This is a genomic window from Geodermatophilus nigrescens (genome assembly GCF_900129495.1).
GTDB classification, from domain to species: domain Bacteria; phylum Actinomycetota; class Actinomycetes; order Mycobacteriales; family Geodermatophilaceae; genus Geodermatophilus; species Geodermatophilus nigrescens.
In genome coordinates this window covers 510,881-736,968 of sequence record NZ_FQVX01000002.1, presented here as the reverse complement: position 1 = coordinate 736,968, position 226,088 = coordinate 510,881, and the positions used below count along the sequence as shown (strand labels likewise).

General features: G+C 76.6%; 221 protein-coding genes, 1 pseudogene and 1 riboswitch (2 of these 223 running past the window's edge). Of the genes and pseudogenes, 115 read left to right on the top strand and 107 right to left on the bottom strand.

Annotation, left to right across the window (positions count from 1 at the left end; translation table 11 throughout):
• The 7 genes from ku to BUE37_RS11065 form a co-directional block, all read left to right on the top strand.
• Positions 1-351, top strand: partial view of a non-homologous end joining protein Ku gene (ku, locus tag BUE37_RS11095; protein ID WP_073420754.1) — the final stretch only. 678 nt of this gene lie to the left of the window's left edge; only the last 351 of its 1,029 coding nucleotides appear in the window; the start codon falls outside the window, past its left edge; it ends in the stop codon at positions 349-351.
• A 29-nt stretch (positions 352-380) separates the two neighbouring features.
• Entirely contained in the window at positions 381-1,340 is a 960-nt protein-coding gene (ligD, locus tag BUE37_RS11090) for a non-homologous end-joining DNA ligase (protein WP_245794515.1), read from the top strand.
• Positions 1,341-1,378: 38 nt separating this feature from the next.
• A complete protein-coding gene (gene ligD, locus BUE37_RS11085) occupies positions 1,379-2,296 on the top strand; it encodes a non-homologous end-joining DNA ligase (protein ID WP_245794513.1) in 918 nt (305 codons plus the stop codon).
• Between the two features lie 66 nt (positions 2,297-2,362).
• Positions 2,363-3,247, top strand: a complete 885-nt coding sequence (purU, locus tag BUE37_RS11080) for a formyltetrahydrofolate deformylase (protein WP_073420215.1) — start codon at positions 2,363-2,365, stop codon at positions 3,245-3,247.
• 159 nt (positions 3,248-3,406) lie between these two features.
• Positions 3,407-3,883 (top strand): Fur family transcriptional regulator, encoded by a 477-nt coding sequence (locus tag BUE37_RS11075; protein ID WP_073420214.1) that lies wholly within the window; start codon positions 3,407-3,409, stop codon positions 3,881-3,883.
• Positions 3,880-5,550: a catalase gene (locus BUE37_RS11070; RefSeq protein WP_073420213.1), complete on the top strand. Its 1,671-nt coding sequence runs from the start codon at positions 3,880-3,882 to the stop codon at positions 5,548-5,550. Before BUE37_RS11075 ends, BUE37_RS11070 begins: the two co-directional genes overlap by 4 nt.
• 153 nt (positions 5,551-5,703) lie before the next feature.
• Positions 5,704-7,014 carry an MFS transporter gene (locus tag BUE37_RS11065; RefSeq protein ID WP_073420212.1) on the top strand — a complete coding sequence of 437 codons (1,311 nt, stop codon included), beginning with the start codon at positions 5,704-5,706 and terminating at the stop codon, positions 7,012-7,014.
• 25 nt (positions 7,015-7,039) lie between these two features.
• Here the strand turns inward: BUE37_RS11065 and BUE37_RS11060 are convergent, their stop codons facing one another.
• Both BUE37_RS11060 and BUE37_RS11055 read right to left on the bottom strand, forming a co-directional pair.
• On the bottom strand, positions 7,040-7,990 hold the full coding sequence (locus tag BUE37_RS11060) for a proteasome assembly chaperone family protein (RefSeq protein ID WP_073420752.1): 951 nt from the start codon (positions 7,988-7,990) through the stop codon (positions 7,040-7,042).
• Positions 7,991-8,015: 25 nt separating this feature from the next.
• A complete protein-coding gene (locus BUE37_RS11055) occupies positions 8,016-9,296 on the bottom strand; it encodes an AI-2E family transporter (protein ID WP_073420211.1) in 1,281 nt (426 codons plus the stop codon).
• A 242-nt stretch (positions 9,297-9,538) separates the two neighbouring features.
• Between BUE37_RS11055 and BUE37_RS11050 the strand changes: the two genes are divergently transcribed.
• The 12 genes from BUE37_RS11050 to BUE37_RS10995 all read left to right on the top strand — a co-directional run bounded on the left by BUE37_RS11050 (position 9,539) and on the right by BUE37_RS10995 (position 17,122).
• Positions 9,539-9,808 carry a hypothetical protein gene (locus BUE37_RS11050; RefSeq protein WP_073420210.1) on the top strand — a complete coding sequence of 90 codons (270 nt, stop codon included), beginning with the start codon at positions 9,539-9,541 and terminating at the stop codon, positions 9,806-9,808.
• 51 nt (positions 9,809-9,859) lie between these two features.
• Positions 9,860-10,324, top strand: coding sequence for a PPOX class F420-dependent oxidoreductase (locus BUE37_RS11045; RefSeq protein ID WP_073420209.1), 465 nt, complete (start codon positions 9,860-9,862; stop codon positions 10,322-10,324).
• Positions 10,325-10,386: 62 nt separating this feature from the next.
• Positions 10,387-10,911, top strand: coding sequence for a hypothetical protein (locus tag BUE37_RS23815; protein ID WP_073420208.1), 525 nt, complete (start codon positions 10,387-10,389; stop codon positions 10,909-10,911).
• Positions 10,912-10,999: 88 nt separating this feature from the next.
• Positions 11,000-11,533 (top strand): hypothetical protein, encoded by a 534-nt coding sequence (locus BUE37_RS11035; protein ID WP_073420207.1) that lies wholly within the window; start codon positions 11,000-11,002, stop codon positions 11,531-11,533.
• A gap of 20 nt (positions 11,534-11,553) precedes the next feature.
• A complete protein-coding gene (locus BUE37_RS11030) occupies positions 11,554-12,321 on the top strand; it encodes a dienelactone hydrolase family protein (RefSeq protein ID WP_073420206.1) in 768 nt (255 codons plus the stop codon).
• Positions 12,318-12,728 carry an ankyrin repeat domain-containing protein gene (locus tag BUE37_RS11025; RefSeq protein WP_073420205.1) on the top strand — a complete coding sequence of 137 codons (411 nt, stop codon included), beginning with the start codon at positions 12,318-12,320 and terminating at the stop codon, positions 12,726-12,728. Before BUE37_RS11030 ends, BUE37_RS11025 begins: the two co-directional genes overlap by 4 nt.
• A gap of 90 nt (positions 12,729-12,818) precedes the next feature.
• On the top strand, positions 12,819-14,273 hold the full coding sequence (locus BUE37_RS11020; RefSeq protein ID WP_083628559.1) for an AI-2E family transporter: 1,455 nt from the start codon (positions 12,819-12,821) through the stop codon (positions 14,271-14,273).
• A 10-nt stretch (positions 14,274-14,283) separates the two neighbouring features.
• Positions 14,284-14,547 (top strand): hypothetical protein, encoded by a 264-nt coding sequence (locus BUE37_RS11015; protein ID WP_073420204.1) that lies wholly within the window; start codon positions 14,284-14,286, stop codon positions 14,545-14,547.
• Positions 14,544-15,008, top strand: coding sequence for an AAA family ATPase (locus BUE37_RS11010; RefSeq protein WP_281248086.1), 465 nt, complete (start codon positions 14,544-14,546; stop codon positions 15,006-15,008). The genes BUE37_RS11015 and BUE37_RS11010 overlap by 4 nt, the downstream gene beginning before the upstream one ends.
• Positions 15,009-15,086: 78 nt before the next feature.
• Positions 15,087-15,506, top strand: coding sequence for a DUF350 domain-containing protein (locus BUE37_RS11005; RefSeq protein WP_073420202.1), 420 nt, complete (start codon positions 15,087-15,089; stop codon positions 15,504-15,506).
• 144 nt (positions 15,507-15,650) lie between these two features.
• Positions 15,651-16,412: a 3-oxoacyl-ACP reductase FabG gene (fabG, locus tag BUE37_RS11000; RefSeq protein WP_073420201.1), complete on the top strand. Its 762-nt coding sequence runs from the start codon at positions 15,651-15,653 to the stop codon at positions 16,410-16,412.
• 89 nt (positions 16,413-16,501) lie between these two features.
• On the top strand, positions 16,502-17,122 hold the full coding sequence (locus tag BUE37_RS10995; protein WP_073420200.1) for a GDSL-type esterase/lipase family protein: 621 nt from the start codon (positions 16,502-16,504) through the stop codon (positions 17,120-17,122).
• An 18-nt stretch (positions 17,123-17,140) separates the two neighbouring features.
• On the opposite strand, the gene BUE37_RS10990 is transcribed toward BUE37_RS10995, so the two are convergent.
• The 3 genes from BUE37_RS10990 to BUE37_RS10980 all read right to left on the bottom strand — a co-directional run bounded on the left by BUE37_RS10990 (position 17,141) and on the right by BUE37_RS10980 (position 21,148).
• Positions 17,141-17,806 carry an NADPH-dependent F420 reductase gene (locus tag BUE37_RS10990; protein WP_073420199.1) on the bottom strand — a complete coding sequence of 222 codons (666 nt, stop codon included), beginning with the start codon at positions 17,804-17,806 and terminating at the stop codon, positions 17,141-17,143.
• A 43-nt stretch (positions 17,807-17,849) separates the two neighbouring features.
• Complete coding sequence (locus tag BUE37_RS24815) at positions 17,850-20,678, bottom strand: FAD-binding and (Fe-S)-binding domain-containing protein (RefSeq protein WP_073420198.1); 2,829 nt, start codon at positions 20,676-20,678, stop codon at positions 17,850-17,852.
• A gap of 65 nt (positions 20,679-20,743) precedes the next feature.
• Positions 20,744-21,148 (bottom strand): cupin domain-containing protein, encoded by a 405-nt coding sequence (locus tag BUE37_RS10980; protein ID WP_073420751.1) that lies wholly within the window; start codon positions 21,146-21,148, stop codon positions 20,744-20,746.
• A 186-nt stretch (positions 21,149-21,334) separates the two neighbouring features.
• Between BUE37_RS10980 and BUE37_RS10975 the strand changes: the two genes are divergently transcribed.
• Entirely contained in the window at positions 21,335-22,741 is a 1,407-nt protein-coding gene (locus tag BUE37_RS10975) for an MFS transporter (protein WP_175562848.1), read from the top strand.
• Here BUE37_RS10975 and BUE37_RS10970 read toward each other — a convergent pair.
• Complete coding sequence (locus BUE37_RS10970) at positions 22,689-24,029, bottom strand: lipopolysaccharide biosynthesis protein (RefSeq protein WP_139252927.1); 1,341 nt, start codon at positions 24,027-24,029, stop codon at positions 22,689-22,691. The two genes, BUE37_RS10975 and BUE37_RS10970, sit on opposite strands and share 53 nt — an antisense overlap.
• A 68-nt stretch (positions 24,030-24,097) precedes the next feature.
• Between BUE37_RS10970 and BUE37_RS10965 the strand changes: the two genes are divergently transcribed.
• Together BUE37_RS10965 and BUE37_RS24975 are read left to right on the top strand one after the other, a co-directional pair.
• Positions 24,098-25,831: an MmpA family trehalose lipid delivery protein gene (locus BUE37_RS10965; protein ID WP_083628557.1), complete on the top strand. Its 1,734-nt coding sequence runs from the start codon at positions 24,098-24,100 to the stop codon at positions 25,829-25,831.
• Positions 25,762-25,989 carry a DUF2613 family protein gene (locus tag BUE37_RS24975; RefSeq protein WP_425432417.1) on the top strand — a complete coding sequence of 76 codons (228 nt, stop codon included), beginning with the start codon at positions 25,762-25,764 and terminating at the stop codon, positions 25,987-25,989. Before BUE37_RS10965 ends, BUE37_RS24975 begins: the two co-directional genes overlap by 70 nt.
• A gap of 99 nt (positions 25,990-26,088) precedes the next feature.
• Here the strand turns inward: BUE37_RS24975 and BUE37_RS10960 are convergent.
• Positions 26,089-27,078: pseudogene (locus BUE37_RS10960) on the bottom strand (glycosyltransferase family 4 protein); the annotation flags it as partial.
• 113 nt (positions 27,079-27,191) lie between these two features.
• On the opposite strand from BUE37_RS10960, the gene BUE37_RS10955 reads away from it, so the two are divergent.
• The 3 genes from BUE37_RS10955 (at position 27,192) to BUE37_RS10945 (ending at position 33,419) form a co-directional block, all read left to right on the top strand.
• The gene (locus BUE37_RS10955) at positions 27,192-27,923 is read left to right on the top strand and encodes a class I SAM-dependent methyltransferase (protein ID WP_073420195.1); all 732 of its coding nucleotides are present in this window, start codon (positions 27,192-27,194) and stop codon (positions 27,921-27,923) included.
• Positions 27,924-28,102: 179 nt separating this feature from the next.
• Positions 28,103-29,080: a cell envelope lipid trafficking protein PgfA gene (pgfA, locus tag BUE37_RS10950; protein WP_073420194.1), complete on the top strand. Its 978-nt coding sequence runs from the start codon at positions 28,103-28,105 to the stop codon at positions 29,078-29,080.
• 37 nt (positions 29,081-29,117) lie between these two features.
• Complete coding sequence (locus tag BUE37_RS10945) at positions 29,118-33,419, top strand: alpha-(1->3)-arabinofuranosyltransferase domain-containing protein (RefSeq protein ID WP_073420193.1); 4,302 nt, start codon at positions 29,118-29,120, stop codon at positions 33,417-33,419.
• On the opposite strand, the gene BUE37_RS10940 is transcribed toward BUE37_RS10945, so the two are convergent.
• The gene (locus BUE37_RS10940; protein ID WP_083628555.1) at positions 33,308-34,564 is read right to left on the bottom strand and encodes an acyltransferase family protein; all 1,257 of its coding nucleotides are present in this window, start codon (positions 34,562-34,564) and stop codon (positions 33,308-33,310) included. The genes BUE37_RS10945 and BUE37_RS10940 overlap by 112 nt on opposite strands.
• A 107-nt stretch (positions 34,565-34,671) precedes the next feature.
• Here BUE37_RS10940 and BUE37_RS10935 point away from each other — a divergent pair, with 107 nt between their 5' ends.
• Positions 34,672-35,427, top strand: a complete 756-nt coding sequence (locus BUE37_RS10935) for a class I SAM-dependent methyltransferase (protein WP_073420192.1) — start codon at positions 34,672-34,674, stop codon at positions 35,425-35,427.
• A gap of 22 nt (positions 35,428-35,449) precedes the next feature.
• Here the strand turns inward: BUE37_RS10935 and BUE37_RS10930 are convergent, their stop codons facing one another.
• From BUE37_RS10930 to BUE37_RS10920, 3 genes are all read right to left on the bottom strand, one after another.
• Positions 35,450-36,073 carry a TetR/AcrR family transcriptional regulator gene (locus BUE37_RS10930; RefSeq protein WP_139252926.1) on the bottom strand — a complete coding sequence of 208 codons (624 nt, stop codon included), beginning with the start codon at positions 36,071-36,073 and terminating at the stop codon, positions 35,450-35,452.
• Between the two features lie 10 nt (positions 36,074-36,083).
• Entirely contained in the window at positions 36,084-36,887 is an 804-nt protein-coding gene (locus BUE37_RS10925; protein WP_073420190.1) for a class I SAM-dependent methyltransferase, read from the bottom strand.
• A 79-nt stretch (positions 36,888-36,966) separates the two neighbouring features.
• Complete coding sequence (locus tag BUE37_RS10920) at positions 36,967-37,734, bottom strand: SDR family NAD(P)-dependent oxidoreductase (RefSeq protein ID WP_073420189.1); 768 nt, start codon at positions 37,732-37,734, stop codon at positions 36,967-36,969.
• Between the two features lie 107 nt (positions 37,735-37,841).
• Between BUE37_RS10920 and BUE37_RS10915 the strand changes: the two genes are divergently transcribed.
• The 4 genes from BUE37_RS10915 (at position 37,842) to BUE37_RS10900 (ending at position 43,897) form a co-directional block, all read left to right on the top strand.
• A complete protein-coding gene (locus tag BUE37_RS10915) occupies positions 37,842-39,173 on the top strand; it encodes an MFS transporter (protein WP_073420188.1) in 1,332 nt (443 codons plus the stop codon).
• A gap of 41 nt (positions 39,174-39,214) precedes the next feature.
• Positions 39,215-40,759: a gluconokinase gene (locus tag BUE37_RS10910; RefSeq protein ID WP_073420187.1), complete on the top strand. Its 1,545-nt coding sequence runs from the start codon at positions 39,215-39,217 to the stop codon at positions 40,757-40,759.
• Between the two features lie 17 nt (positions 40,760-40,776).
• The gene (locus BUE37_RS10905) at positions 40,777-42,249 is read left to right on the top strand and encodes a GntP family permease (RefSeq protein ID WP_073420186.1); all 1,473 of its coding nucleotides are present in this window, start codon (positions 40,777-40,779) and stop codon (positions 42,247-42,249) included.
• A gap of 73 nt (positions 42,250-42,322) precedes the next feature.
• The gene (locus BUE37_RS10900) at positions 42,323-43,897 is read left to right on the top strand and encodes an FMN-binding glutamate synthase family protein (RefSeq protein ID WP_073420185.1); all 1,575 of its coding nucleotides are present in this window, start codon (positions 42,323-42,325) and stop codon (positions 43,895-43,897) included.
• Between the two features lie 63 nt (positions 43,898-43,960).
• On the opposite strand, the gene BUE37_RS10895 is transcribed toward BUE37_RS10900, so the two are convergent.
• Complete coding sequence (locus BUE37_RS10895; RefSeq protein ID WP_073420184.1) at positions 43,961-44,584, bottom strand: FMN reductase; 624 nt, start codon at positions 44,582-44,584, stop codon at positions 43,961-43,963.
• Positions 44,581-45,726: an LLM class flavin-dependent oxidoreductase gene (locus tag BUE37_RS10890; RefSeq protein ID WP_073420183.1), complete on the bottom strand. Its 1,146-nt coding sequence runs from the start codon at positions 45,724-45,726 to the stop codon at positions 44,581-44,583. The genes BUE37_RS10895 and BUE37_RS10890 overlap by 4 nt, the downstream gene beginning before the upstream one ends.
• Positions 45,727-45,981: 255 nt before the next feature.
• Here BUE37_RS10890 and BUE37_RS10885 point away from each other — a divergent pair, with 255 nt between their 5' ends.
• The 6 genes from BUE37_RS10885 (at position 45,982) to BUE37_RS10860 (ending at position 51,057) form a co-directional block, all read left to right on the top strand.
• Positions 45,982-46,872 carry a DivIVA domain-containing protein gene (locus tag BUE37_RS10885; RefSeq protein ID WP_073420182.1) on the top strand — a complete coding sequence of 297 codons (891 nt, stop codon included), beginning with the start codon at positions 45,982-45,984 and terminating at the stop codon, positions 46,870-46,872.
• Positions 46,873-47,023: 151 nt separating this feature from the next.
• Positions 47,024-47,187, top strand: a riboswitch (cyclic di-AMP (ydaO/yuaA leader).
• A gap of 211 nt (positions 47,188-47,398) precedes the next feature.
• Positions 47,399-48,331 carry an aggregation-promoting factor C-terminal-like domain-containing protein gene (locus BUE37_RS10880; RefSeq protein ID WP_139252925.1) on the top strand — a complete coding sequence of 311 codons (933 nt, stop codon included), beginning with the start codon at positions 47,399-47,401 and terminating at the stop codon, positions 48,329-48,331.
• 7 nt (positions 48,332-48,338) lie between these two features.
• Entirely contained in the window at positions 48,339-48,992 is a 654-nt protein-coding gene (locus BUE37_RS10875; protein WP_083628553.1) for a class I SAM-dependent methyltransferase, read from the top strand.
• Between the two features lie 24 nt (positions 48,993-49,016).
• Positions 49,017-49,859 (top strand): SDR family NAD(P)-dependent oxidoreductase, encoded by an 843-nt coding sequence (locus BUE37_RS10870; protein WP_073420181.1) that lies wholly within the window; start codon positions 49,017-49,019, stop codon positions 49,857-49,859.
• Between the two features lie 8 nt (positions 49,860-49,867).
• Positions 49,868-50,593: a DUF72 domain-containing protein gene (locus tag BUE37_RS10865; protein ID WP_073420180.1), complete on the top strand. Its 726-nt coding sequence runs from the start codon at positions 49,868-49,870 to the stop codon at positions 50,591-50,593.
• Positions 50,594-50,667: 74 nt separating this feature from the next.
• On the top strand, positions 50,668-51,057 hold the full coding sequence (locus BUE37_RS10860; RefSeq protein WP_073420179.1) for a hypothetical protein: 390 nt from the start codon (positions 50,668-50,670) through the stop codon (positions 51,055-51,057).
• On the opposite strand, the gene BUE37_RS10855 is transcribed toward BUE37_RS10860, so the two are convergent.
• Positions 51,039-52,328, bottom strand: coding sequence for a M18 family aminopeptidase (locus BUE37_RS10855; protein WP_139252924.1), 1,290 nt, complete (start codon positions 52,326-52,328; stop codon positions 51,039-51,041). The two genes, BUE37_RS10860 and BUE37_RS10855, sit on opposite strands and share 19 nt — an antisense overlap.
• 80 nt (positions 52,329-52,408) lie before the next feature.
• Between BUE37_RS10855 and argG the strand changes: the two genes are divergently transcribed.
• Entirely contained in the window at positions 52,409-53,863 is a 1,455-nt protein-coding gene (argG, locus tag BUE37_RS10850; protein ID WP_073420177.1) for an argininosuccinate synthase, read from the top strand.
• A gap of 51 nt (positions 53,864-53,914) precedes the next feature.
• On the opposite strand, the gene BUE37_RS10845 is transcribed toward argG, so the two are convergent.
• Genes BUE37_RS10845 through BUE37_RS10830 form a run of 4 tightly spaced genes read right to left on the bottom strand, consistent with a single transcriptional unit; the run spans position 53,915 to position 58,576 of the window.
• Positions 53,915-55,243 (bottom strand): ABC transporter permease, encoded by a 1,329-nt coding sequence (locus tag BUE37_RS10845; RefSeq protein ID WP_217651208.1) that lies wholly within the window; start codon positions 55,241-55,243, stop codon positions 53,915-53,917.
• The gene (locus BUE37_RS10840; protein WP_245794510.1) at positions 55,240-56,031 is read right to left on the bottom strand and encodes an ABC transporter ATP-binding protein; all 792 of its coding nucleotides are present in this window, start codon (positions 56,029-56,031) and stop codon (positions 55,240-55,242) included. Before BUE37_RS10840 ends, BUE37_RS10845 begins: the two co-directional genes overlap by 4 nt.
• Positions 56,028-57,572 carry a hypothetical protein gene (locus BUE37_RS10835; RefSeq protein WP_217651207.1) on the bottom strand — a complete coding sequence of 515 codons (1,545 nt, stop codon included), beginning with the start codon at positions 57,570-57,572 and terminating at the stop codon, positions 56,028-56,030. Before BUE37_RS10835 ends, BUE37_RS10840 begins: the two co-directional genes overlap by 4 nt.
• A 2-nt stretch (positions 57,573-57,574) precedes the next feature.
• Positions 57,575-58,576, bottom strand: a complete 1,002-nt coding sequence (locus BUE37_RS10830; protein WP_073420176.1) for a hypothetical protein — start codon at positions 58,574-58,576, stop codon at positions 57,575-57,577.
• Positions 58,577-58,989: 413 nt separating this feature from the next.
• On the opposite strand from BUE37_RS10830, the gene BUE37_RS10825 reads away from it, so the two are divergent.
• Both BUE37_RS10825 and BUE37_RS10820 read left to right on the top strand, forming a co-directional pair.
• Positions 58,990-59,334 (top strand): putative quinol monooxygenase, encoded by a 345-nt coding sequence (locus tag BUE37_RS10825; protein WP_073420742.1) that lies wholly within the window; start codon positions 58,990-58,992, stop codon positions 59,332-59,334.
• Entirely contained in the window at positions 59,331-59,678 is a 348-nt protein-coding gene (locus BUE37_RS10820) for an ArsR/SmtB family transcription factor (protein ID WP_217651206.1), read from the top strand. The genes BUE37_RS10825 and BUE37_RS10820 overlap by 4 nt, the downstream gene beginning before the upstream one ends.
• 2 nt (positions 59,679-59,680) lie before the next feature.
• Here the strand turns inward: BUE37_RS10820 and BUE37_RS24465 are convergent, their stop codons facing one another.
• Together BUE37_RS24465 and BUE37_RS24460 are read right to left on the bottom strand one after the other, a co-directional pair.
• On the bottom strand, positions 59,681-59,962 hold the full coding sequence (locus BUE37_RS24465; protein WP_073420175.1) for a winged helix-turn-helix transcriptional regulator: 282 nt from the start codon (positions 59,960-59,962) through the stop codon (positions 59,681-59,683).
• On the bottom strand, positions 59,959-60,363 hold the full coding sequence (locus BUE37_RS24460; protein ID WP_073420174.1) for a VOC family protein: 405 nt from the start codon (positions 60,361-60,363) through the stop codon (positions 59,959-59,961). Before BUE37_RS24460 ends, BUE37_RS24465 begins: the two co-directional genes overlap by 4 nt.
• 231 nt (positions 60,364-60,594) lie before the next feature.
• Between BUE37_RS24460 and BUE37_RS23810 the strand changes: the two genes are divergently transcribed.
• A complete protein-coding gene (locus tag BUE37_RS23810) occupies positions 60,595-60,759 on the top strand; it encodes a hypothetical protein (protein ID WP_175562847.1) in 165 nt (54 codons plus the stop codon).
• 585 nt (positions 60,760-61,344) lie between these two features.
• On the top strand, positions 61,345-62,235 hold the full coding sequence (locus BUE37_RS10805; RefSeq protein WP_139252923.1) for a hypothetical protein: 891 nt from the start codon (positions 61,345-61,347) through the stop codon (positions 62,233-62,235).
• A 191-nt stretch (positions 62,236-62,426) separates the two neighbouring features.
• Here BUE37_RS10805 and BUE37_RS10800 read toward each other — a convergent pair whose 3' ends face one another.
• Complete coding sequence (locus BUE37_RS10800; RefSeq protein WP_073420740.1) at positions 62,427-62,819, bottom strand: VOC family protein; 393 nt, start codon at positions 62,817-62,819, stop codon at positions 62,427-62,429.
• Positions 62,820-62,884: 65 nt separating this feature from the next.
• Here BUE37_RS10800 and BUE37_RS10795 point away from each other — a divergent pair, with 65 nt between their 5' ends.
• Complete coding sequence (locus BUE37_RS10795; RefSeq protein ID WP_245794508.1) at positions 62,885-63,769, top strand: pentapeptide repeat-containing protein; 885 nt, start codon at positions 62,885-62,887, stop codon at positions 63,767-63,769.
• Here the strand turns inward: BUE37_RS10795 and BUE37_RS10790 are convergent.
• From BUE37_RS10790 to BUE37_RS10755, 8 genes are all read right to left on the bottom strand, one after another.
• A complete protein-coding gene (locus tag BUE37_RS10790; RefSeq protein WP_073420172.1) occupies positions 63,714-64,148 on the bottom strand; it encodes a hypothetical protein in 435 nt (144 codons plus the stop codon). The genes BUE37_RS10795 and BUE37_RS10790 overlap by 56 nt on opposite strands.
• 38 nt (positions 64,149-64,186) lie before the next feature.
• Positions 64,187-64,582: a hypothetical protein gene (locus BUE37_RS10785; protein ID WP_073420171.1), complete on the bottom strand. Its 396-nt coding sequence runs from the start codon at positions 64,580-64,582 to the stop codon at positions 64,187-64,189.
• 10 nt (positions 64,583-64,592) lie between these two features.
• The gene (pntB, locus tag BUE37_RS10780; protein ID WP_073420170.1) at positions 64,593-65,999 is read right to left on the bottom strand and encodes a Re/Si-specific NAD(P)(+) transhydrogenase subunit beta; all 1,407 of its coding nucleotides are present in this window, start codon (positions 65,997-65,999) and stop codon (positions 64,593-64,595) included.
• Between the two features lie 4 nt (positions 66,000-66,003).
• Positions 66,004-67,551, bottom strand: a complete 1,548-nt coding sequence (locus BUE37_RS10775; protein WP_281248079.1) for a Re/Si-specific NAD(P)(+) transhydrogenase subunit alpha — start codon at positions 67,549-67,551, stop codon at positions 66,004-66,006.
• Positions 67,552-67,724: 173 nt separating this feature from the next.
• Complete coding sequence (locus BUE37_RS10770; RefSeq protein WP_073420169.1) at positions 67,725-68,957, bottom strand: serine hydrolase domain-containing protein; 1,233 nt, start codon at positions 68,955-68,957, stop codon at positions 67,725-67,727.
• Positions 68,958-69,047: 90 nt separating this feature from the next.
• Positions 69,048-70,199, bottom strand: a complete 1,152-nt coding sequence (locus BUE37_RS10765; RefSeq protein ID WP_073420168.1) for an acyl-CoA dehydrogenase family protein — start codon at positions 70,197-70,199, stop codon at positions 69,048-69,050.
• A gap of 7 nt (positions 70,200-70,206) precedes the next feature.
• A complete protein-coding gene (locus BUE37_RS10760) occupies positions 70,207-71,382 on the bottom strand; it encodes an acyl-CoA dehydrogenase family protein (protein WP_073420167.1) in 1,176 nt (391 codons plus the stop codon).
• A gap of 173 nt (positions 71,383-71,555) precedes the next feature.
• Positions 71,556-73,229, bottom strand: a complete 1,674-nt coding sequence (locus BUE37_RS10755) for a carboxylesterase/lipase family protein (protein WP_175562846.1) — start codon at positions 73,227-73,229, stop codon at positions 71,556-71,558.
• Between the two features lie 132 nt (positions 73,230-73,361).
• Here BUE37_RS10755 and BUE37_RS10750 point away from each other — a divergent pair, with 132 nt between their 5' ends.
• A complete protein-coding gene (locus BUE37_RS10750; protein ID WP_073420166.1) occupies positions 73,362-74,537 on the top strand; it encodes an MFS transporter in 1,176 nt (391 codons plus the stop codon).
• 7 nt (positions 74,538-74,544) lie between these two features.
• Here BUE37_RS10750 and BUE37_RS10745 read toward each other — a convergent pair whose 3' ends face one another.
• Positions 74,545-75,615: a DUF3616 domain-containing protein gene (locus BUE37_RS10745; RefSeq protein WP_073420165.1), complete on the bottom strand. Its 1,071-nt coding sequence runs from the start codon at positions 75,613-75,615 to the stop codon at positions 74,545-74,547.
• 63 nt (positions 75,616-75,678) lie between these two features.
• Between BUE37_RS10745 and BUE37_RS10740 the strand changes: the two genes are divergently transcribed.
• From BUE37_RS10740 to BUE37_RS10725, 4 genes are all read left to right on the top strand, one after another.
• Positions 75,679-76,119: a TFIIB-type zinc ribbon-containing protein gene (locus tag BUE37_RS10740; protein ID WP_073420164.1), complete on the top strand. Its 441-nt coding sequence runs from the start codon at positions 75,679-75,681 to the stop codon at positions 76,117-76,119.
• A 70-nt stretch (positions 76,120-76,189) separates the two neighbouring features.
• Complete coding sequence (locus tag BUE37_RS10735; RefSeq protein WP_073420736.1) at positions 76,190-77,131, top strand: ribonuclease Z; 942 nt, start codon at positions 76,190-76,192, stop codon at positions 77,129-77,131.
• A 33-nt stretch (positions 77,132-77,164) separates the two neighbouring features.
• On the top strand, positions 77,165-78,649 hold the full coding sequence (locus BUE37_RS10730; protein ID WP_073420163.1) for a mannitol dehydrogenase family protein: 1,485 nt from the start codon (positions 77,165-77,167) through the stop codon (positions 78,647-78,649).
• Positions 78,650-78,658: 9 nt separating this feature from the next.
• Entirely contained in the window at positions 78,659-79,489 is an 831-nt protein-coding gene (locus tag BUE37_RS10725; protein ID WP_073420162.1) for a hypothetical protein, read from the top strand.
• Here the strand turns inward: BUE37_RS10725 and BUE37_RS10720 are convergent.
• Together BUE37_RS10720 and BUE37_RS10715 are read right to left on the bottom strand one after the other, a co-directional pair.
• Positions 79,486-80,652, bottom strand: coding sequence for a 4-hydroxybenzoate 3-monooxygenase (locus tag BUE37_RS10720; RefSeq protein ID WP_073420161.1), 1,167 nt, complete (start codon positions 80,650-80,652; stop codon positions 79,486-79,488). The two genes, BUE37_RS10725 and BUE37_RS10720, sit on opposite strands and share 4 nt — an antisense overlap.
• Positions 80,653-80,702: 50 nt before the next feature.
• Positions 80,703-81,479 (bottom strand): IclR family transcriptional regulator, encoded by a 777-nt coding sequence (locus BUE37_RS10715; RefSeq protein ID WP_073420160.1) that lies wholly within the window; start codon positions 81,477-81,479, stop codon positions 80,703-80,705.
• Positions 81,480-81,546: 67 nt separating this feature from the next.
• Here BUE37_RS10715 and pcaH point away from each other — a divergent pair, with 67 nt between their 5' ends.
• Genes pcaH through pcaC form a run of 5 tightly spaced genes read left to right on the top strand, consistent with a single transcriptional unit; the run spans position 81,547 to position 85,504 of the window.
• Positions 81,547-82,293, top strand: a complete 747-nt coding sequence (pcaH, locus tag BUE37_RS10710; RefSeq protein ID WP_175562845.1) for a protocatechuate 3,4-dioxygenase subunit beta — start codon at positions 81,547-81,549, stop codon at positions 82,291-82,293.
• Positions 82,290-82,949 carry a protocatechuate 3,4-dioxygenase subunit alpha gene (pcaG, locus tag BUE37_RS10705; RefSeq protein WP_245794504.1) on the top strand — a complete coding sequence of 220 codons (660 nt, stop codon included), beginning with the start codon at positions 82,290-82,292 and terminating at the stop codon, positions 82,947-82,949. The genes pcaH and pcaG overlap by 4 nt, the downstream gene beginning before the upstream one ends.
• Before the next feature lie 34 nt (positions 82,950-82,983).
• The gene (locus BUE37_RS10700) at positions 82,984-84,315 is read left to right on the top strand and encodes a lyase family protein (protein WP_073420159.1); all 1,332 of its coding nucleotides are present in this window, start codon (positions 82,984-82,986) and stop codon (positions 84,313-84,315) included.
• Positions 84,312-85,091: a 3-oxoadipate enol-lactonase gene (gene pcaD, locus BUE37_RS10695; protein WP_073420158.1), complete on the top strand. Its 780-nt coding sequence runs from the start codon at positions 84,312-84,314 to the stop codon at positions 85,089-85,091. Before BUE37_RS10700 ends, pcaD begins: the two co-directional genes overlap by 4 nt.
• Positions 85,088-85,504: a 4-carboxymuconolactone decarboxylase gene (gene pcaC / locus BUE37_RS10690; protein ID WP_073420157.1), complete on the top strand. Its 417-nt coding sequence runs from the start codon at positions 85,088-85,090 to the stop codon at positions 85,502-85,504. The genes pcaD and pcaC overlap by 4 nt, the downstream gene beginning before the upstream one ends.
• Positions 85,505-85,511: 7 nt before the next feature.
• On the opposite strand, the gene BUE37_RS10685 is transcribed toward pcaC, so the two are convergent.
• Together BUE37_RS10685 and BUE37_RS10680 are read right to left on the bottom strand one after the other, a co-directional pair.
• Positions 85,512-85,703, bottom strand: a complete 192-nt coding sequence (locus BUE37_RS10685) for a hypothetical protein (RefSeq protein ID WP_073420156.1) — start codon at positions 85,701-85,703, stop codon at positions 85,512-85,514.
• A gap of 200 nt (positions 85,704-85,903) precedes the next feature.
• Entirely contained in the window at positions 85,904-87,415 is a 1,512-nt protein-coding gene (locus BUE37_RS10680; protein ID WP_073420155.1) for an HNH endonuclease signature motif containing protein, read from the bottom strand.
• Between the two features lie 150 nt (positions 87,416-87,565).
• Between BUE37_RS10680 and BUE37_RS10675 the strand changes: the two genes are divergently transcribed.
• Positions 87,566-89,026 carry a benzaldehyde dehydrogenase gene (locus BUE37_RS10675; protein ID WP_073420154.1) on the top strand — a complete coding sequence of 487 codons (1,461 nt, stop codon included), beginning with the start codon at positions 87,566-87,568 and terminating at the stop codon, positions 89,024-89,026.
• A gap of 84 nt (positions 89,027-89,110) precedes the next feature.
• Entirely contained in the window at positions 89,111-89,932 is an 822-nt protein-coding gene (locus BUE37_RS10670) for an IclR family transcriptional regulator domain-containing protein (RefSeq protein ID WP_083628551.1), read from the top strand.
• Between the two features lie 78 nt (positions 89,933-90,010).
• Here the strand turns inward: BUE37_RS10670 and BUE37_RS10665 are convergent, their stop codons facing one another.
• The 5 genes from BUE37_RS10665 to BUE37_RS10645 are packed head-to-tail and all read right to left on the bottom strand — an operon-like array spanning position 90,011 to position 94,659.
• On the bottom strand, positions 90,011-91,036 hold the full coding sequence (locus tag BUE37_RS10665; protein WP_073420153.1) for a branched-chain amino acid ABC transporter permease: 1,026 nt from the start codon (positions 91,034-91,036) through the stop codon (positions 90,011-90,013).
• Positions 91,033-91,902 carry a branched-chain amino acid ABC transporter permease gene (locus BUE37_RS10660; RefSeq protein WP_073420152.1) on the bottom strand — a complete coding sequence of 290 codons (870 nt, stop codon included), beginning with the start codon at positions 91,900-91,902 and terminating at the stop codon, positions 91,033-91,035. Before BUE37_RS10660 ends, BUE37_RS10665 begins: the two co-directional genes overlap by 4 nt.
• Positions 91,899-92,609, bottom strand: coding sequence for an ABC transporter ATP-binding protein (locus BUE37_RS10655; RefSeq protein ID WP_217651205.1), 711 nt, complete (start codon positions 92,607-92,609; stop codon positions 91,899-91,901). Before BUE37_RS10655 ends, BUE37_RS10660 begins: the two co-directional genes overlap by 4 nt.
• The gene (locus tag BUE37_RS10650; RefSeq protein WP_073420151.1) at positions 92,606-93,364 is read right to left on the bottom strand and encodes an ABC transporter ATP-binding protein; all 759 of its coding nucleotides are present in this window, start codon (positions 93,362-93,364) and stop codon (positions 92,606-92,608) included. Before BUE37_RS10650 ends, BUE37_RS10655 begins: the two co-directional genes overlap by 4 nt.
• A complete protein-coding gene (locus BUE37_RS10645; protein WP_073420150.1) occupies positions 93,361-94,659 on the bottom strand; it encodes an ABC transporter substrate-binding protein in 1,299 nt (432 codons plus the stop codon). The genes BUE37_RS10650 and BUE37_RS10645 overlap by 4 nt, the downstream gene beginning before the upstream one ends.
• A gap of 253 nt (positions 94,660-94,912) precedes the next feature.
• Between BUE37_RS10645 and BUE37_RS10640 the strand changes: the two genes are divergently transcribed.
• Genes BUE37_RS10640 through BUE37_RS10630 form a run of 3 tightly spaced genes read left to right on the top strand, consistent with a single transcriptional unit; the run spans position 94,913 to position 98,696 of the window.
• Entirely contained in the window at positions 94,913-96,667 is a 1,755-nt protein-coding gene (locus tag BUE37_RS10640) for an FAD-dependent oxidoreductase (RefSeq protein ID WP_073420149.1), read from the top strand.
• Positions 96,664-97,623, top strand: coding sequence for an intradiol ring-cleavage dioxygenase (locus BUE37_RS10635; RefSeq protein ID WP_245794502.1), 960 nt, complete (start codon positions 96,664-96,666; stop codon positions 97,621-97,623). The genes BUE37_RS10640 and BUE37_RS10635 overlap by 4 nt, the downstream gene beginning before the upstream one ends.
• A complete protein-coding gene (locus BUE37_RS10630; protein ID WP_139252922.1) occupies positions 97,620-98,696 on the top strand; it encodes a maleylacetate reductase in 1,077 nt (358 codons plus the stop codon). Before BUE37_RS10635 ends, BUE37_RS10630 begins: the two co-directional genes overlap by 4 nt.
• Here BUE37_RS10630 and BUE37_RS10625 read toward each other — a convergent pair.
• Genes BUE37_RS10625 through BUE37_RS10610 form a run of 4 tightly spaced genes read right to left on the bottom strand, consistent with a single transcriptional unit; the run spans position 98,693 to position 102,160 of the window.
• Positions 98,693-99,523, bottom strand: coding sequence for a 5-oxoprolinase subunit C family protein (locus BUE37_RS10625; protein WP_073420148.1), 831 nt, complete (start codon positions 99,521-99,523; stop codon positions 98,693-98,695). The two genes, BUE37_RS10630 and BUE37_RS10625, sit on opposite strands and share 4 nt — an antisense overlap.
• Positions 99,517-100,125, bottom strand: coding sequence for a 5-oxoprolinase subunit B family protein (locus tag BUE37_RS10620; protein ID WP_073420730.1), 609 nt, complete (start codon positions 100,123-100,125; stop codon positions 99,517-99,519). Before BUE37_RS10620 ends, BUE37_RS10625 begins: the two co-directional genes overlap by 7 nt.
• Positions 100,125-100,892, bottom strand: a complete 768-nt coding sequence (locus BUE37_RS10615) for a LamB/YcsF family protein (RefSeq protein WP_245794500.1) — start codon at positions 100,890-100,892, stop codon at positions 100,125-100,127. Before BUE37_RS10615 ends, BUE37_RS10620 begins: the two co-directional genes overlap by 1 nt.
• Before the next feature lie 11 nt (positions 100,893-100,903).
• Positions 100,904-102,160, bottom strand: coding sequence for an NRAMP family divalent metal transporter (locus BUE37_RS10610; protein ID WP_083628550.1), 1,257 nt, complete (start codon positions 102,158-102,160; stop codon positions 100,904-100,906).
• Positions 102,161-102,376: 216 nt separating this feature from the next.
• Between BUE37_RS10610 and BUE37_RS10605 the strand changes: the two genes are divergently transcribed.
• Together BUE37_RS10605 and BUE37_RS10600 are read left to right on the top strand one after the other, a co-directional pair.
• Positions 102,377-103,432 carry a chemotaxis protein CheB gene (locus BUE37_RS10605; RefSeq protein ID WP_073420147.1) on the top strand — a complete coding sequence of 352 codons (1,056 nt, stop codon included), beginning with the start codon at positions 102,377-102,379 and terminating at the stop codon, positions 103,430-103,432.
• A gap of 3 nt (positions 103,433-103,435) precedes the next feature.
• Positions 103,436-105,436, top strand: a complete 2,001-nt coding sequence (locus BUE37_RS10600; RefSeq protein ID WP_083628549.1) for a CheR family methyltransferase — start codon at positions 103,436-103,438, stop codon at positions 105,434-105,436.
• Between the two features lie 10 nt (positions 105,437-105,446).
• Here BUE37_RS10600 and BUE37_RS23095 read toward each other — a convergent pair whose 3' ends face one another.
• The 7 genes from BUE37_RS23095 to BUE37_RS10560 all read right to left on the bottom strand — a co-directional run bounded on the left by BUE37_RS23095 (position 105,447) and on the right by BUE37_RS10560 (position 112,001).
• Positions 105,447-106,727 carry an ANTAR domain-containing protein gene (locus tag BUE37_RS23095; RefSeq protein WP_083628548.1) on the bottom strand — a complete coding sequence of 427 codons (1,281 nt, stop codon included), beginning with the start codon at positions 106,725-106,727 and terminating at the stop codon, positions 105,447-105,449.
• A complete protein-coding gene (locus tag BUE37_RS10585; RefSeq protein WP_073420146.1) occupies positions 106,724-107,116 on the bottom strand; it encodes a hypothetical protein in 393 nt (130 codons plus the stop codon). The genes BUE37_RS23095 and BUE37_RS10585 overlap by 4 nt, the downstream gene beginning before the upstream one ends.
• A 62-nt stretch (positions 107,117-107,178) precedes the next feature.
• On the bottom strand, positions 107,179-108,672 hold the full coding sequence (locus BUE37_RS10580) for an APC family permease (protein WP_073420145.1): 1,494 nt from the start codon (positions 108,670-108,672) through the stop codon (positions 107,179-107,181).
• Between the two features lie 45 nt (positions 108,673-108,717).
• Entirely contained in the window at positions 108,718-109,569 is an 852-nt protein-coding gene (gene pdxY, locus BUE37_RS10575; protein WP_217651204.1) for a pyridoxal kinase PdxY, read from the bottom strand.
• 33 nt (positions 109,570-109,602) lie between these two features.
• Positions 109,603-110,010 (bottom strand): four-helix bundle copper-binding protein, encoded by a 408-nt coding sequence (locus tag BUE37_RS10570; RefSeq protein ID WP_073420144.1) that lies wholly within the window; start codon positions 110,008-110,010, stop codon positions 109,603-109,605.
• Positions 110,007-111,026 carry a Brp/Blh family beta-carotene 15,15'-dioxygenase gene (locus BUE37_RS10565; RefSeq protein ID WP_073420143.1) on the bottom strand — a complete coding sequence of 340 codons (1,020 nt, stop codon included), beginning with the start codon at positions 111,024-111,026 and terminating at the stop codon, positions 110,007-110,009. The genes BUE37_RS10570 and BUE37_RS10565 overlap by 4 nt, the downstream gene beginning before the upstream one ends.
• Positions 111,027-111,029: 3 nt before the next feature.
• Positions 111,030-112,001 (bottom strand): bacteriorhodopsin, encoded by a 972-nt coding sequence (locus tag BUE37_RS10560; protein WP_073420142.1) that lies wholly within the window; start codon positions 111,999-112,001, stop codon positions 111,030-111,032.
• Between the two features lie 267 nt (positions 112,002-112,268).
• Here BUE37_RS10560 and BUE37_RS10555 point away from each other — a divergent pair, with 267 nt between their 5' ends.
• Positions 112,269-113,372: an L-dopachrome tautomerase-related protein gene (locus BUE37_RS10555; protein WP_073420141.1), complete on the top strand. Its 1,104-nt coding sequence runs from the start codon at positions 112,269-112,271 to the stop codon at positions 113,370-113,372.
• Between the two features lie 23 nt (positions 113,373-113,395).
• Here BUE37_RS10555 and BUE37_RS10550 read toward each other — a convergent pair whose 3' ends face one another.
• Positions 113,396-113,812 carry a phage holin family protein gene (locus tag BUE37_RS10550; protein WP_073420140.1) on the bottom strand — a complete coding sequence of 139 codons (417 nt, stop codon included), beginning with the start codon at positions 113,810-113,812 and terminating at the stop codon, positions 113,396-113,398.
• Positions 113,813-113,922: 110 nt separating this feature from the next.
• Between BUE37_RS10550 and BUE37_RS24455 the strand changes: the two genes are divergently transcribed.
• Genes BUE37_RS24455 through BUE37_RS10535 form a run of 3 tightly spaced genes read left to right on the top strand, consistent with a single transcriptional unit; the run spans position 113,923 to position 117,490 of the window.
• Complete coding sequence (locus BUE37_RS24455; protein WP_245794498.1) at positions 113,923-116,370, top strand: molybdopterin oxidoreductase family protein; 2,448 nt, start codon at positions 113,923-113,925, stop codon at positions 116,368-116,370.
• Positions 116,367-116,852, top strand: coding sequence for a hypothetical protein (locus tag BUE37_RS10540; protein ID WP_073420139.1), 486 nt, complete (start codon positions 116,367-116,369; stop codon positions 116,850-116,852). Before BUE37_RS24455 ends, BUE37_RS10540 begins: the two co-directional genes overlap by 4 nt.
• A complete protein-coding gene (locus tag BUE37_RS10535; protein WP_073420138.1) occupies positions 116,849-117,490 on the top strand; it encodes an acetate uptake transporter family protein in 642 nt (213 codons plus the stop codon). The genes BUE37_RS10540 and BUE37_RS10535 overlap by 4 nt, the downstream gene beginning before the upstream one ends.
• Here the strand turns inward: BUE37_RS10535 and BUE37_RS10530 are convergent, their stop codons facing one another.
• The 6 genes from BUE37_RS10530 to BUE37_RS10510 form a co-directional block, all read right to left on the bottom strand.
• A complete protein-coding gene (locus BUE37_RS10530) occupies positions 117,491-118,495 on the bottom strand; it encodes a phosphotransferase (RefSeq protein ID WP_073420137.1) in 1,005 nt (334 codons plus the stop codon).
• 42 nt (positions 118,496-118,537) lie between these two features.
• Positions 118,538-119,749 carry a zinc-dependent alcohol dehydrogenase gene (locus BUE37_RS10525; protein WP_073420136.1) on the bottom strand — a complete coding sequence of 404 codons (1,212 nt, stop codon included), beginning with the start codon at positions 119,747-119,749 and terminating at the stop codon, positions 118,538-118,540.
• Between the two features lie 84 nt (positions 119,750-119,833).
• Entirely contained in the window at positions 119,834-120,976 is a 1,143-nt protein-coding gene (locus BUE37_RS10520) for a glutathione-independent formaldehyde dehydrogenase (protein ID WP_073420135.1), read from the bottom strand.
• Between the two features lie 46 nt (positions 120,977-121,022).
• Positions 121,023-121,193 carry a hypothetical protein gene (locus tag BUE37_RS23805; protein ID WP_175562844.1) on the bottom strand — a complete coding sequence of 57 codons (171 nt, stop codon included), beginning with the start codon at positions 121,191-121,193 and terminating at the stop codon, positions 121,023-121,025.
• An 82-nt stretch (positions 121,194-121,275) separates the two neighbouring features.
• Positions 121,276-122,493, bottom strand: a complete 1,218-nt coding sequence (locus tag BUE37_RS10515) for an RNA polymerase sigma factor (protein ID WP_245794496.1) — start codon at positions 122,491-122,493, stop codon at positions 121,276-121,278.
• Positions 122,490-122,897 (bottom strand): YciI family protein, encoded by a 408-nt coding sequence (locus BUE37_RS10510; RefSeq protein ID WP_073420721.1) that lies wholly within the window; start codon positions 122,895-122,897, stop codon positions 122,490-122,492. The genes BUE37_RS10515 and BUE37_RS10510 overlap by 4 nt, the downstream gene beginning before the upstream one ends.
• A gap of 144 nt (positions 122,898-123,041) precedes the next feature.
• Between BUE37_RS10510 and BUE37_RS10505 the strand changes: the two genes are divergently transcribed.
• Both BUE37_RS10505 and BUE37_RS10500 read left to right on the top strand, forming a co-directional pair.
• The gene (locus BUE37_RS10505; protein ID WP_245794494.1) at positions 123,042-124,124 is read left to right on the top strand and encodes a zinc-dependent alcohol dehydrogenase; all 1,083 of its coding nucleotides are present in this window, start codon (positions 123,042-123,044) and stop codon (positions 124,122-124,124) included.
• A 95-nt stretch (positions 124,125-124,219) separates the two neighbouring features.
• Positions 124,220-124,666, top strand: a complete 447-nt coding sequence (locus BUE37_RS10500; RefSeq protein ID WP_073420134.1) for a hypothetical protein — start codon at positions 124,220-124,222, stop codon at positions 124,664-124,666.
• Here BUE37_RS10500 and BUE37_RS10495 read toward each other — a convergent pair.
• The 3 genes from BUE37_RS10495 to BUE37_RS10485 are packed head-to-tail and all read right to left on the bottom strand — an operon-like array spanning position 124,663 to position 128,568.
• Complete coding sequence (locus tag BUE37_RS10495; RefSeq protein WP_073420133.1) at positions 124,663-125,451, bottom strand: hypothetical protein; 789 nt, start codon at positions 125,449-125,451, stop codon at positions 124,663-124,665. The two genes, BUE37_RS10500 and BUE37_RS10495, sit on opposite strands and share 4 nt — an antisense overlap.
• A 59-nt stretch (positions 125,452-125,510) precedes the next feature.
• Positions 125,511-127,295: a glycosyltransferase gene (locus BUE37_RS10490; protein ID WP_073420132.1), complete on the bottom strand. Its 1,785-nt coding sequence runs from the start codon at positions 127,293-127,295 to the stop codon at positions 125,511-125,513.
• Between the two features lie 16 nt (positions 127,296-127,311).
• Positions 127,312-128,568: a glycosyltransferase gene (locus tag BUE37_RS10485; RefSeq protein ID WP_073420131.1), complete on the bottom strand. Its 1,257-nt coding sequence runs from the start codon at positions 128,566-128,568 to the stop codon at positions 127,312-127,314.
• Between the two features lie 77 nt (positions 128,569-128,645).
• Here BUE37_RS10485 and BUE37_RS10480 point away from each other — a divergent pair, with 77 nt between their 5' ends.
• The 3 genes from BUE37_RS10480 to BUE37_RS23800 are packed head-to-tail and all read left to right on the top strand — an operon-like array spanning position 128,646 to position 130,944.
• Positions 128,646-129,707, top strand: coding sequence for a glycosyltransferase family 9 protein (locus BUE37_RS10480; protein WP_073420130.1), 1,062 nt, complete (start codon positions 128,646-128,648; stop codon positions 129,705-129,707).
• A 10-nt stretch (positions 129,708-129,717) separates the two neighbouring features.
• Positions 129,718-130,758, top strand: a complete 1,041-nt coding sequence (locus BUE37_RS10475; protein ID WP_073420129.1) for a glycosyltransferase — start codon at positions 129,718-129,720, stop codon at positions 130,756-130,758.
• A gap of 9 nt (positions 130,759-130,767) precedes the next feature.
• Positions 130,768-130,944, top strand: coding sequence for a hypothetical protein (locus tag BUE37_RS23800; RefSeq protein ID WP_175562843.1), 177 nt, complete (start codon positions 130,768-130,770; stop codon positions 130,942-130,944).
• A gap of 54 nt (positions 130,945-130,998) precedes the next feature.
• Here the strand turns inward: BUE37_RS23800 and BUE37_RS10470 are convergent, their stop codons facing one another.
• The 4 genes from BUE37_RS10470 to BUE37_RS10460 all read right to left on the bottom strand — a co-directional run bounded on the left by BUE37_RS10470 (position 130,999) and on the right by BUE37_RS10460 (position 133,113).
• Positions 130,999-131,412: a rhodanese-like domain-containing protein gene (locus BUE37_RS10470; protein ID WP_073420128.1), complete on the bottom strand. Its 414-nt coding sequence runs from the start codon at positions 131,410-131,412 to the stop codon at positions 130,999-131,001.
• A complete protein-coding gene (locus tag BUE37_RS10465; RefSeq protein ID WP_073420127.1) occupies positions 131,409-131,960 on the bottom strand; it encodes a cysteine dioxygenase in 552 nt (183 codons plus the stop codon). Before BUE37_RS10465 ends, BUE37_RS10470 begins: the two co-directional genes overlap by 4 nt.
• Before the next feature lie 73 nt (positions 131,961-132,033).
• The gene (locus tag BUE37_RS24970; protein WP_425283680.1) at positions 132,034-132,114 is read right to left on the bottom strand and encodes a putative leader peptide; all 81 of its coding nucleotides are present in this window, start codon (positions 132,112-132,114) and stop codon (positions 132,034-132,036) included.
• An 87-nt stretch (positions 132,115-132,201) separates the two neighbouring features.
• A complete protein-coding gene (locus tag BUE37_RS10460; protein WP_073420126.1) occupies positions 132,202-133,113 on the bottom strand; it encodes a glycoside hydrolase family protein in 912 nt (303 codons plus the stop codon).
• A gap of 77 nt (positions 133,114-133,190) precedes the next feature.
• Between BUE37_RS10460 and BUE37_RS10455 the strand changes: the two genes are divergently transcribed.
• Positions 133,191-134,162: a sulfotransferase gene (locus BUE37_RS10455; RefSeq protein WP_073420125.1), complete on the top strand. Its 972-nt coding sequence runs from the start codon at positions 133,191-133,193 to the stop codon at positions 134,160-134,162.
• A gap of 3 nt (positions 134,163-134,165) precedes the next feature.
• On the opposite strand, the gene BUE37_RS10450 is transcribed toward BUE37_RS10455, so the two are convergent.
• A complete protein-coding gene (locus tag BUE37_RS10450; protein ID WP_073420124.1) occupies positions 134,166-134,732 on the bottom strand; it encodes a dihydrofolate reductase family protein in 567 nt (188 codons plus the stop codon).
• A 101-nt stretch (positions 134,733-134,833) separates the two neighbouring features.
• Between BUE37_RS10450 and BUE37_RS10445 the strand changes: the two genes are divergently transcribed.
• The 5 genes from BUE37_RS10445 (at position 134,834) to BUE37_RS10425 (ending at position 139,321) form a co-directional block, all read left to right on the top strand.
• The gene (locus BUE37_RS10445; RefSeq protein WP_073420123.1) at positions 134,834-135,331 is read left to right on the top strand and encodes a Chromate resistance protein ChrB; all 498 of its coding nucleotides are present in this window, start codon (positions 134,834-134,836) and stop codon (positions 135,329-135,331) included.
• Positions 135,328-135,759, top strand: a complete 432-nt coding sequence (locus tag BUE37_RS10440) for a chromate resistance protein ChrB domain-containing protein (protein ID WP_073420122.1) — start codon at positions 135,328-135,330, stop codon at positions 135,757-135,759. The genes BUE37_RS10445 and BUE37_RS10440 overlap by 4 nt, the downstream gene beginning before the upstream one ends.
• 17 nt (positions 135,760-135,776) lie before the next feature.
• Positions 135,777-137,192 carry a chromate efflux transporter gene (gene chrA, locus BUE37_RS10435; protein ID WP_245794492.1) on the top strand — a complete coding sequence of 472 codons (1,416 nt, stop codon included), beginning with the start codon at positions 135,777-135,779 and terminating at the stop codon, positions 137,190-137,192.
• 82 nt (positions 137,193-137,274) lie between these two features.
• Entirely contained in the window at positions 137,275-138,696 is a 1,422-nt protein-coding gene (locus tag BUE37_RS10430; protein WP_073420121.1) for an NADP-dependent succinic semialdehyde dehydrogenase, read from the top strand.
• A 31-nt stretch (positions 138,697-138,727) separates the two neighbouring features.
• Positions 138,728-139,321, top strand: coding sequence for a hypothetical protein (locus BUE37_RS10425; protein WP_073420120.1), 594 nt, complete (start codon positions 138,728-138,730; stop codon positions 139,319-139,321).
• A 37-nt stretch (positions 139,322-139,358) separates the two neighbouring features.
• Here the strand turns inward: BUE37_RS10425 and BUE37_RS10420 are convergent, their stop codons facing one another.
• From BUE37_RS10420 to BUE37_RS23795, 3 genes are read right to left on the bottom strand one after another with little or no spacing between them, the layout of a single operon-like run.
• Positions 139,359-140,276, bottom strand: a complete 918-nt coding sequence (locus BUE37_RS10420; RefSeq protein ID WP_073420119.1) for a hypothetical protein — start codon at positions 140,274-140,276, stop codon at positions 139,359-139,361.
• The gene (locus BUE37_RS10415; RefSeq protein WP_083628544.1) at positions 140,273-141,061 is read right to left on the bottom strand and encodes an MEDS domain-containing protein; all 789 of its coding nucleotides are present in this window, start codon (positions 141,059-141,061) and stop codon (positions 140,273-140,275) included. The genes BUE37_RS10420 and BUE37_RS10415 overlap by 4 nt, the downstream gene beginning before the upstream one ends.
• A complete protein-coding gene (locus BUE37_RS23795) occupies positions 141,058-141,765 on the bottom strand; it encodes a GAF and ANTAR domain-containing protein (protein ID WP_073420117.1) in 708 nt (235 codons plus the stop codon). The genes BUE37_RS10415 and BUE37_RS23795 overlap by 4 nt, the downstream gene beginning before the upstream one ends.
• A 190-nt stretch (positions 141,766-141,955) precedes the next feature.
• Between BUE37_RS23795 and BUE37_RS10405 the strand changes: the two genes are divergently transcribed.
• The 3 genes from BUE37_RS10405 to mscL are packed head-to-tail and all read left to right on the top strand — an operon-like array spanning position 141,956 to position 144,606.
• On the top strand, positions 141,956-143,584 hold the full coding sequence (locus BUE37_RS10405) for a sensor domain-containing protein (RefSeq protein ID WP_175562842.1): 1,629 nt from the start codon (positions 141,956-141,958) through the stop codon (positions 143,582-143,584).
• Positions 143,585-143,605: 21 nt separating this feature from the next.
• Entirely contained in the window at positions 143,606-144,148 is a 543-nt protein-coding gene (locus BUE37_RS10400; RefSeq protein ID WP_073420115.1) for a GNAT family N-acetyltransferase, read from the top strand.
• Between the two features lie 47 nt (positions 144,149-144,195).
• Positions 144,196-144,606 (top strand): large conductance mechanosensitive channel protein MscL, encoded by a 411-nt coding sequence (gene mscL, locus BUE37_RS10395; RefSeq protein WP_073420114.1) that lies wholly within the window; start codon positions 144,196-144,198, stop codon positions 144,604-144,606.
• Positions 144,607-144,610: 4 nt separating this feature from the next.
• Here mscL and BUE37_RS10390 read toward each other — a convergent pair whose 3' ends face one another.
• Entirely contained in the window at positions 144,611-145,951 is a 1,341-nt protein-coding gene (locus tag BUE37_RS10390; RefSeq protein ID WP_073420113.1) for a carboxylesterase family protein, read from the bottom strand.
• Between the two features lie 56 nt (positions 145,952-146,007).
• Here BUE37_RS10390 and BUE37_RS10385 point away from each other — a divergent pair, with 56 nt between their 5' ends.
• Both BUE37_RS10385 and BUE37_RS10380 read left to right on the top strand, forming a co-directional pair.
• Positions 146,008-146,829 carry an alpha/beta hydrolase gene (locus BUE37_RS10385; protein ID WP_073420112.1) on the top strand — a complete coding sequence of 274 codons (822 nt, stop codon included), beginning with the start codon at positions 146,008-146,010 and terminating at the stop codon, positions 146,827-146,829.
• A complete protein-coding gene (locus tag BUE37_RS10380; protein WP_217651241.1) occupies positions 146,808-147,671 on the top strand; it encodes an SDR family NAD(P)-dependent oxidoreductase in 864 nt (287 codons plus the stop codon). Before BUE37_RS10385 ends, BUE37_RS10380 begins: the two co-directional genes overlap by 22 nt.
• 3 nt (positions 147,672-147,674) lie before the next feature.
• Here BUE37_RS10380 and BUE37_RS10375 read toward each other — a convergent pair whose 3' ends face one another.
• Both BUE37_RS10375 and BUE37_RS10370 read right to left on the bottom strand, forming a co-directional pair.
• On the bottom strand, positions 147,675-149,336 hold the full coding sequence (locus BUE37_RS10375; RefSeq protein WP_073420111.1) for a Na+/H+ antiporter: 1,662 nt from the start codon (positions 149,334-149,336) through the stop codon (positions 147,675-147,677).
• A gap of 99 nt (positions 149,337-149,435) precedes the next feature.
• Positions 149,436-150,425, bottom strand: coding sequence for an LLM class flavin-dependent oxidoreductase (locus BUE37_RS10370; RefSeq protein ID WP_073420110.1), 990 nt, complete (start codon positions 150,423-150,425; stop codon positions 149,436-149,438).
• Positions 150,426-150,546: 121 nt separating this feature from the next.
• Between BUE37_RS10370 and BUE37_RS10365 the strand changes: the two genes are divergently transcribed.
• Positions 150,547-151,230: a hemerythrin domain-containing protein gene (locus BUE37_RS10365; protein ID WP_073420109.1), complete on the top strand. Its 684-nt coding sequence runs from the start codon at positions 150,547-150,549 to the stop codon at positions 151,228-151,230.
• A gap of 63 nt (positions 151,231-151,293) precedes the next feature.
• Here the strand turns inward: BUE37_RS10365 and BUE37_RS10360 are convergent, their stop codons facing one another.
• Positions 151,294-154,662 carry an ATP-binding protein gene (locus tag BUE37_RS10360; protein WP_083628541.1) on the bottom strand — a complete coding sequence of 1,123 codons (3,369 nt, stop codon included), beginning with the start codon at positions 154,660-154,662 and terminating at the stop codon, positions 151,294-151,296.
• A gap of 140 nt (positions 154,663-154,802) precedes the next feature.
• Here BUE37_RS10360 and BUE37_RS10355 point away from each other — a divergent pair, with 140 nt between their 5' ends.
• Complete coding sequence (locus BUE37_RS10355; RefSeq protein ID WP_083628540.1) at positions 154,803-155,504, top strand: hemerythrin domain-containing protein; 702 nt, start codon at positions 154,803-154,805, stop codon at positions 155,502-155,504.
• 1 nt (position 155,505) lies between these two features.
• Here BUE37_RS10355 and BUE37_RS10350 read toward each other — a convergent pair whose 3' ends face one another.
• The 3 genes from BUE37_RS10350 to BUE37_RS23790 form a co-directional block, all read right to left on the bottom strand.
• A complete protein-coding gene (locus BUE37_RS10350; RefSeq protein ID WP_073420108.1) occupies positions 155,506-158,817 on the bottom strand; it encodes an ATP-binding protein in 3,312 nt (1,103 codons plus the stop codon).
• 85 nt (positions 158,818-158,902) lie between these two features.
• On the bottom strand, positions 158,903-160,162 hold the full coding sequence (gene mftD / locus BUE37_RS10345) for a pre-mycofactocin synthase MftD (protein WP_073420107.1): 1,260 nt from the start codon (positions 160,160-160,162) through the stop codon (positions 158,903-158,905).
• 172 nt (positions 160,163-160,334) lie between these two features.
• Positions 160,335-160,478, bottom strand: a complete 144-nt coding sequence (locus BUE37_RS23790) for a hypothetical protein (RefSeq protein WP_175562841.1) — start codon at positions 160,476-160,478, stop codon at positions 160,335-160,337.
• 160 nt (positions 160,479-160,638) lie between these two features.
• Here BUE37_RS23790 and BUE37_RS10340 point away from each other — a divergent pair, with 160 nt between their 5' ends.
• Genes BUE37_RS10340 through BUE37_RS10330 form a run of 3 tightly spaced genes read left to right on the top strand, consistent with a single transcriptional unit; the run spans position 160,639 to position 163,357 of the window.
• Complete coding sequence (locus tag BUE37_RS10340) at positions 160,639-161,448, top strand: dienelactone hydrolase family protein (protein WP_245794490.1); 810 nt, start codon at positions 160,639-160,641, stop codon at positions 161,446-161,448.
• Positions 161,445-162,545, top strand: a complete 1,101-nt coding sequence (locus BUE37_RS10335; RefSeq protein ID WP_073420106.1) for a CaiB/BaiF CoA transferase family protein — start codon at positions 161,445-161,447, stop codon at positions 162,543-162,545. Before BUE37_RS10340 ends, BUE37_RS10335 begins: the two co-directional genes overlap by 4 nt.
• A gap of 47 nt (positions 162,546-162,592) precedes the next feature.
• Positions 162,593-163,357 (top strand): crotonase/enoyl-CoA hydratase family protein, encoded by a 765-nt coding sequence (locus tag BUE37_RS10330; protein ID WP_073420714.1) that lies wholly within the window; start codon positions 162,593-162,595, stop codon positions 163,355-163,357.
• Here the strand turns inward: BUE37_RS10330 and BUE37_RS10325 are convergent.
• Positions 163,354-164,454, bottom strand: a complete 1,101-nt coding sequence (locus tag BUE37_RS10325) for a LacI family DNA-binding transcriptional regulator (RefSeq protein ID WP_073420105.1) — start codon at positions 164,452-164,454, stop codon at positions 163,354-163,356. The two genes, BUE37_RS10330 and BUE37_RS10325, sit on opposite strands and share 4 nt — an antisense overlap.
• Positions 164,455-164,505: 51 nt before the next feature.
• On the opposite strand from BUE37_RS10325, the gene BUE37_RS10320 reads away from it, so the two are divergent.
• The 4 genes from BUE37_RS10320 to BUE37_RS10305 all read left to right on the top strand — a co-directional run bounded on the left by BUE37_RS10320 (position 164,506) and on the right by BUE37_RS10305 (position 168,766).
• The gene (locus tag BUE37_RS10320; RefSeq protein ID WP_175562840.1) at positions 164,506-165,855 is read left to right on the top strand and encodes an MFS transporter; all 1,350 of its coding nucleotides are present in this window, start codon (positions 164,506-164,508) and stop codon (positions 165,853-165,855) included.
• A gap of 35 nt (positions 165,856-165,890) precedes the next feature.
• Positions 165,891-167,033 (top strand): thiolase family protein, encoded by a 1,143-nt coding sequence (locus BUE37_RS10315; RefSeq protein ID WP_073420103.1) that lies wholly within the window; start codon positions 165,891-165,893, stop codon positions 167,031-167,033.
• Between the two features lie 267 nt (positions 167,034-167,300).
• Positions 167,301-168,110: an acyl-CoA thioesterase gene (locus BUE37_RS10310; protein ID WP_073420102.1), complete on the top strand. Its 810-nt coding sequence runs from the start codon at positions 167,301-167,303 to the stop codon at positions 168,108-168,110.
• Positions 168,111-168,166: 56 nt separating this feature from the next.
• On the top strand, positions 168,167-168,766 hold the full coding sequence (locus BUE37_RS10305; protein WP_073420101.1) for a YceI family protein: 600 nt from the start codon (positions 168,167-168,169) through the stop codon (positions 168,764-168,766).
• Positions 168,767-168,829: 63 nt separating this feature from the next.
• Here BUE37_RS10305 and BUE37_RS10300 read toward each other — a convergent pair whose 3' ends face one another.
• Genes BUE37_RS10300 through BUE37_RS10290 form a run of 3 tightly spaced genes read right to left on the bottom strand, consistent with a single transcriptional unit; the run spans position 168,830 to position 170,983 of the window.
• Entirely contained in the window at positions 168,830-169,378 is a 549-nt protein-coding gene (locus BUE37_RS10300) for a dihydrofolate reductase family protein (protein ID WP_073420100.1), read from the bottom strand.
• Positions 169,375-170,316: a helix-turn-helix domain-containing protein gene (locus BUE37_RS10295; RefSeq protein WP_073420099.1), complete on the bottom strand. Its 942-nt coding sequence runs from the start codon at positions 170,314-170,316 to the stop codon at positions 169,375-169,377. The genes BUE37_RS10300 and BUE37_RS10295 overlap by 4 nt, the downstream gene beginning before the upstream one ends.
• A 55-nt stretch (positions 170,317-170,371) precedes the next feature.
• The gene (locus tag BUE37_RS10290) at positions 170,372-170,983 is read right to left on the bottom strand and encodes a TetR/AcrR family transcriptional regulator (RefSeq protein ID WP_073420098.1); all 612 of its coding nucleotides are present in this window, start codon (positions 170,981-170,983) and stop codon (positions 170,372-170,374) included.
• Positions 170,984-171,042: 59 nt separating this feature from the next.
• Between BUE37_RS10290 and BUE37_RS10285 the strand changes: the two genes are divergently transcribed.
• The gene (locus tag BUE37_RS10285) at positions 171,043-171,450 is read left to right on the top strand and encodes a RidA family protein (RefSeq protein WP_073420097.1); all 408 of its coding nucleotides are present in this window, start codon (positions 171,043-171,045) and stop codon (positions 171,448-171,450) included.
• Positions 171,451-171,456: 6 nt separating this feature from the next.
• On the opposite strand, the gene BUE37_RS10280 is transcribed toward BUE37_RS10285, so the two are convergent.
• Positions 171,457-173,712 (bottom strand): xanthine dehydrogenase family protein molybdopterin-binding subunit, encoded by a 2,256-nt coding sequence (locus BUE37_RS10280; RefSeq protein ID WP_073420096.1) that lies wholly within the window; start codon positions 173,710-173,712, stop codon positions 171,457-171,459.
• A 64-nt stretch (positions 173,713-173,776) separates the two neighbouring features.
• Between BUE37_RS10280 and BUE37_RS10275 the strand changes: the two genes are divergently transcribed.
• Genes BUE37_RS10275 through BUE37_RS10260 form a run of 4 tightly spaced genes read left to right on the top strand, consistent with a single transcriptional unit; the run spans position 173,777 to position 177,613 of the window.
• Positions 173,777-174,640, top strand: coding sequence for an FAD binding domain-containing protein (locus BUE37_RS10275; protein WP_073420095.1), 864 nt, complete (start codon positions 173,777-173,779; stop codon positions 174,638-174,640).
• Complete coding sequence (locus tag BUE37_RS10270; RefSeq protein WP_073420094.1) at positions 174,640-175,128, top strand: (2Fe-2S)-binding protein; 489 nt, start codon at positions 174,640-174,642, stop codon at positions 175,126-175,128. The genes BUE37_RS10275 and BUE37_RS10270 overlap by 1 nt, the downstream gene beginning before the upstream one ends.
• 49 nt (positions 175,129-175,177) lie before the next feature.
• Positions 175,178-176,710 (top strand): MFS transporter, encoded by a 1,533-nt coding sequence (locus BUE37_RS10265; protein ID WP_073420093.1) that lies wholly within the window; start codon positions 175,178-175,180, stop codon positions 176,708-176,710.
• Positions 176,711-176,749: 39 nt separating this feature from the next.
• Entirely contained in the window at positions 176,750-177,613 is an 864-nt protein-coding gene (locus BUE37_RS10260; protein WP_073420092.1) for an NAD(P)-dependent oxidoreductase, read from the top strand.
• Here the strand turns inward: BUE37_RS10260 and BUE37_RS10255 are convergent.
• Positions 177,610-178,185, bottom strand: coding sequence for a vitamin K epoxide reductase family protein (locus BUE37_RS10255; RefSeq protein ID WP_217651202.1), 576 nt, complete (start codon positions 178,183-178,185; stop codon positions 177,610-177,612). The genes BUE37_RS10260 and BUE37_RS10255 overlap by 4 nt on opposite strands.
• 139 nt (positions 178,186-178,324) lie before the next feature.
• Between BUE37_RS10255 and BUE37_RS10250 the strand changes: the two genes are divergently transcribed.
• The gene (locus tag BUE37_RS10250) at positions 178,325-179,773 is read left to right on the top strand and encodes a radical SAM domain-containing protein (protein WP_073420091.1); all 1,449 of its coding nucleotides are present in this window, start codon (positions 178,325-178,327) and stop codon (positions 179,771-179,773) included.
• Here BUE37_RS10250 and BUE37_RS10245 read toward each other — a convergent pair.
• The 4 genes from BUE37_RS10245 to BUE37_RS10230 all read right to left on the bottom strand — a co-directional run bounded on the left by BUE37_RS10245 (position 179,758) and on the right by BUE37_RS10230 (position 183,820).
• A complete protein-coding gene (locus tag BUE37_RS10245) occupies positions 179,758-180,795 on the bottom strand; it encodes an ABC transporter ATP-binding protein (protein ID WP_073420090.1) in 1,038 nt (345 codons plus the stop codon). The genes BUE37_RS10250 and BUE37_RS10245 overlap by 16 nt on opposite strands.
• Positions 180,792-181,586, bottom strand: a complete 795-nt coding sequence (locus tag BUE37_RS10240) for an ABC transporter permease (protein WP_083628536.1) — start codon at positions 181,584-181,586, stop codon at positions 180,792-180,794. The genes BUE37_RS10245 and BUE37_RS10240 overlap by 4 nt, the downstream gene beginning before the upstream one ends.
• A gap of 124 nt (positions 181,587-181,710) precedes the next feature.
• On the bottom strand, positions 181,711-182,568 hold the full coding sequence (locus tag BUE37_RS10235; RefSeq protein WP_073420089.1) for an ABC transporter permease subunit: 858 nt from the start codon (positions 182,566-182,568) through the stop codon (positions 181,711-181,713).
• Position 182,569: 1 nt separating this feature from the next.
• Positions 182,570-183,820: an ABC transporter substrate-binding protein gene (locus BUE37_RS10230; protein ID WP_217651201.1), complete on the bottom strand. Its 1,251-nt coding sequence runs from the start codon at positions 183,818-183,820 to the stop codon at positions 182,570-182,572.
• Between the two features lie 156 nt (positions 183,821-183,976).
• Between BUE37_RS10230 and BUE37_RS10225 the strand changes: the two genes are divergently transcribed.
• Positions 183,977-184,588, top strand: a complete 612-nt coding sequence (locus BUE37_RS10225; RefSeq protein ID WP_073420088.1) for a CDP-alcohol phosphatidyltransferase family protein — start codon at positions 183,977-183,979, stop codon at positions 184,586-184,588.
• Here BUE37_RS10225 and BUE37_RS10220 read toward each other — a convergent pair.
• Entirely contained in the window at positions 184,570-186,033 is a 1,464-nt protein-coding gene (locus BUE37_RS10220; RefSeq protein WP_073420087.1) for a dihydrolipoyl dehydrogenase family protein, read from the bottom strand. The genes BUE37_RS10225 and BUE37_RS10220 overlap by 19 nt on opposite strands.
• A 72-nt stretch (positions 186,034-186,105) precedes the next feature.
• Here BUE37_RS10220 and BUE37_RS10215 point away from each other — a divergent pair, with 72 nt between their 5' ends.
• Complete coding sequence (locus BUE37_RS10215; protein WP_073420086.1) at positions 186,106-187,665, top strand: phytoene desaturase family protein; 1,560 nt, start codon at positions 186,106-186,108, stop codon at positions 187,663-187,665.
• A 39-nt stretch (positions 187,666-187,704) separates the two neighbouring features.
• Here BUE37_RS10215 and BUE37_RS10210 read toward each other — a convergent pair whose 3' ends face one another.
• Complete coding sequence (locus BUE37_RS10210) at positions 187,705-188,412, bottom strand: GAF and ANTAR domain-containing protein (protein ID WP_073420085.1); 708 nt, start codon at positions 188,410-188,412, stop codon at positions 187,705-187,707.
• Between the two features lie 198 nt (positions 188,413-188,610).
• On the opposite strand from BUE37_RS10210, the gene BUE37_RS10205 reads away from it, so the two are divergent.
• Positions 188,611-189,024, top strand: a complete 414-nt coding sequence (locus BUE37_RS10205; RefSeq protein WP_073420084.1) for a TIGR03618 family F420-dependent PPOX class oxidoreductase — start codon at positions 188,611-188,613, stop codon at positions 189,022-189,024.
• 15 nt (positions 189,025-189,039) lie between these two features.
• Here BUE37_RS10205 and BUE37_RS10200 read toward each other — a convergent pair whose 3' ends face one another.
• Positions 189,040-189,885 (bottom strand): helix-turn-helix domain-containing protein, encoded by an 846-nt coding sequence (locus BUE37_RS10200; RefSeq protein ID WP_073420083.1) that lies wholly within the window; start codon positions 189,883-189,885, stop codon positions 189,040-189,042.
• A 36-nt stretch (positions 189,886-189,921) separates the two neighbouring features.
• Between BUE37_RS10200 and BUE37_RS10195 the strand changes: the two genes are divergently transcribed.
• The 6 genes from BUE37_RS10195 (at position 189,922) to BUE37_RS10170 (ending at position 193,980) form a co-directional block, all read left to right on the top strand.
• A complete protein-coding gene (locus BUE37_RS10195; RefSeq protein ID WP_073420082.1) occupies positions 189,922-190,479 on the top strand; it encodes a TIGR03086 family metal-binding protein in 558 nt (185 codons plus the stop codon).
• A gap of 29 nt (positions 190,480-190,508) precedes the next feature.
• Positions 190,509-191,426, top strand: a complete 918-nt coding sequence (locus BUE37_RS10190; RefSeq protein WP_073420081.1) for an alpha/beta fold hydrolase — start codon at positions 190,509-190,511, stop codon at positions 191,424-191,426.
• Entirely contained in the window at positions 191,423-192,049 is a 627-nt protein-coding gene (locus tag BUE37_RS10185; protein ID WP_073420080.1) for a class I SAM-dependent methyltransferase, read from the top strand. The genes BUE37_RS10190 and BUE37_RS10185 overlap by 4 nt, the downstream gene beginning before the upstream one ends.
• The gene (locus BUE37_RS10180; protein WP_073420079.1) at positions 192,046-192,603 is read left to right on the top strand and encodes a hypothetical protein; all 558 of its coding nucleotides are present in this window, start codon (positions 192,046-192,048) and stop codon (positions 192,601-192,603) included. Before BUE37_RS10185 ends, BUE37_RS10180 begins: the two co-directional genes overlap by 4 nt.
• The gene (locus BUE37_RS10175) at positions 192,600-192,989 is read left to right on the top strand and encodes a DUF4267 domain-containing protein (RefSeq protein ID WP_073420078.1); all 390 of its coding nucleotides are present in this window, start codon (positions 192,600-192,602) and stop codon (positions 192,987-192,989) included. The genes BUE37_RS10180 and BUE37_RS10175 overlap by 4 nt, the downstream gene beginning before the upstream one ends.
• 181 nt (positions 192,990-193,170) lie before the next feature.
• Positions 193,171-193,980 carry a DUF948 domain-containing protein gene (locus BUE37_RS10170; RefSeq protein WP_175562839.1) on the top strand — a complete coding sequence of 270 codons (810 nt, stop codon included), beginning with the start codon at positions 193,171-193,173 and terminating at the stop codon, positions 193,978-193,980.
• Positions 193,981-194,165: 185 nt separating this feature from the next.
• Here the strand turns inward: BUE37_RS10170 and BUE37_RS10165 are convergent, their stop codons facing one another.
• Complete coding sequence (locus BUE37_RS10165; RefSeq protein ID WP_073420076.1) at positions 194,166-194,762, bottom strand: NUDIX hydrolase; 597 nt, start codon at positions 194,760-194,762, stop codon at positions 194,166-194,168.
• Between the two features lie 14 nt (positions 194,763-194,776).
• Entirely contained in the window at positions 194,777-195,556 is a 780-nt protein-coding gene (locus BUE37_RS10160; protein WP_073420075.1) for a sporulation protein, read from the bottom strand.
• Positions 195,557-195,709: 153 nt separating this feature from the next.
• On the opposite strand from BUE37_RS10160, the gene icmF reads away from it, so the two are divergent.
• Together icmF and BUE37_RS10150 are read left to right on the top strand one after the other, a co-directional pair.
• Positions 195,710-198,946, top strand: a complete 3,237-nt coding sequence (gene icmF / locus BUE37_RS10155) for a fused isobutyryl-CoA mutase/GTPase IcmF (RefSeq protein ID WP_073420710.1) — start codon at positions 195,710-195,712, stop codon at positions 198,944-198,946.
• Positions 198,939-199,730 carry a helical backbone metal receptor gene (locus BUE37_RS10150; RefSeq protein ID WP_073420074.1) on the top strand — a complete coding sequence of 264 codons (792 nt, stop codon included), beginning with the start codon at positions 198,939-198,941 and terminating at the stop codon, positions 199,728-199,730. Before icmF ends, BUE37_RS10150 begins: the two co-directional genes overlap by 8 nt.
• Positions 199,731-199,746: 16 nt before the next feature.
• Here BUE37_RS10150 and BUE37_RS10145 read toward each other — a convergent pair whose 3' ends face one another.
• The 6 genes from BUE37_RS10145 to BUE37_RS10120 form a co-directional block, all read right to left on the bottom strand.
• Positions 199,747-200,190, bottom strand: coding sequence for a hypothetical protein (locus BUE37_RS10145; protein ID WP_139252919.1), 444 nt, complete (start codon positions 200,188-200,190; stop codon positions 199,747-199,749).
• A 127-nt stretch (positions 200,191-200,317) separates the two neighbouring features.
• The gene (locus BUE37_RS10140) at positions 200,318-200,734 is read right to left on the bottom strand and encodes a hypothetical protein (protein ID WP_073420072.1); all 417 of its coding nucleotides are present in this window, start codon (positions 200,732-200,734) and stop codon (positions 200,318-200,320) included.
• Between the two features lie 16 nt (positions 200,735-200,750).
• Positions 200,751-201,329, bottom strand: a complete 579-nt coding sequence (locus BUE37_RS10135) for a GNAT family N-acetyltransferase (RefSeq protein ID WP_073420071.1) — start codon at positions 201,327-201,329, stop codon at positions 200,751-200,753.
• A 9-nt stretch (positions 201,330-201,338) separates the two neighbouring features.
• On the bottom strand, positions 201,339-201,566 hold the full coding sequence (locus tag BUE37_RS10130) for a hypothetical protein (RefSeq protein ID WP_073420070.1): 228 nt from the start codon (positions 201,564-201,566) through the stop codon (positions 201,339-201,341).
• 239 nt (positions 201,567-201,805) lie between these two features.
• On the bottom strand, positions 201,806-202,375 hold the full coding sequence (locus BUE37_RS10125; protein ID WP_073420069.1) for a hypothetical protein: 570 nt from the start codon (positions 202,373-202,375) through the stop codon (positions 201,806-201,808).
• A 101-nt stretch (positions 202,376-202,476) separates the two neighbouring features.
• A complete protein-coding gene (locus BUE37_RS10120; protein ID WP_073420068.1) occupies positions 202,477-202,824 on the bottom strand; it encodes a VOC family protein in 348 nt (115 codons plus the stop codon).
• A 58-nt stretch (positions 202,825-202,882) separates the two neighbouring features.
• Here BUE37_RS10120 and BUE37_RS10115 point away from each other — a divergent pair, with 58 nt between their 5' ends.
• From BUE37_RS10115 to BUE37_RS10105, 3 genes are all read left to right on the top strand, one after another.
• Positions 202,883-203,332: a flavodoxin family protein gene (locus BUE37_RS10115; RefSeq protein ID WP_073420709.1), complete on the top strand. Its 450-nt coding sequence runs from the start codon at positions 202,883-202,885 to the stop codon at positions 203,330-203,332.
• Between the two features lie 16 nt (positions 203,333-203,348).
• Positions 203,349-204,722 carry an FAD-dependent oxidoreductase gene (locus BUE37_RS10110; RefSeq protein ID WP_073420067.1) on the top strand — a complete coding sequence of 458 codons (1,374 nt, stop codon included), beginning with the start codon at positions 203,349-203,351 and terminating at the stop codon, positions 204,720-204,722.
• Positions 204,723-204,823: 101 nt separating this feature from the next.
• Positions 204,824-205,285: a DUF3237 domain-containing protein gene (locus BUE37_RS10105; protein WP_073420066.1), complete on the top strand. Its 462-nt coding sequence runs from the start codon at positions 204,824-204,826 to the stop codon at positions 205,283-205,285.
• Positions 205,286-205,291: 6 nt separating this feature from the next.
• Here BUE37_RS10105 and BUE37_RS10100 read toward each other — a convergent pair whose 3' ends face one another.
• Positions 205,292-206,473: a MalY/PatB family protein gene (locus tag BUE37_RS10100; protein WP_245794488.1), complete on the bottom strand. Its 1,182-nt coding sequence runs from the start codon at positions 206,471-206,473 to the stop codon at positions 205,292-205,294.
• A gap of 19 nt (positions 206,474-206,492) precedes the next feature.
• Positions 206,493-207,110, bottom strand: a complete 618-nt coding sequence (locus BUE37_RS24450; RefSeq protein WP_073420065.1) for a hypothetical protein — start codon at positions 207,108-207,110, stop codon at positions 206,493-206,495.
• 133 nt (positions 207,111-207,243) lie between these two features.
• Here BUE37_RS24450 and BUE37_RS24445 point away from each other — a divergent pair, with 133 nt between their 5' ends.
• A complete protein-coding gene (locus BUE37_RS24445) occupies positions 207,244-208,164 on the top strand; it encodes a diacylglycerol/lipid kinase family protein (RefSeq protein WP_245794486.1) in 921 nt (306 codons plus the stop codon).
• Here BUE37_RS24445 and BUE37_RS10085 read toward each other — a convergent pair.
• Both BUE37_RS10085 and BUE37_RS10080 read right to left on the bottom strand, forming a co-directional pair.
• A complete protein-coding gene (locus BUE37_RS10085) occupies positions 208,150-209,166 on the bottom strand; it encodes an LLM class flavin-dependent oxidoreductase (RefSeq protein WP_073420064.1) in 1,017 nt (338 codons plus the stop codon). The two genes, BUE37_RS24445 and BUE37_RS10085, sit on opposite strands and share 15 nt — an antisense overlap.
• 31 nt (positions 209,167-209,197) lie before the next feature.
• On the bottom strand, positions 209,198-210,637 hold the full coding sequence (locus BUE37_RS10080) for a M1 family metallopeptidase (protein ID WP_073420063.1): 1,440 nt from the start codon (positions 210,635-210,637) through the stop codon (positions 209,198-209,200).
• Positions 210,638-210,779: 142 nt separating this feature from the next.
• Here BUE37_RS10080 and BUE37_RS10075 point away from each other — a divergent pair, with 142 nt between their 5' ends.
• Both BUE37_RS10075 and BUE37_RS10070 read left to right on the top strand, forming a co-directional pair.
• Entirely contained in the window at positions 210,780-211,445 is a 666-nt protein-coding gene (locus BUE37_RS10075) for a QsdR family transcriptional regulator (protein WP_073420062.1), read from the top strand.
• Positions 211,442-212,548, top strand: coding sequence for an alpha/beta hydrolase fold domain-containing protein (locus BUE37_RS10070; RefSeq protein ID WP_083628534.1), 1,107 nt, complete (start codon positions 211,442-211,444; stop codon positions 212,546-212,548). The genes BUE37_RS10075 and BUE37_RS10070 overlap by 4 nt, the downstream gene beginning before the upstream one ends.
• A gap of 19 nt (positions 212,549-212,567) precedes the next feature.
• Here BUE37_RS10070 and BUE37_RS10065 read toward each other — a convergent pair whose 3' ends face one another.
• On the bottom strand, positions 212,568-214,283 hold the full coding sequence (locus BUE37_RS10065; protein ID WP_073420061.1) for a GAF domain-containing SpoIIE family protein phosphatase: 1,716 nt from the start codon (positions 214,281-214,283) through the stop codon (positions 212,568-212,570).
• A gap of 164 nt (positions 214,284-214,447) precedes the next feature.
• On the opposite strand from BUE37_RS10065, the gene BUE37_RS10060 reads away from it, so the two are divergent.
• Positions 214,448-215,602 (top strand): glycerophosphodiester phosphodiesterase, encoded by a 1,155-nt coding sequence (locus BUE37_RS10060; protein WP_245794484.1) that lies wholly within the window; start codon positions 214,448-214,450, stop codon positions 215,600-215,602.
• A 24-nt stretch (positions 215,603-215,626) separates the two neighbouring features.
• On the opposite strand, the gene BUE37_RS10055 is transcribed toward BUE37_RS10060, so the two are convergent.
• Complete coding sequence (locus BUE37_RS10055; RefSeq protein ID WP_073420060.1) at positions 215,627-216,217, bottom strand: peroxidase-related enzyme; 591 nt, start codon at positions 216,215-216,217, stop codon at positions 215,627-215,629.
• An 89-nt stretch (positions 216,218-216,306) separates the two neighbouring features.
• On the opposite strand from BUE37_RS10055, the gene BUE37_RS10050 reads away from it, so the two are divergent.
• Positions 216,307-217,458 (top strand): DUF4185 domain-containing protein, encoded by a 1,152-nt coding sequence (locus tag BUE37_RS10050; protein WP_175562837.1) that lies wholly within the window; start codon positions 216,307-216,309, stop codon positions 217,456-217,458.
• Positions 217,459-217,598: 140 nt separating this feature from the next.
• On the opposite strand, the gene BUE37_RS10045 is transcribed toward BUE37_RS10050, so the two are convergent.
• From BUE37_RS10045 to BUE37_RS10025, 5 genes are all read right to left on the bottom strand, one after another.
• A complete protein-coding gene (locus BUE37_RS10045; protein WP_083628532.1) occupies positions 217,599-219,194 on the bottom strand; it encodes a GGDEF domain-containing protein in 1,596 nt (531 codons plus the stop codon).
• Positions 219,195-219,271: 77 nt separating this feature from the next.
• A complete protein-coding gene (locus tag BUE37_RS10040) occupies positions 219,272-220,816 on the bottom strand; it encodes an ATP-dependent DNA ligase (protein WP_073420058.1) in 1,545 nt (514 codons plus the stop codon).
• Between the two features lie 59 nt (positions 220,817-220,875).
• Positions 220,876-221,841: a patatin-like phospholipase family protein gene (locus BUE37_RS10035; protein WP_175562836.1), complete on the bottom strand. Its 966-nt coding sequence runs from the start codon at positions 221,839-221,841 to the stop codon at positions 220,876-220,878.
• Between the two features lie 100 nt (positions 221,842-221,941).
• Entirely contained in the window at positions 221,942-222,817 is an 876-nt protein-coding gene (locus BUE37_RS10030) for an acyl-CoA thioesterase (protein ID WP_073420056.1), read from the bottom strand.
• A 9-nt stretch (positions 222,818-222,826) separates the two neighbouring features.
• On the bottom strand, positions 222,827-224,020 hold the full coding sequence (locus tag BUE37_RS10025) for a GAF domain-containing protein (protein WP_073420055.1): 1,194 nt from the start codon (positions 224,018-224,020) through the stop codon (positions 222,827-222,829).
• 106 nt (positions 224,021-224,126) lie between these two features.
• Between BUE37_RS10025 and BUE37_RS10020 the strand changes: the two genes are divergently transcribed.
• Positions 224,127-225,962 carry a flavin-containing monooxygenase gene (locus BUE37_RS10020; protein WP_073420054.1) on the top strand — a complete coding sequence of 612 codons (1,836 nt, stop codon included), beginning with the start codon at positions 224,127-224,129 and terminating at the stop codon, positions 225,960-225,962.
• A 116-nt stretch (positions 225,963-226,078) separates the two neighbouring features.
• Positions 226,079-226,088, top strand: partial view of a DUF6394 family protein gene (locus BUE37_RS10015; RefSeq protein ID WP_073420053.1) — the beginning only. It continues 377 nt past the right edge of the window; only the first 10 of its 387 coding nucleotides appear in the window; it begins with the start codon at positions 226,079-226,081; its stop codon lies beyond the right edge, outside the window.

The window sequence follows — 226,088 nt, the reverse complement described above, 5'->3', positions numbered from 1 at the left end:
GAGGTCCAGCCGGTCCCCGAGACCGCCGACCCCGGCGCGGCCGTGGTCGACCTCATGAGCGCGCTGCGGCGCAGCGTCGAGCGGGCCCGCGGGGGAGCGGCCGACGACGACGCTGCTGACGACGACGCTGCTGACGAGCCCGCGCCGGCGCCCCGCCGCCGCGCCCGCGCCGCGGCCGCCGACGACGAGCCCGCGCCGGCCAGGCGCGCGCCCGCGAAGAAGGCCGCCGCGAAGAAGACGCCGGCGAAGAAGGCCGCCGCCGAGGAGCCGCCGGCCCGCACGACCCGCGCCCGCAAGGTCACCGCCGCCAAGAAGGAGCCGGCCAAGCGCACCTCGCGGCGCAGCGCCTGACGGTGCGCCACGCCCTCCCCGAGCCCCCCGTGCCGGGGCCGATGCTCGCCGTCGCCGGCGAGCTGCCGCCCCGCGCGCAGGACGCGGAGTGGGGCTACGAGTTCAAGTGGGACGGCGTCCGCGCGGTCACCGCGGTCCGCGGCGGCCGGGCGGAGCTGTGGGCGCGCAGCGGCACCCCGATCACCGTCCGTTATCCCGAACTCGGCCGCGTGCCGGACGCGCTGGCCGGGGCCGACGTCGTCGTCGACGGCGAGGTGGTGGCCCTCGACCGGCTCGGCCGGCCCGACTTCGGGCTGCTGCAGGGGCGGATGCACCGCACCGGCGGCGCCGAGGTGGCCCGCCTGGCCGCCGCCGCGCCGGTCACCTACCTCGTCTTCGACGTCCTCGCCGTCGGCGGGCGCAGCCTGCTGCACCTGCCGTGGACCGAGCGCCGCGAGCGCCTCGACGACCTCGGCGCCCAGGGGCACCGCTGGGTGACCACCCCGTGGTTCACCGGTGGTGGCGCCGGGGTGCACGCCGCCAGCCGGGACAACGGCCTCGAGGGCGTGGTGGCCAAGCGGCTGGACTCCGCCTACCGCCCCGGCGTGCGCGCGCCGGAGTGGCGCAAGGTCAAGCACGTCCGCATGCAGAGCGTCGTCGTCGGCGGGTGGCGGCCGGGCAAGGGCCGGCGGGCCGGGGGAGTGGGCTCGCTGCTGGTCGGCGTCCACGACGACGACGGACGCCTGGTCTACGCCGGCCACGTCGGCACCGGCTTCACCGACGCGATGCTGCGCGACCTCGGCGCCGCGCTCGCCCCCCGCCGCACCTCGCCGTTCGCCGACGCCCTGCCCCGCGACGTCGCCCGCGACGCGCAGTGGGCCGAGCCGGACCTGGTCGGCGAGGTGGCCTTCGCGGCGTGGACCGCCGACGGCCGGATGCGCCACCCTGCGTGGCGGGGGCTGCGCGACGACCTCGACGTCGAGGACGTCGTCGTGGAGTGGTCCCCGTGAGGGGGACGGCGTGAGGTGGGCGGCGTGAGGTGGGCACGGTGAAGCAGCGGGTGCGGGTCGAGGGCCGGCAGCTGTCGGTCTCCAACCTCGACAAGGTGATCTTCCCCGAGGTCTCGTTCACCAAGGCCGCGGTGATCGACTACTACGTGCGGATCGCCCCGGTGCTGCTGCCGCACCTGTCCGGGCGGCCGGTGACCTTCACCCGCTGGCCCGACGGCGTCGAGGGGCAGGCGTTCTTCGAGAAGAACACCGCGCGCCACGCGCCGGACTGGGTGCGCAGGGTGACCGTGCCCAGCCCCGGGAGCTCGCGGGACCGCGAGGTGCTGGAGATGGTCGTCCTCGAGACCGTCGCCGACCTCGCCTGGGCGGCCAACCTCGCGGCGCTGGAACTGCACGTCCCGCAGTGGCAGGTCGGCAGCAAGCTCCAGCCGGCGCTGCCCGACCTGCTCGTGCTGGACCTCGACCCCGGCCCGCAGGCCGGCATCGCCGAGTGCTGCGACCTCGCGGAGCGGCTGCGCGTCAAGCTCGTGGCCGACGGCCTCGACCCGGTGGTCAAGACGTCGGGCTCCAAGGGCATGCAGGTCTACGCGCCGATCCGGGTCACCGACCGCGAGCACCCCTCCCGCTACGCCAAGGCGCTGGCGCAGGAGCTCACCGCCGAGACGCCCGACCGCGTGGTCTGGCGGATGGAGAAGGCGCTGCGGCCGGGCAAGGTGCTCGTCGACTGGAGCCAGAACAACCCGGCCAAGACGACGGTGGCGCCCTACTCGCTGCGGGCCCGGCCCGACGCCCCGGTGTCGACGCCGATCGGCTGGGACGAGGTGGACGCCGTCCGCGGCGGCGCCGACCCCGGCGAGCTGCGGTTCCGCACCGAGGAGGTGCTCGCCCGGGTGGAGGAGTACGGCGACCTGTTCGACGTGGCGGACCGCACCCGCTCCCGGCTGCCCACGGTGTAGCCACGGTCTAGCCACGGTCTAGCCACGGTGCAGCCGCGGCGGCCGGCTCTGCGAGCATGTCGTCCCGTGTCCGCCGCCCCGCTCGCGCACGACCCCGCCACCACCGACGTCGGGCGGCTGGTCGTCCGCTGCCCCGACCGCCCGGGCATCGTGGCGGTGCTCTCCCGCCTGCTGGCCGACGTCGGCGCCAACATCATCGAGTCGCAGCAGCACTCCTCGGACCCGACCGGCGGCACGTTCACGCTGCGGCTGGAGTTCGTGCTGCCCGGGCTGGCGCAGCGGCGCGGCCAGCTCGAGGGCGCGCTCGACCTGCTCGCCGCGCAGTGGCAGCTGACCTGGCGGCTCTCGGAGGCCGCGCGCCGCCCGCGGGTGGCGGTGTTCGTGTCGAAGACCGACCACGTGCTGCAGGAGCTGCTCTACCGGGTCAGCGCCGGCGACCTGCGCGCCGACATCGTCGCCGTCGTCTCCAACCACCCCGACCTCGAGCCGGTCGCCGCCGCGGCGGGCGTGCCGTTCCACCACGTGCCGGTCCCGCCGGACGGGAAGGAGCAGGCCGAGGCGCGAGCCCTGGAGCTGGTCGGCGACGTCGACCTCGTGGTGCTCGCCCGCTACATGCAGATCGTCTCGGCCGACTTCTGCAGCCGCTTCCCCGAGCGGCTGATCAACATCCACCACAGCTTCCTGCCGGCGTTCGTCGGCGCGAACCCCTACCGCGCGGCGCACGACCGCGGCGTGAAGCTCATCGGGGCGACGGCGCACTACGTGACCCCCGACCTCGACGCCGGCCCGATCATCGAGCAGGAGGTGGCCCGGGTCGACCACCGCGCCACCGTGGAGGACATGCGCCGGGTGGGCCGCTACGTCGAGCGGCAGGTGCTGGCCCAGGCGGTCACCTGGCACGTCGAGGACCGCGTGGTCGTCGAGGGCGACCGCACGATCGTCTTCGCCTGAGCCCCCGTCCCGTTCCCCGGGCCCCTCCTCCCGCGTCGCGGAGGAGGGGCCCGGCGTGTGTCCGGGGCCCGGCCGCGGGTACCGCACCCCTGCACGACGTCCCCCGTTCTCCCGCCCTTGATTTGACTGGATCAAGAAACGGGGGTTGGGTGGGAGCCGATGGAGACGACCTGGGCGCACCGGCTGCGCGACGCGGGGCTGCGGGTGACGCGGCCCCGGCTCGCGGTCCTCGACGCCCTGGCCGGCCATCCCCACGCCGACGCGGACACGCTGGTCACGGTGGCCCGCGCGGCACACCCTCCGCTCTCGCCGCAGGCGGTGTACGGGGTGCTCAGGGCGCTGGTCGCCGTCGGCCTGGCCCGCAGGGTCGAGCCCGCCGGCGCCCCGGCGCTCTACGAGGTCCGCGTGGGGGACAACCACCACCACCTGGTCTGCCGTTCGTGCGGCGCGGTGACCGACGTCGACTGTCCGGTCGGCGCGGCCCCGTGCCTCTCCCCGTCGGACGCGTCCGGCTTCGTCGTCGACGAGGCCGAGGTCGTGTTCTGGGGGCTCTGCCCCGACTGCCGGGACGCCGGCCGCCCCGCGGCCGCCGTCCCGGTCGCACAGCACCACAACCGAGGAGGAACAGGAGCATGACCGACGTCGCATCGCAGGGCGCGGCCCCGAGCGAGGCCGACCGCCCCGTCCTGACGAACCGTCAGGGCCACCCGGTCTACGACAACCAGAACCAGCGGACGGTGGGCGCGCGCGGCCCGGCGACCCTGGAGAACTACCAGTTCCTCGAGAAGATCAGCCACTTCGACCGCGAGCGGATCCCCGAGCGCGTCGTCCACGCGCGCGGCTTCGTCGCCTACGGCGAGTTCGAGGCCACGGGGAAGTGGGGCGACGAGCCCATCGAGCGCTACACCCGCGCCAAGTTCCTGAACGCCCCCGGCAAGAAGACCGAGCTGGCGATCCGCTTCTCCACCGTCATCGGCGGCCGCGACTCCTCCGAGGCCGCCCGCGACCCGCGGGGCTTCGCCGTCAAGCTCTACACCGAGGACGGCAACTGGGACCTCGTCGGCAACAACCTCGCGGTCTTCTTCATCCGCGACGCCATCAAGTTCCCCGACGTCATCCACTCCCTGAAGCCGGACCCGATCACCTTCCGGCAGGAGCCGGCCCGGATCTTCGACTTCATGTCGCAGACCCCCGAGGCCATGCACATGCTCGTCAACCTGTTCTCGCCGCGCGGCATCCCGTCGGACTACCGGCACATGCAGGGCTTCGGCGTGAACACCTACAAGTGGGTCGACGCCGAGGGCGGGACCCACCTGGTGAAGTACCACTGGATCCCGAAGCAGGGCGTCAAGAGCCTCACCGCCGCCGACGCCGCGGCCATCCAGGCGAACGACCTCGGGCACGCCACGAAGGACCTCTACGAGGCCATCGAGAACGGCGACTTCCCGCAGTGGGACCTCTACGTCCAGCTGATGAGCGACGACGACCACCCCGAGCTCGACTTCGACCCGCTCGACGACACCAAGGTGTGGCCGGAGAACGACTTCGAGCCCAAGCTCGTCGGGACGATGACGCTCAACCGGAACGTCAGCGACCACCACAACGAGAACGAGCAGAGCGCCTTCGGCACCGGCGTCCTCGTCGACGGCCTCGACTTCTCCGACGACAAGATGCTGGTCGGCCGGACGTTCTCCTACTCCGACACCCAGCGCTACCGGGTGGGCCCGAACTACCTGCAGCTGCCGGTCAACTCGGCCAAGGGCGCGACGGTCCACACCAACCAGCGCGGCGGCCAGATGTCCTTCGGCGTGGACCTGGGCCCGGGGCAGAACCCGCACGTGAACTACGAGCCGTCGATCACCGGCGGCCTGCGGGAGGCCCAGTACCCGACGCACGACGAGCAGGGCCCGGAGATCACCGGCCGGCTCACCCGCAAGCGCATCCCCCGGACCGACGACTACACGCAGGCCGGGCAGCGCTACCAGCTCATGGACCAGTGGGAGAAGGACGACCTGGTCAAGAACCTGGTCGACAACATCTCCGAGGCGGTCCGCCCCGTCCAGGAGCGGATGGTCTGGCACTTCTTCATGTGCGACGACGAGCTCGGCCAGCGCGTCGGAGAGGGGCTCGGCATCTCCGCGGACGACGTCCGCGGGCTCGAGCCGCTGCAGACCCAGACGCTGTCGGAGGCGGAGCTGCAGCGCGCGGCCAACCTCGGCAAGAACGGCCCGCGCGACGTCACCGGCCTCCGGATGACGCACTGCGTGCCCAACGAGCGCGTCGAGGTGCGCTTCGGCGCCTGACGCGCGCATGCGTCACGCGGCGGGCCGCGACCGGATCCCGGTCGCGGCCCGTCGCCGTTCCGGGACCTTCCGCTGGCCGGGAGCCGAGTGGGGCCCCGCGCGCGCTCCACCTAGCGTCGGTCGACCGCACCGCGCCCTCGCCGTGGAGGACCGATGAGCACGACCCCCGTGCGCCCGACCGCACCCGGGACGGCGTCCCGCGCCGCCGGCTGGGTCGCGCCGCTCTGCTGGATCGCCGTCCTGCTCGACGGCTTCGACCTCGTCGTCGTCGGCACCGTCGTGCCCACGCTCCGGGAGCCGGAGGAGTACGCCCTCACCGGCAGCGGCGCGACCGTGGTGATCACCGTCGGCCTGGTCGGCATGATGATCGGCGCGCTGACCATCGGCACGCTCACCGACCTGGTGGGCCGCCGCAAGGCGCTGATCGGCGCGGTCGTGTCCTTCTCGCTGTTCACGCTGCTGTGCGCCCTCGCGCCGAACGAGACGGTCTTCGGCGTGCTGCGCTTCCTCGCCGGCATCGGCCTGGGCGGCTGCCTGCCGACCGCCATCGCGATGGTCAACGAGTTCAGCCGGTCGGGGCGCAGCGGCCGCGCCACCACGACGATCATGACCGGCTACCACGTCGGTGCCGTCGCCACCGCGGCCCTCGCGATCGCGGTCATCCCCTCGCTGGGCTGGCGGTGGATGTTCGTCATCGGCGCCGCGCCCGCGCTCGTGCTGGTCCCGCTGATGCTGGCGAAGCTGCCGGAGTCGCCCGCGTACCTGCTCGCCGCGGGCCGGCGCGCGGAGGCCGAGGAGGTGGCCCGCGCCAACGGGCTGACGCTGGAGGCCCCGACCGGTCCGGCGACCCCGGCGGAGGCCGGGTCGGGTGCGGCCGCGACGGTCCGGTCGCTGTTCACCGGCGGGTACGCCCGCAACACCCTGGCCATCGGCGTGACCTCGTTCATGGGCCTGCTGCTGGTCTACGGCCTCAACAACTGGCTGCCGACCATCATGCGGGACGCCGGCTACGACCTCGGCGACTCGCTGGCGTTCCTGCTCGTGCTCAACGTCGGCGCGATCGTCGGCCTGCTCGTCGCCGGGACGGTCGCCGACCGCATCGGTGCCCGCCTCGCCGGGATGATCTGGTTCGCCTCGGGCGCGCTGTTCCTGGCGCTGCTGTCGGTGCGGCTGCCCACCGCGGGGCTGTACCTGATGTGCTTCCTGACCGGCTGCTTCGTCTTCTCCGCGCAGGTGCTCGTCTACGCCTTCACCAGCGCCAACCACCCCTCGGCGGTGCGCGCGACGGCGCTGGGCTGGTCGGCGGGGGCCGGGCGGATCGGCGCCATCGTCGGCCCGGTGATCACCGGCACGCTGGTGACGGCCGGCATCGCCTTCCCGTGGGGCTTCTACGTCTTCGCCGTCGTCGGGGCGCTGGGCGCGGTGGCGCTGAGCGTCACGCGGGCGCTGCGCACCGCCCGCTGAGGGCGTCCCCCAGCGGGCGGTCCGGTCAGTCGCCCTGGCGGCGGTCCTGCTCGGCGAGGAAGCGCTCGAACTCCGCGCCGATCTCGTCGCCGCTGGGCACCTCGCCGACGCTGCCGAGCAGGTCGCTGCCCTCCCGGGCGGCGGTGAACTGGTCGTACTGCTGCTCGAGGGCGGCGACGACGGCGGTGTTGTCCGAGGAGCGGGCGATCTGCTCGTCGACCTCGGTGCGGTGCTGCTGGGCGGCCTCGCGCAGCGTCTCCGTGGGCAGCAGCAGGCCGGTCAGCCGGCCGACGTGCTCGAGCAGCGTGAGCGTCGCCGCGGGGAAGGTGGCCTGGGCCAGGTAGTGCGGCACGTGCGCGGCCACGCCGAGCGCGTCGACACCGGCCTCGCCGAGCCGCAGCTCCAGCAGGGCCGAGGCGCTGCCCGGGATCCGCAGGTCACCCCAGTAGACGGGGTAGGACTCGATGAGCGAGCGGCGGGTGGCGTGCGCGGTCACCGTGACCGGCCGGGTGTGCGGCACGGGCATGGGGATGGCCTGCAGCGCCACCACCGACGTCACCCCGAGCTCCTCCACGAGAGAGGTGACGGCGCCGGTGAACGCCTCCCAGCGGTAGTCCGGCTCGGGGCCGTGCAGCAGCAGGAACGGCTCGCCGGAGTCGTCCTCCAGCGCGCTGAGCAGGATCTCCGGGGCGTCGAAGGACTCGTAGCGATCGCCGGAGAACGACATCCGCGGGCGCCGGGCGCGGTAGTCGACCAGCAGGTCGGCGTCGAGCCGGGCGATCGTGCGGTGCGGCAGCGTCTCGAGCAGGTGCCCGGCCGCCAGCGCCGCCGACGACGCCGCGTCGAAGTCGCCGGAGAGGGCGTGCAGGAGCACCAGGCCGCGCCGGTGCTCCGGCGCGCCCACCTCCGCCTCGGCGGCGAGGAACGGCTCGGCATCGGGGAGCAGCTCGACGAGCTCCTCCGGTAGCTGCGCCACGGTGGGCACCTCCTGCTGGTCGTCGTCAGCAGGGAGCAGCGCCGGCGGGCGGCGCCGCATTCCCGGCCTCACCCGCGGCGGGACCCTCCGCCGCGGGCGCCCGGGTGAGCACGGCCCCGTCGTCGCCGCCCGCGACCCGGGCGTGCGTGCCGTCGCCGGCCACCTCCGGGTGGCGGCCGTCGAAGACGTCGCGCACGTACCGGTAGGTGACGGCGATGAGCGCGGCGACCGGCACGCCGAGGAAGGCGCCGATGATCCCGGCCAGGCTGCTGCCGGCGGTGACGGCGAGGATGACCACCGCGGCGTGCAGGTTGAACCCGCGGCCCTGGATGATCGGCTGCAGCACGTTGCCCTCGAGCTGCTGCACGAGCAGCACGATCCCGAAGACGATGAGCGCCACGGTGAAGCCCTCGTCGACCAGCGCGATCAGCACCGCGAACGCGCCCGCGACGAAGGCGCCGATGATCGGGATGAACGCGCCGAAGAAGGTGAGCACGGCCAGCGGGATGACCAGCGGCACGTCGAGGATCCACAGCCCCAGGCCGATGAAGAACGCGTCGACGAAGCCGACCAGCGCCTGCTGCTTGATGAACTCCGACAGCGTCGACCACGTCTTCTGCGACAGCGCGGCCACGTGCGGGGCGGCCTTCGGCCCGGCCTGCGCGGCCAGCCACGGCACCCAGCGCGGGCCGTCCTTGATGAAGAAGAAGGCGAGCACCAGGGCCAGCACCAGGTTGATCAGCCCGTTGCCGACGGCGGAGGCCCCGGTCGCGGCGTAGCCGGCGATGTTGGAGGCGTTCGCCTGCACCGAGTCGATCGCCTGGTCGACGTACTGGCCGAGCTGCTCCTCGTCGACGTTGAACGGCGGGCCCTGCAGCCACTGCTGCACCTGCTGCAGGCCGCTGGCGAACTGGTCGGCGAGGTCGGTGACCTGGGCGGCGACCTGCGGGGCGATGACCGCGATGATCCCGCCGATCAGCGCGAGGAACAGCAGCAGGACGAGGGCCGCGGCCAGTGCGGGGGGCCAGCCGTGCCGGCGCAGGAACCGGGTGGGCGGCCACAGCACGGTGGCGAACAGCAGCCCGAGGATGATCGGCAGCAGGATCACCCACAGCCGGCCGAGCACCCACCCGACGACGACGAGCGCCGCGGCGATGAGCAGCAGCTGCGCCGACGCGATCGCCAGCGTGCGGGTGGCCTCCCGCGCCCGCTCGCCGCGCTGCCAGGTGGGCGTGGGCGCCACGGTGGCCCGGTGGTCGCCGGTGCGCGGGTCGCCCTGCCCGCCCTCGCCGGTCAGCTCGGGCACGGGGTGCTCGGACGACCGCCGGCCGCCGTCCCCGCCGGGCGGGCGGACCGCGGGGCCGCCCGCGGCGGACGCGCCGGCCGGTGCGGAGTCCCGGCGTCCGGGAAGGCGGAACCTCATGGACTCCATCGCACCACGGATCACCGGTGCCCACCGGTCGGGCCGGGGTCGGCATCCCGGGGCGCCGACCGGGTACGGAGGGCCTGCCGGGGACCCCGCCCCGGTCCGTCCCGAGAGGTCCCGCCATGCCCGAGGTCCCGCAGCCGGTCACCGACAACAGCGTCAAGGTGCGGCAGCTGTCGCACTACCAGTTCAGCTGGATCGCCGGCGAACCCGGCAAGCCCGGCACCTACACCCTGCAGCTGGTCCTCGACCAGGGCGCGTGGGAGGAGGTCCTCACCCTCGACCCCGACGACGCCGACAACCTGCAGGACCTGCTCACCAACACCGAGACCGTCCACTACGACATCGAGCGCCGGGTGCTGATGTTCGGCGTGACGAAGACCGGCTCCTGACGGCCCGGGCACGGCCCCGGCGCCCGCGCACGGGGCGCTAGCGTCGGGGTCGTGCCCAGGACCGCCACCGCCGACCGTGTCGACCGACCCGCCCTGCTGGAGTTCCTCCGCCCGCGGCACCACGCCGTGCTGCTCACCCGCCGCCGCGAGGGCGGCGTCCAGATGTCCCCGGTGACCTGCGGCGTCGACGCCGAGGGCCGGGTCGTCGTCTCCACCTACCCGCAGCGCGCGAAGGCCCGTAACGCCCGCCGCGACCCCGCCGTCTCCCTCTGCGTGCTCTCCGACGACTTCGACGGCCCCTGGGTGCAGCTCGACGGCACCGCCGAGGTGCTCGACCTGCCCGACGCGCTCGAGCCGCTCGTCGAGTACTTCCGCTCCATCAGCGGCGAGCACCCCGACTGGGACGAGTACCGGGCGGCGATGACGCGGCAGGGCAAGTCGCTGCTGCGCGTCACGATCGACTCCTGGGGACCGGTGGCCACCGGCGGCTTCCCGCCGGAGCTCGACGCCGGCTGAGACGGCGCGCCGGGCAAGCCCAGGAGCTTGCCTCCGCGCCGCGGGAGGGCGACCCTCCCTGCGTGCCCCTGGCCCTGGCCTGCGCCCCGCTGACCGGCGGCGTCCCCGCCCCGCCGCCGGAGCTGGGACCGGCCGCCCGGCCGCTGGGGGAGGGGTGGGCCGCGCCGACCGCGGGGCCCGCGGCGGCGGTCGAGGCCGTCGCCGCGCTCGTCCGCCGCGGCGGCTGGCGGATCGGGGTGGGTGCGGCACCGGGTGACGACGACGGCCCGGTGGCGCTCGCCGCCCGCCGCGCGCTCGAGGCGGCCTCCCGGCGGCCGGCGCGGCTGGCGGTGCGCGGGACCGACGCCGGCGCCGCCGCCGACGCCCAGGCGGTGCTCGCCGCGCTCGCCGTGCTGCTGGCCCGCCGCAGCGACGCGGCCTGGGCCGCCGTGGACCTCGTCGCCGCGGGCGGCACCCGGGCCGCGGCGGCGTCGGCGCTCGGGATCTCCCGCCAGGCGGTCGCCCAGCGGCTGGCGGCCGGCGGCTGGGACCTGGAGCAGGAGCTGCGCCCCGCCGCCGCCCGGCTGCTGGCCCGTGCCGCCGGCTGACCGCTCGCGCGGGGGACACCGCCGCGCGTCGCGGTGCGGTGATCGGCGAGGATGGACCGTCCGGAACACCCCCGACCGGAGGTCCGCCGTGCCCGAGCAGCCCCAGCGCAACGCCGAGCTCCTCGGCATCTACGTCAACGACCACCTGGCCGCGGCCACCGGCGGCATCGAGCTGGTGGGCCGCATGATCGGCGTGCACCGCGGCAGCCGCTGGCAGCAGCCCCTGGAGCAGCTGCGCGACGAGCTGTACGAGGAGCGCGCCGCCCTGCGCCGGGTCACCGAGGTCCTCGGCATCCCGGTGCGGCAGTACAAGCAGGTCGGCGTGTGGCTCGCCGAGAAGGTGACCCGCGCCAAGCTCAACGGCCGGCTGCTGTCGCGCTCGCCGCTGTCGGACCTCGTCGAGTTCGAGTTCCTGGCGTCGGCGGTGCGCGGCAAGCGCAGCGGCTTCGAGACCCTGCGGATCGTCTCCGAGGTCGACGGCCGCCTCGACGGCGCCGAGCTCGACCGGCTCATCGACCAGGCGCACCGCCAGTACGAGTGGCTCACCGACGCCCGCCGCGAGATCGCCGCCGCCACGTTCGGCGGCCGGCCGGAGGCGGCCGTCCCCAGCGACGTCGACTGAGGGCTGGTAGCAACGACGCCATGTGCCACGACCCCGCCAGCCGCCCGCCCGCGCCGCCCCGGACGGGGGAGGTCGGCGGCTCCGGGCTGACCACGCTGACCGCGGCCGACGGCACCCGGCTGTCGGCCGCCTGGGCGCTGCCGGCCGACGTCGGCGCCGCCGGGGCGGGTGTCGTCGTGCTGCCCGACATCCGGGGCCTGCACCCCTACTACGTCGCTCTGACCGAGCGGTTCGCCGAGGCCGGGCTGCCCGCCGTCGCGATCGACTGGTTCGGGCGCACCGCCGGCGTCGCCGCGACCGGCACCCGCGACGCCGACTTCGACTGGCAGACGCACATCCCGCAGACCACGCCCGCGGGCATCGACGCCGACCTCTCCGCCGCCGTCGCCGAGTTGCGCGCCCGCACCCGCCCCGACCTCCCGGTGCTCACCGTCGGGTTCTGCTTCGGCGGCAGCCACTCCTGGCGGCAGGCCGGCGGGGACCTCGACGTCGCCGCCTGCGCCGGGTTCTACGGCCGGCCGGCCATGGTCGGGGACGCCGCCGTCCGCGCCACCCGGCCCACGCTGATGCTCATCGCGGGGGCCGACGCCGTGACGCCGGTGGAGGAGCAGCTGGCGCTCGCGGAGACGATGCGCTCGGGCGGGGCCGACGTCGAGACCGCCGTCTACGACGGCGCGCCGCACTCCTTCTTCGACCGCGCGGCCCCCGAGTGGGGCGAGGCCTGCCAGGACGCCTGGCGGCGGATCCTCGCGCTGGCCGACCGGGTGGCCGCCGGGGCGGCACGGTGAGCGGGCCGGGCGGGGAGCCGATCGAGGAGGGCGTCCTCGAGCTGGCCCGCCGGGTCTTCGACCTCGCCCGCGCCGGGCACACCGAGGAGCTCGCCGCCTACGTCGACGCCGGCGTGCCGGTCGACCTGACCAACGAGAAGGGCGACACCCTCCTCGTCCTGGCCGCCTACCACGACCACCCCGACACGGTGGCCGCCCTGCTGGCCCGCGGCGCCGACCACGGCCGGGCCAACGACCGCGGGCAGACGGCGCTGGCCGCGGCCGTGTTCCGCCGCTCGGAGGCCGGCGTGCGGGCGCTGCTGGACGCCGGCGCCGACCCCGACGCCGGGGGGCCGAGCGCCCGCGAGACCGCCGCGTTCTTCGAGCTGCCGGAGATGGCCGCGCTGCTGGACCGCGACACCCGCTGACGCCGGCCGCGCCACCCGGCGCGCCGTGACACCCTGGTCGCGCCCGCGGCACGGTCGCCCCGGGCGGCACCGGACGGGGGAGGGGGACCCATGGCCGCTCAGCAGCACCTGCCCGGACCGGGCGCGGACCGGGCCCGCGGCGGGAGCACCCGCCTCACCCCCACCGACGAGGAGGCCGTCGTCGCCGCTGCCCTCGACGCCGTGGCGGTCGATCCCGACGCCGCCGTGACGGCACCCGAGCCGGCCGCGGCCGGACCGGCCGAGGCCGAGCCCGTCGGGCCGGGCGGGCTGCTGTCCGGCGCGCTGCCCCGCTGGCTGGTGCTGCTCGTGGGCGCCGCGGCCGCGACGATCGCCGTCGCCGGGGTGCGCGAGATCGCCTGGCTCGTCGCGCCGGTGATGCTCGCGCTGGTCGTCGTCGTCGCGCTCATGCCCGTGCAGCGCTGGCTGCTGCGGCACGGTGTGCCCCGGGCGGCCGCGGCCACCGTCCTGCTGCTGCTCGTGTGGGGCGTGCTGCTGGGGCTGGGCTCGCTCCTGGTGGTGGCGATCGCCCAGTTCGCCGTCCTGCTGCCCGACTACGCGCCGCAGTTCGCGGTGCTGCTCGACAACGCCGTGGAGCGGCTCGACGAGGCCGGGCTGTCCTCGACCCAGATCCAGGAGCTCGTCGACCGCTTCGACTACGGCCAGCTCGTCGGGCTCGCCACCGACCTGCTGACCCGGGTCACCGACACCGCGACCACGCTGGTGCTGCTGCTGTCGGCGATGGTCTTCCTCGCCATCGAGTCCGGCGGGTTCGGCCGGCGGCTGGCGCTGGTGGCCGAGGACCGGCCGCACCTGCCGATCGCGCTGGGCCTGTTCGCCCGCGGCACCCGCTCCTACCTGCTGGTGAGCACCGTGTTCGGCGCCATCGTCGCGGTCGGTGACACGATCGCGCTGGCCATCCTCGACGTGCCGCTGCCGGTGCTGTGGGGCCTGCTGTCGTTCATCACCAACTACGTGCCGAACATCGGCTTCGTCCTCGGCGTCATCCCGCCCGCGCTGCTCGCGCTCCTCGACGGCGGCTGGACCGAGTTCTGGGTCGTCATCGTCGTCTACTCGCTGCTCAACTTCGTCGTCCAGACGCTCATCCAGCCCCGCTTCGTGGGTGACTCCGTCGGCCTGTCGATGACGGTCACCTTCCTCGCGCTGCTGTTCTGGGGCTGGGTGCTCGGCGCGCTCGGCGCCCTGCTCGCCATCCCGCTCACGCTGCTGGTCAAGGCGCTCCTGGTCGACGTCGACCCGCGCGGGCACTGGCTCGACGCGCTGCTGCGCGAGGAACCCAGGGCGCCGCGGACCAGCCGTGCGCGGCAGCGCGCCCACGCCCGCCGGGCCGCGCTCGCGTCGGTGCGCGCGATGCACCCGCACTGGCCCGCCCGCCGCGGCTCCGCCGCCGCCGACACGCCGCCCGACCTGCAGGAACACCCCGCCGACACCCGGGCCGCGGGGAATGTCGGACCCCAGGAGGACGTTGATCCACAGTCGGGCGCGGTGCCCGGCAGCACCCCCTGAGGAGGCCCCCGTGAAGGGCGATCGTGTCGAGGTCGTGATCGACGCCGGCGGCAGCACCCGCACCTACGAGATCGAGGCCACCCGCGCCGGCCGGCGGGTGGAGGTCAGCAACGGCCGCGGCGTCGTGGAGGTCACCGAGACCACCCGCGGCGGCACCGCGGTGCGCACCGCGCGGTTCATGTCCGGCCGCGTGCTGGCCCTGGTCGAGCACCCCGCGTCCCGGGCCGGGCTCGACGACGACGAGCCGGTGACGCCGTTGCGGCGCACCGCCTGAGCGCCGCTGCCCGTCCGGGCGCCGGCCAGGAACTCGTCGTCCTGGTCGGGCTGCAGGGCGCGGGCAAGTCCACCTGGGTGCGCGAGCACCTGGGCCGCACGCACGCGGTGGTGAGCAAGGACCACTGGCCGCGGGCGCGGCGGCGCGAGGCCCGCCAGCAGCGGGTCGTCGCCGAGCTGCTCGCGGCCGGGCGCAGTGTCGTCGTCGACAACACCCACCCCTCGCCGGCCGAGCGGGCACCGCTGGTGGCCGCGGCCCGCGCGGCCGGGGTGCCGGTCCGCGCTGTGTGGCTGGACACCCCGCGCGCCACCTGCCTGGCGCGCAACGACGCCCGCGAGGGACGCGCGCGGGTCCCGCCCGTCGGGGTGTACGCCACCCTGGCCCGGCTGGTCCCGCCGTCGACCGACGAGGGCTTCGACCGGGTCGACGTCGTCCGGCCCGGCGACACGGCGCACGGCTGAGGGACGCCGTGTGCGGGCCGGGGGAGCGGTGCGATAGACACTGCAGGCCGTCCGCCCCCGCCCCTGGAGGTCCCGCCCGTGCTGGCCAGCATCGGATACGCCGTCGCCTACACCGCCGTCGGCCTGGTGCTGCTGGCCCTGGGGTACCTGGTCCTCGACCTGCTCACCCCGGGCCACCTGGGCCGGCACATCTACCAGGACCGGTCGGTCAGCGCCGGCATCGTGCTGGCGGCCGGCTTCCTCGCGCAGGGCGCGATCATCTTCACCACCATCTGGACCAATGCCACCTCCGGCTTCGGCCAGGCGCTGCTCTACACCGTCGTCTTCGGGGTGCTCGGCGTGCTGCTGCAGGCCCTCGCCTTCCTGGCCCTCGACCTGCTGACGCCCGGGAAGATGGGCGCGCTGGTCACCGAGGTGGCCTTCCACCCCGCGGCGCTGGTCAGCGCCGCCGCGCAGCTGTCGGTCGCCGCGATCATCGTCGCCTCCATCTGGCCCTGAGCCCCGCCCGCCGGACCCGCGGCAGGCCCACGGCGGGCCCGCCGTAACGTGTCCGGCGCAGCGCGGGCCGCCTCCGGATCCCGGGAGGCGGCCCCCACCAGGAAGGCCGGCGACGACGCCGCCCCACCAGCGAGAGGAACTGCCATGAGCGAGGCCACCCCCCGCGTCGCCATCGTCACCGGGGCCGCGCGCGGCATCGGTGCCGCGACCGCCAAGCGCCTGGCCGCCGACGGCTTCGCCGTCGCGGTGCTCGACCTCGACGAGTCGACCACCAAGGACACCGTGGCCGAGATCGAGGCCGCCGGCGGCAGGGCGCTCGGCGTCGGTGCCGACGTCAGCGACGCCGAGCAGGTGCAGGCCGCCGTCGACCGGATCGCCGCCGAGCTCGGCGCGCCCGTCGTGCTGGTGAACAACGCGGGCGTCACCCGCGACAACATGCTGTTCAAGATGACCGAGGTCGACTGGGACGTCGTCATGAACGTGCACCTGCGGGGCTCGTTCCTCATGACCCGCGCCTGCCAGAAGTACATGGTCGACGCGAAGTGGGGCCGCGTGGTCAACCTGTCGAGCGTCTCGGCGCTGGGCAACCGCGGCCAGGCGAACTACTCGACGGCGAAGGCCGGCCTGCAGGGCTTCACCAAGACCCTCGCCATCGAGCTGGGCAAGTTCGGCGTCACCGCCAACGCGATCGCCCCCGGCTTCATCCAGACCGAGATGACCAAGGCGACCGCCGAGCGCATGGGCATCCCCTTCGACGACTTCGTCAAGGGCGCCGCCTCGCAGATCCCGGTGGCCCGCGTCGGCCAGCCCGAGGACATCGCCCACCTGGTGTCGTTCTTCGTGAGCGAGGGCGCGGGCTTCGTCTCCGGCCAGGTCGTCTACGCCGCGGGCGGCCCGAAGGCCTGAGCGCCCGGGCGCCACTGGCGCAGGAGGCACGGACGTACGTCACGCCGGCCGGCGGGCACAGCGCCCCGCCGGCCGGCGTTGCACCATCCGTGACCGCTCCGCTCCGCCTCGTCGTCCTCGGTGACTCGATCGCGTACGGGACCGGCGCCGCCCGGGTCGAGGACGGCCTCGGCCCGCGTCTCGCGCAGGTCCTGCGCAGCGAGGGCATCGACACCGAGCTCACCGTGCTCGCCGTCCCCGGCGCCGTCTCCCGCGACCTCGCCGCGCAGGTCCGCCGCGCCGCCCCGTTGCGCGCCGACCTCGCCGTCGTCGTGGTCGGCGCCAACGACCTCGCCCGGTTCCTCCCCGTCGACCAGGCCACCGCCGCCCTCGGGGCCGCCGTCGCCGACCTGCGCGCCGCCGGCACCGACGTGGTCGTCGTCCCCGCGCCGGACATGTCCAGCGTGCCGTTCGTCCCGCCGGCGTTCCGCCCGACCGTGCAGGCCGCCTGCCGGCTGATGCAGCAGCGGCAGGCCGCCGTCGCCGAGGCGCACGGCGCCGTCGTCGCCCCGGTGGCCGCGGAGGTGGCGGCCTCGTTCACCGCGGAGCCCGGGCTGTTCTCGGCCGACCGGTTCCACCCGTCGTCGGCCGGCTACGCACGCATCGCCGCGGCCCTCGCGCCGACGGTGCTGGCCGCCGCCCGGGACCGGCGGGAGCGCCGGGCGGCCTGAGCCGCCCGGCGCCCGCGCTCACATGTCGCGGTAGCGCTTCGCGGCCGCGAGCGCCTCGGTGAGCCGGCCGCGGTCCAGGTCGGGGCCGTAGCCGGGGGTGTCGCGCTGGATGCGCCAGCCCTCGGCCAGCGGCCCGAGGTCGACGACGTCGAAGCCCAGCTCGTCGATGAACGACGACACCGTCTCCTTCGCCGACGCGTCGTCGCCGGCGATCGCCAGCGCGCGGCGGTTGGCCGTGCCCGGCGGGGTGCGGCGGGCGGTGATGTCGGCGGCGTAGATGTGGTTGAACGCCTTGACCACGCGCGAGGTCGGCAGGTGCGCCTGCAGCAGCTCGGCGGTGGTGGTCGACTCGTCGTCGAGCTCGGCGATCTGCCCGTCGCGCTCCGGGTAGTAGTTGTTGGTGTCGATGACGACCTTGCCGGCCAGGGGCTGGACCGGGACGTCGCCGACCGCCTTGAGCGGCACCGTGACGACGACGAGGTCGCCCGCGGCGCCGGCCTCCTCCGCGGTGGCCGCGCGCACCGAGCCGCGCCGCGACGGGCGGGCCTCGATCCGGTCGACCAGGTCGGCCAGGGTCTCGGGGCCGCGGGAGTTGGACAGGACCACGTCGTAGCCCGCGTCGGTCGCTGCCTGGGCGAGCGCCGTGCCGATGTGGCCGGCGCCGATGATGCCGAGAGTCGTCATGCCTGCGGCCAACGCGACCGCCCGCCCGTCATTCCCGCCTCGGTCACCGCCGGTCCAGCGCGTCGGCGAGCAGCTCGGCGAGGTGGCTGCCCGGGCGGTCGGCCAGCGCGTCGAGCTGGGTGCGGCAGGAGAACCCGTCGGCCAGCACGACGGCGTCCGGTCCCGCCTCCCGCACCGCGGGCAGCAGCTGCTGCTCGGCGATCGCCACCGACACGTCGTGGTGACCCTTCTCCACGCCCCAGTTCCCGGCCAGCCCGCAGCAGCCGCCGAGCCGGGTGACCGTGGCGCCCGCCGAGCGGAGCAGGCGCTCGTCGGCCGCCCACCCCATGACCGCGTGGTGGTGGCAGTGCGGCTGCGCGACCACCTCGACGCCGGCCAGCGACGGCGGCGTCCAGCCCTCGGTGGCCCCGAGCAGCTCGGCGAGCGTCCGGGTGCCCGCGGCGACGCGCGCCGCCATGTCGCCCCCGCCCGGCCCGTCGAGCAGCTCGACGGCGTCCGAGCGCAGCGCCGCGGTGCACGAGGGCTCGACGCCCACGATCGGGACGCCGGCGTCGGCCAGCGGCACGAGCCGCCGCACCGTGTCGCCGAGGATGCGCCGGGCGGTGTCCAGCTGGCCGGTGGTGATCCAGGTCAGGCCGCAGCAGGTGTCGTCGCCGGGCACCTGCACCGCGTAGCCGGCGTCCTCGAGCACCCGCGCGGCCGCGTGCGCCACGTGCGGGGCGAAGTGGTCGGTGAAGGAGTCCACCCACAGTGCCACCGGCGCGCCGTCCTGCCGGCCCGGCGTCCACGTCTGGCGGAACGTGCGCGGCGCGAAGGAGGGCAGGTCGCGGCGCTGGTCGACGCCGGCGCCCCACCGCGCGAGCCGCCCGCCGACCCGGGACCGCAGCACGGCGTTGACCAGCCGCGGCGCCCGGGCGGCCAGGTCGGACCACATCGGCAGCTTGCCGAGCGTGTAGTGCGACAGCGGCCGCAGCCGGCGGCGGTAGCTCTGGTGCAGCACCTCGGCCTTGTAGCTGGCCATGTCCACGCCGGTCGGGCAGTCGCGCGAGCAGCCCTTGCACGACAGGCACAGGTCCAGCGCCGCGTGCACCTCCGGCGAGCGCCAGTCCCGCACCGGCCCGCCCGGGGCGAGCATCTCCTGCAGCACGCGGGCGCGGCCGCGGGTGGAGTCCTTCTCCTCGCGGGTGGCCGGGAACGACGGGCACATCACCGCGACTCCGGACGGGTCGGCCCGGCACTTGCCGACGCCGGTGCAGCGGTGCACCGCGTTGGACAGGTCGCCGTCGTCGTGGCGGTAGAGCAGCGCGAGGCCCTCCCGCCTGCGCGGCGCGGCCGCGACCCGGATGTCGGCGTCGAGCGGCGCGGGGCGCACCAGCACGCCGGGGTTGAGCACGTCGCTCGGGTCGAACAGGCCCTTGACCCGCGCGAAGAGGTCCAGCGCGGCGGGGGAGTACATGGTGGACAGCAGCTCGCTGCGGGCCCGGCCGTCGCCGTGCTCGCCCGACACCGACCCGCCGTAGCGGGCGACCAGCCGGGCGGCCTCCTCCACGAAGGCGCGGTAGGCGGCCCGGCCCCGGTCGGGCTCGCGCCCGAACGGGAAGTCGATGCGCACGTGCACGCAGCCGTCGCCGAAGTGCCCGTAGGGGACGCCCTGCAGCCCGTGCTGCTCGAGCAGCGCGTCGAACTCCCGCAGGTAGGACCCCAGCGAGGTCACCGGGACGGCGGCGTCCTCCCAGCCGGCGTGCGCGGGCCGGCCGTCGGAGGTGCGCGCGGCGAGGCCCGCGCCGTCCTCGCGGATGCGCCAGATCGCCGCGGCGTGCGCGACGTCGGTGACCACCATGCTGTCGAGCGCGCCGGCGTCGGCGACCACCCGCGCGCCGGTGGCCGCCACCTCGTCGACGGTGTCGCCGGTGACCTCGACGATCAGCCACCCGGCGCCCTTGGGCAGGTCCGGGACGACGGCGGCCGGCACGTCGCGCAGCCGCTGCACGATGCGCTCGTCGAGGCCCTCGACGGCGGTCGGCCCGTGCCGCAGCAGGCCGGGGGTGGCGTCGGCGGCGTCGGCCATCGACGGGTAGCCCAGCACCACGAGGCCGCGGTACGGGGCGTCGGCGACCAGGCGCACCGTGGCGCCGAGGACGACGGCGAGGGTGCCCTCGCTGCCGACCAGCGCGCGGGCGACGTCGAAGCCGTGCTCGGGCAGCAGGTGCTCCAGCGAGTAGCCCGACACCTGGCGGCCGAAGGTGCCGAGCTCGGTGCGGATGGTGGAGAGGTCGCCGGCGACGAGGTCGCGCAGGCCGTCCAGGCCGGTCACCGGTGAGCCGGAGGTCAGCCGCAGCCGCTGCCCGGTGCCGGTGACGACGTCGAGGCCCACGACGTTGTCCGACGTCCGGCCGTAGCCCAGCGCCCGCGAGCCGCAGGCGTTGTTGCCGATCATCCCGCCGATCGTGCAGCGGTTGGAGGTGCTCGGGTCGGGCCCGAAGCGCAGCCCGTGCGGGCGGGCGGCGGCCTGCAGCCGCGACTGCACGACGCCCGGGTCGACGACGGCGGTGCGCGCCTCGGCGTCGATCGCGTGCACGCGGGACAGGTACCGGCTGGTGTCGACGACGACGCCGGTGCCCACGGCGTTCCCGGCGATCGAGGTGCCGGCCCCGCGCATGGTCAGCGGGACGCCGAGCTCGCGGCACACCGACAGCGCCGCCACGACCTCGTCGGCGTCGCGCGGCCGGACGACGGCCTGCGGCAGCACGCGGTAGAGCGAGCCGTCGGAGGAGTACAGCGCCCGGGCCAGGCCCGAGTCGTCGACGTCGCCGATGCCGGCCCGGCGGAGTGCTGCGGAGACCTCGGTGGGGGGCGCGTCGACGGTCGTCACGCGCCCAGTGTCCCCGGTGCCGCCCACGGCGTGGACGGCACCGGGGAGGAGTGCGTCTCTCCGGCTCAGTCCTCGGTGGGCGGCTCGTCCTTGCCGGACTCCTCCGCCTCGTCGGCCTCCTCCTTGGTGTGGTGCACCGCGCCGTCGGCGTGCTCCGGGGGGCCGTAGACCGTGTAGAGGACCAGCGGGTTCGGCCCGGTGTTGAGGAAGTTGTGCTTCGTCCCGGCCGGGACGACGACCAGGTCGCCCTGCGCCACCTTCTTGGTGGACCCGCCGACCTTCGCCTCACCGACGCCGCTGACGAAGGTGAGGATCTGGTCGATGTCCTCGTGGACCTCCTCGCCGATCTCCCCGCCCGGCGGGATGGTCATGACGACGAGCTGGGTGTTCTTCCCCGTCCACAGCACCCGGCGGAAGTCGGGGCTCTCCTCGGCGACGGTCGCGATCGTGAAGTGGATGACGGACGCCATCGACACGCACCTCCTGGTCCTCGCGGCACCCGTGCGGTGCCTCCCGGGACCTCCTGCCCCCGACCCGCGCAGAGCATGCGTGCCGACGTCCCCCGGACGGCTGTGACCGGCGCCGCTGCCCTGCTACGGTGACGCCACGTCGGTTCGGATGTCCAACTGACGCCCGTCGATCCCCTGGGGGCGCGCGTGTCCCGCTCGATCCAGCAGGCTCCTCCCGCAGCGCCGCCGGCCCCCGCGCCGGCGGTCCAGCGGCGCACGCTCGCCGTCGTCGCCACCAGCACGCTCCTCGTGCTGGCCGCCTTCGTCACCCCGCTGGCCACCACGGTGTCCACCGCGCGCGACCTCGGCACCGGTCCCGGCGGGCAGGCGTGGCTGCTCTCGGCGATGAGCGTGGGGCTCGCCGCGGCGCTGCTGGTGGCCGGGTCGGTCGCCGACGACGTCGGGCGGCGGCTGGTCTTCACCGCCGGCCTGGTGCTGCTCGCCGCCGGCGCCGGCCTGACCGCCGCGGCCGGGAGCACCGGTGTCTTCGTGGCCGGGCGGCTGGTCGAGGGCGTCGGCGGCGCCGCGGTGCTCGCCTGCTCGCTCGGCCTGATCGCGCAGGTGTTCCCGCTCGGGCCGGCCAGGGCGCGCGCGGCCGCGGTGTGGGGCGCGGCGCTGGGTGCGGGCACCGGCGTCGGCGGGCTGGCCGCGGTGGTCCTCGACGGCGACGACGGCTGGCGCGCCACGCACGTCGCCACCGCCGCCGTCACGCTGCTGCTCGCCGTCGCCGCGCGCCTGCTGTTGCCGGAGTCCCCGCGCCCGCGCCGGCCGCGGGTCGACGTCGCCGGACCCGTGCTGCTCGTCGCCGCCGTCACCTGCCTGCTCGTCGGCCTGGTCGCGCCGCGCAGCGGTGCCGGCGCGCTCCCGACGGCGGTGCTGCTGGGCGGCGGCGCGCTGCTGGCCGCCGGGTTCGTGCTGGCCGAGAGCCGGGTGCGCACGCCGATGGTCGACCTCGGCCTGTTCCGCGTCCGCGGGTTCACCGCCGCGCTGGTCGGTGCCCTGGTCACCGGCGCCGGGACGGTCGGGCTGATGTCCTTCCTCGCCACCGTGCTGCAGCGCGGCCTGGGCGAGAGCCTCCTGGCGACGACGGTGCTCGTGCTGGTGTGGTCGGCGGTGGCCACGGCGACGTCGGTGGGCCTGCGCTGGCTCCCCGCCGTCGACGGGCGGCTGCTGCTGGCCGCCGGGCTGGCCCTCTCGGCCGCGGGCCTGGCCGCCCTCGCCGTGCTCGACGTGGACTCCACCGCGGTGCGTCTGCTGCCCGGGCTGCTGGTGCTCGGCGTGGGCTACGGCGTGGCGAACGCGGCGCTCGGGCGGGAGGCGGTGGCGCACGTGCCGGCGGAGCGGGCCGGCATGGGCAGCGGCGCGAACAACACGGCGCGCTACCTCGGCGCGGCGGTGGGCGCGACGCTGGTCGTCCTGCTGGTCACCGCGGGCGACCCCGCGGGCACCGCGGCCGGGCTGCTCGCCGGGTGGGACGCCGCGGCGCTCGCGGGCGCGGCGCTCAGCGCCGTCGGCGCGCTGGCGGTGCTGGCGCTGCGACCGGCGCGCCGCTGACGGCGGCCCCGGCGACCTGCGCGTCCACGGCCACGTCCGGGGCGTGCGCCCGCCGCAGCCGGAGCAGGCCGACGCCCACCAGCGCGGTGGCCGTCCCGGCCGCGACGGCCGCGACGGCGAGCACCGACAGGACGCCGGCCGCGGCGAGCGCCCCGACGACGGCGGTCTCCACCGCAACGGTGGCCCACACCGCCGCGGCGGCGGTTCGGTCTGCCGCCGCGATGCCGTTGTAGAGCAGCAGCTGGGCCAGCGCGAGCAGCGTGCCGGCGGCGGTGAACACCCAGGTCCAGCCGCCGAGGTGGGCGCCGTAGGCGGCGCCGCCGACCAGCGGCAGCGCGGCCGCGCCGAGCACCGCGGTGGCCAGCGTGAGCAGCCCGCCGACCGCCGCGACGACGCCGAGCGCCGCGGGCAGCGCCTGCCGCCGCGACGCCGGGTCGGCGAGCCGGGGGAGGAGCACGACGCCGACGCCCTGCGGCAGCCAGTAGGCCACCTTGGCGAACACCGCCCCGACGGCGTACTCGCCGGCCTGCGCCGCCGGCAGGTGGTGGCGCGCCAGCAGCAGGTCGAGGTTGACCAGCAGGACCAGCCCGAGCAGCGCGCCCGCCGCCCGGGCCGCCGAGCGCGCCGGGCCGCGCAGGCCCCGCGACACCCCCGGCCGCCCGCAGCCGAGCCACGACACCAGCGCGCCGGCCGCGCACCCGGCCGCCATGCCCGCCAGCGCCGCCGCCGGCGTGCCGCCCGCGAGCAGGCCGGTCACGGCTCCGGCCCACTTGAGCCCGCCGAAGGAGACGAACACCGCGGCCAGGCGGCCGTGCCGGCCGGTGCCCTGCAGGATGCCGTCGTACCCGCCGACCAGCGTCTGCGGCACCAGCGCGACGGCCAGCCAGACCGCGCCAGCAGCCCCGGGCAGGCGCAGCACCGACACCACGAGCGGCACGGCGGCCAGCGCGACCAGACCGACGGCGACGCTCGCGGCCAGCGCGGTGGCGTGCAGCCGCGGGACGGCCCGCGCCACCGCCGACGCCGGGTGCCGGCCCAGGTGCAGCGCGGCCGCCGTCTGCAGCCCGGTGGCCGGCACCGACCCGACCAGCAGTACGCCGAGGAGCGCGGCCAGCTCGCCGTAGGACTGCGGGGTGAGCGCCCGGGCGGCGAGCACGGTGACGACGTAGGCCAGGCCGCTGACCAGCAGCAGCGAGCCGGACACGAGCGCCGCCGGGACCGCGCCCGCCCCCGCGGGCCGGGCCGGCGCGGCTCCCTCCTGCGGGTGTCGCGGGCGGGGGAGGCTCACGCCGCCCACCTACCCTGCGGGAGACCTGCGGCCGGGCGCGGGCCGGCGGACGGGGACGGAGGGCGGGCGTGGACGACTGCGTGCTGCCCGACCGGTCGCCGTGGCCGGCCCGCTGGCTGGCGCTCGCCGTCGCGCTGCTCGTGAGCGCCCCGGCGCTGGCGCCCGGACACGTGCTGCTCGGCGACCTCGTCTCGGTGCCGCGGCTCGACCTCGACCTCGACGCGCTCGGCCTGTCCGGCGCCCTGCCGCGGGCCGTGCCCGCCGACGGCGCGACCGCGCTGCTCACCGCGCTGCTGCCCGGGGCGCTGGTGCAGAAGGCGCTCCTCGTGGCCACCGTGTACGCCGCCGTGCTCGGCGCCGCCCGGCTGGTGCCACCGGGACCCGGCGGGCGCCGCGGGCTGGCCGGCGCGGCAGCGGGTCTCGTCTACGGCTGGAGCCCCTACCTGGCCGAGCGGCTGCTGCTCGGCCAGTGGACCCTGCTGCTCGCCTGGGCGGCCCTGCCCTGGGTGGTGCGGGCGGGGGTGCGGCTGCGCGCCGGCGAGCCGGGCGCCCTGCCGCGGCTGGTGCTCGCCCTGGTGCCGGCCGTCCTGAGCCCCACCGGCAGCCTGCTCGCCGCCGGCGCGGTGGTCGCGGGCACCGGCCGGAGGGGCGCCGGGCGCGCCCTCGCGGCGGTCGCGCTCCTGTCGGCCCCGTGGGTGGTCGCCGCCGTGCTCAGCCCGGCGGCCGGCACGTCGGACCCGGCCGGCGTCGCGGCGTTCGCGGCCCGCGGCGAGAACTGGGCCGGGCCGGTGCTCGCCGTGCTCGGCACCGGCGGCCTCTGGAACGCCGCGGCGGTGCCGCCGTCCCGCGCCTCGGCGCTCGTCCCCGTGGTCACGGCGCTGCTGCTGGCCCTCGCCGTCGCCGGCTGGGCCGCCCGCGCGGTGCGGGCCGGCACCGGGACGCGGCTGCTCGTGCTCGGTGCGGCCGGGCTGCTCCTGGCCCTCGCCGGCGCGCTCCCCGGCGCCTCGGTGCTGCTCGAGGCGGCCGTCGCGACCGTGCCGGGTGCGGGCCTGTTGCGCGACGGGCAGAAGTGGGCGGCCTGGGTCGCCCTGCCGCTGGCCGTGGGCGCCGGGCTCGGCGCCCGCCGGGCGTACGCGGCGCTGCGGGACCTGCTGCCCGCGGCCGGCGCCCGGGCGGTCGCCGCCCTCGCGCTGCTCCTGCCGCTGGTCGCCGTCCCCGACCTGGCCTGGGGCGTCGGCGGGCGGCTGCAGCCGGTGGCGTGGCCCGCCGACTGGCAGGCCGTGCGCGAGGCGCTCGCCGACGACGACGCGCCGGGTGACGTGCTGGTCCTGCCCGCCGGCGTCTACCGCGCCTTCGACTGGAACGACCGCCGCCCCCAGCTCGACCCGGCCGCGCGCTGGCTGCCCCGGCCGGTGGTCGCCGACGACACCCTGCGGGTCGACGGCGAGGCGGTGCGTGGCGAGGACACCCGCGCCCGTGCCGTCCTGGCGGCCGCCGGCGACCCGGCGGAGCTGGCCCGCCTCGGCGTCGGCTGGGTGCTGGTGGAACGCGGCACGCCCGGCCCGGAGGTGCCCTCCGCGGTGGCCGGGCTGCCCGTGGCGTTCGCCGGCGACGACCTGGTGCTGCACCGCGTGCCGGGTGCGGTCGAGGGCCCCCGGCCGGCGGCCGGCCGGGCGGCCGCGGTGATCGCCGCTCACGGCCTCGCGCTGGGGATCGCCGGGGCCTCTGCGTTGTGGATCACCGTGCGGGCGTCTACGGTGGCGCTCCGTCGTCGCCCTCCGGAGAAACGAGTGACCGCGTGAAGACCCTCCTGGCCGTGCTCCTGTCCCTCGGCGCCGGTGCGGCCGTCGGTGCCGCCGCCGTCGCGGGCGTCACCGCCGTCGTGAACCCCGACACCTCCGCGGTGGAGCAGAGCGACCAGCAGCCGATCGACGTCCTCGACTACGGCACCCGCGGCTGACCCGGTGCCGGCGTCCGCCCGCGCGGACGCCAGCACCGCACCCCAGCCCCGCACGCTCGAGTCCCAGTCCAGCCCGGCCGCGTGCCGGGCCGCGGCCGCCCCCATCGCGGTGCGGCCGTCCTCGTCCTCCAGCAGGCGCCCGACCGCCTCGGCGAGCCCGTCGAGGTCCTCGACCAGCAGGCCCGTGCGGCCGTCGAGCACCGACTCGTTGAGCCCGCCCGCCGAGCGGTAGCCCACCGTGGGCGTCCGGTGCGTGCCGGCCTCGGTGACCACCAGGCCCCAGCCCTCCTTGACCGACGGGCACAGGTGCACCCACGCCCGGGCGAGCTCGGCGTGCTTGGCGGGCTCGTCGAGGAAGCCGTGGAACTCCACCCGGCCGGCGACGCCCAGGCGCTCTGCCTCGGCGCGCAGCCGCTCGTCCCACCAGCCCTCGCCGACCACCGACAGCGTGAGGTCCGGGTACCGCCCGGAGAGCCGGGCGAGCACCTCGAGGGCGTGCTCGACCCGCTTGTGCGGGACGAGCCGGCCGAGCACGACCAGCCGCGGCGTCGCCGAGCGGCGCACCGCCACGCGCGGCGCCGGCTCCACGCCGTTGGGCACCACCGCGACCCGCCCGGGCGCGACGCCCAGGCCGGCGAGCTCCGTGCGCGTCGCCTCCGAGACGGTCACGTAGCGGGAGCGCCGGTAGACCCAGGGCGCGAGCCGGGACTCCAGCCACCAGCCCACCGCGCCGCCGAGCCGGCCGAAGACGATCGGCCACTGCTCGCGGTGCACGTGGTGGACGAGCACCACGACCGGCGCCCGGGTGACCAGCGGGCTGCAGAACGGCAGGCCGTTCTGCACGTCGACCACCAGCCGCGGACGGCGGCGCGCGACGTGCAGCAGCGCCCGCGGGTAGACGCCGAGGCGCCCGCCGCGGCGGACCACCCGCACGCCGCGGACGACCTCCTCGCGCGGCGCCCGGCCGTGCGCGGCGCAGAACAGCTCGACGTCGAGCCCGGCGGCCGCCAGCCCCTCGGCGACGCGGTGCACGTACCGTTCCGACCCGCCGCCCTCCGGGTGGCTGTCGTCACGCCAGTTGACGAACACGACGTCGGCCGGCGGTCGTCGGCGGCGGGAGACGCAGATCACCCGCGGCACGATACAGACGGGTACCGGCCATTCCACCCGCCCGAATGGTCGACAGAGGAGGCGCGCAGAGAATGGACCGCTCGGCCACCCTGCGCCGGTCCGTCCGGCTGTTCCGGGCGTTCCTGCGCGAGCAGACCGACCCCGACACCTTCTACGGGGTGCTGGCCGAGGACTCCGTGCGGCAGCTGGCGCGCTGGGCCGACCTCGACGGCGCGACCGTGCTCGACGTCGGTGGCGGGCCCGGCTACTTCGCCCGCGAGTTCCGCGCGGCGGGGGCCACCTACGTGGGCCTCGAGCCCGACGCCGGCGAGATGGCCGCCCGCGGGGAGCCCGAGCCCGGCACGCTGCGGGCGAGCGGGGAGGCGCTGCCGGTGCGCAGCGGCGCGGTCGACGTCTGCTACTCGTCCAACGTGCTCGAGCACGTCGCCCGCCCGTGGGTGATGGCCGACGAGATGGTGCGGGTGACCCGGCCCGGCGGCACGGTGCTGGTCTCGTTCACGCCGTGGCTGTCGCCCTGGGGCGGGCACGAGACGGCGCCGTGGCACTACCTCGGCGGCGGCTACGCGCGCCGCCGCTTCCGCCGGCGCACCGGCCGCGAGCCGAAGAACCGGTTCGGGGAGTCGCTGTTCGCCGTGTCCGCCGGGGGGCTCGTCCGGTGGGCGCGGCGCTGCCCCGACGCCGACCTGCTCGCGGTGTTCGCCCGCTACCACCCGTGGTGGGCCGGCTGGGTCGCCCGCGTCCCGGGACTCCGCGAGATCGCGTCGTGGAACGTCGTCGTGGTGCTCCGCCGACGGGAGCGGTGACCACCGGTAACGGGCGGTATCGGCCCGCGTGACGATGGTGGTACGCGCCGGTATCCCCTGGACGGGGGAGCGGTACCGGCGGGAACCGGCCGGGTTTGGCGCGTGACCTACCCGACAGTAGTGTGACCCGCGCCGCGACGCCGGACCGGTCGTCGCACCCCTCGAGGAGGTCCCTCCGCATGCGTCGTCGTGGTCTCGGTCTCGGCCTGGTGGCCGTGGGTGCCGTCCTCCTGGGCGCCGCCCTGGCGATCCGGCTGTTCCTCGCGCCCGACCTGGTCCGCCTGCCGCTGGACCAGTCCGCGTCGGCCACGGCGTCGGGCAGCGACGTCACCTACCTCGACTTCTCCACCCTCGAGGAGGTCGACGGCGTCGACGCCACCGTGCGCCTGACGGTCCAGGGCGACGCGGGCTCCGAGGACGCCTCCGACGACGTCGCCGTGTGGTCCTCGGGCACCACGGTGACCGCCGAGGACGGGACGCTGATCACCGCGAGCAGCTACACCGCCTGCCTCGACCGGCGCGAGGCCGCCTCGGTCGACTGCGGCAGCGAGGCCATCGACGAGGAGCCGGCCGACGTCGACGGGCTGACCGTCACCTTCCCGTTCGGCACCGAGCAGCGCGACTACGACGTCTGGAACGTCACCACCGCCCAGACCTTCCCCGCCCGCTTCGAGGGCGAGGAGGAGATCGAGGGCCTCGAGGTCTACCGCTTCGTGCAGGAGATCCCCGAGACGGTGATCCGCCAGACCGAGGTCCCCGGCGAGCTGGCCGGCGTGCCCGACGAGGAGTCGGTCGAGGCCGACGTCGTCTACAGCAACACCCGCACGCTGTGGGTCGAGCCGACCAGCGGCGTGCTGGTCACCTCCTCGGAGGCCCCGGTCACGGTGCTGCGCGCCCCCGACGGCACCACCGGCGCCACGATCCTGCAGGCCGAGTTCGCCGCCAGCGACGAGACCGTCTCGGCCGGCGTCGAGCGCGCCGAGGACAACAGGGACAAGGTCACGCTGATCAGCCGCACGCTGCCGCTGGCGGTCGCCGCGCTCGGCCTGCTCCTGGTGGTCGCCGGCGTCGTGGTCGCCCTGCGGTCGCGCGGCGGCGCGCACCGGGCGGACACCGCCGGGGCGCCGGCGCAGGAGCCGGTGTCGTTCGCCAAGTGACCGCTCCCCGGGAGGGGCGCGGCCCCTCCCCGGGGCCGTGGCCGCGCCCCCGCTGACGACCGAGCCCGCCGGACCCCGTCCGGCGGGCTCGGTCGCGTCCCCGGCCCGCCCGGAGCCCGCCCGTGCAGACCGGGCCGCGCCGGACCCCGCGCCCCCGGGCCGGCTGCTCGACCGCGCGCGCCTGGCCGTCGTCTGCCTCGGCCTCGTCGCGCTGGCGCTGTCCCAGTCGCCGGGCCGGGTCGTGTCCGACACCAAGCTCGACGTCTGGGTCGACCCGCTCGGCTTCCTCGGCCGGGCGCTGTCGATGTGGGACCCGGAGGGCTTCGCCGGCCAGGTGCAGAACCAGGCCTACGGCTACCTGTGGCCGATGGGCCCGTTCAGCGTCCTGCTCCGCGGCGCCGGCCTGCCGCCCTGGGTGGTCCAGCGGCTGTGGTGGGCGCTGCTGCTGTGCGCCGCCTTCCTCGGCGTCGTGGTGCTGGCGCGGCGGCTGCGGATCGGCTCGCCCGCCGCGGTCGTCCTCGGCGGCCTCGCGTACGCGCTCGCCCCGCGGATGGTCACCTCGCTCGGCGCGACGTCGATCGAGGTGCTGCCCATGGCGGTCGCGCCGTGGGTGCTGGTGCCGCTGGTCGGCGCCGCGGCCCTGCGCTCCCCGCGCCGGGCGGCCGCGCTGTCGGGGCTGGCGGTGTTCTGCGCGGGCGGGGTCAACGCCGTCGCCGCGGCCGCCGTCCTCCCGCTGCCGGTGCTGTGGCTGCTCACCCGCCGCCCGGGGCGGGCGCGGCGGCGCCTGGCCGCCTGGTGGGCGCTCGCGGTGGTGCTGGCCACCGCGTGGTGGGCCGGGCCGCTGCTGCTGCTCGGCCGCTACAGCGTCCCGTTCCTCGACCTGATCGAGACGGCGGCGACGACCACCGCGCCCACCGACCTGCTGTCGGTGCTGCGCGGCACCGACCACTGGGTGCCGGCGCTGGCCACCTCCGCGGGCCCGCTGTGGCCGGCCGGCTGGTCGCTGCTGCACGACGCCGTCCCCGTGACCGCGACCGTGGTGCTCGCCGCCGCCGGCCTCGCCGCGCTCTGCCGGCCCCGGCTGCGCGAGCGGACCTGGCTGGTGCTGGGCGTCCTCGCCGGCGCGGCGCTGGTCACGATGGGCCACCTGGCCGCCGTCGACGGCGTGCTGGCCGGCTGGCTGCGCGAGGCCCTCGACGGCCCGCTGGCGCCGCTGCGCAACGTCCACAAGTTCGACCCGGTGCTGCGGCTGCCGCTGGTGCTGGCGCTGGTCGACCTCGTCGCCGCCGCTGCCGCCGCGGCGGCCCGCCCCGGTGCGGTCCGGCGCCCGGGCCGGCCGCTGCCCGCCCTCCTCGCCCGCGCCGCCGCGCCGCTGCGCCGGGCCGCCCCGGCCGCGGCCCGCGTCGGGTACCGGGCGACCGTGGCCGTGGTCGTGCTCGGCGTCGCCGGGGTGGCCCTCCCGGCGGTGCAGGGCCGGCTGGCGCCGCCGGCCGGGTTCGAGGCGGTGCCCGGCTACTGGCAGCAGGCCGCCGACTTCCTCGCCCGCGACACCCCGTCCGGGCGGGCGCTGCTGGTCCCCGGCTCCTCCTTCGCCACCTACGGCTGGGGGACGCCGAACGACGAGCCGCTGCAGGTGCTCGCCGAGTCGCCGTGGGAGGTGCGCAACGCGGTGCCGCTCGCGCCGAACGCGCACGTCCGGGTGCTCGACGCGATCGAGGCCCGGCTGGCCGCGGGGCAGGGCTCGGAGGCGCTCACCCGCTACCTGGCGCGGGCCGGCATCTCCCACGTCGTCGTCCGCAACGACCTCGACGTCGGGGCCTCCGGGTCGCCGCGGCCGGTGCTCGTGCACCAGGCCCTGCGGGACTCGCCCGGCATCCGGCGGGTCGCCGCCTTCGGCCCCGACTTCCCCGGCGCCGCGCTGCTGGGGCGCGTCTTCGACGCCGGGCTCGCCCAGCCGCTGCCCGCGGTCGAGGTGTTCGGCGTCGCCGACCCGGCACCCCGGGCCTGGACGGCGCCGCTCGCCGACGCCGTCACCGTGTCCGGCGGGCCGGACGGCATCCTGGCGCTGGAGGACCAGGGGCTGGTCACCGGGCGGCCCACCGTGCTCGCCGGTGCCGGCGTCGAGGGCACCGGGGCCGTGGCGGTCTCCGACGCGCTGGTGCGGCGCGAGCGCAGCATGGGCCGCCTGACCGACGCCGCCTCGCAGGGGCTGGCGCCGGAGGACCCGCTCCGCCTCGACGCGCCCGCCCGCGACCACCTGCTCGACGACCAGGCGGCCGCGGAGAGCGTCGTCCGCTACACCGGCGCCGTCCCGGGGGCCGCGGCGTCGGCGTCGGACGCCGACAGCTACGGCGGCGCGGACCCCGCCCGCTCGCCCTCGGCTGCCGTCGACGGCGACCCCACGACCGCCTGGTACCCGCCCGACGACGTCGGGACGCCGGCGCCGGTCGAGTGGACCCTGCGCACCGACGAGCCGGTCGGCGCCCTCGCCATGAGCGTGACCCTGCCGCCGGACGTGGCCGCCGACCCGCCGTCGGTGCTGCTGGTCGGTACGGACACCGGCTCGCTGCGGGTCCGCCCGGCCGCGTCGGCGGCGCCGCAGCAGGTGCCCCTCCCGCCGGGCGCCACGCGGTCGATCCGCCTCTCGGTGCCGGCGGGCGAGACGCTCGGGCTGGCCGAGGTGGCGGTCCCCGGCCTGACCGTCACGCGCTCGGTGGTGCTGCCCGACCCCGGCGTCCCGGCCGACGCCTGGGTGCTCGCCGCGGCCGGCGCCCCCGTCGCCGGGTGCGCCACCTCCACCGACGCCGACCTGCGCTGCGGTGCCCCGCTCGTCGACGCCGCCGAGGAGCCCGCCGGCCTCGACCGGGTGCTGACCGTGGCGGACACGGGGGGCGGCGACGCCTCCTACGACCTGGCGCTCACCGCGGTGCCCCGCGCCGGCCCCGCGCTCGACGAGCTGCTGGCCTCCTCGTCGGGGACGTTCAGCCGGGTGGCCGCGAGCAGCACCGCCGTCCCCGACCCGCGGGCGGGCGCCGCCGCCGTCGCCGACGGGGACCCGGAGACCGCCTGGCACGCCGCCGCCGACGACGGCTCGCCCACCCTGGTGGTCAGCTGGCTGACGCCGCAGACCGTCGACCGGCTGCGCGTGGAGACCGCCGGGTCGGTGACCGGTGCCCGGCCCGGCGCGGTCACCCTCTCCGGCGGCGGGATCACCCGCACCCTGCGCCTCGACGACGACGGCGCGGTCTCCTTCACGCCGGTGACCACCGACCGCCTGACGATCACCTTCGAGCTGGCCGGGCGCACCGAGTCCTTCGACCCCTACACGCGCACGACCTCCGACCTCGGCGTCGTCGTGGGCGAGCTCGAGGTCACCGCACTCGCGGTGCCCGACCCCGGCCGGGTGGTCGAGGTGCCCTGCGGCGAGGGGCCCGTGGTCGCGCTCGACGGGCAGCGGTTCGAGACGTCGGTGCGCACCACCCTCGGCGCGCTGCGCGACCTCACCCCGCTGCCCCTCGAGCTCTGCGACCCGGCGGGGGAGACCCTGCGGCTCGCGGCGGGGGAGCACCGGTTCACCGCCGCCGGCACCCCCGAGCTGGCCGTCCGGTCCGCCACGCTGCTGCGCACCGGCGGCGCGCTGGCCGCCACGCCCGGCGTCGACGTCGACCGCGCCGCCGCCGACGTCGTCCGCTGGGGGACCGAGCACCGCGAGGTCCGGGTCGCCGCCCGCGACGAGCCGGCCCTGCTCGTGGTGCCGGAGAACGCCAACCCCGGGTGGACCGCCACGCTGGACGGCGCCGCGCTGCAGGGGGTGGCCGTCGACGGCTGGCAGCAGGGCTGGGTGCTGCCCGCCGGGGCCGCGGGCACCGTCCGGCTGGACTACGGGCCCGGCGGCACCTACCGCGCGGCGCTGGCCGGCGGGGCCGCGGCGGTGGCGCTGCTCGTCGCGCTGGCGGTCTGGAAGCCGGCGTCCGCGCCCGGCCCGCCCGCGCGCCCGTCCGCCCGGCCCGCCCGCGGCCGGCGGTTCCTGACCGCGGTCGTGGTGCTCGCCGCCCTGGCCGGCACGGCGCTGGCCGGCGGGGCGGTGGGCCTGGCGGTGCTCGCCGTCGCCGCCGTGCTGGGGGTGGCCGCCGGGCGCCGCCGGTTCGCGGTGCTGGGCGTGCTCGCCGCGTCGCTGGTGGCGGCCGCGGGCGTCCTGCTGGCGGTCGACGGCGCCGCCGACGCGCGTCAGGCGCTCGGCGTGGCCGCGCTGTCGGTCGCCGTCGCCTCGGTCCTGCCGCTGCCCTCGGCGCCGCCGCTGCGCCGCCGGCGCGGGAGCGCCACGCCGTCGGCCACGTGACGGAACCGCCGCAGCGGCCGCTCCACCAGGACGTACAGCAGCCACGCGACGCCCACCCCCGCGAGCCAGGTGGCCGGCGCGACCAGCACGAGCGGGCCGGTGAACACCGGCGTGCCCGTGAGGTCGTAGCCGCCGGTCAGCAGCACCACGTGCACGAGGAACAGGCCGTAGGAGACCTCGCCGAGCAGCCGCGCGGTGCGGCCGGACAGCGCCGCCCGCACCCGGCCGCCCTGCTCGCCGAGGACCAGCGGCGCCACCAGCAGGACGGCGACGCCGCCGTAGAGCAGGGAGCGGGTGACGGCCTGGCCGGCCGACGGCGCGGCCAGGCCGAGCGGCCCGGCCACCGGCGTGCAGGCGATCCAGAACAGCACCGCCGCGCCGGCCCAGCAGGTGCCGAGGCCGCCGGCGAGCTCTCGGGCGATCCGCACCGGCCGCCAGCCCGGGTCGGCGACGGTCAGCGCCGCCAGCGCGACGCCGCCGGCGAACCAGCCCGAGAAGGCCGGCAGCCACAGGTCGGTCGGGACGAAGGTGCGCTGCGCGGTCCAGACGGCGACCAGCCAGGCCAGGCCGAGGAGCGCGACGCCGCCGAGCGCCGCCAGCACCGGCCAGGGGCGGCGGGGGTCGCGCCGGCCGAGGCGCACCAGCCCGCCGGCGGCCAGCGGCAGGACCAGGTAGAACGCGACCTCGGTGCACAGGCTCCACGTGTGCGTGAGGCCCGCCGCGAAGCCGCCGTCGTCGTAGACCTGCACGAGCAGCAGGTGGCGGACCCAGGTCGCGGGCCCGGCGCCGTCGTTGCCGGGCAGGAGCAGCAGCGCCGCGGCGACGGTGAGCCAGTACGCGGGCAGGATCCGCAGCGCCCGCCGCCACAGGTAGGGGACCGCGCGCGGCGCCGGCCGCCCCTCGGCCGCCGCCAGCAGGAACGGGCGGGACAGCAGGAAGCCGGCCAGCACGAAGAACACCGGGACCCCGACGTCGAGGTGGGCGAGGACGCGGCCGAGGGCGGAGGACGTGTGGTCGCCGGTGGCGAACGCGGCGTGGGTGAGCACCACCGCCGTCGCGGCGAGGGCGCGCAGGCCGTCGAGCGCCGGGAACGCCCGCTCGGTGCGAGCGGCCGGGCCCCCCTCCAGGGCGGCGGAAGCCGTCACCGGTCCTCCCGTCGTCGCGGTGTCCCTCCTGCGGGGAGCCCGTCCCGGCCAGCGTAGGAGGGCGGGGCTACCGGTCGGTAGGGTCCGCCCCCGGACGAGGAGGTGCCGTGCGGGGACGCGGACGGCTGGGCGAGCAGGTGCGCGCGGACTGGACCCGGCTGGGCGCCGAGGACCCGCTCTGGGCGGTCTGGGTCGACCCCGACAAGCGGGGCGGCCGCTGGGACGTCGAGGAGTTCCTCGCCCTCGGGCGCGACGACGTCGACCGCACCCGCGCCTGGCTGGAGCGCCTGGGCCTGCCCACGGAGTGGGACCGCGTCCTCGACTTCGGCTGCGGCGCCGGCCGGCTCAGCCAGGCCCTCGCCCCGCACGCCCGCGAGGTCGTCGGCCTCGACGTCTCCGGGCCGATGCTCGCCCGCGCCCGGGAGCTCGACCGCAGCGGCGGCCGGTGCCGCTTCCTGCTCGCCGAGGACGCCGACCTGCACCCGGTGCCCGACGCGTCGGTGGACCTGGTGCTCACCGAGCGCGTCCTCCAGCACCTCCCGCCCGGCGGCGCCGAGCGGGCGCTGGCCGGGTTCCTCCGCGTGCTGCGGCCCGGGGGCGTCGCGGTGCTGCACTGCCCGACGACGCCGCTGTGGACGGCCCGCGGGGTCGTCTGGCGGGTGGCCCCGACCCGGCTGGTGCGCTGGGCGCAGACCCGGCTGCTCGGCTATCCGGCGCCGATGCTCATGACCGGCGTGCCGGAGGAGCGGGTGCGGGCGGTCGCCGCGGCCGCGGGCGGCCGCGTGGTGGACGTGCAGGCCGTCGTCGAGCCGGCGACGCACTGGGCGGCGGCGCGCTACGTCGTCGTCAAGGACGCGGCCTGACCCAGGCCCCCGGCACCCGGGGTCAGGCGCGGCGGGCGACCAGCTGGACGAGGACCTCGGTCGCGACGTCGGTGTCCTCGGCCAGCGAGGTGACCTCGCCCCGCTCGACGCGGGCGAGCATCAGCTCGTTGAGCCCGCCCACGGCGGCGAGCACCAGCGCCCGGCCGACCGGGCGCACCTCCTCGGGGTGCCGCTCGGCGAGCTCGGTGGCCACCGCGCAGATGAGCTCGACGTAGCGGTCGATGACCTGGCGGCGCAGGGCCAGCGCCGGCCGGCCGGCGGCCTGCACCTCGACCAGCGCCGCCCAGGCGACCTCCGGGTTGGCCGCCAGCACCTCGAGGTAGGCGCGGACCGCGGTGCGCAGCCGGTCGGGCCAGGGGAGCCCCGCGGCCCGCTCCTGCGCCGCGTGCACCGTGGCCAGCATCTTGTCGGTGGCCCGCGTGTAGAGCTCGAGGAGGCAGTGCTCCTTGTCGCGGAAGTGCGCGTACACGATCGTCTTGGACACCCGGCCCTCGCGGGCGATGTCGGAGATCGTGGTGGCCCGGTAGCCCTTGGCCGCCATGCAGGTGGCCAGCGCCAGCAGGATCCGGACGCGCCGCTGGGCGTCGTCCTCGGTGAGGTCCTCCGGGGTCACGAGGGCTTCCACGCCCGTGATGCTAGGCGTCGCGGGGCCCCGCACCGGCCTCCGACGCGGCCGCCGTCCCGTTCCCGGCTCCCGCGGACGGCCCGGCGAACGACTCCGCGACGACGACGGCACGCGCGGTGTACAGCAGCCAGTCGTACGGCGTGCCCCACACCTCCTCGACCGGCACCTGCTCCCACCGGGCGCCCGGCCCCGTGGCCCGCAGCGCGGTGAGCCGGGAGAAGGGCAGCGCGCCGGTGCGCAGCGCCTCGTCGAGGTCGGGGTTGTAGCCGACCGGCACGGTCACCCACAGGTGCCCGCCCGGGGCGAGCAGCTCGTGCAGCCGCCGCACCGCCCGCCCCGCCTTGCCGGGGTCGCGCGGCTCCTCGTCGAAGCCGACGTGCTCCAGCGTGCTGATGGCCAGCACCAGGTCGTAGCGCCCGTCCCCGTCGAGGTCGACGACGTCGGCGTTGCGGACCCCCGGCGCCCGCTCGTACTTGTCGACGACGTCGTGGGTGACCGGTCGGTAGTGCGACAGCACGTTGCCGACCTCGAGGACGCGCGGTGCCGGCCCGTGCGCGGCCGGCGCGGCGTCGAGCACCGCCTCGGCGAGCGGCACCTCGACGGCGCGCTCGTTGAGCCACGTCCAGTGGTAGGGGTGGCGCAGCAGCCGGTGCTCGGTGCCCTCGTGCCGGACGGTCGCCGTCCACGGCCGGCCGGCACGGGCGCGGCCCAGCGCCCAGCGCGTCCCCCAGGACAGGCAGGCGGCGGCGACCGGGACGGCGCCCCGCTGCCGGGTGTGCTGCAGCACGCGGGCGGCGATGGCGGAGGCGGGCACGGCGCAGGAGTCTAGGTGCGCCGGGGGCCCGCCCCGGCCGGCGCCGCGGACCCCGGGGTCGGCGCGGGTCAGCGCAGGATCAGCGCGGTGGCATGCGCAGGGCGCCGTCGAGCCGGATGGTCTCCCCGTTGAGCATCGGGTTGTCGACGATCGCGAGGGCCAGCCGGGCGAACTCGTCGGCGACGCCGAGCCGGCGCGGGTGCGGGGTGGCCTGGCCGAGGGAGTCGCGCACCTCCTGCGGGAGCCGGGCGAGGATCGGGGTGTCGAAGGTGCCCGGGGCGATGGTGACGACCCGGACGAGCCGCTGGGCGAGGTCGCGGGCGGCGACGAGGGTGAGCCCGACGATGCCGGCCTTCGCCGAGGCGTAGGGGAGCTGGCCGACCTGTCCCTCGTAGGCCGCCACCGACGCGGTGAGGACGCAGACGCCGCGCTCCTCGCCGTCGACCGGCTCGTGGGCGGCCATCCGCGCCGCGGCCTGGCTCAGCACGTTGAAGGTGCCGATGAGGTTGACCCGCACGACCGACTCGTAGAGCTCCAGCGAGCCCGGCCGGCCGTCGCGGTCGACCACCCGCATCGCGCCGCCGCGGCCGGCGCAGTGCACGAGCGTGCGCAGCGGGGCGAGCCCGTCGGCCACCGCGACGGCGGCGGCGACCGCGTCGGGGTCGGTGACGTCGGCGGCGACGAACCGCGTCTCCCCGCCCAGGGAGGCCGCGACGTCGGCGCCGGCCGACGTCGGCAGGTCGACGAGCACGGTGGGCACCCCGAGTCCGGCGAGCCGGCGGGCGGTGGCGAGGCCCAGGCCCGACGCCCCGCCGGTGACGACCGCGGATCCTGCAGTGACGTCCATGGACCTGCCCTCCCTCGGGTGCGCGCCGGGCGGAGCCTCCCACCGCGGGTGAGGGGACTCACCGCCGGTGCGGGAACACATCGCCCGCCGCCGCTGTCGTCCCCTGGGTGACCGCCCCGACGAACGAGCGCACGCCCGTGCGCGCCTACGCCGTCTGGCTCACCGCGCTGGCCGCCTACGTGGTCGCCGTCTTCCACCGCGCCTCGCTCGGCGTGGCCGGGGTGGAGGCGCAGCAGCGCTTCGACGCCGGCGCCTCGGCGGTCTCGCTGTTCCTCGTGTTGCAGCTCGCCGTCTACGCCGGCCTGCAGGTGCCGGTGGGCGTGGCGCTGGACCGTTTCGGCTCGCGGCGGCTGATCGTCGCGGGCGGGGTCACGATGGCCGCCGGGCAGCTGGTGCTCGCGCTGGCCACCGACGTGCCCACCGCGATCGCCGCGCGCGTGCTGGTCGGCGCCGGCGACGCGATGACGTTCATCAGCGTGCTGCGCGTCGTCGGCTTCTGGTTCCCCGGCCGCACCGTCCCGCTGGTCACCCAGCTCACCGGCATCCTCGGCCAGGTCGGGCAGATCGTGGCCGCCTACCCGCTGGTCGCGCTGCTGCACTCGGCCGGCTGGCGCAGCACCTTCCTCGGCGCGGCCGCGGCCGGCGTGCTCGTCGTCGTCCTGGTGCTCGCGACGCTGCGCGACACCCCGCCCGGGACCGAGCTCGCCCCCGCCGCCGGGCTCGCCGACGTCCGGCGCAGCCTGGCGCTCACCTGGCGGGAGCCCGGCACCCGGATCGGTCTCTACACCCACCTGGTCACCCAGTTCTCTGGCACCGTCTTCGCGCTGCTGTGGGGCTATCCGTTCCTCGTCGTCGGGCAGGGGCTGTCCCCGGCGACGGCGGCGTCGCTGCTGACCCTGCTGGTGCTCGTCGGCATGGGCGTCGGGCCGCTGCTGGGCCGGCTGTGCGGGCGCTGGCCGCTGCGCCGGTCGGTGCTGGTCTTCTCGATCCTCGTGCTGACCGCGGGCACCTGGACCGTCGTGCTGCTGTGGCCCGGCCGCGCGCCGCTGTGGCTGCTCGTCGTGCTCGTCGTCGTGCTGGGCACCAACGGCCCCGGCTCGATGATCGGGTTCGACTTCGCCCGCACCTGGAACCCGGCCGAGCGGCAGGGCAGCGCCAGCGGGGTGGTCAACGTGGGCGGGTTCGTGGCCTCGCTGCTCACCATCCTCGCCGTCGGCGCGGTGCTCGACGCGCTCACGCCCGGCGCCTCCACCGCCTACGACCTCGACGCCTTCCGCGCCGCCTTCGCGGTGCAGTACCTGTTCTGGGCGGTCGGCCTGGTCGGCGTCGTCAAGCACCGCCGGGCGCTGCGCGCCCGCCTCGCCCGCGACGGCGTCGTGCTCGCGCCGCTGTACGTCGCGGTGTCGGCCCGGCTGCGCGGGGGCAGCGCCTACCGCTGAGCGGTCGCGCCCCACGGGGCGCGGACGGCAAGATCGCGGCCATGGACGTCGTGGTCGGGCTGGACAGCGGGACGACGGCGACCAAGGCGGTGACCGCGGGCGCCGACGGGCGCGTGCGCGACCTGGTGAGCGTCGGCTACCGCCTGTCGGTACCGGCGCCCGGCCGCGCGGAGCTCGACGCGCAGCGCCTGGCCGACGCCGCCGTCGAGGCGCTGGCCGCCGTGAGCGCCGCCGCGCGCGAGCGCGGCGACCGGGTGGTCGGCGTCTGCCTGTCCGCGGCGATGCACGGCCTGGTCCCCATGGACGACGACGGCCGTCCGCTCGGCCCGGTGGTCACCTGGGCCGACGACCGCGCCGCCGGCTTCGCCGAGGCCCTGCGCGCCGACGGCCGGGCCGGCGGGCTGCACACCCGCACCGGCACGCCGGTGCACCCGATGTCGCCGCTGCTCAAGCTCGCCGCCCTGCGCGCCGAGGACCCCGACCGGCTGGCGTCGGTGCCGCGCTGGGGCGGGGTCAAGGAGCTCGTGGTCTCCGCGCTGCGCGGCGGCCCGCAGGTGCTCGACCGCGCCTGCGCGTCGGCGACCGGTCTGTACGGCATCCGCGCCGGCACGTGGGACACCGAGGCGCTCGACGTCGCCGGCGTGCGCGCCGCCCAGCTCGGCGAGGTGCTGCCGACGACGGCGGTGCTGCCCGGCCTGCGCCCCGAGGTGGCCGCGGCCACCGGCCTGCCGCGCGACACCCCGCTGGTGATCGGCGCCTCCGACGGCGTGCTGGCCAACCTCGGCATCGGCGCGGTGCGGCCGGAGGTGGCCGCGGTGTCGCTGGGCACGAGCGGCGCGATGCGGGTCGTCGTCCCCGCGCCCACGGTCGACCCCGCGCACCGGCTGTTCTGCTACGCGCTCACCGAGGACCACTGGGTGGTCGGCGGCGCGGTCAACAACGGCGGGTCGGTGGTGCGCTGGGCGGCGCAGGCGCTGGCCGACGGCGACGCCCTGGTCGGCGAGGAGGCCGACGAGCTCGACGCCCGGCTGCTGGAGGAGGCGGCGGGCGTCCCGGCCGGCAGCGCCGGGCTGCTGTGCCTGCCCTACCTGCTCGGCGAGCGGGCGCCGTGGTGGCGCTCGGGCCTGCGCGGCGCCTACGTGGGCCTGCGCCGCGAGCACCGCCGCGGCCACCTGGTGCGTGCCGCCGTCGAGGGGGTGTGCCAGCAGCTGGCCCTGGTGCGCGACGCGTTCTCGGCCACCGGGCTGCCGGTCACCGAGGTGCGGGCGACCGGCGGCGCGGTGGCCTCCCCGCTGTGGGTGTCGACGCTCGCCGCCGCGCTGGACCTGCCGGTGCGGGTGGCCGACTCGCCGGAGGGCACGGGGCTCGGTGCCTGCCTGCTCGGCCTGCACGCGCTCGGCGCGCTGCCCGACCTCGACGCCGCCACCGCGCTGGTCGGCGTCTCCGACCCGGTCGAGCCCGACCCGGCCGCCGCCGACCTGTACCGGCGCACCCGGCCGCTGGTCGAGCAGTCGGCGCGGGCGCTGGCCGACGTCCTCACCACCCTCGACGCCCTCGACGACACCCCGTCCCAGACCCCCGCCTGAGCCCTGGAGGAACCGCCATGCCCGAGGTCGAGCCCGCGCTGGGTGCCGGACCGCTGCTCCTCATCGCCGCCGCCGCGGTGGGGGTCCTGCTGTTCCTCATCATGAAGCTCAAGCTGCACGCCTTCCTGGCGCTCGTCCTCGTCAGCCTCCTGACGGCGCTGGCCACGCGGATCCCGGTCGCGGACGTCGTGACCACCCTGACCACGGGCTTCGGCAGCACGCTCGCCAACGTCGCGCTGCTGGTCGGCCTCGGCGCCATGCTCGGCCGGCTGCTGGAGCACAGCGGCGGGGCGCAGGTGCTCGCCGACAGCCTCATCCGCCGCTTCGGCGAGAAGCGCGCGCCGCTGGCCCTGGGCGTCGCCGCGCTGCTGTTCGGCTTCCCGATCTTCTTCGACGCGGGCCTCGTGGTCTTCCTGCCGATCGTGTTCACCGTGGCCGCCCGGCTCGGCGGCTCGCTGCTCACCTACGGCCTGCCGGTCGCCGGCGCCTTCGCGGTCATGCACGCCTTCGTGCCGCCGCACCCCGGGCCGGTCGCGGCCGCCGAGCTGATCGGGGCCGACATCGGGCTGACGCTGGTCTTCGGCCTGCTCATCGGCCTGCCCACCTGGTACCTCGGCGGCTACCTGTTCGGGCTGTGGGCCGGGCGCCGGTACGACGTCGCCGTCCCCGACATCCTGGCCGACGGCTCCCCGCGCACGGCCGACGACGAGCCGGACCCCTCGGTGGAGGGCACCTCGCCGGCCATCGCGTCGGGCGGCTCCTCCGCCGGCGCCCGGACCGGCACCGCGACCCGCCCGGCGCCGCCCCGCTTCGGCACGGTGGTGGGCATCCTGCTGCTGCCGCTGGTGCTGATCTTCCTCAACACGGGGCTGTCCACGCTGGCCAGCGCCGGCGTGGTGGACGAGTCCTCCGTCGTCGTCCAGGCCGGCCAGCTGGTGGGCGCCACCCCGGTCGCCCTCCTCATCACCGTGCTCGTGGCGAGCGTGGTGCTCGGCCTGCGGCGCGGGCAGAGCGGCGCGCAGGTCGAGTCGATCGTCAACAGCGCCCTCGGCCCGGTCTGCGCGATCATCCTGATCACCGGTGCCGGCGGCATGTTCGGCGGCGTCCTGCGCGCGAGCGGCATCGGCACCGCGCTGGCCGACGTCCTCGGCGACATCGGCCTGCCGGTCATCGTCGCGGCGTTCGTCGTCTCGGTCCTGCTGCGGATCGCGCAGGGCTCGGCGACGGTCGCCCTGACCACCACCGCCGGCCTCATGGCGCCGGTGATCGAGGCGTCGGACGGGCTGACCTCGATCGACCTCGCCCTGATCGTCATCGCCATCGCCGCCGGGGCCACCGTTCTCTCGCACGTCAACGACTCGGGCTTCTGGCTGGTCAGCCGGTTCTTCCAGATGGACGAGAAGACGACGCTCAAGACCTGGACGGTCATGGAGACGCTGCTCGGGACGATCGGCTTCGCGCTGGCGCTCGTGCTCAGCCTCTTCCTGTAGCGGTCCGGGGCGCGGACGGCGCCGTTCCGCGCCACGATGACGGCCGGACCGCAACGGAGCGGGGAGGGTCGTCATGAGGGGTGCGGCGCGGGCGGCGGTGGCCGGCCTCGGGGCGGTGGCGGCGGTGGCCGCCCGGGACCTGGTGCAGCGGGAGCACACGCTGCTGCGCAACTTCCCGGTGCTCGGCCACGCCCGCTACCTGCTGGAGTCGATCGGCCCGGAGCTGCGGCAGTACCTGGTGGCCGGCAACAACGAGGAGCGGCCGTTCACCCGCGACCAGCGCCGGTGGGTGTACGCCTCGGCGAAGGGCGAGAACAACTACTTCGGGTTCGGCACCGACAACGACCTCGAGTACACCGCCGGCTACCCGGTGATCAACCACCGCACCTTCGGCCGCGCCGTCCCGCCGTCGCACCCGGCCTCGGCGGCCGACGTCGCCCTGCCCTCGGCGAAGGTGCTGGGCGGGCCGCGCGGTCGGGCGCGGGCGTTCCGGCCGGCGTCGGTGGTGAACGTGTCGGCGATGAGCTTCGGCTCGCTGTCGGGGGCCGCCGTGGAGGCGCTCAACCGGGGCGCGGCGCTGGCCGGGTGCCTGCACAACACCGGCGAGGGGGGCCTGTCGGTGCACCACCGGCACGGCGGCGAGCTGGTCTTCCAGATCGGCACCGCCTACTTCGGCTGCCGCGACGACCGGGGCCGCTTCGACCTGCGCCGGCTGCAGGACCTGGTGGCGTCGGCGCCGGTGCGGGCGCTGGAGGTCAAGCTCAGCCAGGGCGCGAAGCCGGGCCTGGGCGGGGTGCTGCCGGCGGCGAAGGTGTCCGCGGAGATCGCCGCGGCCCGCGGGGTGCGCGAGGGCGTCGACTGCGTGAGCCCGTCGCGGCACGCGGAGTTCACCGACGCCGACAGCCTGCTCGACTGGGTGGAGCTGCTGGCCGACGCGACGGGCCTGCCGGTGGGCATCAAGTCCGCCGTCGGCGACATGGCGTTCTGGGACGAGCTGACGTCGCTCATGGCCGCGGGCGACCGCGGGGTGGACTTCGTGACGATCGACGGCGGCGAGGGCGGCACGGGTGCTGCGCCGCTGATCTTCACCGACTCGGTGTCGCTGCCCTTCCAGCTCGGCTTCGCCCGCGTGTACTCGGCGTTCGCCCGCCGGGGGATCGCCGAGCGGGTGACGTTCGTCGGCGCCGGGAAGCTCGGCCTGCCCGACAACGCGGTGGTGGCGTTCGCGCTGGGCTGCGACACGGTCAACATCGCGCGGGAGGCGATGCTGGCGATCGGCTGCATCCAGGCGCAGAAGTGCCACACCGACACCTGCCCCACCGGCGTCGCCACCCAGAACGCGTGGCTGGCGCACGGGCTGGACCCGCAGCGGAAGTCGGTGCGGCTGGCCAACTACGTGGCCACCCTGCGCCGCGACCTGCTCAAGGTCGCCGAGGCGTGCGGCGTCGAGCACCCGGGGCTGATCGACACCGGGTCGGTGGAGGTGCTCACCGGGCGGACGGCGTCGACCCCGCTCGGCGAGGTCTACGGCTACGAGCCGGGGTGGGGGCTGCCCTCGGCCGCCGGCCGCGCGGAGATCGTCGCGCTCATGACGGACGAGGCGCCCCAGGGCGGCTCGGCGCCCCCGTCGGAGCACGCGCAGGGCTGACCCCGGCCCCCTGCAGGGGCCCGCCACGAGCCTGCGAGTGGTGGGGGGCAGGGGGCCCTTCCGCTATGCCTCGCCCCGGAGGAGCTGCTCGAAGGAGGGGACGTCGGCGAAGGGGTCCGCCGGGCGGGCCGACGCGGGGCGGCCGGTGACCAGGTCGGCCAGCTCGCCGGCGGCGCGGGTGACCCGGCCGCTGAGCTCGGCGCTGGTGCCGTCGCCGCCGGCCCAGTCCTCGCTCGCCGCGAACACCGCCGTCGGCACGGTCACCGCCCGCAGGTAGGCGAACAGCGGCCGCATGGCGTGCTCAAGCACCAGCGAGTGCCGCGCGGTGCCCGCGGTGGCCGCCATGAGCACCGGCTTGCCGGTGAGCGCGTCCTTGTCGAGCACGTCGGCGAAGGACTTGAACAGGCCGCTGTAGGAGGCGGTGAACACCGGGGTGACGGCGACGACGCCGTCGGCCCCGGTGACGGTCTCGATGGCCGCCCGCAGCGCCGCGTTGGGGAAGCCGGTGACGAAGGCGTCGGCGAGGTCGCGGGCGTGCTCGCGCAGCTCGACGACCTCGACCGTGGCGTCCTCGCCCCGCTCGCGCAGGGCGGCGACGGTCGCGGCGGTCAGCCGGTCGGCGAGCAGCCGGGTCGACGACGGCGTCGACAGTCCGGCGCTCACCACGGCCAGCGTGCGGGTGGTCACGCGGGCACCTCCTCGGCGGTGCGCCCCGTGACGTCGTCGCCGGCGGCGTGCACGGTCGGGTCGACCGCGCCGCCGCGCGCGGCGACGCGCGAGGCGTGGGTGGGGGCGTCGGGCACGTGCGCGGGCTTGAGGGCGGCGAACTCGCGGCGCAGCACCGGCACGACCTCCTCGCCGAGCAGGTCGAGCTGCTCGAGCACGGTCTTGAGCGGCAGGCCCGCGTGGTCGATGAGGAACAGTTGGCGCTGGTAGTCGCCGACGTAGTCGCGGAAGCCGAGGGTCCGCTCGATCACCTGCTGCGGGGAGCCGACGGTCAGCGGCGTCTCGCGGGAGAAGTCCTCCAGCGACGGGCCGTGGCCGTAGACCGGAGCCTCGTCGAAGTAGGGCCGGAACTCGGCGACGGCGTCCTGCGAGTTCTTCCGCATGAACACCTGGCCACCCAGGCCGACGATCGCCTGGTCGGCGCGGCCGTGGCCGTGGTGCTCGAACCGCGAGCGGTAGAACTCGACCATCCGCTGCGTGTGCTCCTTCGGCCAGAAGATGTGGTTGGAGAAGAAGCCGTCGCCGTAGTAGGCGGCCTGCTCGGCGATCTGCGGGCTGCGGATCGAGCCGTGCCAGACGAACGGCGCGACGCCGTCGAGCGGCCGCGGCGTGGACGTGAAGCCCTGCAGCGGGGTGCGGAACCGGCCGGACCAGTCGACGACGTCCTCGTCCCACAGCCGGCGCAGCAGCGCGTAGTTCTCGACGGCGAGCGGGATGCCGTTGCGGATGTCCTGGCCGAACCACGGGTAGACCGGGCCGGTGTTGCCGCGGCCCATCATCAGGTCGACGCGGCCGCCGGCGAGGTGCTGCAGCATCGCGTAGTCCTCGGCGATCTTCACCGGGTCGTTGGTGGTGATCAGCGTCGTCGACGTCGACAGCTGCAGCCGGCTGGTCTGCGCGGCGATGTAGGCCAGCGTGGTGGTGGGGGAGGACGAGAAGAACGGCGGGTTGTGGTGCTCGCCCAGGGCGAAGACGTCGAGCCCGACCTCCTCGGCCTTCTTCGCGATGGTGACGACGTCCTGGATCCGCTGCGCCTCGCTGGGCGTGCGGCCGGTCGTGGGGTCGGTCGTGATGTCGCTGACCGTGAAGATCCCGAACTGCATCTCGTCCTCCATCTAGTTGAGAGCGCAACTACGGTACCGCGTGCAACGCCTGAAGTCCTCGGGCATTCCCAGGCCCGCGTGACCGCGCCGTGACCTTCCCGTTGCTCTCGGTGACCGGTCCGGCACGGCCGGATGTGCCCACTCCGGAGGGGCCCGCGGCGCCCTCCCGCGCGGCAGCGGCGGTGGGAGCCTGTGATCACCGTCTCCGGCGCGCCGGGGCGGGCCGGGTCGGACGCGCACCGAGGGGGAACCGGGATGGCGCAGCAGGACGAGGGCACCGCCCAGCAGCGGGCGGAGGGCGGGGCCGGGCCCCGGCCGGGGAGCGGCCTCGACGGCCTCCTCGGCACGGCCCCGGTGTTCACCGGCGCCGTCCGCGGCTACGACCGCGGCCAGGTCGACGCCTACGTGGACTGGGCCGAGACCGAGGTGCTCGTCCTGCGCCGCGAGAACGACCACCTGCTCACCCGCTACGCCGCCGTCTCGGCCGACCTGCAGGCGGCGCGCGTCCGGCTCACCTCGCTCGTCCGCGAGCGGGACGCCGCACCCGGCCCGGAGGAGGCGCAGGCCCTCCGCGAGCGCGCGGAGCAGGAGGCCGCGGCGCTGCTCTCCGCAGCCGAGGAGGAGGCCCGGCAGGTCCTCGACGACGCCCGGACCGAGGCGGCGGCGCGCCTGTCCGGCGTCGCGGAGATGCGCGAGGCCGTGACGGCGCTGCGCGACCAGACCCGGTCGGAGGCCGCGGCGGTCCTGGAGGCGGCCCGCCGGGAGGCCGAGGGCCTGCGCCGCGCGGCCGCCGAGGAGCGCGACCGGCTCGACCGGGAGGCCGCCGAGGGGCGGGCGCGTGCCGACGCCGAGGCGGCCGAGCGGCGCCGCGCGCTGGAGTCCGAACTCGGCCCGCTGCTCGAGCGCTGCGAGCAGGCGCGCGGGTGGCTGCGCCGGCTGACCGGCCAGCTCGACGAGGCGCTCGCCGTGGTCGCGGGGGCGCTCCCCGGCGACGTCGCCGTCCTCGCCGACCGCCGCGAGGCGGGCACGGGAGGCGGCGCGGGAGGCGGCCCCGGGGACGGCGCGGCCGCCCCCGCGGACGGTGATGCGTCGCAGCTCACGGTGCTGCAGGGCGGCAGCCGGCCCGAGGTCGCGGCGGCCTCCTGACCGGCGCGGACGCCCGCCCGGCGGGGCCCCGGGGCACCCCGCCGGTCCCGGCCGTCCCACGGACATCTCCGGTCCCGTGTTGTCACGGACCGGTAACGACGCCTACCGTGACCGCGTCCGGTCGGTCGTCTCGTCCCCACCCGGGGAGCCTGACCGGACGCCGCCGAGTCGCGTCCGCACCCGCGGTCGCGAGCCGGGGACCCACCGCAGTCCTGGGGTGAATCGCACCCCGGCGAGCGACCGCTCGCCTGGTGCGTAGGGCTTCTTCCCGCCCGAACCCGTCAGCTAACCCGGTAGGCGGCCACGGAAGGAACGGAGAGTCTCCGCATGCCCGCCTCCGGGCCTCCCCGGCCCGCAGGTGCAGCCGTGCGCGCGCTGCGCGCCCCCGCGTCCGCCTGACGCCGGCTCCCACCTGCCCGCTCCCGGCCCCCCGCCGGGACCCGTGGACCGCGACATCCGCCAGACCGCGTGGCACCGCCCGATCCCCGGGCGACCCCGCACTCTCCCTCGGAGCACCCACCCCCTCATGCGTTCCCGTACCCGCACCTCCGCCGACGCGCCCGCGACCGTCGAGGCCAGCGCCGTCGAGAGCACCGCCGTCGACAGCGCCGCCGTCGAGAGCACCGACACCGCCGTCCTCGAGGCCGTCCGGCCCGCGAGGGTCCGCCGCGGCTCCCCGCTGCTCGGCCCCCGCCGCCCCGCCCTGCTGCTCGGCGCCGCGGCCGCCGGCGCGCTCGTCGTCGGCGTGCTGTCCACCAGCAGCCCCGCCGCCTCCGCCGGCACCGACACCGTGAGCGCCTCGGTGAGCGTGGCCGAGCAGCTCGGCATCCCGCAGCAGCCGGCCGCGTCCGCGCCGGCCGTCGAGGAGACCGACCTCGCGCCGCTGGAGGACCTCGCCGCCTCCCGCAGCCAGCGCTCGGCCGACGAGACCACCGCCGCGCAGGCCCAGGCCGCCGCCGACCAGGCCGAGCTCGACCGCCGCGCCGCCGAGGAGGCCGCGCGGATCGCCGCCGAGCAGGAGGCCGCCCGCCGCGCCGCCGAGGAGGCCGCCGCCCGCGCCGCCGCCGAGCAGGCCGCAGCGGCCGCCGCCGCGGAGCAGGCCGCCGCCGCCCAGCAGCAGTCGACCTCCGCCGCCGCCCCGGCGCCGGCCGCCTCCGCCGCCCCGGCCGCCCGCGGCTCCTTCAAGGAGTACGCGATGAGCAAGGTCGGCAGCGGCGAGCAGTTCTCCTGCCTCGAGAGCCTGTGGGGCAAGGAGAGCGGCTGGAACCCCAACGCGCAGAACCCGAGCAGCACCGCCTACGGGATCCCGCAGTTCCTCGACTCCACCTGGGCCAGCACCGGCATCGCCAAGACCTCCGACGGCTACCGGCAGATCGACGCGGGCCTCATCTACATCGAGGAGCGCTACGGCTCCCCGTGCGCCGCGTGGGCGCACTCCCAGTCCACCGGCTGGTACTGATCGCCGCGTGACGGAGGCCGGTCCCCGGGTCGTGCCCGCGGGCTTCGTCCGCGCGCACACCCAGGTCCGGCGTCCGTCGCTGGTCCCGGAGGTGCGGCTGCACGTCGCCGACGACGTCGTCGCCCTCTGGGAGGCCATGGAGGTCGCCGCGGGCGGCGCCGGTGAGGCGCCGCCGTTCTGGGCGGCCGCCTGGCCGGGCGGGCAGGCGCTGGCCCGCGCGGTCCTCGACGGCGCGGTGCCGGTGGGCGGCCGCCGCGTGCTCGACCTCGGGTCGGGCAGCGGCCTGGTCGCGATCGCCGCGGTGCTCGCCGGCGCCCGGCACGTGCTCGCCAGCGACGTCGACCCGTTCTCCCGGACGGCGGTCGGCGTCAACGCCGGCCTCAACGGGGTGACCGGCATCAGCGTCACCGGCGACGTGCTCGACCGCGAGCCGCCTGCCGTCGACGTCGTCCTGGCCGGCGACGTCTGCTACGACCGCGAGATGACCGAGCGGGTGCTGCCCTTCCTCGACCGGGCCCGCGCCCGCGGCTGCGAGGTGCTGGTCGGCGACCCCGGCCGCCCCTACCTCCCGCACGAGCGGCTGGAGCCGGTGCTCGCCCTCGACGTCCCCGAGACCGAAGGGCCGGGGCTGCGCCGCACCACCGTCTGGCGGCTGCCCTGACCCCCGGCGGCTAGCGTCCGCGGCGTGCGCCCCTACGACTTCACCGGCACCGCCGTCGTCACCGGAGCCGCCAGCGGCATCGGCGCGGCGCTGGCGCCGCAACTGGCCGCCCGCGGCACCGACCTCGTCCTCCTCGACCGCGACGGCGACCGGCTCGAGCGGGTCGCCGCGTCGGTGCGGGCGGCCTCCCCGGAGCGGGCCGTGGACACCGTCGTCGCCGACCTGGCCGACGCCGGCCAGGTGCGCGCGGCCGCCGAGGCCCTCGTCCGTGACCACCCGGCGACGACGCTGCTCGTGAACAACGCCGGCGTCGCGCTGGCCGGCCGCTTCGACCAGGTGACCCTCGAGGAGTTCGACTGGGTCCTCGACGTCAACCTGCGCGCCGCCGTCCGGCTCACCCACGCCCTGCTGCCCACCCTGCGGGCGCACCCCGGCGCGCACGTCGTGTGCGTGTCCAGCCTGTTCGGGCTGATGGCGCCGGCCGGGCAGGTGGCCTACGCGACGAGCAAGTTCGCCGTCCGCGGCTTCGCCGAGGCGCTGCGGCACGAGCTCGCCGACGACGGCGTGGGCGTCACCAGCGTGCACCCCGGCGGCATCGCCACCCGGATCGCCGAGACCGCGCGGCTGGGCAGCGGCGTCGACCCCGTGGAGGCCGCGCGGGGCACCGCCGAGTTCTCCCGGCTGCTGCGCTACCCGGCCGACCGGGCCGCGCGGCGCATCGTCGAGGCCGTGGAGCGCCGCCGCCCGCGACTGCTCATCGGCGCCAGCGCCGTCGTGCCCGACGTCCTCGTGCGGCTCGCGCCCGGCTCCTACGGGCGGGTGCTGGCCGGCGCCGCCCGGCTGGCGGGCCTCCGCCGCGGGGCCTGAGCCCGCCGGTGTCCGTCCACGTCGGCACGTCGGGGTGGAGCTACGACCACTGGGACGGCGTCCTGTACCCCCCGGGGACGCCGCAGCGGGACCGGCTGGCGCACTACGTGCGCCGGTTCGGCACCGTGGAGCTCAACGCCAGCTTCTACCGCTGGCCGCGCACCGCCGCCTTCGCCGCGTGGCGGCGCCGGCTGCCCGAGGGCTTCCAGATGTCGGTCAAGGCCCCGCGCGGGCTCACCCACGCGAAGCGGCTGTACGGCCCGGAGGCGTGGGTCGAGCGGATGGCCGCGGCCTGGCACGAGCTCGGCCCCCGGCGGGCGGTGCTGCTGGTCCAGCTGCATCCGGCGGCGGCGCGGGACGACGCCCGGCTCGCGTACTTCCTGTCGCTGGTGCCACCGTGGATGCGGGTCGCCGTGGAGTTCCGGCACCCGAGCTGGCACGACGAGGCCGTGTTCGCGCTGCTCGAGCGGCACGGCGCCGCCTACTGCGTCATGAGCGGCGCCGGCCTGCCGTGCGTGCTGCGTGCGACCGCGCCGTTCGTCTACGTCCGGCTGCACGGCCCCGACCCGGCGCACCTGTACGCCGGCTCCTACCCGGACGCCGACCTGCGCTGGTGGGCGGACCGGATCGGCGAGTGGGCCGGGCAGGGCCGCGACGTGTACGCCTACTTCAACAACGACGGCCACGGCCACGCGGTGCGCGACGCGGAGTCGCTGCGGGCCCTGGTCGGCTGAGCGCGGCCCCGCCGCTGCCGCGAGACTGGGCCGGGACCCGCCGGCGGCGGCGGGCCGAGCCGGGGGAGGACGACGTGACCGAGCCGGAGGAGACGCCGCGCGACGGCGGCCGGGTGGCGCGCACGGTCGAGGACTTCGTCGCGCAGCTGCGCGGCTTCACCGACCGGGCCACCCGGCTCGCCGCGGGCGCGGTGCCGTCGGGGCTCGCGCTGCCGCGGCTGCCCTCGCCGCCGGGGGCGATGTCGGCGGCGCAGGTCCGCTCGATCGCGGCGTCGGTCAAGGCGCAGCGGCAGCTGATCGAGGGCCTGGTCGGGCAGTTGCAGGCCTTCGACGAGCAGCTCGCCGTCTTCGAGCGGATCCTCGACCCGCTCGTGGAGTGGAGCTCCACCTGGGCGCGGCTGGAGGAGTCCTTCGCCGACGTCGTCCGCCGGTCACCGACCGATCCTCAGACCCCGTCCTCGTAGCAGGCGGTGAGCGCCCCCACCACGAGAGGGACGTCGAGCGCCGAGGCCAGCTCGCGGCAGGAGTGCATGGCCAGCATCGGCGCGCCGACGTCGACGGTGGCCAGCCCCAGCCGGGTCGCCGTCAGCGGGCCGATCGTCGAGCCGCAGGGCAGGTCGGCGCGGGAGACGAACGTCTGGACCGGCACGCCGGCCTCGGCGCACCGCTCGGCGAACCACGCGCCGCCGGCCGCGTCGGTGGCGTAGGCCTGGTTGGCGTTGACCTTCACCACCGGCCCGCCGCCGAGCTGCGGGGCGTGGGCGGGCTCGTGCCGGTCGTACCGGGTCGGGTGGACGGCGTGCGCCATGTCGGCCGAGACCAGCCGCGAGCGGGCCAGCGCCCGGGGCAGCGCCTGCGGGTCACCGCCGTCGGTGACCGCCACGACCCGCCGGACGACGTCCTCGAGGAAGCTGCCGCGCGCGCCGGACATCGAGCCGCTGCCCACCTCCTCGTGGTCGTTGGCCACGAACACCTGGGTGCGGGCGCCGGGTGCGGCGGCGAGCAGCGCGGTGACGCCGGCGTGGCAGCTGGCCAGGTTGTCCAGCCGGGGCGCGGCGATCCAGGTGCCGTCGGCGCCGGTGGTGCCCGCCGGCTGGGTGTCGGCCAGCACGAGGTCGGAGGCGAGCACGTCGGCGGGCGCGACGCCGGCGGCCTCCGCGAGCGCCTCGGTCAGGCCGGGTTCGGTGCCGAGGTCGCGCGACCACACCGGAACCAGGTGCCGCTGCGGGTCGAGGGTCAGTCCCTCCCGCACCGAGCGGTCGAGGTGGATGGCCAGCGAGGGCAGCCGCAGCGGGGCGCCGTCGAGCCGGACCAGCTCGGTGCGCCCGCCCCGCAGCACGACCCGGCCGGCGACGGTGAGCTCCCGGTCGAGCCAGGTGTGCCACAGCCCGCCGCCGTACGGCTCGACGCCCACGAGCCGGTAGCCGGCCTGCCGCACGTCGGAGCGCGGGCGCACCCGGAAGGTGGGGGAGTCGGTGTGCGCGCCGACCAGCCGCATCCCGGCCTCCGCGAGCGGCGCGGCGCCCAGCCGGAAGGCGACGACGCTGCCGCCGCGCACCACGGCGTACAGGCCACCGGGGACGAGGGTCCAGGCGTCGTCCTCGGCCAGCACGGTGGCGCCGGCCGCGGTCAGCCGGCGGGTGAGCTCGGCGACGGCGTGGAAGGGGGACGGCGAGGCGTCGACGAGGGCGCGCAGGTCGTCGCCGAGGGAGAGGCCGGGGGAGAGGTCGGGCACCTCCGCGATCCTGCCCCACGGACCGGACGGGCTCGACCCCGGTCGTGAATGGTCATGCGTGAGCGTGCATAATCTCTCTCGTGTCCAAGGTGCTCACGTCCCTGCCCGTCGGCGAACGCGTCGGGATCGCCTTCTCCGGTGGTCTCGACACCTCCGTGGCGGTCGCCTGGATGCGCGACAAGGGCGCCGTCCCCTGCACGTACACCGCCGACATCGGCCAGTACGACGAGCCCGACATCGCCTCGGTGCCCGGCCGCGCCTCCGCCTACGGCGCGGAGATCGCCCGGCTGGTCGACTGCCGGGAGGCGCTGGTCGAGGAGGGGCTGGCGGCCCTGACCTGCGGTGCCTTCCACATCCGCTCCGGCGGGCGCAGCTACTTCAACACGACGCCGCTGGGTCGGGCGGTCACCGGCACGCTGCTGGTGCGCGCGATGCTCGAGGACGGCGTCGGCATCTGGGGCGACGGCTCGACGTTCAAGGGCAACGACATCGAGCGCTTCTACCGCTACGGCCTGCTGGCCAACCCGTCGCTGCGCATCTACAAGCCGTGGCTGGACGCCGCGTTCGTCGAGGAGCTCGGCGGCCGGCAGGAGATGTCGGAGTGGCTGACCGCGCACGGCCTGCCCTACCGGGACAGCGCGGAGAAGGCCTACTCGACCGACGCCAACATCTGGGGCGCCACCCACGAGGCCAAGCGCCTGGAGCACCTCGACGCCGGCATCGAGATCGTGCAGCCGATCATGGGCGTCCGGTTCTGGGACCTGGCCGTCGAGATCGAGCCCGAGGACGTGACCATCGGCTTCGCCAACGGGCGGCCGGTGTCGGTCAACGGCAAGGAGTACGCCTCCGCCGTCGACCTGGTGCTCGAGGTCAACGCGATCGGCGGCCGGCACGGGCTGGGTATGTCCGACCAGATCGAGAACCGGGTCATCGAGGCCAAGAGCCGCGGCATCTACGAGGCGCCGGGCATGGCGCTGCTGCACGCCGCCTACGAGCGGCTGGTCAACGCGATCCACAACGAGGACACCCTCGCGACCTACCACACGGAGGGCCGGCGGCTGGGCCGGCTGATGTACGAGGGCCGGTGGCTGGACCCCCAGGCGCTCATGCTGCGGGAGTCGCTGCAGCGCTGGGTCGGCATGGCCGTCACCGGTGAGGTCACGCTGCGGCTGCGGCGGGGCGAGGACTGGTCGATCGTCGACACCACCGGCCCCGCGTTCAGCTACCACCCCGACAAGCTGTCGATGGAGCGCACCGAGGACCCGGCGTTCGGCCCGACCGACCGGATCGGCCAGCTGACCATGCGCAACCTCGACATCGCCGACTCCCGCGCCAAGCTCGAGCAGTACGCCCGGCTCGGCATGGTCGGCGGCGGCGGGAGCGAGACGGCGGTCATCGGCGCGGCGCAGGCCGCGGCCACCGGCCTGATCGACGGCATGACCGAGGGCGGCGCCGAGGCGATCGCCGGCCGCGCCGTCGCCGGGGTCGACGACGAGGCCCTCGACCGCGCCGCCATGGAGTCCGGCACCGACTGACGCCCGGGTCCGCCTCCCGCGCGCGGGAGGCGGACCTCGGCGGAGTGGCCGTCAGGTGCCCCCGCGGAGGGCGTCGACGGGCTCGATGCGGGCCGCGCGACGGGCCGGCAGACCGCCGGCGACCAGGCCGACGACCGCGCCGAGCAGCGCGCCGCCCAGAGCGACCCACGGGTCGACGACGGGGGTCCAGCCCCGCACCACGGAGACGCCGACGACGGCGAACACGCCCAGGGCCGCGCCGATCAGGCCGCCGAGCAGGCCGACGACGACCGACTCGGCGACGAACTGCCCGGCGATCTGACGCCCGGTCGCCCCGATCGCCCGGCGCAGGCCGATCTCGCCGACCCGCTCCATCACCGACAGCGTCGTCACGTTCGCGATGCCCACCCCGCCGGCGAGCAGCACGATCACCGACAGGACGAGGAACACCTCGTTCACGTCGGCCTGCACGTCCCGCCCGAGCTCGGACCGGCCGTCCGGGGCGTCCACCTCCAGGCTCTCCGGGTCGTCCGGTGCCAGTGCGAGCGCGGCCTGGCCGCGCAACTGGGGGCCGGCGCCTACGGCGATGCGGGCCTGCGCGTCGCCGGGGGCGGCCAGTCCGAAGTCGGCACGGGCCGTCCCGGTGGGGAGGATGACCGCGCCGAGCAGCTCCGCGCGGGCGTCGAGCGAGGCGACCACGCCCACCACGGCGTAGGCGATGCCGTCGATGAACACCGAGGGCTGCGTGTCGACCCGGACGACGCCCAGCCGCTCGGCGACCCGGGCGCCCAGGACGGCCACCCGGTCGGCCCGGCGGTCGTGCCCGGCGTCGAAGAAGCGGCCGGTGGCCAGCTGCCCACCGAGGGTGTCGAGCAGCTCGTCGGAGGCCGCGTACACCGGGGGAGGGGCGCTCGGCGGCTGCGACGGGTCGTTGACCGGCACCGTCGTGACGACCGCCTCGGGCAGCGGCACCTCGGCCAGCAGTGTCGCCGACTCGATCCCGGCGAGCCGCTCCAGCCGGGGGACGGCGTCCCAGGGCAGCGCCGTCGTCGCGACGGTCGTCCCGCCCCCGGTGCTCGCCGTCCGCGGGGTGACGACGAGCTGGGTGACCGAGGCGGCGTCGAACTGGCGGGCGATCTGCGCGGCGGCGGTCTGGGCGAGGCCGATGGTGGCGACGAGCGCGGTGATGCCGAGCACGGTGCCCAGGACCGTCATCACCAGGCGCCCGGGCCGGGAGCCGATGTCGGCGGTGGCCTCGCCGAGCAGGTCGGTGAAGCGGAAGCGGTCGGCCGGCGCGACCGGGCTCCCGGGAGTGGGGACGGGCCGCCGTCGCAGGCGGGCCGGCAGGTGGGGCCGGGGCAGGCGCCGCACGCGGGACGGCGGGGTGGCCCGGCCCGTCACCCCGCCTCGCTCACGCGGCCGTCGGCGAGCCGGATCCGCCGGGAGGCCCGCCGCGCCACGTCCGCGTCGTGGGTGATGACCACCAGGGTCAGCCCGTCGGCGTGCAGCTCGTCGAACAGGGCCATGATCTCCCCGGACGTGGCCTGGTCGAGGTTGCCGGTCGGCTCGTCGGCCAGGAGAACGCGGGGACGCGAGGCGACCGCGCGGGCCACGGCGACCCGCTGCCGCTCCCCTCCGGAGAGGGTCCCGGGCAGGAAGCCGACGCGGTGGCCGAGGCCCACCCGCTCGAGGGCCTCCCGGGCCCGCGGCTCCCGCTCGGCGCGCGGGGTGCCGTTGTAGAGCATCGGCAGGAGCACGTTCTCCAGCACGCTGCGCCGGGACATCAGGTGGAACGCCTGGAAGACGAAACCCAGGTGCCGGGCGCGCAGCGCGGCCCGCTCGTCCTCGTCGAGCGTCCCGGTGAGCACCCCGCCGAGCCGGTACTCGCCGACCGTCGGGCGGTCGAGGAGCCCGAGGACGTTGAGCATCGTGGACTTCCCCGACCCGCTGGGGCCGGTGACGGAGACGTAGTCGCCGTCGGCGACGGACAGGCTGACTCCCTTGAGCGCCTGCACCTCGGGAGGGCCGGGGAACGACCGGGTGACGTCCCGCAGCTCGATGGCCGGCGGCGCGGCGGGTTCGGTGGCCGGCAGCGTGGCCGGCAGCGCGGCGGGCTCGGTGGCAGGGACGGTGGCCGGCAGCGGCTCCGTCGCCGGGTCGGCGGCCGGCGCCGCGGGCCCGGTCGTCACCGGCCGACCACCACGAGGTCGTCCTCCTCGAGGTCGCCCTCGACGGGGCGGACCTCGACGGCACCGTCGGCGGCCAGTCCGGTCTCCACCACGACCGTGCGGGTCTCGGCGCGGGCGCCGTCGCGCGGGTCGCCCTCGACCACCTCGACCCGTGCCTCCCCGCCGGGCCCGGCGCTCAGCGCGGCCAGCGGCACGGAGAGCACGTCGCCGTCCGTCGCCCCCACCGGGATCCCGACCCGCACGTTGGCGCCCTGCAGTTCGGCGACCTGCTCCGGCGTGAGCGGGGCGGGCTCCAGCTGCACGGTCCACCGGGCCTCCTCGCCCTCCCCCGGGGTGACCTCGGTGACCGTGGCGGGGTGCTCGGTGCCGTCGGGCAGGTCGAAGGCGGCCGTCATGCCCGGGCCGAGCAGCCGGGCGTCCGCCACGGCCACGGTGCCCGACAGGCTGAGGGTGGCTCCCGACACGGTCATCGCCGCGCCCTGGAGCACCGCACCGCGTCGCGCCTCCACCGCGTCCACCCGGCGCGGGAGCTGGGTGAGGTAGAGGACCTCGCCGGCGGGCAGGGCCGGCAGGGCGGCCTCCCGCGCCCGTCCGAGCTCCTCGCGCGCCAGGGCGAGCTGGTCCTCGGCGGCGGACAGCGAGGCCCGCTGCGCCGTCGTGTCGGGCGGCGCGTCGAGCGCCTGGCGCCGCAGCTGCGCGAGGGCCAGGGTGTCCCGCAGGTCGCCGATCGTGACCGCGTCGTCGGGCGTCGCGGCGAGGGCGGCGTCGAGGGCGCGCCGCGCGCTGGCCACCGCGTTGTCCGCCTCCCGGACGTCGACCGCCGACGGTCCGCTCCGGGCGCTGGCGAGCTCGGCCTGCGCGGCCGCGACGGCCTGCTCCGCGCCCCGGACGGCGTCCTGCGCCGCCAGCACGCCGTCCTCGGAGCCCTCCTCGGGAGCCGGTGGCGGGTAGCCGGCCTGCGCGTAGAGCGCGGTGACCGCGGCGGCCGCGGTCTGGTCGAACACGTCGTTGCCGGGGTCGCCGGCGTCCAGGCCGACGGCGCGCACGGCCTCCTTGAACTGGACGACGTCGGGTCCGGAGACCCCGACGCGCAGCGTCCGGTACGCCGGCAGCTCTCCCGGCAGGACGACGACCGGGCGGCCGGCGATCTCCAGCGCCACCTCCACCGCGTCCAGCTCGGAGCCGACCTCCGGCACCTGGCCGGTGACGACGGCGGGGCCGGGGACGGCGGAGGTGTCGATGGTGACCTCGACGGAGTCGGCGTACCCGACCTCGCCCCGGATGGTGACGTCGTTGCTCAGCGCCCCGAAGGCCACGGGCACGGTCACCAGACCGGGCGCCGGCGCCTCGTCCGACGTGGCGTCCGGCGCGACCAGGAACCGGCCGGTGAGCAGTCCCGCGACCAGCGCGACGACCGCCACCGCGGCGGTGACCCACAGCGGGCGGTTGCGGTGCAGCAGCGAGAGCCAGGCCGACCACCGGGAGGACCTCGCCGCGGTCGTGGCCGGCGGGTCGAGGTCCTCCACGTCCGGTCCGGTCACCGTCAGTCCCGCTCGGCCGCGGCGACCAGCGCGTCCAGCTCCGCCCGGTGGTCGTCGATGAACTGCTCCTCGACCTCGTGGGTGATCTCGGTCGAGCGGTCGCGGTAGTCGGTCTCCTCGCGGCAGCCCAGGTCGGCCAGGGCGAGCTCCACCTCGCGCTCGGCCAGCGCGTCGAGGGCGGCCTGGTCGGGCTCACCGGTCGAGGTGCCGTCCTCGGAGACGGCGACGTCCTCGTAGACCGCGTTCAGGTCGTCGTAGACGGAGTTCTGCGCGTCGACCTGGGTGGCGTGACCCCCGTGGCCGGCGGCGTCCATGCACGCGGCCCACTCGGCGTCCAGCTCGGCCATGCCCGGCCACGTCGGCATGCCGGTGTACAGCTCGTCGATGGCCGCGAACAGGGACGCGAACTCCTCGGACTGGGAGAGGTCCTCGCCGGCGACCTCGTGCTGGGCGGCGCCCTGGCAGCCGGCGGTGGTCCAGTCGTACTCGTAGGAGCCGTCCTCGGCGAGGTCCTCCTCGTCGGGCATCGGGCCCGACAGCGCCTCGTAGAAGGCCGTCTGCTCCGACTCCGACAGGCTCGCCACGTAGTCGGCGTTGGGGTCGACGAACTCCTCCTCGGGCGCCGGCTGCTCGGTGTAGGGGGACGTGACCGCGCCGTAGCCGTACTGGCTCACCCAGTCCCGGTCGTCCGGCTCCCACTCGACGTCCTCGTAGGAGACGAAGCCGGCCGACTGCGTGTTCGGCGTGTACTCGAAGCCCTGCTCCTGCATGCAGCCGGCGATGAGCTCCTCCGTGCGCTCCTGCTCCTCGGCGAACCGGCGCTCCTGCTCCTCCGGGGAGAGGTCGCCGCCGTAGAGGGCGTCCAGGTACTCCGACAGCGGGGAGGTCTGCTCGGCGGCGTCGGCTGCCGCACCGGAGTCGCCGTCCGAGCCGGAGCAGCTGGACAGGAGCAGCGCGAGGGCGGCCACGGCCGACACCCGGGCGAGAGCAGGACGGACGTTCACGAGGCCTCCCGACGGACGATCTGTGCGCACCGTAGGGGTCCGGAACCGCTGCGTACATCATCCTCGGGGCGGATCCGGACGGGTGTCGTCCGGGAGGATCGCGGCGGTCCCGGCACGTCCGAGAGGCCCCGCCCGCGGACGCCCGCGGACCCGCCCGGCGCGAGACCCGGTCGCGCTCAGCCGGGGAGGCGCACGTCCGCGCGCAGCGGGTGGTCGGCCGGCACCTCGACGGGGCCACACCGCGTGCGGCCGTGTTCTGGGAGTGCTCCACGGCACAGCCCGGGTGTACGGTTCAACGACCGTTGAACCCGATGTCAGGGGAGCATCCGATGACGACGCAGACCGGACCCGTCGGTACGGGCGATCAGTCGGCTGACCGTGCGACCACCGGGGAGCGCCACAGCGGTGTCCTCATGACCGGTCGCGACGGGGAGGACGGGGCGAAGGCCTTCTACATCCTCATCGAGGCGCGCCCCGGCAAGGCGGACGAGGTGCGCGAGATGCTGGCCGACATCCTCAGGTGCGTCCAGGACGAGCCGGCCACCGGCCCCTGGTACGCGGTGCAGCACTCGGAGACCACCTTCGCGATCTTCGAGGTCTTCCCGGACCTCGCGGGGCGTCGGGCGCACGTGGCCGGAGGGGGCGGCGACGTCTTCCGCGACGTCGAGCGCATGAACGACATCCTCGCCAGGCCGGCGCACGTGCAGAAGGTCGACGTCCTGCTGAGCAAGCAGGTCTTCACGGCGCTGCCGCGGTGACCCGGGACCAGCTGCACCCGGACCTGGACCAGATCAGCATGGCCCAGGTCCTGCACGGGTTCGCCGACCCCGCGCGCCTCCACATGGTCAAGACGATGTACGAGCTCGGCGAGTGTCAGTGCTCGCTCGTCTACGCCGATCTCGGGCTGAGCAAGTCCAACGCCTCGCACCACTTCCGGGTCCTGCGGGAGAGCGGCATCCTGCGGCGCAGTCAGCGGGGCAGCCAGCAGTACGCCGCCTTGCGCGCCGAGGAGCTGGAACAGCGCTTCCCGGGGCTGCTCGCCTCCGTGCTCAGCAACATCGACGTCGCGGAGCCCGACCGGAGCGCTCCCCGCACGCAGTAGCGCTAGGTCCGCTCGACGCCCCAGCGTGCGAGCGCGACGATCGCCTCGCGCAACGCGAGCCCGCGATCGGTCAGCGCGTAGGCGCGGGTGTTGTGCCGGAGCGGCAGGCGGGTCAGCACGCCGGCCGCTTCGAGCTCGCGCAGGCGGGTCGCGAGCATGTTCGTGGGCACCCCGAGGTCGCGCTGCAGATCGCCGTAGCGCTGCGGCCCGTCGAGCAGTCTCTCCACGATCAGGAGTGCCCACCGGGCTCCGACGACGTCGAGGGTCGCGGCGAGGTCGCTCACGCGGTCGGATCGTCGGCCGACTTCATCCAGAACGGCGAGTAGTGGTAGCCGTCGAGGTCGTCGAACTGGCGCTGGTACATGAAGGGGTAGTCGTCGGTGTCCCCGATCCGGCCGCCTGCGGCGCGGGCGCGCTCGGTGAGCTCGTCGACCGCCTCGCGGCTGCCCAGATCGAACGAGACGGTGACCTTCGAGGGCGTGTCGGGTCCGCCGACCAGGTCCTCGGTGCCGCCGACGCTCGCGTACATCTGGCGGCTGCCGAGCATGACGTACTGCTCGGGCGCGATCGCGAAGCACGACACGTTGTGGTCGGACATCTCCGCGTTGAGGGTCCAGCCGAGGGCGGTGTAGAAGGCGGTCGCGCGCTCGACGTCCTCGACCGGGCAGGTGATGAAGAGGCTCATGCGGTCGACACTTGCAAAATGCAAGTGCAACGTCAAGTGCCGCCGCCGCGCTCGACCGGAGATCGGTTCGCCGGACCCGTGCGACCCGGGAAAACCTCCCGATGGCAGAGCGGTCGGTGTCCCTGCGCGGCCCACTCGAGGACACCACGAGTTGCGGAACGGGCATGCCCCATCAAGGCGGCGGCCATGACCAGAGGAGGCGCGAACCATCCGGTCCCGTCCGCTCGGGGCGTGCTGCTGTTCGTGCTCGGAGTGGCCGCTTTCGCCTTCGGCGTGGTCAAGAGCGTGGGGCGCGTGCCGCCGTTGTGGGCGGCGCTTCTCGCGGGCGTCGGTGCGGTGACGCTGACGGTCGCCCTCTGGATCTACTTCGTACGGGAGGCTGGCCGCCGCCCATAGCGGCCCAATATGGGACAGCATCCTGTCCGTGGGGCTTGAATGCACACGGCTCAAGCCTGATGGCCCATGGATGCGAGCGTCCGCGCCTGGGCCGCCGCAAGCGGCGGCCCAGGCGATTAGTGGACCTGTGGCAGGGAGGTTGTCGCTGGCTGACGAGCCCGTAGGCCCGCCCCGCCAGTCCCGCAAGTGCCGCCTTGGAGGTTTGAGTCCACACGGAATCGGTGACCGAAGCCCCGAGCCAGGTGGCCGGCCAGACGTCTGGCGCCCCTGGCGCTTCGTCGATGGCTGACTGGCGGCCATCGAGCGCAGGACGCCACCAGCAGAGGTGCGGCGGCGCATTTAGCCGACGACCGGCAGACCGGCAAGCGCCGACTCCAGGGTGAGCGGCCGGATGTAGATCCAGAGATGATCGAAGCGCCGGTCGGGCCCCCTCCGAGGGGCGAACCGAGCCTGCATGCATCCGCTTAGGAGCTGCGCGTCGAAGAGCACGCGTCGCAGCAGGTGGCTTTTAATGGAGGCCTCGGCGCAAGGGACGCTGGGGCCATGGCTTGTTAAGCACGCCGGCCGAAGGAGCGGAAGTAACCTATGAATGTACCGGAGTCGTTCTTGGCTCAGCCGTATGATGACCGACAATTGATCGTTGTCGCAGACGAGATTCGGCCGCCGGAGCAGGCGCCTGAACAGTCGGAGATATCCGGGGCGAATACATCGATCTGGCAAACGGCAGGGGCAGCAGTCATCCCCGTCGTCTTGTCGCCGGGCGCCGCCTTGGCCGCCTTGGCCGTCAAGCGCCTCATTCGCTGGAACGAGGAGAGAGTGCGCCGCGCAACGAAGGAAGGAGTCAATATTCGATCCGTGTCAAGAGCCGAAATCCAGGGGCTCCTCTTCCCGCCAGGCCACCCGCGGCGCAAGGTGGTTTACGTAGGGCACCCATCCTTTAAGCGGCAGTATATCCCCTTCGCCGCCTTCCATCGCGCCCTATTCGAACAGAAAGCAATCGAGGCGATGGAGCTTCTAGCTGGTTTAGGGGCAACGTCTATCAAGATTCGGCAAGTCGCGGGCACGGCAACCTCGGCGTCGATTGCCGCCTCTTTGGGTGTCCCTATCCAAGGCGTAACAGTCGACGTCGGCTCAGAGATCGGGTATCAGGCGTCCCAGAATAGCGAAATCCTGCTGTCAGCCACGCTGGTGCCTACGCAGGCGCCTCGGATACCAGATGGACTCGTCTGGTACCCGCACGAGCGCACCTGGCAGGGCGTAGCCAGGATGCGCCTCAGCAACGGCCTGGAGGCATACTCCTTGGAGATTGACTATAAGGACGACTACGGCATCAATTCCAAGGTGTCCGCGAAGATCGCAGACATCGGCTTCGACATCGGCGGCTCGTACAGCAGTATCGAGTCGACAAAGTGGGTCATGCAGGGCGAGTTCGCCCCCCTCCACACTCTCCCGCCTTTACACTCCAATGACAATTAGCGGCGAATCTGACATGGTTTAGCCGTCGGCGCGCGCCGATACGGTTTGGGGCTTCTTCCATCCCTGCCGCGCAGTAGTCGCAGCCCTTCGGAATCGATGCAGTTCCGGCAGCACCCAAGGTGAGCCGGGTCCCGTAAAGGGCCCGGCGCCGCTCTTGAAACCGTGGAGTCCGCACCTCACGGGGTCCGGCGTCACCCGGGCGGGCGGACGTCGACCCGCAGCGGGTGGTCGGCCGGCACCTCGACGAGCACCAATGCGACGCCGTCGGGGTCGGCGACCGTCGCCTCCAGCAGCCCCCACGGCATGCGCTCCGGCGGGGAGACGACGGGGACGCCGGCCCGTGAGAGCCGGTCGGCCTCCGCGGTGAGGTCGCGCACCTGGACCCACAGCGCCAGGCCGCGCGGCGGCTCGGCGGCCTCCCCCGACACCTCGAGCAGGCCGTTGCCGAGGAAGAACACCACCCCGCGGTGCTCCGGCGGGCCGAACTCGCGGTACACGGCCAGCCCGAGGACGTCCCGGTAGAAGGCCTGCGAGCGGGCGGCGTCGGTGGGGCGGAGGAGCACGCGGCTGCTCAGCACGTCCATGCCGTCCATCCTCTGCCCGCCCGTCCCCTGCTCGCCCGTCCTCTGCCCGCGCATACCCTCGGCCGGTGATCCCTCCCGCCCCGCCGGCGGCGCCTCCCGCCGACCGGCGGCGGGACCTGCGCGCCGACTGCGCCGCCTGCGCCGGCCTGTGCTGCGTGCTGCCCGCCTTCGCCGCCTCGGCGGACTTCGCACTCGACAAGCCGGCCGGACAGCCGTGCGTCCACCTGACCGGCCTGGACGTCGGGGCGGCCCGCTGCGGCATCCACGCCGACCTCCGGCAGCGCGGCTTCCCCGGTTGCACGGTGTTCGACTGCTTCGGCGCCGGCCAGCGGCTCGTGCAGGCCGCCGCGGTGGAGCGCCCGGCCGAGGACCCCGGCGTGGCCGCTGCCTTCCCCGTCCTGCGCCAGCTGCACGAGCTGCTCTGGTACCTCACCGAGGCGGCCGTGCTGCCGCTCGAGGCGCCACTGCGGGACGACGTCGCCGCTCTGGCGGAGCGCACCGAGCTCCTCGCGGCCAGCACGCCGGCGGAGCTCGCCGCCGTCGACCCCGCCGCCGTCCGCGCCGAGGCGGGGGAGCTGCTCGGCCGGGTGAGCGCCGCCGCCCGCCCCGGGGGGCGGGACCGCCGCGGCGCCGACCTCGTCGGGGCGGCGCTGCGCGGCGCGGACCTGCGGCGGGCCGGCCTGCGCGGCGCCTACCTGATCGCCGCCGACCTGCGCGGCGCGGACCTGCGGGGCGCCGACCTCCTCGGGGCGGACCTGCGGGGCGCCGACCTGCGCGGTGCCGACCTCACCGGCGCCCTGTTCCTCACCCGCCCGCAGGTGACCGCCGCCCGCGGCGACGCCGCCACCCGGCTGCCGGCCGGGCTGGAGCGCCCGCCGCACTGGGCAGCAGCGGTCAGCCTGCCGCGTCCTCGTCGTCGGGGCGGCCGCGGCGGCGCAGCAGGCCGGTGACCCCGATGACCCGGTTCTGCGCCTGACGGATCGTCGCGATCATCGGCATGAGGTCCTCGTCGATCGTGCGGATGATGTCCGGCACCGCGTCGACGGCGGGGTCGTCGAGCACCCGGCCGACCCGCTCCAGCCCCGGCTTGAGCGCGCGCACCGGCTCCTCGAGCTCGCCGACCAGCGTCTCCAGCCGCTCCGCGGTGCGCTGCGCCGAGGAGATCGCCGACGTCGCCGTGGAGGTCGCGGCGATCAGCTCGCGGACCGCGCCGTTGAGCTCGGTCAGGGTGCGCGGCAGCTGGGCCAGCGCCTCGGTCTGCGTCTGCAGGAGCGTCAGCAGCTCCGTGAAGCCGGGGATCTTCGGCATGCCGAGACGGAAGGGGTCCACACCGGCAACCGTCGTCCCCCCGCCGTGCGCACCGCAACTCAGCCGGGCAGCACCTCGCGCCACCGCTTGCCGGCGGCCCGGCCGCTGCGGACGTCGGCGAGGCCCCGCATGGCGTAGAGGTCGTGCCAGGTGCCGGTGAGCAGCCCGAACACCCCGACGCCGGTCTCCAGCATGGAGGGGTTCGGTGGAGGCATGCCGTTGGGCCGGACGAAGGTGACCTTCCACCGCTGACCGGCCGCCGTCAGCTTCACGCCACCGCCGAACCACCACCACGGCCAGGACACGTCGGTCACCTGCGCCAGCGGGACGTCGAACACCGGGGTGTCGCTGACGAAGGTCAGCCCGCCCTGCGCCGTCGCCAGGTAGCCGGGGACGTTGCGCAGCCCCCCGATGAGCCACGCCGGTGAGACCAGTGCCTGCGTCGTGGGGTGCACGCCGCTCCTCTCAGAGAGCCCTCAGGATGTCCTCGACCCGCTCGCGCGCGTCGCCGAACAGCATCCGGGTGTTCTCGCGGAAGAACAGGGGGTTCTGCACGCCGGCGTAGCCGGTGCTCATCGACCGCTTGAACACCACCACGTGCTCGGCCTCCCAGACGTGCAGCACCGGCATGCCGGCGATCGGGCTGCCCGGGTCCTCGGCCGCGGCCGGGTTGACCGTGTCGTTGGCGCCGATGACCAGCACCACCGACGTCTTGGCGAGGTCGTCGTTGATCTCGTCCATCTCCAGGACGACGTCGTAGGGCACCTTCGCCTCGGCGAGCAGCACGTTCATGTGCCCGGGCAGCCGCCCCGCGACGGGGTGGATGCCGAAGCGGACCTCGACGCCCTTGTCGGTGAGGGTGCGGGTGAGGTCGGCGACGGCGTTCTGCGCGTGCGCGACAGCCATGCCGTAGCCGGGGGTGATGACGACGGAGTCGGCGTCGCGCAGCAGCTGCGCGACCTCCTCGGCGGTGACCTCGGTGTGCTCGCCCTCGACGGCGGCCGCGGTGGTGCTGCCCTCGTTGCCGAAGCCGCCGGCGATGACCGACAGGAACGAGCGGTTCATCGCCTGGCACATGATGTAGCTGAGGTAGGCACCCGAGGAGCCGACCAGCGCGCCGGTGATGATCAGCAGGTCGTTGTCGAGCAGGAAGCCCGACGCCGCGGCCGCCCAGCCCGAGTAGCTGTTGAGCATCGAGACGACGACCGGCATGTCGCCGCCGCCGATCGAGGCGACCAGGTGCCAGCCCAGGGCCAGCGCCAGCACGGTGAGCGCCGACAGCACGCCGAGGCCGGGGGAGACGACGAAGACGACGGTCAGCCCGACGAACACCGCGAGCGCGCCCACGTTGAGCGCGTTCTTGCCCGGCAGGACCAGCGGGTTGCTCCTGATCCGCCCCGACAGCTTGAGGAACGCGACGATCGAGCCGGTGAAGGTGACCGCGCCGATGAAGACGCCGATCGCCACCTCGGCGGAGTGGATGCCGACCGGCAGCCCCAGCTCCTCGGCCTCCCCGGCGGGCGCGCCCTCCACCGACAGGTAGCCGTTCCAGCCGACCAGCACCGCGGCCAGGCCGACGAAGCTGTGCAGCAGCGCGATGAGCTCGGGCATGCCGGTCATCTCGACGATGCGCGCCCGCCAGATGCCGATGGCCGCACCCAGGGCCATGGCGACGACGATCAGCCCGACGGCGAGGGCGTCACCGTTGCGCCAGGCCAGCCCGATGGTGGCGACCAGCGCGATGGCCATGCCGGCGATGCCGTAGGCGTTCCCCGCCTTCGCCGTCTCGTGCCTCGACAGGCCGGCCAGGCTCAGCACGAACAGCAGGCCCGCGACGATGTAGGCGGCCGAGGCCGCGGTGGTGGCGGACATGTCGTCAGGCCCTCCGGAACATGCCGAGCATGCGGCGGGTCACCGCGAAGCCACCGAACACGTTGATGCTCGCCAGCAGCACGGCGAGGAAGGCGAGCACGGTGACCACCGTGCTGACGTGCCCGAGCTGGAGGATCGCGCCGACCACGATGATCCCGGAGATCGCGTTCGTGACGCTCATCAGCGGGGTGTGCAGCGCGTGGTGCACGTGCCCGATCACGTAGAACCCGACGACCACCGACAGCGCGAACACCGTCAGGTTGCCGATGAGCTGGTCGGGGGAGAAGGCGGCCAGCAGGAACAGCAGCGCGGCGCCGAGCCCGACCAGCGCGGCCCGCCGCCCGGGTGGCGCGGGGGCCTTGGCGGCCGGTGGTGGCAGCGGGGCGGGGGCCGAGGCTGCCGCGGCGGGTGCCGCGGAGACCTGCACCGGCGGCGGGGGCCACAGCTTCTCGCCCGCCCGGGCCACGGTCATGCCGCGGACGACGACGTCGTCGAGGTCGAGGACCAGCCGCCCGTCCTTGCCGGGGGTGAGCAGCTTGACCAGGTTCACCAGGTTCGTGGCGAACAGCTGGGAGGCCTGCGCGGGCAGCCGGGCGGGCAGGTCGGTGTAGCCGATGATCGTCACGCCGTTCGGCGTCACCACCACCTCGTCGGGCACCGAGCCCGCCACGTTGCCGCCCTGCGCGGCGGCCATGTCCACGACCACCGACCCGGGCTTCATGCTCGCCACCATGTCCTCGGTGAGCAGCCGGGGCGCGGGGCGGCCGGGGATCAGCGCGGTGGTGACGACGACGTCGACGTCGCGGGCCTGCTCGGCGTACATGACGGCGGCGCGCGCGTTGAAGCTCTCCGAGGTGACCGACGCGTAGCCGGTGCCCGATCCCGATGCCCGACCGGCGGCCTGCTCCTCCTCGTCGGCCGGCACGCCCACGTACTCCCCGCCGAGCGAGCGCACCTGCTCGGCCACCTCGGGGCGGACGTCGGTGGCCCGCACGATCGCGCCCAGGCTGCTCGCGGCGCCGATCGCGGCGAGCCCCGCGACGCCGGCGCCGGCGACGAACACCTTGGCCGGCGGCACCTTGCCCGCGGCGGTGACCTGGCCGGTGAAGAACCGGCCGAACGCGTGCGCGGCCTCCACGACGGCGCGGTAGCCGGCGATGTTGGCCATCGACGACAGCACGTCCAGCGACTGGGCGCGGGAGATGCGCGGGACGGCGTCCATGGCCAGCGCGGTGACCCGGCGGGCGACCAGCGCGTCGAGCAGGTCGGGGGAGAGCGCCGGGGCGAGCAGCGAGACGAGCACCGCGTCGGACCGCAGCCGCGCGACCTCGTCGGGAGTGGGGGCGTTGACGTGCAGGACGACGTCGGCGCCCCACGCCTCGGCCGCCGACCCGATGCGGGCGCCGGCCGCGACGTAGGCCTCGTCGGGGAAGTCGGCGCGCCCTCCGGCGCCGGACTGGACCAGGACCTCGTGGCCGAGGGCGAGCAGTTGCCCGACGCTCACGGGCGTCGCGGCCACCCGCGTCTCGTTCCGTCGGGTCTCTGCCGGCACACCGATGAGCACGCGCACTCCAACGTCAGTTCGGGCCGGCCCCGTTGCCGGCGTGACTGGGTGGTGCAGCGGGGAGGCGGGCGGCCCGACCCCGGTGAGGCATGGTGGCAGGCCGATCCGGCATCCGGCCCCAGCCGGCCCCGTTTCGTGACGCGGATCGCACCGGGTCCGGGTCAGCCCACGCGGTCGGCGACGTCGCGCAGCACGGCCGTCCAGTCCTCGAGGACGGCCTCCCGGCCCGTGCGGACGACGACGACGTCGGTGGCCGGGTCGACGTAGACGAACTGGCCCTTGTTGCCGCGCGCGGAGAACCGGCCCTCGCGCTCGGTGTCCACCCACCACCAGTACTGGTAGTGCTCGGCCGGGTCGCCGCTGGTGTCCCGCGCGGTCGCCTCGGCCACCCAGTCCGCGGGCACCACCTGCCGGTCGCCGGCGCGGCCCTCGCGGGCGAACAGCAGGCCGAAGCGGGCGTAGTCCAGCGCGCGGGCGTTGAACCCGCTCTCCATCTTCGGGAAGCCCGAGGCGGCGCTGTCGGCGCTCCAGCTCGCGTCGGCCTCGGCGCCCATCGGCCCCCACAGCGCCTCGGCGGCGAACCGCTCCACCGGCTCGCCGACGGCCCGCTCGAGCACCATCCCGACCAGGAGCGGGTTGTAGTTGTTGTAGAGCCAGGTGCGCCCGGGCGGCTCCTCGACCTCGGCGGCCAGCGCGAGCGCGCGCAGGTCGGGGGCGTAGTAGGTGAGCGCGTCGTCGCTCCAGGGCAGGCCCTGCTCCTCGTAGGACAGGCCCGAGGACATGGTCACCAGGTGCCGCAGGGTGACCTCGGCGAAGCGCGGGTCGCGGTCGAGGAGCTCGGGCACGTAGGCGGTGACCGGGTCGTCCAGGCTGCCGATGTGCCCCCGCTCGACCGCCAGGCCCACCAGCGTCGAGAGCACCGACTTGGCCACCGAGAACGACGTCTGCAGCGACTCGCGGGACTGCCCCTCGCCGTAGGTCTCCAGCAGCACCTCGTCGCCGCGCAGCACCACGAACGCCGTCGTCTCCGTGCGCTGCAGCAGCGCGTCGAGGTCCTCCTCGCCGGAGCCGGGCACCGTCACGCGGTCCAGGACGCCGCCCGGGAGGGAGCCCTCGCGCAGCGGCAGGACGTCGTCGCCGGCCGGCACCGGCAGGGCGGGGAAGCGCAGCCGGTCGTCGACGTCGGCGTCCATCCACACCAGCGCCCGCGCGATCCCGGACGAGTCGAGCGAGGCGCGCGCCCACAGCTGCGAGCCACCGCCGAGCGCGAGCGTCCCGACGAGGACGGCGATCAGGCCCGCGGCGACCCGGCCGCGGCGGCGGCGGACCAGCCGCGCGGCGCCCCAGCCCAGGGCGACCGCGACGACGGCGACGAGGAGCAGCCAGGCGAGCACGGCTGCGCACCCTAGGTGCCCGGGGCCGGGAACGGCAGCGGCCGGCGCCCCCGTGAGGGGACGCCGGCCGCCGCCGGTCGTGCGGTGGGACTAGCCCGTGTAGGGCGCGCCCAGCGGGTCGACCGTCGGGTAGCTGTCGACGGAGGCGGCGAGGCGGTCGGCCGCCCAGTCGCCGTCGCCGAGCACGTGGTCGATCGCGGTGAGCCGGCTGGTGTAGTGGCCGACGCTGTACTCCGCGGTGACGCCGATGCCGCCGTGCAGCTGGATGGCCTCCTTGCCCACGTGCCGGCCCGCGCGGCTGGTCTGCAGCCGCGCCCGGTCGCCGGCCGCGACGACGTCGCCGCCCGCGTCGGCCACCATGCTCGCCCACAGCGCGGTGCTGCGGGCCAGCTCCACGGACACGTACATGTCCGCGGCGCGGAAGGTGAGCGCCTGGAACCGGTTGAGGGTGACGCCGAACTGCTTGCGGGTCTTCAGGTACTCCGCGGTGATGCGCAGCGCGGACTCCATCGCGCCGACCGACTCGTTGGCGTGGGCGATGCGGGCCAGGGCCTGCACCCGCTCGACGTCGGCGCTGCGGTCCGCGGTGCCCTCGCCGAGCAGCTCGGCCGGGGTGCCGTCGAGGGTCACGTTGGCCGCGCGGCCGCCGTCGTGGGTGCGGTAGCCGGTGCGGGTCAGGCCCGCGGCGTCGCCCTGGACGAGGAACAGCGCGGTGCCGCCGTCGACCGCCGCCGACACGACCAGCACGTCGGCGCGGGCGCCGTTGGCGACCGGCTCCTTGACGCCGGTCAGCCGCCAGCCGTCGCCGTCCTGCGTGGCGGTGACCGCCGACGCCGAGGGGCTCCAGCGGGTGGCCGGCTCGGCGTGCGCGAAGGCGAGCACGCTGCCGCCCTCCGACAGCGGCCCGAGGACCGCCGTCCGCTGCGCGGCGGTGCCGACGGCGGCCACCAGGCCGCCGGCGAGGACCACGGCCTCGACGAAGGGCTCGGGCGCCAGCACCCGGCCCATCTCCTCGGCCACGATGCCGACCTCGATCGGGCCGGCGCCCATGCCGCCGTCCTCCTCGGCGAAGGGCAGGCCCAGCACGCCCATCTCGGCCAGCTGCGCCCACGTCTTCTCGTCGAAGCCGGGGTCGCTCCCGACGACCGAGCGGCGCCGCTCGGTGTCGGGGTAGGCGCGCTGCAGCAGGCCGCGCACGGCCTCCCGCAGGTCGTTCTGCTCGCTGTCGTAGGTGAAGTCCACGTCTACCTCACAGCCCCAGGATCGTGCCGGCGATGATGGTCCGCTGGACCTCGTTGCTGCCTCCGTAGATGGAGACCTTGCGGTAGTTCAGGTACTCGGGCGTCGCCACCCGGGCCCAGTCGGGGACCGCGGAGCCGCCGTCGGCGAAGGAGGCCAGCGAGAGCGGGCCGGCGATGTCGACGATCAGCTCGGTGGCCGCCTGCTGCAGCTCCGAGCCGCGCAGCTTGAGCACCGACGACGCCGGGTGCGGCTTGCCGTCGGCGGAGTTCGCGACGACGCGGAGCGCGGTGAGCTCCAGCGCCAGCAGCTCGTTCTCCAGCTCGGCGATCCGCGCGAGGGTGCGGGGGTCCTCCGACAGCGGGCGGCCGCCGGCGGTGATCTCGCGGGCGAACTCCTTGGCCTGCGCGATCAGCTTCTTGGTGGCGCCGACGCGGGCGATGCCGACGCGCTCGTTGCCGAGCAGGAACTTGGCGTAGTCCCAGCCGCGGTTCTCCTCGCCGACGAGGTTCTCGGCGGGGACGCGGACGTCCTCGAAGAAGACCTCGTTGACCTCGTGGCCGCCGTCGATGAGCTGGATGGGCCGCAGCGTGACGCCGGGGGTGTCCATCGGGAAGACCAGCATCGAGATGCCGCGCTGCTTCTTCTCCGCCGTCGGGTCGGTGCGCACCAGGCAGAAGATCCAGTCGGCGTGCTGGCCGAGGGTGGTCCAGGTCTTCTGGCCGTTGACCACCCAGTCGTCGCCGTCGCGGACTGCGGTGGTGCGCAGCGACGCGAGGTCGGAGCCGGCGTCGGGCTCGGAGAAGCCCTGGCACCACCAGATGTCGAGGTTCGCGGTCTTGGCCAGGAACCGCTCCTTCTGCTCCTGGTTGCCGAAGGCGGCGATGACCGGCCCGATCATGCTGGTGTTGAAGGCCAGCGGCTCGGGGACGCTGGCCAGCTGCATCTCCTCGCGCCAGATGTGGCGCTGCAGCGGCGTCCAGTCGCGGCCGCCCCACTCGACCGGCCAGTGCGGCACGGCCAGGCCGGCGGCGTTGAGGGCCCGCTGGGCCTCGATGTACTGCTCGCGGCTCACGTGCCGCCGCGCCGCGACCTGGTCGCGGATCTCCTTCGGCACCTGCGTGGTGAAGAAGGTGCGCATCTCATCCCGGAAGGCCTCCATCTCCGGGGAAAGCTGCAACCGCATGGGACCTCTCTCCTGACGGCGACGGCGCCGTCTCGACGTGTCCCCCGACGATCCCACACCTGTTACTCGGGAGTAGATCCGGAGTGACCGGGCGCGTCGGGCCGGGGGAGGGTGGGCGTGCCCGGGCCCCGGACGGCGGCTGCCGCCCGGGGCCCGGGGTGGTGCTCAGCGCGTCAGAACGTGTCCCAGAACGCGCAGTTCGCGTCCGCGGCGACGTCGACCGGCCCGATGCCCCCGGCGGAGGCGAGGTCGAGGCCCTGGACGTCGGACGGGTCGGAGTACCGGTGCCAGGCCGGCACGCCGCGGCCGTTGGGGTTGCCGGTGGCCGCGAAGTTCGTCCAGTACCGCACCATCGCCGTCGACAGCTCCTCCTGCTCGGCGGTCAGGCCGTCCCCGAACAGCCCGGGGAACAGGAAGGGCAGCTCGCCGGCGTGCTGGGCGCCCTCGTCGTAGAGCCCCGCCGGGAAGGAGAACGGCGGGCGCGAGAAGTCCAGCAGCGGGTCGGCCGTCTGGTCGCGGAACTGGTAGGCGTAGACCCGGTCGCGCCGGGGCCGCTGGTCGAGCGCCTCGTAGGCGTCGACGTGCTCGCAGGTGGACAGCGCGCTGCCGGTGTCGCTGGCGATCGCGGCGAGCACCCGCAGCGGCGAGCCGTACTCCGCCAGCGGGTAGCGCGCCGCGACCTCGCCCGCCCGGGCGCCGTACCGCTGGGCCAGCACGGTGTCGTAGTTGCGGGGGTCGAGCAGCACGGGCAGCTGCGCCGGCGGGACGCCGAGCGGGGTGAACAGCGTGTTCTCGTCCTGCAGGTTGCCGTGGATCACCGGCACGCGGTTCCAGGTGCCCGAGGTGATCGCGTCGGCCGGCTGCACCGGCAGCGACGACCCGCCGACGACGAACGAGCCGCCACCGGCCGGCCACGCGCGGAGCAGGTCGGGCACCGGCGCCCGCTGCAGGCACGCGACGACCGCGGCGCCTTCCCCGGTGCACCCGACGGCGGTGGCCACGCCCTCGCCGACGGTCTCCGCCTCGTCCAGGGAGGCGTAGCGGGTGGTGCAGCTGTAGCTCTGCGCGATGGCCTTGTCGAACAGCCCGGCGGCCGTGGGGGAGGCCAGCTGCGCGCAGACCGACGACGCCCCGGCCGACTCGCCGAAGATCGTCACGTTGCGGGGGTCGCCGCCGAAGGCCGCGACGTTGCGCTCCACCCACCGCAGCGCGGCCTGCTGGTCGAGCAGGCCGGCGCTGCCGGAGCCCGCGTCGCCGATCGCCGCGGACAGGTCGTCCTGGGCGAGGAAGCCGAACGGGCCGAGCCGGTAGTTGACGGTCACGACGACGGCGTCGCCCTCGAGCGCGAGTTTGCTGGCGTCGTAGCGGTCGCCGCTGCCGGTGCGCCAGGAGCCGCCGTGGATCCACACCATGACCGGCAGCCGGTCGCGGCGGGCGTCCAGCCCGGCGGGCGTCGTGACGTTCAGGTAGAGGCAGTCCTCCTCGGTGGAGGACGTCGGGTTGGTCAGGCTGGACACCTGCGGGCAGGCGCTGCCCGGCTGCGTGGCGTCGAGCGTCTCCTCCCACGGCTGCACTGGCTGCGGCGGGCGGAACCGGAGGTCGCCCACCGGCGGCGCGGCGAACGGGATGCCCTGGAAGAGGCGGTAGTCGCCGGGGCGGGAGCCGGCGACGGCGCCCTCGGCGGTCTCGACCACCAGCGGCGCGCGGTCGGGCGGGCCGCCGGGACCCGCTGTGCCGGGACCCGCCGCGGCGGGGGAGGCGGTGGCGAGGACGCCCGCGGTGAGCGCGGCGCCGGTGGCGGCGGCGAGCAGCGACCTGCGCGCCCGCCGGGGGAGGGAGAGGGGCAAGGTGACCTCCAGCGTTCCGGCCCGCCACGTCGGTGTGAGCTGGGCCACGGACGGGTGGGACACTAGACGCAGGTGTTCCACGACCGGCGGCCGCCCCCCGGGTGCCGGTACCGCCGGTAGCAGGATGTCCCGGTGCCCGGGGGGAACCGCCTGCTGCTGGCCGCGGTCCTCCTCACCGCGGTCAACCTGCGCGCCGCGATCGCCGCCGTCGGGCCGGTGCTCGACGACGTCCGCGCGGACACCGGTCTGTCCGCCGCGGCCGCCGGGCTGCTCACCACGCTGCCGGTGCTGTGCTTCGCCGTGCTCGCGCCGGTGTCGGCCGCGGCGGGACGGCGGCTGGGCGCGGGCCGGGCGGTGCTCGCGTCGCTGCTGCTGCTCGCGGCCGCCCAGGCGCTGCGGGTGCTCGACGGGCCGCCGGTGCTGCTCGCCGGCACCCTCGCGGTCGGCGCGGCGATGACGGTCGGCAACGTGCTGCTGCCGGCGGTGGTGAAGGCCGGGTTCGGCCGGCGCGCGGGCACGGTCACCGGCCTCTACACCGCGGCGCTGGTGGCCGGGGCCGCCGCGGGAGCTGCGTTCACCGCCCCGCTGGCCGCCGTCCTGGGCTGGCGCGGCGCGCTCGCCGCCGAGGGCGTGCTGGCCCTGGTCGCCGCGGTGGTGTGGGCGCGGGCCGCCCGGGGCGCCGACGCCACGGCCCCGGCCCGCACGGCGCCCGGTGGTGCGGCGCCCGGCGGCTCGGCGCCGGTGTGGCGCTCGCCGGTGGCCTGGGCGGTGACCGCGGTGCAGGCGCTGCACTCGACGCTGTACTTCTCGCTGACCGCCTGGCTGCCCACGCTGCTCGCCGACCGCGCCGGCACCGACGCGGCCACCGGGTCGCTGGCCGCGTCGGTCTACCAGGTGCTCGGCATCGCGGGCAGCCTGCTGGTGCCGGCCGTGCTGGCCCGCGCGCGCGGGCAGTCGGGGCTGGCGCTGGGGGTCGCCGCGCTGTGGGTGGTGCCGGTGGCCGGGCTGCTCGCCGCGCCCGGCGCGTGGCCCGCGTGGGCGGCGGTCGGCGGGCTCGCACAGGGCGCGGGCATCGCGCTGGCGGTGACCCTCGTGGTGCTGCGGTCGGCGGACGCGGGCGTGGCCGCCCGGCTGTCGGGGATGAGCCAGCTCGTGGGCTACGCCGTCGGCGGGCTCGGCCCCGTCGTCGTCGGGGCGCTGTCGGAGGCCACCGGCGGCTGGACCGTGCCGCTGGTGCTGCTGCTCGCCGTCGGCGCCGGGCTGGCGGCGGCCGGCGTGGCCGCCGCCCGCCCGGTGCGGATCGGCTGAGCCGGGGTCAGGGCAGCTGCACGACGTCGGCCACCACGCCGCCGTCGTCGGTGAGCCGCTCGGGGGCCGGGCTGTCGTAGACGACGAGCAGCCGGCCGCCGGCCGGGTCGCCCAGCAGGCCGATGCCCTCGGGGTGGTCGTCGCCGTCGCCGAAGGGGAGCGCCAGCTCGCGGGTGAGCTGGTCGCCGCGGACGACGGCCGGCTCCTCGCAGACCACCGCGCCGTGCCAGCGGTAGACGTACACCGGGCCGTCGAGGTCCATGGTCGGGCCGGCGAGCACCAGCAGGTCGTCGCCCTGCGGGCACAGGTCGCGGACGCCGAGCCCGGCCAGCCGCAGGACGTGCTTGCGGTAGCGGCGGCCGTCGGGGAACTTCCGGAGCCGCAGCCGGGCGGGGTCGCGCTCGTCGACCTCGGGCCGCAGCTCCAGCACCACGGCCCAGCCGCGCAGCACCGGCCCGCGCAGGCCGAGGTAGACCCGCTCGCCCGCCACCGCGATGCCCTCGACGTCGAGGCCGTTGTCCTTGCTCGGGATGCCGAGGAACGGGCCGAGGTGCTCGTCGTCGGCCAGCAGGTCGCGCAGGTCCTTGCCGCGGGCGCCGAAGACGGCGGCGCTGCGGGTGCCGTCGTCCTTCACCAGGGTGGGCAGCCCGTCGACGTCGACCACCGGGATGCGGGCGATGATCTGCCGCCGCGGCTGCCCGGTGATGGTGGCCAGCCGGCGCAGCGCCTTGGCGCCGTCGTGCTCGTCGCGGATCCGGCGCCGGCGCAGGCTGTGCGAGCCGACCGCCCACACCGCGCCGTCGTGGCGGGCGATGCCCTCGATGTCGGCCTCCTCCTCGACGTCGGGACCGGTGCCGCCGGGCAGGGGCACGAGGTCGGCGAGGGAGAAGGTCGTCTGGTCGCCGTAGGCGGCCGGGTCGGCGGGGTCGTCGGCGACCAGCCGCTCGATGGTGGCGGTCTCGTCGCCGGCCACCCAGAGGACCGGCCCGTCGCTGCGGACGGCCGAGAGGTTGGTGTGCGTGCGGCTCTCGCGCGAGGCCGAGCCGAACCGGAGGGTCACCGTGCGGGTCGTCGTCACGGGCGGGCACTGTGGCACGGTCCGGCGCTGTCCGGGGGCCTCGCCGTCGTCGTACCGTGCGGCATGGATCTCGTCTGTCCCAAGTGCCAGGGCGCGATGCGCACCTACGAGCGCAACGGCGTGCACGTCGACCAGTGCACCGAGTGCCGCGGCATCTTCCTCGACCGCGGTGAGCTCGAGCGCCTCATCGACGCGGAGAACACCTGGCACGGCGCCGCGGCCGGCGGCCAGCACGCCCAGCCCGCGCAGCAGCACGGCCAGCAGCAGTACGGGGCAGCCCAGCACCAGCTGCACGGGCAGCAGCCGTACGGGCAGCCCGCCCATCAGCAGCAGTACGGGCAGCAGCCCGGCGCGCAGTACCCGGCCGCGGCGGGCGGCGCGGGGCTCGGCGCGGTGGTGAACGAGGTGCTCGGCGCGGTGCGCGGCTCGCAGGGGCACTCGTCGTCGCACGGCTCGCACGGGAAGAAGCGCAAGGAGTCGTTCCTGTCCGACCTGTTCGGCTGACGCGCGGTCGTGCTCTGCCCACCGCGGTGTGCAGAGCACGACCCGCCGAGGGACGGCTACCGTGCCGTCCGTGGCGGCGCGGGAACTGGTCGTGCTCGGCACCGCGAGCCAGGCGCCCACCCGCACCCGCAACCACAACGGCTACCTGCTGCGCTGGGACGGCCGCGGCTTCCTCTTCGACCCCGGCGAGGGCACCCAGCGGCAGATGCTGCTGGCCGGCGTCCCGAGCAGTGCCGTCCACCGGATCCTCGTCAGCCACTTCCACGGCGACCACTGCCTCGGCCTGCCCGGCGTCGTCCAGCGGATGTCGCTCGACGGCGTCGCCCACCCGGTCACCGCGCACTACCCCGCGTCCGGTCAGCAGTGGTTCGACAGGCTCCGCCACGCGTCGGTGTTCGCCGACCGCGCCGAGATCCGCGAGGAACCGGTGCACGACGACGGCGTCCTGGCGGAGGACCCCGCCGGGACGCTCGAGGCGCGCCGGCTGGAGCACCCGGTGCCCTCGGTCGGCTACCGGCTCGTCGAGCCCGACGGCCGGCGGATGGTGCCCGACCGGCTCGCCGCGGCCGGGGTGGCCGGCCCCGACGTCGGCCGGCTGCAGCGCGAGGGCGCGCTGCGGGTCGGCGGGAGGACGGTGCGCCTCGAGGACGTCAGCGAGCCGCGGCGCGGGCAGGTGTTCGCCTTCGTCATGGACACCCGGATGTGCCTCAACGTCGCGGCGCTGGCCGAGGGCGCCGACCTGCTCGTGATCGAGTCGACCTTCCTGGCCGAGGACGAGGCGCTCGCCCGGCAGTACGGCCACCTCACCGCCCGGCAGGCGGCGCGGGTGGCGGCCGACGCGGGCGTCCGGCGGCTGGTGCTCAGCCACTTCTCCCAGCGCTACCCCGACCCGCGCGCGTTCGAGGAGGAGGCGCGGGCCGAGTTCGACGGCGACCTCGTCGTCGCCGAGGACCTCCAACGGGTGGCGGTGCCCGCCCGGGCCCCGGTGGGTGAGAGCGCCGCCGACGGGTAGCCCCCCGCGCACCGCACCCGAGGAGGACCGCCGATGCCCCGGCTCGACGCCACGACGCTGCCCCACCTGAGCCCCTCGGTGTGGACGCCGCGCTACGACCGGTCGGAGGTCGGCGTCGGGATCGTGCACCTCGGCGTCGGCGGCTTCCACCGCTCGCACCAGGCGGTGTACGTCGACCGGCTGCTCGAGTCCGGGCAGGTGGACTGGGGCATCTGCGGCGTCGGCGTGCTGCCGTCGGACCGGCGGATGGCCGAGGTGATGGCGGCGCAGGACCGGCTCTACACGCTGGTGGTCAAGCACCCCGACGGCTACCTCGACGCGCGGGTGGTCGGCTCCATCGCCGAGTACCTGCTCGCCCCCGACGACCCGGACGCCGTGGTGGAGCGGATGGCGGCGCCCGGCACCCGGATCGTGTCGCTGACGGTCACCGAGGGCGGCTACAACACCTCGCACGAGACCGGCCGCTTCGACACCGGGGCGCCCGCCGTCGTCGCCGACCTGCGGCCCGGATCCCCGCCGCGGACGACGTTCGGCCTGGTCACCGAGGCGCTGGTGCGCCGGCGCGAGCGCGGGCTGCCGCCGTTCGCCGTCGTCTCCTGCGACAACATCCCCGGCAACGGGCACCTCGCCCGGGAGGCGTTCGCCGCCTTCGCCGGGCTGCGCGACCCGGCGCTGGGGGAGTGGGTGGCCGGGGAGGTGGCCTTCCCGAACTCGATGGTCGACCGGATCACCCCGGTCACCACCGACGCCGACCGCGAGCAGGTGGCCGCCGCGATCGGGGTCGAGGACGCCTGGCCGGTGGTGTGCGAGCCGTGGACGCAGTGGGTGCTGGAGGAGTTCGCGGGCGGGCGGCCACCGCTGGAGGACGTCGGCGTGCAGGTGGTCGCCGACGTCGCCCCGTACGAGCTCATGAAGCTGCGCCTGCTCAACGCCGGCCACCAGGTGCTGGCCCACCTCGGGCGGTTGGCCGGCCACGGGTACGTGCACCAGGCCAGCCAGGACCCGCTGTTCCGCGAGTTCCTGGCCGGCTACCTCGACGAGGAGGCCACCCCGACGCTGCCGCGGGTGCCGGGCATCGACCTGCGCCGCTACAAGGCCGACCTGGTGGGCCGCTTCGCCAACCCCGCCGTCGCCGACACCCTGGCGCGGATCTGCGAGAACGCCTCCGACCGCATCCCGCAGTTCCTGCTCCCGGTGATCCGCGCGGACCTGGAGGCCGGCCGCGACGTCCGCCGGTCGGTGGCGGTGCTGGCCGGGTGGGCGCGCACCGCGGAGGGCGCCGACGACGCCGGCCGGCCCCTCGAGCTGTCCGACCCGCGGGGCGAGGCGCTGGCCCGCCGGGCGCGGGACGCCGACCCGCTGGAGTTCCTCCGCGAGCGCGACGTCTTCGGCGACCTCGCCGACGACCCGCGGGTGGCGGAGCCCTTCGTCGCGACCCGGGTCGCGCTGCGCGAGCGGGGCGCCCGCGCGACCGTCGAGGACCTCGTCCGCGGGCGGCGGCGGCGCCGGGCCGGGTAGAACGGGAGGGTGTTCGACGGCACGGGGTTCGCCCCCGACTGGTTCGCCCTCCTCGGCCGCGAGGTGCTGCGGGAACGCCGCGCCGCGCTCATCGCCGAGGCGTGCGCGTGGACCGTCGGCCTGTCCGACCGGCCGCACCACACCCGGCTGCGCGGCCGGCTGGTGGCCACCGGCTCCACGATCGGCGACCGCGCCGCCACCGGGCAGGCGCTGTCCGGGGAGGAGGACGGCCGCATCGAGCTCGGCGACGCCCGGCCCGGCAGCTTCCAGGACGCGCTCAACGCCGTCGACGCCGACGGCACCGTGTTCGCCGACCGCTTCGACCGCGAGGTGATCGAGCCGTTCGTGCTCGACACGTGCGTGGCCGCCGCCGACCGGGCCCGCCGCACCCGGCCCGCGCAGTGGGCCGACCTGCTCGACGACCTCGGTGAGGACCCCGCCGACGCCGATCCGGCCGACGTCGTCCGCGCCGGGGAGTGGGAGCAGCCGCTGCGCACCGAGGCGGAGCACCTGGTGCTCGCCGCCCTGGGCCGCACCCCGCTGCTGGAGGTGGAGGCCGAGGGGCTGCCGCTGTCGCTGGTGCGCGCCGCCGAGGCCACCGCCCGCGCCGCCGTTCGCGCTGCGGCCCCGGAGCCGGAGGAGGACCTCTCCGCCGCGCTGTTCCTCGCGCTGGCCGCCGTCCGGGAGTCCGGGCTGCCCTCACCGGTGCCGCCGGGCGAGGCCCCCCGCCTGACCGGGGTCCTGCTCGAGCAGGGCCTGGAGCCCGCCGAGGTGACCGGCGTGCTGCCGCACCTGCCGCTCGCGCCCGGCACCGCCGACCGGGTGCGCGACCTCCTCTAGTACGGCAGGCCGGTGTAGTTCTCGGCCAGCTCGCGCGCCGCGGCCTCCGACGAGCACACCCGGCGCAGCTGCGAGAGCTGCAGCTCGGCGTCGAACGGGTCGCCCGTGGTGTGCAGCATCGACGTCATCCACCAGGAGAAGTGGGTGGCCCGCCAGACCCGCCGCAGCGCGGTGTCGGAGTAGGCGTCGGCGAGGTCGGTCTCCTTCTCCTGCAGCAGGCGCACCAGCGCGCGGGAGAGCAGGACGACGTCGGCGACGGCGAGGTTGAGGCCCTTGGCGCCGGTGGGCGGCACGATGTGCGCGGCGTCCCCGGCGAGGAACAGCCGGCCGCGGCGCATCGGCGCGCTGACGAAGGAGCGCATCGGCAGGATCGACTTCTCCAGCACCGGCCCGGTGCTGATCTCCCACCCGTCGAGCGCGAAGCGGGTGGCCAGGCCCTCCCAGATCCGGTCGTCGGACCAGTCCTCGATCTTCTCCGACGGGTCGACCTGCAGGTACAGCCGCGACACCGACGGCGAGCGCATCGAGTAGAGGGCGAAGCCCTCGGGGTGCCAGGCGTAGATGAGCTCGTCGGTGGCGGGGGCGGCCTCGGCGAGGATGCCCAGCCACGCGTAGGGGTAAGTGCGCTCCCACAGCTGCTGCCGCGTGCCCTCGGCGACGACGGCGCGCGAGGGGCCGTGGAACCCGTCGGTGCCGGCCACGACGTCGCACTCGAGCACCTGCGGGATGCCGTCGGCGTCGGTGAACCGGATGCGCGGGCTGTCGGTGTCGACGTCCTCGATCGCGAGGTCGGAGACCTCGAAGTGCAGCGGCGGGCCGCCGGCGAGCTGGGTGGCGACGAGGTCCTTGACCACCTCGGTCTGGCCGTAGACCCACACGCGGCGGCCGCACAGGTCGGGGAAGTCGAGGGTGTGGCGCACCCCGGGGTACTGCAGGTGGATGCCGCGGTGCTCGAGGCCCTCGCGGTGCAGCCGGTCGCCCATGCCCGCCTCGGTGAGCACGTCGACGGTGTTCTGCTCGAGGATGCCGGCGCGGATCCGCGCCTCGACGTACTCGCGGGAGCGGTTCTCCAGCACGACGGAGTCGATGCCCTGCAGGGCGAGCAGCCGCGACAGCAGCAGGCCGGCCGGGCCGGCGCCGATGATCCCCACCTGGGTGCGCATGGCCCGAGTGTGACCCGGGCTACGCGCCGGTGGACACCTCGTCCTCCCGCTCAGCGGAAGACGGGTGTGGTGGCCAGCGCCCGGCCGATGCCGCGCGCGGCGACCTCGAGGACGGGCACCAGCCGGGGGAGGTCGCGCCGGTGGCTGGGGACGACGATGCCCAGCGCCGCCGCGACGACGGTGCTGCTCCCGCGCTCCACGCGCACCGGCACCGCGACCGACAGCGTGCCCAGCGACATCTCCTCCGCGGTGCGCGCCCACCCGCGCCGGCGCACCTCGGTGAGCTCCCGGCGCAGCCGGCCGGGGTCGACGACGGTGTGCCGGGTGGCCCGCGACGGCGCCGCCAGCACCTCGGCGACGACCTCGTCGGGCGCGGAGGCGAGCAGCACCTTGCCGACGCCGGTGGCGTGCAGCGGCAGCCGGCTGCCCACCTGGCTGACCACCGGCGCCGACTCCCGGCCGGAGATCCGCTCGACGTAGAGGGCGCACAGCCCGTCGCGGACGGCGAGGTGCACGGTGTCGCGGGTGGCGGTGTGCACGTCGAGCAGGAACGGCGAGGCGACCTGGCGGAGCTCGAGCTGCACCGGCGCGAGCAGGCCGAGGTCCCAGAGCTTGCGGCCGATCTCGTAGCGTCCGTCGGCACGCCGGGCGAGCGCGCCCCACCCGGTGAGCTCGGCGAGCAGCCGGTGCGCCGTCGTCAGCGGGGTGCCCGACCGCTCGGCGATCTCGCTCAGCGACAGCCGGGGAGCCGAGGCGTCGAACGCGTCGAGGATCGCCAGCGCCCGCGAGGTCACCGACCGCCCCGGGGCGGCGCTGCCACCGGCCATCGCCGTCCTTCCTCCCAGTGGAAAGCCCGGCTTGGGAGGGTACGCGGCCGGCCGTACGTTGCCCGGTATGACCGGGACCACGTCCGAGGGCGGGCTGCTGCTGCCGCGCTACCTGCCCGAGCCCGACGCCACGCGGACCCCCGTGGGCTTCCCCGAGTACCGGAGCACCGGGCTGCGCGCGCCGCTCCGCACGCCGGTGGACCTGCCGCACCGGCTCACCGAGGTCACCGGTCCGGTGCTCGGCGAGGACCGCGTGCTGCCCACAGACGCCGACCTGACGTGGCGCAACGGCGGCGAGGCCGTCGGCCAGCGGGTCCTCGTGCACGGGCGGGTGCTCGACAGCGGCGGCCGCCCGGTCCCGGGCGCGCTGGTGGAGGTGTGGCAGGCCAACGCGGCGGGCCGCTACCGGCACGTCGTCGACAACTGGCCGGCCCCGCTGGACCCGCACTTCGACGGTCTCGGCCGCGTGGTCACCGACAGCCTGGGCCGCTACGAGTTCCTGACGATCAAGCCCGGCGCCTACCCGTGGGGCAACCACCACAACGCCTGGCGGCCGGCGCACATCCACTTCAGCCTGTTCGGCCGGGCGTTCACCCAGCGCCTGGTCACCCAGATGTACTTCCCGGACGACCCGCTGTTCGGCCAGGACCCCATCTTCAACGCCATCCCGGCGGCGGCCCGGCACCGGGCGATCAGCCGGTTCTCCCTCGAGCGCACCCAGGACAACTGGGCGCTCGCGTTCGAGTGGGACGTCGTGCTGCGCGGCGCGGACCAGACCCCCTTCGAGACCGACGACGACGGAGACGTGGCGTGACCGCGAGCGTGCCGGACCCCCTCGACGTCCCGCCGAACCCCTCGGAGCCCTTCCAGCCCCGCTCCGGCCAGCGGGGCAGCGGCTTCCTCACCGGGCCGCTCCGGCTGGGGACCACCCCCAGCGCCACCGTCGGCCCCTACCTGGCCATCGGCCTGACCTGGCCCGACGGCGTGTGGGCCGCGGCCGAGGGCACCGAGGGCGGCGTCTGGATCCGCGGCCGGGTGCTCGACGGCAACGGCGACGTGGTGCCCGACGCGATGGTCGAGACGTGGCAGGCCGACCCCGACGGCCGCTTCCCGTCGCCGGAGGACCCGCGCGGTGCGTCCACGTACCCGGGGTTCCGCGGGTACGCGCGCGCCTCGACGATCACGGGTGAGTTCGCCGTCTTCACGCTCAAGCCCGGGCGGGTGCCCGACGGCGAGGGCGGGCTGCAGGCGCCGCACGTCGACGTCTCGGTCTTCGCCCGCGGCCTGCTCGACCGCGTCGTCACCCGGGTCTACTTCGCCGACGAGGCCGACGCCAACGCCGAGGACGTCGTCCTGCGCGGGCTGACCGAGGAGCAGCGGGACACCCTGCTGGCCACGCCCACCGACGACGGCTACCGCCTCGACGTCCGCCTGCAGGGCGAGCGCGAGACGGTCTTCTTCGCCGTCTGAGCGCGCCCGGCCCGCCGCCGGTAGGAAGAGAGCCGTGACAGGTCTGTTCGCCGGCACGTTCGCGCGCGGCGGTGCGGCGTCGGCCGTCTCCGACGACGCCTGGTTCCGCGCGCTGCTGGCGGTCGAGGCGGCGCTGGCGCGGGCCGCGGCGTCGGCGGGCCTGGTGCCCGGGACCGCCGCCGACGCCGTGACGGCGGCCTGCGCCGACCCCTCGCGACTCGACCTGGCCCGCGTGGTCGCCCGCGCCGCCGACGCCGGCAACCCGGTGCCGCCGCTGGTGCGCGCGCTGCAGGACGCGGTGGGGGAGCGCGACGCCGTCGCCGTGCACGTCGGGGCCACCAGCCAGGACGTGCTCGACACCGCGCTGCTGCTGCTCGCCCGCTCGGCGGTGGCCGCGCTCGACGCCGACCTCGCCGCCGCGGCGGAGCTGTGCGCCGGGCTGGCGCGGGCGCACCGGGACGACGTCGTCATGGGCCGCACGCTGATGCAGCAGGCGCTGCCCACCACGTTCGGGCTCAAGGCGGCCACCTGGCTGGCCGGCCTCGACGGCGCGCGGCTGCGGCTGGCGGAGGTGGTGGCCGGGCTGCCGGTGCAGTACGGCGGGGCGGTGGGCACGCTGGCGGCGTCGTCGGGCGCGGGCGTCGTCGTCCGGGAGGCGCTGGCCGCCGAGCTGGGGCTGGTGGCCACCGCTGTCCCGTGGTTCACCGTGCGGCTGCCGGTGGCCGACCTCGCCGGGGCGCTCGGCGCCGCGGCCGGGGTGGTGTCCACGGTGGCGCTCGACGTCGTGCTGCTCGCGCAGTCGGAGGTGGCCGAGGCCGCCGAGGTGGGCGAGGGGCGCGGCGGCTCGTCGGCGATGCCGCACAAGCAGAACCCGGTGGCGGCGGTCTCGGCGCGGGCGTGCGCGCGGCGGGCGCCCGGCCTGGTGGCCACGCTGCTCGGCGCGATGGAGCAGGAGCACGAGCGGGCCGCGGGCGCCTGGCACAGCGAGTGGCCCACGGTGACCGACCTGCTGGTCACGGTCGGCTCGGCGGCGGCGTGGCTGGCCGAGAGCCTGCGCGGGTTGCGGCCCGACCCCGCCCGGATGGCCGCCACGGTGGCCGCCGCGGCGGAGGGGTCGCTGGCCGGCGCGCTGGCCGAGGCGCTGACGCCCTCGCTCGGCCGCGGGGCCGCCCACGACGCCGCCGCCGACGCCGCGCGCACGGCGCGGGAGACCGGCCGGACGCTGGCCGAGGTGGTGGCCGGGCGCTCCGACGTCGACGTCGCCGCCGTGCTGGCCGCCGCCGCGCCGGACGTGGGGGAGGCCGGCGCGCAGGTGGACGCGGCGCTGGCCGAGCACGACCGACTGACCGAGGGGGAGCGCGGATGACCGCCGTCGAGGTGTCCTACACGGAGGACGGGCCGGCCGACGCGCCGGTCGTCGTCCTGTCCAACTCGCTGGGCGCCACCCGCGGGATGTGGGACCCGCAGGTGCCGGCGCTGGCCGAGCGCTACCGCGTGGTCAGCTACGACACCCGCGGGCACGGGGAGTCGCCGGCGCCCGCGGGCCCGTACACGGTGGACGACCTGGTCGACGACCTCGTCGCGCTGCTCGACCGGGTCGGCGCGCGCCGGGCGCACGTGGTCGGGCTGTCCCTGGGTGGGATGACGGCGATGCGGCTGGCCGCGCGCGAGCCCGCGCGGGTGGACCGGCTGGTGCTGGTGGCGACGTCGGCCAGGCCGGACCCACAGGGCTTCCTGGACCGCGCGGTGCAGGCGCGCTCGGGCGGGACGGCGCCGCTCGCGCCGGCGATCGTGGGCCGCTGGCTGACCCCCGCATACGCCGCGGAGCACCCCGACCTGGTCGCGCGGCTGGAGGCGATGATCGCCGGCGCCGACGACGAGGGGTACGCGAACTGTTGCGAGGCGGTCGGCCACTTCGACGCCCGTGAGGACCTCGCCCGGATCACCGCGCCGACGCTGGTGGTGTCCGGCGCGGAGGACCCGGCGCTGCCGCCGCCGCACCAGCAGGCGATCGTCGAGGGGATCGCCGGCGCGACGCTGCTGACGGTCAGCCCGGGGGCGCACCTGCCCAACCTGGAGCAGCCGCTGGAGGTCACCGGTGCGCTGCTGGCGCACCTGGACGCCGCAGGGGGCCACGCGTGAGCGACGCGGCACCGGAGCCAGACGGTCTCTCGACCGACGACACCCGCCGCGAGGCGGGGATGCGCACCCGGCGGGAGGTGCTCGGCGACGCGTGGGTGGACCGCGCGGTGGCGAACACGACGCCCTTCACCGCCGGCTTCCAGGACTTCATCACCCGGGTGGCGTGGGGCGACGTCTGGCAGCGGCCGGGCCTGGAGCGCCGCGAGCGCAGCATCGCCACGCTGTCGATCTGCATCGCGCTGCGGCACTGGGACGAGTTCGCGCTGCACGTCCGGGCGGCGGTGCACAACGGGCTGAGCGAGGACGAGATCGCCGAGGTGGTGCAGCACGCGGCGGTCTACGCCGGGGTGCCGGCCGCCAACCACGCGTTCAAGGTGGCGGCGGGCGTGCTCGCGGAGATGCGCGAGGGCTGACCCCGGGTCACGCCCGCGGGACGGTCTCCCGCGGGCTGGGCACGAGCGCCACGCACAGCGCCGTGACGACGCCGACCAGCACGGTGGCGGTCATGTCGTCGTCGAGCCAGTGCAGCAGGAACGCGGCGCCGACGCCGACGAGCACCGCCAGCACCGCCCGCCGCTGGACACCGTCGCGGTAGCTCTCGCCGGGTCTCATGACGGGCGACGCTAGGCGGCGGTCGCGCGGCTCCCGGCTCGTGAGAGGAGTCGTCCCCCACGTGTCCGGGCCCGGAAGCGCGTCGTCACGATCCGGTGTCGGGCCCGTACTCGCCCGGCGGCGGCCGGCGGGCCCCCGCGCGGCTCACGGCGTGGTCGACCCGGCGGCGCACCTCCGCGGTGCGCCGCCGGGGACGGGTGTCAGAACGGTGGCGGGTCGTCGGCCGGGTCGGCCGGTGGGAGCGTCCCGGTCGCGCCGGGTGGTGGGTCGCGCTCCGGTGGTGGGCGCATGCCCGGTGGGCGGGTGGTGCGGGTGATGCCCGACGGGGTGGTCACGGTCAGCACCCCGTCCGGGCTCATGGAGAAGTGCCAGCCGCGGGCGAAGGTCTTGAGGCGGTGGTGGCTGCGGCACAGGCAGCACAGGTTGGCGCAGTCGGTCTTCCCGCCGTGGGCGTGGGGGATGACGTGGTCGGCGTCGGCCCAGCCGACCCGTTGGCCGCAGGTGGGGAAGCGGCAGGTGCGGTCACGGGTGCGCACGAACCGCTGCTGCGGCCGGGTCGGCGTGTAACGGTCGGTGGGCTCGGGCCGGTCGAGCACCGGGCACTGGCACCCGCCGTTGGCCTCACCGTCGGGGTGGTCGGGGCAGCCGCGGCGGGCGAGCGTGCGGGCCTGGTCGAGGGGAGTGGTGGCGTGCAGGGTGCCGTCGTCGTCGGTGAGCGCGAGGGTGACCGACCCGCCGTCGGGAACGCCGACACCGAGGGCGTCGAGTTGGCGCAGTAGTTCGCGCAGCACCGCGGCGGTGATCGGGATGCCGTTGACCTCACCGGGCTCGGCCGACCGGCCGGCCAGCGCGGACAGGGTGGCGATGATCTGCAGGTGCGCGGTCACCGGCGGCCGGCTCGGGTCACCGGCGCCCAGGAACAGGGCGGTGAACACCTCGGTGCGGATCACCCCGATCGGCCGCCGGTCACCGGCGTCCACGGCCAGCCGCGCGAGCCGCTCCACCACCTCCATGCACATCGCGGCGACCTCGGCGGGCAGCTCGGCGATCATCACCGCCATCCCGTCCTGCGCCGAGGGCACGATCCGGACGTCGGCGGTGCGCGTCGCGTCGTCCTTCTTCCGCTCGGCCGCGTCGGGGTCGAGTTCGAGCAGCGCCTGGACCGCGCGCTTGCGCAGCGTCCGCGTCGTCCACTCCGCAGCCCGAGGCAGGAGGCGGGCCTCGATCCGTCGGGCCAGCGCGGGGGCGGTCCACTGCAGCACGTCGACCAGCACCATGGCGCGGCGCTCGTCCAGCTGCCCGGCCCGCAGCGCGGCCCAGGTGGCGGGCAGGCTCTCCCGGTAGGTCCAGGCGCGCTTGGCGAGGGTCGTGGCGGTGGGGCGGCCGACGTTGAGCACGACCGCCAGTTCCGCGGTGAAGAACTCCGACACCCCGGGCAACTCGGGATCCGGCGCCCACGACCCCGACCGCGCACCCGGCGTGCCGGGCGGCGGGTCGTCGTCGTCGGGGGAGTCGTCGGCCAGGCCGAGGACGAGTTCCGCCTCGTAGGCGGCGGTCTGGGCCTTCAGCGCGGCCAGGCGCTGCAGCTCGCGCGCCTTGTGCTCACGCGAGAGCAACGCCACCGGCAGCCGGCGGAACGTCAGGGGCTGCTCGGCGAGCACCGCGGTGAGCGCGAGCTCGATCGGCGACACGTACTGCCCGCCCGCCGACATGGACCGAACCTACGACCGGGGTACGACAGTTCTCGCAGGTCAGCGGCACAGGAGGAAGGGCGATCTCAGGCGCGGGAGGGCCGCCTTTCGCGCGCGGAAGGCGGACCGGCGAGACTCGGCGGGCACCGGTACGACGACGAGAGGGACGACGTGGCACTCCTGGACGACGGCGCGTGGCAGGGCAGGATCTGGACGGGCACCTGGACCGACGGGTCCGGCGGCACCTACGACGCGGTCGAGCCGGCCACCGGCGACGTCATCGCGCCGGTCGGCAAGGCGACGCCGGAGGACGTCCTCGCGGCGGCCGAGCGGGCCGCCGAGGCGCAGCGCGCGTGGGCCGCGACCCCGTTCGAGGACCGCGCCCGGGTGCTGCGCCGCGCCGGGCAGGTGCTCGAGGAGCACGCCGACGAGATCAAGGGCTGGCTGGCCCGGGAGTCCGGGGCGATCCAGCCCTTCGGCGACTTCCAGGTCCACACCAGCGCCCAGGAGTGCTACGAGGCCTCCGCGCTGCCGAGCCACCCCTACGGCGAGCTGCTGCGCACCGGCTCCCCGCGGCTGAGCTTCGCCCGCCGCGTGCCGGCCGGCGTCGTCGGCGTGATCGCGCCGTTCAACGTGCCGACGATCCTGGCGATCCGCGCGATCGCCCCCGCGCTGGCGCTCGGCAACGCCGTCGTCCTCAAGCCCGACCCGCGCACCGCCATCTCCGGCGGCGCCGTCTTCGCCCGCGTCTTCGAGGAGGCGGGGCTCCCGGCCGGCGTCTTCCAGGTGCTGCCCGGCGGGGCCGACGTCGGCGAGGCGCTGGTGACCGCGCCGCAGGTGCGGGTCATCGCCTTCACCGGCTCCACGAAGGCGGGCCGGATCGTCGGCGCGCTCGCCGGCCAGCACCTCAAGCGGGCGCACCTCGAGCTCGGCGGAAACTCCGCGCTGATCGTGCTGCCCGACGTCGACGTGACCGCGGCCGCCAGCGTCGGCGCCTGGGGCACCTTCGCGCACCAGGGCCAGATCTGCATGGCGACCAGCCGGCACCTGGTGCACGAGTCGATCGCCGAGGAGTACACCGCCGTCCTCACCGAGAAGGTCGAGAAGCTTCCGGTCGGCGACCCGTTCCGCGAGCAGGTGGCGATGGGCCCGCTCATCGACGCCGGCCAGCGCGACCGCGTGCACGGGCTGGTCACCGCCAGCGTCGACCGGGGCGCCACCGTGCGCACCGGCGGCACCTACGAGGGCCTCTTCTACCGGCCCACGGTCCTCGGCGGCGTCGCGGTCGACCACCCGGCCTACCAGGAGGAGATCTTCGGCCCGGTCGCCCCGGTGACGCCGTTCAGCAGCCTCGACGAGGTCGCGCGCCTGGCCGCCGGCACCGAGTACGGCCTGAGCCTGGGCATCCTCACCCGCGACGTCTACGCCGGTCTCGAGCTCGCCGAGCGCATCCCGTCGGGCCTGGTGCACATCAACGACCAGACGGTCAACGACGAGGCGGTCGCCCCGTTCGGCGGCGTCGGCGCCTCGGGCACCGGCTCCCGGCACGGTGGCCCGCAGGCCAACATCGAGGCCTTCACCGAGACGCAGTGGGTGACCGTCCGCGGCGACCTGCCCGCCTACCCGTTCTGAGCGCGACCCTCGACCCCGGGCGCAGCCTGCCGTAGCGTTCGCCAGGCGAAGCGCGGTTCGCCGCGCCCGGGGTGAGGAGTCGGGATGACCAGCACGGCACTGCCGCACGACGAGGACGCCGGTCCGCAGCTGGTCCGCGACGGCGCCCCGGTCGAGTACGTGCGCGCGCTCGACCGCGGCCTCGCCGTCGTCCGCGCGTTCGACGCCGCCCACCCCCGCCGCACCCTCGCCGAGGTGGCCCGTGCCGTCGGCCTGGCGCCGGCCACCGCCCGCCGGCTGCTGCACACGCTGCAGTCGCTGGACTACGTGGGCACCGACGGGCAGGTGTGGTGGCTGCGCCCGCGGCTGCTGGAGCTCGGCCAGGCCTACCTCGCCACCACCAGCGTGTGGGACGTCGTCCGCGAGCGGCTGGCCCGGCTGACCGAGGAGGTGCAGGAGACCGCGTCGGCGGGCGTGCTCTCCGGTGACGACGTCGTCTACACCGTCCGCGTGCCCTATCGGCGGATCATGGCCATGCAGGTCGACGTCGGCTCGCGCATCCCCGCCTTCGCCTCCTCCATGGGCCGCGTGCTGCTCGCCGCGCTCGACGACGACGCCCTCGAGGACGCGCTCGGCCGGGCCGACCTGCGGCCGATCACCCCGCACACCGTCTCCAGCGTCGATGCGCTGCGCGCGGTGGTCACCGGCGTCCGCGAGCAGGGCTGGTGCCTGCTGGAGCAGGAGCTCGAGGCCGGCATCCAGTGCGTCGCCGCGCCGGTGCACGACGCCTCCGGTGCGGTGCTCGCCGCCGTCACCGTCTCCAGCCACACCACCCGGGTGCCGCCGGAGGAGCTCCGTGAGCGGATCCTGCCCGCGCTGCTGCGCGCCGCCCGCGACATAGACGAGGACCTGCGGCTGCGGGGCTGAGTCCCACGTCCCCGCCGGACCGCGGGCCCGCGGCGAGCCGCCGGACCGCGGGCCCGCGGCGAGCCGCCGGACCGCCGGTCAGCGGCGGACGGCCACCCGGTAGCCGGTCGGGAACAGCTCCACCCGCCCGCGGGTGAGCCCCCACAGGCCCCGCGGCGCGAGCAGCGTCACCGCGATGGCCACCCCGCCGACCACGACCAGGTACCAGTTGCCGAGGTCGGCCAGCGAGTCCTGCAGCAGGTAGAAGACCAGCGCGCCGAGCACAGGCCCCTCGATCGTGCCGATCCCGCCGATGACGACGACGAAGACCATGATCGCGGCGTAGTCGACGCTGAAGATCGACCCCGGCTGCACGCGGAGAGTGTTGGCCACGATCATCGCCCCGGCCAGCCCGCAGCCGGCCGCCGCGACGACGTAGACCAGCCGCTTCGCGCGGGTCACCCGCACCCCGGCCGACGACGCCGCCGTCGGGTCGTCGCGGATCGCGGTCAGCGCGAGGCCCAGCCGCGAGCGCATGAGCAGGTACACCCCGACCACCACGACGACGGCGATGCCGAGCGACATCCAGTAGACGAACGCGATGCGGTACAGCGGCTCGATGCCGGAGAACGCGGTGAGCGAGGCCCCCGACCCGGCGCCGACGGCGTCGACCTGGGTGACCAGCAGCCGCACCACCTCGGCGATCACCCAGGTGCCGATGGCGAAGTAGCCGCCGGACAACCGGAACGCCAGGTACGACGTCGGCCAGGCCACAAGCGCGCACACCAGCGCGGCCACGGGCACCGACAGGAACGGGTCGACGCCCACGGTCTCGGCGAGGTACACCAGCCCGTAGCCGCCGATGCCGATGTAGGCCTGCTGGCCGATGGAGACCATGCCGCCGTAGCCGGCCAGCAGGTTCCACATCGTGCCGAGCACGACGAGGGCGAACAGGCCGACGAGGTCGACCTGGGTGCCGCGGGAGACCAGGTAGGGCAGGTAGCCGAGGACCGCGACGACGGCGACCAGCCCCGCGCCGCCGGCCCAGGCGGCCCGCCCACCGCGGCGGACGCGCGGGACCGAACCGGTGCCGGCGGCCGTGCGGGGGGCGTCGAGCTGGGTCACGCGGTCACCGCCGAGGGGAACAGGCCGCGCGGCTTGACCGCCAGCACGGCGAGGAAGACCAGGTGCCCGGCGAGCACCCCGTAGGCCGGGTCGACCGCCGCGCCGAGCCCCTGGGCGACGCCGAGCACGATGCCGCCGGCGAGGGTGCCCCACAGCGAGCCGAGCCCGCCGATGACGACCGCCTCGAACGCGAAGATCAGCGTGGTGGCGCCCGCGGCCGGGTCGAAGGTGGAGCGCGCGCCGAGGAACACCCCGGCGACGGCGACGGTGGCCAGCGCGAGCGCCGTCGCGACCGCGTAGATGCGCCGGTCGTCGACGCCCATGAGCCGCGCGGCCTCCGGGTCGTCGCTGGCCGCGCGCATGGCCCGGCCGGTGCGGGTGCGGGCGAGGAACCGGCCGAGCCCGGCGATCACGGCCACGCCGGTGAGCGCCGCGAGCAGCGGGAACCAGCCGATCGACAGCCCGTCGGCGATCCGCACGCCCGACGTGCCGAGCGCGCCGACCGACAGCCGCTGGTTGTCGGCGGAGAACGCCTCCAGCAGCACGTTCTGCAGCACGATGGCCAGGCCGAAGGTGACCAGCAGCGGCGCGAGCTCCCCGCCGCGCAGTGCCCGGTCGAGCAGCCCGCGCTGCAGCAGGTAGCCGATCGCCGCCATCGCGGGCACCACGAGCAGCAGCGCGAGGAACGGGTGCAGCCCGAGCGCGCGGCCGAGGACGAGTGCCCCGTAGGCGGCGACGACGGCGAGCACGCCGTGCGCGAGGTTGACGATGCGCATGACGCCGAAGACCAGCGACAGCCCCGCGGCGACCAGCGCGTACAGCCCCCCGAGCAGCACGCCCTGGACGACGGCGTTGACCCAGCTCATCGCGCCACCCCGAAGTAGGCCGCGGCCAGCGCGGTGCGGTCGATCCGCTCGGCCGGGCCCTCCAGCACGGTCCGGCCCTCGAGCAGGCACTGCACCCGGTCGGCCACGGCCATCGCCTGGTGCACGTCCTGCTCGACGACGAGGACCGTCGTGCCCTGGCCGGTGATCCGCGGCAGCGCCGCGTACAGCTGCGCCACCACCACCGGCGCCAGCCCCAGCGACACCTCGTCGAGCAGCAGCAGCCGCGGGTTGGCCATGAGCGCCCGCCCGATCGCCACCGCCTGCTGCTCGCCGCCGGAGAGGTTGGCCGCGGGCCGCGACCGGCGCTCGGCGACCAGCGGGAAGAGCTCGTAGACGGCGGCGAGGTCCCACGGCCCGCGGCGCCGGGCGTAGCCGCCGACGAGCAGGTTCTCCTCGACCGACAGCGAGGGGAACAGCCGCCGGCCCTCCGGGCTCATCGCGATGCCGCGGGCCACCCGCGCGTGCGCGGGCAGGGCGGTGACGTCGTCGCCGTCGAGCCGGACCGCCCCGCGGCGCGGGCGCAACAGGCCGCACACCGTGCGCAGCAGCGTCGACTTCCCGGCGCCGTTGGCCCCGACCAGCGCGAGCGTCTCGCCCTCGGCCACCGCCACCGACAGCCCGGGCAGCGCGACCGCGTCGCCGTAGGCGACCTCGACGTCGTCGACCTCCAGCAGCGGAGCGCTCACGGGGTCCCCTCCACCACCGGGTCGTCGGTGCCGATCGTCGAGCCGAGGTAGACCTCGACCACCTGGGGGTCGGCGAGCACCGCACGGGGCTCGCCCACGGCCAGCACCCGCCCGTAGGTCAGGCACATGAGCCGGGTGACGACGGCGACCAGCGCGTGCACGACGTGCTCGATCCACACCACCGCCACGCCCTGCCGGCCGAGGTCGCGGACGGTCTCCACCAGCGCCGGCACCTCGGCCTCGGTGAGCCCTCCGGCGATCTCGTCGAGCAGCACCAGCCGCGGGCCGGTGGCCAGCGCCCGCGCCAGCTCCAGCCGCTTGCGGTCCAGCAGGCGCAGGGCTCCGGCCGGGGTGTCGGCGACGCCGGTGAGGCCCGCGGTCTCCAGCGCCCGCCACGCCCCCTCGGCCGCCGCCCGGCCGCGGGCTCCGGTGCCGAACGAGGCGGCGACCAGCGCGTTCTCGAACACCGTCATGCCGCCGAAGGGGCGCGGCACCTGGTAGCTGCGGCCGATCCCGGCGCGGCACCGGGCCGCCGCGCCGGACCGGGTGACGTCGGCGCCGTCGAGCCGGACGGTGCCGGCGTCGGGCGACAGCACCCCGTTGACGACGTTGAGCAGGGTGGACTTCCCGGCGCCGTTGGGCCCGACGATGCCGAACGCCTCGCCGGGCGCGACCGACAGGGACACGTCGTCGAGGACGGTCAGCCGGCCGAAGCGCTTGCCGACCCCGGTGACCTCCAGCAACGGTGCGGTCATCGGGGGAGGGGCTCCACGGTCCCGGCGGTGGGGATCTCCGGCGCCTCGCTGTTGCTGACCACGACCAGCTCGAAGGGGTGCTCGCCGCCCTCCGTCGCCCGCCACTGCCCGCCGACCAGCGGCGTCTTGGCGACGTTGGGCACGGGGCCCGCGGTCCAGTCGAGGTCGCCCACGACGGTGGACACCTGCAGCGAGGACAGCGCGTCGGCGACGGCCTGCGCCTCGGTGCTGCCGGCCTCCTCCAGCGCGGCGACGGTGACCTCGAACAGCGCGTGGACGAAGCCGACCGGCTGGGTCCACTGCCGCCCGGTGTCGGTCTCGTAGGCGTCGGCCAGCTCCTGCGCGCCCTGCCCGGTCAGCGAGCTGGTGAACGGGTGCTGCGGGCTCCACCAGACCTCGGTGGCCAGGCCGTCGGCGGTGGGGCCGATCGCCTCGACGGCCGACGGGAACAGGATCGCCTTGGCCACCGTGGCGATCACCGGCCGGTAGCCCTGCTGCTGGGCCTGCTGCCAGAAGGTGGCGAAGTCCGGCGGGATCGGGACGCCGGCCATGATCTGCGCGTCCGCTCCGCGGTAGGCCGAGATCTGCGCGGAGAAGTCCTGGGTGCCGTTCTCGTAGAGGCCTGGGTCGGTGATCGCGTAGCCGTTGGGCTCGACGGCCTGCGGGAAGTCCGCGCTCCACGCGTTGCCGTCGGGGTCGTTGGGCCACAGGGCGCCGACCTGCCGGTTGGTCTGCACCTGGCCCCACATGTCCTGGTAGACGGCCTCGACGTCCTCCAGGCCCCAGAAGAAGTGGTAGGTCCAGTCGAAGGCCTCGTCCTCGGTGCCGCCACGGCCGAAGAAGAACGGCTGCCACGGCGCGACCGTGGTGATGCAGGGGACGCCGTTGGCCTCGCACTGGTCGGCGACCGGGTTGACGGTGTCCGGCGTCGAGGCGGCGAGCACGACGTCGGCGCCGTCGTCGTTGATGAGCTCGGCGGCCACCTCCCCGGCCCGGACGCTGTCGGACTGGGTGTCCTTGACGACGATCTCGACCTGGTACTCGGTGCCGCCGACCTCCACCGGCGAGTCGGCGAAGTACTGCTCCATCTGGTCGACGACGAAGGCGTCGGCCTCGCCGAAGGCGGCCAGGGCGCCGGTCTGCGGCGTCACGTAGCCGATGGTGAGCGTGGCGTCGCCGCCGCTGCCACCGCCCTCACCGCCGCCGAGCTCGCCGCCGCAGGCGGTCAGGGTCAGGAGCGCGGCCCCGGACAGGGCGAGCCACCGGGGTCCCGGGGACGACGGACTGCGCTGCACGGCTGCTCCTCGTCGAGAGTCGTTCGCCTGACGAACGCCAGTACGCCTGGCGACGGCTCGTCGGCGAGGGGAGTGAACTGCGTGCGCGGTCGGTGTGTCAACGGTCACGATCCGGTCGTGACCGGGCCGTGCCGCGGCCGGAGTGCGGGGATTGACGTGACCGGCACCACGCCGTTGACTGTGCACGCACCGAAGCGTCGTTCGTCTGGCGAAGTCCGCCGGACCGTTCCCCGCCGAAGAGGAGCCCGCGCGCATGCCCACCGTCGAGACCGACGTCCTCGTCATCGGCACCGGCCCGGCCGGGTCGGCCGCCGCGCTGGCTCTGGCCACCTACGGCGTCCGGACCACGGTCATCACCAAGTACGGCCGGCTCGCCGACACCCCGCGGGCGCACATCACCAACCAGCGCACGATGGAGGCGCTGCGCGACCTCGGCGTCGAGGAGGAGGTGATGGCCGAGGCCACCCCGCAGCACCTCATGGGCAACCTCGTCTACTGCACCTCGATCGCCGGCGAGGAGCTCGGCCGGCTGCACAGCTGGGGCACCCGGCCCGACCGGCTGGCCGACTACTCCGCGGCCAGCCCCTCCCGCATGTGCGACATGCCGCAGGACCTCATGGAGCCGGTGCTGCTGCACAACGCGCAGTCCCGCGGCGCGCACGTCCGCTTCGACACCGAGTACCTGTCCCTCGAGCAGGACGACGAGGGCGTCACCGTGCACGTGCGCGACCGGCTGCGCGGCGACGAGTACGACATCCGCGCGCGCTACGTCGTCGGCGCCGACGGCGGCCGCAGCCTGGTGGCCGAGCACGTGGGGCTCCCGCTGCGCGGGCAGATGGGCGTCGCGGGCAGCATCAACATCGTCTTCGAGGCCGACCTGTCCCACCTGGTCGCCGACCGGCCGTCGGTCCTGTACTGGGTGCTGCAGCCGGGGGCCGACGTCGGCGGGATCGGCGCGGGCCTGGTCCGCATGGTCCGGCCCTGGCACAAGTGGCTCATCGTCTGGGGCTACGACATCGACGGCCCCGCGCCCGACCTCTCCGAGGAGTACGCGCTCGGCATCGTGCACCGGCTGATCGGCGACGACTCGGTGCCGGTGACGATCACCTCCAGCTCGGCCTGGACGGTCAACCACCTCGCCGCGGAGCGGTACTCGGCCGGCCGTGTCTTCTGCGCCGGCGACGCCGTCCACCGGCACCCGCCGTCGAACGGGCTGGGCTCCAACACCTCCATCCAGGACGCCTACAACCTGGCGTGGAAGCTCGCCCTGGTGGTCCGCGGGCAGGCCGGGCCGGGGCTGCTGGAGAGCTACTCCGCGGAGCGCGCGCCGGTGGGCCGGCAGGTGGTGGACCGGGCGAACCAGAGCATCGCCGACACCGCACGGATCTTCGACGCGCTCGGGCTCACGAACACCGCCGACCCGGAGCTGATGGTCGCGCACATGGCCGCCCGCAAGGAGGCGACGCCGGAGGCGGAGAAGCAGCGGGCCGCGCTGCGGGAGGCCATCGCGTTCAAGGACTACGAGTTCAACTGCCACGGCGTGGAGATGGACCAGCGCTACGAGTCCACCGCCGTCGTGCCCGACGGCACGCCGCCCGAGGAGCCGGTGCGCGACCCCGAGCTGTACTCGCACCCCACCTCGCGGCCGGGCGCCAAGCTGCCGCACGCCTGGGTCACCGCCGACCGGCGCCGGCAGGTGTCCACGCTCGACCTCGGCGGGCACGGGCGCTTCACCGTCTTCACCGGCATCGGCGGCGAGGCCTGGGTGCGCGCGGCGCAGGAGGTGGGGGAGCGGCTCGGCGTCGAGGTGGCCGCCGTCGTCATCGGCCCGGGCCGCGAGTACGACGACCTCTACGGCGACTGGGCGCGGGTGCGCGGCACCGACGACGGCGGCGCGCTGCTCGTCCGCCCCGACAACTACGTGGCCTACCGCTCGGCGGGCGCGGTCGCCGACGCCGCGACCGCCCTCGAGGACGCGCTGCGCACCGTCCTGGACCGGGCCCTGTGACCGCCGAGGTGACGGGCGAGGGAACCGGGGAGCTGTTCAGCGAGGAGCGCTCGGCCGACGTCGTCGCGGCCAGCTTCGCGGGCACCCCCGACCCGCGGCTGCGGCAGGTGATGACCTCGCTGGTCCGCCACCTGCACGCGTTCGTCAAGGACGTCGAGCTCACCGAGGAGGAGTGGGCGTTCGCGATCGACTTCCTCACCCGCACCGGCCACACGAGCGACGACGTCCGGCAGGAGTTCATCCTGCTGTCCGACGTCCTCGGGGTCTCGATGCTGGTGGAGACGATCAACCACCGCGCGGGCGGCACCTCCACCGAGTCGACCGTGCTCGGCCCGTTCCACATGGTGGAGTCCCCGCCCCGGCAGCTCGGCGACGACATCGCCCTCGACGGCAAGGGCACCCCGTGCCTGGTGTCCGGGCAGGTCACCGGCCCGGACGGCGAGCCGCTGGCCGGCGCGACCGTCGACGTCTGGCAGACCAACGAGGACGGCTTCTACGACGTCCAGCAGCCCGACGTCCAGCCGCCGGGGAACCTGCGCGGGCTGTTCACCGCCGACGGCGACGGCCGGTTCTGGTTCCGCTCGGTCGTGCCGCGCTTCTACCCGATCCCCGACGACGGCCCGGTCGGGCAGCTGCTGGCCGCCACCGGCCGGCACCCGAACCGCCCCGCGCACCTGCACTTCATCGTCGCCGCCCCGGGCTACCGGCCGGTGACCACGCACGTGTTCGTCGCCGACTCCCCGTACCTGGACTCCGACGCCGTGTTCGGCGTCAAGGAGTCGCTGGTGCGCGAGGTCCCGGAGGTCGACGACCCGGCCCGCGCCGCCGAGGTCGGGCTGGCCAACCCGTTCCGCACGCTGACCTTCGACCTGACGCTGCTGCGGGAGGGGCAGGCGCCGCCGGCCGCCCAGCCGGCCGACGCGCAGCCGACCGTCGTGCGCGGGGCGCCGGCGTGATCGCGCCGTTCACCTACCAGGCGCTGCCGATGCGGGTCGTGTTCGGCCCCGGCGTCGTGGCGCGGCTGCCCGACGAGGTGGCCGCCCTCGGGCTCACCCGGGTGCTGGTGCTGTGCTCCCCGGAGCAGGAGGACACCGGCCGCGCGGTCGCCGCCGCGCTCGGCGACCGGGCGGCCGGGGTGCTCGCCGAGGCGCGCATGCACGTGCCCGTGGAGGTGGCCACCCGCGCCCGCGAGCTCGCCCGAGAGCTCGGTGCCGACGGCTGCGTGGCGGTCGGCGGCGGCTCGGCCGTGGGGCTGGGCAAGGCGATCGCGCTGGAGCACGGGCTGCCGGTGGTCGCCGTCCCCACCACCTACGCCGGCTCGGAGATGACCCCGGTGTGGGGGCTCACCGAGGCGGGGGAGAAGCGCACCGGCCGCGACGTCCGGGTGCTCCCGGTGAGCGTCGTCTACGACCCCGAGCTCACCCTCGGCCTGCCGCCCGGGATGTCGGCGACCTCCGGGCTCAACGCCGTGGCGCACGCCGTCGAGGGCCTGTACGCCCCCGACGCGACGCCGATCGTGTCGCTCATGGCCGAGGAGGGCGCCCGGGCGCTGGTCGCCGCGCTGCCCCGCGTCGTGGCCGACGGCGCCGACCTCGACGCCCGCTCGGAGGCCCAGTACGGCGCCTGGTTGTGCGGCGCGGTGCTCGCCGCCACCACCATGTCGCTGCACCACAAGCTCTGCCACACCCTCGGCGGCACACTGGACCTGCCGCACGCGCCCACGCACACCGTCGTCCTGCCGCACGCGCTGGCGTTCAACCAGCCCGCGGCGCCCGGCGCGGTGGCCGCCCTGTCGCGGGCGCTCGGCGGGGCGCCGGACCCCGCGCGGGCGCTGTGGGAGCTGGCCGGCCGGCTCGGCGCCCCGCGCTCGCTGCGGGAGCTCGGCATGGCGGAGGCGGACGTCGACCGGATCGCCGACCTCGCCGTGGCCAACCCGTACGCCAACCCCCGCCCGGTCACCCGCGACGGCGTCGCCGCGCTGCTGCGCGCCGCCTGGGCCGGCGAGCCCCCGGAGCCGCTGCCCGTCTAGCGGCGCAGGCGCAGCGTCTGCCCGGGGCGGAGCTGCGCGCAGCGGTCGACGTCGGCGTCGTCGACGTAGCCGGCCACCGGGTAGCCGCCGGTGACCGGGGCGTCGGCGAGGAAGAGCACCGGCTGCCCGGCCGGCGGCACCTGCACCGCCCCGCGGACCAGGCCCTCGCTGGGCAGCTCGGCGTCGACCGCGCGCTCCAGGCGCGGGCCGGTCAACCGCAGGCCCACCCGGTTGCTCTCGGCGGTGACCGTCCAGGGGCCCGCGAGCGCCTCCCGCGCGGCGGCGGTCAGCCAGTCCGCGCGTGGGCCGGGCAGCAGTCGCACGGTCACCTCGCCGCCGGGCGGGTCGGCTCCCGGCGCGAGGTCGACGGCGGGGAACGGGCCGGCGTCGCCGCCCACCGGCAGCACGTCGCCGGCGCGCAGGACCGGGGGCCCGAGGCCGGCCAGCACGTCGGTGGACCGCGACCCGAGCACGGGCGCGACGGCGAACCCGCCCCGGACGGCGAGGTAGGTGCGCAACCCGGCGGGCGGGGTGCCGAGCGCGAGCGTGGCGCCGGCCCGCAGCGGGCCCGGGGCGGTGTGCACCGGGCTGCCGGGGCAGCGCGCGCCGGTGGTGACGACGAGCAGGTCGGCGTCCGCGCGCACGGCGAGCCCGCCGAGCGTCGCCTCGAGCACCGCCGCGCCGGGGGCGTTGCCCACCAGCCGGTTGGCCAGCTCCGCCGCCGCCCGGTCGGCCGCCCCGGACCGGCCGACGCCGATCCCCGCCAGCCCGGGCCGGCCGCGGTCCTGCACGGTGGTGAGCGGGCCGGGCGCGAGCACCGTCAGCACGGCACGAACCGCACGCGCACGCCCGGCCGCAGCAGCGCGGCCGGGTCGCGGGCCAGGTCGAACACGGCGACGTCGGTGCGCCCGACCAGCTGCCAGCCGCCCGGCGACTCCCGCGGGTAGACGCCGGTGAACCCGCCGGCCACCGCCACCGCCCCGGCCGGCACCCGCGTGCGGGGCGACGGCCGGCGCGGCACGTCCCAGCCACCGCCGGCCGGGGTGAGGTAGCCGAAGCCGGGCGCGAACCCGGAGAACGCCACCGTCCACTCCGTGTCGGCGTGCCGGGCCACGACCTCCTCCGGCGCCACGCCCAGGTGCGCGGCGACGTCGGCGAGGTCCGCCCCGTCGTAGACGACCGGCAGCTCGACCAGGCCCGCGTCGGCGCGGCCGCCGGGCCGCGGCGTCACCCGCCGGAGCGCCGCCTCGACGGCGTCGAGGGAGGTCACCTCGGGGTCCACGACCAGCAGCACCGTGCGCGCCGCCGGCACCAGGTCGACGACGCCCGGCGGCCGGTCGGCCTCCAGCGCCGCGTGCAGGGCGAGCACCGCGTCGAGGTCGGCGACCTCGACGAGCAGCGCGGCCGAGCCGCTGGGCAGCACCCGCATCACGCGGCGAAGGGCGCGAGGTCGACCCCCGCGTCGGTGAGGGCCGACCGCACCCGGCGGGCGATGTCCACCGCGCCCGGGGTGTCGCCGTGCACGCAGATCGAGTCCGGCGCGAGCCGCAGCAGGCCGCCGTCGACGTCGCGGACCTCCCCGCCGGTCGCCATCGCCACGCAGCGGCGGGTGATCTCGTCGGCGTCGGTGAGGACGGCGCCGGGCAGCCGGCGGGACACCAGCGTCCCCTCCGGCGTGTACGCGCGGTCGGCGAAGGCCTCCGCCACCGTGCGCAGGCCGGCGTCGGCCGCCAGCCGCAGGAACGCCGAGCCGGGCAGGCCGAGGACCGGCAGCGTGCGGTCGTAGTCCACGACGGCGCGGACGACGGCCGCCGCCTGCTCCTCGTGGGTGACGATCGCGTTGTAGAGCGCGCCGTGCGGCTTGACGTAGCGCACCCGCGTGCCGGCGACGCGGGCGAACGCCTCCAGCGCGCCCACCTGGTAGAGCACGTCCTGGGTCAGCGCGTCGGGCTCGACGTCGACGAACCGCCGGCCGAAGCCGGCGAGGTCGCGGTAGCCCACCTGCGCGCCGATCGCGACGCCGGCGGCCGCGGCCCGGTCGCACACCCTCCGCAGGATCACCGGGTCCCCGGCGTGGAAGCCGCAGGCGACGTTGGCGCTGGTGACCACGCCGAGCAGCGCGTCGTCGTCGCCGAGCGTCCACTGGCCGAAGCCCTCGCCGAGGTCGGAGTTGAGGTCCATGCGTGCGGAGGTCACGGGGTGTCCCCTCAGGCGAAGAGGTCGATGACCGGGCGGACCGAGTTCACCGCGAGGTAGAGGGTGCCCAGCCACGCCACCCACCCGACCACCAGCAGCCAGCGGGGGTACCGGTAGCCGCCGAGCAGGTCGGTGCGCCGGGTGGCCACCCAGAGCAGCACGGCGATCCCGATGGGGAGCAGCAGCCCGTTGAAGGCGCCGGCGAACACGAGCAGCGTCGTCGGCGCGGTCCCCGCCAGCAGGAACGCCAGCGTGGTGACGGCGATGAAGCCGACGACCAGCAGGGTGCGGGTGCGGTCGGAGGTCCGGGTCCGCGAGGTCACGAACGACACCGACGTGTACGAGGCGCCGATGACGCTGGTGATCGACGCCGCCCACAGCACCACGCCGAACACCCGCAGACCCACCTCCCCGGCGGCGACCTCGAAGGCCGACGCGGCCTGGTTCTCCGGGTCCAGCGCCGCCCCGCCGGCCACGACACCGAGGATCGCCAGGAACAGGACGACCCGCATGATCCCGGTGACGACGATGCCGGTGACCGACCCGCGGGTGATGTCGCGGACGTGGGCGGGGCCGGTGACGCCGGAGTCGAGCAGCCGGTGGGCGCCCGCGTAGACGATGTAGCCGCCGATCGTGCCGCCGACCAGCGTGGTGATCGCGAGGACGTCGACGGTCTCGGGCAGCACGACGTTGCGCAGCGCCGTCCCCACCGGCGGGCCGGAGGTGACCGCGATGTAGGTGGTCAGCAGGATCATCGCCAGGCCGAGCACCACGACGATCCGGTCGACGGCGACGCCGGCGCGCCTGCTGAGGAAGACCCCGATCGCCACCAGCGCCGACAGCGCGCCCCCGATCCGGGGGTCGAGGCCGAACATCGCGTCGGTGCCCAGGCCGGAGCCCGCCACGTTGCCCACGTTGAACACCAGGCCGCCGACGACGAGCAGGCCGGCCATGAGCCAGCCCAGGCCGGGCAGGACGAGGTTGCCGAGCTCCTGCGCCCGACGTCCGGAGACGCCGACGACCCGCCAGACGTTCAGCTGCAGGGCGATGTCGATGACGATCGAGACGGCGATCGCGAAGGCGAACGCGGCGCCGAGCTGGACGGTGAACGTCGTCGTCTGGGTGATGAACCCGGGGCCGATGGCCGAGGTGGCCATGAGGAACATCGCGCCCAGGACGGTCGAGCGGGTGCTCGCCGACATGCGGCCGCCGGTCGGGGCGGCGGTCTCGTCAGGGGCGACGGGACGGTCGGCAGGCGGGTGCGACATCGGCGCTCCGGGGTGTCGGTCGGCGTGCGTGCGGAGGGCGTCGTCCGGTGCGGGGGCGCTGCTGCCCGCCGCCGGGGACGCTAGCCAGGCGCCCCGGGGCCCGCAAAGCGGCCGGACGTGCCGCGCCGTCGCGCGGATCGGCTCCGGCCCGGACGCCTAGGCTGACGCCCATCGCCGCAGGGACCCTCCCACCCGGCGGACGAGGACGGAGCCGCGATGACGACGCGCGACCTGGTGGTGATCGGGGCCTCCGCCGGGGGCGTCGAGGCGCTGCGCGAACTGCTCGCCGGCCTGCCCGAGGACCTGCCGGCGGCCGTGCTGGTGACGCTGCACATCCCGTCGTCCGGCCGCAGTGCGCTGGCCGCCGTCCTCGGCCGGGTCTCGGCCCTGCCGGTGCGTTCGGCCGAGGACGGGATGCCGCTGACGCCGGGGACGGTGACCGTCGCCGTCCCCGACCGGCACCTGCTCGTCGTCGACGGGCACCTGTCCCTCTCCCGCGGCCCGCGGGAGAACGGGCACCGCCCGGCGGTCGACGTGCTGTTCCGCTCGGCAGCCCGCGCCCGGGGGCCGCGCGTGGTGAGCCTCGTCCTCTCCGGCGCCCTGGACGACGGGACCGCCGGCACCATCGCCGTCCGGGCGCGCGGCGGCGTCGGGCTCGCGCAGGACCCGGAGGAGGCCCTGTACGCGAGCATGCCCCTGCACGCCGCGGAGATCGGCGGCGCCGACCACGTGGTCCCGCTCGCCGGGATGCCCGCCCTGCTCGACCGGCTCACACGCGAGGCGGTCGACGCCGCGGACGTGCTGCCGCCCACCGACCTCATGACGACGGAGACGGAGATGGCCCAGTTGGACCCCGGCGCGATGGACGCCGACGAGCGCCCGGGTACGCCCTCGGGGTTCGGCTGCCCGAGCTGCCACGGGTCGCTGTTCTCGATCACCGAGGGCGGCATGGAGCGCTACCGCTGCCGGGTGGGACACGCCTGGTCGCCGGAGGCGCTGGCCGCCGAGCAGGCCCAGGCGCTCGAGGGGGCGCTGTGGATGGCGCTGCGCGGCCTCGAGGAGCGCGCGGCGCTCAGCCTGCGGATGGGCGAGCGGGCGGTGGCCAACGGGCACCGGCACAGCGCGACCGCCTTCCGCCGCCGGCACGACGAGGCGCTGCGGGCCGCCGGCCTGCTGCGCGGGATGCTCGAGCGCGGGACGCTCGACGGCGGGGACGTCCCCGACGACGCCGACGACGTCCTCGGCGACCCCGCGGACCGGCAGGGGGCCTGACCGATGGCACAGGACGGGCCGCGGGCCGCGGACGGGCCGGCCGACGACCTGCGGGCCGATGACCTGCGGGCCGATGACCCGGGGGCCGACGAGCTGCTCGACGACGCCGAGTACGGCACCGAGGACGTCGCCGGCGACGAGGAGGCCCCCGACCTGTTCACCGACGCCGCGGCCGGGCTCGACCCGGACTTCGAGGCGCTGCTGGTCTACCTGCGCGAGCGGCGGGGGTTCGACTTCACCGGTTACAAGCGGCCCAGCCTGGTCCGTCGCGTGCAGCGCCGCATGGGCGAGGTGGGCATCGAGTCGGTCGCGGAGTACCAGGACTTCCTGGAGGTCCACCCCGACGAGTTCCCGCCGCTGTTCAACACCATCCTGATCAACGTCACGAGCTTCTTCCGCGACCGGCCGGCCTGGGACCACCTGCGCGACCGGCTGCTGCCGGACCTGCTCGCCACCGCCGGCCCGGTCATCCGGGTGTGGAGCGCGGGCTCGGCGTCCGGCCAGGAGGCCTACAGCCTGGCCATCCTGCTGGCCGAGACGCTGGGCGTGGACGAGTTCCGCGAGCGCGTGAAGATCTACGCCACCGACGTCGACGAGGAGGCGCTGACGCAGGCCCGCCAGGCGCTGTTCACCGAGCGGGAGATGACGGGCCTCACGCCCGAGCAGGTGGAGCGCTACTTCACCCAGGAGGGCAGCCGCTTCGCGTTCCGCAAGGACCTGCGGCGCTCGGTGATCTTCGGGCGCAACGACCTGGTGCAGGACGCGCCGATCTCGCACGTCGACCTGCTGCTGTGCCGCAACACGCTCATGTACTTCAACGCCGAGACGCAGAACCGCATCCTCGGCCGGCTGCACTTCGCCCTCGCGCCCCACGGGCTGCTGTTCCTGGGCAAGGCGGAGATGCTGCTCTCCCACGCCCAGCTGTTCCTGCCGGTCGACCTGACCCGCCGGTTCTTCCGCAAGCGGGACGCGAGGACGGCGCTGGAGCGGCGCGTGCTGCCGGCCGCCCCGGAGGTCGACGTCCAGGCCGGGATCGGCGACCTCGCCCGGCTGCGTCGGGCGGCCATGGTCTCCTCGCCCGGCGCGCAGCTCGTCCTCGACGCCGACGGCCGGCTGGCCATGGTGAACTCCCACGCCGAGCGGCTGTTCCGGGTGGAGGACCGCGACGTCGGCCGGCCCTTCCAGGACCTCGAGGTCTCCTACCGGCCGGTGGAGCTGCGCGCGGCGATCGCCGAGGCCGTGGGTACGCGGCGTCCCGTGTGGCTGCGCGGCGTGGAGCGTCACCAGCCCGGCGCCGAGGCCCTCGTCTTCGACGTCCAGGTGGTGCCGCTGACCCGGGAGGACGGCAGCCCGCTCGGCTGCACCGTCGTCTTCGAGGACGTCACCCACTACCGGCGCCTGCAGCGCGAGCTGGAGTACGCCAACCGGCAGCTGGAGACCGCCTACGAGGAGCTGCAGTCGACCAACGAGGAGCTGGAGACCACCAACGAGGAGCTCCAGTCGACGGTCGAGGAGCTGGAGACCACCAACGAGGAGCTCCAGTCGACCAACGAGGAGCTCGAGACGATGAACGAGGAGCTCCAGTCGATGAACGACGAGCTCCACACGACCAACGAGGAGCTGCGGGCCAGCACCGAGGAGGTCGCCACCCTCTACGAGTTCATGTCCGGCGTGCTGTCGAGTTTCCGGGCCGGGGTGGTCGTCGTCGACCAGGACCTGCGGGTGCTCGCCTGGAACGCCGCGGCCGAGGACCTGTGGGGCCTGCGGCAGGACGAGGTCGTGGACCAGTACCTGCTCAACCTCGACGTCGGCCTGCCCGTGTCGCAGCTGCACGCGCTGCTGCGCCGGCAGGTGGCCGGGGACGGCCCCGCCCACGAGACGGTCGTGCTGCAGGCGGTGAACCGCCGGGGCCGCGCGGTGCAGATCCGGGTCACGGTGAGCGCGTTCACGCCGGGGAGCGGCGGGCGCAGCGGCGCGGTGGTCCTCATGGACCCGGCCGACTGACGGCGCGTGCTCATGTCCCGGCGGCGATGACCTCGTCGGCGTGGCCCTCGACCACCAGGTGGGCGAGGTCGCGGACCTTGACGTTGAGCCGGTTGCTGAGGGTCACCAGCCGGGCGAAGGCCTCGTCGGCGTCCACGCCCAGGCGGGCGATGAGCACGCCCTTGGCCTGGTCGATGACGGCGCGGGAGGCCAGCGCCTGCTCCAGGTTGAGCGTGAGCCGGCGCAGTGACTCCCGCTCGGCGGCCTCGTCCAGGACGGCCGCGATCGCCGTCGCCACCAGCTCGGCGATGCGCCGGTCGGTCTCGGTGAACGCGTCGGCAGCCGCCGCGTAGACGTTGAGCACGCCGGTGGGGTCGCCGGAGACGGCGAGCGGGACGGCCAGCACGCTGCGCACCGGCCCGGCCCCGGCGATCCGCCCCAGCGCCGGCCAGCGCGGATCCGCGCGCAGGTCGCCGGTCACCACGACCTCCTGCAGCGCCGCGGCGTCCCAGCACGGCCCCTCCTCGGCGCGCATCTGCCGGCCGTCGACGTCCTGGGCGGCGGCCGAGTCGCTGCCGATGGCCCGCGGCGCCGCGGGCCGGCCGACCGTGACGCTCACCCAGTCGGCGGCCGGCACGGCCCGCTGCGCGAGGCCGGACATGCGCAGCAGCAGCTGCCGGCGGTCGGCGTCCGTGCCGGCGAGGCGGGTCAGCTGCGTGAGCGCCTCGGCCACGGAGACCGGCGCGGCGTCCCGCGTCGGGCCGTCGTCGCCGCTCGCCCGGGGCTCCGGCTCCGCCGGCGGGAGTCCGTGCTCGTCGGTCACGAGCACCCAGCGGATGCGGGCGCGCCCCGCGTCGGGGTGGACGACGTCGGGTGTGCCGAACAGCTGCCCGGTCGCGGCGGCGCCGCGGCCGCGGACCGTCACCGGGGAGCGGTAGTCGGCGGACCTCCCGGTCCCCAGGGCCCGCAGCGCCCAGCGCAGGCCGCGCACGTCCTCGGGGTCGAGGTACACCGACAGCGGCTTGCCGCCGAGCCGGGGGAGGGCCACGCCGAGGAGCGCGGCCATCGCCGGGTTCGCCTCGAGCACCTGGCCGGTGCCGTCGGTGACGAAGAGCCCCACCGGCAGCAGGGCCGCGACGTGCTCCTGCCAGCGGCGTTCCCGGTCGACACGCGAGACCAGCCGGGCGATCTCCTGCTGCTGGGCCTGCAGCTCCTCCTCGGCGACCTGGAGCTCCTCGCGGGCGACCTCGAGCTCGGCGAGCTCGCCGACGAGGTCGGCGGGCGGGGGGCGTCGCTCGTGGCCGGCGCTCACCGGGCACCCTCCTCGGTCGCGTCGTCGTCGGCGGCCTCCCGGTCGGCCGAGGCGGAGTCGCGGTCGGCCGCGGCGCCCTCCCGGTGCCCGGCGGCCTGCCGCCGGTGCCGGTCCGGGTCGCCGACGCCCATGTCCGCCGCGTCGTCGTGCAGCCGGGCGGCGGCCTCGTGGGCCTGCGCCGCCTGCTCGTGCCGGGCGGCCGCCCGCTGGTGGGCCTCCTCGGCGTGGGTGGCGGACTGCTCCGCGGCCTGCCGGGCCGCGCGGACGTCGTCCTCCGACGACGGCCACCCCGACGCCAGGCGGGTGAGCCGCTCCGACAGCTCCCGCGTGCGCCGGCCCGCCGACTCCGCGCGTTCCGCCGCCCGGCTCCCCGGGTCGTCAGCTGTCACACCCCGACTCTGCTACGCCGGAGGCCGCGATGCGAGACGACCCGATCCGGTGCGGCCCGGCGTCACCCCCGGTCGACGGAGCCGCTGCGCGCCGCCTGCCGCACGCGGGAGTGCCGGTACCCGTAGGCGGCGTAGACGACCATCCCGAGCGCCAGCCAGGCGAGGAAGCGCAGCCACGTCTCGATGCTGAGGTTGAGCATCAGGTACAGGCAGGCCACCGCCGCGAGGGCGGGTACCACCGGGGAGAACGGCACGCGGAACGGCCGCGGCAGCTCCGGGCGGGTGCGGCGCAGCACCGGCACGGCGATCGCCACCAGCAGGAACGCGAACAGCGTCCCGATGCTCACGAGGTCGGCCAGCGTCCCGAGCGGCACGAGGGCGGCGAGCACCAGCACGAGGACGGCGAACAGCAGCGTCACCCGCGCCGGGACGCCGGTGCGCGAGCTGACCCGGGCCACCGCCGGCGGCAGCAGCCCGTCGCGGCCCATGGCGAAGCCGATCCGGCCGATGGTGATGAGGTCGACCAGGATGACCGAGGTCAGCCCGGCCACCGCCGCGATCGACACCAGCGACGACGCCCAGCCGAGCCCGACCTGGTCGAAGGCGTCGGCGATCGGGGCGCCCTCGTCGATGTCGGTGTACCGCACCATCCCGACCACGACGAAGGCGACGCCGACGTAGAGCGCCGTCGCGAGGCCCAGGGTGCCGAGCAGGCCCAGCGGGACGTCGCGCGCCGGGCGGCGGGTCTCCTCCGAGAGGTTGGCGACCGCCTCGAAGCCGGTGTAGGCGAAGAAGACGACGGCGGCGGCGGTGACCACGCCCCCGATGCCGAACGCCGCCGGCTCGAGCCCGGCGATCGCTTCGATGAGCGGGCGGGTGAGGCCGCTGCCGCCCTCGGCGGGCTCCGACGGCGGCACGAACGGGCTGAGGTTGTCGCCGCGCACGAACCAGGCGCCGACCCCGATGACGAACACGCAGACGGCGACCTTCACCACGACGAGCAGCCCCGTGACCCGCGCGGACTCCTGGATGCCGAGCACCGCCACCAGCGTCAGCACGACGACGATCGCTGCCGCGCCGACGTTGACCGTCGCGGTCTCGCCGAACAGCGACGGCGGGAGGTCGAACAGGTTGCCCACGTAGCCCGACCAACCGCGGGCGACCACCGCCGCACCGAGGGCGAACTCGAGGAACAGGTCCCAGCCGATGATCCAGGCGACGACCTCGCCCACGGTGGCGTAGGTGTAGGAGTAGGCGCTGCCCGCCGTCGGCACGGCCGAGGCGAGCTCGGCGTAGCAGACCGCCGCCAGCAGGGCGACCAGCCCGGCGAGGGCGAAGGAGACGACGACCGCCGGGCCCGCGGTGTTCTTCGCGGTCACGCCGGTGAGCGTGAAGATGCCCGTGCCGATGACGATCCCGATGCCGAACCCGACGAGGTGCCGGGCCGACAGCCGCTTGCGCAGGTGCCCCGCGTCGGGCGCGCCACCGGCCTCCCCGTCCCCGTCGCCCGCGTCCGCGCGGACGGCCTCCACCGACTTCGTCCGGAACAGGTCCACGCGGGGACGCTAGGTCGGGTCGCGCGTCCCCGCTCGGTGACGGGACTAGACCTCCTCGACCGGGAAGGCCCGCGAGGGCGACACGAACTCCTCCTGCGCGGCGACGAGCAGGATCTCCCGGGAGCCGGCCTCCTCGGTGCGCCGCAGCAGCCCCCACACGCTGGCCGCCGCCCGGCCCAGCGCCTCGCCGGCGGAGCGGGTGTCGAGCCAGTGCGCGAGGAACAGCGCGGCGATCGCGTCGCCGGCGCCGTTGACCGACACCGACAGCCGCGGCGTGCGCACCCGGAAGTGCCGGCCGCCCTCGGAGGCCAGCAGGTCGACGGAGTCCTCCGGCGTGTCCTCGGCGACCAGCGAGGTGGTGAGCACCACCCGCGGGCCGAGCCCCTGCACCGCGGCCACCGCGTCCTTCACCGAGCCCAGCGAGCGCGTCGTCATCTGCGCCAGCAGGTCGAGCTCGTAGTGGTTGGGGGTCACCAGGTCGGCGGCGGGCACGGCGACCTCGCGCATGAGCTCCTCGATGCCGGGCCGCACGAACACGCCGCGGCCGACGTCGCCGATGACCGGGTCGCAGCAGTAGACGGCGTCGGGGTTGGCCGCCCGCACCCGCCCGACGGTGCCGACGACGGCGTGGCCGATGTCGGCCGAGCCCAGGTAGCCCGACAGGACGGCGTCGGCGGTGCCGAGCACCCCGCGGTCGGCGATGCCGTCGACGACCTCCTCGACCGCCTGCCCGTCGAACACCCGCCCCGTCCACGCCCCGTAGCCGGTGTGGTTGGAGAACTGGACGGTGTGCACCGGCCACACCTCGACCCCGAGGCGCTGCAGCGGGAAGACGGCCGAGGAGTTGCCCACGTGCCCGTAGGCCACGTGCGACTGGATCGAGAGGACGTTCACCACGAGGCGCCACGGTGCCATGCGCCCCGGGCGCCGTCAGCCGAGGGTGGCCAGCAGGTCGCGGCAGGCCTGCTCGCACCGCCGGCAGGCCTCGGCGCAGACGCGGCAGTGCTCGTGCATCTCCGCGTGCGCCGCGCACTCGTCGCCGCACGCGCGGCAGGCCGCGGCGCACGCCTCGAGGACGGCGCGGGTCAGGTTCGCGTCGTAGCCGGTGTGCCGCGACAGCACCCGGCCGGTGGCCTCGCAGACGTCGGCGCAGTCGAGGTCGGTGCGGATGCACGTCCGCAGCTCGGCGACCATGTCCTCGCTCAGACACGCGTCCGCGCACGCCGTGCAGGCCTGCGCGCACTCCAGGCAGGCGTCGATGCAGGCGACCAGCCGCTCGCGGTCGATGCCGCCCAGGTCGGCGGGGTAGCTGGCGAGCATGCGCTCGGTCAGGGTCACGGGGTGCTCCGTCCGGTCGGTCGGGCCCGGGCGGCGGGCGCCGTCCCGGGGATCTGCCCGCCCGCGCCCGAGGCCCGGTCCAGCCAGGCGACGACGAGCGCGTGCGGGAGCGTGAGGGCCGCCAGCAGCGGCAGCAGGGTCACGAGCAGGCCTGTCCAGCCGTCCGTGGCCGACCACAGCAGCGCGAGGACGGCGAGGACCGCGGCCGTGGGCGCCGCGGCTGCCGCGGCGAAGCGGCGCAGCGGGGCGCCCAGGCGCCCGGCGGCGAGGTCGGCGGCGCTCGCGGGGTCCCCGGCCAGCACCCGCGCCCCGTGCCGCGGCGCGTGCCAGGCCCCGAACCAGACCCCGAACGCGGCGAACGGCGGCACGACCAGCACGAGCACGAGCAGCACGCCCACCTCGGCGGCCTCCAGCCAGCGTCCCGAGAGCAGGCGCTCGGTCGCCAGCGCGGCGGCGGCCGGGAGCACGGTCACCAGCACGGCCGTCGTCACGGCCGGCGGCAGCAGCCCGTCCCAGCCGGGGACGACCGCGGACACCACCGGGGCCGCGTCCGCCTGACCGCGCACCAGCGGCACGAGCAGGACCAGCGCCCCGAGCACCACGGACGCCGTGACCTGCCGCTGCACCGGCCGGCCGGCGCGCAGGTCGGCGAAGGCGGTCTCGCCGGTGCCGAAGTGCCAGGCCGACAGGACGACGAAGACGAGCAGCGCGGGCCCCGGGAAGGCACGGAACAGCAGCCAGGCGACGGCGGCGACGCCCGCGTAGGCGAGCGCGAAGGCGGCCGACCGGGCGGGGGGCCACCTCAGCAGGCGGCCGGGCAGGAGGTGGTCGACCGCTCCGTGCGGGAGGCCGAGCAGCAGGCCCGCGACCAGCGGCACCCAGGCCAGGTCGCCCCAGCCCACGGCGACCTCGACGGCGACCACGGCGGCCACCGCGGTCAGGGACCCGACGGTGGCCGCCCGCGCGGGGCCGGCGAGGGGCGTTCCCGCCGTCCGCCGGTCCGGGACGGGCAGCACGGGTCAGCTCCGGCCGGTCGTCGTCCGGGTCGCCCCGTGCCGGGCGTCGGCGGCGGCGGACACCGGGGCGTCGTCGACGGTGTTGCCCGCGAAGCGGGTGGTGCGGTGCTCGCTCCGCGGGTCGGGCAGCACGGCCTCGCTGTGCCGGACGCTGCTGACCCACACCGACTCGGGGTGGGTGTCGACCCCGGCGGCGACGTCCTCGGCGGTCCGCAGCTTGGCCACCTTGTGCACCAGCACGCCGAAGCCGACCTTGGCCAGCACGTCGGCGGCGGAGTAGGCCACCTGCATGCCGGCCAGCCAGGCCGGGGTGACGTCGACGAACACCGGCACGGCGTACACCAGCGGGTAGACGCCGAAGGTGCCCAGCAGCACGAGAGCGGCGTTGCGCAGGCTCCGTCCGGCCTCGACGCCCATCGAGGACATCGACGCGCGGACCGCGCCGATGAGGGCGACGTAGAGGTAGGCGTAGAACGCGGTGCTGATCAGGCCCCACACGACCAGCGCGGTGACGTCGCGGCCCTGGGCGAGCACCTGGGAGCCGAGGAACCCGGTGAGGATCATGAGGAACGCCGCGGTCATGGTGCGCAGCCGCAGGCCGCGTGCCCGGGCGCCGGCGATCGAGCAGACGGCGAGCAGTTCGGCGGTCAGCAGCGGGACGGTGACCGACCAGTCGACGTAGCGGGGATAGAGGGTCGAGCGGGCCTCGGCGTTGGGCTCGTAGACGCCGCCCACGAGGTCGAAGCCGGTGTCCCACTTGGTGTAGAGCACGAGGTAGGACAGCGCCGCGACGCCGGCGATGCAGAGGCCGGCGAGCACGGCCGGGCGGTAGCGGACGCCGACCTCGCCCGTGCTGTTCCACGAGTAGAGGAAGTAGGCGAACAGCGCGAACCCGGCCGCGACGATCGCGTAGGTCACCAGGTCGTACAGACCGAGCGGCATCGTCTGCAGCTCGGGCGTGGGCGTGTCGAACACGAGGGGGACCTCCGGGCAGGGCGGCGGGTCACGGCTCGACCCCGGTCGGGCCTACCCGTCGCGCGCGACCCCACCGCAGGCGATCCGGACTTCTCCGTTCCGCCACCCGGCGTGTCCGGTTCCGCCTCCCGGGTAGGGGCGCGAGGCCGGACGGTGCGCGGCCGAGACGAGGCGTGCACACCGCCGGACGGCCCTGGAGGCACCCGTGGCGCTCTCCCACCCGACACGGCCCGATGGCATCGGACACCTCGTCGCCGGGGTGGCCCGGTGAGCGGGCAGCCGGCCGTCTCCGAGGCCCTCGGCGAGCTGGAGGTCGTCCACCTCTTCGACGACGCCATGCCCACCGGCGTCACCGTCTCGCACACGGGGCGGGTGTTCGTCTGCTACCCGGAGTGGGGCGACGACGTCGCGTTCACCGTGGGGGAGCTGCGCGACGGCGAGGTGGTGGCCTACCCGTCGCAGGAGTCCAACGACAGCCGGTCCGACGACGACGCCGAGCGCTTCGTCAGCGTGCAGAGCGTCGTCGTCGACCCGGCCGACCGGCTGTGGGTGCTCGACACCGGCAGCCCGGTGTTCCGGCCCACGTCGCCCGGCGGGCCGAAGCTGGTCTGCGTCGACCTCGCCACCGACACGGTCGTGCAGACGATCACCTTCCCGGCCGACGTCGCGCTGGAGACCACCTACCTCAACGACGTCCGCTTCGACCTGCGGCGCGGGGAGGCCGGGGCCGCGTTCATCACCGACTCCGCCGACCAGGGGCCCAACGCCGTCATCGTGGTGGACCTGGCGTCGGGGGAGTCCTGGCGGCGGCTGCACGAGCACCCGGGCACCAAGGCGCTGACGCCGCCGGACCTGCGGATGGTCGTCGAGGGGCAGACCTTCTGCGAGCGCTCGGAGGACGGCTCGACCGCGCCGGTGACGATGGGCGCCGACGGCATCGCGATCGCCGCCGACGGCAGCCGGCTGTACTGGTGCCCGCTGGCCTCCCGGCGGTGGTACAGCGTCGCCGTCGACGCGCTGCTCGACCGCTCCCTCGACGACGACGCGGTGGCCGCCACCGTGCTCGACGAGGGGGACAAGGGCGGCGCCGGCGACGGGATGGAGACCGACGACGCCGGCCGGCTCTACGTCACCGACGGCGAGCACGACGCGATCCACCGCCGGCTGCCCGACGGCAGCTGGGAGACCGTGGTGCACGACCCGCGGCTGCTGTGGCCGGACACCATGTCCGTGGCCGCCGACGGGCACCTGTACGTCACGGCCAACCAGCTGTACCGGCAGGCGAGGTACCGCGGCGGTGAGGACCAGCGCCGCCGTCCCTACGTGCTGTTCCGGACGCCGGTCGACGCCGGCCCGGTCCGGCTGCTCTGACCGTGGCCCGGGGCCGGCGTCCCTCAGGCGGGCCCCTCCCGGGAGGCGCTCCGGGTGGCGGCCCGGAGGTCCTCCCGGACGCTGGCCGCGGTCCGCTCCGGCAGCAGCGACCCGACCCGGCGCAGCTCCTCGCGCGCCGTGGCCGCCAGGGCGGCGGCACCCCCGCCGTACAGCAGGGTGGCCACCGCGGCCGCGGCGGGCGGGGACAGCCGGCGCTCGAGCAGCCGGACCAGCAGGGCGCTGGAGGTGCCCACCGCCAGGACGCCGAGGCCCGCGGCGCCGCCGAGCAGCGCGCCGGCCCGCCCCGCGCGCCGCGCCCTGGCGGCGATCTCGGCGCGGGCCGAGGCGACCTCGTCGCGGACCAGCGTCATGACGTCGTCGGTCAGCGACTGCAGGAGGTCGGCGGCCGACTGGCTCGCCGGCGGGGGGCTCTCGGTCATGAGCGCGGACTACCCCGCGGTCCCGGCCGGAACCGGCGAGCCGCCACCACACGTCCCCGTCCCCGCCCGGGCACCCGGCGGGAGCCCGCACACCCCATCGAGGAGCAGCCGTGCCACGAGTCGACCGGATCGCCGAACCCTGGGGCACGCGGACCCCGTACGGGCCGGGGGAGGAGTGGCCCACGCGGGTGGACCAGCACCTCGCCGACGGGGTCGGCGAGGACGACGTCGACCGGTGGGTGCAGGCGGCGTCGATCCTGCACAGCAACGGCGACGCGATGGACGTCGCGGTCAAGGACGGCCGCATCGTCGGGGTCCGGGGCCGGGCGGTCGACCGGGTCAACCGCGGCCGCCTCGACCCCAAGGACCTCTACGGCTGGCAGGCGAACGGCTCGCGTGAGCGCCTGACCCGCCCGCTGGTGCGCCGGGACGGCCGGCTCGTCGAGACCGACTGGGACACCGCCATGGACCTCGTCGTCCGGCGCACCCGGGAGCTGCTCGACGAGCGGGGGCCGGGGTCGATCGGCTTCTACAACACCGGCCAGCTGTTCCTCGAGGACTACTACACGCTCGGCCTGATCGCGCACGGCGGCATCGGGACCATCCACGTCGACGGCAACACGCGGCTGTGCACCGCGACGGCGGCCGCCGCGCTCAAGGAGTCCTTCGCCAGCGACGGCCAGCCCGGCTCCTACGCCGACATCGACTCCGCCGACGTCATCTGCCTCTACGGGCACAACATGGCCGAGACCCAGGTGGTCACCTGGACGCGGGTGCTGGACCGGCTGGCCGGCCCGAACCCGCCGCGGGTCGTCTGCGTCGACCCGCGCGAGACGCCGGTGGCGCGGGCGGCGACCGTCCACCTCGCCCCCCGGCCGGGGACCAACGTCGCCCTGATGAACGGCCTGCTGCACGAGATCGTCCGCAACGGGTGGATCGACCGGGAGTACCTCGACGCCCACGTGGTGGGGTTCGACGAGCTGGCCGAGCGCGTCGCGGAGTACCCGCCCGACGTGGTCGCCGGCATCTGCGACGTCCCCGCCGACCGGATCCGCGAGGCCGCCCGCGTCATCGGCACCGCCGAGCGGCTGCTGTCGACGGTGCTGCAGGGCTTCTACCAGTCCCACCAGGCCACCGCGGCCGCCGTCCAGGTCAACAACGTGCACCTGGTGCGCGGCATGCTCGGCCGCCCCGGCTGCGGGATCCTGCAGATGAACGGCCAGCCGACCGCGGAGAACACCCGCGAGGCCGGCGCCGACGGCGACCTCCCGGCGTTCCGGAACTGGTCCAACGACGCTCACGTCGAGGACCTGGCCCGCATATGGAACGTCGACCCGGCGCACATCCCGCACTACGCCCCGCCGACCCACGTCATGCAGCAGCTCCGGTACCTCGAGGAGGGGTCGATCCGGATGTTCTGGGTCATCTGCACCAACCCGGCGGTGTCCCTGCCCGAGCTGGCCCGCATCCGGTCGATCCTGTCCCAGGAGCGGCTGTTCCTGGTCGTGCAGGACATCTTCCTGACCGAGACCGCGCAGCTGGCCGACGTCGTCCTCCCCGCCGCCACGTGGGGGGAGAAGACCGGCACCTTCACCAACGCCGACCGCACCGTGCACCTGACGGAGAAGGCCGTCGACCCGCCCGGCGAGGCGCGGCCGGACATGGACATCCTCATCGACTTCGCGAACCGGCTCGGCCTGCAGGACAAGGACGGCGCCCCGCTGGTGAAGTGGTCCGACTACGAGGGCGCCTTCGAGGCGTGGAAGGAGTGCAGCCGCGGCCGGCCCTGCGACTACACCGGCATCACCTACGACAAGCTGCGCGGCGGCAGCGGCATCCAGTGGCCCTGCACCGACGAGGCGCCCGAGGGCACCGAGCGGCTCTACGCGGACGGGCGGTTCTTCGCCGACCCGGAGTACTGCGAGAGCTACGGCCGCGACCTGCTCACCGGCGCCCCGCTCGACCCCGACGAGTACCGGGCGATGAACCCCTCGGGCAAGGCGGTCATCAAGGCCGCGGAGTACCTCCCGCCGCACGAGGAGCCCAGCGTCGAGTACCCGTTCGCGCTCATCACCGGCCGCACGCTCTACCAGTTCCACACCCGCACCAAGACCGGCCGCGCGCCCCAGCTGCAGGCCGCCGCCCGGGAGGTCTGGGTGGAGATGTCCCCCGGCGACGCCGACCGGCTGCGGGCGCGGGAGGGCGACCTGCTCGAGGTCACGACGCCGCGCGGGCGGGTGCGGGCCCGGCTGCGGATCAGCGGCATCCGCGACGGCGTCGTCTTCCTGCCCTTCCACTACGGCTACTGGGACGCGCCCGGCCGCCGGGGGCGGGCGGCCAACGAGCTCACGCCGACCGACTGGGACGCCGCCTCCAAGCAGCCGATCTTCAAGACGGCGGCCGCCCGGGTGCGCCGGGTGCGCTGGTCGCGGCGCGGCCGGTCCGCGGCACCCACCACCACCGCCTCCGCGCCCGCCCGCGGCGGCGTCCCGCCGACCCGCGGCGGACCCGCCGCCGAGGTGCAGGAGACCCTGCCGGCCGCGGGAGGTCCGCGGTGAACCTCGGCCTGGCACTGGAGGAGCTGCACCGCTCGGAGAACCACCTCGCGCACCAGCTGCTGGCCGTCGCCGAGCGGCACGAGGCCGACCACGAGCTGTTCCACCTCGGCCGCGACCTGGCCCGCTGGTCACAGGACCACGTGCGCCGGCTCGCGCCCTTCGGCCCGCGCTACGGCGTCGACCTCGACCCCGAGCCCGCCGGCGAGCCGCGGCTGGTCGCGCGGCTGTACGAGGCGGTCAGCGACCGCCTCGGGCGGCGCTCGGCCCCGGCCCTGCTCCTGCTGCGCGACCTGCGCAGCCTCCACCTCGCGGCCGTCGGCGTGTCCGTCGACTGGGAGATGGTCGCCCAGGCGGCGCAGGGCCTCGAGGACACCGAGCTGCTCGCCCTCGCGCGGCGGTGCCACCCGGAGACCCTCCGCCAGGCCCGCTGGGCCAACAGCCGCATCAAGGAGTCCGCGACGCAGGTCCTGGTGACGGGGTGAGCGAGGCCGGCACGCGCGTCGTCCTCCGGCCCGTCGCCACCCCGCTCCCGCTCGGCTTCCTCGCCCTGGCGCTGGCGACGACGGCCTTCGCCGCCGTTCAGCTCGGCTGGGTGCCGCCCCCCGAGGGCCGGGTCGCCGCCCTCACCGCGCTGGCGGCCACCGTGCCGCTGCAGCTGCTGGCGTCGGTGGTCGGCTTCCTCGCCCGCGACCCCGTGGCCGCCACCGGCATGGGTGTCCTGTCCGGGACCTGGGGCGTCGTCGGGCTGACCACGTACACCTCGCCGCCCGGCGCGGTCAGCGCCGGGCTCGGCGTCCTGCTGCTGACCTCGGCCGTCGCCATGGCGGTCTCCGCGGTCTCGGCGAGCGCCAAGCTGGTCTCGGCCGCGGTCATGGGCCTGGCCGGCGTCCGGTTCGCCGTCACCGGGGCCTACGAGCTGACCGGCTCGCCGTCGTGGCAGTCGGCGGCCGGCTGGGTCGGGCTCGCGCTCGGGGGCCTGGCGGTCTACGCCGCGCTGGCGCTCGAGCTGGAGGGGTCGCACGGCCGCACCGTGCTGCCGCTCGGCCGCCGGGGCCCGGCGCGGGCCGCCGTCGAGCCGTCCGGGGTGGCGGGGGAGCCCGGGGTGCGGCCGCAGCTCTGATCAGGCCGCGGCGCCGTCCAGCGGGCCGGGGGCGACCGACTCGGCCACCCAGCCCGGCACGCTCGCCTGCCACGGCGCGGCCTCCTCGGGGTGGACGGCGCGCAGGATCCGGTGCCAGGTCAGCGCCCGCGCGAGCGGGCCCACCAGCAGCGCCAGGCCGGCCAGCTCGCGGAGCACCGCAGCCTCGGCGAACTGCCGCCACGGCCCGAGGTAGGCGTCGCGCAGCCGCAGCAGCACCGGGGAGCCGGGCGGCAGGTCGAGCGCGGCGGCGGCTCCGCGCAGCGGCACGAGCAGGGTGAGGAACGGGTGCGCCACCGAGGCGTCGCCCCAGTCGAAGAAGCGGAACCCGTCGCCGGTGACGAAGACGTTGCCGTCGTGCAGGTCGTCGTGCTGCACCGACGCCGGCACCGGCCCGGCGGCCAGCGCCCGGCACAGCCCGGCGTACGCGTCCGCCCCGGTACGCAGCCGGTCGCGCAGCGCGGGGTCCAGGCCGTCGGGGGTGCCGGTGAGCAGCGCGCCGTCGTCGGCGAGCAGGGCGGCGGCGAGGTCCGGCAGCCGCTCCGGGCGGAGGTCGGGGACGTCGAGCGCCACCATCTCGTCCGCGTGCGCCGCGACCTCCACCTGCAGGCGGGCGTGGTCGGCCAGCAGCGCCTCCCAGGCGCCGAGGTCGCCACCGCGGCCGCTGGCCCGCAGCGTCGTCCCGCCGTCGGGCAGGAGCAGCAGGCGGCGGCCGGCGTCGACGGCCAGCGGCACCAGCACCCTGCCGGGGGCCCAGCCGCCCAGGGCCGCGGCCAGCGGTGGCTCCTGCGCCGACCCCGCGCCGACCGACTTGAGCCAGACGACGCCGCCGTCGGTGGGGATGCGGACCGCCGTCGACCAGGCCCGCACGTGCACCTGCTCCGGCGGATCGGTGACGGTGCGCCCGAGCCGCGCGAGGCGCTCGCGCGCCCACGCGAGGGCGGGGTCGAGCCACGCCGGGTCCCGCCAGGTGGCGGCACCGGTCACGTCCGGCGCGTGAGGATGCACGCGCCGGACGCTAGGACACCGTCAGCTCGGGTCGAGAACGACCTTCGTCCAGCCGCTCTCCCGCCGGTCGAACGTCTCGTAGGCGTCGAGGACCGAGGGCATGTCGCCGACCTGGGTGAGCACGGTCGACGGGTCGATCGCGCCGGTGCGCACCAGGTCGAGCAGGTGCGGCACGTACCGCCGGTGGTTGCAGTTGCCCATCTTCACGGTCAGGTTCTTGTTCATGGCCGCGCCGGTCGGGAACGAGGTCATGTCCGGCGGGTAGACGCCGATCACGCCGATCGTCCCGGCCTTCGCCACCGCCTCGACCGCCCACTGCAGCGACTGGCTCGGCGCGTCGCCGGGGACGTACGTCTCCCCGTGCGGGTCCTGGTCCGGCGCCACCTGCGAGCGCTCCTGCTCGAACTGCTCCGCCTGCTCCTGCGCGGCCTCCGCCGCCGGCCCGCGCTTCGGCCGCTGCGCGTCCACGCCGACGGCGTCGATCACGCGGTCGACGCCGGTGCCGCCGGTGAGTTCCTGCACGACGGCGACCGGGTCCTCGGCGTTGAAGTCGATGACCTCCGCGCCGCGGCCGCGCGCCTGCTCCAGCCGGCTCGCGACGTCGTCGACCAGCAGCACCCGCCCGGCGCCCTGCTGGAAGGCGCTGGTGACGGCGAACTGCCCGACCGGGCCGGCGCCGAGCACGAGCACGGTGTCGCCGTCGCCCACCTCGGCCAGCCGGGCGCCGAACCAGGCGGTGGGGTAGATGTCGCTGAGCATGATCGCCGCGTCGTCGCCCACCTCCTCGGGCAGCCAGACCGGGCCGACGTTGGCGAACGGCACGCGGGCGTACTGGGCCTGCAGGCCGTCGACCGGGCCGGTGGTCTGCGGCCCGCCGAAGAAGCAGGTGCCCGCCGACGGGCCGTTGGGGTTGGCGTTGTCGCACTGCGCGTAGTAGCCGGCGCGGCAGTACGAGCAGTACCCGCAGCCGATGGTCGAGGGGATGACGACGCGGTCGCCCGGGCGCAGGTTGCGCACGCCGGGACCGGTCTCGCGGACGACGCCGACGGCCTCGTGGCCGAGGACCGTGCCCTCGACCATCCCCGACATCGTCCCGCGCACGAAGTGCAGGTCGGTGCCGCAGATGGCGCTGGCGGTGATCTCGACGATCGCGTCCGTCGGGTCCTGGATGGTGGGGTCGGGCACCTCGTCGAGGCGGATGTCCCCGACGCCGTGCCACACGACTGCCTTCACGGTGTTCCTCCTGGAGAGTCTTCCGGCCCCCGTGCAGGGGCCCGCGGCGAGCGTGCGAACCGTGGGGGGCAGGGGGGTCCTTCGTCAGGCGGCGGGGTGCAGCAGGACCTTGGTCCAGCCGTCCTCGCGCGCGTCGAAGCGGGCGTAGCCCTCGGGTGCCTGGTCCAGCGGCAGCTCGTGGCTGACGATGAACGACGGGCGCGCCCGCCCGGCGACGATCAGGTCGCGCAGCTGCCGGTTGTAGCGCTTGACCGGCGCCTGGCCGGTGCCCATCGACTGGCCCTTGGTGAAGAACTGGCCGTACTGGAAGGGGATGCGCCCCTCCTTGGCCAGGTCGGTGGAGGCGCCGGGGTCGGAGGGGTTGTAGACGCCGACGACGCCGATCCCGCCGGTGGCGCGGACGGCCTGCACCAGGTTGTCGAGCACCAGCTCGGGGTGCTCCTCGCCGGAGGGGTCGTGCGCCTGGTAGCCGACGGCCTCGACGCCGCGGTCGACGCCGCGCCCGCCGGTGGCCTCGAGCAGCTGCTGCACCGGGTCGCCGGCGGAGAAGTCGACCGCGGTGGCGCCGATGGACTCCGCCAGCCGCAGCCGGTCGGGCTCCTCGTCGACGAGGAACACCTGCGACGCCCCGCGGATCACCGCGCTGTGCGCGGCCATGAGGCCCACGGGCCCACCGCCGAACACGGCCACCCGGTCGCCCACCTGGAAGCCGGACAGCTCGACGCCGTGCCAGCCGGTGGGGAAGACGTCGGACAGCATCGTGAAGTCGTTCTCGTGCTCGGTGCCCTCGGGCAGCCGCAGCAGGTTGACGTCGGCCCACGGCACCCGTAGGTACTCGGCCTGCCCGCCGTCGTAGGGGCCCATGTTGGCGTAGCCGTAGGCGGCGCCGTCCATGCCCTCGGTCGGATTGGCGCGCAGGCAGAACGACGTCCAGCCGGTCTGGCAGTTGCGGCAGGTGCCGCAGGCGATGTTGAAGGGGACCGACACCCGGTCGCCGACGCGGATCCGGTCGACGCCGGGCCCGACCTCCTCGACGATCCCGGTGTTCTCGTGGCCGAGGACCTTGCCCTCCTCGACGTTCGTGCGTCCCTCGTACATGTGCAGGTCGGACCCGCAGATGTTGGTGGTGGTGATGCGGATGAGCGCGTCGGTGGGCGCCTGGACCCGCGGGTCCGGCACCTCCTCGACGGCGACGGAGCGCGGGCCCCGGTAGACGACGGCCTTCATGCGGGGGGTGCCTCCAGTTCGGACGGTGCGGGCAGCGCGCGCCGGGTCACCGGCGCGTGCGGTTGGACTCGTCGACCTCGGAGCTGCGCCCGAAGATCCCCGGGCTGCGGCGGGCGAGGTTCCCGTTCCGCTTCGTCCACCGGACGGTGTTGCCGATCCACACGCCGTAGACCGCGGCGATGGCGACCACGGCGACGACGATCCAGATCCAGGTCATGACTGCTCCTCTCCTCGGGACCGAGGCAGGCCGCTGTTCGGACCCGGTGGTGCCCTACCCGACGGGGCGCGACCTGAACACGTCAGGCTCGGAACAGCGTGTTCAGCCGGGCGGCCTGCCGCACCAGGTGGTCGCGCTCGGCGGTGTCGGTCGCCTCGCGGGCGGCCTGCGCGTAGAGGCGCGCAGCGGTCGCCAGGTCGTTGTCGCGCTCGTGCAGGTGGGCGGCCGCGGCGGTGTACCGCGGGAGGGTGGGGTCGAGCCCCGCCAGCTCCGCGAGGCCCGCGCGGGGACCGTCGGCCTCGCCGACGGCCACGGCCCGGTTGAGCCGCACCACCGGGCTGCCGGTGAGCCGGAGCAGCTCGTCGTACCACTCGACCACCTGCACCCAGTCGGTCTCCTCCGCCGACCGGGCATCCGCGTGCAGGGCGGCGATCGCGGCCTGCGCCTGGTACTCGCCCAGCCGGTCGCGGGCGAGGGCCGCCTGCAGCACCGCGACGCCCTCGGTGATCGCCGCGGTGTCCCAGCGGCTGCGGTCCTGCTCGGCCAGCGGCACCAGGCGGCCGTCGGGGGCGGTCCGGGCGGCGCGCCGGGCCGAGTGCAGCAGCATGAGCGCCAGCAGGCCGGCCACCTCGGGGTCGTCGACGGCGGCGGCGAGCTGCCGGGTGAGCCGGATCGCCTCGGCGACCAGGTCGACGTCGCCCGAGTAGCCCTCGTTGAAGACGAGGTAGAGGACGCGCAGCACGGTGCCGACGTCGCCGGGCCGGTCGAGCCGGACGCCCGCGACGGTGCGCTTGGCGCGGCTGATCCGCTGCGCCATCGTCGCCTCGGGGACGAGGTAGGCGCGGGCGATCTGGCGGGTGGTGAGCCCGCCGACGGCACGCAGCGTGAGCGCGACGGCCGACGACGGCGTCAGCGACGGGTGGGCGCACAGGAAGTACAGCTGCAGCGTGTCGTCGGCGGCCGGCACCGGGCCCGGCTCCGGCTCCTCGTCCACGCGGTCCTCCCGCCGGCGCCGGGCGGCGTCGGCGCGGGTGGCGTCGAGGAACCGGCGCCAGGCCACGGTGACCAGCCAGCCGCGCGGGTCCCGCGGCGGGTCGGCGGGCCAGGTCCGCAGCGCCTCCAGCAGCGCGTCCTGGACGGCGTCCTCGGCCGCCGCGAAGTCGGCCCCGCGGCGGACGAGGACGCCGATCACCCCCGGGACGAGGCCCCGCACGAGGGCCTCGTCCACGGCGTCGTCCACGGCGTCGTCCACGGCGTCGTCCACGGCGTCGTCCACGGCGTCGTCCAGGGGGGCGCTCACTCGGTGACGAGGGGCGGCTCGCCGTAGAGGGGCCGGACCTCGAGCCACTCGTGGATCGGCTCGCCGCCCTTCCCGGGCGCCGCCGACAGCTCCCCAGCCAGCTCGATCGCGCGCTCGCGGCCGTCGACGTCGATGATCATCCAGCCGGCGATCAGGTCCTTCGTCTCGGCGAACGGGCCGTCGGTGACCGGCGGGCGGCCCTCGCCGTCGGAGCGGATCCAGAGCCCGTCGGGCGCCAGCGCCGCCTCGGCGACGAACTCCCCGGTCCCGCGCAGCCGGTCGGCGAAGTCGGTCATGTAGCGGATGTGCGCGTCGACCTCCTCCGGCGTCCACCGGTCCATCGGGACGTCGTTCACCGCCGCCGGCGCGCCGCGGTAGTGCTTGAGCAGCAGGTACTTGGCCATGGGGTACTCCTCGGATCGGGCGACCGTCTCGGTCGCGGACACCCCGGGGACGGAGCCGCACCCGCGTTCTCGACATCCTGCCGGGGGGATCTCCGTGCGGGCCCCGGATTGCGGCGGCGGGACGCCGACGGCACGGTGCGCACCGTGAGGACCGTGCGCACGATCGGCGTCGTGGCCCCCGGCGAGCCGGCGGTCCTGGAGACCGACGAACCCGACCCCGGGCCCGGGCAGGCGTGGGTGCGCACCGAGTACAGCGGGGTCAGCGCCGGCACCGAGGTGGCGCTGGTGCGCGGCACCGACCCGCAGCACGCCGTCGGCTGGGACCCCGACCTGCGCGCGTTCGGTGCCGGCCCGGTCGCCGGCTACCCGGAGCTGCGGCTGGGCTACATGGAGGTCGGCGTCATCACCGAGAGCCGGACGCCCGACCTGGTGGAGGGCAGCCGGGTGGCCATGGCCTACGGGCACCGCACCGGCCGCTGCGCCGACCCGTCCGCCGTCCCGGTGCTGCCCGTCCCCGACGACCTCGACCCGCTGCTCGGCGTCTACCTCGCCCAGATGGGCCCGATCTGCGTCAACGGGCTGCTGCACGCCACCGCGCAGCTCGCCGGGCCGGGCGGGGGTGTGGGCGACGGCGTCCGCGGCCGGCACGTCCTGGTCACCGGCGCCGGCGTCATCGGGCTGCTGTCGGCGCTGCTGGCGGTGCGGCACGGGGCGGCCGACGTCGTCGTCGCCGAGCCCTCCCCGCAGCGGCGCGCGGTCGCCGAGGCGCTGGGGCTGGCCACCGTCGACGGCGACGCGTGGGCGGAGGTCAAGCAGCGGTGGCGGCACGGCCCGGGCGACGCCGGCGCCGACCTGGTGCTGCAGTGCCGCGGCCACGACACCGCGCTCGCGACCGGGCTCAAGGCGCTGCGCCCGCAGGGCGTGGTGGTCGACCTCGGCTTCTACCAGGGCGGGGCCGGCGCAGTACGCCTCGGCGAGGAGTTCCACCACGACGGCCTGTCGGTGGTGTGCGCGCAGATCAGCCGGGTGCCGCGCGGGATGGCGCCGGCGTGGCCGCGGGCCGCGCTGGCCGCGGTCACCCTCGACCTGCTGCGCGAGCGCGGCGACGACGTCCGGCGTCACCTGGTCACCGACGTCGTCCCGTTCGACGAGGGGCCGGCGCTGCTCGCCGACCTCGCCGGGCGGCGGCTGCCGGCTCCGCCGCTGCAGGCGGTGCTGCGGTTCTGAACCGACTTGTGGCGGAACGGGATCGGCGGGATCCTCCGGACACCTCCGCGGACGCCGGGGCACCGGGCTGCGCGGGGTGGCCAGGGGAGGCCGCCATGGTCTGGGTCGTCGTCAGCGTGCTCGGTTTCGTCGTCGTGACCGGGGCGGTCACCGCCATGGCACGGAGCAACACGGCGAGGTGGGAGCGGGACCACCGGGCACCGCAGGCCGCGGTCCGGGCGCACCAGCGGGCCATCCGCCACGGGTGGATGACGACGCTCGCGCACTGGCAGGAGCACGGGGACGGGGAGCCTGCCGGGCGGCCGCACCTGCACCTCCCGCACGTGCACCTGCCGGCCGGGCTCGTGGCGCGTCTGCCGCACCCGAACGTGCCCGCGCTGCACCTGCCGCGTGTCCACCTGCCGCACGTGCACCTGCCCGGGCGCGGCCGGACCACCGTGTCGGCGGAGCCGGACCCGGGGCCGGCGCCGGAGTCGAGGCCGGAGCCACCCGGGCCGTCGTCCCCGGCCGGCGCCGACGACCGGACCGGCGTCCCCTCCTAGCCCGCGGCCGGGAACGGCAGCGTGCCGGTGCGCACGTCCCACGGCACCGCGCCGGTGCGCGACGACCAGCGCGCGGCCTGCCGGGCCGCCCGGCGCGCCGCGTCCTGCCGCGCCGCCGCCCGCCGCCCGTGCGCGGCGCGCGCCTCGGCCAGCCCGGGCGCCTCGACGCCGTCGGGGCCCACCCGGCAGGCGGACGCCCGGACCCAGCGGACGCCGCCCCCCGCGTCCCGGACGCCGATCAGCAGCCCCCGGTTCTGCCGGCGCAGGACGAGGGCCGCGCCGCGCACGCCGGCCTCGGTGGCGGCGGCGAGGTCGGCGCCGGGGCCGTGGAGCCAGGTGACCGAGCGGGCCTCGCGGTGCAGCCGGTCGTCGCGCGCCCGCCACGCCAGGTCGGACACCGGCGCGAGCTGCACCTCCAGCACCGCGCCGGGCAGCGCCACGTGCAGGCCGGTGCGCCCGGGCAGGGTGGACACCCGCGGGGGAAGGCCCTGGCCGGCGAGCCAGGCGACGAGCGGGCGCCGGTAGCGCAGCGGCTCGTAGCCGCGCTCGGCCGCGCCCTCCCGCCGGACGAGGGCGCAGCGGGCGGTGCCGGCGTGCACGAAGGCGGGCCGGGCGCCGTCGGCGTCGACCGCGAGCCGCCCGCCGCAGCCGCCGGCCTCCCGCGCGCACCAGAACCCGCCGGGCGCCTGCTCGGCGAGCAGCCGCGCCGCCGCCGCGTCGTCGGGCAGCGCGACCGCCGCCGTCCCGTCGGGTCCGTCGGTCACCGCCCACCGCAGCTCGCCCATGCCCGCACGGTAGGAGCGCCCACCGACAGTCCGGTGGGCCGACAGCGCGACGAAGGCCCTCAGAGGAGGGAGCGGAAGAGGGAGACGAGGCGGTCGGCGTGGGCGTCGAAGACGTGCCGCTCCCGCGCCGCCAGCGCCGCGCGGTGCCCGGCCCGGCCGGCCACCTCCTCGTGCAGCGCGGCCGCCACGTCGTCGGCGTCGCGGTAGAACAGGCCGGTCCCGTCCTCCCGGAGCACCCGCTCCACCGACACCGTCGAGCCCGGGTTGGCCTGCTGCAGCAGCGGCAGCCCCGCGGCCAGGTACACCGGCAGCCGGGCGGGGGAGTTGAGGTCGTCCCAGCTCGCCCGCCGCAGGTCGCCGCCGTTGGCCGAGTCGAAGCGGTGCAGCCACCCGGCGTCGTGGCGGGACAGCTCGCGCACCCAGTCCTCCGGCCCCACCGCCGGGTGCACGTGCACGAAGCCGGGCACGCGGGCCAGCGCCTCGTCGAGCCAGCCGGTCCACGAGCCGGTCGCGCCGGGCGCCCGCACCTGCCCGTAGAGGTGCACGTGCACGCCGCGGTCGGCCAGCGCCAGCACCCACTCGAGGTCGAGGCCGGAGGGCCGGCCGGCGACGGCGGTGTGCGGCTGCCCGTCGGCGTCCGACAGCCGGGGCGACGGCGGCGCGTCCAGCCAGTCGCGCTTGGGCAGGTCGCCGTCGAGGACGCCGAGCCGCGCGGGGTCGACCCGGCCGGCCAGCGCGAGGGCGAACCAGTCGCGCTCCTCCTCGGTGGCCAGCAGCACCGCGTCCGCGCCGCACACCAGGTCGGCGAGCATCGGCCACTCGCCGCGGACCAGGCTGCGCTGCGGCGCCTCCTTGAACGTCCACACGAACGGCAGGGAGGGGAACGCCGCCCGCAGCCGGTGCGCCAGCGGCACCGCCCGCCAGTTGAGCTGCGCCCACACGACGTCGGGGTCGAGCTCCCGGACGGCGTCCTCCCAGCGGTCGCGGTCGAGGTCGGCGACGTGCCCGAACGGCAGCGGGCCGACGGTCGAGTCGCCGAGGCCGTCGGTCGTCCACAGCCCGGAGAGCCGGTGGCCCCGCTCGGCGAGCGCCAGCACCCGCTCGGGGTTGAACGCGAGCTCACCGGCGAGCAGCACCGACAGTCCGTCGGCGGCCGGCCCGTACGAGCGCTCGCGGAACCGCGCGTAGCGGGCGACCTCGTCCACGTCGGTGCCGTCGGTGGAGGCGAAGCGCAGCGGATGCGGCACCCGGTAGCGGCTGCGGAAGACGTTGAGGCCGCCGTCGGACGACGCCCGGATCGCCCGAGACCGCTGCCCGGGGTGCCGGGCCCACGCGCAGGTGACCCGGCCGGTGCCGGCCGTGGCGCCGCGCGCGGCCACCCGCGACCACATCAGCCGGTCGAGGTCGTCGGTCTCCAGCTCGGCGCGCTCGGTCCAGCGGTCGCCGGTGCGCCGGTGCGCCACCTGCACCAGTTGCGCGTACGGGGTGCCGGCCGGCTCACCCAGCTCGGCGCGGGCGAGCACCACCGCGGGGTCGGACAGGGCGTCGAGCAGGGCGGCGAGGTGGTCCGGTGACCAGACGTCGTCGGCGGGCAGGTACGCGACGATCGGCGCGGTGGTCTCGTCCAGCGCCCGGTTGAGCGCTGCGCCGAGCCCCCGGTTGTCCCCGGTGCGCACCAGCCGCAGCCGCGGGTCGGCGGGGACCGTCACCGGCTCGCGCGACCCGTCGTCGACGACGACCGCCTCCCAGCCGGTCACCTCCTGCGCGAGCAGCGACTCCAGCGCCCGGGGCAGGTACGCGGCCTGCTCGTGCACCGGCACGAGCACCGCGATCCGCGGGGTCACGCAGCGACCCGCGGGGTCACGCAGCGGGCTCGAGGTCGGGCGCCACGCCCAGGCTGCGGTCGTAGACGGCGGCCACCCGCGCGGCCAGCGCCGGCCAGCCGTAGTCGGCCGAGCGGGCCCGGGCGCCCGCGGCCAGCCGCGCCCGCAGGGCCGGCTCGGCCACCACCCGGTCCAGCGCCGCGGCGAGGGCGTCGGGATCGCCCGGCGTCACCAGCAGGCCGGTCTGCCCGTGCCGGACCACCTCGGGGATGCCGCCGACGTCGCTGGCCACCACGGGCAGCCCCGCGGCCATCGCCTCGGTGAGCACCGAGCCCATCTCCTCGTAGGCCGAGGGCAGGACGAGCAGGTCGAGGGAGGCGAGCACCGCGGGCACCCGCGCGTGCTCGACGAAGCCGGCCAGCGTGATCCGCCCGGCCGCGGGGCTCTCGGCGGCCAGCCGGTGCACCAGCGCCCGGTCGGGTCCGTCGCCGACGACCACCAGCGACGCCTCCTCCCGCATGCGCCCGAATGCGCGCACCAGCGTGGCGGGGTCCTTCTGCGGCGCCAGGCGCCCGACGTAGCCGATGCGCGGCCGCGGGGTGCCGGGGAAGACGTCGCCGTCGCGGCCGGTGAACAGCGCCGGGTCGAAGCCCGAGGGGATGGTGGACAGCCGCTCGGCCGCCACGCCGTCCTGCAGGACCGCTGCCGCGGTGCGCCCGGTGAGCACGACGACGGCGTCGGCCCGGCGCAGCGTGCTGCGCTCGATCCAGCCGCCCACCGCCCGCAGCAGCCGCACCCGCGGGCCCCGGCCGGTGAGCGTGTGCCCGACGCTGCAGTGCAGGGTCACCACCAGCGGCACCCCGTGCACCCGGGCCGCGAGCCGGGCCAGTGGCAGGGTGGCGAGGTCCTCGCCCTGGTGGGCGTGCACGACGTCGACCGGCGCCCGGCGGCCCGCGCGCAGCACGGTGCGCAGGCCCGACAGCGCCCACAGCTGCCGCAGCCGCGTCACCCGCAGACCGGTGCGGTGCACGCGGGCGCCGTCGCCCAGCGGGGTGACCCCTCGCGGGCCGGCGAGCCGGGAGGTGACCACGGTCTGGCGCAGTCCCTGGGCGTCGAGGCAGCGGGTGAGCGTCGCCGTGTGGTTCTGCATGCCGCCGATGGGGTCGAACCGCGCCGCGCGGGCGTCGAGCTCACCGGGGAGCGCCCCGGGTGCCGTGGCGGCCCGGGCGGCCGGCGGTTCGAAGACGCTGCACAGGCGCAGCACGTGCAGGGGACCGGCGGCAGGGCGGGACACGCAGGGGACCTCCGTCTCTGGGGGGACCCGTAGTGCACCACGGGTTAGGGCACGGCACACACGGGAAGGGGGCGCGGGTGACCGCCCCGCTCGCCGACCCCGCCGTCCGCCGCCTCGCGCTGGTCCGGCTGCGGGTGGGCCTCGGCGACCTGCTGTGCACCGTCCCGGCGCTGCGCCGGCTGCGTGCCGCGCGCCCCGACGTCGAGGTCACCCTGGTGACCTTCGGCCGGATGGCGCCCGTGGTGCAGCGGCTCGGCGGCACCGTCGACGAGCTGCTGGCCTTCCCCGGGGCGCCCGGCATCCCCGACGGGCCGGTCGACGAGGCCGGCTGGGCACCGTTCACCGCAGCCGCCCGGGAGCGCCGGTTCGACCTCGCGCTGCAGGCCTACGGCGACCGCCCCGCCGCCAACCGGGTGACCGCCGCGCTCGGCGCCCGGCTCACCGGCGGCTTCGCGCCCACCGGCTGGGACCCGCCGGCCGGGAGCGAGGCGCTGCACCTGCGCTATCCGCTGCACCTGCACGAGGCGCAGCGGCACGTCGCGCTGCTCGAGCACCTCGGCCTGCCGCCCGGTGGCGAGGCGGTCATGGGCTTCCCGCTCACCGCCGGCGACGAGGCCGAGCACGCCGCCACGCTCGCCGCGCACGGCCTGGAGCCCGGCCGCTACGCCGTCCTGCACCCCGGTGCCTCCGCGCCCACCCGCCGCTGGCCGGTCGACCGCTACGCCGCCGTCGGGGACGCGCTGGCCGCCGACGGGCTGGCCGTCGTCGTCACCGGCGTGCCGGGGGAGCGGGACATCTCCGCCCGCGTGGTCGCCGCCATGCGCGCGCCCGCGGTCGACCTCACGGGCGCCACGAGCCTCGGCGGGCTGGCCGCGCTGCTGCGCGACAGCGCCGTCCTCGTGGGCAACGACACGGGCTCCGCGCACCTGGCCGCCGCCGTCGGCGCCCGCAGCGTGACCGTCTTCCTGCCGGGAGACCCGGTGCGCTGGGCGCACCCCGGGCCGCGGCACCGCGCGCTCACCCCGACGGTCGCCTGCGCGCCCTGCCCGCACCTGGCCTGCCCCATCGAGTTCCGCTGCGCGCTCACCGTTCCGCCCGCCGCCGTGGCCGGCGCGGCGCGCGAGCTGGCCGCATCGTGAGGGCGGCGTCGTGAGGGTCTCGTTCGTCGCCGACTCCAGCGGGTGGGGCGGCGCGGAGGTGTGGCTGACCCACCACCTGCGCCGGGCGGACGAGCACGGCGCCACGGCGGCCCTGGTCGTCTCGGAGCCGGTGGCCGAGGGGTTCGCCGCGTTCCCCGTCGAGCGAGCCGTCGTCCCGCTGAGCCGGCACGCCGACGACGCCCCGGCCGTGCGGGCGGCGCTGGCCGCCCAGCGCCCCGACGTCGTGGTGGTCAACCTCGTCGACCCCGCGTCCAACGCCGCCGCCGTGGCCGCCGCGCAGGACGTCGCGCCCACCGTCGGCGTGCTGCACCTCGTCGGCGACACGCGGGCGGGGGAGGAGCGGGCGGCGCTGCGCGGGCTGTACCGGCGGATGGCGGGCGTGATCAGCCCGTCGACGGAGGGGCGCGGGCAGCTCGTCGGCGAGCTCGGCGTCGACCCCGCGCGGGCGCACGTGGTCCCCAACGGCGCCGACCTGCCCGCCGACCCCGCGGGCCCGGCCGGCCGCCCCGTGCCGCGGATCGGCGCCTTCGGGCGGCTGACCGCGCAGAAGGGCTTCGACGTGCTGCTCGACGCGCTGCGCCGGCTCGACGTGCCGTACGAGGCGGTCATCGGCGGCGCCGGGCGCGACGGCGAGGCGCTGCGCGCGGCCGCCGCCGGACTGCCGGTCACCTTCCCCGGCTGGGTCGACGACCCGCGCGCCTTCCTCGCGGACCTCGACCTGTTCGTCGTCTCCTCGCGCGTGGAGGCCGGGCCGCTGGTGCTCGTCGAGGCGATGGCCGAGGGGCTGCCGTGCGTGAGCACCGACGTCGGGGAGGTCCGGCGGGTGGCGGGGGAGGACGTGGTCGTGGTGCCGGTGGACGACGCCGGGGCGCTGGCCGGGGCGATCGGCGGGCTGCTCGCCGACCCGGCGCGGCGGGCCGACCTCGGCGCCCGGGCCCGGGCGCGGGCGGTGCGCGACCTCGGCGCCGGGCTCATGGCCCGGCGGACCTACGCCGTCCTCTCCGGCGTGGCGGGCGGCGCGGCCGGGTAACCCGCGGCCATGAGCAAGAACAACGACGCCGACGCCCAGCGAGCCGCCGCACGTCAGGCGAAGAAGGAGGGCCTGTCGCCCAGCGAGGCGGGCGTGACCACCGGCGCCTCCAAGCAGACGAACCACGTCCGGAAGGGCGACGACCGGCACGAGCACTCGTCCGCGCAGGGCAAGAGCAAGAGCTGAACGGCCCGGGGACGACGGCGGCTCCGTCAACGCGCCGCCGTCCCCGGACCGGGCTCAGCCGGCGGATCCGCCGGTGGAGGGCAGCCCGTCGGCCACCCAGGCGCGGTGCCCGCCGATGACGTCGCTGGCCTTCGACAGGCCCAGCGTGCGCAGCGCGTCGGCGGCGAGGCTCGAGGTGTAGCCCTCCTGGCACAGCACGACGACGTCGACGTCGTAGCCGGTGGCCTGCGGCACCCGCGCGTCGCTCTCCGGGTCGAACCGCCACTCCAGGTGGTTGCGCTCGACGACCAGGGCGCCGGGCACCTCGCCCTCGGCGTCCCGCTGCGACTGCGGCCGGATGTCGACGAGCACCGCCCCGGCGGCGACCCGCTCGGCGGCCTCCGCGGGCGTCACCCGGGTGATCCGCGAACGGGCTTCCTCGAGCAGCTGGTCGACGCTCTTGGCGCCCGGCGGGCGGGTGCCGCTCACCAGTCGACGCCGGCGCGCTCGGTGCCGGTGCGCAGCAGCACACCTCCCTCGAGCGCGTAGGTGCTCATCGAGGACAGGCGCGGGGTGTAGGCGTGCACGCTCACGGCAGGCAGCGTCCCCCGGTTGGTCACCCGGTGCACGTGGTGGGGGCCGAACGGGCGCACCCGCCCGGCCCACAGCTCCGTGGCGGCCTGCCGGACAGCGCCGACCGGCCCGCCGACGACCTCCTCGGTGAGCACCCCGCCGACGACGGCGAACGCCCCGGCCGACCCGCCGTGGTCGTGCAGCGGCGTGCCCTGGCCGGGCAGCCAGGTGAGCAGCCACACCTGGGCGGCGGCGAGGTCGTCGTGCAGGGACGGGTCGACGAGCGCGGCGGCCTCGTCGGTCGGGAGCAGCCCGGTCCAGCGGCTGGACGGGCGGTACTCGACGCGGGGGAGCCAGGCGTCGGCGGCGGCCAGCAGCGCGGCGGCGACGGCGGCGGCCGAGGTGGTGCGGGCGACGGTGGTGCGGGCGGTGGTGCGTGCGGCCGGGGGCAGCAGGGCGGTCACGGGAGTTCTCCTGAGCGGGGGGCGCGCCGGGACCCGGTGAGGCGGCGCGGGGGAGGAGCGGGCGGCTGGGTGCTCAGGCGGCCGGACACAGCGCGCTGGCGACCCGCAGCAGGTCCACGGCGGACCGGCGGGTGAGCGTCAGGGCGGGTGCCACGGGTCCATCCGACCCCGGATCCGCATTGTGTGTCAAGTCGACCGGTCTGGTAGGGATTGCCGCGTGCGAGCGGACCCCGGCGCCGGTTCAGGCGGGCAGCAGCACCGTGCGCAGCTCGTGCGCGCCGTCGGGCCGGGTGGCCTCGTAGAACCAGCGGGCGTCGCCGCCGGGCACCGCGACGACGTCGGCGTACCGCAGCCCGTGCGGGGCGTGCGGGCTCGCCAGGTACGGCCCGTCCCCGGCGGCGCGGAAGCCGAGCTCGCCGTCGTGCACGGCGAGGCCGGTGCGCTCCTCCCAGTTCTCCTCCGCGGTGGCCCGGCCGTCGTACAGCGCCCAGGTCCGCGAGCCGTCGAGGACCACGGTGCTGAACCGGGTGCCGCGGGCGTCCCAGGTGCCGGGCGTGCCGGCGAGCGCGGTGCCCCGCCAGGTCCAGGTGACGCCGTCGGGGCTCGTGGCGTGCTCGGTGGTCATCCGGTCGGTGGCGTCGGGGTCGTCGAGCGGGTGCACCGACGCCCACAGGTGCCACTGCGTGCCGTCCCAGCGCACGACCGGGTCCTTCGGCGCCTCGGTGGCGCTGCCGGGGAGCACGGTGCGCGCCTCGGCCGTGGCCAGGTCCTCGACGGTGGCCGCCTCGAGCAGGTCGACCCGCCAGTGCTTCGTGCCGGGCGTCGCGCAGCTGACGTAGAGCCGCCAGCGGCCGTCGGGGGTGTGCACGAGCGCGGGGCGCTCCAGCGACTCGGCGCCGAAGCGGTCCTTGCCGACGGCGACCACCGGCGCGAAGTGCACGCCGTCGTCGGAGCGGGCCACCACGTTGCCGAAGCCGCGCCCCTCGCCGACCGGGCGGCGCAGCCGGTACGCCAGCCACCAGGTGCCGTCGACGAGCTGCGCGGACGGGCCGCCGGCCCACGAGCCGGGGCGCGGGTCCTCCGGCTCGACGACGACCGCCGCGTCCGACCAGAAGGGGCCCGGTGCGGGCGGGCGGGGCGCGGACGCGGTCACGCGGCGGCTCCGTTCGGGGGAGGGGGCGGGCCTCCCCGTGTGTACACCGCGGTCCACCGCGGGCAGGGAGGGGACCGATGAGCACCGACGCCGACCGGCTGCCGCAGTTCGTCATCGCCGGCGCGCCCAAGGCCGGGACGACGGCGCTGCACGCCGCCCTGGCCACGCACCCGGGGCTGTACCTGTCCCCGGTGAAGGAGCCCAAGTACTACCTGACCGACGGGCGCCCGCCGCCCCGCGCGCGCCAGCGCGGGCCCGGGGACGCGCACAGCGCCCGGGAGTGGATCTGGCGGCGGGAGCAGTACCTGGCGCTGTTCGACGGCGCGCCCGCCGGCACGGTCCGCGGCGAGAGCACGCCGTTCTACCTGCACGACCGGGCCGCGCAGCGCCGGCTCGCCGCCGACGTGCCGGACGTCCGGGTCGTGGTGGTCGTGCGCGACCCGGTGGACCGGGCGTGGTCGAACTGGGTGCACCTGCGCGCCGACGGCCTGGAGCCCGAGGCCGACTTCGCGCGGGCGGTGGAGCGGGAGGAGCAGCGGGTGGCGGCCGGGTGGGCGCCGTTCTGGCACTACCGGGGCCTCGGCCGCTACGGCGAGCAGCTGCGCGACCTCTTCACCGTGCTGCCCCGCGAGCAGGTGCTGGTGCTGCGCTACCGGCAGCTCGTCGACAGCCCCGACGAGACCCTGGACCGGGTCAGCGACCATCTCGGCGTCGAGCGCGGCGTGGCGCACGCCGTGCCGCCGGAGAACGTGAAGCCCCACGTCGCCGACACCCCGCGCCACCGGGTGCTGTCCCGGCTGGCGCGGGCCGGCGCGGCGCTGGGCGCGTACGCGCCGCCGCGGGTGTGGCGGCAGGCCTCCCGGCCGCTGCTGGCGGCGCTGCACGCCGGCCGGGCGCCGCGCCCGCCGATGCCGGTGGAGGTGCGCCGCGCGGTGCTCGCGCCGCTGCTGCCCGACATCGCGCTGCTCGAGGAGGTCACCGGCGAGTCGTTCGACGACTGGCGCCGCGACACCGGCCGCGGCGACTTCCGCTCCCGCCGCCCGGCGTGAGGCTCAGCGCGTGACCCGGTAGGTGAGGTGGGTGCACACCGGGGACACCTCGACGGCGGTGCGGGTGAGCCGGTGCCGGCCGACGCCGGCGAACAGCGGCGTCCCCGAGCCCAGCACCTCGTCCGCCACGTGCAGGCGCAGCTCGTCGAGCAGCCCGTCGCGCAGGCAGGAGCCGACGAGCGCGCCGCCGCCCATCACGAAGACGTCGCGGTCGCCGGCGGCCGCCCGGGCCCGCTCGAGCGCCGCCGCGGGGCCGCCGGTCACGAACGTGAAGGAGTGGCTGTCCTGCAGGCGGTGGGCCGCCGGGGGGTCGGTGGTGACGACGAAGAACGGCGGCCGGGCGTCCTCGGCGGCGCCGTAGCCCATCCCGTCGGTCCACCCCCGCTCGACGTCGTCGAAGGTGCGCCGGCCCATGACCACCGCGCCCGAGGCCGCGGCGTGCCGGCGCAGCACCCCGCGGTCGACCGGGTCGGTGCTCGCGAGCGCCCAGGCGTGGATCGCCTCGACGCCGTCGGGGCCGGTCACGAGGCCGTCGAGGGAGACGGTGACGTCGCCGATGACGAGGGTCATGCGGTACCGACCGCTCCCGCGCCGCGGAGTCATCGGTGCTCCCGGCGCGACGGGCCTGACGCGGCTGGACACGTGCGGTGCAACCGTGGTTGCATCACCGCATGGCCGCCGTCGGGGAGTGGGTGCTGCTCGCCTACCGCCTCCCCCGGGAGCCGTCGGGGCCGCGGACGACGCTGTGGCGCCGGCTGCGCCGCCTCGGCGTCGCCCAGCTCGGCGACGGCGTCGTGGCCCTGCCCGCCGACGCGCGCACCCGCGAGTCGCTCGAGTGGCTGGCCGACGACGTCCTCGCGGCCGGCGGCACCGCCGGCATCTGGACGGCGCGGCCCGGCACCGCGGCGCAGGAGCGGGAGCTCGCGGCCGGGATGGCCGCGGCGCGGGCGGAGGAGTACCGGGCGCTGACCGGGGAGTGCGCCGCCGCGCGCACCGCCCCGGCCGCCGAGCGGGCCCGCGCGCTGCGCCGGCTGCGGGCCGAGTGGCGCGCCGTCGGCCGGCGCGACTTCTTCCCGCCGCCCGAGCGGGAGGCCGCCGCGGCGGCGCTGCGCGCGCTGGCCGAGGCCGCCGGCGACCCGGTGGCGGCCGGGCGGGGGAGCCGGTCGTGAGGTGGGCGACGCGCGCGGGCATCCACGTCGACCGGGCCGCCTGCGCCTGGCTCATCCGCCGCTTCGTCGACCCGGCCGCGGAGTTCGTCTTCGTCACCGACCCGGCCGACGTCCCCGCCGACGCCACGCCCTTCGACATGCGCGGCGTCGCGCTCGGTCACGTGGGCGGCGACTGCTCGTTCGAGACGATCCTGCGCGTCCACGGCCTCGACGACCCCGTGCTCGAGCGGATCGGCGAGATCGTGCACGAGGCCGACCTCGACGACGGCCGCTTCGACGCCCCCGAGGCGCCCGGCCTCGACGTCCTGATGCGCGGCCTGTCGATGACCGGCGACGACGAGCGCACGCTCGCGGTGTCCGGCCCGCTCCTCGACGGCCTCTACGAGTTCATCCGCCGCCGCCTGCTGCTCGGCCGCGAACCGGCCTGACCCCGACGGAGACCCGCGTGACCGACCCCGCGACCCACCCCGCGACCCACCCCGCGACCGACCCGGTGTCCGCCGCCGCCCCGGAGCAGCGCGGCGTCCCGTTCCGCACCGCCGTCCGTGCCTGGTTCCTCATCTCGCTGCAGACCTTCGGCGGCCCGGCCGGCCAGATCGCGGTCATGCAGCGGACCCTGGTCGACGAGAAGCGGTGGATCGGCCAGCGCCGGTTCCTCCACGCGCTCAACTACTGCACCCTGCTGCCCGGCCCGGAGGCCCAGCAGCTGGCCACCTACGTCGGCTGGCTGCTGCACGGCACCCGCGGCGGGCTGGTCGCCGGCGGCCTGTTCGTGCTCCCCGGCGTCGTCGCGCTGCTGGTGCTCTCCGCGGTCTACGTCGCCTTCGGTGACACCACGGCGATCACCGCGCTGTTCACCGGGCTGGCGGCGGCCGTGCTGGCCATCGTCGTGCAGGCCGTCATCCGGGTCGGGAAGAAGGCGCTGGACAGCCGCGCCCTGGTCGCGATCGCGGTGGCCGCCTTCCTCGCGCTCGCCCTGTTCGGCGTGCCGTTCCCGCTCGTCGTCGCGCTCGCCGGCGTCGCCGGCTGGGCCCTGGGCCGGTGGCGGCCCGCGGCGCTGCCGCAGCGGAAGGCGGCCGACGGGCCCGACGCCGGCCCGCCGCCGGTGATCTCCGACGACGTGCTGCACCACGAGGCGCCCACGACCCGCCGCACACTGCGGGTGCTCGTCGCCGGCCTGGTCGTGTGGGGCCTGCCGGTCGCGGCGGTCGCGCTGTTCACCGGGACGGGGAGCGTCCTCACCGAGCAGGGGCTCTTCTTCTCCGGCGCGGCGGTGGTCACCTTCGGCGGCGCCTACGCGGTGCTGGCCTACGTCGCCCAGCAGGCCGTCGACGTCTACGGCTGGCTGCAGCCGCGGGAGATGGTCCGCGGCCTCGCGCTGGCCGAGACGACACCCGGTCCGCTGATCATGGTCGTGCAGTTCGTCGCGTTCCTCGGCGCGTACCGCGCCCCCGGCGCGCTCGACCCGTGGGTGGCCGCGGTCCTCGCCTCGCTGCTGGTCACCTGGGTGACGTTCGTGCCGAGCTTCCTGTTCGTGCTGCTCGGCGCCCCCTACATGGAGCGGCTGCGCGGCAACCGGTCGCTGTCGGCGGCGCTGACCGGGATCACCGCCGCCGTCGTCGGCGTCATCGCGAACCTGGGGCTGTACTTCGCCGTCCACACGCTGTTCTCCGAGACCGTGACCGCCGGGCCGCTCGCGCTGGAGCTGCCCGACCCGGCCACCCTGCGCTGGGTGCCGCTGGTGGTCGCGCTCGTCGCCGCGGTCCTGCTGTTCCGCGTGCGCTGGTCGGTGCTGCGCACGCTCGCCGTCTGCGCCGTCCTGGGGCTGGCGGCGGGCCTGGCGGGGCTGCCCCTCGGCTGAGCGTGAGCACGGCCGGTCCGGGTAGGGCCTCCTCCCGGAGAGGCGCGCAGCCCGCGCGCGCCGACGACGGGAGGGACCCGACATGGCCATCGCGACGATCAACCCGGCCACCGGCGAGACGGTGAAGACGTACGAGCCGCTGTCGGAGGAGGCCCTCGAGGAGAAGCTCGGCCGGGCCGCGGCCGCCTACCGCTCCTACCGGCTGACCACCCCGGAGCAGCGGGTGGGCTGGCTGCGCGCCGCCGCCGACGTCCTCGAGGCCGACACCGACGCCGTCGCCGAGCTCATGGTCACCGAGATGGGCAAGACGCTGGCCGCGGCCAAGGCCGAGACCGGCAAGTGCGTGAAGGCGCTGCGGTACTACGCCGAGCACGGCCCCGCGATGCTCGAGCCGAGGCCCGCCGACGCGGGCGCGGTCGGCGCGGAGCGGGCGTTCGTCGTGCACCAGCCGATCGGCGTCGTGCTGGCGATCATGCCGTGGAACTTCCCGCTCTGGCAGGCGATGCGCTTCGCCGCCCCAGCGCTCATGGCCGGCAACGTCGGCCTGCTCAAGCACGCCAGCAACGTGCCGCAGACCGCGCTCTACATGGAGGAGCTGTTCCGCAGGGCGGGCTTCCCGGCCGACGTCTTCCAGACCCTGCTCATCGGCTCCTCGACCATCGAGCGGGTGCTGCGCGACGACCGGGTCGCCGCCGCCACGCTCACCGGCAGCGCGCCGGCCGGGCAGTCGGTGGCCGCCATCGCCGGCGACGTGCTCAAGAAGACCGTGCTCGAGCTCGGCGGGTCCGACCCGTTCATCGTCATGCCCTCGGCCGACCTCGACCGCGCCGCCGAGGTGGCGGTCACCGCGCGCTGCCAGAACAACGGCCAGAGCTGCATCGCCGCCAAGCGGTTCTTCGTGCACGCCGACGTCGCCGAGGAGTTCACCCGGCTGTTCGCCGAGAAGCTGTCCGCGCTCGTCGTCGGCGACCCGATGGACGACGCGACGAAGGTGGGCCCGCTCGCGACCGAGTCCGGCCGGGAGGACGTCGAGCGCTACGTGCAGGACGCCGTCGACAAGGGCGCCACCGTCGTCGTCGGCGGCACGCGCCCCGACCGGCCGGGCTGGTACTACGAGCCGACCCTGCTCACCGGCATCACGCCGGAGATGGACCTCTTCGACGAGGAGGTCTTCGGCCCCGTCGCCGCGCTCTGGACGGTGCAGAGCCTCGAGGAGGCGCTGGAGATCGCCAACAGCCACCCCTACGGCCTCGGCGCGAACCTCTGGAGCGAGGACGAGGACGAGCGGGCCACCTTCGTCCGCGACGTGGAGAGCGGCATGGCGTTCGTCAACGGGATGGTCACCAGCTACCCCGAGCTGCCCTTCGGCGGCGTCAAGCAGAGCGGCTACGGCCGCGAGCTCACCGAGCTCGGCATGTACGAGTTCACGAACGCCAAGACGGTGTGGGTCGGCCCGCCCAGCAGCGAGCAGTCCGAGGGCGACACGGCGACCGCCTCGGAGTGACACCCGGTCCCCGCGGGTACCGGGCGGGACCATGACGACGACGAGCAGCTCGGACAACCACTTCCTCGCCCAGGCCGTGCACGACCTCGGCACCGCCCTGTGGTTCGGCGGCTCCGTGATGGGGATCGCCGGCGTGAACAAGTCCGGCCAGGAGCTGACCACTGGCATCGACAAGGTGCGGGTCGCCAGCTCCGCCTGGGGCCGGTTCGCGCCCGCCCAGTGGGGCGGGATCGCGGCCACCCTGGTCACCGGCCTGCAGCTGACCAACTCGAACAAGGGGCGGCTGGCCCTGCAGGAGGGGTACGGGCGGGTCGGCGCGGTCAAGGCGGCGCTCACCGTGGCCGGCGCGGGGGCCACCGCCTTCGCCGCCTACTCGGGCGCCAAGATCGGGAAGCTGGCCGAGCAGCAGGCGGGCGCCGACGGCGGCCTCGACGTCAAGGACGCCACCCTGCCCTCGTCCGGCACGCCGGCGGAGATCCGCACGTGGCAGGCGCGGCAGCGGTTCACCCAGGCCGCGGTCCCGCTGCTCGCCGGCGGGGTGGTCGTCTGCAACGCCTGGCTGGTCCAGGCCTACCGGCCGGCGTCCACGGTCAAGGGGCTGCTCGGGAAGCTGCTGCCCTCCTGACGGCACGCGGCCGGGTCCCCACCGGGGGCCCGGCCGGTCAGCCGCCGTCGAGGGGCTCGGCGCGGACCACGATCCGGCAGCCGCCGGGCGCCGGCTGCAGGGCGAGGGTGACGGCGGGGGAGACCTTCTCCGCCAGCCACAGCATGAGCAGCCGGCGGTCGTCGGGCACCGCCGACGGGCGGAGCGACGGGCACGGGGCGCCGACGGCGACCTCGCAGCGCAGCGCGGCGCCGTCGCGGGCCACCCGCACCGGCACGGCGGCCGGCCGGCCGGTGAGCGCCGCGGCGGTGCCGACCGCCTCGTGCAGCACGAGCACCAGCTCGTCGCGGGCGCCGCCGGCCAGCCCGGCGGCGCCGAGCACCTCCGCCCACCAGGCCCGGTTGCCCGCGGCCGCCCACGGGTCGAGGACGCCCTCGGCCAGCGTGTCGCCGCACCGACCACCCCGGTCCTCGCCGGGCGGCGGCTCCAGGTCCGGGTTCGGCAGGTCGGCGCCGTCGCACCACAGCACCGGGTGGGTCGCGCGGGCCATCGCGACGTCGGCGGGCGGCACCGCCGCGGTGTCGACCAGGCAGGTCAGCTCGACCGGCCGCCCGGCGAGCGCGGCCGTGGTGGCGAACTCCGCGGCCCGCCACCGCTCGACGTCGGGCAGCAGGCCGAAGGGCTGCTGGCAGAGCACCGCGACCCGCGCGGCGGAGGTCGACGCCAGGTGCCGGGTCCAGTCGGCCACGAGGTCCTCCGGGGTGGCCCCGGCCAGGGCCTCGTGGGGCGCGAACGCCACGGCCCCGCACGGGAGCCGCCCGGTGAGCGCCCGCCGGAGGTCGTCGTCGACGTGCGCCACCACCGGGCAGCCGGCGTCCAGCGCGCGCCGGGCGAGCGCGGCGGCGAGCGCCGCGGCCTCCCCGGTCCCGGCGTGCAGGGCGCACCGGTGCACCGGCGACGCGGGCGACCCGCTCACGGGGAGGCGGTGTCCCCGTCGGGCTCGGCGAGCGCCACCGCGCGGCCGGGGTACCGGTCGGCGACCAGGCCGACCAGACGCCTGGTCAGCCGCGACGCGCCGCGCAGCGTCAGCCCGGGCGGTCCGGCCGCCGCGGCGACCAGGGCGTCGGCCGACCCCACGTCGAGGAAACGCAGGTCCGTGACGTCCCAGGTGGCGGGCGCGCCGTCGGACCGCAGGCTCGAGCGCAGCACCGCCCGCAGCGCGTCGGCGTTGCCGGAGTCGAGCTCGCCGGCCAGGTGCAGCACGTCGCCGTCGCGGACGAGCCGGAAGACGCCGTCGTCGTACTCCGCGGTCGCGTCGACCTCGGTGTCGTGCATCGGCTCCAGCAGTTCGCGGTCGCCCGGCCCGAGCAGCCGGCGGAAGTAGGGGCACAGCACGGTCAGCGGCACCGGCGGGTCCAGCTCCGCCACGACCGCCTCGAACGGGGCGACGCCGGGGCCGGTGAGCGCGCCGGAGACCCGGATGCCCGGCCAGCCCTCGGCGACCGCCCGCGCCACCTCGTCGGGCAGCCGCTGCGGGTCGGGGGGCACGACCCGGACCGGCGTGGTGGCCGAGGGCGTCCAGCCCGCCCCGACCACGCCGGCGCGGCGCAGCCGCGACCACAGCCGCTCCGCGCGCGCGCCCAGTCCGGCGAGCAGCACGACCTCGCCGCGGCGCACGCCGTCGGCCACGAAGTCGCCCACCACCTGCGCGTGCGCCTCCTCGCTGTCGAGCACGACCCAGTCGTGCCGTCCTCCGGTCACGGCACCACCGGCCCCGGCGCGACCCCTGTCTCGGTCACGAGCTCGGCCACCTCGCGCACCTTGCGGTGCGTGTCCTGCGACGCGCGCACCAGGATGCCGAAGGCGGTGTCCGCGGTGACCCGGTGGCGCTCCATGAGCACGCCCTTGGCCTGGCCGATGACGTCGCGGCTCTCCAGGGCGACGGCGAGGTGGGCCGTCCGGCGCACGGCGTCGATCGCCAGCGCGGCGTGCCCGGCGGCGGCGGTGAGCAGGGTCCGGTCGGCGCACGGGCCGCTCCCGGTGGCGTAGACCGACAGCGCGCCCAGCACCCCGCGCCCGGTCTCCAGCGGCAGGCAGGTGGCCGCCCGCACGCCGAGCCCGCCGGCGACCACGGCGAGGGCCGGCCAGCGCGCGTCACGGAGCAGGTCCGCGCTGCCGGAGGGGGTGCCGGCCAGGGCGGCGGCGAGCGGGCCCTCCGTGCGGCGCACCTGGACCGCGTCGAGGTCCGTGGCCGGGCGCGTGCCGGCCGGGGCACCGGGCCGGCGCCCGGTGCCGAGCAGGGTGACCGACGCCGAGGCGGAGACCGGCAGCACCGTCGCGAGGTCGTCGAGCACCGCCCGGACGGCGGCGTCGGGGTCCTCGGCGGCGTGCCAGCGCCGGGTGGCCGGCAGCAGCCAGCCGCCGAGGTCGGTGCGGGGACGGGGGACGGTCGTCACGGGGAGCACGGCGGCACCTCCAGCCGGGGCGGTCCCGGCGTGGGGGAGGACGCGGCGCCCCGTGGTTCGAGGCGCCGAGCTCTCGGTGCCGCCGATGGTGCCACCCTCCCGGGCGACACGCCCACGGGTGACCCGGTGGGGTGAGCCGGCCGCATCCCCGGCGCTCAAGTCCGGGCCCGGACCTGCCGACCGCACGGGTGTGTCCGCCATCCCGAGAACGCAGGCCGAGCGCGAGGACGTGCTGGCCTCCCTGGTCCGGCTGCCCGACGCCGTGCTCGCCGCGATCGCCTCCGACGGCGTCCTGGTCCCCATGCCGGCCTCGGTCGGCGTCCCGCCCGGCCGTGTGATGGCCCCGCCGGCCGACCGCGCCACCATCCTCGACGCGATCGTCCCGGCCGAGGCCATGACGGTCATCGGCGCGTGGGAGCGCGCCCGCCTCAACGGCGTGGGGCTGGCCACGGTGCACGGCCGCCGCGAGCCGGAGGTGCCGCTGTCGCTGTCCTTCGTCGACGTCCGCGAGACCCACGGCGTGTTCGTCGGCGCCCTCGACGTGCTCGTCGGTGAGGGCGGGGGCGACGCCGCCGCCCCGCTGGCCGGGCTCGAGGTGTCCCGCCGGCCGCGCACCGCGACCGTGCGCAAGACCGCGCTGGCGGTGATCACCGAGATCGACGAGCGCACCACCCGCATGCTCGGCTGGACCCCGGCGCAGATGGTCGGCCAGCGCTCCTCGGAGTTCGTCCACCCCGACGACCAGGAGCGCGCGATCGCCAACTGGCTGGAGCTCCTGTCCCGCCAGGACGCGCAGCGGGTGCGGCTGCGGCACCGCCGGGCCGACGGCACGTGGGCGTGGCTGGAGCTGGAGAACCAGTACGTCCCGGCCGACGACCCGGCCGACGCCACCGTCGTCACGCAGATGAGCGACGTCTCCGACGAGATGGCCGCCCACGAGGCGCTGCGGCAGCAGGAGCGGCTGCTGCGCCGGCTCACCGAGTCGCTGCCGCAGGGCATCGTGCAGCTGACCGTCGACCGGGAGGTCGTGCACAGCAACTCCCGCCTGCCCGTCGTGCTGGGGCTGCCCGCGGTCCGCGGCTGGGACGACGTCGCCGCCGTCCTCGACGAGACCGGCCTCGCGCTGCTCGACGCCGCGCTGACCCGGGCGCTGACCGACGGCGAGGACGGCTCCCTGGAGCTCGCCGTCAGCACGCCCGCCGGCGAGGCGCGGGTGTGCGCGGTCAGCCTGGTCGCGCTCGGCGACCGCGAGGGCGCGCCCGGCGCGCTGGTCTGCGTCTCCGACGTCACCGACAGCGCCCGCATGCGCGAGGAGCTGACCGCGAAGGCCACCTTCGACCCGCTCACCGGCTGCCACAACCGCGCCTCGACGATGGCGGTGCTCGAAGCGGCGCTGGCCGCCGACAGCACCGCGGTGGTCTTCGTCGACCTCGACGAGTTCAAGCCGGTCAACGACACCCTCGGCCACGACGCGGGCGACGAGCTGCTGGTCACCACGGCCACCCGGCTGGCCGGCGTGCTGCGCCGCGACGACATCGTGGGGCGCATCGGCGGCGACGAGTTCCTCGTGGTGAGCCGCGGCGTCGACGGCCCGGAGGCGGCGGCCGCGCTCGGCGCCCGCATCCGCGCCGCGCTCGCCGTCCCCGCCGAGATCACCGCCGGCACCGTGCCGCTGCAGGCCAGCCTCGGCATCGCGTGGGCGGGCCCGGGCACCGACCCGGCGGCGCTGACCAAGCGGGCCGACCAGGCCATGTACGTGTCCAAGCAGGGCCGCCGCGGCGAGCCGGTGCTGTGGCGGGAGGAGCCGGTCCCGGTCTGAGCGGCCGCTAGCGTCGCCCGGGTGACCGTGCGCGACGCGACCCCGGCAGACGCGGCCGCCTGCCGCGACGTCTACGCCCCCTACGTCACCGGCACCGCCGTCTCCTTCGAGACGGATCCGCCGACGGCGGAGGAGATGGCCCGCCGGATCGCCGCCGCCCAGGAGCGGCACGCCTGGCTGGTCCTCGACGACGGCGACCTCGGCGACGGCGGCGGCGTGCGCGGCTACGCGTACGGCGGCCCGTTCATGGCGCGCGACGCCTACCGCTTCGCCTGCACGGTGAGCGTCTACCTGGAGCCCGGCCGGCGGCGCACCGGCGCGGGCCGGGCGCTCTACACCGCGCTGCTGGACCGGCTGGCGGGGCGGGGGTACCGGCGGGTGCTGGCCGGGGTGACGCTGCCCAACGAGGCGAGCCTCGGCCTGCACCGGGCGCTCGGGTTCACCGACGCCGGCCTGTACCGGCGGGTGGGCTGGAAGGACGGCGCCTGGCACGACGTCGCCTGGCTCCAGCGCGACCTCGGCCCCGGGCCGGCCGGCGACCCGCCGTCCGACGAGCCGACCTGAGCGCCCGCCCCTAGCCTCGCCGTCGTCGGACCGGACGGGGAGGGACCGTGCGCACGCTGCTGACCGACTTCAAGAACTTCGCCTTCTCGGGCAGCCTCGTGGACCTGGCCGTGGGCCTGGCGATCGGGGCGGCCTTCGCCACGGTGGTCGAGTCGCTGGTCGGCGACGTGATCCTGCCGCTGGTGGCGGCGGTCTTCGGGCAGCCGGACTTCACCGCGCTGAGCCTCACCGTCAACGGCGCGGAGATCCGCTACGGCTCGTTCCTCACCGCGCTGGTGTCGTTCCTGCTCCTGGCCCTGACGATCATGTTCCTGGTGCAGGCCATCCGGCGGGCGACCGGCCGGGAGACCGCGGGCGCCCAGGGGAACCGGGAGTGCGACCACTGCAAGAGCTTCATCCCGGTCGACGCGTCGGTGTGCATGTTCTGCACCCGCGACGTGGAGCCGGTCGTCCCCTGACCGCTCAGCCCCGGTCGACGGTGAGGAACGGCGGCAGGTCGGCCGGGACCGCGCCGGTGCGCGCGAAGTGCGCCCACACGCGGCGCACCTCGCGGCCGGCGGCGACGACGTCGTCCCAGGGGATGCCGGCGAGCAGTGGCGAGTGCTCCCAGCTGCGCCGGTGCGGGAAGAGCAGCGGCAGGTCGACGGCGTGGGCGCCGGTGAGCGCGCCCGCGCCGAAGGACAGCACGTAGGAGGCGGCGCGGCCGCCCGCGGCCCGGTGCCGTCGCGCGAGGCCGACGGCGTCGCGGGCGTAGATCCGCCGGCTCAGCCCGCGCACCAGCGCCTCGACGGCCCGGCGGGTGCCCGGCAGGCGGGCCAGCCGGGCCGCGGGCGGCAGCAGCGCCACGAACAGGGCCACCTCGCGGCTGTTCGTGCCGACCAGCAGGTCGACCTCCGGCGCCCGCTCCGCCCACGCGGCCGCGAGCGCGTCCTCGGCCGGCAGCGGCGCGAACCCGTACTGGGTGCCGAACGGCATGGCGCCGGCGAGGCCGTACCGCCGCGCCCGGGCCGCCACCCGCGCCTGCGCGCCGACGACGTCGGCCACCGGCGCGGCGGCGTCCAGGGTCCGGGCCGCCGCGGCCATCGCGGCGCTCATGCGGGCGCGACCGCGGGACAGCCCGAGCGGCGCGCTGGAGACCACGGCGCGGCGGAACAGCCCGCGGGCGCCGTCGGCGGCCATGAGGTGGGCGATCGCGTCGCCGCCCGCGGACTCGCCGAACAGCGTGACCGCGTCCGGGTCGCCGCCGAAGGCCGCGACGTTCGCCCGCACCCAGCGCAGCGCGGCGACCAGGTCGAGCAGGCCGAGGTTGGCCGGCCGCCCGCCGTCCCCGGGGACGCCGAGGAACCCGAGCAGCCCGAGCCGGTAGGTGACCGACACGACGACGACCCGCTGCTCACGGACGAGGACGGCGGGGTCGTAGGCGGGCGCGTCGCCGGCGCCGCTGACGTAGGAGCCGCCGTGCACCCACACCATGACCGGCAGGCGATCGGTGTGGGACCCGCTCCCGGGGACGCAGCCCTCCGGCACCGTCACCGACAGGCGCAGGCAGTCCTCGTCGGCGACCAGCTCGCCCATCGGGTCGGTGACCATCAGCTCGAGCTCCGGCGCCGGCGGCTGCGGGCAGGCCGGCGACCACGCCGTCGCGTCGACCACGCCGTCCGCGGGCGGCTCGGGCACCGGCGGGCGGAACCGCTCCGCGCGGGCGTAGCGGATGCCGGTGGCCCGCACGACGCCGTCGTCCCACCGGCCGAGGACGGTGCCCGCGGGCGCGTCGAACCGCGGCGCGGGGCGGGTGCTCGTCACCGGCGGACGGTATCCGCGGCCGGGGCGGCGCCCGGGCCGGGGGCTACCGTGCGCGCGTGACGAGACACGGTCAGGGGACGCTGCCCACGGGGCAGTACTGGCAGGGTTGGTCGGTGCCCGACCCGGTCGGCGTCGTCGTGCTGGTGCACGGCGCCCACGAGCACGGCGGCCGCTACGCGCACGTCGCCGAGCGGCTCGGGGCCGCCGGCTACGCCTCCTATGCCCCCGACCACCCCGGCCACGGCCGCTCGCCCGGCCGGCGCGGCGACATCCGGGGCCTCGACGCCGCCGTCGAGGGGGTCGCGCAGACCGTCCGCGCCGCGGGCGACCGGCACCCCGGCGTCCCCGTGTTCGTCTACGGCCACAGCCTCGGCGGCCTCGTGGCGCTGCAGTACCTGACCGGGGAGCCGCACGGGCGCGTCGCCGGCGGCGTCATCTCCGCACCCGCCCTCGACACGAGCACCGCCACCCCGGTGCAGCGCGCCGTCGCCCCGCTGCTGTCCCGGCTGGCCCCCGGCCTGGGCGTGCTCACCCTCGACCCCGAGACCGTCAGCCGCGACCCCGAGGTGGTGGCCGCCTACCGGGCCGACCCGCTCAACCACACCGGGAAGATGGTCGCCCGCACCGGCTCGTCGATCATGCTCGGCGCGGCGGGGATGCCGGAGCGGCTGCGCGGGCTGCGGCTGCCGCTGCTCGTGATCCACGGCGGCGAGGACCGGCTCATGCCGCCGTCGGCCAGCGAGGTCGTGCGCGAGCACGCCGGCTCGCCCGACCTCACGGTGCGGGTCTACGACGGGCTGTACCACGAGCCGCACAACGAGCCGGAGAAGGACGAGGTCCTCGCCGACGTCGTCGCCTGGCTCGACGCGCACCGCTGAGCGGCGCCCGCACCGCCGTCGTCACCGGCGCCTCCAGCGGCATCGGGGCGGCTGCGGCCCGGCTGCTGGCCGGCGACGGGTGGCGGGTGGTCGTCGTCGGCCGCGACCCCGCGCGCACCCGGGCGGTGGCCGCCGAGGTCGGCGGGGAGCCCGAGGTGGCCGACTTCGCCCGCCTCGACGACGTCCGGGCGCTCGCCGCCCGCCTGGCCGACCGGCACCCCCGCATCGAGGTGCTGGCCAACAACGCCGGCGGGGTGTTCGGCCGGCCCCGTACCACCGCCGACGGCAACGAGACGACGCTGCAGGTCAACCACCTCGCGCCGTTCCTGCTCACCGCGCTGCTGCGGGGGCCGCTGGTCGCCGGGCGGGCCACCGTCGTCGCCACCTCCAGTGCCGCGGCCCGCATGTACGGCGTCCTCGACCTCGCCGACCTCGACAACGCCCGCCGCCACTCCGCCGACAAGGCGTACGGCGACAGCAAGCTCGCGCAGATCCTCACCACCCGGGAGCTGCAGCGGCGGCTCGGCCCGGCCGGCGTCTCCGCCGTCGCCTTCCACCCCGGGGTGCTCGCCACCCGGCTCACCCGCGGCTCGACCAGCCGGATGCGGGTGGCCTACCGGACGCCGCTGCGCTGGCTGGTCATGGGCCGCCCGTCGGCCGGGGGCGCCGAGCTGGCCCGGCTGGCGACCGGCACGCCCGGCGTCGACTGGGAGCCCGGGGAGTACCACGAGCGCGGCGTCGCCGTGCGGGACAGCCCGCAGGCCTTCGACGACGACCTCGCCGTCGCGCTGTGGGAGGCCAGCGCCGACCGGGTGGGCCTGGCGGGGGCCGACCGGTTCTGACCCTCAGGCGGGCCGGGAGGGCAGCAGGTGCTCCTGGTGGTCGAGCTCGCGCTCGAGCGTGCGCAGCCCCTCGTCGGGCAGCCGGCCGGCGTCGCGCCAGCGCAGCAGCTCCTCCCGCTCGGCGTCGATGACCGCCCGCCGCACCCGCAGCGCCGCCTCGTACTGCGGCGACATCGGGATCTCGCCCTCGGCGTCGGTGAGCACCTCCAGGCGCCGCTCGTAGCGGTCGCGCCGGGTGCGCAGCGCGGCCCGGATGGTCTCGATGGCGGCGTCGTCGACGTGGTCGTGCTGCTCGGCCTGCATCTCGTCGAGCCGGGTCAGCCCCGCCTCGACGGCGGCCACCCGCGCCTGGTTGCGCAGCCGGGCGGCGTCGGCGGCGTCGGCCCGCAGCCCCAGCCGGCGCACCAGCGGCGCGAAGGTGGCGCCCTGCCCGACGAGGGTGACGAGCACGGCGAGGAAGGCGCAGAACAGCAGCAGGTCGCGGTCGGGGAACGGGGCGCCGGAGTCGGTGGTGAGCGGGATGGTGAAGACGGCGGCCAGGCTGATGACGCCGCGGGTGCCCGCCCAGCTCAGGACGGTGATCTCCCGGCCCGACAGGCGCGGCGCCATCGGCGACCGGCCGCCCGGCGGGGTGGTCTCGGCCTCGACCGGCGAGCCGCCCAGCCGCATGTGCAGGGCCTGCGGGGCGTGCTCGGTGAGCCACAGCCACAGCGGCCGGACCAGCAGCACCGCCCCGACGGTGATCAGCGACGCGACGACGACGGTGGACGGCGCGTACTGGCCGAGCCCCCGGATGACGGCGGGCAGCTGCTGGCCGATGAGCAGGAAGACGACGCCCTCGAGCAGGAAGTCGACGAGCTTCCACACGGCGTCGGTCTGCAGCCGGGTGGCGCCGGACTGCCAGTAGGGCGCGTTGTGGGAGATGACCAGCCCGGCGACGACGACGGCGAGCACGCCGGACACGTGCACCGACTCGGCGAGCAGGTAGGCGACGAACGGGGTGGCCAGCGACACCGCGTTGGACGACAGCGGGTCGCGCCGCAGCCGGCGCAGCGGCCGCACCCCGTAGGCGACGACGAGGCCGGCGGCCACCCCGCCGGCGGCCGACATGGCGAACGAGCCCAGCGCCGACCAGGTGGAGAACCCGTCGCCGACGGCGGCGGCGATCGCGACGCTGAGCAGGGTCAGCGCGGTGGCGTCGTTGAGCAGGCCCTCGCCCTGGATGAGGGTGACCAGCCGCGGCGGCAGCCCCACCCGCCGGCCGACGGCGAGCGCGGCCACGGGGTCGGGCGGCGCGACGGCGGCGCCGAGCGCGATGCCGGCGGCCAGCGTGGCGCCGGGCACCCACAGCGCGAAGCCCACCCCGATCACCAGCGCGGTGACCACGACGAGCAGCACCGAGAGCCCCACGACCGTGCGCATGTTCGCCCGGATCGCGATGAGCGAGGAGTCCAGCGCGGCGCTGTAGAGCAGCGGCGGGAGCAGGACGGTGAGCACGATCTCGGGGTCGAGCTCGAGGTTGGGCCCCGGCAGCAGCGCGTAGACCAGCCCGGTGACGGTCAGCAGCGCGGCGGCGGGCAGGCCGGTGCGCCCGGCCAGCCACCGGGCCGCGACGATGACCGCCACCGCGGCGAGGACGAGCAGGAGGACGGTCTCGGCGTGCACCGAGTCATCCTCGCGGACCGCCCCGTACCGGTGCCCTCCGACGCCCCGGTCCCGCCCTCCGCGCGCGACCCGGGATGGGCCCTTGTAGCGCTATCGGCCCTAGGCGGCGACGGAGTCCATCGCCTCGGCGGCCAGGGTGACCGAGCGCAGCCGGGCCTCGGTCGTGGGCGCCTGGTGGGCCGTGATCAGCTCGTCGGCGTCGGCCAGCCGCGCGAAGGCGGTCAGCTGCTCGCGCACCTCGTCGGGCGTGCCGGCCGCGGTGTGGGTGAGCATCGAGTCCACGTGCCGGCCCGCGCCGGAGGACAGCAGCAGGTCGGCGGCGTCGTCGTCGAGGTCCCGGCCCTGGCCGAACAGGCCGACGGCGAGCCGGCGGTGGGTGGCGGCGAGCATCTCGCGCGCCTCCTCGGTGCTGTCGGCGGCGAGCACGTTGACGCCGGCGATGACGTACGGGGCGTCGAGCTGCTCGGAGGGCCGGAAGTCGCGGCGGTAGGCGGCGACGGCGGGCTCGAGCATCTGCGGCGCGAAGTGCGAGGCGAAGGCGTAGGGCAGGCCGAGCGCGGCGGCGAGGCCGGCGCCGAACATCGACGAGCCGAGCACGTACAGCGGGACGTCGGTGCCGCGGCCGGGGACGGCCTGCACGCCGGGCACCCGGGAGTTGCCGGTGAGGTAGCCCTGCAGCTCCAGCACGTCCTGCGGGAAGCGGTCGGCGGAGGCGTGGTCGCGGCGCAGCGCGTACATCGTGTTCTGGTCCGAGCCGGGCGCACGGCCCAGGCCGAGGTCGATGCGGCCGGGGTGCACCGAGGCCAGCGTGCCGAACTGCTCGGCGATGGTCAGCGGGGAGTGGTTGGGCAGCATGACGCCGCCGGCGCCGAGCCGGATGGTGCTGGTGTGCGCGGCGACGTGCGCGATGAGGACGCTGGTGGCCGACGAGGCGATGGTCGGCATGTTGTGGTGCTCGGCGTACCAGACCCGGCGGTAGCCGGCCTGCTCCGCGCGCTGCGCCAGGGCCACGCTCGCGGCGATGCTGTCCCCGACGGTCTCCCCACGGGCGACGGGGGCGAGGTCGAGCACGGACAGCGGGATGCGCACGGGTTTCCTCCAGGGGCGACGACGTCTTCCTGCTGGCTGCCAACGCGGCGGGGACCCGGGTGCTTCCGCCGCTTGGCGGGACGCAAGTCACCGGCAACCGGTGCCGGGGACGGTGTCCCTCGTGAGTGCGCTGGCACCCCTGCCGTTCCCCGTCACGCCCCGCCGGCCCGGCGATCCCGAGGCCGACGTGGCGCGCCTGGCGCTGGCGCACCGGGCGCTGTGCGACGGCGTCCGGCTCCTCGCCGGCGCCGCCCCGGCGGAGGAGGAGCCGCTCCCGCCGCCTCGCCGGCGCGCGCTCGCCGCCGTCGGCCGGGTGGTGCTGCGCGAGGTGCGGGCGCACACCGAGCGGGAGGACGCCGTCCTCTGGCCGGTCCTCGCCGCCTGCGCCGGGGCGCACGCCGCCGACCTGGAGCCGCTCGTGGAGGACCACGCGGTGCTGGGGGAGCTGCTGGACCGGGCCGGCTCGGCGCTCGCGGCGTCGGCCGCGGGCGATGCCGGGCAGGCGGCCGCCGTCCTCGGCGAGCTGGCCGTCGCCCTCGACGAGCACGTCGCCGAGGAGGAGCGGGAGGTGTTCCCGCTGCTGCGCCGGTGTGTCTCGGCGCGCGACCTCGCCCGCTACGAGGCGTTCTGCGTGCGCGGCCCGGGCCTGCGGCACGCGGCCGCCGTCCTGCCGTGGCTCGCCGGCGCCTGCCGCGACGACGCCGAGCGGGCCGGCCTGCGCGCCGTCACCCCCGTGCCGCTGCGGCTGCTCGGCCGGCTGACCGGCCCCGGCTGGCGCCGCCGCACCGCGCTCCTGGGGACCTGAGGGCCAATAGCGCGACAAAGGCCCCCGTGGCGGCCTCGCGCGCGGCAGCCGGTCCTGGCGCGTCTACCCGGGGGCGGCGCGGGCCGCGGCGATCCAGCCGGGGTGGCCGGTGCGCCCGGCCACCGCGACGGCGACGTCCCGGTGGGCGCGTGCCGCGGCGTCGTCGCCGCGGGCGGCGGCCAGCCGCGCCAGCAGCGTGGCGGTCGGGCCGAGCGCGAGCAGCGCCGTCTCCACCCCGCACACGGTGTCGCGGTAGGGAGTCAGCTCGGCCTCGGCCTCGGCCATGCGCTCCGCGTCGCCCAGGGCGAGGCCGACCTCACCGCGCACGAAGGCGAAGAAGGGCGTGAACAGGTCGCGGGTCGTGCGTTCCCGGCGCGGGCAGGAGGCCCGTGCCTCGTCCACCCGGCCGGCCAGCACCAGGGTCAGGGCCCAGGTCTCGCCCGCGATCTCGGGCGAGACGGGCACGAGCGCGGCGAACTCCTCGGGGCTGACCGGCCGCGCCTCCGGCGACCCCAGCTGCAGGCACAGCTGGGTGTTGAGGCGCAGCGCGCGGGCCACCGCGGGGTAGTAGCCGGCCGCGAGGAGGGCCTGCTCGGCGGCGTCGTACACCGCCTCCGCCTCGGCGACCCGGCCCGCGACGGCGGCGCGCAGCCCGGCGTAGCACCGCGCGATGCCGTGCAGCAGCGGCAGCCCGTGGGCGGCGGCGAGCCGCTCGGCCTCCGCGGCGTGCCCGTCGGCGGCGTCGAGGTCGAGCACGGCGCAGGTGTCCTGCAGCAGCATGAGCCGGGCGACGGCGGCGAACACGCCCCAGCCCTCGCGCTGCGCCAGCTCGAGCAGCTCGGTGCCCAGCGCCAGCGCCTCGGTGCGGTCGACGTCGCGCATGGCGTGGAAGTGCCGCGCGGCCAGCGCGTGGGCCAGCGCGTGCGGGTCGCCGCTGAGCCGGGCCTCGGCCACCGCCCCCGCCGAGGCGGTCACCGCCCGCTCGTCGTGGCGCTCCTCGAGCTCGGTGGCCAGCATCGCGAGCAGGCGCGACCGCTGGGCGTCCCCGTGCGGCAGCGCCGCGACGGTGCGCTCGGTCCGCGCGACGAACCGGTCGTCGACGGGGTCGACCCAGGCGTTCCAGAAGGTCGGCACGTCCGAGGACAGCAGCACGCTCGCGGTCAGCGTCGGCGGGGCGTCCTCGGGCAGCACCTCCAGGGCGCGGCTGCGCAGGGCGCGGGCCTCCCCGACGGCGCCGGCCAGCGCGGACGCGTGCGCCTGGGCGCCCAGCAGCCAGGCTAGCTCTCCCGGGTCGTCGGGCCGCGCGGTGCGCAGGGCCTCGGCGGCCCGGCCCCACATGACGGCGGCGTCGGCGTAGGCGAACCGCCGCTGCGCCAGCTCCGCCGCCGCCCGCGCCCAGCGCGCCGCCGAGGCCGCCGCGCCGGGCCCGGCCGCCGCCGCGTGGTGGGCGAGCGCGGTCACGTCCTCGGGGCGCAGCCGCTCGAGGACCGCGGCGACCCGCCCGTGCAGCCGGGTGCGGCGCAGGGAGGAGAGGTCCTCGTAGAGGGTGTCGCGCACGAGGGCGTGCACGAAGCGCAGCCGCCCCGGCCCTGGCTCCACGAGCAGGCCGCTGACCAGCGCGGTCTCCAGCGCCTCCACCAGGGCGTCGTCGTCGGCGCCGCCGGGCAGGCTCCCCGGTCCCTCGGCCGGTGCCGCGGCCGCCAGCAGGAGGTCGGCGTCGACGTCGCGGCCGATGACGGCGGCCAGTCGCAGCAGGGTGCCGGTGCGGGCGGGCAGGCCCGCGAGCCGGTGGCGGACGACGTCGCGCACGGTGCCGGGCACGGCGTCGACGTCGGCGCCGGAGTCGACCAGCCGCAGCAGCTCGCGGACGTAGAAGGGGTTGCCGTCGGCGCGGGCGGCGATGGCGGCGCGGGTGCGCCGGTCGACGGGGGTGAGCGCCCAGTCACCGACCAGCTCGTCGACGGCGGCGGCGTCCAGCCCGCGCAGCGCCAGGCGGGTGGGCGAGCGGCGGGCCAGCGCGGCCAGCACGTCCGCGAGCCCCGCGCTCTCCTCCGGCCGGTAGCCCGCCACGACCAGCACCGGCGACCCGGCGAGCGCCGGCAGCAGGTCCAGCAGCAGCGCGGTGGTCTCGCGGTCGGCGCGGTGCAGGTCGTCGACCGTCACGACCAGCGGCGCGCGCGAGGCCACCCGCGCCAGCCAGCCCGCGACGGCGCGGTGCAGCCGGAAGCGGCTGCCGAGCGGATCGCCCGCGCCCGACGGGGCGTCGTCGGTGAGCAGCGTCGCCAGGGCGGCGGGGTCGGGAGGCGGGGAGGCCGCGGCCAGCGGGCGCAGCGCCGCCGACCAGGGCCAGGCCGGGGGAGCGCCGTCGGTCTCCGGGCAGGACACCGCCAGGGCCGTCCAGCCGCGGCCGGCGGCCTCCGCGCGCAGGTGGTCGAGGACGGTCGTCTTGCCGCTGCCGGCCTCCCCGGCGAGGAGCACCACCTCGACGCGGCCGCCGGCGGCCCGGCGGGCCGCGGCCTGCAGCGCGCGGAGCTCGGCCTCGCGGCCGACCGGCCGGGGGGCCTCCGGAGCGGGCGACGCGGGGGAGGGGGGAGAGGGAGGCGGGGCGGGCGCCGGGGAGCCGACGACCGGCGCGGGGGTGCGCACCGGCAGCAGCGACGGCGCCTGCGCGAGCACCGCCTCCTCCAGCGCCCGCAGCTCGGGGCCGGGGTCGACGCCGAGCTCCTCGGACAGGCGGGCGCGCACCTCGCGCAGGGCCGCGAGCGCCTCCCCCTGTCGCCCGGCGCGGTAGAGCCCGAGCGCGAGCAGTCGCCAGCCCTCCTCGCGCAGCGGGTGCTCGGCTACGTGCGCGCGCAGCTGCGGCAGCGGGTCGCGGCCGCGCGGGTCCTCGAGGGCCACGGCGGCGCGCCGCTCGACGGCGGTCAGCCGCAGCTCGTCCAGCCGGCTGGCCTCTGGCGCGGCCCACGGCTCGTCGGCGTACTCGGCGTAGGCGGGCCCGCGCCAGAGGTCGATGGCGGCGGTGTAGCGCTGCCGCGCGACCGCCGGGTCGGTGGGCGCCAGCCGGTCGCCCTCGTCGACGAGCTGCCCGGCCAGCCGCGCGTCGACGTCCCCGGCGGCCGGGCGCAGCGCGTAGCCGGGCGGGACGGTGACCAGCAGCCGCGCCGGCGTCCGCGGGGCGCGGCCGGGCTCGAGCACCCGGCGCAGGTGGCTCACGTGGGCCTGCAGCGTGCCGAGCGCGTCGGCCGGTGAGGCACCGCGCCACAGGTCGGCGACCAGCACCTCGGCCGGCACCACGTGGCCGCCGGCGACGAGGAGCCGGGCGACGACGGAGCGCTGGCGCCGGCCGCCGAGGTCGAGGGGAGCGCCGTCGCGGGTCGCCGACACCTCACCCAGCACGCGGAACACGACGGTTCCGGCACCCGCGTCGTCCATGGCGGCGGAAGCATAGGCCGCCGTCAGGCCGCCGGTCAGCCCGCTGCGACGAGGCGCACACCCGCGGGTCACGGGCCGGTCACGCGGCGTGCCATGCGGCTCACAAGTCGCCGCCAACCGGCCGGCGCGACCGTCCCGGCATGACCTCGACCAGCCCCGCCCTGCCCTTCCCCGTCACCCCGCGCCGTCCCGGCGACCCCGAGCCCGACCTGTTCGGCTTCTCCCTCGTCCACCGCGCCCTGCGCTCGGGCTGCCGGCTGCTCGCCGACGCCGCCACCGCGATCGCCGCCGGGGACCCGTGCCCGCCGGACCGGCAGCGCGCCGTCGTCCGGTTCGGGGAGGCGGTGCTGCACGAGGTGCACGTGCACCACTCCCGCGAGGACGACGTCCTGTGGCCGGTGATCGTGGCGTCGGCCGGCGACGCCGTCGACCTCGGCCCGCTCTCCGACGACCACACCGCGCTGCAGGGCGTCCTCGACCGGGCGCGGTCGGCGCTGGCCCGATTCGCGGAGGCCGGTCCTGCCTCGGCCGCGCCGCTGGCCGCCGTCCTCACCGAGCTCGCCGACGAGCTCGACGAGCACATCGGGGAGGAGGAGCGCGAGGTGTTCCCGGTGATGCGTCGCTTCGTCTCGGCCGGTGACTTCGCCCGGGTGGAGACGCGCTTCCGGAAGGGGACGAGCCCGCGGCACATGGTGTTCGTGCTGCCGTGGATCGTCGACTCCTGCCGCACGCGCGAGGAGCGCGCGCAGCTGTTCGCCGGGGCGCCGGCGCCGCTGCGCCTGCTGCTGCGCGTGGTCCAGCCGGGCTGGCTGCGCCGCCGCGACCTGGTCCGCGGCGCCTGAGTCAGACCGCGGCGCGGGCGGCGGCCAGCCAGCCGGGGTTGCCCGACGCCGTGGCCACCGCCACGGCCACCCGCTGGTGGGCCGCCGCCGCGGCCACGTCGCCGCGCGCGGCGGCCAGCCGCGCCAGCAGCGTCGCCGTCGGGCCCAGCGCGACCGACGCCGACTCCGCCGCGCACACCCGCGCGGCCCACGGCGCGAGCCCGGCCTCCGCCTCCGCGGTGCGCGCCGGGTCGCCCAGCGCCAGTCCCACCACGCCCCGGAAGTAGAGGAACACCTGGGTGTAGGGGTCGCGGCCGTAGCGCGGGAGCGCCGGGCCCAGCGCGCGGGCGCCCTCGGCGTCGCCGGCGAGGACCAGCGCCAGCGCCACGCTCTCCCGCAGGTCGTCGGGGGCGGCCGACAGCACCCGCTCGACGTCGGCGCGGCCCACCGGCGGCACGCCCGCGCCGGCGCCGGAGGCGTGCAGGCAGAGCCGGCCGACCACCCGCACCGACTCCGCGACGTCGCGGTACCAGCCGGCGTCCAGCAACTCCTCGACGGCGTCGCCGTAGACCCGGTCGGCGTCGGCGCCGCGGCCCGCGCAGGCCAGCCGCATCCCCCCGTAGGCGCGCGCGATCCCGCGCAGCAGCCGCAGCCCGTGCCGGCCGGCCAGCTCCTCGGCCGCGGCGGCCTGCTCGTCGGCCGCGGCGAGGTCGAAGCGGGCGCACGCGTCCTGCAGCAGCACCAGCCGGGCCACCGCCTCGAAGACGCCGAGGCCGTGTCCGCGGGCCAGGTCGAGCAGTTCGGTGCCCAGCGCGGCGCGCTCGTCGGGCGCGGAGTCGCGGTGGGTGTGGACGGCGCGGGCGGCCAGCGCGTGCGCCCGCGCCACCGGGTCCCCGGCGCGGCGGGCCGCCTCCACGGCCGCGCGCGACACCGGCGCGGCGCGCTCGTCGAGGCGCTCCTCCAGCTCGGTGGCCAGCAGCGCCAGCAGACGGGGCCGCAGCGGGTCGTCGTCGGAGAGGGAGGCGGCCAGCGCCTCGGTGCGCGCGAGGAACCGGTCGTCGACGGGGTCCACCCGCGGGTTCCAGAAGGTGGGGACGTCGGAGGACAGCAGGACCGCGGCGGTCAGCGGGGCGGGCGCGTCGTCGGGCAGCGCCGCCAGCGCCCGTGCCCGCAGGGCCCGCGCCGGCCCGACGGCGCCGGCCAGCGCGGTGGCCGCGGCCTGCGCGGCCAGCAGACGGGCGAGCTCCGCGCCGTCGCCGGGCCGGGCGGTGGCCGTGGCGTCTGCCGCCCGGCCCCACATGACCGCGGCGTCGGCGTGCGCGAACCGCCGCTGCGCCAGCTCCGCCGCCGCCTCCGACCATCGGGCCGCCGCCGCGGCCGACCCGGGCCCGGCCGCGGCCGCGTGGTGGGCGAGCGCTGTCACGTCGTCGGGGCGCAGCCGCTCGAGGACGGCGGCCACCCGGCCGTGAAGCCGGGTGCGGCGCAGGGAGGAGAGGTCTTCGTAGAGGGTGTCGCGCACGAGGGCGTGCACGAAGCGCAGCCGCCCCGGTCCGGGCTCCACGAGCAGGCCGCTGACCAGCGCCGCCTCCAGCGCCTCGACCAGCGCCTCCTCGTCGTTCTCCCCGGCCGCGGCCAGGAGGACCTCCGCGTCGACGTCGCGGCCGATCACCGCGGCCAGCCGCAGCAGGGTGCCGGTGCGGGCGGGCAGCGCGGCGAGCCGGTGGCGGACGACGTCACGCACGCTGCCCGGCACCGCGGCCACCTCGGCGCCGCCGCCCACCAGCCGGACCAGCTCGCGGACGTGGAACGGGTTGCCGTCGGCGCGCTCGGCGATCGCGGCGCGCGTGCGGCCGTCGACGGGCGTGATCGACCAGCGGGCCACGAGGGCGTCGACGGCGTCGCGGTCCAGGCCGCGCAGCCGCAGCGCCTCCGGGGAGCGGCGGGCGAGCGCGGCGAGGACGTCGGCCAGCGCGGCGCTCTCCTCGGGGCGGTGCCCGGCGACCAGCAGCACCGGCGAGCCGGCCAGGGCGGGCAGCACGTCGAGCAGCAGGGCGGTGGTCTCCCGGTCGGCGCGGTGCATGTCGTCGACGGTGACCAGCAGGGGCGCGGTGGCGGCTGCCCGCGCGAGCCAGGCGGCGACGGCGCGGTGCAGCCGGAACCGGTCGCCGGCGGGGTCGCCGCCGGCCGGGGCCGGCGCGTCGTCCGTGAGCAGCGCCGCCAGCGGGGCGGGGTCCTCCGACGGGCATGTCGCGGCCAGCGCGCGCAGCGCCTCGGCCCACGGCCAGCCGGGCGGGGCGCCGTCGGTCTCGGGGCAGGACACGGCGAGCGTCGTCCAGCCACGGGCGGCGAGGATGGCGCGCAGCGAGTCCAGCACCGTCGTCTTGCCGCTGCCGGCCTCCCCGGCGAGCAGCGCCACCTCCAGCCGGCCCCCGGCCGCCCGGTCCGCGGCGGCCTCCAGGGCGGCGAGCTCGGCGTCGCGGCCCACCGGGCGCGGCGGTCCCGCGGCGGCCACGGGCACCGGGCGGCCGGCGGCGGGGGCGGGCGCGCGGACGGGCAGCAGGTGCGGCGCCTGCGCCAGGACGTCGTCCTCCAGCGCCCGCAGCGCCGGCCCGGGGTCGACGCCGAGCTCGTCGGCGAGCCGGGCGCGCACGTCCCGCAGCGCGGCGAGCGCCTCGCCCTGCCGTCCGGCGCGGTAGAGGCCGAGCGCCAGCAGTCGCCAGCCCTCCTCGCGCATCGGGTGCTCCGCGACGTGCGCGCGCAGCTGGGGCAGCGCATCCCGGCCGCCGGGGGCGGCGAGGGCGGCGGCCGCGCGGCGCTCGACGGCGGTCAGCCGCAGCTCGTCCAGCCGGGCGGCCTCGGGCGCGGCCCACGGCTCGTCGGCGTACTCGGCGTAGGCCGGCCCGCGCCACAGGTCGATGGCCGCGGTGTAGCGCTGCCGCGCGGCCGCCGGGTCGGCCTCCAGGAGGCGGTCGCCCTCGTCGAGCAGCCGGGTGGCCTCGCCGACGTCGGTCGCGTCGCCCTCGGCCCGGATCGCGTAGCCCGGCGGCACCGTGACCAGCAGCCGCGCGGGGGTGCGGGGCGCCCGGCCCGGCTCGAGGACCCGGCGCAGGTGACTGACGTGCGCCTGCAGCGCGCCCGTCGCGTCGGCGGGGGAGGCGCCCTGCCAGAGGTCGGCGACCAGCAGTTCGGCGGGCACCATCCGCCCGCCCGCGACCAGCAGCCGGGCGACGACGGAGCGCTGCCGGCGGCCGCCGAGGTCCAGCGGGGCGCCGTCGCGGTCGGCGCCGACGGAGCCGAGGACCCGGAACCGGACCCGCCCCGTCTCGCCGCTCATGACGGGCGCAGCGTAGGCGGCCGGACAGGCCCCGACCAGGTCGGATCCGGGGCCGCGCGACGTGGCAGCGGCCCCGGACCCGGGCTCAGGCGCTCTTCGGGCGGCGCGGGCGGGCGGGGGCCTTCGGCGCCGCCGGGGCGGTCGTGACCGGCGCGTCGTCGCCGGGGACGCCGAGGCGCCGCTCGAAGCCGGGCGGGACGACGACGTCGTCGCGGGACAGGTCGGCGGCGGACTCGCGGGCCAGGCCGGTGAGCGCCGAGCCGAGGCCGTCGCGGAGCAGGTCGAGGACGTTCTCGACGCCGGCCTGCCCGTTGGCCGCCAGGCCCCACAGGTAGGCGCGGCCGATCATCACGGCCTTGGCGCCCAGGGCCAGGGACTTGGCGACGTCGGAGCCGCGCCGGATGCCGCCGTCGAGCAGGACCTCGACCTGGTCGCCGACGGCCTCGGCGATCGCCGGGAGGGCGCGGATGGAGGCCGGGGTGCCGTCGAGGTTGTTGCCGCCGTGGTTGGACACCGAGATGGCGGTGACGCCGGCGTCCACGGCCCGCTTGGCGTCGTCGACGCGCATGACGCCCTTGAGCATGAACGGCTTGTCGCTGCCCCACAGCTCGCGCAGCCAGGCGACGTCCTCCCACGTGGGCATGGGCGACTGCATCCACGCGCCGTAGGCGCCGAAGAAGGTCGGCGGGGTCTCCGAGGGGTCGCCGACCATGTTCGGCACGCTGAGGTCGGGCAGCTTCATCGTGCGGGCGAACTGCAGCAGCCAGCGCGGCCGGAGCGCCACCTGCGGGGCGTAGCGGCGGACGGCCTCGAGGTCGATCTTCTCGGGGATGAAGGGGGAGCCCCAGTCCCGGCCGTAGGCGAAGGACCAGTCGAGGGTGGCGATCAGCCCGGCGGCGCCGGCGCGGCGGGCGCGCTCGACCTTGGCGGCCATGGTGTCGCGGTCGCCGACCCAGTAGAGCTGGAAGAAGGTCTTCGGGTTGGCGGCGATGACCTCCTCCATCGGCTTGCTGGCCATCGACGACAGGCCCATGGCCACGCCGCGGGCAGCGGCGGCGCGGGCGACGGCGACCTCGCCGTCGGGGTGCACCGCCTGCACGCCGGTGGGGCTGATCAGCACCGGCATGGAGACCTCCTGGCCCATGACGGTGGTGGTCATCTGCCGGGCGTTGGCGAGGCCCGCGGTGTGCGGGGCGAAGCCGAGCTCGTCGAAGGCCCGCAGGTTGTCGTCGACGGTCAGGCCCTTCTCGGAGCCGGCGACCAGGGCGCCGTAGACGCCCTTGGGCAGCCTGCGCTTCGCCCGCCGCTGGGCCTCGGCCACGGTCTCGAACCACGCGTTCGCCACTGTCGTCTCCGTCCGCTCGGCCCCTGACCCACCGCCGGTGGCACTGAGTGCCACCCTAGCGCCGCGGATGTCGCGCAGGCCACACCCCAGGACGACGCGACCCCCCGGCCGGAGGGCCGAGGGGTCGTGGGGAGCGGCCGGCGCGGGGCCGGCCGTGCTCAGTGGCGGGGGCTCAGCGGCGCGCGGCCAGCGCGGCGATCTCGTGCGCCGACTCCAGCGTCGGGGCGGAGGCCAGGGCGCGGGCGATCTCGCGGTCGTCACGGCGACGGGCGCGGGTGGCGCGGGCGGAGTCCAGGGCGGAGCGCAGGCGGGTCATGACGGGTCCTCCTCGTGCGACGGTCGACGGCGACGGTCGCTCCCGGCCGTTGCCGGCGGGCCCCGCGGTGTCGTCCCGGTCACAGGAAACCGGCTCCGACCTGCTGGGTCTGCATCTCCAACTGTCCTCCTCGAGGACCGTCCGCGCCAGCCCCCCGGGCGTGATCCGCGCGTCACCCGGCCCGGTGGGACGGCGGTCACACCGCGGCGCTAGCGTCGGCCGCGCCGCACCGTCCGCGACCCGGGAGGCCGTCCTGCCCAGCACCGTCGTCCCCGGCGGCGTCAGCACGCCGCAGCTGTCCGCGCACCTCGCCGTCCCGCCGGTGGGGGAGGGGCCCTGGCCGGGCGTCGTGGTCGTGCACGAGGTCTTCGGGCTCACCGACGACGTCCGCCAGCACGCGGACCGGCTCGCCGCCGCGGGCTACCTCGCGGTCGCCCCCGACCTGTTCAGCGCCGGCGGGAAGCGCCGCTGCCTGCGCTCGACGTTCCGCGCGCTGAACAGCGGGCAGGGCCCGGCGTTCGGCGACCTCGAGGCCGCCCGCCGCTTCCTCGCCGACCGCGACGACTGCACCGGCCGGATCGGGGTGCTCGGTTTCTGCATGGGCGGCGGCTTCGCGCTCATGGGCGCCACCCGCGGCTTCGACGTCGCCGCGCCCAACTACGGCTTCCTGCCGAAGGACGCCGAGCGGGTGCTCGCCGGCGCCTGCCCGGTCGTCGCCAGCTACGGCCGGCGCGACGTCGCGCTGCGGGGCACCGCCGCCCGGCTGGAGCGGATCCTCACCGATGCGGGCGTCCCGCACGACGTGCACGAGTACCCCGGCGCCGGGCACTCCTTCCTGAACCACCACAACGCGGGGCCGTTCACCGCGCTGGAGAAGGTCGTCGGCGTCGGCTACCACCAGCCCTCGGCCGAGGACGCCTGGGGCCGCATCCTGCGCTTCCTCGACCGACACCTACGGAGCGCGGCGTGACCGGCCCGCTCGCGGGCCTGCGCGTGGTCGAGCTCGGCGGCATCGGCCCCGGCCCGCACGCGGCGATGGTGCTCGCCGACCTCGGCGCCGACGTCGTCCGGGTGGAGCGGCCCGCCGGCGGTCTGCGGATGTCCGAGGGCGGCCGCGACGTCGTGATGCGCGGCCGGCGCCCGGTCGCCGCCGACGTCAAGACCGACGAAGGCCGCGAGCTCGTGCTCTCCCTCGCCGCGCACGCCGACGTGCTCGTCGACGTCTTCCGGCCCGGCGTCGCCGAGCGCCTCGGCCTCGGCCCCGACGCCTGCCACGAGCGCAACCCCGGGCTGGTCTACGCGCGGATGACCGGCTGGGGTCAGGACGGGCCGTGGGCGCAGCGGGCCGGGCACGACGTCAACTACCTGTCGCTCACCGGCACGCTGGCGGCCCTCGGTCACCCGGGCGAGACGCCGCGGGCGCCGCTGAACCTCGTCGCCGACTACGCCGGCGGCTCGATGCTGCTGCTGGTCGGCATCCTGTCGGCGCTGCACGAGCGGACCGTGTCGGGCTGCGGGCAGGTGGTCGACGCCGCGATGGTCGACGGCGTCGCGCTGGTCTCGCAGCTCATGTGGTCGATGCGCGGCATGGGCGTGTGGTCCGACCGGCCCGGCACCAACCTGCTCGACGGCGGCGCGCCCTTCTACGACGTCTACCCCTGCGCCGACGGCCGGTTCGTCGCGGTCGGGGCGCTGGAGCCGCAGTTCTACGCCCAGCTGCTCGCGGGCCTCGGCCTCGCGGACGCGGGCCTGCCGGCGCAGATGGATCCCGGCGGCTGGCAGCGGCTGCGCGAGGAGTTCACCCGCGCCTTCGCGGCGGAACCGCGGGAGCACTGGGAGCGGGTGTTCGAGGGCACCGACGCCTGCGTCACCCCGGTGCTCGAGCCGGGCGAGGCGCCGGCGCACCCGCACCTGGCCGCCCGCGGCACGTTCACCGAGGTCGGCGGGGTGGTGCAGGCGGCGCCCGCCCCGCGCTTCTCGCGCACGCCGCCCGGTCCCGCCGCGCCGGTCGCCGACGGCCCGGCCGACGCCGCCGCCGTCGTGGCGGAGTGGTCGCGGCCCCGCTGACGGGGCCGCACGAGCCCGCGGTCCGCCGCGGAGGAGGGGGCACGCCCGTGTCCGAACCGGTCCTGGTCGAGCGCCGCGGCGCCGTGCAGGTCATCACGATCAACCGGCCCGAGGCGAAGAACGCCCTCGACGCCGCCGTGGCGCGGGGCGTCGCCGCCGCCGTCGACGAGCTCGACGCCTCCGACGAGCTGCGGGCCGGCGTCCTCACCGGCGCGGGCGGCACCTTCTCCGCCGGCATGGACCTCAAGGCGTTCCTGCGCGGCGAGCGGCCGGCCATCGAGGGCCGCGGGCTGTGCGGCATCACCCAGACCCCGCCGCGCAAGCCGCTCCTGGCCGCCGTCGAGGGCTGGGCGCTGGCCGGCGGTTTCGAGCTGGTGCTCGCCTGCGACCTCGTCGTCGCCGGCCGGGGGGCCCGCTTCGGTGTGCCGGAGGTGAGCCGCTCGCTGGTGGCCGCCGCCGGCGCCGCGCTGTTCCTGCCGCGGCGGATCCCGCAGGCGATCGCGATGGAGATGCTGCTGACCGGGCAGCCGGTCGACGCGGAGCGCGCGGCCGCCGTCGGGCTGGTCAACCGGGTCGTCGACGACGGCGGCGCGCTGGAGGCCGCCGTCGAGCTGGCCGGCGTGATCGCCGCCAACGGCCCGCTCGCGGTGGCGGCGACCAAGCAGATCGCCCGCTCGACCGCCGACTGGACCGCCGAGGAGGGCTGGGCCCGGCAGCAGGAGCTCATCGAGCCGGTGTTCTCCTCCGAGGACGCGCGCGAGGGCGCGACCGCCTTCGCCGAGCGCCGCGCCCCGGTCTGGCGCGGCCGCTAGTCCTCCGGCGGCAGGCCCGTCGTCGCCCGGACGACGAGCTCGGTGGGGAGCGTGAGCGGGGGCGGCGCCGGGCGGCCGGCGATCGCGTCGAGCAGCGCGGCCGCCGCCGCCCGGCCCTTCTCCCGGACCGGCTGGCGCACGGTCGTCAGGCCGAGGCCCGCGGCCGGGGCGGCGTCGTCGAACCCGGCGACCGACAGGTCCTCCGGGACGCGCAGCCCGCGGCGGGCGGCCACCGCGAGTGCGCCCTCGGCGAGCCGGTCGCTCAGGCACAGCAGCGCCGTCGGCGCGGGGGAGAGGCCGAGCACCGCCTCCGCGCCGGCGGCGCCGACGTCGGGGGTGCTGTCCTCGCCGTGCCACACCGGCACCGCCGACCAGTCCAGCCCGGCCCGCTCGACGGCGTCGCGGTAGCCGGCCAGCCGGTCGCGGGTGACGGCGTAGGTGGCCGCGTCCTGCACGCCTGCGCCGGCCAGGCCGCGCTCGATCGGCTCGGCGTGCATGCCGAAGGAGACGACGGCGATCCGCCGGTGCCCGAGGGCGAGCAGGTGCTCCGCGACCCCGGCCGCGGCGGCCCGGTCGTCGACACCCACCCACGGCGTCCCGGGCGCCCCGAGCTCCGCCAGCCGGGCGGGCCGGGGCTGGTCGACCACGGCCAGCGGCAGCCCGCGGGCGGTGGCCGCGGCGAGCAGCGGGTCGTCGTCGCCGAGGGAGCAGACGACCAGCCCGTCGACGACGGCGCCGTGCACGGCGGCCAGGCGGCGGCGGGCGTCGGTGGACCCCGGCACCAGCAGCAGCCCCGCGCCGGCGGGCTCGGCCACCGCGGACGCGCCGGCGAGCAGGGCGAGCGCGACCGGGTCGTCGAAGGCGTAGGACAGGCCGTTGTCGTAGGCGACGCCGATCGCGCCGACCCGCCCGCGGCGCAGCCCGGCCGCCAGCGGGTTCGGGCCCGGGTAGCCGAGCCGGCGGGCGGTGTCCAGCACCCGCTCGCGCAGCTGCGGGGAGAGCTGGTCGGGCCGGGAGAAGGCGTTGGAGACCGTCTTCGCCGACACCCCGAGCTCGGCGGCGACGTCGCGCAGCGTCCTCGGGCGGTCGGCGGGCACGGTCCCATCCTGCGCGCTTCATCGATGAAGAAAAGGGGTAGGGGTGCCCGCATGCCCCCGGGAGCCGCTCCTCCGCGGGCCGCGCGCGGCGCGGTGGCCGTGCTCTGCGCGGTCCAGTTCACCGACGTCCTCGGCACCACGCTGGTGGTGGCCGCGCTGCCGGCGATGCTCGCCGACCTCGGCGCCCCGCCGTCGGCGGCCACGCCCGTCGTCACCGTCTACTCCGTCCTCTTCGGCGCGCTGCTCGTCCTCGGCGCCCGCCTCGGCGACCGGTACGGCGCCGTGCGCGTGCTGCAGGCCGGGCTGGTGCTGTTCGGGCTTGCCTCGCTGGCGGCGGCGACCGCCCCGTCGGTGGGGGTGCTCGTCGCCGCCCGCGGCGTCCTCGGCGCCGCGGCCGCGCTGTCGGTGCCGCCGGCGCTGCGGCTGCTCACCGCCGCCGCCCCGGACGGGGAGCCGCGACGCCGCGCGCTGGCCGCGTGGAGCGCCGCCGGTGCCGCCGCGGGCGCGGCCGGGCTGGTCCTCGGCGGGGTCCTCACCGACCTCGCCGGCTGGCGGACGCTGTTCTGGCTGTCGGTGCCGCTCGCGGTGGCCCTGCTGGCCGCGGTGCGCGCGACCGCGCCCGCGGCGCCGCGGCAGGCCGCCGGGCGGCTCGACGTCGCCGGCGCGGCGGTGCTCGCGGCATCGGTGGCCGCCGTCGTCGGCGGGGCCGCGCTGCTCGAGCACGGCGGGCACCGGCCGGCCGGCGGACTGCTGGTGGCGGCCGGCGCCGCCCTGGCCGCGGCGCTGCCCGCGGTCGAGCGGCGGGCCGCGGACCCGCTGCTGCCCCCGGCCGCGCTCCGGCACCCGGGCCTGCGGGCCGGCGCGCTCGCCTCGGCGGCCAACACGGCCGCCACGTCGTCGGCGGTCACCCTCGCGACGCTGCACCTGCAGGAGGAGGCCGGGTTCGGGCCGACGGCGGCCGGGCTGGCACTCGTCCCGTTCAGCCTCTGCGTGGTCGCGGGCGCCGCCCTGGCCGCCCGGGTCCTGCGGCGCACCGAGCCCCGCACCGCCGCCGCGGCGGGCCTCGCCGTCATCGCCCTCGGCGACGCCGGGCTGCTCGGGGCGCTGCTCTCGCCGTGGGCGGTGCCGGTGGCGGCCGCCGTCGCGGGGCTGGGCATCGGGCTGTCGTCGGTGGCGGCCACGTCGCTGGGCACCGCCGTCCCCGACGACCTGCAGGGCACCGCGGCCGGGGTGGTCAACACCGCCGCCCAGCTCGGCACCGCGCTGGGCGTCGCCGTCGTGCTGCTCGTCGCCGGTGCGGCCGGCGCGGCGGCGGGCTGGCTCACCGCCGCCGCGGTCGCCCTGGCCGTGGCCGCGGCGCTGCTCCGGTCCCGCGGCCGGGTCGCCGCGGACCGGGGTTAGTGTGCCGGGCACCACACCAGTCGAGGGGAGCAACGATGCGTGACGCGGTGATCGTGGAGGCGGTGCGCGCGCCGGTGGGCAAGCGCAACGGCGGCCTGTCCGGGGTGCACCCGGTCGACCTGTCGGCGCACGTGCTGACGTCGCTGGTCGAGCGGGCGGGCCTGGACCCGGCGCAGGTCGACGACGTCATCTGGGGCTGCGTCTCCCAGGTGGGCGAGCAGACCTTCGACATCGCCCGCACCGCCGTGCTCGCCGCGGGCTGGCCGGAGACCGTGACGGGCGTGACCGTCGACCGGCAGTGCGGCTCCTCGCAGCAGTCGGTGCACTTCGCCGCCGCGGGCCTGGTCTCGGGCCAGTACGACGTCGTCGTGGCCGGCGGGGTCGAGTCGATGTCGCGGGTGCCGATGGGCAGCGCCCGGCAGGACGCCAACCCGTTCGGCAGCCGCTTCGCCGAGCGCTACGGCGGCGCGAAGATCAACCAGGGCCTGGGCGCGGAGGAGATCGCGCGGCGCTGGGGCCTGTCGCGGCAGCAGTGCGACGAGTTCTCCGTCGCCAGCCACGAGAAGGCCGCCGCCGCCCGCGCCGAGGGCCGCTTCGACGCCCAGATCGCCCCGGTCACCACGCCCGACGGCACGGTCGTGAGCCAGGACGAGGGCATCCGCGAGTCCACGGTGGAGAAGCTCGGCTCGCTCAAGCTGGCCTTCAGCGAGGACGGCGTCATCACCGCCGGCAACTCCTCGCAGATCTCCGACGGCTCCGCGGCGCTGCTCATGACGACGTCGGAGAAGGCCCGCGAGCTGGGGCTGACCCCGATCGCGCGTGTGCACACCGCCGTGCTGGCCGGCGCCGACCCGGTGATCATGCTGACCGCGCCGATCCCGGCCACCCAGAAGGCGCTGGCGAAGTCGGGGCTGTCGATCGACGAGATCGGCGCGTTCGAGGTCAACGAGGCCTTCGCGCCGGTGCCGCTGGCCTGGCTCGCGGAGATGGGCGCCGACACCAAGGCGCTCAACCCCAACGGCGGCGCCATCGCCCTCGGCCACCCGCTCGGCGGTTCCGGCGCGCGGATCATGACGACGCTCGTGCACCACATGCGCGACAACGGCATCCGCTACGGCCTGCAGACGATGTGCGAGGGCGGCGGCCAGGCCAACGCCACCATCCTCGAGCTGCTCTGACCCCGCCGGGTCCGCCTTCCGCGCGCGGAGGGCGGACCCGCCACGGCGCCCGGGCGGATCGCCGGGGTTCCTCGTGCACTGCCGGCCCTGCAGCGCCGTCGGTGCACGAGGAACACCGGCACTGCCTCGCTCCTGGGGTGTTCCCCGGTCCCCGAGGGCCCTGCAGGACCCCGGGAGCGCGGGATTGACCCCAGGAGCCCCCCCGCACGAGCCGCGGCCCGGGGTCGCCTGCAGCGGCGGCCCCGGGCCCGGTTACGTTCGGCGGCCGTGAGCGCCGACGCCGGGGACCCCACGCTGCTCGACGTGCTGACGCTCGAGGAACTGGACCGCGACCTCTACCGCAGCACCCTGCTGTTCGCCGACCCGTTCCCGCTCTACGGCGGCCAGGTCGCGGCGCAGGCGCTGCTCGCGGCCGGCCGCACGGTGGCCCCCGACCGGCTGCCGCACTCGCTGCACGGCTACTTCCTGCGCAGCGGCGACGCCGCGCGGCCGGCGGTCTTCCACGTCGACCGCGACCGCGACGGCGGCTCGTTCTCCGCCCGCCGGGTGGTGGCGGTGCAGGGCGGCGAGGTGGTGCTGTCGATGTCGGCGTCGTTCCAGGCGCCCACCGCCGGACCCGACCTGCAGGTGGCCGCCGCGCCCGCCGCCGAGGACCCCGCCGACGCCGAGCCGGTGCAGCTGCCGCGGCTGTTCTCCTTCGAGGGCCGCCGCCCCTCGCAGCCCTATCCGGACGCCTCGTGGCCCACCCGCTTCTGGGCCCGCGCCACCGTGCCGCTGCCCGACGACCCGCTGCTGCACGCCTGCGCGCTGCTCTACCTCTCCGACATCGGCACCGGCCTGTCGGCGCTGCCGGAGGACGAGGCGGCGCCCGGGCCGACGCTGGACCACGCCGTCTGGTTCCACCGCCCGGCCCGGCTCGACGAGTGGGTGCTCATGGACCTGGTCCCGCACACGGTGGCCGGCGGCCGCGGCTGGTACACCGGTGCGGTGACCACCGCCGACGGGGTGCTGGCCGCGAGCCTGACGCAGGAGACGCTGTTCCGGCCGGGCCGCAACCCGTTCCGTCCCGGCCGCTGACCGTTCCGCCGGGACACCTGCGAGGATGGTCAGCCAGCGAGGGGGAGGGATCTGACGTGGCGAAGCACCGGGCACCCGATGGTGGCCCCACCGACTTCGACGCGGCCACGGCCGCGCTGGCCGACGTCTCGGGTGACTACGTCATCGACGTCGCGCACACCCGCATCGGCATCCGTGCCCGGCACGCGATGGTGACGACGGTCCGGGGGTCGTTCACCGACTTCGCCGGGGAGGCGCACCTCGACGTCGCCAAGCCCGGCGCGAGCTCGGTGGCCATCCGCATCCGGACGGCGAGCATCGACACCGGCCAGGCCGACCGCGACGCACACCTACGCTCGCCGGACTTCCTCGACGTCGAGCGGTGGCCGGAGATCCTGTTCGCCTCCACCGAGGTCGAGCAGCTCGACGACGAGGTCTACGAGGTCACCGGCGACCTGACCATCCGCGACGTGACCCGCCCGGTCACGGTGGAGTTCGCGCTGACCGGCTCGGCGAAGGACCCGTTCGGCAACACCCGGGTCGGCTTCGAGGGCGCACTGGCGATCAAGCGCAGCGACTGGGGCCTGACCTGGAACACGCCGCTCGACACCGGCGGCGTGCTGGTCAGCGACCGGATCCAGATCGAGTTCGACGTCTCGGTGATCCGCTCCGCCTGAGCGGCGGCCCGCTGCCCGGCAGCGGGGGGCACGGCGGGGCCTCCGGCAGGGCCCGGTCGCCGGTCAGTCCCGGTCGGGCCGCACGACGTCGTACCGCACGACGGCGAACTCGCCGTTCTGCGCCACCTCGCGGGTGACCAGCTCGACGTGCGCCGGCAGCAGCGGCATGCCCGCCCCCAGCGTGACCGGCGCGATCGACACGACCACCTCGTCGAGCAGCCCCGCCTCCGCGAACCGCGCGGCCACCGGCCCGCCGCCGACGATCCACACGTCGAGGTCGCCGGCCGCGGCGACCATCTCGGCGTGCAGCGCGCGCAGCTCCCCGTCGGTGTCGGCGGCGGTGAACCGGATGTCGCGGCCCCCGTAGGGCGTCAGCTGCCGGTGGGTGAGCACCCACGCGGGCTGGTCGTAGGCCCAGTCCTCGCCCTGCCGCTGCACCCACTCGTAGGTCGAGGCGCCCATCACCAGCGAGCCGACGGTCTTCTCGAACGCCTTGTAGCCCAGGGCGCCCTCGTGGTCGGCCTCGCGGGTGAGCAGCCAGTCCAGCGAGTGCTCGGCGCTCGCGATGAAGCCGTCGAGCGTGGTGGCGGTGTAGTAGACGGTGCGGGTCATCGGTTCCTCCGGGTCAGCCAGTCGAGGGGGTCGCCAGTGTCGACGGCGACACCGGCCGCGCGCAGCCAGGTCCGCGCCAGCAGGCGGCGGTGCGCGGAGTAGGTGAGGACGTGCGCCACGACGCCGGCGAGCACGAAGCTCTCCGGCGGGTCGCAGAGCGCGTCGACGAGCCGGTCGTTCCAGGCGCCGCGCCGGGCGACGTCGCGCACGGCCGCGAGCCACCGGGGCGCGACGGCGGCGTGCCGGTCGAGCAGGGTGGCGACGTCGTCGCCACCGCGGGCCGGGGTGTCGCGGCCCTCGATGGAGGCGACCCAGACCTCCAGCGTCCACACCTCGTGGTCGAGGACCGCGGCCAGCGTCTCCTCCGGCCCGTCCCAGGGCAGCACCTCGGCGCCGGGCGCGCGCACCCGCCGGTAATCCTCGTCCGGCAGGCCCTTCGCCAGCTCCAGCAGGGACCGGGTGTCCTCGACGCCGTGGTGCACCAGCAGCGCGGTCACCTCGTCGCCGCGGCGCACCGGCTCGTCGGACACCCACAGCGACGCCGGCGGGTGGAAGTGCAGGCCGTTGGGCGCCGGCAGCCAGTGCGCGTCGCGCCCGCCGGCCGCCCCACCGGCCCCGTCCCCGGCCCCGGTCACGGCGCTCGGCGGGGACCCGTAGGCGCGGGCGAAGGCGCGGCTGAACCCCTCGACCGACTCGTAGCCGGCGGCGAAGGCGGCGTCGGTGACGCTCGCGCCGTGCCGCAGCTGCCAGGCCGCGCGCTCGAGGACCACCCGCCGGCGCAGCGCGACCGGCGACTCGCCGGCCCCGCCGGACACCTGGCGGCTGAAGTGGAACGGGGAGGCGTAGGCGTCGCCGGCCATGTCGGCGAGCGAGCGGTTGTCCTCGTCGAGGACGGCGTCGAGCAGTTCGCGCAGGCGGTCGCGTCCGGGCGGGGTCACGACGACGAGTCTGGCGAGCCGGGGGCCTCCCGCGCCCGACCGATCTTGCGCCGTCTCAGCCGGCCGCCCAGGCGCGCTCCACGGAGGCGCGGCAGCGGTCCGGGTCGTCGCCCGCCGCCGTCAGCAGCGCGACGGTGGTGGCGGACGCCTGCGGTGCGAGGACCGCGGCCGGCAGCACGCCCTGCACCACGAGGGAGACCAGCCCGTGCCCGGCCGCCCAGGAGCGGGTGGCCAGCGCCAGGGGGTCGGTGCCGGGGTCGAGCCGGCCCTCGTCGCGGGCGCGGGCGACGGCGTCGACCAGCCGCTGGAAGGTGGCGTCGGCGGCCTCGGCGTCGGCCAGGTCGGCGCGGGCGTCGAACATAGCGCGGTACAGCTCCGGGGCCTCCAGCGCGTTGCGGGCGTAGGCGACGCCGTGGGCCGCCACGTCGTGCACCGGGTCGCCGGTGCGGGGGACGGCGGCCAGCCGGGCGGCGAGCCGGGTGAAGCCCTCCTGCCGCACCGCGCTCCACAGCCCCGGCATCCCGCCGAAGTGCGTGTAGACGGCCATGGTCGAGGCGCCCGTTCCCTCGACCAGTGCGCGCAGCGTCACCGGCTCCCGGGCGGCGAGCATCCGCGCCGCCCGCTCGACCAGCAGGGACCGGAGTGCGGGATCGGCTCGTCGGGGCACTGGCGCACCGTAGCATAGCGCTGCTATGTTACGGCCCCCGCCACTCCCGAGGAGGAACCGTGACCGTCCAGCTGATCGACCCGCCCGGCCTGCCCGTCCCCGGCGTCTACCGGCAGATGGCCGTGGCCACCGGCAGCCGCACCGTCTACCTGGCCGGCCAGGTCGCCCGCACCGCCGAGGGGGAGCCGGTCGGCGCCGGCGACCTCGCGGCGCAGACCGAGCAGGCGTTCCTCAACGTGGCCACCGCGCTGGACGCCGCCGGCGGCACGGTCGACGACGTCGCCAAGCTCGTCCTGTACGTCGTCGACTGGAGCCCCGACAAGCTGGCCGCGCTCGGCGAGGGCGTGGCCCGGGCGTCGGCCCGGCTCGGCCGCGACCTGACCCGGCCGGTCACCCTCATCCCGGTGGCCGCGCTGGCCGAGCCGGACCTGCTCATCGAGGTCGACGCCACCGCCGTGCTCGACTGACCGCCGTCACCGGCCCCGGAGCGCCCGCCAGACGGTCTCCGGGGTCAGTGGCATGTCCACCGAGTCGACGTCGAGGGCGTCGCAGACGGCGTTGACCACCGCCGGCGGCACCCCGATGCACCCCGCCTCGCCGGCGCCCTTCGCGCCGAACGGCTGGTTCGGGTTGGGCACCGCGGTCTCCTCCAGCTGAACCGGCGGCACGTCGGCGGCGGTGGGCAGCAGGTGGTCGAGCAGCGAGGTGGCCGCCGGGCGGCCGTCGGGCGCGGTGACCGCCTCCTCGGTGAGCGCCTGCCCGAGCCCCTGGGTGACCGAGCCGTAGCCCTGCCCGTCGACGAGCAGCGGGTTGACCACCACGCCGTAGTCGTCGACGGCGACCAGCCGCTGCACGTCGACGACGCCGAGGTCGGGGTCGACCTCCACCACCGCGGCGTAGGCACCGTAGGGGAAGGCCTGCGGCGGGGTGAAGGACTCCTCGCCGGTGAGCGGGCCGGTGGCCGCCGCGACCTCGGCCAGCGTCATCGGCTGCGCGCCGGGCGCCGACAGGACCCCGGCGGCGTAGGAGACGGCGTCGTCGGCGGTGCCGCGGTGCACGGCGAACCGGCGGCGGGCCTCCTGCACCAGCCGCTGCGCGGCGAGCCACAGCGCGCCGCCACCGACCTGCATCGACCGGCTGCCGAAGCTGCCGAACCCGTCGGGCACCTCGGCGGTGTCGCCCTGCACGACCCGGACGGCGTCGAGGTCGACGTCCAGCGCCGCCGCGACCACCTGCGCGAACGCGGTGAGGTGGCCCTGCCCCGTCGACTGCGAGCCGGTGCGCGCCACCACGGTGCCGTCCGGGCAGGCCTCGACCGCGCCGTACTCGGGGCTGTGCGGCGCCGCCCCGGACCGCTCGACGTAGGTGGCCAGCCCGATGCCCAGCGGCCGCCCGCCGTCCGCGCGGCGGCGGGCCTGCTCGGCGCGGACGTCGTCGTACCCCACCTCCGCGAGCAGTCTCTCCAGCGCCGCGCCGTAGTCGCCGGAGTCGTACATGCGGCCGGTCGGCGTCTCGTACGGGAGCTCGTCGGGGCGGAGGAGGTTGCGCCGGCGGAGCTCGGCGGGGTCCATCCCGAGCCGGCGGGCCAGCAGGTCCACCGTCCGCTCCACCGCGTAGGCCGCCTCCGGGCGCCCGGCGCCGCGGTAGGAGGAGCTGGGCGGCGTCGTGGTGAGCACGCAGGTGGCCCGCGCGCCCACCCGCGGCGTCCGGTACGCGCCGGTGGCCATGCCGACGGTGAAGGACGGCACCTGGGCACCGGTGTGCGGATAGGCGCCGAGGTCGGCGAGCACGTCGAGCGAGTAGGCGAGGATCCGGCCGTCGGCGTCGGCGGCCATGCGCGTGACCTGGTCCTGGCCGCGCCCGCGGGTGGCCGCTGTCATCGCCTCGATGCGGTCCTCCGACCAGCGCACCGGCCGCCCGGTCAGCCGGGCGAGCGCCACCGCGACGACGTACTCGGGATAGCCCTGGCTCTTCGCGCCGAACGCGCCGCCGGTGGCCGGCACGACCACCCGCACCTGCCGCGGGTCGAGCGCGAACGCCTCGGCCAGCGCCCCGCGCAGGCTGTGCGGCGCCTGGTGGGACACCCACACGGTCACCCCGCCGCCGTCGTCGGGGCGGGCCAGCACCGCGCGGCCCTCCAGCGAGGTGGGCAGCAGCCGGGGCTGGCGGAACCGGCCCTCGACGACGACCGGCGCGCCGGCGAACGCGTCCGCGAGGTCGTCGGGCGTCTCGTCGGAGGTGTGCACCTGCGCCACGTTGTCGCGGCCGTCCCAGAGCCGCGGGGCGTCGTCGGCCAGCGCCGCGCGGACGCCGAGCACCGGGGGCAGCTCCTCGACGTCGAGGACGACCCGGCGGGCGCCGTCCTCGGCGTGCGCCCGGCTGTCGGCGGCGACCACGGCCACCGGCTGGCCGACGAAGCGCACCCGGTCGGCGGCCAGCGCGGCCCAGTCCCGGCCGGCCAGCGCGCCCCGGCCGGCCGGCGGCACCGGGGTGGGCGGCAGGCCGGGCAGGTCGGCGGCGGCCCAGGCGCCGGCGACGCCGGGCACCTCCCGCGCGGCGGTCACGTCGGCGCCGCGCAGCCGCCCGTGCGCCACCGGGCTCCGGACGAACGCGAGCTCCAGGACCGGGGCGCCGACGTCCGCGGCGGTCAGGTCGGCGACGGTGCGGGCGCGACCGGTCAGGAGGTCGGCGTCCTCCCGGCGCGGCAGCGGATCGCCGAGACGGCGCATGACCCGACCCCTTCCGTGGGCACTGTTGCCTGGTGCACCTACCCGATCGCCGGCCGGGGAAGCCGTGAAGCTCCCGCCGATCAGCTACCGCCGGGCCGGCTCCGCCGACGAGGCGGTCGCGCTGCTGGCCGAGTCGGGCGACGACGCGGCGGTGCTCGCCGGCGGGCAGAGCCTGCTGCTGGAGCTGCGCTACGGCGACGTGCGCCGCGGCGTCCTGGTCGACCTCGCGGGGGCGGCGGACCTCGCCGGCCTGGCCGTGGCCGACGGCGAGCTGCGCCTGGGCGCGCTGGTCCGGCACGCCGCCGTCGAGCGGCTGGAGCTCGACGACCCGCTCGCGCGGCTGCTGCGCCGCGCGGCCGCCTACGTGGCGCACCCGCCGATCCGGGCCCGGGGCACCTTCGCCGGGTCGCTGGCCTGGGCGCACCCGGCCGCCGAGTGGTGCGCGCTGGCCCGGGCGCTGGACGCGCGGATGACCGTGCGCGGACCGGCGGGGGAGCGGGAGGTCGCCGCCGAAGACTGGTTCCGCGGGCCGCACCGCACGCAGCGCGCCCCGGACGAGGTGCTCACCGCGGTGACGCTGCCGCTGCTCGGCGCGGGTGCCGGCGTCGGGTTCGCCGAGCTGCGCCGCACCTCCGGCAGCTTCGCGCTGGCCGCCGCCGGCTGCGCCGTGCACGTCGCGGCCGGCCGGGTGACCCGGGCCCGCATCGGCCTGGCCAACGCCGCCGGCGTCCCCGTGCGCGCGGCGGAGGCCGAGGCGGCCCTGGTCGGCAGCGACGGGTCCCCGGATGCGGTGCGCGCGGCCGCCGACGCCGCGGCCGCCGCGGCAGACCCGGCGTCCGAGCCGCACTGCTCGGCGGAGTACCGGCGGCACGCGCTCGGCGTGCTCACCGCGCGGGCGCTCACCGAGGCGCTGGGGGAGGCGGCCTGATGGACGTGCGGATGACCGTGAACGGGCAGCCGCGGCGGGTCGCCGTCGAGGCCCGCGACTCCCTCGCCGACGCCCTGCGCGACGGCCTCGGCCTCACCGGCACCAACCTCGCCTGCGAGCACGGGGTGTGCGGCTCGTGCACCGTCTCGGTCGACGGCGAGGCGGTGCGCTCCTGCCTCGTGCTCGCGCTGCAGTGCGAGGGGTCCGAGGTGCGCACCGTGGAGGGGCTGGCCGACGGCGACCGGCTCTCCCCGCTGCAGGAGGCGTTCTCCGCCGAGCACGGGCTGCAGTGCGGCTTCTGCACGCCGGGCTTCCTCACCCTGCTGCAGCAGGCCCTCGACGACGACCCCTTCCTCGACCGCGACGAGCAGAAGCTGACCGAGCTGCTGGCCTCGAACCTCTGCCGCTGCACCGGCTACGTCGGCATCCGCCGCGCCGTCGTGCGCGCGGCCCGGGCCGGCCGCGGCGAGCCGCCCGCGGCCGACTGACACCCGCCGATCCCGCCACCCGCACCCGCACCACCCCGGAAGGACCCCCGTGCCACCCCGAGCCCAGACCGACGCGCCCCCCGGCGCCGCCCCCGGCGACGAGTTCCGCCCCGACCCGAAGCGCTGGTCGGCGCTGTCGGTGACGCTCGTCGTCGGCTTCATGACCCTGCTCGACGTCAGCATCGTGTCGGTGGCCCTGCCCTCGCTGCAGACCGACCTCGGCGCGACGCCGGCGACCGTGCAGTGGGTGGTCTCGGGCTACGCGCTCACCTTCGGCCTGGTGCTCGTGCCCGCGGGCCGGCTCGGCGACGCTCTCGGCCGGCGCCGGCTGTTCCTCGTCGGCCTCGCCGGGTTCGTGCTCTCCAGCGCGGCCGCGGGCGCGGCGCCGTCGGTGGGCTGGCTGATCGCCGCCCGGCTGGTGCAGGGCCTGGCCGCGGGCTGCCTCGCGCCGCAGAACTCCGCGCTCATCCAGCAGCTGTTCCGCGGGCCCGAGCGCGGGCGGGCGTTCGGCCTGTTCGGCGCCACGGTCGGCATCTCGACCGCCGTCGGGCCCATCGCCGGCGGCGCGATCCTCGGCCTCGCGTCCGGCCCCGACGGCTGGCGGTGGCTGTTCTACGTCAACGTGCCGATCGGCGTCGTCGCCTTCGCCCTGGCGCTGCGGCTGCTCCCGCGCGGCGGCAGCGGCGGGCGCGGGCACATCGACGGCGTCGGCGTCGCCCTGCTCGGCGCCGGGGCGCTCGCGGTGCTGTTCCCGCTGGTGCAGGCCGAGTCCGGCGGGCTGTCACGGCTGTGGTGGCTGTTCCCCGTCGGCGCGCTGCTGCTGGCGCTGTTCGTGGCGTGGGAGCGGCGGGTGGTCGCCCGCGACGGGCAGCCGGTGTTCGACCCGCGGCTGGTCACGCAGACCCGCGGCTACGGCATCGGCGCGGCGCTGGGCACCGTGTACTTCGTCGGGTTCAGCGGCATCTGGCTGGTCTTCGCGCTGTTCTTCCAGACCGGCCTGGGCTACACGCCGCTGCAGTCCGGCCTGGCGGTCACCCCGTTCGCCATCGGCTCGGCGTCGTCGGCCGTGGTCGCCGGGCGCCTGGTCGAGCAGTACGGGCGCCGGCTCACCGTGATCGGGCTGGCCGTCGTCATGGTGGGCCTGGCGGCGGCCGCGGTCGTGCTGCTGGTCGTCCCGCCGTCGGCGGCCGGCTGGGCGGTCGCGCCGGCGCTGCTGCTGGGCGGCATCGGTGGCGGGTTCGTCATCTCGCCCAACATCACGATGACCCTGCGCGACGTGCCGGTGTCGATGGCCGGCTCGGCGGGTGGCGGGCTGCAGACCGCGCAGCGCTTCGGCGCCGCGATCGGCACCGCGGCGCTGCCCGGGCTCTTCTACCTGGTGCTGTCGGCCACCGGCGACCACCCAGCGGCGGCCGCCGCGGGGCTGGCGGTGTCGGTGCTCGGCGCCGGCGCCGCGCTCGTGCTCGGCGTCGTCGACCTGCGGCGGTCGCGGGCGGAGGACGCCGCCGCTGCCGCGGAGCAGCCCGACGAGCGGCACGGCCCCGACGGCGTGCACAGCCACGGCCACGCCGCCCACCACTGACCGCACGAGACCGACCCGCGTGAGATCGAGGAGACCCGCATGACCGGACCGACGGTGGCCGTGCTCGGCACCGGCACGATGGGCGCGGGGATGGTGGGCTCGCTGCGGCGGGCCGGCCTGCCCGTGCGGATGTGGAACCGCGACGCGGCGAAGGCGCGGGCGCTCACCGGCACCGGCGCGGAGGCCCTCGGGTCACCGCGCGAGGCCGCCGAGGGCGCCGACGTCGTGCTCACCATGCTGCTCGACGCCGACGCGGTGCTCGACGTCGTCCGGCAGGCCGCGCCGGCCGCCGGCACCACCTGGCTGCAGTGCTCCACGGTCGGCGTCGAGGGCGCCGACCGCACCGTCGCGGCCGCCCGCGAGCTGGACCTCGTGCTCGTCGACTGCCCGGTGCTCGGCACCCGGCGACCGGCGGCGGAGGGCGCGCTCACGATGCTGGCCTCCGGCCCGGAGGAGGCCCGCGGGCCGCTCGCGCCCGTGCTCGACGCGCTCGGCTCGAGGACCCTGTGGCTCGGCGAGGCCGGGCAGGGCAGCCGGCTCAAGATGGCCTGCAACTCGTGGCTGTTCATGCTCACCGCCGGCACCGCGCAGGCCGTTGCGCTCACCCGCGCGCTCGGCCTGGACCCGCGGCGTTTCCTCGACGCCATCGACGGCGGCCCGGTCGACTCGCCCTACGCCCACCTCAAGGGCGGGCTGATGGTCGACGGCGACTTCCCGCCGAGCTTCGGCCTGACCGGCGCGGCCAAGGACGCCCGGCTCATCCGCACCGCGCTGCGCGACTCCGGCGTCGACGACCGGCTCACCGCCGCGGTGCTCGAGACGATGGAGGCGGCCGCCGGCCGCATCGAGGACCCGGGCGCCGTGGACATGGCCGCGCTGGTCCGCGGCCTCGAGGCCGGCTAGCCGCGCAGCGCCCGCCAGGCGGCCCGGGCCTCCGGGAGCACCTGCGGCACCATCGCCAGCGTCAGCGCCGAGGCGGCGGTGCAGTAGGTGCACACCCGCCGGTGCCGGGTGACCTGCTCGGCGGTCAGCAGCAGGGCGCCGGCCGCGTCGGCGGCGACCTTGGCGGCGGTGGCCAGCGCCAGCCACGGCGGGCGGCCGTCCCGGCCCGCGGTGGCCAGCGCCAGCGTGGCGGCGTAACTGGCGATGCCGAGCGCGGAGTCGGGCACCAGGCCCAGCCGGTAGGCCTCGCCGGAGGCGTCCACCCGGTCGGAGTCGAGGAACGGCAGCGGCGGGTCGGGCAGGTGCCGCAGCAGGCCCGCCTGGTAGGCCGCGACCGGCACGAACGAGGCGATCGCGCCGAGCGCCAGCCCGGCGACCCGGCGCCGGCGGGTCAGCAGCGGGGAGTCCCGGCGGCGCAGGTCGTCGCTGACGGCCTCGGCGGCGGCGCTGGAGCGGCGGCCGATGCCGCCCGAGCCGCCGCTCGCGGCGGCCGGCGGCCCGGCGGGACGGGAGCGCAGCGGGGATCGGGTCACGTGGTCCTCCTCGGATCGGGCCCTCTCGGGATACCGCGGACCGGCGGGGGCCAACCCGGCCGCGCGCTGCACGTCGGCCCGATCCCGGGGATAGTCGCGGGCGCGGGCCGGGACGCGGCCCACGGGGAGGCGAGCGCGGATGACCCGCAGCAGCAGCACGGCGACGGCGACTGCGACGGCGGCACGGGTGCGGGCGTGGGTCCGCGGCGCCCGGGAGGCGACCCGGCCGGTGCCCCGGCTCAAGGCCGCGGCGCTGGCCCGGCGCTGGGCGGAGCTGCCGGAGTCCGCCCGCACGCCCGCCCAGCTCGTCGGCCGCCACGCCGTCGGCTGCGAGGGCACCCACGGCGTCTTCCCGAAGTGCGACTTCACCTGCACGCCCTGCTACCACTCGGCCGACGCGAACAAGGTGCGCGTCGACGGCGGCCACACCGTCGCCCAGGTCGAGGCGCAGATGGCGCTGCTCGAGGAGCTGCGCGGCCCGCACGGCCACGCCCAGCTGATCGGCGGCGAGGTGAGCCTGCTCGACCCCGACGCCCACGCCGAGACGCTGCTGGCCATGCGCCGGCACGGCCGCGAGCCGATGAGCATGACCCACGGCGACTTCTCCGAGGACTACCTGCGCCGGCTGGTGCTCGGGCCGGACGGGCGGCCGCGGCTGCGGCGGGTCTCCTTCGCCGCGCACATGGACTCGCTGATGCGCGGGCGGCGCGGGCTGCCGCGGCCGCGCAGCGAGGCCGACCTCCTGCCCTTCCGCCGGGCCTTCGTCGAGATGTTCCGGCGGCTGCGTGACGAGCACGGCGTGCGCTCCTACCTGGCGCACAACATGACGGTGACGCCGAGCAACCTCGGGCAGGTCGCCGAGGTCGCCCGCACCACCCCGCCCCTGGGCTACGACATGATCAGCTTCCAGCCCGCCGCCTTCGTCGGGGACCAGCGGCGCTGGAAGGAGGGCTTCCGCGAGCACACCTCCGACGACGTGTGGGCCGAGGTGGAGCGCGGCATGGGCACCCGGCTGCCGTGGCGGGCGCTGCAGATGGGCGACCCGCGGTGCAACCGGACGGCGTGGGGCTGGCTGGTCGGCGAGCGGTTCGTCCCCGTCCTGGACGACACCGACCCGCGCGACCTCGCCGTCCGCGACGCCTTCCTCGCCCGCTTCGGCGGCCTGCAGGTCAGCAACACCCCGCCGTCGGTGCTCGTGCCCCGGTTGCTGCGCGCCGTCGCCGCCAACCTCGGGGTGCTGCCGCTCGCCCTCGGCTGGCTGCGGCGGGCGCTGCGCCGCTCGGGCGGCGTCCGGGCGCTGGTCCGCGCCCGCGGCCGGGTCCGGCCGTTCACCGTGGTCATGCACTCCTTCATGGACGCCGCCGAGGTCGCCCCGGCGTGGGAGCTCATGGAGCGCGGCGAGGTGGCCGAGGACCCGGCCGTCCGCGCGGTGCAGGAGCGGCTGGGCGCCTGCGTGTACGCCATGGCCCACCCCGAGCAGGGCCGGACCGTGCCCGCCTGCGTCCAGCACTCGGTGCTCGACCCGGGCGAGAACCGCGAGCTGCGCAAGCTCCTGCCGCTGGTCGAGGTGCGTCAGCCGGTGGCCTGAGGCACCACCCAGCGCTGGTCGGGCGGCAGCACCAGCCCGACGGCGTCGCCGGGGGCGGGCGTGCGGCCGGGGCCCGTCTCGGCGGACAGCGGCCCGGCGGGCGTGGTGACCTCGACCCGCCACCGGGCGCCGCGCGGCGTCACCCGGGTGACCGTCCCGGTGGCGTCGCCGTCCGCCGGCCCGGTCAGCGCGACCGCCTCCTGCCGCACCACCAGGACGCCGGGGCCGTCGGGGGAGGCGCACGGCAGCGCGAGCCGGCCCAGCGCCGACACGTGCGCGCCGCGCTCCACCGCGCCGGGCACCTCGTTGACGCCGCCGAGGAACCGGCTGACGGCGAGGCTCGCCGGGCGGGTGTGCAGCTCGCCCGCGGGCGCGGCCTGGGCGATGCGGCCGTCGAGCAGCACCGCGACGGTGTCGGCGACCGCGGCGGCCTCCTGCCGGTCGTGGGTGACCAGCAGGACGGTGGGGGAGACCGCGCCGCGCAGGTCGGCGAGCAGCCGGTGCATCCCCTCGCGGACGCCGGGGTCGAGCGCGCTGAACGGCTCGTCGAGCAGCAGCACCGCGGGAGCCGCGGCCAGCGCCCGGGCCAGCGCCACCCGCTGCTCCTGCCCGCCCGACAGCGTCGCCGGGCGGCGTCCGGCCAGGTCGGCGAGCCCGACGAGGTCCAGGTGCCCGGCGGCCTCCGCCCGCGCGGCCCGGCGCCGCCGCCCGGCCACGGCCAGCGGGAACGCGACGTTGTCGAGGACCGACAGGTGCGGGAACAGCCGTGGCCGCTGGCCGACCAGCGCGGTGCCGCGCCGCTCGGGCGCCAGCCCGGTCAGGTCCCGCCCGCCGGCCCTCACCCGCCCGGCGTCGGGGGTGTCCAGGCCCGCGACCAGCCGCAGGACCGTGCTCTTGCCCGTGCCCGACGGCCCGAGCAGCGCCACCACCCCGCCGGCGGGGACGGTGAGGTCGACGCCGTCGAGCACCGCGGCGCCGCCGAACCGGCGGACCAGGCCGTCGAGCACCAGGTCGGTGCTCACCGGGCGCCCCGCCGGGCGAGCAGCGCGGTGGCCGCGAGGAGCAGCAGCGGCGGCACGACGGCGGTGAGCGACACCGCGGCCACGACGGCGTCGTTGCCGGTGGCCGACGACAGCGCCCCGACGAGCATCGGCAGCGTGACCAGCTGCCCGCCGCCGACCACCAGCGTGACCACGTAGTCGCTCCAGCCGACGAGGAAGGCGAGGAAGGCGGCGGTGGCCAGGGCGGGCGCCGCGAGCGGCAGGTGCACCCGCAGCAGCACCGCCCGCGGGCCGGCGCCGAGTGTGCGGGCCTCCTCCTCGAAGCCGACGTCGTAGCCGGCGTAGGCCGAGCGCATGACGAACACCGTGTAGGGCAGCGCCGAGACCGACAGCACCAGCACCAGGGCCACCGTGCCGGGCACGCCGGCGCGCAGGGTGAGCGTGGTCAGCCCCATGACGACGGCGAACGGCGGCACCGCCACCGGCGCGAGCAGCAGCGCCTCCACGAGCCGCCGGGCCGGCACCCGGTGCAGCGCCAGTGCCCGTCCGGCCATCGCGCCGGCCGGGGTGGCCAGCGCGGCGACGGCGAGCCCGAGGAGCACCGAGCGGCCGAGCGCCCCGCCCGCGCCCTGGCCGGCCGCCTGCCGCCAGCCGGTGAGCCCCCAGTCGGTCGGCAGCACGGCCGGGAAGGGCCACCGGTCGGCGGCCGCCCAGAGCAGCAGCGGCACGAGCGGCACGGCCAGCCAGGCGAGGGCCAGGGCCACCCGCGGGGCGACGGCGGCGCGCCGCCAGGCCGGGGCCGCGCGGGTCACGGCGCTGCTCCCGGGCGACGACCGGCACTGCGGGACCCCGGGGGGCCAAGAGCGCTACAAAGGCCCTCCTCGGCACGGGACCGCCAGGGGCCATGAGCGCTACGAAGGCCCTTCCCGGATCGGGTCACCGGACGGCCCGGGCGGTGCGCGCGGTGCGGGCCAGCAGCGCCGCGGTGACCAGCAGGCAGGCCAGCGCGAGCGCCGTCGTGACCACCGCGACGGCCAGCGCCTGCTCGCGGCGGGCGAGGTCGACGTCGGTCCACAGCCGGTAGGCCAGCACCGGCAGCGGCTCCGGGTAGCTGCGGCCCAGCAGCCAGGCGACGTCGTAGGAGCCGAGCACGTACGCGAAGGTGACCCCGCCCGCGGCGACGGCGGCCGGCGCGGCCATCGGCAGGGCGACCCGGCGGAGCCGCTGCCACGGCCCCGCGCCGAGGGTCGCGGCGGTCTCGTCGAGCTCCCGCTCACCGGCGGCCAGCGCGGCGAGCACCACGAGCGCGACGAACGCCGACTCCTTCCACGCGTACTCGGCGACGACCGCGACCCACAGCGGCCCGGCGACCAGCGGGGGGAACGACTCCGCGCCCAGCGCCCGCGCGGCCAGCCCGGAGTCGGCCAGCAGCAGCCCGACGGCGGCCGCCCCGACCAGGTGCGGCACCGGCACGGTCGCCGCGGCCGCCGCGCGCAGCAGCCGCCCGCCGAGCCGGGTGGTGCGGGCCAGCAGCGCCATGCCCAGGCCGACGGCGAGGGCCAGCGCGGTGCTCGCCGCCGCGACGCCGAGGGACACCCGGAGCCCGTCGAGCAGGGCCCGGTCGCCGGCCAGCGCGCGGTAGGTCGCCGTCGTCGGGTCCGGCTCGCCGACCACCGGCATCAGGCCGGTGCTCTGCAGGACCGCCACGGTCAGGGCGGCGCCGAGCACGGCCGCCGTGGGCAGCGCGGCCGGCAGCAGCAGGAGCAGCGCGCGACGGGGGCCCCTCGCCGGCACGTCAGCCGCCGAGGACGTCGGTGCGCCAGCCGTCCTCCAGCGGGGCCACCCAGCCGGCGCCCAGCTCGGGGTCGGCGTCGCGGGAGAGCTCGGCGAACGGCGGCACGGCGGGGGAGGAGGGCAGCGCCTCGAACGCCGACCGCACGTCGGCCGGCACCCGGTCGAGGTCGACCACCGGGTACTGGCCCCAGGCGGCCGGGTCGGCCTTGGCCAGCTGCTGCTCGGGGGACAGGGCGAGGTCGGCGACGACGAGCGCGCCCGCCTGGTCGCCGGCGTTGGCCGGGACGGCGAGGAAGCTCGCGTTGCCGAGCGTGCCGCCGTCGAGCGGCAGCACCCGGGTGGACTCCGGCAGCGCGCCGGAGGCGACCTGCTGGGCGAGGGTGGCCGGGCCGTAGGTCATGGTCATGTCGACCTGGTCGCCGGCGTAGAGCTCCTCGAGCGCGGCGAGGTCGCGGGGGTAGGTCTCCCCGGCCCGCCACAGCGACGGCGCCAGCCCCGACAGCCGCTCGAACAGCTGCGGCGCCACCTCGTCGAAGGCGGCCTGGTCGAACTCGGCGGGCACCTCGTCGGGGCCGCCGGCGACGGCGTAGAGCGCCTGCCGCAGGAAGGCCGAGCCGGTGAAGTCCGGCGGCGCCGGGTAGGTGAACCGGCCGGGGTTGGCCTCGATCCAGTCGAACAGCTCGGTCATGGACGCCGGCGGGTCGGTCACGTCGGCGGAGTCGTAGGCCAGCACGAACTGCGCCTTGTGCCAGGGCGCCTCGCAGCCGTCGACCGGCGTGCCGAAGTCGCTGGTGAGCAGCGGGTCCTCCGGGTCGACGAACTCCATGGCGGGCAGCTGCGCGGTCCAGTCGCACAGCCACGCGTCGGCCTGCCGCCCGGTGGCGAAGTTCTCGCCGTTGACCCACACCAGGTCGACGCTGCCGTCGTCCTCGCCGGCCTGCAGCTCCGACAGCACCCGGTTGAGCGCGTCGGCGGTGTCGGCGACCGGCACCCGGCGCAGCGTGACGCCGAGCTCCGCGGCCGCGGGCGCCAGCACGTCGTCGACGTAGGTGTTGCCCTGCTGGTCGCCGCCGTACATCCACAGGTCGACCGTCTGCCCGTCGGCCTCGGCGAGCACCTCGTCCCAGCTGCGGTCGGGCGCCGAGGGGGCCGCCGCGCCCTCGCTGCCCGGCTCGGGTGCCCCGGAGCAGGCCGACACGGCCAGGACGGTGCCCAGGACGGCGGCGGACAGGGTCGGGCGGCGCGTGCGCACGGGGGCGGCTCCTGGCTCCGGACGGCTCCGGGCTCGACGACGGCGGGTCCGGGTCGCGCACGGACGCCGGAGGGGGCAGCGTGCGCGGGGGACCGGCAGGAGGTTGTCACGCAACCGGGTGGCGCGCCATCCGGACGGGCGGAACAGGAGGACCGCGTGCTCGACGGGACCACCCGTCCGCTGGTGGCGCCGCTGCTGGAGGCGCTGGCCACGCGCGTCGACCGGCCCGCGGTCACGCCGGACCGGGTCACGCTGCTCGGCCTGGCGCTCGGCCTGGGCTCGGCCGTGGCGGCCGCGTACGCGCTGTGGCTGCCGGCCCTGGCGCTGTGGCTGCTGTCGCGGGTCGCCGACGGCCTCGACGGCGTCCTCGCCCGCCGGCGGGCGCGGGACGGCGAGCCGCCGTCGGCCGCGGGCGGCTACCTCGACATCACCGCCGACTTCCTCGTCTACGGCGCCACGGTGGCCGGCGTCGGCATCGGGTGGGGCGGCTCGCTGCTGCCCTTCGTCGCGGTGCTGGTCGCCTACTACCTCAACGGCGCGACGTTCCTCGCCTTCTCCTCCCTGGCCGAGCGCACCGGCCGGCGCCTCGACGACGGCCGGTCGCTGTCCTTCCTCGGCGGGCTGGCCGAGGGCACGGAGACCGTGCTGGTGCACGCGCTGTGGCTGCTGCTGCCCGGGTCCGCCGGGACCATCGCCTGGGTCTGGGCCGCGGTGGTCGGCGTCAGCGGGCTGCAGCGGATGGTCGCGGGCTACCGCGCGCTGCGCTGACCTCCCGGCGCACCGGCCAGCCGCCGCAGGCGCACCCACGCGGCGGTGGCCGGCCGCGCCCGGGCCAGCCGGGACCGCACGTCGTCGAGGGCGGCGTTCCACGGCCCGTCGCCGTGCGTGGGGTAGGGGTGCGTGGTGCCGGCTAGGTCGCTGGTCCGCAACCCCTTCCGGACGGCGAGGGTCAGCTCGGCCAGCGCCTCCCCGGCCCGGGGCCCGACGACCGTGGCGCCCTCGACGCGCGAGCGCGGGCCCAGGGCCAGCCGGGCGAACCCGTCGGTGCGGCCCTCGGCGACAGCGCGGTCGACCCGCTCGGCGCGGCGGGTGACCGTCCGCGGGGCCGGTGCGCCGTCGCCGGCCCAGGTCGGCGCCCCGACCGCGGCCACCTCGGGGTCGGTGAAGGTGACCCGCGGGACGGCCCGCCGGTCGACGGTCCGCCGCAGGCCGAGGACGGCGTTGGCCGCGGCGGTGGCGCCGTGCACGCCGGCGGTGTGCGTCCACCGGGAGACGGCGGTGAGGTCGCCCGCGGCCCACACGCGCGGGTTGGTGGTGCGCAGCGCGTCGTCGACCCGGACGTACCCGTCGTCGTCCAGGGCCACCCCGGCGGCCGCGGGGTCGAGCGCCGCGGTGTCGGGGCGCCGGCCGACGGCGACCAGCAGCCGGTCGAAGGCCACCGTGGCGGCGCCGCCCGGGCCCTCGACGGTCACCTCGCCCGCGCCGCCGGGCTCCCCGGACACGGCGGTGACGCGGGTGCCGGTGCGGACGTCGACGCCGTCGCGCCGCAGCGCCGCGGCCACCAGCGCGGAGGCGTCGGGGTCCTCGCCCGGCAGCACGCGCGGCAGGGCCTCGACGAGGGTGACCGCGGCGCCCAGCCGGGCGAACGCCTGCCCCAGCTCGCAGCCGATGCCGCCGCCGCCCAGCACGACCAGCCGGCGCGGCAGGACGTCGAGGTCCCACACCGTCTCGCTGGTCAGCGGGGCGGCCTCGCGCAGCCCGGGCACGGGCGGGAGCGCGGGGGACGCGCCGGTGGCCAGCAGCGCCGCGCGGAAGGCCACCGGCCGCCCGTCGAGGTCGAGGGTGGCGGGGCCGGTCAGCCGGGCGGTGCCCCGGCGCACCGTCACGCCGGCGGCCTCCAGCGCGGCGGGGGAGTCCTCGGGCTCGATCGCGGCGATCGCCCCGCGCACGTGGCGCATGACGGCGGCGAGGTCGACGGTCACGCCCGTGACGGTGACGCCCAGCTCGCCGGCGGTGCGGGCCTCGGCGGCGCGGGCGGCGGCCGCGAGCAGCGCCTTGCTCGGCACGCACCCGGTCCACAGGCAGTCGCCGCCGGGGCGGTCGCGCTCGGCCATCAGCACCCGGGCGCCCAGCGCGGCCGCCGTCCGCGCGCCCACGAGGCCCGCCGTCCCCCCGCCGACCACCACCAGGTCCCAGACGTGCTCGCGGGCCACCGCGCTCCTCCCGGTCTGCCCGCCGGGGGGATCGCGGCGAGGATCGGACCGAACGTGCCACGGGGAGGACGCATGCGCGACAACAGCCGGGACGTGGTCGTCGTCGGGGGCGGCCACAACGGGCTGGTCGCCGCGTGCCTGCTGGCCCGGGCCGGCCGGGACGTGCTGGTGCTCGAGCAGTCCGGCCGGCTGGGCGGCGGCACCCGCACCGAGGAGCTGCTGCCGGGGTACCGCTTCGACACCCACGCCGTCGCGCACAACCTCGTGCAGGCCACCGGGCTGGTCGAGGAGCTCCGGCTGGGGGAGGTGGGCCTGGAGTACGTCGAGATGGACCCGTTCGCCGTCTCGATCGGGCGCGACGGCGCGATCGTCCGGTTCTCCCGCAGCGTGGAGGCGACCGTGGCCTCGATCGCCGAGGTCGCCCCGGAGGACGCGGCCCGCTACGGCGACTGGATCGAGGACGCGTCCCCGCTGGTCGACCTCATGGCCGCGGGCCTGCGCCGGCCGGCCGCCCGCGACCTCCCGGGGCTGGCAGGCGCCGCCGTGCGGGCGCTGCGCCGCGGTGGCGGGCCGCTCGGGCTGGCCGGCCTGCTCGCCTCCCCGTACGGCGCGCTGCTGCGCCAGCGGCTGGCCACCGACCGGGTGCGCGCCCCGGTGGCCGCCTTCGCCGCGCACGCCTCCGCCGCGCCCGATGCGCCGGGCAGCGCGCTGTTCGCCCTCTGGCAGGCCTTCTACCACCGGATCGGGCAGTGGCACCCGCTCGGCGGCTCGCAGGCGCTGACCGACGCGCTCGCCCGGCGGCTCGCGGCCGAGGGCGGGGAGGCGCGCACCGGGGCCGCCGTCGCGGCGGTCGAGCACGACGGCGGCCGGGTGCGCGGCGTCCGGCTCGAGGACGGCTCGCGCGTCGCCGCCCGCGCGGTCGTCACCGCGATCGACCCGCGGACGGCGCTGCTGGAGCTGCCCGACCCGGCGCTGACCGGGCCGGTGCCCGACCGGCTGCGCGCCGCCTCCCGCGGCAACGCGGTGCAGGCGCTGGTGCTGCTCGCCGTCGACCGGCTGCCGGCCTACCCGGGCGCGCGTCCGGGCGACCACGCGGGCCTGCAGTCGTTCGTCGACGGACTCGGCGCGCTGGCCGGCGGCTTCGCCCGGGCCGGCGCCGGGTTGCTGCCCGGGGACCCGGTGCCCACCTACGCGTTCACCCCGAGCGCGCTCGACCCCGGCCTCGCCCCGCCGGGGCGGCACACCGTCTACCTCGCCTGCCCCTGCGCCCCGGCGGAGCTGCACGGCGGGTGGGCGGCGGCCCGGGAGTCCTTCGCCGACCGGATGGTCGACACGGTGGAGGCCCGCGCGCCGGGGTTCCGCGACTCGGTCGTCGGCCGGGTCGTGCGCACCCCGGAGGACATGGCGGCCGAGCTGCGCTGGCCCGGGGCGCACCCGATGGTCCTCGACGTCTCCCCGCACCAGCTCGGGCCGCTGCGCCCCACCCGCGAGCTCGCCGGGCACCGCACGCCCCTGGCCGGGCTGTACCTCAGCGGCGCGGGGACGGCGCCGGTGGGCGGGGTGTCCGGCGCCCCGGGTGCCGCGGCCGCGCGGGCGCTGCTGCTCGACGCGCGGAGGCAGGGCCGGCGCTGAGCGGCCGGCCGCCGGTCACACCGCCGGTCACGCTGCCGGTCACGCCGTCGGGAACTCGCCGGTGTCGACGAGGCGCTCGGCCACCTCGCGCAGCTTCGTGTTGGTCCTGTTCGACACCCGGGCCAGGGCTGCGAAGGCCTGTTCGGGGGTGAGGCGGAAGCGCTCGACGAGGATGCCCTTGGCCTGGTCGATGACCGCCCGCGAGTCCAGGGCCTGCTGGAGGTTGACGGCCTGCTCCGACAGGCGCGTGACCAGGTGGCTGTCGGCGACCCGGGCGGCGGCGAGGCGGGCCAGCAGCTCCGCGCGCTCCCGCGGTTCCCCGCCGGCCCCGACCGGGAGCTGGAGGTAGACGTTCAGTCCCCCGCTCGCCGGCCGGGCGGTGGGGAAGGGCACCGACAGGACCGACCGCAGACCCGCGGCCGCGGCGGCGCGCGCCAGCTCCGGCCAGCGCGGGTCGTGCGCGGTGTCCTCGACGACGAGCATCCGGCCGGTGGCGACGGCCTCCAGGCAGGGTCCGGAGCCGGCGCGGTACTGGACCTGGTCCAGCTCGGCCGCCACCTGGGCGCTGGTGCCCACGGTGGTGCCGCCGTCCACCCCGAGGACCGTGACCGACAGGGCGGGCCGGCCGCCGAGCGCGTCGGCGGCCAGGCCCGCGACCTGCTCGAGCACGAGGGGCAGGGGCCGGTCCGCGGGGACGAGGGCGAGGTGGAGCAGGGCGGCCGCGAGGCGGTCGTCCGCGGGGTACACGAGAGTCACTCCGACCAGGGCGGTGCCGGACGAGCCGGCGGGTCCGTGCCGAGGTCCGGTTGTTGCAGACCCTCGGGGGCGGGGAGGTCCCCGCGCACGCCGGCTGTGTGACGCGCGGGAGCGAGGATACCGCCGGGACCGGGGGGCGCGGCGGCGGGTCCGGGCGTGCACGGTGGCGGTCGGGGGTAGGGCCGCCGCGTGGCAGACACCCAGGACGGCCCCGAGCTCCACCCGGTCACCCGCGAGCTGGCGGAGGGCCCCAACTACGCGGCGATCAGCACGCTGCTGCCCAGCGGGCGGATCCAGACGCAGTACATCTGGGTGGGCACCGACGGCGAGCGGCTGTTCGTCAACACCGAGACCGGGCGGCGCAAGTTCGAGAACATGGAGCGCGACGCGCGGGTCACCCTCGCCATCCGCGACGAGCAGGACCCCTACCGCTACGCCGAGGTGCGCGGCCGGGTCGTCGACACCACCACCGGCCCGCAGGCGCGGGCGCAGATCGACGAGCTGTCGCAGAAGTACGACGGCAGGCCGTACCCGGCCGAGAACATCAAGACCGAGCGCGTCATCGTCTGGATCGAGCCGGAGCGGCAGACGACGACCGGCTGACCGCCGCTCGCCCGGTCAGCGGTCGCCGTAGCGGGCGGCGAACTCGCCGGGCGTCATGCCGGTGACCCGGGCGAAGTCGCGGGTCAGGTGCGGCTGGTCGGCGTACCCGAGCGCGGCGGCCACCTCGGCCACCGTCGTCGTCCGCTCGCGCAGCCGCCCGGCGGCCTCCTGCAGCCGGCGGCGCTGCACCAGCCACTTCGGCGTCAGGCCGAGGCGCCGGGAGCACAGCCGCTGCAGCGCGCGCTCCGACAGCCCCGTCTCCGCGCACAGCTGGTCGACGCGGGTGAGGTCCGGCCGGGACTCCACCAGCGCCACCACCCGGTCGACCAGCCGCCCCTCGTCGTCCACGGGCAGGAACCGGGTCAGGACGTCGGTGTAGGCGGCCATCGCGGCCGCGTGCGCGCCCGGCGAGGACGGGTCGCGGGCCATCGCGGCGCGCACCGCCGCGGTCAGCCGGGCGCCGTCGTCCCCGAGCACCTCACCGGCGTCGACGTGCCGGTCGGTGAACGCCGACACCGGCCCGCCGGCCACCAGCGCCCCGGCCGCGGGAGTGAGCATCACGCCGGCGGCCCAGCCGTCGCCGGCCAGCGTCGTCGTCGACAGGCCCTGGACGACGCCGTGGAAGCGCGCGTAGTCCGGGGCGACCACCAGCAGGCAGCACGGGTACTGCAGCACCCGCTGCACCGACTCCTGCCCCGGCGGCACCGACCACACCGGGATCCAGAACCGCTGCACCAGCGCGGCGAGCGGCCCGTCGGCCTCGTACCGGTGGACGACGGCGGTGACGTCGCGCGGGTCGCGCAGGTGGGCCCGCTCGATCGCGTCCAGCCGGCGCGGGCGGGGTGCGGTGTCGGGTTCCATCAAGACCCAGGCTGCCGCACCGGCCAGGCTGGCGTCATGGACACGCTCACCACCCCGGTCGCCACCGCCTACGCCGCCGCCCTCGAGCCGCTGCTCGCCGTCGCCGACGCCGTCCCGGCCGCAGGCTGGGACGCGCCCACCCCGTGCGAGGGCTGGAGCGCCCGCGACGTCGTGACCCACCTGGTCGACACGCAGCGCGAGTTCCTCACCGGCCGCGGCATCGACCTCGGCCCCGCGCCCGACGTCGCCGCCGACCCGGCCGGCGCCCTGCGCGCCCACGCCGGCCGCGTGCTCGCCGCCGTCGGCGACCCGGCCGTCGCCGACGCCGCCTACGACGGCTTCTTCGGCCCGACGACGGTGGGCGCCATGCTCGAGCAGTTCTACGTCTGGGACCTCGTCGTCCACCGCTGGGACCTCGCCACCGCCACCGGCCAGGACGCCAGGCTCTCCGGCGCCGAGCTGGACCGGATCGAGACCGGGGCGGCCTCCTGGGGCGACGCCCTCTACATGGAGGGCATCTGCCAGAGGGTCGAGGCGCCCGCGGACGCCGGCCGGCAGACGCGGGTGCTGGCGCTCCTGGGCCGCCGCGCCTGATCGCCGTCCCGGCTGGGTAGCCGGGGCGCGTGCACAGCCCCGACTCCGCCGACGGCCCCCGCGAGGGCCGGCTCCAGCTGCGCGACGGCCGCACCCTCGCCTACGCCGAGTGGGGCGACCCCGCCGGGCGGCCGGTGCTCGGCTGCCACGGCTCCCCGAGCTCCCGCCTGGAGCGGCACGTCGAGGACCCCGGCGCCTACCGCCGCTGGGGGATCCGGTTCGTCGTCCCCGACCGGCCCGGCTTCGGCCGCTCCGACCCGCAGCCGGGCCGGCGGGTGACCGACTGGCCGGGCGACGTCGTCCAGCTGCTCGACACCCTCGGCATCGAGCGCACCGCCGTCCTCAGCCTCTCCGGCGGCGCCGCCTACGCCCTGGCCTGCGCGCACGCCATGCCCGAGCGGGTCACGGCGGTCGGCGTCCTCGGCGGGGCGCCGCCGCCGGACGTCCCGTGGGCCTGGTCCGACGTGCTGCCGGGCCGGCTGCCGCAGACCGTGCGCGCCGCGGTGCACCGGCCGTCCCGGGCGACGACGGCGCTGCTGCGGCCGGTGTTCGCGCCGCTGACCGTCCGCCCCGGCCTGCTGCCGCGCTACCTGCAGGTGCGGCTCAACTCGGCCGACCGCCGCGTGCTGGGCCGCCCGGCCGTCCGGAAGGCGATGGCCGCGACCTTCACCGAGGGCCTGCGGCAGGGCGCCGGCGCGCTCGCGGAGGACCGGGCGCTGCTGTTCCGGCCGTGGGGCTTCCCGCTCGCCGAGGTGACCCAGCACGTGCACCTCTGGCACGGCACCCAGGACTGGCAGGTCCCGGTCGGACTGGGCCGGGTGCTGGCCGCGATGCTGCCGCGCTGCACCGCCCACTGGTACGCCGGCGAGGGCCACTTCCTCGTCTTCGACCACGCGCGCGAGGTCTACGGTGCGCTCGCGCCGGGAGTGGGTAGCCGCGCGCCATGACCGACCTCCGCGGCCGTGCGGTGCCGCCCACCTACGTCAACGCCAACCGCCTGTGGGTGGACTCACGCGTCCGCTACGAGATCGGCCTGCGGGTGGAGGGCGCGATCCTGCGCCGGCTGGGCGCCCGCGGGTCCCGCGCGGTGGAGATCGGCACCGGCCGGCGGGGGCTCGGCGCGCGGGTCGCCGTCGAGCGCCTGGGCGCCACGGAGGTGACCGCCTTCGACGTGCACGCCGCGTCGGTGGGCCGCGCGCGGATGCGCTGCACCGACCTCGCCGACCGGGTGACCTTCCGGGTCGGCGACGCCACCGCGCTGCCGGTCGACGACGGGAGCGTCGACCTCGTCGTCGACTTCCACGCCCTGCACCACATCGTGGACTGGCGGGCCGCCGTCGCCGAGGCCGCGCGGGTGCTGCGCCCCGGCGGGCAGCTGGCGCTCACCGAGATGACCGCCCGGTTCGTCGACGCCCCGGCGCTGCGGGCGGTGTCCCGCCACCCCGCCGACCGGTTCTCCACCGACCAGCTGGTCGCCGAGCTCGCCGCGCACGGGCTCGAGGTGCCGCCGGGCCGGCTGCGCCGCGCTGCCGGCGACCGGTGGATCCAGGCCGTGGCGACCCTCGCGTGAGGGCCGGCGACGCCGTCCGGGGCGCCCTGGCCCTCCTGCGCCGGCACGCCGGCCGCGTCTACGCGCTGTCGCTCGCGGTCACGCTGGTCAACACCGTGCCCGACGTGCTGCGGCAGCTGCTCGTCCACGACGACCCGAGCGTCGCGCACGCGCTGCTGGTCGACGTCGTCGGCTTCGGCACGGGCCTGCTCGCGCAGCTGTGGCTCACCGGCGCGCTCACCGGGCTGCCCGACGACGGCCGGCTGCGCCCGCGCGGCGCCCTCGGGCGGGGGACGGCGACCGCGCTGCGGGCGGTGCGCGCATCGCCGGCCGCGGTGCTGGCCGGGGTCGTCCTCGGCGGCGCGGTGTCGGCGTGCCTGACGCTGCCGGCGTCGATCGCCGCCCTCGGGCTCGACGGCGTCCTGGGCCCGCTCGGCGCGCCGTCGGCGGCCGCGTTCACCGTCGCCACGGTCAGCGACGTCGTGGCGAGCTGGGTCACGCTGCCCTTCCTGGCCGTCGTGCTGGTCCTCACCGCCGGTTCGGCCCGGCGGTTCGCGGGCAAGGGCGGCTCGTGAGCAGCCTGAACAGCAGGGACTGGGACGTCACCCGGAAGACCGTCGGGTCGTTGTCGATGTGGATCGGCACGGCGGCGCTGTTCGCGCCGCGCTGGATCGCCGGCTCCCTCGGCGTGCGGCCCGACGCGGCGCAGGGCGACGTCGCGCTGCCGCTGCTGGTGCGCCTGGGCGCGGCCCGCAACATCGCGATGGGCGCCGCCCTGCTCGTGACCCCGGCGCCGCAGGCCCGCCGCACCACCGAGGTGACGCTGCTGCTCACGGCGCTCGACGCGGCCGCGGTGTGGACCTCGCGCGCCACCGGCGACGTGCGCACCCGCAGCGCCGTGCTGTCGGGGATCGTGCTGGCGCTGTCGGGCTACGGCGCGGCCCGCTGGCACCGGCGCTGAGGCGACCCGCCGGGCGTCGCCGTTGAAAAGTGCGCGACGCGGCGGCCGGGAGGCGGCCAGCCAAAGAGGTGAGTGCTAACTTTCGATACTGGCCAGTGACTGAGTCTACGGCCGCGCTGTTTCGGATTTCGGGTAGCCGACCTCGGCCGGGTGCTTCCGACCTCTGACGCACTGTGCTGCCGTGTGTTGCGTCAGCTTTTCGCGCGTCGCGGGCTTGATGACAGGGGGAACTGTGTCCAGTGCGCAACCGCCCGGAGATGCCGGTAGCCAGTCGGGAGGTGCCGGAGCACCACAGCCCAAGCGCGGATGGCTGGAGATCCATCAAACGCTCGTCAGTGCAGTGATCGCCGCCATTGCGACCCTTGCCGCGGTGGTCCTGACGGTAGCCCTCAACAACGCGAAACAGGACACGGATGCAGCGGAGGGCGACGCGGCCGGGCTCCGGCAGCAAGTCGACGCATTGCAGGAGCAGGTCAGGACGCGGGATGACACCATCGCGTCCCTTCAGGACACCTCGGAACAGCAGGTCGAGGAAATCCGCGCAAAGGACGAGCGCATCGCGGAGTTGGAGGGCTCAACGGGGCCGGGACGCCCGACGGCCGCTCCAGAGTCGGGCGCCCCACCCATCCGCCACCAAGGTGAGGTGACCCTCGCTGCTGGCGGCGATCGTATCGATATGAATTCGCCGAGCACTGATCCTGTCTGGGGCGCTGGGACGACGTCGACGTCGGCTCAGTACCTTTCGTTCTCAACGAGCGGTCTCTACTTTAATGCGGTTGATGTCCTGAGGCTCAATCCTGGCGAGACAGCTACTCACAGCACATGTAGCACCCGCACCGGATACAGCGGAGACAGTTACGTGAGCGTTGAATCCTTCGATGGGGTCGAAGTGTGCGCTCGTACCGAGACCGGACGCTTCGCGGCTATCCGCTTGGTCGACCACAACGACCAAGCTGTCACGCTGGCCATCACGACCTGGGAGCTTGCCTGACCTTGTGGAATCGCTCGGGGAAGCTGTAAGCCAGCCCCAGCGGGATCATTGAGGCCCCGCGGTGGAGGGTCGTCGGTCTTGGAGGTCGTCAGATCTCGTCTCGAAGAGGCGACCCGTCAATTTGCCAGCGGATGTCAACTCGCTAGGAATACTGCTCAGCGGTCTCCGATGAAGTGAGAGCCCCCTCAACGCCAGGCGAACACCGGCTGCTCGAGGTGCGCCACCCGCTCCACCTCGCCGCGGCAGGCGGCCCGGCAGAACTGCAGCACCACCGCGGCGGTGGGCGCGTGCAGCCAGCCGCCGAACAGCGGCAGCCGGACCACCGGGGCGTCGGACTCCGGGATGGTCACCAGCACCGGGTCGACGTCGAGGTCGGCCAGCGGCACCTGGTACGCCGCGGCCACCTCGGCCTCGGCGGGCCCCAGCGGCCCGGTCTCGCCGGCCCACACGACCACCGGCGTCATCACGTAGCCGGAGCGGGTCACGTAGTCGTCGAGGACGCCGAGCACGTCCCCGGGCCCGCGCTCGAGCCCGACCTCCTCGGCCAGCTCGCGCAGCGCGCCCTGCACGGGCGTCTCGCCGTCGTCGAGCCGGCCGCCGGGGAGTGCCCACTGCCCGGCGTGCGCCCGGAGGCCCGGAGCGCGGCGGGTGAGCAGCAGGGCGGGGACGCCGCCGTCGCAGGTGACGCAGACGGCGACCCCGGCCTGCCGCAGCTCGGGACGGGCGGCCGCGCGGCGGGGGAAGTCCCGCAGCCGCGCGGCCACCGTGTCCCGGGTCAGCACCCGGTCAGGGTGGGTCAGAGCCAGCCGCGCCGCGAGCCGAGCTGGCGGACGGCGGCGTCGAGCTGCGCGGCCACCGCGGACACGTCGGTGTCGTGATGCGACAGGTGCAGCCGGCCGCCGACGTCGCGGCCCTCGGTGAACAGCCCGCCGCGGCGGTCGACCTCGAGGACGACCTCGACGCCGTGCGGCGAGGTCAGGAAGGTGACCTCGAGCTCGTTGACGCGGCCGCGCAGCGCGGGCGGCGGGGTGAACTCCACCTCCTGGTAGAAGGGCAGGTCGCTGCCGGCCAGGCGGCCCTTCTCGACGTCGGCGCCGCGGAAGCCGAAGCCCAGGCCGCCGAGCGCCTGCAGGACGGTGCGCTGCACGGGCAGCGGCTGCACGGTGACCGCGTCGAGGTCGCCGGGGTCGCTGCCGCCGGGGATGTCCACGCGGGTGCGCAGGCCGATGGAGACCCCGCGCAGCGTCCAGCCGTCGACGGCGGTGAAGGGGCACTGCCAGGGCACCGGGAAGCTGAACGGCACGGCGGCCCGGGCACCCGGCTCGATCCGGCCGGCGCCGGCCACGACGGCGGTGCCGAAGGTGACGTTCTCCCGCCACTCGTGGTCGCCGCTCTCCACCTCGACCGCGGCCTGCAGCGAGACGCGGCACTCGGCGATGTCCTGGGCGACGGAGCCACCGGTCAGGTGCACCGTGCCGGTGACGGTGCCGCCGGGCTGGGTGACGGGGGAGTCGAGGACGGTGTCGACGGTGGCATTGCCGGCGCCGAGCTTCGCCATCAGGTTGCGGAAGGCCATGGGGGAGGTGCTCCGTTCGGTTCGGGGACGGCGCGGATGCTGACACCACGCCCGGCGGCTGGCGAGGGGTTCCCGCGCGGCCCGTGGGGAGGCTCCCGCGCCCTACCGGCGAGTAGTTGGACGTCCTACTAAATCCGGCCTACCGTGCCCGGCATGGCGTCCGCGGAGCTGCACGTCCCCGTCCACCCCGTCCGGTTCGTCACCGCGGCGAGCCTGTTCGACGGGCACGACGCGGCGATCAACGTCATGCGCCGGCTGCTGCAGAGCCAGGGCGCGGAGGTCGTGCACCTGGGCCACGACCGGTCGGTCGACGCCGTCGTCCGGGCCGCGCTGGAGGAGGACGTGCAGGGCGTCGCGATCTCCTCCTACCAGGGCGGGCACGTCGAGTACTTCGGCTACCTGGTCGACCGGCTGCGCGAGGCCGGCGCGGGCCACGTGCAGGTGTTCGGCGGCGGCGGGGGCGTGATCGTGCCCGACGAGATCGCCGCGCTGCGCGAGCGGGGCGTGCGGATCTTCAGTCCCGAGGACGGCGCCCGCCTCGGCCTGCCCGGGATGATCAACGAGCTGATCCGGTCCTGCGACGTCGACCTCACCGAGCAGCGCCCCGACGTCGACGCGCTCCTCACCGGCGACCCGCGGGCGCTGGCCCGGGCGATCACCGTGCTGGAGGCCGGCGCCGACGACGAGCTGGCCGCCCGCGTCCGCGAGGCCGCCGCCGGCCGCACCGTGCCGGTCCTCGGCATCACCGGCACCGGCGGCTCGGGCAAGTCCTCGCTCACCGACGAGCTGCTGCGCCGGCTGCGCCGCGACCAGGAGGACAAGCTGCGGGTCGCTGTCGTCGCGGTCGACCCCACCCGCCGGCGCGGCGGCGGGGCGCTGCTCGGCGACCGGATCCGGATGAACGCGCTGGAGTCCGGCGAGGGCGCGCACACGTTCTTCCGCTCGATGGCCACCCGCGCCGCTGGCGCCCAGGTGCCCGGGCACCTCGACGACGTCCTGGCCGCGGTGAAGGCCGCCGGCTTCGACCTCGTCGTCGTGGAGACGCCGGGCATCGGGCAGGGCGACGCGGCGATCGTGCCGTTCAGCGACGTCTCGCTCTACGTCATGACGCCGGAGTTCGGCGCGGCGAGCCAGCTCGAGAAGATCGACATGCTCGACCTCGCCGACGTCGTCGCGATCAACAAGTTCGAGCGCCGCGGCGCGGAGGACGCCCGCCGCGACGTCGCCCGGCAGATGGTGCGCAACCGCGAGGCCTTCGGGCAGCCGTGGGAGTCGATGCCGGTGTTCGGCACCAGCGCCGCCCGCTTCGACGACGACGGCGTCACCGCGCTCTACCAGGAGCTGCTGCGCCTGCTGGTCGAGAAGGGCCTGCCCGCGGGCGCCGGCGTGCTGCCGCGGGTCGACGTCCGGGCCTCGACGGGGCTGTCGAGCGTCGTGCCGTCGTCGCGGGCGCGGTACCTCGCCGAGGTGGCCGAGGCGGTGCGCGGGCACCACCGGGTGACCGACGAGCAGGCCGCCGTCGTGCGGCGCCGCCAGCACCTGACCACCGCGGCCGAGGTGCTGGAGGGTGAGGCCGCGGACGCCGCCCGGGCGGCCGCCGAGGCCGCCGACCGGGAGCTGCTGCCCGAGGTGCGCACGCTGCTCGAGGCGTGGCCCGCTCGGGTGGAGCAGTACTCCGGCGACGAGTACGTCTACACCGTCCGCGGCAAGGAGATCCGCACGCCGCTGACCCGCGAGACGCTGAGCGGCACGAAGGTGCCGCGGGTGGCGCTGCCGCGCACGCAGGACTCCGCCGAGCTGCTGCGCTTCCTGCGGCGGGAGAACCTGCCCGGCGCGTTCCCGTACACGGCCGGCGTCTTCCCGTTCAAGCGGTCCGGCGAGGCCCCGGCGCGCATGTTCGCCGGCGAGGGCGACGCGTTCCGGACCAACCGCCGCTTCCGGGTGCTCTCGGCCGGCAACGAGGCCACCCGGCTGTCGACGGCGTTCGACTCGGTCACCCTGTACGGCCGCGACCCCGACCCGCGCCCCGACGTCTACGGCAAGGTCGGCACGTCCGGCGTGTCGATCGCGACGCTCGACGACATGCGGGTGCTCTACGACGGCTTCGACCTGTGCGCGCCCACGACGTCGGTGTCGATGACGATCAACGGGCCGGCGCCGGCGGTGCTCGCGATGTTCCTCAACACCGCGATCGAGCAGCGCCTCGACCGGTTCCGCGAGGAGGAGGGCCGCGAGCCCGACGCGGCCGAGGCCGACGAGATCCGCGCGTGGGTGCTGGCCAACGTCCGCGGCACGGTGCAGGCCGACATCCTCAAGGAGGACCAGGGCCAGAACACCTGCATCTTCTCCACCGAGTTCGCGCTGCGCTGCATGGCCGACATCCAGGCCTGGTTCATCGAGCACCGGGTGCGGAACTTCTACTCGGTCTCGATCTCCGGCTACCACATCGCCGAGGCCGGGGCGAACCCCATCAGCCAGCTCGCCTTCACGCTGGCCAACGGGTTCACCTACGTCGAGGCGTACCTGGCGCGGGGCATGTCGATCGACGACTTCGCGCCGAACCTGTCGTTCTTCTTCAGCAACGGCATGGACGCCGAGTACACGGTGATCGGCCGGGTGGCGCGGCGGATCTGGGCGGTGGCGATGCGCGACCGCTACGGCGCCAACGCCCGCTCCCAGCAGCTGAAGTACCACGTGCAGACCTCGGGCCGGTCGCTGCACGCGCAGGAGATGGACTTCAACGACATCCGGACGACGCTGCAGGCGCTGTGCGCGATCTACGACAACGCCAACTCGCTGCACACGAACGCCTACGACGAGGCCGTGACGACGCCGTCGGAGCACTCGGTGCGCCGGGCGCTGGCGATCCAGATGATCATCGACCGGGAGTGGGGCCTCGCCGGCAACGAGAACCCGCTGCAGGGCGCGGCCGTCGTCGACGAGCTCACCGACCTCGTGGAGGAGGCCGTGCTCGCCGAGTTCGACCGGATCGCCGAGCGCGGCGGCGTGCTGGGCGCCATGGAGACCGGCTACCAGCGCGGGAAGATCCAGGACGAGTCGATGCTCTACGAGCACCGCAAGCACGACGGCTCGCTGCCGATCGTCGGCGTCAACACCTTCCTCGACCCGCACCGGGACTCCGCGCCGCCGAAGCCGGTGGAGCTGGCCCGGGCCACCGAGGACGAGAAGCAGTCGCAACTGCGCCGGCTCGCCGACTTCCAGGCCCGGCACGCCGGCGAGGCACCGGCCGCGCTGGCCGCGCTGCAGGCGGCGGCGACGTCGGGCGGCAACGTGTTCGCCGCGCTGATGGACGCCGTCCGGGTGTGCTCGCTCGGGCAGATCAGTGAGGCGTTCTTCGAGGTGGGTGGCCAGTACCGGCGCAATGTCTGATCTGGTCAGCCGCTCGCGCGCGGACGGCGTGCGGGACGACCTGGGCGAGCCGGTCCCGCTCCCGGGGCCGGCGTGCCGGATCGTGTCGCTGGTGCCGTCGCTGACCGAGGCGTTCGCGGTGACGGTGCCCGAGCGGCTCGTCGGCGCCACCGACTGGTGCACGCACCCGGCCGGCCTCGACGTGCCGCGGTTGCGGGGCACCAAGAACCCCGACCGGGCGGCGATCGCGGCGCTGGAGCCCGACCTCGTCGTCTGCAACCGGGAGGAGAACCGGCGCCTCGACGTCGACCGGCTGCGGGCGGCCGGCATCGCGGTGTGGGTGACGGTGATCGAGTCGGTGGACGAGGCACTGGCGTCGATGCGCCGCCTGTTCGCCGAGGCACTCCGGGTGCCGGAGCCCGGGTGGCTGACGATCGCCGCGGCCGAGTGGGCGCGGCCGGTGCCGGCGCCAGCGCTGCGGTGCGCGGTGCCGGTGTGGCGCGACCCGTGGATGGTCGTGGGGCCGCGGACCTTCACCGGCGACGTGCTGGCCCGCCTCGGCCTGGTCAACGCGTTCGGGGAGGGGGAGGACCGCTACCCGCACGTGTCGGTCGACGACGTCCTCGCCGCGCGGCCCGACGTCGTCCTGCTGCCCGACGAGCCCTACGTGTTCACCGCCGGCGACGGGCCGGAGGCGTTCCCGGGCGTGCGGTCGGTGCTGGTGTCCGGACGGGCGCTGACCTGGTACGGGCCGTCGCTGGCGACCGCCCGCGCGGACCTGCTGGGCGCCCTCGGCGACCGCTGAGGTCGGGGCCGGGCGCTCACGGCGCCCGGTACGGCGCGTAGCGGACCTCCCGGCCCCAGCGCCGCCAGCCGGGGAGCGGCAGCAGTCCCGGCAGGCAGCCCGCGTGCCCGGTCTCGCCCACGACCTGCCCGTCCTCGAGGGTCACCTCGACGCGGGACCGGGCGGGCGCGGACACCTCGCGCACCCTCCCCTCGACCGCGGCACGGACGACCCGCTCGAGGAACCCGACGTCCTCGGCCGTGCGGTCGAGCTCGAAGCGGCCACCCCGGCCGAGCCGACCGACCGACAGCAGGACCTCGTCCGCGAGGAGCAGCCACTCCACCGGCGTCGACCGCGGGTCGAGCGGGCGCAGGGTCCAGCTCGTCCCGGAGACGCCGGGGAGCTCCGCGCTCTCGACGGTCGCCCGGCCGGCGAGGTCGGTGGCCAGCCGGTCGGCCAGTGCGGCCAGCCGTGGGGCCACGCCGTCATCACGGTCGGCGTCGTCCTGCACCGGGCCATCCTGCGCGAAGCCTCGGCAGCGTGCGCCGACACCGTGCGCGGACGTGCAGTCCCGGACGCCTGCGCTGCACCTCGGCGCACGGTGTCGGTCAGCACTCCAGACCGCCCTCGGCGACGCCCACGTTGATGCAGTCCAGCCCGCTCGCGAAGGCGACCCGCTCGTCGGCGGTGAGGGCGCCCGGCTCGAACCGCACGACGACCCAGCCCGACACGTACGCGTCGCCGGCGAAGCTGCGCCCGACGGCGAGGGCGTCGTCGCGGTCGGCGAAGCGGTAGAGGCTCAGGTCGTCGGCCTGCACCGCCTGGAAGCAGGGCACCTCGTCGTCGCAGAGCTCGTCGGTGGCCCAGCGCCCGCCGGGGAGGGCGGGATCGCCGACGAAGGACGAGAGGTCCACGTTCCGCCGGCTGCCGTTCTCGTCCAGCCAGTGCCACGCCTCGGAGCCGAGGACACCGGCCGTGAGGCCGAGCGCCAGGCCGACGACGAGCCAGGTGGTCCGTTCGGTCACCGTGTGCGGTCGCCCGTCAGCCGAGGGCCCGGCGCATGAGCACCCGGGGGAAGCCGCCGGCGACGGCGTCGGTGTCGGCGGCCTTCGTGAAGCCGGCCGCCTCGAACAGCCTGCGGGTGCCGACGAAGGCCATCGTCGTGTCGACCTTCCGATCGCCGCTGTCGGCCGGGTAGCCCTCGACCGCGGGTGCGCCCTGTGATGCCGCGTAGTCGACGGCGCCGCGCAGCAGCGCGTGGGCGATGCCCTGCCCGCGGTGGCCCGGGCGCACGCGGACGCACCACAGCGACCACACCGGCAGGTCGTCGACGTGCGGGATGAGCCGGGAGCGCTGGAACGGCAGCTCGGACCGGGGTGCGACGGCGGCCCAGCCGACCACCTCGCCGCCGTCGTAGGCGAGCACGCCGGGCGCGACCGGGCGGGTGGTCAGCTCGCGGACGTACTCGCGGCGGGCGGGCCCGACGAGCTCGCGGTTCGTGCGCGAGTCGACCCGGTGGCTGAGGCACCAGCAGACGTTGGACCCCGGCTTCTTCGGCCCCAGCATCGTGGCGACGTCGTCGAACCGGTCGGCCGTCGCCGGCAGCACCTCGATGCCCACCGCGCCACGCTAGCGGCCGGCGTCGGGTGACCGGGTCCTGCGGAGGGTGAGTGTCAGGTCCTCCTCCCACTCGCCCCCGTCGCGGGAGTAGGCGCCGCGCAGCGTGAGCTCGTCGCCGGTGAGGGAGCCGGTCGCCCGCTGCGCGAAGGCGGGGTCGTCGAGCCGGAGGTGCCACTCGTGCTCGTCGGCGTCGACGGCGTAGCGCCGGTGGACGCCGCGGGCGTCGAAGTAGTGCATGGCAAGTCGCCCGTCGACGACGCCGATGACGGCCAGGGCGTCGGGACCTGCGGGTGCTCGGAGGAGGAGCGCCAGGTGAGGAAGTGCCCGCCCTCCAGCCACGCGAACTCGGCGCGGCCGCGGACGACCTCGCCGGGCAGCAGGGGATGGGTGCCCTCGGTCGTCCAGGTCCCGGTGAGCGCCCGCAGGCGCTGCAGCCGCTGCTCCGGCGTCGCCTCGTGCATGCCGCCTCCTCCCGCTCAGCGTCCCGGCGCGACGCCCGCCAGGAACCGCTCGACGATCGCCGTCCACCGCGCGCGGGCGGCGTCGTTGTCCTCGAGCGTCGCCAGTCCCATCTGGGTGGCCACGAGCGACGCCGTCCCGTTCCTCTTCGGCTCGCTGGTGACGACGACCGACGAGCCGTCGACGGCCCGCGTCCGCCAGGTGATGCGCCGGTCGGTGCCGCTGACCTTGAGGTCGCCGCCCGCGACGATCTCCTGCACCGCCGCGTCGGCGTCGGCGAAGGCGCGCCAGCGCTCCATGAGGTCGGCCATGGGCAGCGGCGTCGCGCGGCTGACGCTGGTCTGGAAGGTGCCGTCGGAGCGCTGCCCCGGCACCCGCCGGCCGATGTGGTGCTCGTAGGCGACGGTCACCGACTGCGTCCACCAGCCCCGCTGCGCGAACCCGTCGCCGAGCTCCTCGTAGACCCGCAGGGCGATGGCGCCGTGGTCGAGGCCGGGTGCGCCGATGCCGTCCATGAAGGTCAGCCACTCGCTCCAGGTGCGTCCGGTGGTCCGCTCGATCGGCCCGATGCGGGGGTTGACCGCCATGCCGGCGATCCTGCCGGACGTCGCGGTGCGCGCCGCATGTCGACGTGCTGCCGTCTCGCGGGCCCCGGGACGACGACAGGTCGACGACGGGCGCGCCGGCGTCAGGCGGCGACCGGACCGCCGCCGAGGCCGACCTCGTTGCCGTCGGGGTCGCGGTAGGTCACCTTCCGCACGCCGTTGTCGTAGGTCTCGCGCAGCGCCGGCTCGAGACCGCGGTCGGTGATCGCGGCCACCCGCTCGTCGAGGTCGTCGACGAACAGCGTGACCATCGAGTGGCCGGCGTCCTCGGGCTTCAGTTCCACGTAGACGTGGCGGTGCTCGGCCACCTCCCACACCGCCTCGACGTCGTTGGGCAGGAACGAGGGTTCCGCGCCGAACAGCCGCCCGTACCAGTCGAGGGCGCGCGGCAGGTCGCTCACGGGGACGCCCGCGAAGAGCTCGACGGTCATGCCGGGACGCTAGGCGACCGCGGGCCCCGTCGGGCGGTGGTGACGCAGGATGGGCGGCATGCCGCGGCTGCTCGTCGTCCACCACACGCCCTCGCCGAACCTGCAGGCCGTGCTGGAGGCGGCCCGGGAGGGTGCGGCGATGGTCGAGGAGGCCGAGCTCGTCGAGCGCCCCGCGCTGTCGGCCGGGCCCGCCGACCTGCTCGCCGCCGACGGCGTGCTGCTCGGCACCCCGGCCAACATCGGCTACATGAGCGGCGCGCTCAAGCACTTCTTCGACACCGTCTACTACCCGTGCCTCGATGCCACCGTCGGCCTGCCCTTCGGCGTCTGGGTGCACGGCGGCGACGACACCGCCGGCGCGCTCAGGGCCATCACCACGATCACCGGCGCGCTGCGGTGGAAGCAGGTCGCCGCGCCTCTGAGCCTCACCGGAGCCCCGTCGAAGGACGACCTGGAGGCGGTCCGCGAGCTCGCCGCCACCGTGGCGGTGAGCCTGGAGGACCGCTGAGTCCTAGCCTGCGACGGTGAGCACCCGTCTCGTCGTCATCGGGGGCGACGCCGCCGGCGGCAGCGCCGCCTCCCAGGCCAAGAAGCGCCGGCCCGACCTCGACGTCGTCCTGTTCGAGCGCGGCCGCGCCACCTCCTACTCCGCCTGCGGGATCCCGTACTGGATCTCCGGCACCGTCGACAGCGAGGCGCAGCTGATCGCGCGCACGCCCGAGCAGCACCGCGCCGCCGGCCTCGACGTCCGCATGCGCACCGAGGTCGTCGGCATCGACACCGACAAGGGCGTCGTGCACTGGCGCGAGCTCGACGGCGGCGCCGAGGGCACCGAGCCCTACGACGACCTCGTCCACGCCACCGGCAGCGTGCCGATGCGCCCGCCGGTCGAGGGCATCGACGCGAAGGGCGTCTACGGCGTCCAGGTGCTCGACGACGGCGTCGCGCTGCGCGCCGAGCTCGACAGCGGGCGGGTGCAGAAGGTGGTCGTCGTCGGCGGCGGCTACATCGGCCTGGAGATCGCCGAGGCCTGCCGGGTGCGCGGCCTCGACGTCACCGTGGTCGACCGGTCGCCGCAGCCGGTGGGCACCTTCGACCCCGACATCGGCCGGTTCATCGCCGACGCCGTCCGCGGCGAGGGCATCGAGCTCGTCCTCGGCGACGGCGTCTCCGGCATCGACGTCGGTCCCGACGGGCGGGCGCGGGCGGTGGTGACGGCGAGCGGCCGGGAGCTGCCCGCCGACCTGGTCGTCCTCGGGCTCGGCGTGCGGCCCAACGTGCGGCTGGCGGAGGAGGCGGGCATCCCGCTCGGCACCTCCGGCGGCATCGCCGTCGACCAGCGCATGCGCACCCAGGTGCCCGGCGTCTGGGCGGCCGGCGACTGCGTCGAGTCGGTGCACCGGCTCTCGCGACAGCGGGTCGTCGTCGCGCTGGGCACGCACGCCAACAAGCAGGGCCGGGTGGCCGGCATCAACATCGGCGGCGGCTACGCCACGTTCCCCGGCGTCATCGGGACGGCGGTCACCAAGATCTGCGCCGTCGAGGCCGCCCGCACCGGGCTGGCCGAGGCGGAGGCCGAGCTGGCCGGCTACTCGTTCGTCACGGCCGCCGTCGACTCGACCACCACCGCCGGGTACATGCCGAACGCGGCGCCGATCCGGGTCAAGATGATCGCCGAGCGGCGCAGCGGGCGGCTGCTCGGCGCCCAGGTGGTCGGGCAGAACGGCGCGGCCAAGCGCATCGACGCCCTGGCCATCTGCATCTGGAACGAGATGACCGTCGACGAGGTGCTCTCCCTCGACCTGTCCTACGCGCCGCCGTTCGCGCCGGTGTGGGACCCGGTCCTCATCGCCGCGCGCAAGGCGTTCGAGGCGGTGGAGGCCGACACCCGCGGCTGACCCGGACGCGGCCGTCTCCCTTGACCGCGGGGGCAGGACGCGCGGACCGTCCGGGTCCCGGGCGGGCACCCGGCCCGCCTCCGTCCCGGGGGAGGGACGCCATGCCCCGTCTGGTGCCGGAGTTCGACTACTCCGCCGACATCGAGATCCACCCCGTCGGACCGGGCCCGTTCGGGACCCGGATGGAGGGGACCATCACCGGCGGTGAGGTCTCGGGGGACCGCCTGAAGGGGAGGATCATCAGCGGCGCGGACTGGCTGCTGGTGGGCCCCGACGGCTACGGCCGGCTCGACGTGCGCTTCACGATGCAGATGGTCGACGGCGCCCACGTGTACTTCCAGTACCCCGGGCTGCTCGAGCTGACCCCGACCGTCCTCTCGCTGATGCAGGGCGCCGACGGCGGGACCGACTACGGCGACCAGTACTTCGTCACCACCCCGCGGCTGGAGTCCGGCGACGAGCGCTATGCCTGGGTGAACCAGGCGGTGTTCGTGGGCGAGGGGCGGCTGCAGCCCGGCAAGCGCGTCGAGTACCGCGTCTCCCGGGTGGAGCTCGGGGACTGAGCCGCCTCACCGGGGCAGGGCCGCGGCGATCTGCTCGACGAGGGCGGTGAGCACCGGCTCGGGCGTCGCCAGGTTCACCCGGACGGCGCCCGTCCCGGCCTGCCCGCAGCGGCCGCCGTCGACCACGGCCACCCCGGCCCGCTCCAGCAGCAGGTCGCCGGCCCCGGGCACCCCCAGCTCCAGCCAGGCGAGGTACGTGCCCTCCGGCGGCCGGTGCCGGGCGTGCGGGAGCGACGCGGCCACCAGGTCCGCGAACAGCCGGCGGTGCCGGTCGAGGACGGCGATCGTGTCGTCGAGCCAGCCGACGCCGTCGCGGTAGGCGGCGGTGTTGGCGACGGCGCCCGGCGTCGAGCAGCCGTGCTCCACCGGGTACCCGACCTCGGCCCACAACCGCGCGTCCGCCTCGTTCGACAGCACCAGCTGCGCGCACTTGAGCCCGGCGAGGTCCCATGCCTTGGACGCGCTGGTGGCGGTGAACGCCTGCGCGGCCGTGGTCTCCGACAGCGACGCGTAGGGCACGTGCCGGTGCCCGGGGAAGACCAGCGGCGCGTGCACCTCGTCGGCGAACACGCGGCCGCCGTGCCGGTCGACCACCTCGGCGATCGCCAGCATCTCCGCCGGCTCCAGCACCCGGCCGACCGGGTTGTGCGGGTTGCACAGCACCAGCAGGTGCCCTCCGGCGCGGAAGGCGGCGTCGAGCGCGTCGAGGTCGTAGACGAACCGGTCGCCGTCGCGGGCCATGGGCACCTCGAGCACCTGGCGGCCCAGCGCCGGCGGCACCTCCAGGAAGGGCATGTAGGCCGGCGTCGGCAGCACCACCGGCGACCCGGCCGGCGTCAGGTGTGTGATCGCCGCCGACAGCGCCGCCAGCACGTCGGGCAGCGGCCGCACCCGCTCCGGAGGCACCGTCCAGCCGTGCCGGTCCGCCAGGAACCCGGCGGTGGCCCGCGCCATGTCGTCGGCCAGCCAGTCGGGCAGGTAGCCGAACAGCCCGCGGTCGACGGCGTCGCGCAGCGCCTCGGTCACCGCGGGCGCCGTCCCGAGGTCGGACTCGGCCACCCACGCGCCGAGCGCCTCCGGGTAGCGGGTCCACTTCAGGCTGCCGCGCCCGCGCAGGCCCTCGACCAGGGCGTCGTCCAGGGCGTCGACCAGGGCGTCGTCCAGGGCGTCGTAGGGGGCGTCGTCCACCCGGTGATCGTGCCCCGGCTCAGCGCTCCATGCTCGGGTCGCGCGCCAGGTGCGGGTCCGGGGGTCCGGTCGGGTCCTCGGCCAGCCAGCGCGCGGTGCCCCCGGGGTCGCGGTCGGCGAAGGCGTCGAGGAGTGCCTCGCGGAGGCGGACCTCGCGCAGGCCCGCCGGGGCGCCGTCGTCGAGCCGGTCCTGCACGGCGTGCCACTCGGCCAGCAGCCGGGCGGTCGGCGCCGCGGCCAGCGCCCGCCGCAGCGCCGCCTCGCCGGTGGGCAGCCCGTCGCGCCCGGACTCCTCTCCGGCCAGCCAGCCGCTGAAGACCGCCGTCCCGAGCACGAGCAGGAGCAGGGTCAGCAGGCCGCCGACCTCGCGCAGCGCCGCGGCGCCGGCGACGACCGCCGGGCCGAGCCCCGCGAGCGCCGCGCCGGTCACGGGGTGCGGCAGCTCCGGCAGCACGTCGCCGCACGCGCGGTGCAGCCAGACCAGGACCAGGCCGCCCATCGCGCCGAGCACCGCACCCCAGCCGAGCACCGGCAGGCCCCCGGCGAGGGCTCCGGCGGCGACGAGCGGCACACAGGCGACGACGGCGGCGGTGCGGGCGGTCCCGCGCAGCAGCCGTTCGTGGGTCGGACGGGACACGGGGGACCTCCTCGTCGGCGGCGTCCCCTCCGACCTTCCCGCGCCGGCGGGCCTCCTCCCACCGGGGGAGCCATCCGTCACGGGATCGTCACGTGTCCCGTCCGCGGCGGGCCGGCCTGGCAGGGTGCGGGGCGTGGAGCTGCTGGTCGTGGTCAACCGGGGCGCCGGGAGCGCCGGCGAAGAACGGCTCGCCCGCGCGCTGGAGGTGCTGCGCGGCGGGGCCGGCGTGGAGGTCGCCGTCACCGGCAGCCCCGGCGAGCTCGACGACGTCGTCGCCGCCCGGGGCACCCGCCGGCTGGTGGTGGCCGGCGGTGACGGGTCGGTGTCGGCGGTCGTCGCCGCGCTCGACCGGGCCGGGGACCTCGGCGACCCGCTCGGCATCGTCCCGCTGGGCACCGGCAACGACCTGGCCGGGGCCCTCGGCCTGCCCGACGACCCGGGCGCGGCCGCGCGCGTGGTCCTCGAGGGCACCCCGCGCCGCCTCGACCTGCTCCGGGACGACGCCGGCGGCGTGGTGGTCAACGCCGTGCACGCGGGCATCGGCGTGCGGGCCGCCGGGGAGGCCGCGCGGCTCAAGGACCGCCTCGGCGCGCTGGCGTACCCCGTCGGTGCGGCGCTGGCCGGCACGGGCCCGGGGGAGGCGCTGCGGGTCGCCGTCGACGGCGCCCTGGTCACGGTGCCCGACGGCCGCGCCGCCGACGGGGACACCCCGCTGCTCATGGTCGGCGTCTGCAACGGCCCGACGATCGGCGGCGGCACCGCGCTCGCGCCCGGCGCCGACCCGGGCGACGGCCTGGCCGACGTCGTCGTCAGCGCCGCCACCGGCCCGGCCGCCCGGGTGGCGTTCGCCGCCGCGCTGCTGGCCGGCCGGCACGGCGACCGCGACGACGTCGTGGTCGTGCGCGGGCGGGAGGTCACGCTGTCGGGCGGCCCGGTGGGGCTCGACGCCGACGGCGACCTGCTCGACCCGGTGCCGTCCCGCACGTGGCGGGTGCAGCCCGGCGCCTGGTCCGTCCCGCTGCCGGTCGCGCCGCCGGGCTCAGCCGGCCGGTGACCAGCCGAGCAGCGGGCCCAGGCGCTGCACCATGTCGGTGAGCACCTGCTCGTAGTCGGCCTCGCCGAAGCTGAACGGCAGCGCGAAGACCACCTCGGTCACCTCGCGGAACCCGGCGTGCGCGTACAGCGCCTCGGCGATCTGCTCGGAGGTGCCCAGCAGGTCGGGGGCGAAGAGCATCCCGGCCGGGCCCTGCGGGCTGCGGGTGCGTGGGGTGCGGGCCTCGACGTAGGCGGTGTACCGCGAGCGCTGCTCGTCGGTGGCGGAGTCGGTGGGGATCACCACCAGTCCCTGCGACACCCGGCCGGTGCCGCCGGCCTCGCGGTAGGCGCGGACCTGTGCGGCCTGGACCTCGGCGAAGTCGATCGAGCCGCCCTCGGCCCGGGTGACGCTGCTGGTCAGCAGGTTCATCCCGGCCTGCCCGGCCCACTGCGCCGAGCGGGTGCTGCCGCCGCCGTACCAGAGCCGGCCGCGCAGGCCGGGGGAGTGCGGCTGGACGCGGTCCGACCACTCCTCGACGACGCCCTCGCGGCCGGCGAACGACGCCGCGGGTTCGCCAGCGACCAGCCGCAGCAGCCGCTCGACGCGGCCGTAGGTGAAGTCCTCGACGTCGGCGGTGTCGGGGTAGAGCGCGCCCTTCACGTCGTCCCAGTGCATCGGCGGGCCCACGCTGACGCCGGGGTTCAGCCGCCCGCCGGAGAGGACGTCGACGGTTGCGAGGTCCTCGGCCAGCCGCAGCGGGTTCTCCCACGCCAGCGGCGTGACCGCGGTGCCGAGCGCGATGCGGGAGGTGCGCTGGCTCAGCGCCGCCAGGACGGCGACCGGCGAGGAGATGCCGTACTGCAGGTGCCGGTGCCGCAGCCAGGCACTGTCGAAGCCGAGCCGCTCGCCGAGCTCGACCATCCGCAGCGTCGCCTCGTGCCCGGCGGCCGGGTCGGCCGGGTCGAACGTGCCGAGGGTCAGGAAGCCGAGGTGCTCGAGCGGGGTGCCGGGGGCGGGCATGGCGCCGATCCTGCCCGCCCCCGGCGTGCCCTCAGACGGCGGGCTTGTCGGCCTCGGTCAACCAGTCGCGGAAGAGGTCGTCGAGCTGCTGCCGGCTGACCTCCTCGGCGAGGGCCAGCAGGTCGGCGGTGGTCACGTTGCCGTTCGCGTTGTCCCGGACCCAGGTTCGCAGAAGCTCGCCGAAGGCCGCGTCGCCGATGGTCCGCTGCAGGGCGACGAGGAACGCCGCGCCGCGGTCGTAGACGGCCTCGGCGAAGAGGTTCTCCGCGCCCGGGTCGGTGAGCGACACGGTCCAGAACTCGTCGCCCGCCGGGATGGCCGCGACCCGGGCGTACTGCTGGGCCAGGTAGCCCGCCCTGCGGCTCTCGCTCCACCGCCACTGCAGGTAGGTGGCGAAGCCCTCGTTGAGCCAGATGTCGGCCCACGTCGTCGGGCTGACGCTGTTGCCGACCCACTGGTGGGCCAGCTCGTGCGCCACGGTGGTCTGGCCCGCCACGCCGGAGTACACCGGCCGGGTCTGGGTCTCGAGCGCGTACCCGACGCTGTCCTCGTCGACGATCGCGCCGAACGAGCTGAACGGGTACTCGCCGAGCAGGCCCTCGAAGAAGGCGATCATCTGCGGCTGCAGCGCCAGGCTGGCCGCGGTGGTGGCCGCCCGGGAGGGGCTCAGGCCCGTCTCGACGTAGTTCAGGATCGGCAGCCCGTCCGGCCCGGTCTGCGTGGTCGCGGCGTAGTCGCCGATCGACGCCGTCGCCAGGTAGCTGGCCATCGGGTCGTCGGCCGACCAGGTCCACGTCGTGCGCCCGCCGCTGGTGACCGGGGCACCGACCGGCTCGCCGTTGGCGATCGCCGTCTTGCCCTCGGGCACGGTGATCCGGAAGTCGTAGGTGGCCTTGTCGGTGGGGACGTCGTTGACCGGGAACCAGGTCGGGGCGCCCTCGGCCTCGTTCGCCACCAGGACGCCGTCGGCGAAGGTCACCCAGCCGTACTGGGCGCCGGTGTTGTCCAGCGGCTGCCCCGGGTAGCCGCTGTAGACGACCGTGACCCGGTGGTCCGTGCCGGCCTTGAGCTTCGGCGCGACGGTGACCACCAGCTCGCCGCCGCGGCCGTCGGGGCCCGGGGGGAGTTGGGTGAAGCGGGCCGGCTTGCCGTCGACCAGGACCGACGACGCCGTGAGCCCGCGCAGGTCGAGCGAGAAGCTCGCCAGGTCCTGGGTGGCCCGGAGGCTGACGACGGCGGTGCCGTCGAGGCGGCCGTCGGCGTACCAGGACAGGCCGAGGTCGTAGTGCTGGACGTCGTAGCCGCCGTTGCCGGCGGCGGGGAAGTACGGGTCGCCGCCGGAGGTGCTGCCGTCGGTGTAGCGCGGCGTGCCGGGCGCGCCGGGTGCCGCGGAGGCGGGGCCGGCGACGGCGACGAGGGAGGCGGCCGCGACGAGCGCGGCGGCGGTGCGGACGGTCGGACGGATGCGCATGCAGGTCCTCTCCGAGGGCCCCGGGCGGGCCGGATCGGGTCACCGTAGGAGGCGCACGTTCCCGTCTCGTTCCCGGGAGGTGTCCCGCAACATCCACCGATTCGTTGCGCCTGCGTGACCTGCGCCACTACGGTCGCGCGTCATGACGGCGGCTGCGGACGCCGGGACGCGCCTGCGCCGGGCGCTGACCGGTACCGGCGACGACGAGGGCCCCGTGCGCGCCTTCCGGCTGGCGCGCCGCACCTTCCTGTCCGGCGAGCGGGTGGACATGGGCCCGCTCGCCGCCGAGCTCGGCGTCGACCGCGCGACGCTGTTCCGCTGGGTCGGCAACCGCGACCAGCTCCTCACCGAGGTCATCTGGTCGCTGTTCCTGCCCACCTGGCGCCGCGCGCTCGACGACGCCACGGGCACCGGGGGCCCGCGGGTGGTCGACGCGCTCACCCGTTTCACCCGCGACGTCTGCGCCTCCGCGCCCTTCCGCGCGCACCTGCGCCGCGAGCCCGAGCGGGCGCTGCGCCTGCTCACCACCCGCTCGGCCGACTACCAGGTGCGGGTCACCGGCGCCTTCGCCGCGCTGCTCCAGGACAGCGGCGCCGCCCTGCCCCTGCCGGTCCCCGACACCGCCTACGTGCTCACCCGCGTCGCCGAGTCGTTCATCTACGCCGACCTCATCGCCGGCGCCGAGCCCGACGCCGCCAAGGCCGCCGTCGTCTACGCCGCGCTGCTGCGCTGCCCGGCCCCGCATCCCGGAGAACCGCACCCCGGAGAACCGCCCACCGGAGAACCGCCCACCCAGGAGGAACCGTGACGCTCACCCCGGACCGCACGTCCGCCCCGCTGCCCGGCCGCCTCGGCGACCCCGCCGCCGAGTACCGCACCGACGACCGCGCCGACCGGCGCCTGCGCGAGACGCTCGCCCGCTACGGCCTCGACGCGCAGGCCGCGCCGCCGCCGTTCGGCCCGGAGGCCCCGCTGGAGGACAAGCTGGCGTTCGTCCGCGGCGCCCACGACGGCTTCGAGGGGCTCTACGCCGCGGTCGCCGCGGAGGAGACCCACCGCGACGACGTCACGCGCACCGTGCACGCGGCGCCCGGCCGCGACGGGCACGACGTCCCGCTGTACGTCTTCCGGCCGGCCGGCGTCGAGGGCCCCCTCCCCGGCGTGGTCTACATCCACGGCGGCGGCATGACGATCCTCGACTGCGACAACCGGCTGCACACCCGCTGGTGCGAGGACCTCGCCGCCGAGGGGCTGGTCGTCGTCGCCGTCGACTTCCGCAACGCGGTCACCGCCACCGGCCACGCGCCGTTCCCGGCCGGCCTGCACGACTGCGCCGACGCGCTCACCTGGCTCGACGCGCACCGGGACGAGCTCGGCGCGACCTCGCTGGTGCTGCAGGGGGAGTCGGGCGGGGCGAACCTGTGCCTGGCCTCGGCGCTGCTGGCCAAGCGGGAGGGCCGGCTGGACGCGATCGCCGGCGTCTACGCGATGGTCCCCTACATCTCCGGCGCCTACGGCTGGGACGACGACGCCAAGCGCGCCGAGCTGCCCTCGTTGGTGGAGAACGAGGGCTGGTTCCTCAACACGCTGATGATGGCCATGCTGGTCTCCACCTACGACCCGTCCGGCGAGCACGCCCGCGACCCGCTGGCCTGGCCGTGGTTCGCCACCGTCGAGGACCTCACCGGCATGCCCCCGCACGTGGTGTCGGTCAACGAGCTCGACCCGCTGCGCGACGAGGGCATCGCCTACTACCGCAAGCTGCAGGCCGCCGGGGTGCGCGCGGTGGGCCGGGTGGACCTGGGGCTGACCCACGGCGCCGACTCGATCTTCAAGACCGCCGTGCGCGACGTGTACGACGCCACGGTCGCCGACATCGCCCGGTTCGCCCGCAGCGTGGCGCCCGCCTGAGCCGGGTCGCTGCTCGCCGTCAGCGCACGCGGACGGCGAGCAGCGCGACGTCGTCGTCGGTGGAGCCGGGCACGCCCTCGAGCAGCCGGTCCAGCAGCGCGTCGAGGGGCCGGTCGCCGGCCTCGGCGAAGGCCGCGGCGAGCCGGCCGATGCCCTCGTCGAGGTCGGTGCGCCGCCGCTCGACCAGGCCGTCGGTGTAGAGCAGCAGCGTGCTGCCGGGCTCGAGCCGGGCGCGGTGGGTGTGCCGGGGACGGTCCGGGTCGAGGCCGACGAGCAGGTCGGTGGCGGCGGTGAGCACCTCCACGCGGCCGTCGGGGGAGCGCAGCAGCGGCGGGGGGTGCCCGGCGTTGGTCCACGACAGCACCCGGCCGCCGTCCGAGCGGTCCACCCGGGCGAGGGCGACGGTGGCCAGCGCGCCGGTGCGCAGCCCGCCGACGGCCGCATCGAGCCGGGACAGCGCCAGCGACGGCGGCTCGCCGCCCTCGAAGGCGAACCCGCGCAGCATCGCCCGCAGCTGTCCCATGGTGGCGGCGGCCCGCACGTCGTGGCCGGAGACGTCGCCGATGACCAGCACCGTGGCGCCGTCGGAGTCGTCGAAGGCGTCCCACCAGTCGCCGCCGACCTGCGCCCCGGCGCTGCTGGGCAGGTAGCGGGCGGCCAGCTCCAGGCCGGCCGGGGACGGCAGCTCGCCGAGCAGCGCCCGCTGCAGCGTGGTGGCCACCGACTCCTGCCGGGCCAGCAGCGCCGCGCGGCTCACCGCCTGCGCGGTGTAGCGGGCCAGCGCCAGCACCAGCCCCTGCTCGACGGCGGAGAACTGCCGCGGCTGTGCCCAGACCAGGCTCAGCGTGCCCGGCACCGAGCCCGCGACGGGCAGCGGCAGGTGTGCGGAGGCTCCGACCGGCGGAGGCGAGGGGACCGGGGGGTGCGCGTCGGGGAAGCGCTCCGCCGCGGCCGCGGCGTCGGGCAGGAACACCGCCCGCCCGGTGGCCAGCGCCGCCGTCGGCGGGGAGTCGACGCCCAGCGGCAGCGATGGCAGGTCGCCGTCGGCCGGGGCGCCGGCCGACACGACCTGCAGCCGCCGCCCGGCCGGGTCGACGAGGGCCAGGCAGGTCCACGAGGTGCCCAGCGCGTCGGCCGCGGCGGCGGTCACCGCGGCCGCGACGTCGGGCAGGGTGGCCGCGTCGGCGAGCGCCTCCGCGAAGCGCAGCAGCAGCCGGTTCTGCTCGCTGGTGCGCCGGGCGCCGGCGATGGCCGCCCGCAGGCGCAGCTCCGAGGCGGCCAGCCCGGCGATCTGGGTGAGCACCTCGACGTCGGTGTCGGTCCAGTCGCGCGGGCGCCCGTCGATGGCGCAGACCGCGCCGACCACGTCGCCGTCGGGCCCGACCAGCGGCACGCCGCAGTAGGCGACGACGCCGAGGTCGGCGATCGCGCCGTTGCCGGCGAGCACCTCCACCTCGCGGGCGTCGCGGACGACCAGCGGCTGCGCGGTGGCCCGCACGTACTGGCAGAAGGAGTGGCTCAGCGGCGTGCGGCGGCGCTGCTGCCAGGCGTCGGGCAGGCCGACGGCCCCGGGGAACACCTGCTCGTCGGGGCCGACGAGGGTGACCAGCGCGGTGGGGACGTCGAGCATCGTGCGGACGAGGGTGGCCAGCCGGTCGAGGTCGGCGTCGGCGACGGCCGGATCGTCCGCCGGATCGTCGGCCGGGTCGTCGGCCGGGCCGTCCTCGCTGGTCACGCGGCCACGGTAGTCGCCGGGGCGGACATCCCGGCCGCCCACCGGGGCGGGCCGGTCATTCACGGGGTGTTCGCCGCGCCGCCGGCGGGCCGTCCACCCCGACAGGATGGGCTGCCGTGCGGGCCGCCCGGTGAGGGCCGCCGGCCGAGCCCGCGGAGGCCCTCGTGACCCGTCTCTCGCGTCGCCGCGCCGGCGTCGCCGGTGTTGCCGGCGCACTGTTCGCCGTCCTGCTCGGATCCGCCGTCCCGGCGTCGGCCGCGCCCCCGGGCGGCGCGCCGGGCGGCGGACCCACCGCCGGGGAGGGCGAGCTGCTCGTGATCGGCCACCGCGGCGCCTCGGGGTACCGCCCCGAGCACACGCTGGCGGCCTACGAGCTCGCCGCCCGGATGGGCGCGGACTCCATCGAGTGCGACGTCGTCAGCACCGCCGACGGCGTGCCGGTGTGCCGCCACGGGAACGAGATCGGCGGCACCACCGACGTCGCCGACCACCCCGAGTTCGCCGACCGGCGGACCACGAGGACCGTCGACGGCGTCGAGCTGACCGGCTGGTTCACCGAGGACTTCACGCTGGAGGAGCTGCGGACGCTGCGCGCGGTCGAGCGGCTGCCCGAGGTCCGCGGGGAGAACACGCTCCACGACGGCCTGTACCCGGTGCCCACGGTCGAGGAGTTCCTCGACCTGCGTGCCGACCTCAGCCGGGAGCTGGGGCGCGAGATCGGGGTCCACGTCGAGACCAAGCACCCCACCTACTTCGACTCGATCGGCCTCTCCCTCGAGGAGCCGCTGGTCGCCGAGCTCCGCGACGCCGGCCTGGACAGCCGTCACTCGCCGGTGTTCCTGCAGTCGTTCGAGACGGCGAACCTGCGCGACCTCGACGCGCTGGTCGAGGTGCCGCTCGTGCAGCTGCTGTCGGCGAGCGGCGCGCCCGCCGACCTGGTGGCCGCGGGGGACCCGCGCACCTACGCCGACCTCTCCACCGTCGGGGGCCTGGCGGAGATCGCGGCGTACGCCGACGGCGTGGGCCCGGAGAAGGACCAGGTGATCCCGCGGCTGGCCGACGGCAGCCTGGGTGAGCCGTCGTCGTTCGTGGACGACGCGCACGCGGCCGGGCTGCTGGTGCACCCGTACACGTTCCGCAACGAGAACACCTTCCTGCCCGCCGACCTGCGCGAGGGCACGGACCCGGCCGGCCACGGGCGGGCGGTGGAGGAGCAGCTGGCGTTCTGGGCGACCGGCATCGACGGGGTGTTCACCGACCACCCCGACGCCGCCGTCGTGTCCCGGGAGCTGTTCACCCGGGGCGAGCGCGCCGCCTGAGCGCCCGCGTCTCCCGGCGGCGGCTCACCGCTGCCGGGGGACGCGGCCCAGCAGGTGGAACTCCGGGTTGGGCGGGATGGCGGCGAAGTGCGCCAGCCGGTTGGACAGGGCGAAGAACGAGGTGATCGCGCCGACGTCCCAGACGTCCTCCTCCGTGAGGCCGTGCCCGCGCAGCCGGTCGAGGTCGTCGGCGGTGACGGCGGCGGGCTCGGTGGCCAGCCGGACGGCGACGTCGAGGACCGCGTGCAGCCGCGGCGACACGGGGGCCTTGCGCCAGTCGACGGCGACCAGGTCGGCCAGCAGCGGGTCGCGGGTGCGGATGCGGGCGATCGCCCCGTGCGCGACGACGCAGTAGGCGCAGTCGTTGGCCGCGCTGGTGGCCACCACGATCAGCTCCCGGTCACCCGTGGACAACCCGGGGGTGTCCTTCTCCATGAGCGCGTCGTGCATCGCGAAGAACGCGCGGGCCTCGTCCGGGCGCCAGGCGAGGGCGGCGAAGACGTTCGGCAGGAAGCCCGAGCGCTCCTGCACCTCGGCGTAGCGCTCCGCGAGGTCGGCGGGCAGGCCGGCGGGGTCGGCGACGGGGAAGCGGCTGATCGGGGTGTCGGCGGTCACGCCGCGCAGCCTCCCGCGCCGCCCTGCCCGCCGTCGACCGCCCGCCGTCGACCGGCCGCCCGTCGGCGCCGCCGGGCAGAGTGGGGGCCGTGTCCCGCCGGAGGTCGGTCCTGCTCGCGCTCGCCGTGCTGGCCGGCGGGTGCACGGCGGCCGAGCAGCCGGCGGTCACCCCGCCCTACCGGCTCGAGCCGGCCTGCCCGGCGCCCACGTCGCCGACGGTGGTGTCCGCGGCGCTGGTCAACGAGGTGGTGGCGGTCAGCGACCTGCCGTACTGGCAGGCCGGCGACGTCGGCGCCAGCGCCCGGCTCTCCGACGGCCGGCTGGTGTGGGTCTTCGGCGACACCGTGCGCGCCGACGGCGTCGAGCCGCGGCTGGTGGCCAACTCCGTGCTGCTCACCTCGGGCACCTGCGTCGCGCAGCTGCTGCCGCCGGGGGAGGGGCCGGTGGTGCCCGACGTGGCCGCCGGCCAGGTGCAGTGGCCGATGTCGGTGGTCGTGCTGCCGCCCTCGCCGGGGCTCGCGTACCGGGGCGTCGACGACGTCGTCGTCGTGATGAGCGCACGCACCGAGCGCGGCGACGGCACCGGAGGCCTGCTCGACTTCCGCTTCCGCGGCACCTCCGCGGCGGTGTTCACCGTGACCGACGGCGGGGCGCCGCAGCCGCTCGAGGTGCTGGAGGTGACGCCCGACGACCCGTCGGCGACGCAGGTCAACTGGGGCGCGGCCGCCACCGTGAGCGGCGGGTGGGCCTACGTCTACGGCACCCGGCTCACCGGGGAGCCGCTGGTGTTCGGACGGGAGCTGTACGTGGCCCGGCTGCCGGTGGCCGACCCCGCCGACCGCTCCCGCTGGGAGTTCTGGGACGGCGCCGCCTGGCAGCCCGACATCGCCGCGGCCGCGCCGGTGCTGCCCGCCGACGGCGGGGTGTCGCAGACGCTGTCGGTCGACCGGGTCGGCGACACGTGGGTGGCGGTGTCCAAGCGCGGCGGCGACCTCGCCGACTTCGTCTACACCTGGACCGCGCCGGAGCCGACCGGCCCGTGGACGCCGAGCCGGGCGCTGCCCGCACCGGCCGGCTACGACACCGGGCGGCTCACCTACGCGCCGCTGGCCCACCCGGAGGTCCCGCTGGCGTCGGGCGGGCTGCTGGTGTCGGTGTCGCGCAACACCACCGACCTGGCCCAGCTGCTCGCGGAGCCCGAGGTGGGGCGGCCGCTGTTCGCCGAGGTGCCCCGGCCCTAGGCCCGGCCCCTGCCGGCGATGTGCACCTGTGGTGCGTTCCGCGGGCCGGAGTGCGCCATCGGCGCACACCACCGTCCCGACTCCGCCGTCATGCCCCACTCGGACGCGCTCCCGACCGCGGTGGGTTCGGGGAAGGGCGGTCAGCCGGCGGTGACGACGCGGTCGCGACCGGCGCGCTTGGCCCGGTACAGCCGGGCGTCGGCGAGGCCGAGCAGCTGGGCCGGCGTGCGGTCGGTGACCTCCGCGGTGCTCGCGGCGCCGACGCTGATCGTCACCGGCAGCTCGCCGGTGAGCGGCGCCCACGGGTGCGCGGCGACCGCGCGGCGGACGTCCTCGAGGTGCGCGGCGGCCCGGTCGGCGTCGGTGCCGGCGAGCACCAGCACGAACTCCTCGCCGCCCAGCCGGGCCGCGAAGGAGGTGGCGCCGGGCAGCGCGGTGTCCTGCAGGAGGCCCGCGACCGTGCGCAGCACCTCGTCGCCGACGGCGTGCGAGCAGGTGTCGTTGACCCGCTTGAAGTGGTCGAGGTCGAGCAGCGCGACGACGACCAGCTCGTCGGCGGTGGCCGGCGCGGCCAGCAGCCGGGGCAGCTCCTCGTCGACGTGCCGGCGGTTGTACAGGCCGGTCAGCGGGTCGCGCAGCGACAGCTCCCGCCAGCGGCGGCTCTGCCGGCGGGCCTCGGTGGTCTCGTACATCGCCTGCAGCGCGCGGGCGCGGGCCTCGCGCTGCGCCGACTGCTGCTCGACGAGCTCGGCGACGTAGCGCTTGTGCTCCTCGAACGCGGCGCGGTGGTCGCCGGCGGCGGCGTGCAGCTCGGCCTGCTCGGCGCGGGCGCGCACCCGGATCGAGGCCAGCCCGTGCTCGGCGCAGCGGCGCAGGCACTCGGCCAGCGTGCGGTCGGCGGCGTCCACCTCGCCGCGCAGGCGCTGCACCTCGGCGAGGGTGAGCAGGAAGTCGGCCCCGGCGTCGCCGTCGTGCGAGGCGTCGAGCGCGCGCAGCCCCGGCAGCAGGGCGGCCTCGGCCTCGTCCAGCCGGCCCAGGCCCATGAGGGCGCGGGCCACGGTGTCGAGCCGGCCGACGTCGAGGGGCACGCCGTGCTCGGCGGCGAGCGCCTGCAGCCGGTCGCTGTGCTCGAGCGCCGACTCGAACCGGCCGGAGAGGGTGTCGGTGTAGGCGCGGTTGTTGAGGATGCGCAGCTGCCGGTCGACGTCGCCGAGGTCCTCGGCCAGCCGGAGCACCGCCGCGTAGCGCTCCGGGGCGGCCGGGTCGCGGGACAGACCCAGCACGTCGGCTATCCGGACCAGGTGGTCGACCCGGAGCGCCGGCAGGTCGTCGTCGTCGAGCAGGTCGACCGAGACGACCGCGTGCTCCAGCGCGCCGGCGAGGTCGCCGAGCTCCTGGAACACGGCGGTGAGCACGAAGGAGCTGCGGGCCAGCAGATGGCGGTGGCCGGTGTCGGTGGCCCAGCGGTGCACCTCCTGGGCGGTGCGGCCGGCGTCGGAGACGGCGCCGCGGCGGCGCAGCAGGTCGGCGCAGACGAGGCGGGCGCGCTGCTCGAGGTCGGCGCGGCCGAGCTCGCGGGCGGTGGCGAGCGCGGCCTCGGCGCGGTCGGCGGCGGAGCCGGCGTCGAAGCGCGACAGCGTCTCGAGCTCGTCCAGGACGGTGGCCAGCGCCGCCCCGGCGTCGGCCCGCGGGGGTACCGCGGGCACCGGGTCCTCCCGGACGGCCAGACTGGTCACGGCCTCGGGATCGGCAGCCCCGGCTCCGGTACTGAGTCGTCCCGGATCAGGACCACCCCGACGGGTGAGCACCGCGCTCAGCCCCCGGCCAGCAGGGCGCGGACGGCGTCGACGGTGTCGGCGTCGGCGGCGGTGCGGTCGGGCCGGTAGCGCAGCACCCGGGCGAAGCGCAGCGCGACGCCGCCGGGGTAGCGGGTGCTGCGCTGGGCGCCGTCGAGGGCCACCTCGACCACCACCTCCGGCCGCAGCTCCAGGCCCCAGTCGTGCTCGGTGCGGGCGTGCGCCGGGAAGGTGGCCGTCTGCCAGTCGAGCAGCTCGTCGGTCATGCCCTTGAACGTCTTGCCGACCATGAGCGGCTCGCCGCCGTCGGGGTCGCGGGCGCCGAGGTGGATGTTGGACAGCTTGCCGGTGCGCCGGCCGTACCCCCACTCCACGCCGAGGACGACGAGGTCGAGGGTGTGCACCGGCTTGACCTTCTGCCAGGCGCGGCCGCGGCGGCCGGCGGCGTAGGGCGCGTCGAGGGCCTTGACCACCACGCCCTCGTGCCCGGCCGACAGCGCGTCGTCGAGCACGGCGGCGGCCTCCTCGGCGGTGGGCCGCCGCGCGCCGGGCATCCGCAGCGGGGCGGCGTCGTCGGCGGCGAGCAGCCCGTCGAGGACGGCCAGCCGGGTGGCCAGCGGCTCGTCGAGCAGGTCGCGGCCGTCGAGGTGCAGCACGTCGAAGAAGAACGGCGAGAGCAGGACGGCGGCCGCGTCGCCGGGGTCCGTGCCGTCGCTGCCGAAACGGCTCATCGTGTCCTGGAACGCGCGGGGGCGGCCGTCGTCGTCGAGGGCGAGGGTCTCCCCGTCGAGGACGGCGGTGCGGCAGGGGAGCGCCCGCACCCGCTCGACCAGCTCCGGGACGCCGCCGGTGACCTCGCGCAGCGTGCGCGTCCACACCCGGACGTCGTCGCCGTCGCGGTGTACCTGGATGCGGGCGCCGTCGAGCTTGTGCTCCACGGTGACCTCGCTCCCGAGGTCGCCCAGCGCCGCGTCGAGCGAGGAGCCGGGGCTGGCCAGCATCGGCCGCACCGGGCGGCCGACCCGCAGGCCGACGGCGGCCAGCGCCTCCTCGCCCCCGGACAGGGCGGTGGCGGCGGTCTCGTCGAGGCGGCCGGTGAGCATGGCCGCCCGGCGCACCACCGCGGGCGGCACCTCCGCGGCGGCGGCGACCGCGTCGAGCAGCACGCCCTCCAGCGCGCCCTGGCGCAGCTCGCCACCGAGCAGCCGGGTGAGGAAGCGCTGCTCGTCGGCGGTGGCGGCCGACAGCACCTCGCCCAGCAGCGCGGCGCGGCGGGCGGTGGCGCCGGACCCGGTGGTGCCGGCCAGCGCGGTGAGCGCGGCGTCGACCGCGGCGACGGTCAGCGACGGCGCGTCCGCCGGCGGCGGCACCGCGCGCGACAGCGTGCGCCAGCCGACGCCGACGCGGCCCTGCGGCAGCTCGCCGGCCAGCCACGCGGCGACCGGGCGGACCTCGGCGGGGGCCGCGGCGCGCAGCGCGCCGGCGATCGCGGCCGCCTTCGCCGTGCGGGCGCGGGTGGCCGCCACCGCGGCCGAGGCGGCGACGACGTCGGCGAGCAGCACCCCGCCATGCTGGCAGCCGGGTACGACAGCGCCGGTCTCCCGCGCGGGCCCGGACGCGGTCAGCGCAGCGCCAGCTCGGTGCCGGCCGAGAGCCACCGCGCCGTCACCTCGCGGCCCGCGGCCAGCAGCGCCCGCGCGCCGCCGGTGTCGCGCGGGCCGGTGGGCAGCCGGTCGAGCAGGCCCGCGGCCCAGGCGTCGGCGACGTGCGGCAGCACCTGCACCCGCGGGTCGGCGAGCGCGCCGGCCACCGCGGCCCGGTTGGCCACCGTGCGGGCCACGGTGAACGCCTGCAGCACGGTGTCCAGCGCGCCGGGGCCGGCCTCGACCGGCGCCACGTAGGGGTCGCGGTCGGGATCGGCCGGCACGCCGCAGGCCAGCGGGCCGGCCGCGCGGGGGTGCGCGGCGCAGCGGCCCTCGACGGCGGTCACCGGCGCCAGGCCGCAGTCGAGCACCAGCACGCGGTCGTCGGGGCCCGCGTCGGCGAGCGCGCCGGCCACCGGGACGCCGTCGACGATCCCGCCGTCGACGTGCAGGTGCCCGTCGGGCAGCCGGACGGGCGCGAACAGCCCGGGCAGCGCGCAGCTCGCGGCGAGCACGTCGCCGACCGGGCCGGTGCGGTGCCGGGCCGCCGCGCCGCAGTCGAGGCAGGTGGTCGTGACCGACAGCGGCACGGCGAGCTCGCCGAGGTCGTGCGCGGGGACGTGGTCGGCGACCAGCCGGCGCAGCGGCCGGTCGTCGAGGAAGCCGGCGCCGCGGCGCAGCGAGCGGGCCAGGCCGCGGGCGCGGGCGGGCCAGCCCGGGCGCAGCACCCGGCCCATCGCCGGGTCCGACCACAGCTCGGTCAGCCGCGCGGCGCGGTCGGGACCGGGCGCGGCGGCGAGGAAGGCGGCGTTGACCGCGCCCACCGAGGTGCCGTGCAGGGCGTCGACGGCGAGGCCGGTGTCGAGCAGGGCGCGCAGGGCGCCGGCCTGGAAGGCGCCCATGGCGCCGCCGCCACCGAGCACGAGGTGGGTCCGCGGGGTCACCGGACCCATGGTGCACCGGAGGTGGCCGGTGGGTGGCCGTGCGGTGTCGCGCCTCAGCGCGGGTGCGCACCATGCCGTCAACGCGCGGCGCACCATGCCCTCACCGCGCGGTGCGCACCATGCCCTCCTGGGCCACGGTGAGCACCAGCCGCCCGCCGCGGTCGAACACCCGGCCCGAGCACATCGCCCGCCCGCCGCCGGCCCAGGTGCTCTCCTGCTCGCAGAACAGCCAGTCGTCGGCGCGGGCCGGGCCGTGGAACCAGACGGCGTGGTCGAGGCTCGCCGTCGCCAGGCCCGGGGCGCCGATCACCGTGCCGTGCGGGGCGACGGCGGTGGCCAGCAGCAGCATGTCGGTGGCGTAGGCCAGGGCGACGGCGTGCGCGAGCGGCTCGTCCGGCAGCGTCTCGCGGGAGCGGAACCAGAAGCGCTGGCGGGGCGGTGCGGGCTCACCGCGGCCGGCGGCGACGCGGGGCAGCGGGCCGTCGAAGCGGAAGTCGAACGGGTGCCGCCGGTCCAGCCAGTCCAGCCACGCGCGGACGGGGGCGGGGGCGTCGGCCAGCGCCTCCTCCGGCCGCGGCAGGTCCTCCGGCGGGGTCGCGGCGAGCGCGGGCACCTGGTGCTCCGGGCCGGCCTGCGGCCGGGTGAAGGAGCAGGTCAGCACGAGGATGGCGGCCTCGCCCTGCCGGGCGGTCACCTCGCGGGTGGTGTAGCTGCCCCCGTCGCGGACGCGGGCGACGGCGAGGTCGACGGCCGCCGACGGGTCGCCGGGGCGGACGAAGTAGGCGTGCAGCGAGTGCACCGGACGGCCGGCGTCCACCGTGCGCGCGGCGGCGGCCAGCGACTGCGCCACCACCGCGCCGCCGAACGCGCGCTCCCCGGCGGGGCCGCCGCGCGGCGCGGCGCGCAGGACGTCGTCGCCGGAGTCGGAGAGGTCCAGCAGCGCGGCCAGGGGTGCGCGGGGGGAGGGCGGCGGCACGGCGGGGAGTCAAGCACCCCCGCCGGTCACCGTGAGGGCGACGCCCCCGGCGAGCCGGTAGGGCGCGGGCGCCACCAGGTCGCCGACGACGCGGCGCAGCCGGGACACCTCGGCCCGCGCGGCGACCACGTGCCCGTCGTCGCCGAACAGCGCCCGGCCGAGCGCCGCGGCGTCGAGCCCGGCCGGGCCGGCGGCGGCCACCAGGGCGAGCACCTGCGCCTGCCGGCGGGTGAGCCCCGCGGACCAGGAGCCCTCGCCGCCGCGCACCCGCAGCACGGGCGCCGCGGTGAGGTCGAGCTCGGCCGACACCGGCGCGCGGGCCTCCGCGGGGCGCAGCAGCCAGCCCTCGCCCAGCCGCTCGGGCGTGCACAGCCCGAGCCCGGCGACGGCGAGCGGCCGGCCGGCCCGCGGGACGGCCACCCGGGCGCCCGCGGCGACACCGGAGCGGGCGGCGACCCAGCCGTCGTCGTCGACGAGCAGCAGGGGCCCCCGCGCGGTGCCCAGCACCGGCCCGGCCGCGCGGCGCAGCCGGTCGAGGTGCTGCTCGTGCCGCCGCCACAGCCCGTTCTCGGCCAGCCGCACCGAGGTCTCCACCAGCGCCCCGATCGCCGGGTGCAGGGTGAGCGCCGGCCCGCTGACGTCGACCACCCCGAGCAGCTCCCCGGTGACCGGCGAGTGCACGGGCGCCGCCGAGCAGTACCAGGGGTGCTGGGCGGCCTCGAAGTGCTCGGCGGAGAACAGCTGCACCGGCGCCGCCTCGGCCAGCGCCGTCCCGATGGCGTTGGTGCCCACGGCGGCCTCGGTCCAGGTGGCGCCCTCGGCGAACCCGAGCCGGTCGGCGTGCCGGCGGGTGGCCGCCGACCCGTCCCGCCACAGCACCACGCCGTCGGCGTCGGTGACGACGACGAGGCCGTGCGAGGCCTCCGCGACGCCGACGAGCACCTGCCGCAGCTCGTCGACCACCGCCTCCAGGCCGGAGGTGCGGCGGCGGGCCTGCACCGCTTCGGCGGGCAGCGGGTCGCGCGGCCGGGGCCGGTCGGGGTCCATGCCCAGCCCCAGCACGCGCGACCAGGACCGCTCGACCACCCGGCGCGGGCGCACCGGCGGACGGCCGCCGGCGAGGACGGCGTCGTGCACGCGGGACAGCACGCGGGCGTGCGTGGACAGGTCGGTGCCGGGCGCGACCGCCGACCACGCGGGCACCGGCGCCTCCTCGGCGTGCAATGCGCTGCAACGCTCCCGCCGCAGGTCCGGCGGGTGCTGTGCTGCACATCACACCACGTGTGCTGCTCGCCAGGGAGGACCCCGCATGACCTCGACCCTCGACACCCCGTCCACGGCCCCCTCCACCACCCCGGCCACCCGCGCCCGGGCCTGGTTCGCCGACCTCGAGGACGCGCTGCGCGCCCGCGACGTGGACCGCGCCGCCGGGCTGTTCGCCGCCACCAGCTTCTGGCGGGACCTGGTCGCGTTCACCTGGAACATCACGACCGTCGAGGACCGGGCCGGCGTCGCCGACCTGCTCACCGCCACCCTCGACCGCACCGACCCCTCCGGGTTCGCCGTCAGCGAGGAGCCGACCGAGGACGACGGCGTCACCACCGCCTGGTTCACCTTCGAGACGGCGGTCGGCCGGGGGCGGGGCCTGGTGCGCCTCGTCGAGGAGGACGGGCAGCCGCGGGCCTGGACGTTCCTCACCACGCTGTACGAGCTGACGGGCCACGAGGAGCCGCGCGGGCCCGGCCGGCCGAAGGGTGCCGAGCACGGGATCAACCGGGAGCGGCTGACCTGGGCCGAGCGCCGTGCACGGGAGGACGCCGAGCTCGGCCGCACCACCCAGCCCTCCGTCCTCGTCGTCGGCGGCGGCCAGGGCGGCGTCGCGCTCGGGGCACGGCTGCGCCAGCTCGGCGTCCCGGCGCTCGTCGTCGACCGGCACGCCCGGCCCGGTGACCAGTGGCGCGGCCGCTACAAGTCCCTCTGCCTGCACGACCCGGTCTGGTACGACCACCTGCCCTACCTGCCGTTCCCCGACAACTGGCCGGTCTTCGCCCCCAAGGACAAGATCGCCGACTGGCTCGAGTCCTACGTGCGCGTCATGGAGATCCCGTACTGGGGCTCCACCGAGGTGCGCAGCGCCGCCTACGACGAGGCGGCCGGCGAGTGGACCGTGCAGGTGGTCCGCGACGGCGAGGAGCTCACCCTCCGGCCGAAGGAGCTCGTGCTCGCCACCGGCATGAGCGGCAAGCCCAACGTGCCCGAGATCCCCGGCCAGGACGTCTTCCGCGGCGAGCAGCACCACTCCTCGGCCCACCCCGGGCCGGACGAGTACGCCGGGAAGCGGGTGGTCGTCATCGGCAGCAACAACTCCGCCTTCGACATCTGCGGGGCGCTGTGGGAGCACGGCGCGCAGGTGACGATGGTGCAGCGCTCCTCCACGCACATCGTCAAGAGCGACAGCCTCATGGAGATCGGCCTGGGCTCGCTCTACAGCGAGGAGGCCGTGGCCGCAGGCATGACCACGGAGAAGGCCGACCTGACCTTCGCCTCCATCCCGTACCGGATCCTGCACGAGTTCCAGATCCCGGCCTACGAGCAGATGCGGGAGCGCGACGCCGACTTCTACCGCCGCATGGAGGAGGCCGGCTTCTGGCTCGACTGGGGCGACGACGGGTCGGGCCTGTTCATGAAGTACCTGCGCCGCGGCTCGGGCTACTACATCGACGTGGGCGCCGCCGACCTGGTGGCGAACGGCGACGTCGCGCTGGTCCACGGGCAGGTCGTGCGGCTCACCGAGGACGCCGTCGTCCTGGACGACGGGACGGAGCTCCCGGCCGACCTCGTCGTCTACGCCACCGGCTACGGGTCGATGAACGGCTGGGCGGCCGACCTCATCAGCCAGGAGGTCGCCGACCGGGTCGGGAAGGTGTGGGGCCTGGGCTCGGACACCACCAAGGACCCGGGCCCCTGGGAGGGCGAGCAGCGCAACATGTGGAAGCCCACCGCCCAGCCGGCGCTGTGGTTCCACGGCGGCAACCTGCACCAGTCGCGGCACTACTCGCTGTACCTCGCGCTGCAGCTGAAGGCGCGCCAGGTGGGCATCCCGACGCCGGTGTACGGGCAGGCGCAGGTGCACCACCGGCGGTGAGCGGCCCGGCGCCGGGGAGCCCCGCGCTCCCCGGCGCCGGCGCCCGCCGTCCCCCGGCGGGCGGTCCGGTGCGGCACTAGTGTCCGGACGGTCGCACCCACCGCCGCGGGAGTCGCATGAACCTCG

Excerpts from the sequence above, each read along its gene's own strand:
- BUE37_RS11075 (WP_073420214.1), top strand. The coding sequence starts at position 3,407 with ATGGAGACGACCTGGGCGCACCGGCTGCGCGACGCGGGGCTGCGGGTG.
- BUE37_RS11070 (WP_073420213.1), top strand. The coding sequence starts at position 3,880 with ATGACCGACGTCGCATCGCAGGGCGCGGCCCCGAGCGAGGCCGACCGC.
- BUE37_RS11065 (WP_073420212.1), top strand. The coding sequence starts at position 5,704 with ATGAGCACGACCCCCGTGCGCCCGACCGCACCCGGGACGGCGTCCCGC.
- BUE37_RS11050 (WP_073420210.1), top strand. The coding sequence starts at position 9,539 with ATGCCCGAGGTCCCGCAGCCGGTCACCGACAACAGCGTCAAGGTGCGG.
- BUE37_RS11030 (WP_073420206.1), top strand. The coding sequence starts at position 11,554 with ATGTGCCACGACCCCGCCAGCCGCCCGCCCGCGCCGCCCCGGACGGGG.
- BUE37_RS11020 (WP_083628559.1), top strand. The coding sequence starts at position 12,819 with ATGGCCGCTCAGCAGCACCTGCCCGGACCGGGCGCGGACCGGGCCCGC.
- fabG (WP_073420201.1), top strand. The coding sequence starts at position 15,651 with ATGAGCGAGGCCACCCCCCGCGTCGCCATCGTCACCGGGGCCGCGCGC.
- BUE37_RS10990 (WP_073420199.1), bottom strand. The coding sequence starts at position 17,806 with ATGACGACTCTCGGCATCATCGGCGCCGGCCACATCGGCACGGCGCTC.
- BUE37_RS10980 (WP_073420751.1), bottom strand. The coding sequence starts at position 21,148 with ATGGCGTCCGTCATCCACTTCACGATCGCGACCGTCGCCGAGGAGAGC.
- BUE37_RS10955 (WP_073420195.1), top strand. The coding sequence starts at position 27,192 with ATGGACCGCTCGGCCACCCTGCGCCGGTCCGTCCGGCTGTTCCGGGCG.
- pgfA (WP_073420194.1), top strand. The coding sequence starts at position 28,103 with ATGCGTCGTCGTGGTCTCGGTCTCGGCCTGGTGGCCGTGGGTGCCGTC.
- BUE37_RS10920 (WP_073420189.1), bottom strand. The coding sequence starts at position 37,734 with ATGGACGTCACTGCAGGATCCGCGGTCGTCACCGGCGGGGCGTCGGGC.
- BUE37_RS10910 (WP_073420187.1), top strand. The coding sequence starts at position 39,215 with ATGGACGTCGTGGTCGGGCTGGACAGCGGGACGACGGCGACCAAGGCG.
- BUE37_RS10905 (WP_073420186.1), top strand. The coding sequence starts at position 40,777 with ATGCCCGAGGTCGAGCCCGCGCTGGGTGCCGGACCGCTGCTCCTCATC.
- BUE37_RS10900 (WP_073420185.1), top strand. The coding sequence starts at position 42,323 with ATGAGGGGTGCGGCGCGGGCGGCGGTGGCCGGCCTCGGGGCGGTGGCG.
- BUE37_RS10890 (WP_073420183.1), bottom strand. The coding sequence starts at position 45,726 with ATGCAGTTCGGGATCTTCACGGTCAGCGACATCACGACCGACCCCACG.
- BUE37_RS10885 (WP_073420182.1), top strand. The coding sequence starts at position 45,982 with ATGGCGCAGCAGGACGAGGGCACCGCCCAGCAGCGGGCGGAGGGCGGG.
- BUE37_RS10880 (WP_139252925.1), top strand. The coding sequence starts at position 47,399 with ATGCGTTCCCGTACCCGCACCTCCGCCGACGCGCCCGCGACCGTCGAG.
- BUE37_RS10825 (WP_073420742.1), top strand. The coding sequence starts at position 58,990 with ATGACCGGTCGCGACGGGGAGGACGGGGCGAAGGCCTTCTACATCCTC.
- BUE37_RS24460 (WP_073420174.1), bottom strand. The coding sequence starts at position 60,363 with ATGAGCCTCTTCATCACCTGCCCGGTCGAGGACGTCGAGCGCGCGACC.
- BUE37_RS10805 (WP_139252923.1), top strand. The coding sequence starts at position 61,345 with ATGAATGTACCGGAGTCGTTCTTGGCTCAGCCGTATGATGACCGACAA.
- BUE37_RS10800 (WP_073420740.1), bottom strand. The coding sequence starts at position 62,819 with ATGGACGTGCTGAGCAGCCGCGTGCTCCTCCGCCCCACCGACGCCGCC.
- pntB (WP_073420170.1), bottom strand. The coding sequence starts at position 65,999 with ATGTCCGCCACCACCGCGGCCTCGGCCGCCTACATCGTCGCGGGCCTG.
- BUE37_RS10760 (WP_073420167.1), bottom strand. The coding sequence starts at position 71,382 with ATGCGGTTGCAGCTTTCCCCGGAGATGGAGGCCTTCCGGGATGAGATG.
- BUE37_RS10740 (WP_073420164.1), top strand. The coding sequence starts at position 75,679 with ATGGATCTCGTCTGTCCCAAGTGCCAGGGCGCGATGCGCACCTACGAG.
- BUE37_RS10730 (WP_073420163.1), top strand. The coding sequence starts at position 77,165 with ATGCCCCGGCTCGACGCCACGACGCTGCCCCACCTGAGCCCCTCGGTG.
- BUE37_RS10720 (WP_073420161.1), bottom strand. The coding sequence starts at position 80,652 with ATGCGCACCCAGGTGGGGATCATCGGCGCCGGCCCGGCCGGCCTGCTG.
- BUE37_RS10715 (WP_073420160.1), bottom strand. The coding sequence starts at position 81,479 with ATGGCCGGTGGCAGCGCCGCCCCGGGGCGGTCGGTGACCTCGCGGGCG.
- pcaH (WP_175562845.1), top strand. The coding sequence starts at position 81,547 with ATGACCGGGACCACGTCCGAGGGCGGGCTGCTGCTGCCGCGCTACCTG.
- pcaD (WP_073420158.1), top strand. The coding sequence starts at position 84,312 with ATGACCGCCGTCGAGGTGTCCTACACGGAGGACGGGCCGGCCGACGCG.
- BUE37_RS10685 (WP_073420156.1), bottom strand. The coding sequence starts at position 85,703 with ATGAGACCCGGCGAGAGCTACCGCGACGGTGTCCAGCGGCGGGCGGTG.
- BUE37_RS10680 (WP_073420155.1), bottom strand. The coding sequence starts at position 87,415 with ATGTCGGCGGGCGGGCAGTACGTGTCGCCGATCGAGCTCGCGCTCACC.
- BUE37_RS10670 (WP_083628551.1), top strand. The coding sequence starts at position 89,111 with ATGACCAGCACGGCACTGCCGCACGACGAGGACGCCGGTCCGCAGCTG.
- BUE37_RS10660 (WP_073420152.1), bottom strand. The coding sequence starts at position 91,902 with ATGAGCTGGGTCAACGCCGTCGTCCAGGGCGTGCTGCTCGGGGGGCTG.
- BUE37_RS10650 (WP_073420151.1), bottom strand. The coding sequence starts at position 93,364 with ATGACCGCACCGTTGCTGGAGGTCACCGGGGTCGGCAAGCGCTTCGGC.
- BUE37_RS10640 (WP_073420149.1), top strand. The coding sequence starts at position 94,913 with ATGCCCACCGTCGAGACCGACGTCCTCGTCATCGGCACCGGCCCGGCC.
- BUE37_RS10620 (WP_073420730.1), bottom strand. The coding sequence starts at position 100,125 with ATGCGGGTGCTGCCCAGCGGCTCGGCCGCGCTGCTCGTCGAGGTCGCC.
- BUE37_RS10610 (WP_083628550.1), bottom strand. The coding sequence starts at position 102,160 with ATGTCGCACCCGCCTGCCGACCGTCCCGTCGCCCCTGACGAGACCGCC.
- BUE37_RS10605 (WP_073420147.1), top strand. The coding sequence starts at position 102,377 with ATGACGACGCGCGACCTGGTGGTGATCGGGGCCTCCGCCGGGGGCGTC.
- BUE37_RS10600 (WP_083628549.1), top strand. The coding sequence starts at position 103,436 with ATGGCACAGGACGGGCCGCGGGCCGCGGACGGGCCGGCCGACGACCTG.
- BUE37_RS10550 (WP_073420140.1), bottom strand. The coding sequence starts at position 113,812 with ATGACCGAGAGCCCCCCGCCGGCGAGCCAGTCGGCCGCCGACCTCCTG.
- BUE37_RS10520 (WP_073420135.1), bottom strand. The coding sequence starts at position 120,976 with ATGAAGGCCGTCGTCTACCGGGGCCCGCGCTCCGTCGCCGTCGAGGAG.
- BUE37_RS23805 (WP_175562844.1), bottom strand. The coding sequence starts at position 121,193 with ATGACCTGGATCTGGATCGTCGTCGCCGTGGTCGCCATCGCCGCGGTC.
- BUE37_RS10510 (WP_073420721.1), bottom strand. The coding sequence starts at position 122,897 with ATGGCCAAGTACCTGCTGCTCAAGCACTACCGCGGCGCGCCGGCGGCG.
- BUE37_RS10500 (WP_073420134.1), top strand. The coding sequence starts at position 124,220 with ATGGTCTGGGTCGTCGTCAGCGTGCTCGGTTTCGTCGTCGTGACCGGG.
- BUE37_RS10495 (WP_073420133.1), bottom strand. The coding sequence starts at position 125,451 with ATGGGCGAGCTGCGGTGGGCGGTGACCGACGGACCCGACGGGACGGCG.
- BUE37_RS23800 (WP_175562843.1), top strand. The coding sequence starts at position 130,768 with ATGAGCAAGAACAACGACGCCGACGCCCAGCGAGCCGCCGCACGTCAG.
- BUE37_RS10455 (WP_073420125.1), top strand. The coding sequence starts at position 133,191 with ATGAGCACCGACGCCGACCGGCTGCCGCAGTTCGTCATCGCCGGCGCG.
- BUE37_RS10450 (WP_073420124.1), bottom strand. The coding sequence starts at position 134,732 with ATGACCCTCGTCATCGGCGACGTCACCGTCTCCCTCGACGGCCTCGTG.
- BUE37_RS10445 (WP_073420123.1), top strand. The coding sequence starts at position 134,834 with ATGGCCGCCGTCGGGGAGTGGGTGCTGCTCGCCTACCGCCTCCCCCGG.
- BUE37_RS10430 (WP_073420121.1), top strand. The coding sequence starts at position 137,275 with ATGGCCATCGCGACGATCAACCCGGCCACCGGCGAGACGGTGAAGACG.
- BUE37_RS10425 (WP_073420120.1), top strand. The coding sequence starts at position 138,728 with ATGACGACGACGAGCAGCTCGGACAACCACTTCCTCGCCCAGGCCGTG.
- BUE37_RS10360 (WP_083628541.1), bottom strand. The coding sequence starts at position 154,662 with ATGGACGACGCGGGTGCCGGAACCGTCGTGTTCCGCGTGCTGGGTGAG.
- BUE37_RS10355 (WP_083628540.1), top strand. The coding sequence starts at position 154,803 with ATGACCTCGACCAGCCCCGCCCTGCCCTTCCCCGTCACCCCGCGCCGT.
- BUE37_RS10350 (WP_073420108.1), bottom strand. The coding sequence starts at position 158,817 with ATGAGCGGCGAGACGGGGCGGGTCCGGTTCCGGGTCCTCGGCTCCGTC.
- BUE37_RS23790 (WP_175562841.1), bottom strand. The coding sequence starts at position 160,478 with ATGACCCGCCTGCGCTCCGCCCTGGACTCCGCCCGCGCCACCCGCGCC.
- BUE37_RS10320 (WP_175562840.1), top strand. The coding sequence starts at position 164,506 with ATGCCCCCGGGAGCCGCTCCTCCGCGGGCCGCGCGCGGCGCGGTGGCC.
- BUE37_RS10315 (WP_073420103.1), top strand. The coding sequence starts at position 165,891 with ATGCGTGACGCGGTGATCGTGGAGGCGGTGCGCGCGCCGGTGGGCAAG.
- BUE37_RS10300 (WP_073420100.1), bottom strand. The coding sequence starts at position 169,378 with ATGACCCGCACCGTCTACTACACCGCCACCACGCTCGACGGCTTCATC.
- BUE37_RS10280 (WP_073420096.1), bottom strand. The coding sequence starts at position 173,712 with ATGCGCCGTCTCGGCGATCCGCTGCCGCGCCGGGAGGACGCCGACCTC.
- BUE37_RS10270 (WP_073420094.1), top strand. The coding sequence starts at position 174,640 with ATGGACGTGCGGATGACCGTGAACGGGCAGCCGCGGCGGGTCGCCGTC.
- BUE37_RS10260 (WP_073420092.1), top strand. The coding sequence starts at position 176,750 with ATGACCGGACCGACGGTGGCCGTGCTCGGCACCGGCACGATGGGCGCG.
- BUE37_RS10250 (WP_073420091.1), top strand. The coding sequence starts at position 178,325 with ATGACCCGCAGCAGCAGCACGGCGACGGCGACTGCGACGGCGGCACGG.
- BUE37_RS10215 (WP_073420086.1), top strand. The coding sequence starts at position 186,106 with ATGCGCGACAACAGCCGGGACGTGGTCGTCGTCGGGGGCGGCCACAAC.
- BUE37_RS10200 (WP_073420083.1), bottom strand. The coding sequence starts at position 189,885 with ATGGAACCCGACACCGCACCCCGCCCGCGCCGGCTGGACGCGATCGAG.
- BUE37_RS10195 (WP_073420082.1), top strand. The coding sequence starts at position 189,922 with ATGGACACGCTCACCACCCCGGTCGCCACCGCCTACGCCGCCGCCCTC.
- BUE37_RS10185 (WP_073420080.1), top strand. The coding sequence starts at position 191,423 with ATGACCGACCTCCGCGGCCGTGCGGTGCCGCCCACCTACGTCAACGCC.
- BUE37_RS10160 (WP_073420075.1), bottom strand. The coding sequence starts at position 195,556 with ATGGCCTTCCGCAACCTGATGGCGAAGCTCGGCGCCGGCAATGCCACC.
- icmF (WP_073420710.1), top strand. The coding sequence starts at position 195,710 with ATGGCGTCCGCGGAGCTGCACGTCCCCGTCCACCCCGTCCGGTTCGTC.
- BUE37_RS10150 (WP_073420074.1), top strand. The coding sequence starts at position 198,939 with ATGTCTGATCTGGTCAGCCGCTCGCGCGCGGACGGCGTGCGGGACGAC.
- BUE37_RS10130 (WP_073420070.1), bottom strand. The coding sequence starts at position 201,566 with ATGCACTACTTCGACGCCCGCGGCGTCCACCGGCGCTACGCCGTCGAC.
- BUE37_RS10125 (WP_073420069.1), bottom strand. The coding sequence starts at position 202,375 with ATGGCGGTCAACCCCCGCATCGGGCCGATCGAGCGGACCACCGGACGC.
- BUE37_RS10120 (WP_073420068.1), bottom strand. The coding sequence starts at position 202,824 with ATGACCGTCGAGCTCTTCGCGGGCGTCCCCGTGAGCGACCTGCCGCGC.
- BUE37_RS10115 (WP_073420709.1), top strand. The coding sequence starts at position 202,883 with ATGCCGCGGCTGCTCGTCGTCCACCACACGCCCTCGCCGAACCTGCAG.
- BUE37_RS10105 (WP_073420066.1), top strand. The coding sequence starts at position 204,824 with ATGCCCCGTCTGGTGCCGGAGTTCGACTACTCCGCCGACATCGAGATC.
- BUE37_RS10085 (WP_073420064.1), bottom strand. The coding sequence starts at position 209,166 with ATGCCCGCCCCCGGCACCCCGCTCGAGCACCTCGGCTTCCTGACCCTC.
- BUE37_RS10080 (WP_073420063.1), bottom strand. The coding sequence starts at position 210,637 with ATGCGCATCCGTCCGACCGTCCGCACCGCCGCCGCGCTCGTCGCGGCC.
- BUE37_RS10075 (WP_073420062.1), top strand. The coding sequence starts at position 210,780 with ATGACGGCGGCTGCGGACGCCGGGACGCGCCTGCGCCGGGCGCTGACC.
- BUE37_RS10020 (WP_073420054.1), top strand. The coding sequence starts at position 224,127 with ATGACCTCGACCCTCGACACCCCGTCCACGGCCCCCTCCACCACCCCG.